This window comes from Pseudomonas hamedanensis, from assembly GCF_014268595.2.
GTDB classification, from domain to species: domain Bacteria; phylum Pseudomonadota; class Gammaproteobacteria; order Pseudomonadales; family Pseudomonadaceae; genus Aquipseudomonas; species Aquipseudomonas hamedanensis.
In genome coordinates this window covers 2,952,023-3,182,708 of the sequence record NZ_CP077091.1, presented here as the reverse complement: position 1 = coordinate 3,182,708, position 230,686 = coordinate 2,952,023, and the positions used below count along the sequence as shown (strand labels likewise).

The following is a 230,686-nucleotide window of genomic DNA, read 5'->3' as shown; positions in this document are numbered from 1 at the left end:
GCGCGGAAGGTCACCGGCACGTTGTCGCGCTGGGCCAGTTTCAGCAGCGCCACCACTTCGTCTTCGGATTCGACGCGGATCACCAGTTTCGGGATCAGCCGATAGAAACTCGCATCGGTGCCAAAGGCCAGGGTCGACAGCGGATCGTCAAAGCGGCGGTCCGCCGGAATCAGTTGCTCGGCGTCACGCAGGAAAGCAGCAGGAAGACTCATTGGTCCTCCAGAATCAGCACCACAAGGTCTTTCGGGCCATGCGCGCCGTACGCGAGGACCTGCTCAATATCGGCGGTTTTCGACGGGCCGGAGACCAGCAGCGCGTTGGTCGGCATGCCTTGCGCCCATTCGAATTCCTGTTGCACCTGATAGAAGTTGTCGCGGATCTCGCTGGCCTTGAGCAGGGCGAAATGGATGGGTGGCACCAGGCTCATCAAGCGCGGTTCTTCGCGGGTGGGCCAGATGATCAGGCTGCCGGTGGCGGCGATGGCGCCGAGGGTGCCGGTGAGGCTGGCCGGGGTGTCGTTGAACAGCTCGGCTTTCCACTCTTCCATCGGCCGGTCGTAGGATTTCAGTGCCGGGAGATCAGGATTATTCGCCCAGTACTGTGTGATGCGTTGCCCATGCGGCGTGGTCGGTGCGATCAGCAGGCTCGGCAATTGGCGGTCACGCAGCAGTTGCGCAAGCAGCGCTGGCCACTCGGCACCTGAGGTCAGGTGGATTTCGGTGTGCACCGCTTCCATCAGTTTGCGCAGTTGCGGGATGCGTTGTTCGGGGCTGTAGGTAAAAGGCTGCGTCACCAGATCGACATCGAAGTCATCAGCGATCGGTGTGGTGCCCGTCAGACTTTTCCGCAGTTTGCCGAGGATATTTTGCTTGGCGCTCATCAGCGATCTCCCTGTTTGGCCTGATGCTCGCGGGCCATGTCATGCAATGAACGCGCGGCGGGTTTTGGTGCGCTGTGGTTCTGCGTCCAGGGACCGACGTTTTTCGGCGTCAGTGCGCGCAGGCGAGTGGCGAAAAAAATGAATAGTCGGTACAGCGCCGGCGAGCTATTGAGCTTGGCCCAGGCGTTCCAGATAAACCGCTCCTTGCGCGAATACTTGCTGCCTTGGCCGCGCATCACCTGATTCGGTGCGTCCGGGGCTTTGACGTTTTCTTCGCGCAGACGCCGCAGGATGGCCGGGATCGGAATTTTTACCGGGCAGACCTCACCGCATGCACCGCATAGCGAAGACGCGCTCGGGTGATCTGGCACTTTCGCGAGGCCGACCATGTGCGGGGTGATGATTTTGCCGATCGGACCTGGATAGACCTCGCCGTAGGTGTGGCCACCGACGCGGGTGTAGACCGGGCAATGATTCATGCAGGCGCCGCAGCGGATGCAATTGAGGGTCTGGCGCAATTCGCTGTCGGCGAAGGCCTGGCTGCGACCGTTGTCGAGCAGCACCAGGTGCACTTCTCGCGGGCCGTCGAGTTCATGCTCCTTGCGCGGTCCGGAGATCATGTTGACGTAAGTGGTGATCGGAATGCCCAGCGCCGAGCGCGTCAGCAGTGACAGCAGCGGCACCACGTCGCGCAGGTTTTCCACGACTTTTTCGATGCCGGTGACGGCGATGTGCACGGGGGGCACGGTGGTGGTCATGCGCCCGTTGCCTTCGTTTTCCACCAACAGCAGGGTGCCGGTTTCGGCCACGGCGAAGTTGACGCCGGAGACGCCGATGTCCGCTTCGAAGAATTTCTGCCGCAGGACCCTGCGACCGATCTGAATGAGTTGGTCAACGTCCTTGGTGTATTCCACGCCAAGTTTGTCGTGGAACAAGGACGCGACCTGACCGGCATTCTTGTGGATCGCCGGCATAATGATGTGTGAAGGCTTCTCGTGGTCGAGCTGGACGATGTACTCCCCCATGTCGGACTCCAGACATTCAATGTCCCGAGCCTCGAGGAAATGGTTCATCTCCATCTCTTCGCTGACCATCGATTTGCCCTTGATCACTTGCCGCGCCTCGTGAGCGCGGATGATCGATAAGACGATGCCATTGGCCTCGTCCACCGTTTCCGCCCAGTGCACTGTCACACCGTTGCGGGTCAGGTTCTGTTCAAGTTGCTCAAGCAGATCGGGCAACCTGGACAGCGCGCGGGCCTTGATCGAATTGCCCAGTGCGCGCAAGTGTTCTCTTTCGTGGGCATCGCTGAAAGCCGCTGCCCGCTTGGTCATCAGTGAATCCATGGCCGTGCGGAAGTTGTTCCGCAACTGCGCATCGCCCAGGGCATTGTGTGCCCGGGTGCGAAAATCTTCTTCTACAGCGACCGTAGGAATTATCGCTGAGGTGCTCATTGCGCACCTCCGGATCGCTGCCAGAGGAAGCTGGCCAGGTGTTGGCCGCGCAACGCTTCCTGCTGTTTCTCCAGTGCGCCGTTGATGTTCATCAGACAGCCGCAGTCGGCGCTTAGTACCTTGTGCGCGCCGGATTCCTTCAACGCTCGGGTCTTGTCAGCCACCATCGCGCCGGAAATGTCTGGCATACGGACGCTGAATGTCCCACCGAAGCCACAGCATTCGCTTTCGTGATCGTGGTTGACCCGCTCCACGTTGCTCAACTGCGCCAACAACTCGCGGCCGTGCAGGTGGGTGTTCATTTCGCGGCGCGCCGAACACGAAGTGTGCAGCGCGACTTTCACCGGTTCGCCGCTGTCCTTGAGCTGCACCTTGCAGACGAACAGCAGAAATTCGGCCAGTTCATAAGTGCGCGCTGCGAGAGCCTGCACCTGTTTCAACGTTTGCGGCTCGTCCTTGAACAAGTCGGCGTAATGTTCGCGCAGCATGCCGGCGCAGGAACCCGACGGCACCACCACCGGATAATCCCCGGCGAACAGCGCCAGTTGCGAGCGCGCCACCGTCCGCGCCTGCTCGGTGTAACCCGAGGTGTAGGCCGGTTGCCCGCAGCAACTCTGCCCTTGCGGGTACTCAACCCGAATCCCTTCACGCTCCAGCAGACGGATCGCGTCCATCCCGGCTTCGGGGTAGAACAGGTCGACCACACACGTGCCGAACAGATAGACCCGCGACGGTTTCTCGCTGGGGTATTGCCGAGGTTCGGGCAGTGGCGGTGCCACGCGAGTCGCGTTCGGCACAGCGTTGTAAAAAAGCTCGCTCATCAGGCGTGTCTCCGGGTGGGCCCGGTTATCCGTCTGCTGCGGCTGCTGAATATAAAGCGCGTTGCTTTCAGCAGCCTTACAGACCCGGTGGTGAATGGCTGACGCCGGATCACGGGCCGGCGTCGGTTTTTTCCGTGTTGTATGTAGTCTTAATGCACCAGCATGCCGGTGAACCAGTAGGCCTGAGCCAAGGTGATCAAACCGACAATCGTTGCAAAGAATAGGCTGTGCTTGAGGGTGAAGCGGAACAGATCCGATTCCTTGCCGACCAGACCGGTTGCGGCGCAGGCCACGGCGATCGATTGCGGCGAAATCATTTTGCCGGTCACGCCGCCGCTGGTGTTTGCCGCTACCAACAGGGTGTCGTTGACGCCGATCTGGTGCGCGGTGGTCGCTTGCAGCGAACTGAACAGCGCGTTGGACGAAGTATCGGAGCCGGTCAGGAACACGCCCAGCCAGCCGAGGAACGGCGAGAAGAACGGGAACGCAGCGCCGGTTCCGGCCAATACCAAAGCCATGGTCGAGGACATGCCGGAGTAGTTGGTGACGAAGGCGAACGCCAGCACCATGCCGATCGACAGGATCGGCCAGCGCAGTTCGTAGAACGTCTCTTTCAAAGTGGTCAGACCAGTTTTGAAATTGATCTTCAGCACCAGCATCGAAATCAGTGCGGAGAAGAAAATCGCCGTGCCGGTCGCGGAAATCGGATCAAGTTTGAATACCGCCGGGATGGCCGTCGGGTTGGCTACGATTGGCGCGGTTTTGATCACCAGTTGGTCAAGATGCGGAATGGCGAAATTGAAGACCCAGCTGTACATCGAGCCGCCCGCTGCGAACATCGCTTTGAAGGGCTTCAGTGTCCAGATCGTCACCAGTACGGTGAGGATCAGGAATGGCGACCAGGCCTTGATAATTTCACTGAGGCTGTAGGGCGAAGCCACGGTCGTGCGCTTCTGGCCGAAACCGCCGACGCTGGCGCTGACCACCGAGGCGGACACGGCGCCGACGATGTGCTGGCCGGCGGCGCGTCGGGGTTGCCAGACTTTCAGAAACAGGGTCAGGGAAATCAGGCTGGCCAGGGCCGAGGTGATGTCCGGCAGTTCCGGGCCGATGAAGTTGGACGTGAAGTACTGAGTGATGGCGAAGCTCAAGCCTGCCACCAGCGCGGCCGGCCAGGTTTCCCGCACGCCGCGCAGGCCGTCCATCATGAACACCAGCCAGAACGGCACGAACAACGACAACAGTGGCAGTTGGCGGCCGGTCATGGCGCCGATCTTGAACGCGTCGATACCGGTGACCTGGCCTGCGACGATGATCGGAATCCCCAAGGCACCGAACGCGACCGGCGCAGTGTTGGCGATCAGGCACAGACCGGCGGCGTACAGCGGATTGAAGCCCAGTCCTACAAGGAGTGCGGCAGTAATCGCCACCGGCGCGCCGAAACCGGCGGCACCTTCCAGAAATGCGCCGAAGCAGAAGCCGATCAGCAGCACTTGCAGGCGCTGGTCGTCAGTAATCGACAGGACCGAGCTGCGGATGACTTCGAACTGACCGCTTTTCACCGTCAGTTTGTAGAGGAACACCGCCGCGACAATGATCCAGGCAATCGGCCACAGACCGTAAGCGAAGCCATAACCGGCAGCGGCGAACGCCATGTCCACCGGCATTTGGAAGGCGAAAATTGCCACGGCAATCGATAGGGCGAGGGTGATGCTGCCGGCCACGTGGCCTTTGAGGCGGAACACCGCCAGCGCGAGGAAGAAAAATACGATGGGGATGACGGCCGCGAGAGCGGAGACGCCGAGACTGCCGAGCGGGCTGTAGAGCTGTTGCCAGGTTTGCATAGTGGGGTGGCCCCTAATTGTTGTTGGTCAGGCACTGTCAGCGTTCTTGGATAATTGGTAAGACCAATTTACAATCGCTGTTGGCTAGGGTAAAAGCCTTGATGGCGGTGTGTCAATTTGCCGCCCTGAAACTTTCGTCGAAGATGCGGTGCAGAAGGCAACTGATCCGGTTTGGCGAAGTGGCGTCTGGCAGGTGTGGGCGGCGCGCGGATAGGCCAGAATAGACAGCCCGGCGAGCGGTCGGGATCGTGGAGAAATGAGTTATGGGCTTTGATCAGATTCGGCAGCGCCGTTTGTCTGACGATATTGTCGAGCGCCTTGAAGGGATGATCCTCGAGGGCACGCTGAAGTCGGGCGAGCGGCTTCCGGCGGAGCGCACACTGGCCGAACAATTTGGCGTATCACGCCCGTCATTGCGTGAGGCGATCCAGAAGCTGGCGGCCAAAGGCTTGCTGGTCAGTCGTCAGGGCGGCGGCAACTATGTGGTGGAATCCCTCGGCTCGACGTTCAGTGATCCGCTGTTGCAATTGCTCGAAAGCAATCCCGAGGCGCAACGGGATTTACTGGAATTTAGACATACTCTGGAGGCATCGTGCGCCTATTACGCCGCATTGCGCGCCACCGATGTTGATCGCGAGCGGCTGACCGCCGCGTTCGAAGAGCTCCAGGATTGCTATTCGCGTCATGACGAAGTGAGCCGGGCCGAGGAAGGCGCGGCGGATGCGAAATTTCATTTGGCGATTGCCGAGGCCAGTCATAACGCCGTGTTGCTGCACACCATTCGCGGGCTGTTCGATCTGCTCAAGCGCAACGTCGTGACCAACATTGGCGGCATGTACAAGCAGCGCACGGAAACCCGCGACATGCTGATTACCCAGCACCGCGAATTGTATCTGGCGATTATCGAAGGACGGGCGGAGCAGGCGCGTGAAGTGTCCAGCCGACATATTTTGTATGTGCAGGAAGTGCTTGAAGAGGTGAGGCAGGAGGTTCAGCGCATGGCTCGGGCGGAGCGGCGCAAGGGGATGTGAGGTGGCAGATTAATTGTGGCGAGGGAGCTTGCTCCCGCTGAGGCGCGCAGCGGCTCTCGCTTTTATCGATAATCGCGAGAACCAAATGCGCCTGCTGCGCAGTCGAGCGGGAGCAAGCTCCCTCGCCACAGGCCGGGAATCAGTCTTCCTTGCCCTTGTTGCGCACCGCACGTTGCAGTTCACGACCGGCATCGCGCTCGCGCTCGGTGTCACGCTTGTCGTATTCCTTCTTGCCCTTGCCCAGAGCGATCTCGCACTTGACCATGTGCTTGCTCCAGTACCAGGACAGGCAGACGCAGGCGTAACCCTTTTGCTGCACGGCGGCGGCGAGCTTTTCCAGCTCGCGGCGGTTGAGCAGCAGCTTGCGCGTGCGCACCGGGTCGGCGATGACGTGGGTACTCGCGGTCATCAACGGCGTGATGTGGCTGCCGAGCAACCATGCTTCGCCGTCCTTGAGCAGCACATAGCTGTCGACCAGCTGTAGCTTGCTCGCCCGCAGACTTTTTACTTCCCAGCCGGCCAGGACCAGACCAGCCTCGAACTTGTGCTCGATGAAGTAATCGTGTCGCGCCTTTTTGTTCTGCGCGATGGTCCCTGTTGGGTGTTTCTTCTGTTTAGCCATAGGGGCGGCATTATATGGAGTTGTTTGGCTGTCGGCTACGGTGTTGCTGCGTGCTTGAGCAGGTTGAGTGAATCCCGGACAATGCGGCCTCTTTTTCTAACGCTTGGGCGTGATAAACGATGTCGACAGACAAGGTTTCTGTCCACGGCAGTTGGGCTAGCCGCTGGGTATTCATACTCGCCGCGACCGGTTCGGCCGTGGGACTGGGTAGTATCTGGAAGTTCCCGTACATGGTCGGGGTCTACGGCGGCGGTGCGTTTGTACTGATGTTCCTGGCGTGCATCGCGCTGATCGGCGTCCCTGTCATGCTCGCCGAAACCCTGATCGGCCGGCGTGCGCGGCAAAGTCCGGCGAATGCCCTGAAGGTCCTGGCGCTGGAAGCCGGGCACTCGGCCAAATGGTCGTGGGGCGCGTTTGCCGGGATGATCACGGCGTTGCTGATTCTGTCTTTCTATAGCGTGGTTGGCGGCTGGTCGCTGGATTACATCGTCGATATGGGTCGCGGAGATTTTCAGGGCGCGACGGCTGATCAGGTTGGCGCGTACTTCGGCAATGTCATCTCCAATCCGTGGCGCCTGACACTTTGGCACACGATTTTTATGCTGCTGTCGGCCTATGTGATCGCCAAAGGCGTCGTCGCCGGGCTTGAGCGCAGCCTGCGGATCATGATGCCGTTGCTGTTCGTGATGATTCTGGTGCTGCTGGGTTACAGCATGACCACCGGGCATTTCATGGAAGGCGTGCATTTCATGTTCGACTTCCACCCGGAAAAAGTCCTCGACGGCCTGCTGCCGGCGATGGGGCACGCGTTCTTCTCGCTGAGCGTCGGGGTCGGCTCGATCATGATCTATGGCGCCTACATGCCGAAGAACACCTCGCTGTCGGGCACGGTTGTTGGCGTGGCGTTGCTGGATACCTTCGTTTCACTGGTGGCCGGTCTGGCGCTGTTTCCTATTGTGTTCGCCGCTGGCCTGAACCCAAGTGAAGGCCCGGGCCTGATGTTCGTCAGCCTGCCATTTGCTTTTGGTAATGTATTTTTCGGCCAATTGATGGGCGTAGTGTTCTTTGTGCTGGTCGCGGTGGCAGCCTGGAGTTCGGCGATTTCCTTGCTCGAACCGATGGTGGCTTATCTGGTTGAACGCACGAAAATCAGCCGCACCTGGGTGACTTTCTGGCTGGCGTTCACCTGCTGGTTCGTTGGTCTGGGCACCGTGTTCTCCTTTAATATCTGGAAGGAGGCCAAGTTTTTCGTGAACGAAGGCGGGGTATTCAGCCTCTACCAATGGGGTGCGCAGAGCGGCCTGGACTTCTTCGGCGTGATCGATTTCTTCACCTCGCGGATCATGTTGCCGTTGGGCGGCCTGTGCTTCGTACTGTTCGCCGGGTGGGTGATGGGGCGCGAAGCGGTACGTGACGAATTGTCGATCCGCAATCCGTTGCTGTTTGCCCTGTCTTTGTTCTTGATGCGCTACGTGGCGCCTATCGGCATTCTTGTAGTATTTGCCGCTCAGCTCTGGAAGTAACGCTTACATGACGACACATATTCAACGATCGGCGCTGCTGCCTTACCCGGCGCAATTTCTCTACGACCTGGTCAACGACGTGGCGCGTTATCCGGAATTTCTGCCGTGGTGCTCGGAGGCCGAAGTGCTGGAAAGCTCGCCGGAGCACATGCGCGCCAGTGTCGGCGTGGCGAAGGGCGGCCTCAGTCAGCATTTCGTCACGCGCAATACGCTGGTGCCGGGGCAGTCGATCGAAATGAACCTTGAAGAAGGTCCTTTCAATCAATTGCACGGCGTCTGGGTATTCAAGGCGCTGAACGAAAAGGCCTGCAAGATCAGTCTGGATTTGTCCTTCGATTACGCCGGGCCGCTGGTGCGCGCTACGTTGGGCCCGCTGTTCAATCAGGCCGCCAATCAGTTGGTGGATGCTTTCTGCCAGCGCGCCAAGCAGATGCACGGTTGAGCCGATGATCGACATAGAAGTCGTCTACGCGGCGGTTGATCGGCAGGTTTTACGCGCGGTCAGCGTGGCTGAGGGCGTGACCGTTCGCGCGGCGGCGCAGGCATCGGGAATCGCGGCAGAGTTTCCTGAGCTGAATCTGGCGGAGTGTCCGCTGGGTATTTTTGGCAAAGTGGTTGCCGATGCCGATTCACGCGCGGTTCAAGCGGGTGATCGCATCGAAATCTACCGACCGTTGCTGGCCGATCCTAAAGAAGTACGACGCTTGCGCGCGGCGAAAGCGACCGAGGCCAAAGCCCGGAATACTTGATTGGCACAAACGGCAGGCAATAAAAAACCCGGAATCTCCGGGTTTTTATTATCTCGCGAATTACTGCGGCGAGGTGTCCAGCGGCTCTGGCGTTGGAACCGGTACGGTTTCCACACCATCGACTTCTTTCTGGATCTGATCCAGCATCGAACCGGGCTTGGCCGGTTTTTCCGCTGCTGGCTTCTCGGCGTTTTCAGCAGGCGCGGTCACGGTTGTGCCACTGTCCTTGCCGAGAATGGCTTCGTCACGGCTGACGCCCGGCATGAAGTCACCGGACAGGCTGACAAGCTGGTCGTTGGAATTGAAGATAACGCTGATGCGTTCCTGTTGGCGTTCACCGCCACCCGGTTGCAGGCTGTACAGATAATCCCAGCGATCGGCATGGAACGTGTCGGCAAGCAGAGGGTTGCCCATGATAAACCGTACTTGCGGCCGGGTCATTCCCGGGCGTAACTGGTCTATCATGTCCTGCGTGACGACATTGCCCTGCTGGATGTCGATTTTGTAAACCCCGGGGAATGAACAACCGGCGAGTGCGAGCAGTCCCACAAAGGTGAAACTGGTTAGCAAGAGCTTGGTGTTTTGCATCGGTGGGCGACTTCCACTATCTTGGCTGGGACAACGTAAACGCCGATCATACCCGCATTAAGAGAAGCTGCGAAGCAGCATCGCGAGAAAGCTGACCATGGTTGAAAATAGCGAACTACGCAAAGCCGGCCTCAAAGTGACCCTGCCACGGGTCAAGATCCTGCAAATGCTCGACTCCACCGAGCAGCGCCACATGAGTGCCGAAGACGTCTACAAGGCGTTGATGGAAGCTGGTGAGGACGTCGGTCTGGCCACGGTTTACCGTGTTCTGACTCAGTTCGAAGCGGCTGGCCTCGTGGTCCGCCACAACTTCGACGGCGGCCACGCGGTCTTCGAACTGGCTGATGGCGGCCACCACGACCATATGGTCAACGTGGAATCGGGTGAAGTGATCGAGTTCTTCGACGAAGAAATCGAGAAACTTCAGAAATCGATTGTCGAGAAGCATGGCTTCGAGATGGTTGATCACAACCTGGTGCTGTACGTACGCAAGAAAAAGTAAGCATGTCGCGCGAATTTTTTATTCGCGAAACGAACGAAGGCGACCCAAGGGTCGCCTTCGTGCTTTCTATTACTTGTTAAGCCTTCGCGGTCACTACCATTTTTTTCGCGTGGGCCAGGGACTCCTTGGTCAGATCGATACCACCAAGCATCCGCGCGACTTCTTCGATGCGCTCATTCTTGCTCAGCTTCGCGACGGCCGTGTGAGTCGCTTTTTCATCGCGGACCTTATGCACGAACAGATGCTGATGTCCCTGCGCCGCCACTTGCGGCAAGTGGGTCACGGTCAGCACTTGGCCACGATCACCGAGGCGCCGTAATAACTGGCCGACAATCTCGGCAGTCGGGCCGCCAATACCTACGTCGACTTCGTCGAATACCAGCGTGGGAACGCGAGACGTCTGTGCGGTGATCACCTGAATCGCCAGGCTGATCCGCGACAGCTCACCCCCGGATGCCACTTTTGCCAAGGCCTTGAGCGGTTGACCAGGGTTGGCGCTGACCAGCAGTTCGACCTGCTCCAGTCCGTTCGGCAGCAGTTCGTCGCTGTTATTGGCTTTCAATTCGATGGTGAACCGACCGCCAGGCATGCCCAGTCGCTGAATTTCCTGTTCCACCGCACTGGCGAGACCGCCCGCCGCCTGATGGCGAAGGTCGCTGAGTTCGCGTGCTTTCTGTTGATAGTGGCGGGCATAGGACGCCAGCTCTTCACCCAGGCGCTCGATGGATTCGTCATTGGCGTTGAGGGTTTCAATTTCATCCAGCAGCTTCTGTTGCATCTCGGCGACTTCGGTGGGCTGGATCCGGTGTTTACGCGCCAGGGTATAGATCGCGTCGAGGCGTTCTTCCAGGTATTGCAGGCGCGCCGGGTCGGCGTCGAAATTGTCGAGGAAGCGGTTGAGCTCGCCGACCGCTTCTTCAACCTGAATCTGCGCGCTGGTCAGCAGACTGCTGGCTTCGCCGAGTGCACCGACCGAGTTGTTCACGCTGGACAAGCGGTTGAGGCTCGCGGTGAGTGCATTGAGCACGTTGCCGGAATCGCTCTCGCTGCATTGCTCAACCACCTGTCGGCAAATGCCGAGCAGGGCTTCGGCGTTGGTCAGGTTCTTGTGTTCCTGCTCCAGTTGTTCCAGTTCGTTTTCGCCGAGGCCGAGGTTTTCCAGTTCTTCGAGCTGATAGCTGAGCAGTTGATGGCGGGCGCGTTGCTCATCGCCGGAATTGGAAAGGCGCTCCAGCTCTTGCCGGGTCTGGCGCCAACGCTGGGCGGCGAGTTGCACCTGGCGGGCCAGGTCGGTGGCGCCAGCGTATTCGTCGAGCAGGCGGCGATGGGTGTCGGTTTTCAGCAGCGACTGATGTTCGTGCTGGCTGTGGATGTCGATCAGCAATTCGCCAAGGGCTTTGAGATCGCCAAGCGGGCAGGGCGTGCCATTGATATAGCCGCGCGACCGGCCCTCCGAGGTAATGACCCGACGCAGAATGCACGGCCCGTCGATGTCCAGATCGCGCTCGGCCAGCCAGGCGCTGGCTTCGGGGATGTCCGCAAGGTCGAAGGTCGCCAGAATATCGGCCTTGTCGGCGCCCGGCCGCACCACGCCGCTGTCGGCACGATCGCCCAGGGTCAGGCCCAGCGCATCGAGCATGATCGACTTGCCGGCGCCGGTTTCCCCTGTGATCACGCTCATCCCGCGATCGAGTTCGAGATCGAGATGTTCAACGATGGCGTAGTTGTGTACAGACAGGTGCACCAGCATGACGGCCGCTCCCAGGCTTGAGGTCTGGTTATTTATACAGTGTTTTGTTTCGCCCTGACAATCACCTCCTTTAGCTCGATTTGCTTGAATGGAAGATCTTCTTAGCGCGTTCGGGAATGAGAAAGCGGCACTTTTTTGTAGGGTTAATTTTTCAAAGCCCTTGAAGCCTGATTTTGCGGCCCCATATACCGGGGCAGAAGCGCGAGTCAGGCTCGCGGACGAAATTGAAAGGAGAATTCCATGGCTGACGAACAGACAGTAGATACGCAAAACCCAGAAGCCAATCAGGCGCCGGAAGGTTCGGGGGATGACCTGGCGACCCGTGTGCAAGTGCTCGAAGAGCAATTGGCCGCCGCGCAGGATCAGTCTCTGCGTGTAGCTGCCGATCTGCAGAACGTCCGCCGCCGTGCCGAACAGGATGTCGAGAAGGCGCACAAGTTTGCGCTGGAAAAATTTGCCGGCGACCTGCTGCCGATCGTCGACAGCCTGGAGCGCGGTCTCGAACTGTCGAACCCGGACGATGAAAGCATCCGTCCGATGCGCGAAGGCATCGAGCTGACCCTGAAAATGTTCAACGACACCCTCAAGCGTTATCAGCTTGAAGCGATCGATCCGCATGGCGAACCGTTCAACGCCGTTCTCCATCAGGCAATGGCCATGCAGGAAAGCGCTGACGTCGAACCGAACAGCGTCCTGAAAGTGTTCCAGAAGGGCTATCAGCTAAATGGTCGCCTGCTGCGCCCGGCCATGGTCGTGGTCAGCAAGGCCCCTGCGCCAGTTTCGCCTTCGATTGATGAACAGGCTTGAAATTAGCCGCAAGGCCCCCATTTAGAAGTCAAGCGTTTAAGTGCTACCGCAGTTAGCCACCACTGCTGCGGCAACAAAATCCAAAGTTTCGGGAGAGTGAACATGGGCAAAATTATCGGTATCGACCTAGGGACTACCAACTCCTGCGTCTCCGTGCTGGAAAACGGCAAGGCTAAAGTTATTGAAAACGCTGAAGGCGCGCGTACCACGCCGTCGATCATCGCTTACGCCAACGACGGCGAAATTCTGGTAGGTCAGTCGGCCAAGCGTCAGGCTGTGACCAACCCGCACAACACCCTGTACGCAGTAAAGCGTCTGATCGGTCGTCGTTTCGACGAAGAAGTTGTGCAGAAAGACATCCAGATGGTCCCTTACAAGATCGTCAAGGCTGACAACAATGATGCCTGGGTTGAAGTGAACGGCCAGAAAATGGCACCGCCACAAATCTCGGCTGAAATTCTGAAGAAGATGAAGAAGACCGCCGAAGACTACCTCGGCGAGGCAGTGACCGAAGCGGTGATTACCGTTCCGGCCTACTTCAACGACAGCCAGCGCCAGGCGACCAAAGACGCCGGCCGCATCGCCGGTCTGGACGTAAAACGTATCATCAACGAACCGACCGCAGCCGCGCTGGCTTACGGTATGGACAAGGCCAAGGGCGATCACACCGTGATCGTTTATGACCTGGGTGGCGGTACGTTCGACGTTTCCGTGATCGAAATCGCTGAAGTTGACGGCGAGCACCAGTTCGAAGTGTTGGCCACCAACGGTGACACTTTCCTGGGCGGTGAAGACTTTGACATTCGTCTGATCGACTACCTCGTTGACGAATTCAAGAAAGAAAGCGGCATGAACCTCAAGGGTGACCCGCTGGCCATGCAGCGCCTGAAAGAAGCCGCTGAGAAAGCCAAGATCGAGCTGTCGTCCGCTCAGTCGACCGACGTCAACCTGCCGTACATCACTGCAGATGCCACCGGTCCTAAGCACCTGAACGTGAAGATCTCGCGTGCCAAGCTCGAAGCACTGGTTGAAGACCTGGTTCAGCGCACCATCGAGCCTTGCCGCATCGCCATGAAAGACGCCGGTATCGACGTTGGCGCGATCAACGACGTGATTCTGGTCGGTGGTCAGACCCGTATGCCACTGGTGCAGAAGCTGGTGACCGATTTCTTCGGTAAAGAAGCACGTAAAGACGTCAACCCTGACGAAGCCGTTGCCATGGGTGCCGCGATTCAGGGCGCTGTTCTGGCCGGTGATGTGAAAGACGTTCTGCTGCTCGACGTCAGCCCGCTGACCCTGGGTATCGAAACCATGGGTGGCGTGATGACCGCGCTGATCGAGAAAAACACCACGATTCCTACCAAGAAATCGCAAGTGTTCTCGACTGCCGACGACAACCAGGGCGCTGTGACCATTCACGTTCTGCAGGGCGAGCGCAAGCAAGCCGCACAGAACAAATCGCTGGGCAAGTTCGACCTGGCCGACATTCCACCTGCTCCACGTGGTGTGCCGCAGATCGAAGTTACCTTCGACATCGACGCCAACGGCATTCTGCATGTCGGCGCGAAAGACAAGGCGACCGGCAAGACTCAGTCGATCGTGATCAAGGCCAACTCCGGTCTGTCCGACGAGGAAATCGAGCGCATGGTGCGTGACGCCGAAGCTAACGCTGAGGAAGACCGCAAGTTCGAAGAGCTGGCCGCTGCCCGCAATCAGGGCGACGCACTGGTTCACTCGACTCGCAAGATGGTCGCTGACGCCGGTGACAAGGTCACTGCCGAAGAGAAGACTGCAATCGAAGCTGCAGTGGTTGCCCTGGAAGCCGCCGTCAAAGGCGACGACAAGGCTGCCATCGAAGCCAAGGTTGAAGAGCTGTCGAAAGTCTCCGCTCCGGTTGCTCAGAAGATGTACGCCGAACAGGCTCAGCCAGCTGATGGCGCGGCCCCGCAAGGCGAATCGGCTGAGAAGGCTGACGACGTTGTCGATGCCGAGTTCGAAGAAGTCAAAGACCACAAGTAAGTTGTTGGTCGCCCGGTTGACTGCCTTGCGGCGGTGACTGGTAGGATGTCGCCGCGCGGGAGCTTGCCTCCCGCGTTGGCGTATCTGGAATACGCGAATTTTTACAGCATGCGACAACGCTCGCTTGCTGGCGGTATGGCTGAAAATGCTCCTGCTTTTCTCGCCGCAGATACCGCATCAATCAAGACCAGGATCGTTGAATTGACGTGAGTTGGGTCCGGGCCTTAATGGGGGCTCAACGAGTTTGGCGAGGCTCAGGAGAGGTTTGCCGAACGTCCTTAAGGGTGCAAAGAAACTTATGGCAAAGCGTGACTATTACGAAGTATTGGGTGTCGAGCGGGGCACGAGCGAAGCGGACCTGAAGAAGGCCTATCGCCGCCTGGCAATGAAGCACCACCCCGACCGTAATCCGGGCGACAAAGCTTCGGAAGAGGCATTCAAAGAGGCCAACGAGGCCTATGAAGTGTTGTCCGATGCCAGCAAGCGCGCGGCATACGACCAATATGGTCATGCCGGCGTCGACCCGAGCATGGGCGGCGGCGGTGCCGGTTTTGGCGGGCAGAACTTCTCCGACATCTTTGGCGACGTCTTCAGTGACTTCTTCGGCGGCGGTCGCGGCGGTTCCCGTGGCGGCGCCCAGCGTGGCAGCGATTTGCGCTACACCCTGGAGCTGAATCTGGAAGAAGCGGTGCGCGGTACTACCGTGAACATCCGTGTTCCGACGCTGGTCAATTGCAAGCCGTGCGATGGTTCGGGCGCCAAGAAAGGTTCGTCGCCTTCGACCTGCCCGACCTGCGGCGGTATCGGCCAGGTGCGCATGCAGCAGGGCTTCTTCTCGGTGCAGCAGACCTGCCCGCGCTGCCATGGCCAGGGCAAGATCATTTCTGATCCGTGCGACTCCTGCCACGGCGACGGTCGCGTCGAAGAATACAAAACCCTTTCGGTCAAAGTGCCGGCTGGCGTCGACACCGGCGACCGCATTCGTCTGTCCGGCGAAGGCGAAGCGGGTACCCAGGGCGGGCCGACTGGCGACCTGTACGTTGTCATCAATGTACGCGAGCACGACATCTTCCAGCGTGACGGCAAGCATCTGTTCTGCGAAGTGCCGATCAGCTTCGTCGATGCGGCGCTGGGCGGCGAGCTGGAAATTCCGACCCTCGACGGTCGCGTCAAACTGAAAATCCCTGAAGGCACCCAGACCGGCAAGCAGTTCCGCGTGCGCGGTAAGGGCGTTGCGCCAGTGCGTGGCGGTGGTGCCGGCGATCTGATGTGCCGTGTGGCTGTCGAAACGCCGGTCAATCTGAACCGTCGTCAGCGCGAACTGCTGGAAGAATTCCGCAGCTCCCTGGCCGATGACAACAGTCACTCGCCGAAAACCACCGGTTGGTTTGATGGTGTGAAACGCTTCTTCGGCGATTTGTAAGGAGTCGGCATGCGACGTATTGCAGTGATGGGCGCCGCCGGGCGCATGGGCAAGACCCTGATCGAAGCGGTGCAGCAAACGCCGGGCGCCGGCCTGACCGCTGCGGTGGATCGTCCTGACAGCACGCTGGTCGGTGCGGATGCCGGTGAGCTGGCAGCGCTGGGCCGTATCGGCGTGCCGCTGTCCGGTGATCTGGATCGTGTGGTTGAAGAATTCGACGTACTGATCGACTTCACCCATCCGACCGTGACCCTGAAGAATCTCGCGTTCTGCCGCAAGCACGGCAAGGCGATGATCATCGGCACGACCGGTTTCAGTGTCGAAGAGAAGCAATTGCTGGCCGACGCGGGCAAGGACATTCCGATCGTCTTTGCCGCCAACTTCAGCGTTGGCGTCAACCTGTGCCTGAAGTTGCTCGACACTGCTGCACGGGTGCTGGGTGATGATGTCGATATCGAAATCATGGAGGCTCATCACCGCCACAAGGTTGATGCGCCGTCGGGCACGGCAGTACGTATGGGCGAGGTGATTGCCGATGCGCTGGGTCGCGATCTGAAAAAGGTCGCGGTCTACGGTCGCGAAGGACAAACCGGTGCGCGTGAGCGTGAAACCATTGGTTTTGCCACTGTGCGTGCCGGCGACATCGTTGGTGACCACACCGTGCTGTTTGCTGCTGATGGCGAGCGCGTCGAGATCACTCACAAGGCTTCTAGCCGCATGACCTTCGCCAAGGGCGCGGTGCGTGCGGCGCTGTGGCTGGATGGTCGCGAGCCAGGTCTGTATGACATGCAGGACGTGCTCGACCTGCGTTGAGCCGTTGCTGAACCCGGTGCAAACGCCCTGTTTGCGCCGGTTTTTACCGCTTGGCGACGACCTGTCGCATTCTCCGGTCTTTTAGGCTCTTTAGCGGTGGACCAAAAACGCCCTTTTCTGTAAGCTACAGCTTTAGTGTGTCCACTAAAAGCGCGCAGAATAATTTCAGTGAAGAAGCGGGGTGACGTGTCCATACGTCACTCCGCTTTTTTACAACCTGCGATCGCCCTTTCATGCGTTATTTACGGGAGGTCTTCTTGACTAAGCCAGCCATACTTGCCCTTGCTGATGGCAGCATTTTTCGCGGCGAAGCCATTGGAGCCGACGGTCAGACCGTTGGTGAGGTGGTGTTCAACACCGCAATGACCGGCTATCAGGAAATCCTTACCGATCCTTCCTACGCCCAGCAGATCGTTACCCTGACTTACCCGCACATCGGCAACACCGGCACCACGCCTGAAGACGCCGAGTCTGACCGCGTCTGGTCCGCTGGCCTGGTCATCCGTGACCTGCCGCTGGTCGCGAGCAACTGGCGTAACACGATGTCCCTGTCCGATTACCTGAAAGCCAACAATGTCGTGGCGATCGCCGGTATCGACACCCGTCGCCTGACCCGCATCCTGCGTGAAAAGGGCGCTCAGAACGGCTGCATCATGGCCGGTGACAACATCTCCGAAGAAGCGGCCATCGCCGCTGCGCAAGGCTTCCCGGGCCTGAAGGGCATGGACCTGGCGAAAGTCGTCAGCACCAAGACTCAATACGAATGGCGCTCGACTGTCTGGGATCTGAAAACCGACAGCCACGCGACTATCGAAGCTTCTGAGCTGCCTTACCACGTGGTCGCTTACGACTACGGCGTCAAGGTCAACATCCTGCGCATGCTGGTCGAGCGCGGTTGCCGCGTCACCGTGGTGCCGGCGCAAACCCCGGCTGCCGACGTGCTGGCGCTTAAGCCAGACGGCGTGTTCCTGTCCAACGGCCCGGGTGACCCTGAGCCGTGCGACTACGCGATCCAGGCGATCAAGGAAGTGCTGGAAACCGAAACTCCGGTATTCGGTATCTGCCTCGGTCACCAGTTGTTGGCCCTGGCTTCCGGCGCCAAGACCCTGAAAATGGGCCACGGCCACCACGGTGCCAACCACCCGGTGCAGGATCTGGACACAGGCGTGGTGATGATCACCAGCCAGAACCATGGTTTTGCAGTAGACGAAGCCACCCTGCCAGCCAACGTGCGCGCGATCCACAAATCGCTGTTCGACGGCACCCTGCAAGGTATCGAGCGCACCGACAAGAGCGCGTTCAGCTTCCAGGGCCACCCTGAGGCGAGCCCGGGCCCGAACGATGTTGCGCCACTGTTCGACCGCTTCATCAACGAGATGGCCAAGCGACGCTAAGCGTTCGCCTTGAGACTGTAGAGAGAAGCGCTCGAGGGTGGCCCCGTTGACGGCGGCCCCTTCGGGACTTCAGAAATCGATCAAGACGGCTTGCCGACTGACCTGCGGATTTGAGTGACAACCCATGCCAAAACGTACAGACATTAAAAGCATCCTGATTCTCGGCGCTGGCCCGATCGTGATCGGCCAGGCCTGCGAATTCGACTACTCCGGCGCCCAGGCCTGCAAAGCCCTGCGCGAAGAGGGTTACCGCGTCATCCTGGTGAACTCCAACCCGGCCACCATCATGACCGACCCGGACATGGCCGACGCCACCTACATCGAGCCGATCAAGTGGCAGACCGTGGCCAAGATCATCGAAAAAGAGCGTCCGGACGCCGTGCTGCCAACCATGGGTGGCCAGACTGCGCTGAACTGCGCGCTGGACCTGGAGCGCGAAGGCGTTCTGGAGAAATTCGGCGTAGAGATGATCGGTGCCAACGCCGACACCATCGACAAGGCTGAAGACCGTTCGCGTTTCGACAAGGCGATGAAGTCCATCGGCCTGGCGTGCCCGCGTTCCGGTATTGCCCACAGCATGGAAGAAGCCAACGCGGTCCTCGAGACTCTGGGCTTCCCGTGCATCATTCGTCCGTCCTTCACCATGGGCGGCACCGGTGGCGGTATTGCGTACAACCGTGAAGAGTTCGAAGAAATCTGCGCCCGTGGTCTGGATCTGTCGCCGACCAAGGAGCTGCTGATCGACGAATCGCTGATCGGCTGGAAAGAATATGAAATGGAAGTTGTCCGCGACAAAAAGGACAACTGCATCATCGTCTGCTCGATCGAAAACTTCGACCCGATGGGCGTGCACACCGGTGACTCGATCACCGTTGCGCCGGCGCAGACCCTGACCGACAAGGAATATCAGATCCTGCGTAACGCCTCCCTGGCGGTACTGCGTGAGATCGGCGTCGAAACCGGCGGTTCCAACGTTCAATTCGGTATCTGTCCGAACACTGGCCGTATGGTCGTGATCGAAATGAACCCGCGCGTTTCGCGTTCCTCGGCACTGGCCTCGAAAGCCACTGGTTTCCCGATCGCCAAGGTCGCGGCCAAACTGGCGGTGGGTTACACCCTTGATGAGCTGTCGAACGACATCACCGGCGGCAAGACCCCGGCGTCCTTCGAGCCTTCGATCGACTACGTCGTGACCAAACTGCCACGTTTCGCCTTCGAGAAATTCGCCAAGGCTGACGCGCGTCTGACCACGCAAATGAAATCGGTGGGCGAAGTCATGGCCATCGGCCGGACCTTCCAGGAATCCCTGCAGAAAGCCCTGCGTGGTCTGGAAGTCGGCGTTTGCGGTCTCGACGAGAAGCTCGATCTGAGCAACCCGGAAAGCATGAGCGTGCTCAAGCGCGAGCTGACCGTACCGGGCGCCGAGCGTATCTGGTACGTGGCGGACGCCTTCCGCGCCGGTCTGTCGGTCGAAGACATCTTCGGCATGAACATGATCGACCCATGGTTCCTGGTGCAGATCGAAGACCTGATCAAGGAAGAAGAGAAGGTCAAGACCCTCGGTCTGTCCTCGATCGACCGCGACCTGATGTTCAAGCTCAAGCGCAAAGGCTTCTCCGATCAGCGTCTGGCCAAGCTGCTGGGTGTGACCGAGAAGAATCTGCGCACGCACCGTCAGAAACTCGAAGTGTTCCCGGTCTACAAGCGCGTTGACACCTGCGCCGCCGAATTCGCCACCGACACCGCTTACCTCTACTCGACCTACGAGGAAGAGTGCGAAGCCGCGCCGTCGGGTCGCGACAAGATCATGATTCTGGGTGGCGGTCCGAACCGTATCGGCCAGGGCATCGAGTTCGACTACTGCTGCGTTCACGCTGCCCTCGCTCTGCGCGAAGACGGCTACGAAACCATCATGGTCAACTGCAACCCGGAAACCGTTTCCACCGACTACGACACTTCCGACCGTCTGTACTTCGAGCCGGTAACCTTGGAAGACGTGCTGGAAATCTGCCGCGTCGAGAAGCCGAAAGGCGTGATCGTCCAGTACGGCGGTCAGACTCCGCTGAAACTGGCTCGCGCTTTGGAAGCGGCCGGCGTGCCGATCATCGGCACCAGCCCGGACGCCATCGACCGCGCCGAAGACCGTGAGCGTTTCCAGCAAATGGTCGAGCGCCTGAATCTGCGTCAGCCGCCAAACGCCACCGTGCGCAGCGAAGACGAAGCGGTTCGCGCTGCAGCGAAAATCGGTTATCCGCTGGTGGTGCGTCCGTCCTACGTACTGGGCGGCCGCGCGATGGAAATCGTGTACAAGGAAGACGAGCTCAAGCGTTACCTGCGTGACGCGGTGCAAGTGTCCAACGACAGCCCGGTGCTGCTCGACCACTTCCTCAACTGCGCCATCGAAATGGACGTGGATGCGGTTTGCGACGGCAAAGACGTGGTAATCGGCGCGATCATGCAGCACATCGAACAGGCCGGTGTTCACTCCGGTGACTCCGCATGCTCGCTGCCGCCGTACTCGCTGCCAGCGCACATCCAGGACGAGATGCGCGAACAGGTCAAGAAAATGGCTCTGGAACTGGGCGTTGTCGGCCTGATGAACGTGCAGCTGGCTTTGCAGGGCGAAGACATCTACGTCATCGAAGTCAACCCGCGCGCTTCGCGTACCGTGCCGTTCGTGTCCAAGTGCATCGGCGTGTCCCTGGCCATGATCGCTGCTCGCGTGATGGCCGGTAAGACCCTGAAAGAAATCGGCTTCACCAAAGAAATCATCCCGAACTTCTACAGCGTGAAAGAGGCGGTGTTCCCGTTCGCCAAATTCCCTGGCGTTGACCCGATCCTCGGCCCAGAGATGAAGTCCACCGGTGAAGTGATGGGCGTCGGCGATACCTTCGGTGAGGCGTTCGCCAAAGCCCAGATGGGCGCCAGCGAAGTGCTGCCGACCGGCGGTACCGCGTTCATCAGCGTGCGCGACGACGACAAGCCACTGGTTGCAGGCGTGGCCCGTGATCTGATCAACTTGGGCTTCGAAGTGGTCGCCACTGCCGGCACTGCCAAGCTGATCGAAGCAGCAGGCCTGAAAGTGCGCCGCGTGAACAAGGTGACCGAGGGTCGTCCGCACGTGGTCGACATGATCAAGAATGACGAAGTCACGCTGATCATCAACACCACCGAAGGTCGTCAGTCGATCGCCGATTCGTATTCCATTCGTCGTAACGCCCTGCAGCACAAGATTTACTGCACCACGACCATTGCTGCGGGCGAAGCGATCTGCGAAGCGCTGAAGTTCGGTCCGGAAAAGACCGTGCGCCGCTTGCAGGATCTCCACGCAGGATTGAAGGCATGAGCATAACCAAGTACCCGATGACAGTTCAGGGCGCCAAAGCCCTGGAAGAAGAACATGCTCACCTGACCAAGGTCGTTCGTCCGAAGCTCAGCCAGGACATTGGTACGGCCCGCGAGTTGGGTGACTTGAAAGAAAACGCTGAATACCATGCTGCGCGCGAACAGCAAGGCATGGTCGAGGCGCGGATTCGTGACATCGAAGGCCGTATGCAGAACGCTGTGATCATCGACGTCACCACCATTCCGCACACCGGCAAAGTGATTTTCGGCACAACCGTTGAAATCGCCAATGTCGAGACGGATGAAAGCGTCACTTACCACATCGTGGGTGAGGATGAGGCTGACTTCAAACTCGGCAAGATTTCCGTCGGTTCGCCGCTGGCCCGCGCCTTGATCGGCAAGGAAGAGGGCGACGTGGTCGCCGTCAAAACGCCAAGCGGCGTGATCGAGTACGAGATTGTCGAAGTTCGTCACATCTGAAAGAAGGCGCCCGCTGCATGCGGGCGCCATGCTTTGGCAACTGACCCAGATGCTTTGGGTCGGTGGTCTATGGTTGATTCACATCGGTTTGCAGCCGGCGTTGGGCCAGATCGGTCTGGCGCCGCTGTTGATCGACGAAGTAGCCAGCGCATTTGAAGTGTTGGTGGTGGGTTTCGCCGCTTTATGCGTGGTCTTTCAGGTTTTGGTGCTGGTACAGGCCGAGGGCCCTGGCAGTCTATGGCGGGATTTTCGCGGGCAGGTGCTGTTAATGGCGTTGTACGCGTGCGCGATGTATATCGCAGTGCGTGTCGGCTGGCCGGATGCGCAGCGCTGGCAGGTGTTCAGTTATCTGGTGCTGGGCTTTTCCGGGCTGGTACTGGTGATGCAGCCAGTGCCGGGATGGAGTGGCAGGGTGCGCGAAGCACACCCCTGACCCGGGTCATCACTTGAAGCGATGAACGTTCGACAGCTGCTTGTTGACGCTGAAGTTCTTGCGGTAAATCAGTGCCATCTTGCCGATGACCTGAACCAGGTCCGCTTTGCCGACCTTGCACAGTTCGGCGATGTGCGCCAGGCGCGACTCGCGGTCGAGGATATTGAGCTTGACCTTGATCAGCTCGTGATCCGCTAAGGCGCGTTCAAGTTCGGCTAACACACCTTCAGTCAAACCGTTGTCCGCCACCGTCAACACTGGCTTGAGGTGGTGGCCGATGGATTTGTACTGTTTCTTCTGCTCTGGAGTGAGCGGCATAATCTGACCCTTTCGTCTGGATTCTGTAAAATGGCGGCCATTTTACCCGAGGGTTCGTGGATCCGCCCAATTAATCACGACCCTTATCATCGAGGTGCCCAATGGCGCGTTCCAAGACAAGCCTTGGTTGGCTGAAAAGACATGTCAACGATCCTTATGTGAAGCAGGCGCAGAAGGATGGCTACCGCTCGCGTGCGAGTTACAAGCTTCTGGAGATCCAGGAAAAATACAAACTGATCCGTCCGGGCATGAGCGTAGTCGACCTCGGCGCGGCGCCGGGTGGCTGGTCGCAAGTCACCAGCCGGCTGATCGGCGGTCAGGGGCGTTTGATCGCTTCTGACATTCTGGAAATGGACAGCATCCCTGACGTGCATTTTATTCAGGGCGACTTCACTGAGGATGCCGTGCTTGCCGAGATTCTTGAGGCCGTGGGTAATTCACAGGTGGACCTTGTGATTTCCGATATGGCCCCCAATATGAGTGGTACGCCCGAAGTGGACATGCCCAAAGCCATGTTTCTCTGCGAGCTCGCCCTTGATCTGGCGGAGCGGATACTCAAGCCCGGTGGCAATTTCGTTATCAAGATTTTCCAGGGCGAAGGGTTCGATGTTTATCTGAAGGATGCTCGCAAGAAATTCGACAAGATCCAGATGATCAAGCCAGACTCCTCCCGTGGCAGCTCCCGTGAGCAATATATGTTGGCTTGGGGCTACCGCGGCGGTAATGAATAAAACGGGTTTTTTCGGTGGGGCGATAGGTTTTTCATATTTCGCTCTGCCTGCATAAGCGAATATTGTGTAGAAAGTGTTTCACAAAGGGTTACAGACAGCGCCTGCCAGAGTTGTAGGTAATGTAGTAAGTTAGGCCGGTGAATATCATGCGAAGCGCGCGCCAGTAGCGGAGCTTGCTTCAGAGGGTAGTTAATTGAACGATATGGCAAAGAATCTGATCCTGTGGTTGATCATCGCGGCTGTCCTGGTGACGGTGATGAACAACTTCTCCAGCCCTAACGAGCCGCAGACCCTCAACTATTCCGACTTCATCCAGCAGGTCAAGGATGGCAAGGTCGAGCGTGTAGCCGTTGATGGCTATGTGATTACCGGCAAGCGCACCGATGGCGACAGCTTCAAGACCATTCGTCCGGCCATTCAGGACAATGGCTTGATTGGCGACCTGGTCGACAATCATGTAGTGGTTGAGGGCAAGCAGCCTGAGCAGCAAAGCATCTGGACCCAGCTTCTGGTGGCCAGCTTCCCGATCCTGGTGATCATCGCGGTGTTCATGTTCTTCATGCGCCAGATGCAGGGCGGTGCCGGTGGCAAGGGCGGGCCGATGAGTTTCGGCAAGAGCAAGGCGCGCCTGCTTTCCGAAGACCAGGTGAAAACCACCTTGGCTGACGTTGCCGGTTGCGACGAAGCCAAGGAAGAAGTTGGCGAACTGGTTGAATTCCTGCGTGATCCGGGCAAGTTCCAGCGCCTGGGCGGTCGCATTCCGCGCGGCGTGCTGATGGTTGGCCCACCGGGTACCGGTAAAACCTTGCTGGCCAAGGCGATTGCCGGCGAAGCGAAAGTGCCGTTCTTCACCATTTCCGGTTCTGACTTCGTCGAGATGTTCGTCGGTGTCGGTGCCAGCCGTGTCCGTGACATGTTCGAACAGGCCAAGAAGCACGCGCCTTGCATCATCTTCATCGATGAGATCGACGCCGTAGGTCGCCATCGTGGCGCCGGTATGGGCGGCGGTCATGACGAACGTGAGCAGACCCTCAACCAGTTGCTGGTAGAGATGGACGGCTTCGAAATGAATGACGGCATCATCGTGATTGCTGCCACCAACCGTCCAGATGTACTCGACCCTGCGCTGCTGCGTCCGGGCCGTTTCGACCGTCAGGTTGTGGTTGGTTTGCCGGACATTCGTGGTCGCGAGCAGATTCTGAAAGTGCACATGCGTAAAGTGCCAATGGGCGACGACGTTGCTCCGGCCGTGATCGCACGTGGTACCCCGGGCTTCTCCGGTGCCGACCTGGCCAACCTGGTCAACGAGGCCTCGCTGTTCGCTGCGCGCAGCGGCAAGCGTATTGTCGAGATGAAAGAGTTCGAGCTGGCCAAGGACAAGATCATGATGGGCGCCGAGCGCAAATCCATGGTCATGTCCGAGAAAGAGAAGCAGAACACCGCTTATCACGAAGCCGGTCACGCCATTGTTGGTCGTGTCGTGCCTGAGCATGACCCGGTGTACAAGGTCTCGATCATCCCGCGCGGTCGAGCGCTGGGTGTGACGATGTTCCTGCCGGAAGAGGATCGCTACAGCCTGTCCAAGCGTGCGCTGATCAGTCAGATCTGCTCGCTGTATGGCGGCCGTATCGCTGAGGAAATGACCCTGGGCTTCGACGGGGTTACGACCGGTGCCTCGAACGACATCATGCGTGCCAGCCAGATTGCTCGAAACATGGTCACCAAGTGGGGCCTGTCGGAAAAGCTCGGCCCGCTGATGTACGCCGAAGAAGAGGGTGAAGTATTCCTCGGTCGCGGCGGCGGTGGTCAGGCTGCCAGCTTCTCCGGTGAGACAGCCAAGCTGATCGACTCTGAAGTGCGCAGCATCATTGATCACTGCTACGGCACCGCCAAGCAGATCCTCACGGACAACCGTGACAAGCTCGATGCAATGGCTGATGCGTTGATGAAGTACGAAACCATTGATGCCGAACAGATTGACGACATCATGGCGGGTCGTACGCCTCGCGAGCCGCGCGACTGGTCAGGTGGCACCGGTACGCCTCCGCCGCCCGTCGTGCAGGACGAGCGTCCGGAAAAACCGATTGGCGGTCCGGCTGCTGACGTTTAAGGCTTGAAATGACTTCTGTACAGTCCCTGACCCGGTTGCCTTGCGGCAACCGGGTTCTTGATTTGGCCCAGACGCATGTCATGGGCATTCTCAATGTCACTCCTGATTCCTTCTCCGATGGTGGCCGCTACAGCCAGCTCGATGCGGCGCTGCGTCATGCCGAAGCGATGGTGCTGGCCGGTGCGACACTGATCGATGTCGGTGGCGAGTCGACCCGGCCGGGTGCACGAGCAGTTTCGCCGCTGGAGGAGCTTGAGCGCGTAGCGCCGGTCGTCGAGCTGATCAGTCGCGAGCTGGATGTCATTATCTCGGTCGATACGTCGACCCCTGCCGTCATGCGTGAAAGCGCGCGGCTTGGCGCCGGATTGATCAATGACGTGCGCTCGCTCAGGCGCGATGGTGCACTGGACGCGGCGGCGGCAACCGGGCTGCCGGTCTGTCTTATGCACATGCTGGGTGAGCCTGGCGATATGCAGGACAATCCGCAGTATCAGGATGTCACCCGCGAGGTTGGCGAGTTTCTTGTTGAGCGAATGGCACAATGTGCGCTAGCGGGTATTCCTGCCGAACGTATCATCCTCGACCCCGGTTTCGGTTTCGCCAAAACCCTGCAGCACAATCTAAGCTTGTTCAAGCATATGGAAGACCTGCATGCGCTGGGGCGACCGCTGTTGGTCGGTGTGTCGCGCAAGAGCATGATCGGGCACGCCTTGAATCGTCCCGTGGGCGAGCGACTGTACGGCGGTCTGGCGCTGGCGGCACTGGCATCGGCCAAAGGGGCGCGTATATTGCGCGTCCATGATGTGGCGGAAACGGTAGACGTGGTGCGGATGATCGCGGCCGTGGAATCAGCCGAATAAGAATGATGGAGTACTTATGAGCAAGAAATATTTTGGCACCGACGGCATTCGTGGTCGTGTCGGTGTTTACCCGATTACTCCTGACTTCATGCTCAAGCTCGGCTGGGCGGCGGGCATGGCGTTCCGCAAGATGGGCGCCTGCAAGGTGCTGGTTGGCAAGGACACGCGAATTTCCGGCTATATGTTCGAATCTGCACTCGAGGCAGGCCTGACATCGGCGGGTGCTGACGTGATGCTGCTGGGCCCGATGCCGACACCGGCCATTGCTTACCTGTCGCGTACGTTCCAGGCCGAGGCCGGCATTGTCATCAGTGCCTCGCACAACCCCCATGACGATAACGGCATCAAGTTTTTCTCTGGCAAGGGCACCAAACTGCCGGATGAGGTCGAACTGATGATCGAGGAATTGCTCGATGCACCGATGACCGTGGTCGAGTCGAGCAAGATCGGCAAGGTGTCGCGAATCAACGACGCGTCCGGGCGCTATATTGAATTCTGCAAGAGCAGCGTGCCGACCGGTACCAGCTTCTCCGGCCTCAAGATTGTCCTCGACTGCGCCCACGGTGCGACCTATAAGGTGGCGCCCAGTGTTTTCCGCGAGCTGGGTGCGGAAGTTGTCGTGTTGTCGGCACAGCCAAACGGGCTGAATATCAACGACAACTGCGGCTCGACCCATATGGATCAGTTGCAGGCTGCGGTGCTGGCCGAGCACGCCGACCTGGGTATCGCGTTCGATGGCGACGGTGATCGGGTCTTGATGGTCGATCACACAGGCGCCATTGTTGATGGTGACGAACTGCTGTTCATCATTGCCCGCGACCTGCATGAGCGCGGAAAGCTGCACGGCGGTGTAGTAGGTACCCTCATGAGTAACCTTGGGCTCGAACTGGCCCTGGCGGATCTTTCGATTCCGTTCATTCGCGCCAACGTCGGCGACCGATATGTGATTGCCGAATTGCTGGAACGCGACTGGCTGGTCGGTGGCGAGAATTCGGGGCATATCGTTTGCTTCAATCACACGACCACCGGCGATGCGATCATCGCGGCGCTGCAGGTGTTGATGGCACTGAAGACTCGCAATGAAGGCTTGGCGCAGTCTCGTCAGGCATTGCGCAAATGTCCCCAGGTGCTGATCAATGTGCGTTTCGGTGGTGGCGAAAGCCCGCTGGAGCATCCCGCTGTGAAGGAAGCCAGTGCGCGTGTTACTCAGGCCATGGCAGGGCGCGGTCGAGTGCTCCTGCGCAAGTCCGGGACAGAGCCGCTCGTGCGTGTGATGGTCGAAGGCGAGGACGAAACTCAGGTTCGCGGCTACGCCGAGGAACTGGCAAAACTGGTAACTGAAGTTTCTGCCTGATACGGCTTGCCAGCCATGATTGTGTTGGGTAACATCTGCGCCCACTTTGACCGACGAGGTACAGCATGCGTCGCCCTATGGTAGCTGGTAACTGGAAGATGCACGGTACCCGCGCCAGCGTCGCTGAGCTGATCAACGGCCTTCGTCATCTGGCCTTGCCAAGCGGTGTTGATGTCGCGGTATTCCCGCCTTGCTTGCATATCAATCAAGTGATTGATGGCTTGAAAGGCAAGTCGATTTCGGTCGGCGCGCAGAATTCTGCGGTGGAAGCCATGCAAGGCGCATTGACCGGTGAAATTGCGCCGAGTCAATTGGTGGATGCAGGTTGTTCCCTCGTGCTTGTCGGGCACTCCGAACGCCGCCAGATTCTGGGCGAGCGAGACGGAATGCTGAATCGCAAGTTCGCAGCGGCACAGGCATGTGGCTTGATCCCGGTGTTGTGTGTAGGGGAAACCCTTGAGCAGCGCGAAGCCGGAAAAACTCTTGAGGTTGTCGGGCGTCAGCTGGGCAGCATCATCGAGGAGCTGGGTGTCGGTGCCTTTGCCAAGGCAGTCATTGCTTACGAGCCGGTCTGGGCCATTGGTACCGGACTGACTGCAACGCCGCAACAGGCTCAGGATGTGCATAAAGCCATTCGCGAGCAGTTGGCGGCAGAGAATTCTGAAGTCGCACGAGGTGTGCGGCTTCTATACGGCGGCAGCGTGAAGGCGGCCAATGCGGTCGAACTGTTCGGCATGCCGGATATCGATGGGGGGCTCATTGGTGGAGCTTCCCTGAATGCAGATGAGTTCGGTGCGATCTGTCGCGCCGCGGGAAACTGAAAAAATGCTGGAAACAGTCGTAGTCGTTTTTCATCTGCTGGGTGCATTGGGCGTAGTTGCTCTGGTTTTGCTGCAGCAGGGTAAGGGTGCGGACGCTGGCGCGTCTTTCGGAGCAGGTGCTTCAAATACTGTGTTCGGAAGCCAAGGTTCCTCTACCTTTCTTAGTAAGTTTACTGCTATACTTGCCGCCGGTTTCTTCATAACCAGCTTGGGGTTAGGTTACTTTGCTAAAGAGAAAGCTCATCAGCTAACTCAAGCAGGATTGCCAGATCCAGCAGTGTTGGAAGTACCTAAGCAACAACCGGCTTCTGATGATGTCCCGGTGCTTCAAGAGCAAAAGTCGGCTACTCCAGCGACTGACGTACCTCCAGCTCAAGAGCAGAAGTAAGAAGGGTTTCAAACGTAGTTTTGCCGAGGTGGTGGAATTGGTAGACACGCAACCTTGAGGTGGTTGTGCCCATAGGGTGTAGGGGTTCGAGTCCCCTTCTCGGTACCAATTAGTCAGGAGAGCCCGCTGTTGCGGGCTTTCTTGCAGGTGGAAGGTTACATTGACCCTAGAAGGGATCGGTCGTATACTTCCGCCCCAGCTTTGTCGCGGGGTGGAGCAGTCTGGTAGCTCGTCGGGCTCATAACCCGAAGGTCGTCGGTTCAAATCCGGCCCCCGCAACCAGTTTCAGGAGCCCCTTTTAAGGGGCTTTTTGTTAGCTGGACACTTCAACGCCGCTGTTCGACGGCGTTTCAAGGATGGGCGTTATGCCCATTTTTTTATTTTGCAAAGCATGCACATATCATGCACTAGGGGGTTCAGGTGTCGAGCAAGCTAGAAGAGTTGCAGGCCTTGCTGGCCCCGGTGGTCGTGGCCCTGGGCTATGAATGCTGGGGTATCGAGTTTTCGGCTCAGGGTCGGCACTCGATGTTGCGCGTTTATATTGATAAAGAGGGCGGCGTGCTGGTGGACGATTGCGCCATTGTCAGCCGTCAGATCAGCGGTGTTCTGGATGTCGAAGATCCAATTGCCGTTGAATACACCCTTGAAGTTTCCTCGCCAGGCATGGAGCGCCCACTGTTCACTCTTGAGCAGTTCGCCCAGTTCGTTGGTGAACAAGTGAAGATCAAGCTGCGCTCGCCTTTTGAAGGTCGACGCAACTTTCAGGGCCTTCTGCGCGGTGTAGAAGAGCAGGACGTCGTGGTGCAGGTAGAAGACCACGAGTTCCTGTTGCCGATCGATATGATCGACAAGGCCAACATTATTCCCAGTTTTTGACTGAGACGCGGATCCCGCGGATCCAATGGCTTGCGAAAGGCGAGGCGTACGATGAGCAAAGAAGTACTGCTGGTTGTTGAGTCGGTATCCAATGAAAAGGGTGTACCGGCAAGCGTAATTTTTGAAGCGCTGGAGCTGGCCCTGGCCACTGCTACCAAAAAGCGTTTTGAAGACGAAGTTGACCTGCGTGTGGAAATCAACCGCCACACCGGTTCTTACGAAACTTTCCGTCGCTGGACGGTCGTCGAAGAGAATGATCTCGATGATCCGGCCATCGAAACCTGGCCAAGCAAGGTTGCTGAAACGCATCCTGGTGCCAAGGTTGGCGACGTCGTTGAAGAAAAAATCGAATCGATCGAGTTCGGCCGCATTGCTGCACAGACTGCCAAGCAGGTCATTGTGCAAAAAGTGCGTGAAGCCGAGCGCGCACAGGTGGTTGACGCCTATCGCGAGCGCCTGGGAGAAATCATCTCCGGCACCGTGAAGAAAGTCACCCGCGACAATGTGATCGTCGATCTGGGTAACAACGCTGAAGCGTTGCTGGCCCGTGAAGACATCATTTCTCGCGAAACCTTCCGTGTCGGCGTGCGTCTGCGTGCGCTGCTCAAGGAAATCCGCACCGAGAACCGCGGCCCGCAGTTGATCCTGTCGCGTACCGCGCCGGAAATGCTGATCGAGCTGTTCCGTATCGAAGTGCCGGAAATTGCTGAAGGCCTCATCGAGGTCATGGCTGCGTCCCGTGATCCGGGTTCGCGCGCCAAGATCGCCGTTCGCTCCAAGGACAAGCGCATCGATCCACAAGGTGCTTGCATCGGTATGCGCGGTTCGCGCGTCCAGGCAGTATCGGGTGAATTGGGCGGTGAACGTGTTGATATCGTGCTGTGGGACGACAACCCGGCGCAGTTCGTGATCAACGCCATGTCCCCGGCCGAGGTTGCGGCAATTATTGTTGACGAAGATGCCCATGCCATGGACATCGCCGTTGGCGCAGACAATCTGGCTCAGGCCATCGGTCGCGGTGGTCAGAACGTACGTCTGGCCAGCCAATTGACTGGCTGGACCCTGAACGTGATGACCGAATCGGACATCCAGGCTAAGCAGCAAGCGGAAACCGGCGACATCCTGCGCAACTTCATCGACGAGCTGGAAGTCGACGAAGAACTGGCTCAGGTGCTGGTTGACGAAGGCTTCACCAGCCTGGAAGAGATTGCCTACGTACCGGTGGAAGAAATGCTCAACATCGACGGCTTTGACGAGGACATCGTCAACGAGCTTCGCGCTCGCGCCAAGGATCGTTTGTTGACCAAAGCCATCGCTACTGAGGAAAAGCTGGCAGACGCCCATCCGGCCGAAGACCTGCTCTCGCTTGAGGGTATGGACAAGGATTTGGCGATGGAACTGGCGGTGCGCGGCGTAATTACCCGCGAAGACCTGGCCGAGCAGTCTATTGACGACCTGCTCGACATCGACGGCATTGACGATGATCGTGCCGGCAAGTTGATCATGGCCGCCCGAGCCCACTGGTTCGAGTAATTAGGCGCGGCCTGAGGAGAGAAGTGCATGACGCAAGTCACGGTGAAACAACTGGCCGATGAGGTCAAAACACCGGTAGAGCGCCTGTTGCAGCAGATGCGTGAGGCAGGTCTGCCGCACACCGCCGCCGACGAAAATGTGACTGACAGTGAGAAGCAATCCCTGCTGACTCACTTGAAGAGCAGTCACAAGGCGAAAGTGGAAGAACCACGCAAGATCACGCTGCAGCGTAAAACCACCAGCACCCTGCGTGTGGCTGGTAGCAAGAGCATCAGCGTTGAAGTTCGCAAAAAGAAAGTTTTCGTACAGCGCAGCCCGGAAGAAATCGAGGCCGAGCGCAAGCGTGAACTGGATGAGCGTCGCGCAGTAGAAAATGCTGCCCGTCAGAAGGCTGAAGAAGAAGCCAAGCAACGCGCCGAAGAAGAAGCGCGTCGCCAGCCTGCTGCTGCGCAGAACGCTGCCAGCAACGCCGTTTCGGCGCCGGCTGCCGCAGCCGAGCCTGTTCGCGAAAGCGCACCGGTGGTTGCCGCTGCTCCAGCGCCATCGGCTGACGTTCGCAACAAGCAGAACGAACAGCGCCGCCCGGACAAGCCACGTGCAGACGACAACAATCGTCGCAGCGGTGGCGGCGATGGCGAGCGCAAAAACGCTCCGCATCGTGCTTCGGTCAAAGAAAAAGCCCCGGCGCCACGTGTGGCACCTCGTACCACCGACGAAGAAAGCGATGGCTTCCGTCGTGGTGGTCGCGGCAAGGCCAAGCTGAAGAAGCGCAACGCCCACGGTTTCCAGAGCCCGACCGGCCCTGTCGTGCGTGACGTGCAGATCGGCGAGACCATCACCGTTGGCGATCTCGCCAACCAGATGTCGGTCAAGGCTGCTGAAATCATCAAGTTCATGTTCAAACTGGGCACCCCAGCGACCATCAACCAGGTGCTTGATCAGGAAACTGCTCAACTGGTAGCCGAAGAACTGGGCCACAAAGTGACCCTGGTCAGCGACACCGCCCTGGAAGATTCCCTGGCCGAGTCCCTGAAGTTTGAAGGTGAGTCGTTCTCCCGTGCTCCAGTCGTGACCGTAATGGGCCACGTTGACCACGGTAAAACTTCCCTGCTCGACTACATTCGTCGTGCCAAGGTAGCGGCTGGCGAAGCCGGCGGCATCACCCAGCACATCGGTGCATACCACGTTGAAACTGATCGCGGCATGGTCACTTTCCTCGACACTCCGGGTCACGCTGCGTTTACCGCAATGCGTGCCCGTGGTGCCAAGGCGACCGACATCGTGATCCTCGTGGTTGCAGCGGACGACGGCGTGATGCCGCAAACCATCGAAGCGGTTCAGCATGCTCAGGCTGCTGGCGTGCCTCTGGTGGTTGCGGTGAACAAGATCGACAAGCCGGGCGCCGATCTCGATCGCATCCGCAGCGAACTGTCGGTTCACGGCGTGACTTCCGAAGAGTGGGGTGGTGACACACCATTCGTTCCGGTTTCGGCGAAGATGGGTACTGGCGTGGACGAGCTGCTTGAAGCCGTTCTGCTGCAAGCCGAAGTTCTCGAACTGAAGGCAACCCCGTCGGCTCCTGGCCGTGGTGTTGTGGTTGAATCGCGTCTCGACAAGGGCCGTGGCCCGGTTGCGACCGTGCTGGTTCAAGACGGTACCCTGCGTCAAGGCGACATGGTTCTGGTCGGTTCGAACTATGGCCGCGTGCGTGCCATGCTCGACGAGAACGGCAAGCCAATCAAGGAAGCCGGTCCTTCCATCCCTGTCGAGATTCTCGGCCTGGACGGTACGCCGGACGCTGGCGACGAGATGAGCGTGGTTGCCGACGAGAAGAAAGCCCGTGAAGTGGCTCTGTTCCGTCAAGGCAAGTTCCGCGAAGTCAAACTGGCTCGCGCTCACGCCGGCAAGCTGGAAAACATCTTCGAAAACATGGGTCAGGCCGAGAAGAAGACGCTTAACATCGTCCTCAAATCCGACGTCCGTGGTTCGCTGGAAGCGTTGAACGGTGCCTTGAATGGCCTGGGCAACGACGAAGTACAAGTGCGCGTAGTGGGTGGCGGTGTCGGTGGTATCACCGAGTCCGACGCCAACCTGGCACTGGCTTCCAACGCTGTACTGTTCGGCTTCAACGTGCGTGCCGATGCCGGCGCTCGCAAGATCGTCGAGCAGGAAGGTCTGGATATGCGTTACTACAACGTGATCTACGACATCATCGAAGACGTCAAGAAAGCCTTGACCGGCATGCTCGGCAGCGATGTTCGCGAGAACATCCTGGGTGTGGCCGAAGTGCGCGACGTGTTCCGTTCGCCGAAGTTTGGCGCGATCGCCGGTTGCATGGTGATCGAAGGTGTTTTGCACCGTAACCGTCCGATCCGTGTACTGCGTGAAGACATCGTTATCTTCGAAGGCGAGCTGGAATCCCTGCGCCGCTTCAAGGATGACGCATCCGAAGTCCGTGCCGGCATGGAATGCGGTATCGGCGTGAAGAGCTACAACGACGTCAAAGTCGGCGACAAGATCGAAGTCTTCGAGAAGGTTCAGGTTGCTCGCAGCCTCTGACTCGCGCATTTCAAGGGCCACGATGGGCCGTAGCATGCAAATGCACGGCACAGCGTCCGGACTCTAAACGCAACGCCCGGTCTGGCTTTTGTCAGGCCGGGCGTTTGCCGCTTTCAGACCTTGCGGATCTCACCGCTGGGCAGTAACAGGTAACAAATCATGGCAAAAGAATACAGCCGTACCCAACGTATCGGCGATCAGATGCAGCGCGAGCTGGCTCAACTGATCCGTCGCGAAGTCAAGGATCCGCGCGTCGGCCTCGTCACCATTACCGCTGTGGAAGTGTCCCGTGACGTCGGTCACGCGAAAATTTTCATCACCGTGATGGGCCAGGACAACGCTGAAGACATCGCGCAAAGCATCAAGGTGCTGAATGCCGCCGCAGGTTTCCTGCGCATGCAACTGGCCCGTGAAATGAAGCTGCGCAGCGTGCCGCAATTGCACTTCCACTACGACGAGTCCGTCGTGCGTGGCGCGCATCTGTCGGCATTGATCGAGCGTGCCGTGGCTGAAGACAATCAGCACGTTGCCGCTCCTGCACCTGAAGACACCAAGGAGTAATTCGGTGGCTCAGGTCAAACGTATCCGTCGTAACGTCAGCGGCATCATCCTGCTGGACAAGCCGTTGGGGTTCACCTCCAACGCCGCCTTGCAGAAGGTGCGCTGGCTGCTCAATGCCGAGAAGGCCGGGCACACCGGCAGCCTCGACCCGCTGGCCACCGGCGTGCTGCCGTTGTGCTTTGGCGAGGCGACCAAGTTCTCGCAATACCTGCTCGATTCCGACAAGGGCTACGAGACTCTGGCGCAATTGGGCAAGACCACCACCACGGCCGATGCCGAAGGTGAGGTTTTGCAGGAGCGTCCGGTGACCGTTGGTCGCGCCGATGTCGAAGCGGTGCTGCCGAAATTTCGCGGGCAAATCAGTCAGATACCGCCGATGTACTCGGCGCTCAAGCGTGATGGCCAGCCGTTGTACAAACTGGCACGTGCAGGCGAAGTAGTGGAGCGCGAACCGCGTTCTGTTACTATTGCGCGCTTGGAATTGCTGGCCTTCGAAGGCGATACTGCGCGGCTTGCGGTGGACTGCAGCAAGGGCACCTATATTCGCACCCTGGTGGAGGATATCGGTGAGCAACTCGGTTGTGGTGCGTACGTCGCAGAACTGCGTCGGACCCAGGCCGGGCCTTTTACCCTGGCGCAAACCGTGACCCTCGAAGAGCTGGAAGCGGTACATGCCGAAGGCGGCAACGAAGCGGTCGATCGCTTCCTGATGCCATCGGACAGCGGCCTGCAGGATTGGCCGTTACTGCACTTCTCCGAAGCGAGCGCGTTCTACTGGCTCAACGGCCAGCCGGTGCGTGCCCCGGATGCGCCGAAGTTCGGCATGGTGCGGGTACAGGATCACAATGGTCGCTTCATCGGTATCGGTGAAGTGAGCGAAGACGGGCGCATCGCGCCGCGTCGCTTGATTCGGTCAGAATGACCGGAACCGGTCTGCGAAAGCGGGCCGGCGAGTGTGGCTGTTAACAGGCATGGTCACTACTCATTTATAGATACAGGGATTTGTCCCTGGCCTGTTGAAGCTGTTTCCCTGAAACAGTTTCCTGATAAGGAAGGATTGCCTCATGGCTCTCGACGTTCAAGAAAAAGCTCAAATCGTTGCTGACTACCAGCAAGCTGTTGGTGACACTGGTTCGCCAGAAGTGCAGGTTGCACTGCTGACCGCCAACATCAACAAACTGCAAGGTCACTTCAAGGCCAACGGTAAAGATCACCACTCCCGTCGTGGTCTGATCCGCATGGTAAACCAGCGTCGCAAGCTGCTGGACTACCTGAAAGGCAAGGACGTGAGCCGTTACGCTGCTCTGATCGCTCGCCTGGGTCTGCGTCGCTAATCAGCGATTGCGCTATGAGGTTGGTTGTCTGCCAGACGTCAGCGGTTTTCCGCTGGCGCCTTGCAGGCTCCCAGCCTCAAGTTTTATCTGCAATATGGCTTTACCTGTAACACCCGGACAATTGCCCTCGGGCCGATTCCCGAGATTGCCCAAGAATTCGCAAGAAACCGTTTCCCCCAAGAGCCACAAAGAAGGTAGGACACCGTGAACCCGGTAATCAAAAAATTCCAGTTCGGTCAATCGACCGTTACCCTCGAGACAGGCCGTATCGCCCGTCAGGCCTCCGGCGCAGTATTGGTCACCGTTGACGACGACGTCAGCGTGTTGGTGACTGTCGTCGGCGCAAAGCAAGCCGATCCGGGCAAGGGTTTCTTCCCTCTGTCCGTTCACTATCAGGAAAAGACTTACGCTGCCGGTAAGATCCCTGGCGGTTTCTTCAAGCGCGAAGGCCGTCCTTCCGAGAAAGAAACCCTGACTTCCCGACTGATCGACCGTCCGATCCGTCCGCTGTTCCCAGAAGGCTTCATGAACGAAGTGCAGGTTGTCTGCACCGTCGTTTCCACCAGCAAGAAGACCGATCCGGACATCGCTGCGATGATCGGTACCTCGGCTGCCCTGGCCATTTCCGGCATTCCATTCGACGGCCCGATCGGCGCCGCTCGCGTGGCTTTCCACGAAAGCACCGGCTACCTGCTGAACCCGACTTACGAACAGCAAGCCGCTTCGAGCCTGGACATGGTCGTGGCCGGTACTGCCGACGCTGTGCTGATGGTTGAATCAGAAGCCAAAGAGCTGACGGAAGACCAGATGCTGGGCGCGGTACTGTTCGCTCACGACGAATTTCAGGTTGTGATCAACGCTGTCAAAGAACTCGCTGCCGAAGCCGCCAAGCCAACCTGGAACTGGGCGCCTGCGCCTGAAGCCACCGAACTGCTGGGCGCTATCCGTGCCGAGTTCGGCGAAGCGATCTCCCAGGCTTACACCATCACCATCAAGGCCGACCGTTACGCTCGCCTGGGTGAGTTGAAGGATCAGGTGGTTGCCAAGCTGTCCGGTGAAGAAGGCCAGCCTTCCGCTGCTGAAGTCAAAGCTGCCTTTGGCGAAATCGAATACCGCACCGTTCGCGAAAACATCGTTAATGGCAAGCCACGTATCGACGGCCGCGACACCCGCACCGTTCGTCCGCTGAACATCGAAGTCGGCGTTCTGCCGAAGACTCACGGTTCGGCGCTGTTCACCCGTGGCGAAACCCAGGCTCTGGTAGTCGCGACTCTGGGCACCGCCCGTGACGCACAGCTGCTGGACACTCTGGAAGGCGAAAAGAAAGACCCGTTCATGCTGCACTACAACTTCCCGCCGTTCTCGGTGGGCGAGTGCGGTCGCATGGGTGGCGCCGGTCGTCGCGAAATCGGCCACGGCCGTCTGGCCCGTCGTTCGGTTTCGGCGATGCTGCCAGCCGCTGACGTGTTCCCGTACACCATCCGCGTGGTTTCGGAAATCACCGAATCCAACGGTTCGAGCTCGATGGCTTCCGTGTGCGGCGCTTCCCTCGCGCTGATGGACGCCGGTGTGCCGATGAAGGCACCCGTTGCCGGTATCGCGATGGGTCTGGTTAAAGAAGGCGAGAAGTTCGCCGTCCTGACCGACATCCTCGGCGACGAAGATCACCTGGGCGACATGGACTTCAAGGTAGCCGGTACCGCCAAAGGTGTGACCGCGCTGCAGATGGACATCAAGATCAAGGGCATCACCGAAGAGATCATGGAAATCGCTCTGGGCCAGGCCCTGGAAGCGCGCCTGAACATCCTCGGCCAGATGAACCAGATCATTGGCCAGTCGCGTACCGAACTGTCGGCCAACGCACCGACCATGATCGCGATGAAGATCGACACCGACAAGATCCGTGACGTTATCGGTAAAGGTGGCGCGACCATCCGTGCGATCTGCGAAGAAACCAAGGCTTCGATCGACATCGAAGACGACGGTTCGATCAAGATCTTCGGCGAAACCAAGGATGCCGCAGAAGCAGCGCGTCAGCGCGTTCTGAGCATCACTGCCGAAGCCGAGATCGGCAAGATCTACGTCGGCAAGGTTGAGCGCATCGTCGACTTCGGCGCATTCGTCAACATCCTGCCGGGCAAGGACGGTCTGGTGCACATCTCGATGCTGAGCGACGCTCGTGTAGAGAAAGTGACCGACATTCTGAAAGAAGGCCAGGAAGTGGAAGTGCTGGTACTGGACGTGGACAACCGCGGCCGTATCAAGCTGTCCATCAAAGACGTGGCAGCGGCCAAGGCTTCGGGCGTTTAATCACCCCGACGCTTTAGCCCAATGAAAATGCCCCCGCCGTGCAAACGGCGGGGGCATTTTTTTTGCCTGAAATAAAGAAATTGCCACAAATGTAGTTCTCAAAAGAAAACCATCAGGCAGCCCACAAGTTGCCGGAGTCCGAGACCGGTGCTAGGTTTAGCCCACCGCCCGTGTAGCTCAGCCGGTAGAGCAGCGCACTCGTAACGCGAAGGTCGCAGGTTCGATTCCTGTCTCGGGCACCAGGAACAAAATATGTTAAGGCCTTGGAATGGTGTCCGTTCCAGGGCCTTTTTGCTTTTATGTATCAGTTTTCATTGAGCTTTCATAAAATTTGTAAGTCAGTGAGTAGGTGTGATCGGAGAGTTTTGGTAAACCGAGGTACATCTAGATATATGTGTAAATCCCATAAAAATTTGTGCCTCGGTGGGACAAAATTGGGACAAATCTGTCATGGTCCTCCTGATCGATCCGGCTTCGTCAATCAGCGCTCACGTTAACTGACGGGGGTGCACCACTTGGCGTTATCGGTAACGTGGCTTATGATCCGGGATATTGAGCTTAGGCTCGATACCCTTCGAGGTAGTCAACCTCGAATGTGATCCAGGATGAGTGGGAGGCTAGGACTGTGAATGTTCTGGCGCTTTCCGGACGGGCGATTAATCCGCCCATGCTGCCCAATGGGTGTCCCAAGAAAGCTAAGCTGCCGCGGATTCAACCACTCAGGGATCACTGGACGCTAACGCGGCAGTTGAGCTACCCCAAAGGTGAGATAGGGGATAGGCAAAAGTGAACATGCGACACAGCGCCGGGGTAGCGTCCGGTAAAGAGTCTCGGGGTGTAAGGGCATGCGAGTGACCTTACTCAATCCTGCCGCTGACATGGCAAGGCCACCCTTAGGCTCCCGAAATCAGGCCCTAGTCTTGCGGGCGTTGTTAGGAAGTGCTGTTTCCTCCAACGCCTTATAGAGCCTCACCGCAACTCGCGTATTGGCGTCGTCCCAAGGGACGACTGCCTTCTACGCATGAGGTGCGGCATGGCCGTCTTTCCGATAAGCACGCTTGAATTCCTATGCAAAAGCTATCCGCCGACGCTTACCGTTGAGCAGGTCAGCGAAATCACTAGTGAACAGCCTCAGACCATTCGTAATTTGGTCAGCCAGGGGCGCTATCGTATTCCTTCCTTCAAAATTGGTCGCAAGCGTGTTTTTCGGCTGGTGGATGTTGCTGACTTCATTGACAGGCAATTCCAAGCTGACCCCAGCCATCCGAGTCATTTAAAACCCCGGCGCGGCAGGCCCACCAAAATTGAGCAAATGGCCCGGCGGCGCCCGGCAGAGGATGTACTGCCGCTGACTACGCACGTGAGCGGGGGCTGAGTTATGGGGGCCAGGCTATTATCCCGTTCGCTCCTAAATGCCGATACTGAAGGGTTTGATGAGGCGCGGTACTGCGAAGGACTTGTGCTTAAGGGCATAGACGCCGAAACGGCTGCAGTAATTGCAGCCAAGACAGCAGCAATAAAGGCGACGCAGGTTGCACATGTAAAATCAGATCGATCAACACGATCGGCGAAGCCAGCGCGCGTTCCTGGGCTCCGTCCAGCCGCTGATATTGCCCTACGAGGTTTGTCGTCTCTGCCTCCAGAGCCCAAGACAGCGTCCATAGCAAAGCAAACGCGTATTCACTCTACAAAGGCGGCTAAGGCAAGCGCAGCGAAGGCAGCGGATCTTTTTGATACTGCTCTTGCGATCCAGAACCAAGAGGCGGCAGCGGCCGGCCAGATTGGATATATGGCGCGCGCTATGATCTGGGCATCAATGCCGCATAAGAGAGTTGATGGAGCATTTTACAAGCGCGACAACGGCCTTGCCTCCATCACCATGTTGGTGGACCCTGATATTGGTCTTCCGTATGGAAAGTTGCCGCGACTCATTTCCGCGTGGTTAACGCGGGAGGCAAAGTTGACTGGGTCGCGTGAGTTGAAGCTTGGTCGGAGCTTTAATGAATTCGTCGAGAAGCTCGGCCTGTCAACGAGTGGGGGGCTACGTGGCGATACCTCTCGACTGAAGATGCAGGCTACGAAATTGTTTAGCACTACTATTTCGCTAAAAGCGCATCAGGGTCAGGATTTTTCCTACAAGAACGTCGCGCTGTCGGATGAGGGCATACTCCGTTGGGGTCAGAAGAACTCCGGTGGAGGTTCGCTTTGGGAGAGTACGATTACCCTGTCGGAAGCATTCTACCGGGAGTGTATGGACTACGCCGTGCCGTTCGATCTGCGCGTATTGCACTGCTTGCGATCACCCCTGGCGATAGATCTGTATTTATGGCTGACGTGGCGCATGTTCATTCTTCGACGGCCAGCCCTGATTCCATGGGACGCTCTGCGCTTTCAATTTGGCGTAGGTTACGCGACCACTCCCCAGGGGAGGGCGCATTTCCGCGCGGAGTTCAATCGCTGTTTGCACGATGTACATGTGCTGTATCCGGCTGCCCGACTTTCGTCTGAACGGGATGGGTTACGGCTGCTTCCAAGTCCGCCTCATGTTCGAGCGCTTCCATAGAGCTGTAGAGACGGTCCCAGCGGAACGTCGTTAAGTCCGGAATGTGGTAGCGATCGCCCTGTGGATAAAACCAGGCGTTTTCGCTGAAACGCCGATATCGCTACGCTGAAGCTCCGATATAGGGTTGCTGAAACACCGATACGATGACGCTGAAACGCCGATAAGAGCTTTGCTGGTTTATGGATCTACTTATTGATTTATAAAGGAAATTTAAATTCATTCGGCTTCTGCAAGTAGCTTTCAAATAACCAAATATCAACAGTTATTTATCTCATCTCCGTCATGAAGCAAGACGAAGCTGTTGGGAGTGAGGCGTGAGCGCGTTTCAAGGCAACCGTCTGAGTTCGGCAGATCCACGCTTCGCGTGGGCAACCCCTTCGGTTGCATCCGCGTCCTATCCTTGCCGGACTGGCGGCAGGGGCAGGTCCTGCGGCTTCGCCTGGTTCCTACCCCTGGCGCTAGGCTGGGACGCTTGCAGCTGTATCAAGGGTAAAGGCTGCGCCCATCATCCTCGCCCGTTCGGTGCTCGCCCTGACGGGCTCCGCTCCGCTGCGGCCTCCGGTGATGCCCTTGACACATCTTCCAGCTGAGACGGCGCCGTAGAGCGTACAAAATCACTCAAATCCAGATCGCCGTTTACAAAAGCCTGAGCGCGAGCTTCATCTTCGGTACCTAGGTGATAACCCGAAAGCTCGATCGATGCTCGAGCATAATCGACCGCTTCCTGCCTGCGCTTACGCTCCTCGTCGGAAATTGTATTGCGTAGCTTCATTCGATCACTCCGAAAACACCGAGAACAGGTTAATAACAAGACAAGTTCAGCGCGGACGCAGAGGGTCAAGGGCGGTACCGCAAGCCGCAGCTCGCGAAGCGAGACCGGGTGAGGATGCCGGCGAAGCGAACCCTTGACGCGCTTTCCACGATGACCCTATTGGCTGGGTTGCGGGAGGCGTTACCCCGCAGCCCTGCCACCCGGCGAGGGGCAGGAAGTCCAGAGGGGCAGAGCCCCTTTGGGTAAGCCCAGCAGGGCGCGCAGGACGAACGCACATATAGCCAAGGAGAGTCGATGAAGGACGATTAGTCTCGTCCAATCCCTCCACCCTTGGCGGGTCCCCAGTTCTTGCCGAGGTTCTCCATGATGTGCTGCCGATAGGCAGGGTTCCACATCGAGTTACCCGCCGCTAAATGATTAAGCCGGCCCCCCGTGACCATCATCCCACTTTGCAAATCGCGGCGCGTGCTTTGTCTGTTCAAAATCTGGGTGACGGGGGAGGCCGCTGCCTGGGTGACTTGTCGGAGCGTGATACCTCCGGAGGACATGCCGCCGGCCAAGGCCGCCGCCGCTTCAAATGCCTTCTGCAGCAAGAACAGGGTGACACCCGTGACGATCAGGATTTCAAGCATCGTGGCGATAGGGTTGTCAGTAGTGGAAGCCAGAACCGCGGCCGTAAGCGTACTGAAAAACTTCATGCCCATGCCGAGTACCGTTGTCACGAGAGCGATTTGCATGATGTAGGTCATGACCTGACCGAACCAGCTATCAAACCATTTAGCAGTGACGGGGAACATCAGCATGGCGATGAAGAACGGGCCGATTCCGAGCATGACGGTAAGCATGATCTTGGAGACGATGACCATCGCGCCGGCAGGAACGGCGACTAAGAGCGTGGCGAGATAGATGATGACGGCGTTCAGAAAGTCATATGCCGCCATGGTGTATTCATACCATTGCCGTTTGCCCATTTTTTCGAGCATGTCGCCGCCGATCTTGAAGCCATCCGTGACTGCTTTATCAAGCACCTGATAGACCGAGGTTGCCTGCGTACTGCTACCCGATGCCGAGAATGCATCAGCCACGCCGGTTTCCAAGCCGCGCAGAGCTTCGACAACCCATAAAAGGTATGTCGGGGCACTCATCGCCAAGCCGCTAATGACAATGAACTTTCCGCACGTTTTCATAAAGTTGGAGGAGGGCGCTTCGACATATCCGAAGATGATGGCGAACCCCATCAGGACGAACGTCAGCGTTCCACCGTAGATGAAAACGTCGGTGAACATGGAAATGACGTTGCCCGACGTGACTTGAACGAACGTGTTCAGGGTCATGTCGATACTTTCGCCAATCCACTCGAAAATATTTGATTCGATTGCCATTTCACTTTCCCCCTTCGAGCGCGTTTATCGGGGCGTGCTTCGTGTAGCCGCGCTTTTCAACGGTCAGATGGTTTGCCGCCGTAACGGCATTAATGCAGTTCGGGGAGGCGTTTAGTTCTCCGGGGTTAGCCTTGCACTTGGCAATCATGGCCGAGCGCTCGGCCTCATGGATCTTGTACCAATCGACGGTTTGAACAGGCGTGTTCTCGCCGCAGCCAGCCAGGACAGCCGCGACGACCAGGGGGATAAAGAGCTTTTTCATTTGCGGACCTCGCGCGCTTCGGCGTCGATAGTTCGGTCGTTGAATTGCCGGGCTTCGTGCTGTTGCAGCACGTCCAATGCGTGGGCCAGCTCGGACGCGTCGATGATGCGTAGCGCCACGACGGTGCGCAGAGCGCTTTCCCGTGTGCCTGCCCAATGGCCGGCGAAGCGTTGGCCAGAATTGCGCAGCACAAACACGCAGCCGCTCAGGCACACCACGGAGATCAAGGCCGCCATGCCGGGGGCAATTGGGGCCGACTGACGCGGTAGCGTGATACCGAACCAATCTACTGCCGCCACCAGGAACGGAACGATGGCGAGGGTTGCGGCCAGAATGTCGCCTTGAACAAGGGACGGTGCGCGGCGGCCGACTTCACGCGAGAAGCCCATGCGATCAATGTAGAGCCACCACCGCCGCATAAACAGGAGCGTGAAGAAGCAAGCAGCCAGAACAGGGGCGTGAATATAGGAAATCATGGTGTGTCCCTCACTTGTCCAGCAGGTTGAAAGGCTGGTGCTTCGTGTATTCACGATTTGCCAGAACCTTGGCATTGATTTCACGCTGCCGTTGCTGCTGTAGACGGTCCTCGGCCTGCGCCACCATTTGGTACATCTGGAGCTTGGTTTGCTCGTTCTGGATCATGGCTTGCTCGGCCGCGATCCGGCCTTGCAGCTCCGCGATGGCCTTGGGGTCCTGGGTCTGGCTGATGCGGCCCATCAGTCCATCAATTTGCTGCAAGCGAACTTTGGCTTTGTCGTAGGCGTCCAGGGCGAAAGCTTTATCCTGAGCACCCTTTACGGCCTGCGCTTCGCAGCTTGTCCGCTGCGCCGTCACTGCGAAATTGGCACACGCGTCGTAGATCTTGTTGTCGCTGTAGATTTGGCCAGCTCGCCCGCTCAGGCCGGAATAGCCGCCGGTTTTTACGCTGTCATAAACGGCTTGCCAGTCTTGGGGCAGGTAGTCTCGTAGTTCCGGGTTGTACATGATGCCGCCCATTCCACGCGATCCGGTGATCGACTGGTATTGCTGCTTCATCTGGTCAATCTGCGACGTCATCTGCTCGACTTGCTGCGCCCAGCGCGCAGTGTTGGCCGTGAACTCGGCCATCGTCATCGGCGAATCACTTGCTTGGGTGGTTACTGTTACAGGTATTTGCGCGAAGGCTGCTGAAGGCATCGCAATGCCCACAGCCAAGAACCAAGACGGTAGAGGGTTTTTCATATTCGCCACTCCAAAGGTTTGGGGGCGAACGCAGGATCGTACTGTTCCGATCTGTCGGTCTGTTTAGGAACCGCGCCCGGCACGCTGAGCGTTCTTGGGGCGACTAGGCGGCCATTCTGTTCTTGGCGGTCAGGCCCTTCTTCTCAGGCCGGCACCCGGTACGCGCGAGGGCGTTCTTGGGGCAGAGCAACGTTCGTTAGAAGACCAAAATTATTCATTCTGGCGTGCGACATTTTCCCATTTTGGCAATGGAATGTCGATTACGCAAAGCCGCAGAGTCGTTTACTCAACACCTTCAAAACGCGCCTGAAATTTCGTCATGACGAAGAAACGTATGCTCATGAGGACTAGTGCAGGATAGGCTAAGCACCGGTAAACTACGCGCGTACTCGCTTGTTTCAGTCCCCTTTACTGCTCGTGAAGCTATGGCAGGTATTTATGGAGAAACAAAACCCGTATTTGAATGTGTATCTAGGCCCCTCTAAGGAACCGTGGGTCAACTATTGCAAAGCCTTGGGCAAGAAGCCCGGTGCTGCTATCAAGGTAGCTATCGAGGAGCAGCTAGAGAAGGCCGGAAAGGACCCGACGTCGAAGATTTACCACCAGGCGCATGAAGCCATCCCGGCCGAACCTAAAGTGCGCTTTGAAATCCTGCTAACCGAATCTGAAAAGCGTGCCATCCGAGAGCGTTCGAATATCGAGCGGTGCTCGATGCGTCGTTGGATTGTGGATGCTTGCCGAGTTGGTCTTACACACGAACCACAGTTCGGCATGAGCGAAATCGACGCCCTGGGCGAGTCGAACTATCAGCTACTCATGATTGGCCGGAATTTGAATCAGATCGCGCGACGATTGAACGAAGGCAAGGATGAAAAAATTACTGTCGATCAGATCGAGAAGCTAAGTCGCATCATCGACAGGCATACGGATACTGTGAGCGCAGCCATCGCTGCCAGCCTTGAGCGCTGGAACATTGAGTGAGCCGGATGATTGACGGCTTATTCAAGGTTGCGGGTGAACGTTTGATACGGCCGCGTCAGGGTCGGTAGTGCGAAACGTCGGTAATGGAATGGCCATTGCAGACCTGCCCGAGCCAAGGCCGAGCGAGCGACGCGCAAGAAGGTCATTTGCCCTATCAATAAGGCCCCAACTATCGGGATGCGAACAAGGCATTTCAGTGGTCAGGATGCGCATGCTCTGTAAGGATCGGCCTTTAACATAAACGGCCAATAACTGTCTGCTCAATTGCAGTCCTCCAGTGCTTGGCTAATGTCCGCTAAGTGGTCCGCTGATACCCATCAATTGCAAACAAATGGTACTTTCTATTCCAAACTCCGCGCTCGGACGGGCCTTATGCCACATGACTACCCTGCTGAATCACTCGATATTCAAGTGCGGCTACACACCCTGGGTCTTATGCCGGACAACCTTAGGCTGATCGGGGCCTTCATCGTAGCCTATGGCCTGTTCGAGACCACATTAGAACGAGCACTTTGGACTCTATCTGAAACCTGCGTGGCGGGAGTTCGTCCCTTTACAGAAAAGCTGAAATCTGAAGACCAATTTAAAAGGCTTGGCGAGGGAAATCCGAAGCTCAGTACGAAATGTAATGACGTGCTGAAGGCTGCAGCGCTTGCTGCAGAGGACCTGAATGAATATCGAAATAGCCTCGTCCACGGTTATCTGCTTGCACTTGGTGAAGGAAGCACACCCTCCTTCATGAAGAATCCGGCATGGCACGGTGAGCAGCGGAATAAGCCTGTTGGTGATGCGTATATTGATGAACCTATGCAGGACCTCGTCCTCATTGCAGCGTGGACTTTGTTTAGGCTCGTGCGCCTTGTTGAAAAGTCCTTGGAAGATCCAGAAGCCCAGCGTGCTATCGAAGCACTGGCGCGAGACGTCCAGAGGGCGAGGAGCTACGCAGGAGAGGTTCGTCACCTACGCTACCTCGTCAACCAAGAAAAATCCTGAGGTGCGAATTACGCTCCAGTTGACCACCCGTTTGCATCCGACCTGACCCACCGATTGCATCGGACTTGACCTACTCGCGTCGTAATCGCAAAGAAATGCCCGTTGCTGCCGGTAGCGGCTGGCAACAATCGGCCAAAAACGGTCACTCCGCCTCCCTTACGAGGCCAAGGGGTTTCAGTCACCGGTATAGGGGACACAATGCGCCCCCTGTACATCCTCATTCCTAGGGCTCGTAGCTGTATTGGCAAAGCGGTCACTGCCCCCTGTTAGCTAGATTGGGTAATGATCACTTTCCAGCGCGGTCCAGAGGGACTGGTCTGATTTCATAGCGGCCAATATGTCCAAACATTAAAAATTAATTCAACTATTCCAGATCATTAAGCGATTGATTATTGCCGTCATTTCCGTAGCCAACTCCGGCCTAAATGACAGATTCTCCTTGGAGAAAGCCTCACTAAATTTTACCGCCTTATGATGTTTATCTGTGAATTCAGCGGCGCGGGAAAGATTATTACTCCTTAGATAATCCTGCACGTACTCATACTCGCCAATTTGAGGCAAGCCAGACTTTCCATAAACCAACTCAAAAGATTCCTTGGGGATATAATTTTCAATTTCTCGACATCTGGTAACCCATACATACCCACGATCACTAGCAACATTTGAAAGAAGCTCTGTTACTCTGCTCTTCAATTTACCATTTTTATTTTTTCTATCACTGTCACACGCAAATATAAAATTTCTATTTATTTTTATAGCACTCACCGCCTCCTGCAAATCCGCCTCTGGAGTACTAGCATCTATATGAGCTAGCACACTACCGCCATAGTAAATAAACTGATAATGGTGCCCCTCCTTGTAAGCACCCCCACCCCACAAATCAATAAACTTATTCAAATAAATTCTATCTGATGGTCCTTCTACCCAGATGATGCCATTTGCCTGGAGTATGTCACTGGCTTTGGCACCTAAATCATCTAGAATGGAATATCCGCGATTTAAGTCATCCAAAATCAGACCAAGAACGTCGCCATTCTGCTTTTTTACATGGAGAATCTGCGCATCATTTTCACCATGAAAAAGGTCAATTGCTACCTGCGAGTGCGTAGTCAAAAAAATATGACAATCCTTCGATTGCGCATAATCCAGTAGAAACGAAAACAAGTTTCTTTGTAGCGAAGGATGCAAATTATTCTCCAGCTCTTCAAATGAGAATATATAATTTGCAATGTCTTTTTTCTCAAAGTCCGGGCGCACCAGGAGGTTAAGTAATGTTAATATAACAGTCTTCAGCCCGCTACCCGATGCTGAAAGTGGGACAAGGCCCTTACCTTCCTCACCAAGATAAATTTCCCATGTGTCAGTATCGAAATGATGCTGCACGACCATCTCTGAAAATACAGCATCAGGCGTAAAAATTACATTCAACGCGGTAAGTAGTCTAACTTGAATCAGATCCCTATCAAGATTAGAGCTATTTATATAACTCTGAACAATATTTGTGGCGCCCTCACCATTACTTTTCAGTGTAAATTCATGTGTATACGGCTCCTTGACAAGATCCCTATCTGCATCAAGCCTAACGTGTCGAAAACTCCTACGTTTACTCGCTGCTACAACCTTGCCAATCCGTGATCTTTCACCTGTTAATAAACTTTCTTCGTACCCCTCAACGCTGAGCACTTCTACGTCTTTTCCCAGCTCCCTCCATACAACACGCTTACCTATAAAATTCTGACCATGCCCCCGCCAGTGATTGTTAGGTAAATCTCCACCTGCCGTATTGTTACTAAAATATGGCAGCAATTCGGCCTCGGCTAATACCGCTCCAAATTCAATACTTTCACCAATTTCATCTTCGGTTCCATGCTCCCTAAACATATGATCCACAGCAGCAATAAGGCTTGACTTGCCTATATTGTTCTTACCAACTATCACATTAACTGGCTTGATCACCAAAAAGCCAGCCCCGTCCTCTTTAAAACCTCTATAATTCCGAACCCAAAAACTAGTATCAATAGTCACAATTTACCTAGCCTATCCTTGAAATTAACGTGACAAACCGGACAATACAGCAGCTTCGATTTTCCTACATAAATCAGGGAGCCATGGTGTTATCGGCTGCGTGCTTTAAGCTTTTTTTCAATCCTCTCAACAGCGTCAATTCGGACCTCTCGCATCTCAGCGTGAAGCTGGTCCAATTGAATTTCAGTGATGAGATCAAAGTCTCGCAACGCTTGAATATAGCCATCCGCAGTTGCATAAAATGCATCGACGCTTTCGACATCAATACTACTAACTCCGATACGTGCAACCTGGTGCTTTGCGGCCTCAAATGGAGTTTCAGAATCTAGCGACATACAAACATCCTTTTTCATGGGGGGCGAAGCCCCCTATCTAGGTTTGGCCCGTTTTACGGCGGGCTTTAGTATAACTGCGCGGGAACTCTCCCTTTTAAACCGGCTTACTTAGCAGGCCTATTTTCTTGACCTCTTCTTGGGCTGCCTTGTATCCATCAAACGGGTAAGCAGGCCACTGGGAGGGAGCGTAAAATCCCTTACGTCGCTCCTGCGATGGGAACAGCGCGTGCCATCCATCGTTACGGTCGAAAACCCAGCCGTATAGCCCTGTAGCTTGAAACTGGTCATAGGTGACATCGATGATGAAATCACCGACCTCAAACCATGCGTGCGACGCTTCGCTTTTCATCTGCGGGTGGTGCCGACCGCAAACGTACTCACCTTCATATTGAAGCGTTTCCCATACCACTCGCCCCACGATGTCGGAAGCAACTCCGCACGCGCCTGACGGGAAGCCATTGAAGGTTGAGCCCTTTGCATCAACAAGGCTCATAAGCCCATTGCGGCAGGCAAGGGCCACCTGTTCCAGCTCTGTCCTATTTGCACTCATAGTCGCTTTCTTTTATTCATAACGTTCAAACGTAAGAGAGAGTCGTCGATATCACTATGCCGGCGCAAGTTCAAATGCACGTCGGACTTCCTGCGTACCCACAGCTGGGTAAGGTTTGCTGTGATCCAAGCAGGCGTGCTCAAGAATGGTCTGAACGATCTCGACATAGCTAGTTGCAGCCAAGGCTTTTTGCAGCAAGCGAGTGCCTGCCACTATGGGAGCAGCCCACCAGTGATTTCGCGGTGTTCACGAATAATTACCCAACAGTTGATAGAACATAAGGGATGTGAGAAAAAATAGGTTAGGTTTTTAATTGCCCAATACATAAATCGTATCGAGCGCGAGCAACTCGTGAGTGAACCACCGCTCCTGGCCGATTTAGCGGTCTTTTGCGAAAGATGCACCTATCTGGATACGGTCGCTCACGAACGACTGCTTTTGGCCGAAAACGGTCTGCCTGGTACGGCGGCTTCCGGCCCAAAGCGGTCGCTGGAGATGTCTATAAAATCCGGGACGACTCAAGGTGCTACGCGACAGATGGCTAAAATTTTATCGGCGAATACCCATATTGATAGTCCTTCAAGACAGTTGTCGGAAGTTTATCTCTACCTGACTCGGAAATCAGAAACAGATTCTTTCTCGCTCTAGAAGATATCACATAGATCAATTTTTTTGCGCTCTCCAAAGGTTCAGGGTCTGTATTGTGTGGAACCATACCCTGCAATAGTGCGAACCCAATGACATTGTCAAACTCAGCACCCTTAACACCATGTATGGTGGAAATTGTTATTCCACCACGAGGTCTGAACACACGCCTAAAATTCTCGATACCTTCGATCAGATCGTTACCATCTTTCTTTGCACGTTGAATTTTTTTGGTCGCGCTATCAAAAAACGATTCATAATGGTTCTTTAATCCATTATTACACTCGACATCTATTTCCAACAAATGAAGAAAGGCAGAAAAATACCTTTCTAAATATTTCATACCATTTTCTTCATCAATGTCTATTCGATTTAACTCTTTCAGCAATTGGCTTTTTGAGTATGAACACTTGATTCCCTCTTCGTGCAATGCGCTTAAAACCTCTCCAGCCCATCGAAGGCGCCGAATATACATTTCAGGTCCAGGTTCTGACAGACAGATCTTACTCAACTTATACCAAAAATTATCAAGTTCACGACCAAAGGGCACCATTCCTGGCCCATCGAAATTACACTGAGGCAACCTACTCATTAACCGGCGAGTAAGCTTCGCTAGAAACGGCCACTGGGGCCCTACTATGCATATCTGATCTTGGCTAATATTTAAATCGTTCAAACTGTAATTTATCAGCCTAACAATTTCGTCCTCTAAAAACTCAACACCTATGTTTTTATTATAACTAATAACACTCGGATAATCTTTGCATTTAGCGAAAGCTGAAATAGCGACTGGAAAGACACTAAAATTACTAAAATATTCTACAACTCTGCTAGATGAACGATAGTTTTTACTCAACGAAAACTCTTGAACTTTAAGCTTTGAAAGCTGGACAAACTTATCAAATGCAATGGGATAACCGCCCAGCGTTTTAAAGATAGCCTGATTTGGATCTCCAACAATGAAGGCGTTCGTTTTCCCGTTCCCGGCAGCAAAAATAGCACAAATTATTAAATACTGAATTTCTTTAGTATCCTGATATTCGTCAACTAAAATTATACGGAAAATTTGTGAAAGAGTAACTGCAATAGCTGGATACTTCTTTATCAAATTATGAGCAAAGTACAATATCAATTCGAAATCAATTTTACGCTCTTTTTTTAAAACCCTGAAGTACTCACCTAGGGCCGCACGTATTTTTTCATGCTTATTAACATCACTACTTAGAGGTGTGGCTTTGCCATCTTTGAAATAATAATTACAATCAAATGAAGTAATGCGGGGTCTTCCAAGTTCCCCACAAATCTCATCTAATAACGCATCAGCATCAGGCTGATTTATTATAGTAAAACCGTGCTGTAATCTTGGCTCATAAATAGCATACGGCCTTATGATCCACTCCAAACAGAAAGAGTGAATGGTACCTATCCACAATTGATTCGTATTTAACCCCAGACCTTCTACGCGTTCCAGTATTTCGTCGGCGGCCCTATGAGTATAAGTAATCGCGACAACAAACTCCCTATGCGACGATATTTTTTTTAGCTCTTCAGCTATTTTAAACGTAAGTGTTTTTGTTTTACCACTACCTGGGCAAGCAGTTAAAAATACGCTTCCTGGATGATTAATTGCGCTTATTTGCTCATCATTCAAACCCGCGGAAACTAAGTCATCCATATTATAGCCCGACCATTTTTAAGACTATATTATCGCTCGGAAAACTATTTTCCAAGCTAGACAATAAGTCATTATAGTCAATATTGCCTGCTTCAAACTCTTCAAAGTAGACTTTGGCCTCCTCCACAGCGGCTTTACGATCTTCAAAATAAGCATACTTCTCAAACGTCTTTAATCTATATTTGATAATTCTTAATCGAAGACTGTCAGACATGGCTTCTTGCGCATCGAAAACCGCATCTAGAATATATTGTGGTATAGATGTACAAGGAGTGATTGTATCGGCAAGCATAATGGCAAACCAGCCTTTGCCGGAATGTGCTGCCATTGTCAGTACCCGTTTACCATAGACAGCAATATCTCCCGACTCTATCTCTTTCCGAGATTTAGTTTTCGTCAATTCGTCCTCATACACCGAGTCAACAACTTCCGCTACTTCGTACTGATTTCCACTTTTTATAAAATCAACTTCAAAAGTGTGGTTTGCATAATGCACGCTTAGATATTTATTTCCTTTAGAAAAATTAGTTAATCGAGTTTCACGAGCCAAACCAGCCTTTTGTGACCCGGCCATTTTTTTCTTGTATTTTCTCACCGGTTCAAGGTCACCATCAACAATGACGGTGTCTGCTATTGCTAGATCCAAATCGGTTATGATGCTGCAACGGCGTTTTATTCTTGAGTTATGGAATACACAGGCAACATTTTCAAAACCTGTGCTTCTTATATTAATCAAACTAACACCCAGCTCATCCAAGCTTATACCGAGTGATTTTTTTATCAGCGCTGGAATTAAAATCTCTTCTGCATCACCTTCAATTAATATTACGCCCCTTGCAAAAAGCAAACTGCTTCTCGTCGCATCGAGATAACGCTGCAAATGTCGAATCTCTGCGGGTTTCAATCCAACTGAGGGTTGATAAGACTCACACTTAACACCCTTTCTTGCCAGAATATTGATATTTTCTAGATTACTAACTTCGGAAATTTGAGTTGAATGCGTTGAGTAAATAATCTGAGTATTTTCAAAATCGATATTTTCGAATAGCGTTTTTTGAATGTGGGTGTGGATATGTGCTTCAGGCTCTTCAATAATCAGGAAATTTGCAGCAGTTTCTCGCTGTCGCTGATACTTAAACTCAAGCAGTTTCAGCGTAAGATAAATTAAGTTAGCGCCACCCAAGCTCAACTCAGATATATCGCCAGAATATCTTTCGTCATTTTCCCCCACGAACAACTTCAGCGACTGGAATAACTTATCAGCCTCGCTTGGGAGGTCAGATTTTATATGTAAACTGGCAGGTGCATAAGCCTCGCCGGCTGTTTCAGCGATGGTGTCACGAATATCTCCGCGTACATCCTGCACATCTTTTAACACTTCAATATCGCTATTAAGCTGCTTCACCTTATCAGTGATAGTCTTATACTTATTATGGTCAATCTCTTCACTCTTTCTCTTTAGTAGATTCAATAATGGATTTTGTCGATTGCCACTGAAGTCCGACACAACGTCTCTAAGGGCTTTTACAAACGTAAAAGATACTTCCTTTGATACTGAAAGCTGATTTGGAATTGGTGATCCGCAAAGTGGAGAAGTAACTGTTGGGAAAACAACCTTTTCAAAATCACCCGTAAGCTCTTTGTAATGCTCCGGATTCGTAAAATCGGCATCGCTGCGTCCTGTAAAGAATGATTCATAATCGCTTACAGAAATACGCTCCTGAAGTTTTCGTAATGACTCATGATCCCCAGGTTTCAGAGCGGCCAACTCAGCCCTAACCGACTGACTTGGACGGAACATCAAATTATAGGTCGCCTTACCTACCTTTTGCCCCGCGACAACAACTCCACGATGAACAAAAAGAGATTGAATCGCTTCGTCTTGACCAATATTATCAAACTCAAGACTGATAATTATCCAATGCCCCTTCCAACTTCCTTTTTTCCTAAAGAAATCATTTTCGTCGATGGTGTAGGCCGAACGATAGATATTTGAATCTAGTAGCAACCGAATTGCTCTAAATAGATTGCTTTTCCCTGATCCATTTTCGCCAATTATAGTATTGACGCCCTTATTAAATACGAATTTAGCGCTCTCAAAATTTCTATAATTGACAAGCGTGACCTTAGATAGGTGCATTTACGCATTCCTTTGTCATTTTTCAGCTTGCGAAACGAGCAAACTATTTTGTCAGACAATATCAGAACGCTATGACTTGTGTCCTTAGGACCGGGCCCATCCAGCAGCGAGAAACCAAAAAATTCGATTTTTGACCTCACTGTGCCTGTTAGATTTGTAGAGCGCTTTCAGCCCTCCGTCCAAGCTAGTGCAAGCCACCTAAACTCGGCATACTCCGTCTAATTTCAACGCGTCATGGGCTGCACTCTGATGGTCAAAGGGTGGCTGCCTCCCAACAAGCTCAACTTAAGTCTTTGAAATACAAATAATTTACCTCATGGCTTGGTTGCTTTCGCCTCCGCTCGGCCCTATCAAGTGCAAGTCCTATATGGCCGGAGGCCACAAGAAAGCCCTCCTCTTGCTGGCTTTCTTGTTTCTACATATCCCGATATGGCCACTCGCCTTCGGTAATCTGTACGGTAGCGAACGCACGTAACGGATTGGAAACGGCCTTGCGCGTAAGACCGCTTTTGGCCGATTACTGCCTATCACGAAAGGCGGTAGACGACCCAAAACTGACGTTCGCGCCGGGCGGCGGGTAGCCAGAAATGATTGTTCGACTGATGAAGCGGAGACAGTTATGCGACCGATCCACCTCGGCAGCGTCTGCCAGGATTTCTTGGGAGAGGGCCACGGCTTTTCGTCGCGCACGGACTGCTGCCCCCAAGCGGGGTACTTTCTTCGGCAAGGTCTCCTCCGAGATCTCAATGAGATGGAAATGTAACGAAGATGGAGCGACTAGACGGAGTAGGAAGTCGATAGTAGCATGGTGCCACTTTTTACTCTGCTGAGTTTTGACATGGAGTCTGCTTTAGATGAAAAAGGTTGAAGAAGTTTTCGGTGTGAGCAGCGAAGACGTATTGAGTTATGTTGAAAGGCAGCATGTAGACGATAAATTCTCATCCGCGCTGGAAGCCGGACACCAAATCATCGTGTATGGAGCATCCAAACAGGGCAAAACAGCGCTCGTAAAAAAGCATCTGAATTATGAAGAAAATATAGTGATTAGCCTGTCTCCGAAGACCAGTCTACGAGATATTTATCAGTCAATGCTGAGAAAGTCAGGTGTAACCCTAAATACCTCCTACACTGAAGGAACTGGCGACGTTTCAAAGGTTAAAGGTAAAGCCTTCATTGAAGGCGCAATCGCATTGGTATTAAAAGGTCGGGCTGAAGTTGCTATAGAAAACGAAAAAGCTTATCGCCTTGAAGATAAGTACGAAGAAATTGAGCTTAATCTAGACCTTCCTGATGACGTGGCCAGTCTGATGGTTAGGCTTGGCGAAAAAAAGACGATAATTTTAGAGAATTTTCACTACCTGCCGGAGAACGTACAGCGAGATTTCGCTTTCGACTTGCGGACGTTTCATGACCTCAAAATCCGGTTTGTGATTCTGGGGGTCTGGAAAGAAGCTAACCGCTTGATCCAGTTCAATGGCGAGTTGCAGGACCGAGTGGCCGAGGTCCCCGTAGAGCCCTGGCATGAAGCCGATTTTCTGCGAATTGTCGCGAAGGGCGAGCCTGAGTTGAATATACAGTTCTCAAGGGTGCTAGTTCAAGAATGCATCGATAATGCGTTCAAGAGTGTTGGGGTGTTCCAAGAGTTGCTAAAGGCCACCTGCTTGGAATCTAATATTCTAGAAACGCAGAGTCAACAACTGTTTGTTGATGATATGGGAATAGTTGCTCGTGCAATTGCTCGTAAATCAGAAGATTATTCTGGACGGCACCTGAAAAATCTCGAAGCTATCGCGTCTGGGAATACCTCTGTTATTGATAAAACAAAGCCTTTGCCATATTTCTTGAATTACTACATTGTGATGCATATCTTGGAAATTGGCTTTGCTGGCCTCAATGGCGGCATTAGCAAGGAGGCATTGCTACACGCGATAAAGCAGGTTCACCACAGGGCGCAGGATCTTAAAGGGGCTCAGTTGGTGTCCGTATTGAAAGGATTGGCTGAGGTTCAATCGGGTAAAGGCATTAGTCCGCCAGTACTGGCTTATGATTCAAACTCACGGCAGTTGAAGGTGGTTGACTCTACGTTTTACTTTTTCTTGAAAAATTCAGATCTGGCTCTTGTGAGAGATGAGATCCTCCATCCACTTGATGGTTTGGATCTTTAACTTGACCGCCCCAAGGGCTATCCGTAATGACTCTCCCTGACGTTGGCGGCGAAGTGCCAATGCCACTTACTCTCGTTTTCGAAGGGGACCTCGGTGGGAATATTCTTTGAGTCGTATCAGGCCAAGGTGTGTTGCTTGTGTGGATCTGGTGAATCGCTAACTGGTGAACACAAGATCAAAGCATCTGCCTTGCGAAAAATCTTCGGAAAGGATCGTATGGTCATCGGAAATTTCGATGGCGAGAGCATTGTACGACCGGCTCAAGGCCCAAAATCCGAAGCTTTCCACTTCACCGCCCGGATGTGCTCAACTTGTAATGGAGCGAGAACCCAGGCAGCCGATAGAGAGTTCGACAGGTTTCATGCACTGGTATCAGCGCGTTTGCTGAAAGGCGAAGATCCGTCATCAGTCTTCGACCTACCCCAGTATGAGATCGGTAGCGAAGCCTATCTCAATGTGTTCCGCTATTTTTCAAAGCTGTTGTGCTGCCATGTCGCGGAGTCATCCGGCCCTCGGCCGTTGGATGTCAGTCGGTTTGCCATTGGTGCCGTTGACCGTAATGTCGTTTGGCTTAGAATTGATGCGGATCCAACCTATCAAGATTTCCGGGAAGCGCACGGTGAACATAAGTATGCGGCCCACGGGGGGCTAATCGTCCCCGTGGACTCAACGACTAGAAGGCCTACGAGTTTCATTAGCTCAATCAGCCTGGGCGCGGTTCGGTATCGATTTTGGACGAACTTGCTGCCGATTTCGGGAGAGGCTTTAAGATGGTTTCATCGGGCATTTTGGGATAAATGCCAAGCGGCCCATAAAGATGCAGTCGAAAACCCACTATCAGATAAGCAGAAGCGCCGTTTGGGGGTTTAGGCACGCGGAGAATTCCTCAGATAGCGTGAGCATGGCATCTCGTGCGTAGCCACCCACGCTCGCTCTCTTGCGTCTTTCCGGCAGCCCCACACAACTCGAAAATTGTCTCGGAGCGCGATTCCGCCTCATCAATCATCTGGCCGATAGCGGCCTCTCACTCTTTCCCGCTATACCGTTCGCCTAGAACCCTTTTCATCATTGCCTCCATTGATTTGGCGTCTTGTACCGCCTTATCAAATTCGGCTTTGCTGTCTGGGCGTCGGCCAAATTCATCTTGAAAATAGTAAGAGCCGTCCTTCATTTTTACTGTCATGAAGCCGCTCTGAAGCGCTGTCGCATAGCTTCGAGGCATTAAAAAGCTTCCCAGCTTGCTCCACAGAGTAGTTTTAAGATGGCGTTCAGGGAACAGGTGCTGCTCGTTGCAGCTCGCGATGTACCGCTCTGCACGAGTTTTAATTATGTAATTGACCTCTCGCACCTGTTTCTCAGAAAGCTGTCTTCCTCTCTGAATTCCATCGTAAGTAACTAGCGGATTATCAAAAAGTCTTGGATTGGTGCGTGATTTTCTAGCTCGAATTTCGCCTTGCTTGCGACCCCACTCCCTATGTGTGATCACCATCAAATGGTTGCTATCGAGTGGAATTAAGGTTTGGGTCCCCAACCAGTGCTGAGGAACGTCTAAACCTTCCGGTATGGCACGATCTTTCGGAAAAACGTGAGGATTGAAAAACGTCACAGGGTGATCTGAAAAAATGAACTTGGTCCCTGATTGGGTAGCTTCGAAAATCTCTATGGCGCCTTCCATCCACATCACACAGTGCATCCTGCGAACTTCCTGCATGCGAACCATGAGTTCTTGCTGATTTTTCGTCGCAAGTGTTGATTGAAGGAATCGGAGGCCTTTGGGGGTACGCAATCGGAGTGCATCGAGGAACTCGAAAACTTGGGTGTATGTGAAGTGCACTTTGTTCCAGTCACTTTCGAGTAACGCCTGAATTGCTTCCTTCCCCGTTCTGTCTATTGCTCCAAACAGAAACCTTTCGATGTCATCATTCGGTTCGCCCAGCACGCGGGTGGTGTATAAATCCCGCTCAAAAAACCAAGCATCCGGCCCTTTGGTTAGAATTGCACGCGCTTGACCGACAACCGCTCCTTTAGCATCGCGGAAAATCTCTGGCCGCAAGTCCAGTATTTTGAACGCGGTATGACCCTGTAAAAGAAATCCCCTCTGATACCACTGGGGCACGTAGTGATGTCTGTACGACTGTTGTTTTATCATTGCGAATCGCCCCTGCTTCTATAGGCGCCTTAAGCGTCCTCTTTTGGCCGATTGCTGCTTCTCGCAAAGGGCCGCTCTCGGCCGAGGCTGTGTAAAAACGTTTTTGAGCGCGTCAGATACTCCAAACCGGACTGGAAATCGCGTTTCTACGCGAATCTGAGCTCAACTCGGGAAGCTGATGCCTAGTCGCGATTCGTACGCTTGAGTTTGGCCAAACCCTGTTTGATGTGGCCAGCATTCTCTCCAATAGCTTCCAGTGCTCCACGGATATTATCGCCGACCTCTGACGAAGCCCTCTGTTCCACCCACAACGTCAGCTCCATTACCGCCGCCTCCAATGCGAGCTGATTGTCATAGATCCTTTCCAGAACATCGGGTAGTGAGTAATCACTTGGCATGGGGTCGACTCCTTTCTAGGAAGATCAAGCATAGCAGCGGCAAGCGCAGCGAACAGCTAAGCCCTGACCAAGGTAGCTTGCTCGACGATCTGCTCGACACTGATATCGCGGCCATTGAGGCCGAGCTGAAGGCGGTCAATTCGCCACCTGCACCGGACGAGCTACGTCAGAAACCCAAGCGTGCGCCGCTGCCATCGCAGTTCCCACGTACAGTGCCCCGTCACAAGCCAAAAAACACCCAATGCGTGTGCGGCTGCCAACTTCAGCGCATTGGCGAAGACGTAAGCGAGAAGCTCGATTACACACGGATGTCATCATGCGGATACGCAAATCGTAGGTGTTTAACCCCAGCATTAGCCATACGGGACATAAGTACTCGTTTCTGTTATGCCAACCGCTTGGCTAGATCCTTTGCTCTTGGATGGTAGTAGCGCATCAACATGCGTGGCTCTTTATGGCCCGTAATTTTGGTCAGCTCATGCATCGGGAAAATTTCCGCCAAGCGAGACGTCGCCTCATGCCGTAGGTCATGGAATCGTAGATCGGTGAGATACCTCGGCGCTGGCCGGATCTTGGCCTCCTGGCATTCGGCCTCATAAATTTTTCTTGCACGTGTTACTGCCCGTTCAAAAGCTCGCGTGACCGCATCGCTTCGAATTGGAAACACTCTGGTGTCTTTGTTTTCATGGGGAATCTCCATACTTGTGGGCATAAGTGATTTAAGGATTGCCACTGCTTTCGATGAAAGGGGGACGTCTCGTGAATCGCCGTTTTTGGTCCTTGGTAGGTGCGCGACTCTATCCCTAAGATCAATATGCTCCCAGCGGAGGCTAACAATTTCACTTCGACGCATTGCTGTTTCAACGGCGAGCTGGATTATAGAGGGGAGGGCGCCCGATTCTGTGGCCGCGATGATGCGCTCCAACTCATCGTCGCGTGCGCTGCGGCTAGGGCTTTGCTCTGTGCCTTCCTCGGCAGAAACAGGAAGCTCGCTTCGTATGACCATGTCCGAACCGCTTGTCGTGAAGAGGCGTCGCGTACGCGCATTGTTGGGCTGCGGTTTGCGTACAAGTTCAAGGGGATTGCTAAGGCTCTCCATACCCCATTCCTTGCGAGCGATATTAAATACGTGGGAAAGCACTTGGAATCGCCTTAATACGGTGGCGGGTTTCACGGATTTCAACCATTGATCACGTAGCTTGGCAATATCAGAGCTGCGGATTGCCGGCATCGTTCTTATGGCGAGCTCGCTGGCCTTCCAGATTCGCAGCACTGAGCGCTCTGCTATCTCTCCTTTTTTATGGGCAGTGATTTCCCGCTCATAACGGCTCAACGCTTCATGGAGCGTGGTGGCTTCAGCTTCGGTGCGGCTGACGAAAGCCCCTCGATCTATTTGATGTTCAATTGCTCTGGCCCATTCTTCTGCGTCGGTCCGAGTGTTGAAGGTTTTTACCTGGTCGGGGTAGCCTCTACGGCGAACACGTGCCTGCCATTGCAGTTCGCCGCGTTTACGGAAGCTAGCCATACTGTTTTACTCCCAAGATGTCAGCCACCAGTGGGACAGAATTGGGACAATAAAGCCAAGAGCTGTCTTCTCAGGAGGCTGAGGTTGCCTACAAAGTGCTTGTAGACTAGGCTACCTAGATTCCTTGGAATGTCGAGTTCAGGCACTCGTAACGCGAAGGTCGCAGGTTCGATTCCTGTCTCGGGCACCATCTCCTCACCGCGCCACGTCGATTCATGTTCCGCAGGTCAGCTTTTTGTGGGATAGATGTAAAGAGCCGTGTAATTCGTCATGCAAACGTCCTATATTCGGTGCCTGCATGAGCATCGCTTAGCAGTTTTCAAATGATCCCGAATGGTTCCGAAGGCCGGTCAGTCCGCGTCAGAGAGATCCTTGATGATCCAGATCCATCCTCCATTCTTAAGATCAGCGAGAACCCCATGACTGAATTAACCCAAGAGCAACGCCACGAAAAAGCGCTGGAAAAATACCTTCAGGATGTGCCGGACCTGAAGGAAGAGATCAAGGACCTGAGTCCTGATGATCAGAAAGACCAGATCCAGTGGGCCTTCGAAGACGAAGCCGAAGCGCAGGGCTTGCAGCCGTGGGAGCTGACCCTCAAGTACACCAGCACACCCGAAGAGTTCGAAGAGCAACGCCTTGTACTGCACAAGGAAGCGGCTGAAGTGTTGGGTGTCGAGTGGGACGAGTACTGCGAGATGAATAATCTCGTCGTATAAAAGCAACTGCGAGTTTCAAGCTACAAGCTGCAAGTCAAAGCAAAAGCGCTCTGGCTTGTAGCTTGTAGCTTGTAGCTTACCGCTGCGTTTAAAGGCTGAGGCGCATCGACAGGTCCACCGCTTTGACGTCCTTGGTCATCGCGCCGATGGAGATGTAATCCACGCCCGTCTCGGCGATCGGCAGCAGTGTGCTTTCGTTGATGCCACCGCTGGCTTCCAGTTTCGCCTTGCCGCCATTCAGGCGTACGGCTTCGCGCATGTCATCCAGGCTCAACTCGTCGAGCATGATGATGTCGGCGCCGGCTTCCAGCGCCTCCTTCAGTTCTCCAAGACTTTCCACTTCGATCTCGACCGGTTTGCCCGGGGCGATCTTGTGCGCGGCAGCCACGGCTTCGGCGATGCCACCGCTGGCGGCGATGTGGTTTTCCTTGATCAGGAAGGCGTCGTAGAGACCGATGCGGTGATTGTGGCAGCCGCCGCAGGTCACCGCATATTTCTGCGCCAGACGCAGGCCAGGCAGGGTCTTGCGGGTGTCGAGCAGCTTGACCTGCGTTTGCGCGACGAAGTCCGCCAGGTACTGCGCACGCGTCGCCACACCCGAAAGCAACTGCAAAAAGTTCAGTGCGCTGCGTTCGCCGGTCAGCAGTGAACGGGCCGGACCTTCCAGATGAAACAACGGCTGATTGGCCTTGACCCGTTCGCCATCGACCACTTGCCAATGCACCGCCACGCGCGGATCGAGCTGGCGAAACACCGCATCGACCCACGCAGTGCCGCAGATGACCGCGTCGTCACGGGTAATGATGGTGGCTTTGGCCAGGCGTTCGGCCGGGATCAGTTGCGCGGTGATGTCGCCGCTGCCGACGTCTTCGAGCAACGCACGGCGCACGTTGGCTTCGATTTCGGCGGTCAGATCGGCGAGACGTAGATTCGGCATAACGGACTCCACAAACAAAGTGATTCGATTATAGAGGCAGGGCGCGAGCCAACCCAAGGCGAGAACGCGCGCGGCTGGCTGCATCTGGTCGATTTTTCCGTGAGCCGAGTGCGCGGCGCCGGCGTCACAGAGGGGCGCGGGTATAGGGGAAACCCTGACGCCTATAGCGTCGCGGACATCTTTTGCAAGATAATCCGCCTTGTATTTGACGTCATGGCTTTGACGAACGACTCCACCGGGGCAGTGTCAAAACGACGAACCGAATCACCGCTCCAGGAGGCTTGGATGCACAACGACGGGAAAGTAGTGCCTTTGCACAGGGCCGCTGGCGATCAGGCTGATCGCGCGCCGCTTGCCCGCCTGCCGGTGATTCTGCTTCAGGTTCGCGACAAGGCTGCCCAGCAGTTGCGCCACGGCTTGCAGGAGCTGTTCGATAACGCTGACGACACGCTGTTTGAAATGGCCGATCGGGCGCGCAATGACGTTGATCAGAATATCTTTTTCGAAGCCATGCGCGATTTGCGCCTCAAGCGCAAAAACATCGAGCGCGGCTTTCTCGAACAATTCTTCGAAGCGTTTGCCAGCCTCACCCAATACGATCCCGCTGCCGATCGCCTGCCACGCACGCGGGTGATTGAAGAGTCGGCGCCGCGCACCGATGACAGGGAGCGTACCGTTGCCGTGCAAACCATGGTCAGCCGCGTGCTCAAGCGTGATGGCTTCGCGCTTGATCAACTGACGGCACGGTTCAGTGCGCTGCTTGGCAACCGTCTGGAAAATCCGCACAACCCGCTCGGCCCGGCGATGCTCTGCGAGTACTTCTTGCAGGCCGGACGTAACCTCGGCGTCGAAATCAAGGTCAAGCTGATCCTGCTCAAGCTGTTCGAACGCTATGTGCTGGCCGACACCGAACAGCTGTATGCCGAAGCCAACCAACTGCTGCTCGCTACCGGCGTCTTGCCGCATTTGAAACCGGCGACGACGCGGCGCAAGAGCGAGCATGCGTCGGCCGACATTTCCTTCGAAGTACACGACGATCCGCCCCCGGCGGACGACGGCGTGGAGGAAGCGTTCGCGGCGTTGCAGCAATTACTGGTGCATGTGCGTGGCCGTGTCGCGCCCACACTGGAGCCCGGCGCCCCGGCGCAACCGATCAATACGCGCGATCTGCTGCGCTTGCTCTCGCATTTACAACAATACGTGCCGGCGCTTGAGGCGCAGGAAGACTTCGACCTGCGCAATCAGCTCGAACAATTGCTTACCCGCGTCAGCGTCAGGAGTGGCAAATCCCGTGTGGTCGGCACCGCAGACGAAGATGTCATCAACCTGATTGCCATGGTCTTCGAGTGCATTCTTGAGGATCGCAACGTTCCCGACTCGCTCAAGGCGCTGATTGCCCGCTTGCAGATTCCGATGCTCAAGGTTGCCGTGCTCGACAAGAGTTTCTTCAGCCGCAGCACGCATCCGGCGCGACGCCTGCTCAATGAAATCGCCGATGCCGCCATGGGCTGGAGCGACTGTGACGGCGATGCTCGGGACAGTCTCTACGTGCGCATCGAGCAAGTGGTGCAGCGACTGCTGACGGAATTTGTCGATGACCCGGCGATATTCTCCGAACTGCTCGCCGATTTCCTCGCATTCACTCAGGACGAACGCCGGCGCACCGAGCTGCTCGAACAGCGCTTGCGTGACGCCGAAGAAGGCCGGGCGAAAGCCGACCTGGCCCGGCGTCGCGTCGAACAAGCGTTGCAGCAGGCGCTGCTGGGGGAAGTGCTGCCGGCCTCGGTGCTTGCGTTTGTGCAGCAGGCCTGGAGCAAAGTGCTGCTGTTGACCTGCCTCAAACATGGCGACCAGTCTGCCGAGTGGCAGGCCGACGTGCAGACCATGGAACAATTGATCTGGAGCGTGCAGCGTCATGACGACGCCGAGTCCAGCTTGCGTCTGCTGGCGCTGCTGCCGGGGTTGCTCAAGTCGCTGCGTGACGGCTTGAGCAGCACGGCGTTCGATCCGTTTGCTACCAGTGAATTCTTCAGTGCGCTGGAAGCGCTGCATGTCCGCGTGCTGGAGCGCTCCGATGATACTGATCGCCACGCAACGGGCTTGATTGAAGTGTCGCCAGAGGTTTTGCAGCAGGGCGCCGACCCCATTGCTGCCGCGACACCGTCGGCGGGTGTGCCACAGGACGACGCCGGCCTGCGCCAGGTTGAGCAACTGCGCATGGGCCACTGGGTGACGTTTGACGATGAGGACGGGCAGGCGTTGCGCTGCAAGCTTGCCGCGATCATCGACGCGACGGGCCGATACGTGTTCGTCGACCGCACCGGCATGAAAGTGCTGGAGCGCAGCCGCACAGACCTGGCCCAGGCGTTTTGCCGTGGCACGGTGCGCATACTGGATGACACCTTGCTCTTCGACCGTGCGCTGGAGTCGGTGCTGGGTCATCTGCGGCGACTCAATCGCGGCAAGTGATCGCGCGGTGGGTGCGGATCGCGGCATACTGGGCGCCAACACAGTCGGCGTTGAAGGAATCGGTATGCAGTTGGATCCCGCTAGCGGGTGGTGTCACGGGGTGCAGATTTGCCCATCGCCTAACTTCAATGAGCGCCCGGCGGGCGAAATCTCCCTGTTGGTCATCCACAACATCAGCCTGCCGCCGGCAGAATTTGCTACGGGCAAAGTGCAGGAGTTTTTCCAGAATCGTCTGGATGTCACCGAACACCCTTACTTTGCAGGCATCGCTGACTTGCGCGTATCGGCGCACTTTCTGATTGAACGTGACGGCAAGGTCACGCAGTTTGTCTCCTGTCTGGAGCGCGCGTGGCATGCTGGCGTGTCGGTGTTCGAAGGCCGCGAAACCTGTAACGATTTTTCCGTGGGCATCGAGCTCGAAGGCACCGATGATCTGCCGTTCACCGATGCGCAGTATCAGGCGTTGACTGCGCTGACCCGGCAGTTGCAGGCACGTTTTCCGGCTATCACCGATCAGCGTATCTGCGGACACAGCGATATCGCTCCGGGCCGCAAGACCGACCCGGGACCGGCATTCGACTGGGCACGCTACCGCGCCGCCCTGGCAAAAGAGGAAGGACAATGAGTTTTCTGGTGTTACTGCTGGCGGTGTGGATCGAGAAGTTTTCGGCCCTGCGCCATCGGCTTCAACGCGACGGCGGATGGATCCGCGAACTGCACAAACTCGAAGCCGGCGAGCGGCTGGCGAAACAACCCTGGCTGGTGCTGACGATTCTGGTGCTGCTGCCGGTCGCCTTGCTCGGTTTGCTGCTGTTGGTACTGGAACCGGTGGCTTACGGTTTGCTCGCACTGCCGGTGCATTTGCTGGTGGTCATTTATAGCCTGGGCCGTGGCGATTTGCTCGGCGGCCTCGGGCCGTTCCGCGATGCCTGGCGCCGTGAGGATCTGCAAGCGGCGGCACATGTTGCCAAGCGCGATCTGAATATCTGCGCCGACAGCGGCGAGCAGTTGCTCGAACGTGTGCAGGGGCACCTGTTGTGGCAGGCCTATCAAAGCTTTTTCGCGGTGATCTTCTGGTATTTCCTGCTCGGTCCGGTGGTTGCACTGGCTTATCGCTTGTTGGCGCTGGCCGAAGAGCACGGGCAAAACCCGGCGCTGGTCGAGCGCGCGGCACAGATGCGTCACGCCTTCGACTGGGTGCCGGTGCGATTGCTCGCGGCGAGCCTGGCCCTGGTTGGCAATTTTGTCGCGGTCAGCCGGGTGATGCTGCATGAACTGCTCAACTGGAACATCAGCGCGGCGCAGCTGATAAACAAGGTCGGCCTGGCGGCCGGAGAAATCCCGCCACCGGTGGCCGGTCCGGAAGGCATTACCACCCTCGATTGCCTGTGGGAACTGCTGCTGCGCGCCGCGGTGCTGTGGTATGCCGGGGTTGCCCTGTGGACTGTTCTGGTTCACTGACCATTTCAAGTGAAGCCTATTGTGGTGAGGGAGCTTGCTCCCGCTGGGTGGCGAAGCCACCCTCGCCGTTAATCACCTAAAACGCGTCGTCTGATTTGCGCCTGCTGCGCAGCCGAGCGGGAGCAAGCTCCCTCGCCACCGTGATCTTTCGTTGTCCTCCTGTTGTTAACCTTAAGTTACAAAACCTCCCTTCGATTTGAGCTATACAGAGATAGCGCCCGATAGTGGCTATCTGCTTTCGCCCTGCGCCTGCCAATAAAAACAAGAAAAACCAAGGGAGACTCCCCGTGAAGAGCTTGCTCTATCCCGCCGTCTCGCTGATGAACCGCCTGAGCTTCGGCATGAAGTTCAGCCTGATCAGCGTGCTGTTTCTGGTGCCGATGCTGGTGACCAATTTCTATCTGGTGCGCGACTCCTATCGCGAATTTCAAGGCACCCGCGTCGAACTGCAAAGCCTCGACCTGCTGGGCAGCAGCCTGAGCCTGCGCCGGGATCTGGAAACCTTGAACAATCTGGTGCAGATCGACGTCACCCTCGGTCAATCCGGCAAGGCGGGTGATGTCGAGGCGCAGATCGGCACGCTCGAACAGGCCCTGTTGGCACGCCTGCAGGGGCTGACAGCAATGACCGAGGACCCTGAACAGATCAAAGTGTTCGACGCCAAGCGCGATGAAATGATTGCTGCGTTCAAGGCTCAGCAAGCGGAAAGCTCGCTGCAAAGCAAAAGTGCCTTGATTGGCAAGCTACTGGCCAGCGCGCAGATTTTCAGCCAGATCATCACCAGTCAGGCCGGCTTGAGCCGCGACAACCAGAGTGACATCCGTCAACTCAGCGAACTGCTGACCCTGGTGACGCCGACGGTCACACAAACCCTCGGCGAAGGTCGCGCCATGGGCTCCTATTCGTTGGGGCAGGGCTTTCTCAACAGCGCGTCGAGTACCCGTTTTGATGAACTGTTGGCGCAGATTGAAAAACTCCAGGCCGAGTACGCCTTGAAACTGCACGACGCCCTCGGTTCCAGCAGCGCAGCGCGCGATACCCTCAGCGCACACGCCGATAGCAGTAAGGCCTCGCTCAAGCAAGCGAGCGAGCTGTTCGAAGAGCAAGTGGTCATGGCCGACACTCTCGATGCGCCGTGGCAGGCGTTCTACGATCAGGTCACGGTGCTGATCGACAAGACTTATCAGCTCAATGAAGCGACCCTGAAATTCCTCGACCGCCAATTGCAGCAACGCCTGGCGCAGAACCGCACGCACATGATTCTGCAGGCGTCTGCACTGTCGGTAGTGTTCGTGCTGATTTTCTATCTCTACGGCGGTTTCTACGCCTCGACCCGCACCACCCTGAAAAGCCTTGGCGCAATGATGGACAAGGTGGCGGCGGGGGACATGACGGTCAACTTCAAGGCCAGCAGCCGTGACGAACTGGGTGAGCTGGGCGAGGTGTTCAACGGCACGGTGAAGAAAATTCACGACCTGATCGAGCGGGTGGGTCAGACCGTCGGCGAGGTCGAGCGTCAGGCCGGGCAGGTCGAAGTGGTGTCGGCGCAAAGCAACCTGGCCGTTGCCGGGCAGCGCACGCAGATCGAGCAAGTGGCGACGGCGATGAACCAGATGTCAGCGACGTCGCTGGAGGTCGCGCGCAGCGCCGCGGCGGCGGTGAACAGCGCCCACAGCGTCAACGACGAGACCCTCAGCGGTCGCGGTCTGGTGCAATCGCAACAAGGCAGCATTGCCGCACTGGCCAGCGAGATCGATCAGTCGGTGTTGGTGATCAATCAGCTTGCGAGCGACAGCCAGTCGATCAGCCGCGTGCTCGAAGTGATCAAAAGCATCGCCGAACAAACCAACCTGCTGGCGCTCAACGCCGCGATCGAAGCGGCCCGGGCCGGTGAGCAGGGACGCGGTTTTGCCGTGGTCGCCGACGAAGTGCGCACCCTGGCCAAACGCACTCAGCAATCGACCGAAGAGATTGAGCAGATGATCGCCAAACTGCATGGCGGCGTTGGCGCGGCGGTGAAGGCCATGGGCATCAGTCATCAGATGGCCAACGGCACGGTGGGGCAATCGGAGAAGGTGCAGCAGGCGCTGGAAAACATTCTTGGCGCCGTGGGCATGATCGTCGATCAGAACCAGCAGATCGCCGCCGCCGTCGAGCAGCAGACTGCTGTGGCCCATGACATCGATCAGAATATTGTCGAGATCAACCGCGCCGGCGAGCGCACCGCGCAGGGGGCACACCAGACCGAAGATGCGAGCCGCGCGTTGTCGGTGCAGGTCGTTGAACTCAAACAGCTTATCAGCGCGTTTCGCGTCTGAGCCATACATTAATCCCTTGTAGGAGTGAGCCTGCTCGCGATAGCGGTCTGTCTGAAAAAATATCGGTAACTGACACACCGCTATCGCGAGCAGGCTCACTCCTACAAGGGGATCGGTTACCAGCCGAAGACTTCGCAGCAGTTGGCGGTGCTGGCAGCGGCGAGTTGTTCAGGAGTGATATTCATCAACTCAGCCAGCGCTTCGCAAATCGCCGGCAAATGCGCCGGGCTGTTGCGCTGACCGGGGAACATCGCGGGCGCCATGTCCGGCGAGTCGGTTTCCAGCACCACTGACTCCAGCGGCAGTTCAGGCAAGACCCGATGCATACGCAACGCCTGCGGCCAGGTCGGTGCGCCGCCAAGACCCAGTTTGAAACCGAGCTTGATGTATTCACGCGCCTCTTCGCGACTGCCGGCGAAGGCGTGGATGATCCCGGCGCGTTTGAGCTTGAAGCGCTTGAGCGTGGCGATCACCGCCGCATGGCTGCGGCGCACATGGATCAGCGGCGGCAACTCAAAGTCCGCCGCCAATTGCAGCTGCGCCTCGAAGAGCGCCTGCTGCCGCTCGCGGTCCAGGGTTTCGATGAAGTAATCCAGGCCAATCTCGCCCACCGCGCACAACTGCCGATGACCGCGCAGCCGTGTCAGCCAATCACCGAGGGCGTTTAAATCGTCGGGGCGATGCTGATCGAGAAACACCGGGTGCAAACCGAATGCGGCATACAAATCCGGATCGCTTTGCGCCAGATCCCACACCCGTTGCCAGTTACCCTCATACACGCCCAGCACGACGATGCGCCGCACGCCGAGGGCGCGACTTTCGGCCAGCAGCGCCGCGCGATCGGCGTCGAAGTCGGGAAAGTCGAGGTGGGTGTGACTGTCGATCAGCTCCACGATTCAGTCCCGATGAATACGCTGCTTGAAGGTCCGCGCAATGGCTTGCACGCCCGGTTGGTAATCGTCTTGTTCGACCGCGGCCAGCGCCAGTTCCAGCGCCTTGTCGGCGATCAACTGGTGTTGCTGAGCCATGGCGTTGACCGGCAGCGGCAGGAAGTCCAGCAGTTGCGTGTCGCCAAACGTGCCGAGGCGCAGCGGGCGGGATTTCAGCGGGAAGTCATGCAGCGCGTCGAACACGCCTTGCAGCAGCACGTAGGACGTGGTCACCAGCGCATCCGGCAAATGCCCCAGACGTTGCAGGAGTTCTTCCATCAATTGCTTGCCGCACTCGCGGCTGAACGACTCGGCGTGTTCGACCAGCACTTCGCCTTTGAAGTCGCTGAGCGCTTCGCGGAAACCGGCGGCACGTTCCTGGCTGATGCTCAGCTCGGGGCGGGCGCCGAGCAGCACGATCTGCTTGAGCTGCGGGTCGAGCAGACTTTGCGTCAGATGCAGGCTGGCCTCGCGGTCGTCGCTGATCACCGAGCAGAAATGCTCAGGCTCCATGACCCGGTCAATGGCGATGATCGGCAGTCCCTTGTCTTGCAACTGACGGTAACTGTCATCGCCAGCGGGCAGGCAACTGGCGACGATCAGCGCATCGCAACGACGGGCGCGGAACAGTTGCAGCAACTGCCGCTCGCTGTCCGGCGCATCGTCGGAACTGGCGATCAGCAATTGATAACCGCGCGCCCGTGCGCCTTGCTCCAGCAGCTTGGCGATCCGCGCGTAACTGGGGTTTTCCAGATCCGGCAGGATAAAACCCAGCGTGCGCGTGTGCCGGCTGCGCAGGCCGGCGGCTTGCGGATTGGGCGTGAAGCCATGCAAATCGACCACCGCGCGCACGCGCTCGACGGTCGCATTGCTGATGCGTTGCTGTTCGGCCTTGCCGTTGATGACGTAGCTGGCGGTGGTGACGGACACGCCGGCCAACCGTGCGATATCACTGAGTTTCAACCCGGGATTTCCTTGTTTTTTCGAGCATGCCGCGAGATTTTCGCCAATCCTACCCGATTAGGGCAGGCGACTTATGGCCTACGCGCATCCGACAAGTTGGACTTCAAGGATGGGACATTATCGAGTAACGTGCCGATCAATCTAGATTAAACGTTTCAGCAAGCGTATTTTCTACGTTTCGGACGCTTTTGGCCGGTCCTGCCGTGAAACCGCCAAAACTGCCGCTGAAAAGCGCGGCAGAGCGCCTAAGCTGTGACCATTCAAAACAATACCTGGCGTTGAACTGCGCCAAAAAGGAGATCGCATGCTCGAGCTCACTATAGAGCAGATATCCATGGGCCAGTCGGCCGTGGATAAACCCGCCGCCCTGCAATTGCTCGCCAGCCATCTGGTCGCCGACGGTCTGGTTGCCGATGGCTACCTCGCCGGCCTGCAGGCCCGGGAAGCCCAGGGCTCGACCTTTCTCGGTCAAGGCATCGCCATTCCCCACGGCACCCCGCAAACCCGCGATCAGGTGTTCGCCACCGGTGTGCGCCTGATGCAGTTTCCCGACGGCGTCGATTGGGGCGATGGCCAGATCGTTTATCTGGCGATCGGCATCGCGGCCAAATCCGACGAACACCTGCGCCTGCTGCAACTGCTGACCCGCGCCCTCGGTGAGACCGATCTGGGCCAGGCCCTGCGTCGCGCCAGTTCCCCCGAAGCACTGCTGAAACTGCTGCAAGGCGCGCCGCAGGAACTCGCCCTGGACGCTCAAATGATCGGCCTCGGTGTCTCGGCCGACGATTTCGAAGAGCTGGTCTGGCGTGGCGCGCGTCTGCTGCGTCAGGCTGATTGCGTGAGCAACGGGTTTGCCGGCGTGTTGCAGCAAGTCGAAGCGCTGCCACTGGGCGATGGCCTGTGGTGGTTGCACAGCGAGCAAACCGTGAAGCGCCCCGGTCTGGCGTTCGTCACCCCGGACAAACCGATGCGCTACCTCGGGCAGCCGCTCAGTGGTCTGTTCTGCCTGGCGAGTCTGGGCGAAGCGCATCAGGCATTGCTTGAGCGTTTGTGTGCGCTGTTGATCGAAGGTCGCGGCCATGAACTGGGCCGCGCCACCAGCAGCCGCAAAGTTCTTGAAGTGCTTGGCGGCGAGTTGCCCGCCGACTGGCCGAGCGCGCGCATTGCGCTGGCCAACGCCCACGGTTTGCATGCGCGCCCGGCGAAGATTCTGGCGCAACTGGCGAAAAGCTTTGACGGCGAAATTCGCGTGCGCATCGTCGACAGCCAGGACAGCGCCGTGTCGGTGAAAAGCCTGAGCAAACTGTTGAGCCTCGGCGCCCGGCGCGGGCAGGTGCTGGAGTTGATCGCCGAACCCAGCATCGCCGCCGACGCCTTGCCGGCCTTGCTCGCGGCGATTGAAGAAGGCCTCGGTGAAGAAGTCGAGCCGCTGCCGGCCGTGAGTCAGCAGCGCGAAGTCATTGCCGATATCGCCGAAGTGCTGGTCGCCCCAGCCTCCGGTAGCCAGTTGCAAGCGATCCCGGCAGCCCCCGGCATCGCCATCGGCCCGGCGCATATTCAGGTGCAGCAAACCATCGATTACCCGCTGCGTGGCGAGTCCGCCGCGATTGAGCGCGAGCGTCTCAAGCAAGCGCTGAGCGACGTGCGCCGCGACATTCAGGGCTTGATCGAACGGAGCAAAGCCAAGGCGATCCGCGAGATTTTCATTACCCACCAGGAAATGCTCGACGACCCGGATCTCACCGACGAAGTCGACACCCGCCTCAAGCAAGGCGAAAGCGCTGAAGCGGCGTGGATGGCGGTGATCGAAGCGGCCGCGAAACAGCAGGAATCGTTGCAGGACGCCTTGCTTGCCGAACGCGCAGCGGATCTGCGCGACATCGGCCGTCGTGTGCTGGCGCAGCTGTGTGGCGTACAAACCGCGAACGAGCCAGAGCAACCGTACATTCTGGTGATGGACGAAGTCGGTCCGTCCGACGTCGCGCGCCTCGATCCGGCGCGTGTCGCCGGGATTCTCACCGCGCGCGGTGGTGCCACCGCGCACAGCGCCATCGTCGCACGCGCCCTCGGCATTCCGGCGCTGGTCGGCGCGGGGGCGGCGGTGTTGTTGCTCGAACCGGGCACGCCGCTGCTGCTCGATGGCCAACGCGGCCGTTTGCATGTCGATGCAGATGCCGCGACATTGCAACGCGCTGCCGAGGAACGCGACACTCGTGAACAACGCCTGAAAATCGCCGCCGAACAACGCCATCAACCGGCACTCACCACCGACGGCCACGCCGTCGAAGTGTTCGCCAACATCGGCGAAAGCGCCGGCGTGACCAGTGCGGTGGAGCAGGGCGCCGAAGGCATCGGCCTGCTGCGCACCGAACTGATTTTCATGGCCCACCCGCAAGCGCCGGATGAGGCGACCCAGGAAGCTGAATACCGTCGCGTCCTCGATGGTCTGGCCGGGCGACCGCTGGTGGTGCGCACGCTGGACGTCGGTGGCGACAAGCCGTTGCCGTATTGGCCGATCGCCAAGGAAGAAAACCCCTTCCTGGGTGTGCGCGGTATTCGCCTGACCTTGCAGCGTCCGCAGATCATGGAAGCGCAGTTGCGCGCCTTGCTGCGCTCGGCCGACAACCGTCCGCTGCGGATCATGTTCCCGATGGTCGGCAGCGTTGATGAGTGGCGTCAGGCCCGTGATATGACCGAGCGTCTGCGTCTGGAGATTCCGGTCGCTGATCTGCAACTGGGGATCATGATCGAAGTGCCGTCGGCCGCTTTGCTCGCGCCGGTGCTGGCCAAGGAAGTCGACTTCTTCAGCGTCGGCACCAACGACCTGACCCAATACACACTGGCCATCGATCGTGGTCATCCAACGCTGTCTGCACAAGCGGACGGCTTGCATCCGGCGGTGCTGCAACTGATCGACATCACCGTGCGCGCGGCCCATGCCCATGGCAAATGGGTCGGCGTGTGTGGCGAACTGGCGGCCGATCCGCTGGCGGTGCCGGTGCTGGTCGGCCTCGGTGTCGACGAGCTGAGCGTGTCCGGTCGCAGCATTGCCGAAGTCAAGGCGCGCATCCGCGAACTCAGCCTGACCCAGGCGCAAACCCTTGCTCAACAGGCCTTGGCCGTGGGCAGCGCCAACGAAGTGCGCGCATTAGTGGAGGCCCTGTAATGGCCAGGATTCTTACTCTGACCCTCAACCCGGCGCTCGACCTCACCGTCGAGCTGGCGCGGCTGGACGCCGGTCAGGTCAATCGCAGCGACGAGATGCACACCCATGCCGCCGGCAAGGGCGTGAACGTCGCGCAGGTGCTGGCCGACCTCGGCCATCAAGTCACCGTCAGCGGCTTTCTCGGTGAGGACAACCTGCAAGCGTTCGAAACCCTGTTTGCCAAACGCGGTTTTGTCGATGCGTTTATTCGCGTGCCGGGCGAGACCCGCAGCAACATCAAAGTCGCCGAGCAGGATGGGCGCATCACCGATATCAATGGTCCTGGGCCGAACGTTGACGCGGCGGCGCAGCAGGCGTTGCTCGATCGCCTGTTGCAGATCGCACCGGGGCACGATGCGGTGGTGGTCGCCGGCAGCTTGCCGCGCGGCGTCAGTGCGCAATGGTTGCGTGAGCTGATCGAGAAGCTCAACGCGCTGGGCTTGAAAGTCGCCCTCGACTCCAGCGGCGAAGCCTTGCGCGCCGCGTTGCAGGCCCGCCCCTGGCTGATCAAGCCGAACACCGAGGAACTGGCCGATGCGCTCGGTTGCGAAGTGGTTTCGCCGACCGCCGAAGCGCAAGCCGCTGCACGCTTGCATGCGCAGGGCATCGAGCACGTGGTGATTTCCCACGGCGCCGACGGGGTGAACTGGTTCAGTGTCGGCTCGGCTTTGCATGCCTCGCCGCCGAAAGTCAGCGTCGCCAGCACGGTCGGTGCTGGCGATTCATTGCTGGCCGGCATGCTCCATGGTTTGCTCAGTGCCGACACACCCGAGCAGACCCTGCGCACAGCCACGGCGATTGCCGCGATGGCGGTGACCCAGATCGGTTTCGGCATCAACGACGCCGCGCACCTGGCGCAGCTCGAACAGGGTGTGCGCGTACGCCCCCTGACAGAACAATAAGAGGGTTTGTCATGAAGTTAGCCATTGTTACGGCTTGCCCCAACGGCATGGTCACCAGTGTCCTGTGCGCGCGTCTGCTCGATGCGGCGGCGCAGCGTCAGGGCTGGAGCACCAGCGTGGAAGTGGTCGATCCGGCACACCCGGAACGTGAATTGTCGGCGGCGACGATCGAAGCCGCCGAGTGGGTATTGCTGGTGAGTACGGGGACGGTGGACATGACCCGCTTCGTCGGCAAGCGGGTGTTCCAGATTGCTCCGGCGCAGGCGTTGCAGGATGTCGAAGCGGTGCTGCGGCGGGGCGCTGAAGAAGCTGAAGTCTACGTCGCCAGCGAAGTCGAACCGGCGATTGATACGCCGCGTGCGCCGCGCATCGTCGCCGTTACGGCATGCCCGACGGGTGTCGCGCACACCTTCATGGCTGCCGAGGCTTTGCAGCAGACCGCCAAGCGTCTGGGCTATGAATTGCAGGTTGAAACCCAAGGCTCGGTCGGCGCGAAAACTCCGCTCAGCGCAGCGGCCATCGCCGAAGCCGACGTGGTGCTGTTGGCGGCGGATATCGACGTTGCCACCGAGCGTTTTGCCGGTAAGAAAATCTATCGCTGCGGCACCGGGATTGCACTCAAGCAGTCCGAAGCTACGTTGATAAAAGCCTTGGCCGAAGGCAGTGTGGAAAATGCGGCGGACGCAGGCAAGGCTGCGGCCAAGTCAGAAAAAACCGGCATCTACAAACACCTGCTGACCGGTGTGTCGTACATGCTGCCGATGGTCGTGGCCGGTGGTCTGCTGATCGCGTTGTCGTTCGTCTTCGGCATCACCGCGTACAAGGAAGAAGGCACGCTGGCGGCGGCGCTGATGCAGATTGGCGGGGAAACCGCGTTCAAACTGATGGTGCCACTGCTGGCTGGTTACATCGCCTATTCGATTGCCGACCGTCCGGGCCTCGCGCCGGGGATGATCGGCGGGTTACTGGCGGGCACTTTGGGCGCCGGGTTCATCGGCGGGATCATTGCGGGTTTTATCGCCGGTTACGCCGCCAAAGCCATCGCCCGCTATGTGAAATTGCCGCAGAGTCTGGAAGCGCTGAAGCCGATTTTGATCATCCCGTTGCTCGCCAGTCTGGTCACTGGTCTGGTGATGATTTACGTGGTCGGCAAACCGGTCGCTGGCATGCTTGCCGCACTCACGCAGTTCCTCGACAGCATGGGCACCACCAACGCCATTTTGCTCGGCGTATTGCTCGGCGGCATGATGTGCGTCGACCTCGGCGGGCCGATCAACAAGGCGGCCTATGCGTTCTCGGTGGGGCTGCTGGCCTCGCAGAGTTACGCGCCGATGGCCGCGACCATGGCCGCCGGCATGGTGCCGCCGATTGGTTTGGGGATCGCCACGTTTATCGCGCGGCGCAAGTTTGCCCAGACTGAGCGCGAGGCCGGCAAGGCGGCCTTCGTGCTGGGCCTGTGCTTCATCTCTGAAGGGGCGATTCCGTTTGCCGCGAAAGATCCGCTGCGGGTGATTCCGGCGAGCATCGCCGGCGGTGCGCTGACCGGTGCACTGTCGATGTACTTCGGCTGCAAGCTGATGGCGCCGCACGGTGGCCTGTTTGTGCTGGCCATTCCGAATGCGATCAACCATGCGCTGTTGTACCTGCTGGCGATTGTCGCGGGGAGCCTGGTGACGGCGGTGGTGTATGCGCTGCTCAAGCGGCCCGAGACTGTCGAGCTGGCAGTCGAACCCGTCAGCGCCTGACAACGCCATCTCCCTGTAGGAGTGAGCCTGCTCGCGATAGCGGTGTGTCAGTTAGCATTGATGTTACTGACCCACCGCGATCGCCAGCAGGCTCACTCCTACATTTGAATTGCGGTGTGGCCGATGTCATGGCGGGTTCACACAGCCATGCTTAAGTTTTCCCTTTTGCAGGGAGAACACCATGAGCGATTTCAACCTCGGGCGCCGTCGCGTCGTGCAAGCCGTCGGTGCCGGGCTGTTGCTGCCGGGGCTGGCACCGGCAGTGATTGCCTCGGTCAAGGATCGCCCGCAACTCACCGACGGCGTGCAGTCCGGCGACCTGCTCGGCGACCGCGCGATGATCTGGAGCCGCAGCGACCGCCCGGCACGGATGGTCGTCGAATGGGACACCCGCAGCCTGTTCGGCAACCCGCGCCGCCTCGTCTCGGCCCTGGCCGATGCCCGCACTGATTTCACCGCCCGCGTCGAACTCAGCGGTCTGCCCGCCGACCAGGCAATTTTCTATCGCGTGCACTTTGAAGACGCGCAAAGCGGCGTCCCCAGCGAGCCATGGTTTGGTCATCTGCGCAGCGTGCCAACGTCAAAGCGTGACTTGCGTTTTGTCTGGAGCGGCGACACCGTCGGCCAAGGCTTCGGTATCAACCCGGACATCGGCGGCATGCGCATCTACGAAGCCATGCGCCTGCGCCTGCCGGACTTCTTTATCCACAGCGGCGACACGATCTACGCCGACGGCCCGGTGCCGGCACAGCTCACCACCGAAAACGGGCGCATCTGGCGCAACATCACCAGCGAAGCCAAGAGCAAAGTCGCGCAGACCCTCGACGACTATCGTGGCAATTACCGCTACAACCTGATGGACGAAAACGTCCGACTCTTCAATGCCCAGGTGCCGCAGATCTGGCAGTGGGACGACCACGAAGTGGTTAACAACTGGTCGCCGGGCAAGCAGCTAGACGAGCGCTATCAGGAGAAAGATATCCACAAGCTGGTTGGCCGTGCGCGACAGGCCTGGCTCGAATATGCGCCGATGCGTTTACAGGCGGCGGACGGTGGCGGGCGAATTTATCGCAAGCTGAGTTACGGGCCGATGCTTGATGTGTTTGTGCTGGATATGCGCAGCTATCGTGAGGCCAACGATGACAACCTCGGCGCGGCAAAGCCGTTCCTGGGGCGTGAGCAACTGGACTGGCTCAAGCGTGAGTTGAAAGCGTCGAAGGCGCAGTGGAAAGTCATCGCCGCCGACATGCCCATCGGCCTTGGCGTGCCGGACGGCGAGGTCAGTCCGGGCGTTGCGCGCTGGGAAGCGGTGGCCAACGGCGACCCCGGTCCGGCGCAGGGGCGTGAGCTGGAAATTGCCGAATTGCTCGGCTTTCTACGCGCGCAGCAGGTGCGTAATTTCGTCTTTCTCACGGCGGATGTGCATTACTGCGCCGCGCATCACTATCACCCGGATCGCGCGGCGTTTCAGGATTTCGAACCGTTCTGGGAATTCGTCGCCGGACCGTTGAACGCCGGTAGTTTCGGGCCGAATCCGCTGGACAAGACCTTTGGGCCTGAGGTGGTTTTCGAGAAAGCGCCTGCCGCGCAAAACACCTCGCCGTTTGCCGGGTTTCAGTTTTTTGGCGAGGTGAATATTGAAGGGCAGAGCGGGGAGATGAGTGTGGTGTTGCGGGATCTGGATGGGGTGGCGGTTTTCGAACAGAAACTACAACCGGTCTGAACACCGCGCCCCCTGTGGGAGCGAGCTTGCTCGCGAAAGCGGTGTGTCAGTTGATAGATATACCGACTGACACGACCCCTTCGCGAGCAAGCTCGCTCCCACAGTTGGGTGTGAATAATGTCAGTAAACGTCGCGGCGATAGCGGCCCTGTTCGATCAGGCGTTCGACTTCAGCGCTGCCGAGGATGTCGGTGAGTGCCTGGTCCACGCCTGAGGCCATCCCTTGAAGGCTGCCGCAAATATAGATGACGGCACCATCAGCCAGCCATTGCTTCAATTCATCCGCCAACTCACGCAAGCGATCCTGCACATAAACCTTCTCGGCCTGATCCCGCGAGAAGGCCAGGTCCAGCCGTGCCAGATCACCGTTGATCAACCACTCCTCCAGTTCGGCGCGGCAGAGGAAATCGTGCTCGCGATTGCGCTCGCCAAACAGCAGCCACTGGCGCTGCTGGCCGTCGGCAATGCGTGCCTTGAGCAAGCTGCGCAAACCCGCCAGACCGGTGCCGTTGCCCAGCAGAATCATCGGCAGCGGTTCGTTCGGCAGATGGAAACCACTGTTGCGTCGCACGCGCAGGCTGATACTGCCGCCCACTGGCGCATGCTCGGTGAGCCAGCCAGAGCCGACGCCGAGGCTGCCGTCGCTGTGCTGTTCCTGGCGCACGATCAGCTCCAGCACGCCATCGGCGGCGATTGAGGCGATCGAATATTCGCGCATGGCCAGCGGCACCATCGCATCGACCAGCGCTTGCGCATGCAGGCCGACCAGGTGCGCGCGGTGTTCCGGTAGCTGGCGCGAGGCCAGAGCTACTTCCAGCGGCTCGTCGAGGCCGTTGACCTTGACGATGGTCTCGCCTCGGATGCCGAGGCCGTCGAGGAAATGTTCGATGGCCCAAGGGCAGTTGCGCGGCAGCACTTCGACCAGATCGCCGGCCAGCCAACTGCTGGTGTCCGGCGCTTTTAGACCGAGCAGGTAAACCGGCGCACCGCTGCTGTCGGGGTTCATCAGTTCGCGGCGCAGCAGCGTCCAGTTGGCGTAGCTCGGCGCCTGCCAGGTTTCGGCCGGTGCTTGCCCGGTGAGCTGGCCGAGTTGCGTCTGCCAGTGGCGCAGGGCGTAGGGATCGCCGCTGTCGACTTCCACCGGGGCAAATAGCGACTTGCCCCCGTGTTCGCTTAGCCACTGGTGCAGGCGTTTGGCGAAGCCGCAGAAGTGCTGATACTGACGATCGCCAAGACCCAGCACCGCATAATTCAGGCTGTCGAGCGCAGAGGCCTTACCGAGAACCTTGCGCTCAAAACCGCGCGCACTGTCCGGCGCTTCGCCGTCACCGAAGGTGCTGACCACAAACAAGGCGTTGCTCGAATCACGCAAATCCTGCTCGCTGACATTGGCCAGCGGCTGCACCTTTACCGGCAACCCGGCGGCCTGCAATTGGCCGGCGGTCTGCCACGCCAGTTGCTCGGCGAAACCGCTTTGGCTGGCGAAGCCGATCAGCCACGCCGAAGCCTCGCTGGCCGGTTGTTCAAGACCTTTTCGTGCGTCCTTGATGTGCTTTTTCTTGCGCCGACGGTCGAGATACAGCAGCCAGCCGGTGATGAAGAACAGCGGCATGCACACCGCTGCCAGCGTGACGATGATGCGTCCGACCAGACCGAAATAGCTGCCGACGTGCAGCGCATAAATGCTGGTCAGCAGTTGTGCCTTGAAGCTTTTTTCTGCATAGCGATCAACGCGTTTGACCACGCCGGTGGCCGGGTCGAGGGTGATCTGGTTCAGCGCGCGGTCGTGGGGCGAACTGTCGAGCAGATAGAACACCGTCGCCGGTTGGCCGGCCACCGCCGGCATGCGAATGTTGTAGGCGGCCAGGCCGGGGCCGGCGGCGCTGTAGATGCTGCTCCACATCGCTGCGTAGTCAGCCGTCGGCGCCGGTCCTTCCGGCGCCGGGCCGCGACCACCGCGCACACGCTCGTTTTGCGGCGCGTCGGAAAGCAGCCGGGTCAGGCCCTTGTTGTACCACTCGTACGACCACGACAACCCGGTCAAGGCCAGCAGCAGATACACCAGCAGACACCAGGTACCGGCCACCGAGTGCAGGTCCCAATTGAACGCGCGACCCTTCTTTTTCCAATCCAGGGTCAGCCACACGCGCCAGCTGTTCCACTGACGTGGCCAACGCAGATACAAACCGGAAAGGCAGAAGAACAGCAGCATCAGGGTGCAGGCGCCAGTGATGTTACGCCCGGTATCACCCATCGCCAGAAAGCGGTGCAGTTGCAGCATCAGGCCGAAAAAGTCCTGGCCGGTGGCGTCGCCCTTGAACTCGGCGGTGTACGGATCGAAGTAGCGCATCTCGCCACGCCGTTCACCCTTCGGTGGGGTGAAGAACACCCGCGCGGCGTGGCCGCTGTCGATCTCGACCCAGAGCATCGCGACTTTTTTGCCGGACTCGGCTTCGATACGTTCTACCAGTTCAACCGGCGGCAGCACCCCAGCGACCTGTTTTTCCACCTGCAACACCGACGGATTGAGCGCCCGCAGGATTTCGTCCTGAAAGGAATAGGCCGCGCCGGTGATGCCCATCAGGGCCAGCACCAGGCCTGCGGTGATGCCAAAAAACCAGTGCAACTGGAACAGGGTTTTCTTCAACACGTCACTCGCCGTCCGTTCGGAAATTGTCATCACGGCGCGCATTATGCCGTGGGTTATCGAGAAGCGTTCTTTCTTACGCACAAAAGCCCCGTTCAACTGAATGAACGGGGCCGAGCCTCGCGACGCATACCTGTGTAGGAGTGAGCCTGCTCGCGATAGCTAGCTGTCAGATAAATAGATGCTGACTGATACACCGCAATCGCGAGCAGGCTCACTCCTACAGGTTTCCACCGAAATCAGAAGTGGAAATTGGTGCTCAACAGCGCCGTCCGTCCCGCCGCCTGGTTGGCGAAGTGGGTCGAGAAGGCCTTGTCGTAATAGGTTTCGTCGGTCAGGTTCTGCACGTTGAGTTGCAGGTCGACATTCTTGGTCAGCTTGTAGGCGGCCATCGCGTCGTAACGCACATACGAGTCGACCATCGTGGTATTCGCCACACTGCCGTAGACGTCGTCGACGTAGAACGCGCCACCACCGATGGTCAGCTTCGGCGTGACCTGATAAGTGGTCCACAAGCTGGCGCTGTTTTTCGGCGTGTTCGGCAGATCATTGCCGTCGTTGGCGCGACCCATCGGTCCGCCGTCAACCTGCTCGCTGTCCATGAACGCGTAACCGGCGAACACCTGCCATTTATCGGTGAGCTTGCCGCTGGCCGACAGTTCGAAGCCTTGCACGCGGGTCTTGCCGGCGTTCTCGTACGAGCTGGTGTCGACCTGCACGCGGGCATTTTCTTTCTCGGTGCGGAAGATGTCAGCGGTCAGCGACAGGCGATCGTTGAGCAGATCCCACTTGGTGCCGATCTCGTAGTTCTTGGTGGTTTCCGGCTCCATGTCGCTGCTCAGCAGGTTGCCGCTGCGATCCGGTGTACCGCCCAACGGGTTGCCTTCCTGGCCTTCGCCGAGGGTGTTGCCCGGCGGGGTCGCGGAGGTGGCGTAGGAGGCATAGATGCTGCCGTTTTCCGCCGGCTTGTAGACCACGCCGAACTGACCGGTGACGAACTCGCTGGTGTCATCGCCCTTGGAGGTGGTGCGGCCGGCGGCGTTGTAGGTTTTGTAATCGGTATCGAAATGGTCGTAACGCAGGCCCATGTTCACCAGCCACTGCTCGGACAACTCCAGCGTGTCGAACACGTACAGCGCGTAAGTGTCGGCCTGGGTGTCGGTGCCGGCGTAGTTGCGCGAGATCGCACCGTTCCACGGATCGTTCGGGTTCGGGTTCGACAGCGAGGTGCAGTTGTAACCGCTCGGCGCGCCGATCAGGCCCGGGTTGCAGTTGGTGGTCACAGCGCCGGTGCGCGGCGTGGTGTCAGTGTTGACGTTGTACGAGGATTTCTCGCTCTGCTCGCGGGTGTATTCGACACCGGTGGAGAAGCTGTTTTTGAAACCGGCCACGTAGAAGGTGCCGAACAGGTCGGTCTGGTTGGTGGTGGTCTCGGTGTTGCTCACCCGAGTATTGGCGCGACGCCAGACGCTGCCGTTGTTGACGTTGCCCTTGCTGTCGTCCGGCTGAGTGAGGATGTAATCCTGCATGCTGGTGCCGTGGCGCAGGGTGTTCTTGATCGTCAGCGCATCGTTCAGGTCATGCTCGATGGCGAACGTCGCGGTGTCGGTGCGGCCCTTGCGGAAGTCGCGGTCCAGACCGTAGAAGTTCTCATGGTCACCGCCGGCGTACGGCTTGTCCGGATTGGACTTGGTGCGCGGGTTCGACAGCGTATACGGAATGCCAGAATCCGGGGTGTCGTTGCTTTCCAGATGGTAGTAATCGAGGTTGACGCGGGTGTCGGTGCCCAGGCCGAACGCCAGGGACGGCGCGATACCCCAACGGTCGTAGTCGACCTTGTCGCGACCGGCGACGTTGCTCTCGTGGCTCATCAGGTTGAGGCGGCCGGCAGCGCTGTCGCTGAACTGATAATTGCCGTCGAGGGTGTAGCGCTGGGTCTGGTCGGAGCCGTAGGTGAAGCCGCCGTCGAACGAGTTGCCCAAGTGGGCCTTCTTGCTCACCAGGTTGATGCTGCCACCCGCCGCGCCACGGCCGCCAATGGCCGAGTTCGGGCCTTTGCTGACTTCGATGTTTTCCACCGCGAAGATTTCGCGGCTCTGCGCACCGGTGTCGCGCACGCCGTCGAGGTAGGTGTCACCCTGAGCATCGAAACCACGGATGAACGGACGGTCGCCCTGCGGGTTGCCGCCTTCACCGGCGCCGAAAGTGATGCCTGGCACGGTGCGCAGCGCATCCTGCATGTTCAGGGCGCCGGTGTCTTTGAGCACCTGTTGTGGAATCACAGTGACCGAGCGCGGCGTGTCGACCAGCGGGGCGGTGTACTTGGGCGAGGAGGCTTTTTCGACCTGATAGGACGTCGGGTCCTGCGCTTCGCCGGTGATGGCGGTAGCGTCCAGGGCGATGGCATTGCCGGAGGCTTTGCTCTCGGTTTTTTCCGCAGCGAATACCATCTGGCCAGCGGAGCCGGCGGTGATTGCCACACCGATCGCAGAAGCGAGCAGACGTGGTGAACTGACCGGTAATTGAGCGTGTAGACGTGCCATTTTTATTCCCCTCCCCAAGGATTTGAGGCGGCGGAATATAGGGTAAACAGGTATTCGTATCAATTGCGAAACATTGCTAACTGCACTGAATTTACATTCTTTACAATTTCACCTTATGGTTTTTGACGTTTCGTTCGTCTCCCGGGTTTTACACGGCCAATAAGAATCAATACCATTGGCGATTCTTTGCCATCAGGTGACATTGCCATGCTGCTGCACATCCCCGGACTGTTCGCAAAAGAAGAGGTGCAGCGCATTCGCCAGGCTCTGGAGCAGGCGGATTGGGCCGATGGCAAAATCACTGCGGGCTTTCAATCGGCCAAGGCCAAGCACAACCTGCAACTGCCTGAAGGCCACCCACTGGCCAAGGAAATCGGCGCGGCGATGCTCGAACGGCTGTGGAAAAATCCACTGTTCATGTCTGCCGCACTGCCGCACAAGGTGTTCCCACCGTTAGTCAACTGTTACACCGCGGGCGGCAGTTTCGATTTCCATATCGACAACGCCGTGCGCCAGCCCAAGGGCAGCATCGAGCGGGTGCGCACTGATCTGTCGGCGACACTGTTTTTCAGCGAGCCGGAGGATTACGACGGCGGTGAGCTGGAAATTCAGGACACCTACGGTACGCAACGGGTGAAGCTGCCGGCCGGCGACTTGGTGTTGTACCCGGGCACCAGCTTGCATAAAGTCAATGCGGTCACCCGTGGCGCGCGTTATGCGTCGTTTTTCTGGACGCAAAGTCTGGTGCGCGAAGACAGCCAGCGCGCGTTGCTGTTCGAGATGGACGGTGCGATTCAGCAGCTGACGCATGACGTTCCCGATCACCCTTCGCTGATCCGCCTCACTGGCACCTATCACAACCTGTTGCGACGCTGGGTCGAGGTATGAGCTTCCACCTGCGCCGCGAGGAAGTGCTCGACGTTGCTGATCTGCCAGCGATGCTCGAAGAAAGCCCGGGCCGTGCTGCACAGGCGATTCTGCTGGCGGCAGGTGAAGGCGAAGTCGAAGCGCAGGCGTTGCTCGGGCAGATTTTGCTCGACGGCCGAGGCATCGCCCAGGATCAACCGCTGGCGTTGCGCTGGTTCGGCATCGCTGCCGGGCGTGGGCATCTGATGGCGCGCAACATGCTCGGGCGGTGTCATGAGCATGGTTGGGGGTGTATGGCGGATGCGTCGGTGGCGGCGCAGCATTATCGGATCGCCGCCGAGGCCGGGCTGGATTGGGCGATGTACAACCTTGCCAATCTGCTGGCCACCGGGCGCGGTGTCGCAGTTGATCATCTGCAGGCGTTGGTGCTGTATCGACGCGCGGCTGAACTGGGCCATGCGAAATCGATGAATCTGCTGGGGCGCTATCTGGAGGAAGGGCAGGTGTGCCCGGCGGATCCGCTAGCCGCCCGCGACTGGTATCGGCATTCGGCCGAGGCGGGAGATTTTCGTGGCCAGTTCAGCTATGCGGCGGTGTTGGCGGATGCGGGGAGGATTGAAGAGGCCATCAGTTGGCTCAATGCAGCGTTGAACAAAGGTAACCTGTCTTTTCTTCGTGTCAGCAGTGAGTCGCTGCTGGCTTCCCCCGATCCAGCCATCCGCAGCATGGCTCAGGCGTATCGTGAGCGAATGACATTACTGAGAGCCCGCACTGTTGCCTCTCATCTGCAATGAGGGGCAACAGTTAGCGGTCAGCCGCGTAACCAGCGTCCCTGAAGCTTGTTCATGTAGCTGCGCAGTGTCTGGCTGTTTTTGAGCATGAGCTCGCCGCGGGCCTCAACGTCATGGCGGGGCGCATACATAACCGTATCGAGAAAGCCATACAGCGCGTCGATCAGTTTGTTGGTTTCACCGATATAGGCCTGTCGGTGGGGAATGACTTTTTGCGTGTCGTTCAGTTGCAGTGTTCTGCTGTCGTTCTCACGTAGCTGGCTGGTCAAAGCCGATAAGCGTTCTTCGCGCTGCGCGATGCGGGTTTGAACGATGTTCCGGGCCTCGGTCAGGCTCTGGTATTTGATCAGCTCATTGGCCTCGTCCAGAAACTTGCTGGCAACAATAATACCCGCCTCCATTGCGGCGCTTTGAGGCGTTGCCGGTTTGTTGCCAGCCAACGTTTTCAGTTGATCCAGCAGTGGTTTGAGGCGGTCGATGATTGTCAGCTTCTCGAATTCAGCGATCGCGTTGTTCAGCACGGTCAAACCGGCGTTCATTTCGACGAGGGGCTTCTGCTCGGCAATGAGTTGTTGTTCCAGGCCGACTCTGGCATCGGCAAGCTCAGCCAGCCTGAAGCGATTGTTACTGATGGTTGCGCTCTGGACGTTGTAGACGCCGTCTTCAAGTTTTTCGTGCAATTGCGAAACCTGGTCAGTGCACAGGTCCATCAGTTGACTGGAGATTGTCGAGTAAACCTTTATGGCATTCAGGGTCTGGGTGTCTGTTTGACGCGCCTTCAACGCTGTCAGCGCTTGCAGGTTCTCGCGCAACTCGCCGGTTTCCAGTGCAATGATGGCGCTGCTAATGGCATTGGCGGCCAGTTGGTCTGCGTGGCCAATCGCTGCATTGAGTCCGACCAGTTCGTTGCCCAAAGCTCTGATGTACAGATTGGCGGAGCCAACAATTGCCTGATATCGGATGGCTTCACGGCTGTTGTGAACAATGGCTAGATCGGGGAGCAGATAACTTGCAAGTTCCATAGGAATATCCTTTTATTGTTTTGTATGAGTCAGTCGAACGCAGCGATCAAAGCATTCGAATGGGTCTGGATGGTCTTCCAGTTTTTCAAGACAACACGCAAGCTTGAAACGAAGCTTCTCAGCGTGAGGAAGTCATGCATCCCCATTACTTTGTTTTTTGAAGCGTTGATATATTCGGAGATTGATGCCCAGACTGTTTCAAGTTGCGAAGCGCTCTGGACAGCGCCGTCGACATAGATTAAGAGACTGTCAAGGTCGGTGTGCAACTGCAGAAGAGTACCGGCGAGAATGTCTTTTTGTTTAACCTGTTCTATCAGTTGGTCCCGTTGCTCGCGCAATGGAGCAATATTCTTGATCTCGAATATTTCAAAGGCCAGATAAGCACCCTTCGGGTAGGGGCTCATAAAAGCCAGGAAGTGCTGGAAGAAATTTGGTTCGGCCTCTCGAATCTTCTCATCGAGGCGCGCTTGAGCGTTATCAATGGCCAGGTTCAAATCGGTGATCTGTCGATTGATCTCGTTATTGTTAGCCAGTTTCATCTTGCTGCCGATGCCTGGAGCGACGGTATTGTTGAGTTCGGCCTTGAAGTACTGCAGGCGCGTTATCACGTCCTGACTGTTCAGCTTCTTCTCATCAATAGAATCGGCGATAAACACCAGCGACTCCTGGATGGAGCCAAATCTGTTTTTCTCTGCCTTGCCTATTTCCAGTGGCGGCAGACTGTTTATTTCATCCTCGGTGAGCGTGTTGATGGTACCGAGGTAATTCAGGTAACCGGGCATGGTCGAGATGGCGTCGATGATTTCCTGTCCAAAGTTTTCCAAGTCCTCCGAGAATGTTGCGAGGCTGCCACCGACGCGCTTCATGGAGTATTCGATATCATTCCACGAGCTCGCGTTGTTGATGATCTTATGGTTCAGTTCGACAATATCAAATGGCTCAAGCCCGACAATGCCGGTATTTTTTGCCTTTAACTGCGTTTCTACATCCGCGATCGTGCGGGGTAGGGAATGCGCGGTCGAAATGTAGTCCTTGATTTTTTTAATATCATTTTTTGTTACTAACTTGCTTGAGCTCGTTTGCACGTTAAACTCCTTTTTAAGTGTGCTTGAGTTTGCAGGTTAGAGCTGTTTTATGGGGTGGGTATAGTTTTTCTGTGTAACGGGCTGTTGGTGGGGGGGCGGGATTCCAGTCTCTAAATAAAAAAACCCGTGCCTGGGCACGGGTTCTCCGTTTTTAACCACTATTATACGTAATATGATTTCAACGGCGGAAACCCATTGAACTCAACAGCGCTGTAACTGGTGGTATACGCACCGGTCGACAACCAGTACAGACGATCACCGATCGCCAGGTTCAGCGGCAAGCCGTACTTGTAGTTCTCGTACATGATGTCGGCGCTGTCGCAGGTCGGGCCGGCGATCACGACTTCTTCCATCTCGCCTTTCTTTTCGGTCCAGATCGGAAACTTGATCGCTTCGTCCATGGTTTCGATCAGGCCGGAGAACTTGCCCACATCGGTATAAACCCAGCGCTCGACGGCGGTACGCGATTTGCGCGCAACCAGCACCACTTCGCTGACCAGAATACCGGCGTTGGCGATCAGCGAACGGCCCGGCTCCAGAATGATCTCCGGCAGGTCATCTCCGAAGTCTTCTTTGAGGAAACGGATGATTTCTTCGGCATAGGTTTCCAGGCTGTTGGTGCGGGTGATGTAGTTGGCCGGGAAGCCACCGCCCATGTTGATCAGCTTCAGGTGGATGCCGTCTTCTTCTTTCAAGCGCTCGAAGATCACTTTGACCTTGGCGATCGCCGCGTCCCAGACGCTGATGTCGCGCTGTTGCGAGCCGACGTGGAACGAGATGCCGTACGGCACCAGGCCCAGGTCGCGGGCGAGGATCAGCAGGTCCATGGCCATGTCGGTCTGGCAGCCGAACTTGCGCGACAGCGGCCAGTCAGCGGTGGTCGAGCCTTCGGTAAGGATGCGCACGTAAACTTTCGAACCCGGTGCCGCCTTGGCGATGTTACGCAGGTCGGCTTCGGAGTCGGTGGAGAACAGACGCACGCCCTTCTCGTAGAAGTAGCGGATGTCCTTGGATTTCTTGATGGTGTTGCCGTAGCTGATACGGTCAGCGCTGACGCCGCGATCCATCACTTTGTCCAGCTCGTAGATCGAGGCGATGTCGAAGCTCGAACCTTTGTCTTTGAGCAGGTCGATGATCTCGACGGCCGGGTTGGCCTTCACCGCGTAGTAGACCTTGGCGAATTCGAAACCGGCGCGCAGGTCATCGTAGGCCTGGGCGATCATCGCGGTGTCGATCACCACGAACGGGGTTTCCTGTTTGTCGGCGAACGCCTTCATTTTGTCAAAAGTGGCGCGCGCGAAATAATCTTCGACGTTGATCGACATGCTGGGAGCTCCTATGGGCAAACTCTAAAAAACAATGGGTGCAAATGAACGCCCTCCGTATCCCCACTTTGGTTCGCCTACTTCCCAAGGCATGTCGCCGAAAGCAAAAAGGCCACGGGAATGAAGCTTCCCTTGGCCTTGCTGTCTCGTCGTCAGTACTTGAGCCGGATGGATCGTTTCCAGCATGGACGTTCGGCGCGAACTTTAGGGCGTGAGGGGCCTGAGATCAACTAAAAATGTCGCGTTTCTGCACGCTTCTGACGTGCGTCGCGGATATCACTCTTTGTAGCCGACCGAGATGACGGACAGATGTTCCCGGGGAATTTGCCGGTGTTAAATATGCCTGCACGTTCAGGGCTTTTGTCAGCCAAGTTGCTGGTAAGTGTGATAACTACAACATCGGCGACGTTGGCAGCGAGAGAGGGTGGCGCAGGGGATTTTGGAAGGATCAAGGCGTGAATCTTTACGGCTTTTACGGGTTTGATTGTTGAGATTCTTTGCCACCTTGTGAATATCAAAATTTCGCACCGATCCTTGTAGGAGTGAGCCTGCTCGCGATAGCTTTTTCCCAGCCAACATATCCGTCGGCCGGGATTACGCCATCGCGAGCAGGCTCACTCCTACAGGGGATTGCATTTCAATCCGGCAATAATGGGTTACGCGACCACAGTCTCAGCCGGCGAGACGATATTGGTTTTCATCCCCCGCGAACGCCCCGAGCTCAGGTAAGCCGCAATCGACTCCTGCGTCACCTCGCCAAGGAACACCCGCTCGGCATCCATCACCGGCAGCCAGGAACGGTTGAACTCATACATGCGCGACAACAGGATGCGCAGGTGCTCGTCGTACGCCGCCGTAGCGTTGAACTCGCGCAGGAATTGCGCGCAGGTGCCGGTCTGGCGGTGCAGGTCGCGACGGCGCACGTAACCCAGCGCCTTGTTCTCGGCGCAAGTGACGACGACATAGCGGCGGTCGTGCTCGTCCATCAACTCCAGCGCATCGGCAACCGGCGTTTCCGGGCTGACCGACGGCGCGTTGTCCGCCGCGTCTTCTGCCTTCACCAGCAGAAGGCGCTTGAGCGTGCTGTCCTGACCGACGAAGTTGCTGACGAAGTCGTCTGCCGGATGCGCGAGCAGGGTGTCGGGATGATCAATCTGCAGCAGTTTGCCGGCGCGGAAAATCGCGATCTTGTCGCCCAGTTTGATGGCCTCGTCGATGTCGTGGCTGACCATGATCACCGTCTTGTTCAGCGCCCGCTGCATCTCGAAAAACTCGTTCTGGATCATCTCGCGGTTGATCGGGTCGACGGCGCCGAACGGCTCGTCCATCAGCAGCAGCGGGGCGTCGGCCGCCAGGGCGCGGATCACTCCGATACGCTGTTGCTGACCACCGGACAGTTCACGCGGGTAGCGATGCAGATACTGCTTGGGTTCCAGCTTGATCATGCTCATCAGCTCGCGGGCGCGGTCGTGGCATTTCTGTTTGTCCCAGCCGAGCAGTTTCGGCACGACGACGATGTTCTCTTCGATCGTCATGTTCGGGAACAGACCAATTTGCTGGATCACGTAGCCAATGTTGCGGCGCAGGGTCACTTCGTCGAGATCGGTGGTGTCTTCGCCGTTGATCAGGATCTTGCCCGAGGTCGGTTTGATCAGGCGGTTGATCATTTTCAGCGTGGTGCTTTTGCCGCAACCTGATGGCCCGAGGAACACGCAGATCTCGCCTTCATTGACGGTCAGGCTTACCGAGTCCACGGCTTTGACATCTTTGCCGTTGCTTTGGAAAGTTTTGCTGAGGTTTTGAAGTTCGATCATTTAAGGAGTCCTTTTGGAGTCAACGAGCGTTGCAGCCATTGGAGAAACAGGTCGGCGAAGATCGCCAGAAGACTGACCAGCAGCGCGCCGACGATGAGCATCGACATGTCACTGCGGCTGATGGAGGCGAGGATCAACACACCGAGGCCGCCGGCACCGATGGTGGCGGCAATGGTCATCACGCCGATGTTCATCACCACGGCGGTGCGCACGCCGGCGAGGATCACCGGCACGGCAATCGGCAGTTCGACCATGCGCAAGCGCTGGCCGAAGGTCATGCCGATGCCGCGTGCGGCTTCACGGATGCCCGGCTCGACGCCGGTCAGGGCGAGGTAGGTGTTGCGCATGATTGGCAGCAGCGAATAAAGGAACACCGCCGTGATCGCCGGCATCGGGCCCAGGCCCTGGCCGAATTTCGAATAGAACGGCAGCAGCAGGCCGAACAACGCAATCGACGGTACGGTCAGCAGCACCGTGGCGCTCGCTTGCAGCGGCCCGGCAAGCGTCGGGAACCGCGTCATCAAAATACCCAGTGGCACGCCGACAAGAATTGCCAGGGTCACGGCGATGCCGACTAGCGTGATGTGCTGCCAGGTCAGGTGCATCACCTGCTGCCAGTCGAGATGGGAAAAGGCGTTCAGGAATTCCATGACTTCTCCTCTCTTAATTCAGTGGGTGCTGGCGCAGGAAATCGGCGGCAACGGACGATGGGCTTTCATGATCGACATCGACCCGCGCGTTGAGCTGGCGCATGGTTTCGTCGTCGAACAGTTCGGCCAGCGGCTTCAGTTGTTCGGCCAGTTTCGGGTTGGCGTCCAGCGTGGCCTGACGCACCACGGGAGCTGCGGTGTAGTCGGGGAAGTAGTGCTTGTCGTCTTCCAGCAACTTCAGACCGAAGGCATTGAGACGACCGTCGGTGGTGTAGACCAGGCCGGCAAACACCTGGCCGTTACGCAGCGCGGTGTAGACCAGGCCGGCGTCCATCTGGCGGATGTTCTTGCGGGTCAGGTTCATGTCGTAGAGATCAACCATGCCGATCAGACCGTCGGAGCGGTTGGCGAACTCGGTGTCCAGCGCCACCAGGTGATTGGTCTTGGCCTCGGCGCGCAGCACTTGGTTGAGCTGGCTGATGTTGCCGATCTGCGGATATTGCTCAGCGACTTTTTTCGGCAGGGCGAGGGCGTAGGTGTTGCTGAACTTCGACGGGGTCAGCCAGATCAGGCCTTTTTTCGCGTCGAGTTCTTTGACCCGGGCGTAGGACTGCGCGCTGTCGAGTTTCTCGGTGACATGGTTATAGGCCACCAGCGACACGCCGGTGTATTCCCAGAGCAGGTCCAGTTGCCCGCTTTCGTGGGCGCTGCGGGCGAGGTTACTGCCCAGACCGCCTGTGATCTGCGCGTCGTAGCCTTTGCTGCGCAGGTACTGCGCGGTGATTTCGGCGAGCAGGGTCTGTTCGGTGAACACCCGGGCGCCGAGGCGAATGAGCGGTTTTTCAGCGGCTTGCGCGATTCCTGCGAACAGCAAGACGCAGCCTAAGATCAAGCTAAGTCGTTTCATAAATATTCCTTCGCAAAGCCTTAAGACGGGCGCAAACCGCGTTCCAGCCAGAGACGGCTGGCGAGGGTGACCACGCCATCGAGCAGCAGGGCCAGCAGCGCGGTGCACGCGGCGCCGAGCAGCAGTTGCGGCTGATTGTTCAGGGCGATGCCGGGGAAGATCAGGCTGCCAAGGCTGTTGGCGCCAATCAGGAACGCCAGCGGTGCGGTGCCGACGTTGATTGCCAGGGCCACGCGCACGCCGCCGACGATGATCGGCACGGCGTTGGGCAATTCGACTTTCCACAGCACCTGACGCGGGGTCATGCCGATGCCGACGGCCGCTTCTTTCAGCGATCCCTGGACATTTTTCAGCCCTTCGTAGGTGTTGCGCACAATCGGCAGCAGGGAGGCGAGGAACAGGGCGAAAATCGCCGGACCACTGCCGATGCCGAGAATGCCCAGCGCGATCGCGAGCACGGCCAGCGGTGGCACGGTGTTGCCGATATTGAAGATCTGCATGAAGCGTTCGGCGCGGCCGACCATGGTCGGGCGGCTGAGGAAGATGCCGGCGGGGAGGCCCACGACAAGGGCGGCCAGCATGGAAGCGAGGACGAGAATCAGATGAGCTTGCAGGTAAAACAACAAATCGTCGCGGTAGTGTTCGATCGTGTTGACGCCGATCCAGTGGACCAGCAGGGCCAGGAGCGCGATCACCACCGCACCTCCCATCAGCCCTTTGCCATAGCGGATAGCCACAGGCGGACTCCTTTTTTGTAGTCGGCGAGCGCAGTCCCGAGTGGCAAGCCAAGCCTTGGCTGCCGGGAAAGTCATTCGCGAAAAGTAGCCGTTTTTCAGCACCGGCCAAGCGGCGTGAAAGCGAGCCATGAGCGCAGCCTCGTCAGGCTAACTTGCTGATTTTTCAGCCCCTGACGAAAGTTCGTAACAGGGGATGGACGTCTCCGTGCTTTAAAAGGTTCCCATCTGCGGCAGCATTTGGCCACCCTTAATGTGCTCAACGGTTCGGTTATTGCAGCGAGTTGGGCTATAATCGCGGCCCTTTTTTGAATCACCGCCAGGCGATTTCCCATGACCCAACAGGCCGCCGAAGTCGCGAAACGCCGCACTTTCGCCATTATTTCCCACCCCGATGCCGGTAAAACCACGATCACCGAAAAGCTCCTGTTGATGGGCAAGGCGATTGCAGTGGCCGGTACGGTGAAATCCCGTAAATCCGATCGCCACGCGACCTCCGACTGGATGGAGATGGAGAAGCAGCGGGGTATTTCCATTACCACGTCGGTCATGCAGTTCCCCTACCGCGAACACATGATCAACCTGCTCGACACCCCGGGCCACGAAGACTTCTCCGAAGACACCTACCGCACCCTGACGGCGGTGGACTCGGCCTTGATGGTGCTCGACGGCGGTAAAGGTGTAGAGCCACGGACCATTGCGCTGATGGACGTCTGCCGACTGCGCGACACGCCGATCGTCAGTTTCATCAACAAGCTCGACCGTGACATCCGCGACCCGATCGAACTGCTCGACGAAATCGAAGCCGTCCTGAAGATCAAGGCCGCGCCGATCACCTGGCCGATTGGTTGCTACCGTGACTTCAAGGGTGTGTACCACCTGGCCGATGACTACATCATCGTCTACACCGCCGGTCACGGTCACGAACGCACCGAAACCAAGATCATCGAGAAGCTCGACTCCGACGAGGCGCGTGCGCACCTGGGCGACGAGTACGATCGCTTTATCGAACAGCTGGAACTGGTGCAAGGCGCCTGCCACGAGTTCAACCAACAGGAATTCCTCGACGGTCAACTGACCCCGGTGTTCTTCGGTACCGCACTGGGCAACTTCGGTGTCGACCATGTGCTCGACGCCGTGGTGGATTGGGCTCCGCGCCCATTGGCCCGGGTCGCCAACGAGCGCACCGTCGAGCCGGTGGAAGAGAAGTTCTCGGGCTTCATCTTCAAGATCCAGGCGAACATGGACCCGAAACACCGCGACCGCATCGCCTTCATGCGTATCTGCTCCGGCAAGTACGAGAAAGGCATGAAGATGCGCCACGTGCGCACCGGCAAGGACGTGCGCATCGGCGATGCCCTGACGTTCTTCTCGTCCGAACGTGAACAGCTGGAAGAAGCCTTTGCCGGCGACATTATCGGCTTGCACAACCACGGCACCATTCAGATCGGTGACACCTTCAGCGAAGGCGAAGCGCTGAGTTTCACCGGCATCCCGCACTTCGCCCCGGAACTGTTCCGTCGCGTGCGTTTGCGTGATCCGCTGAAGTCCAAGCAACTGCGTCAGGGTCTGCAGCAGTTGGCCGAAGAGGGCGCGACGCAGGTGTTCTTCCCGGAGCGCAGCAACGACATCATTCTCGGCGCCGTCGGTGTGCTGCAGTTCGATGTGGTCGCCAGTCGTTTGAAAGAGGAATACAAGGTTGAGTGCTCGTATGAGCCAATCACTGTGTATTCCGCGCGTTGGATCGAGTGCAGCGACAAGAAGAAGCTTGAGGAGTTTTCCAACAAGGCGGTGGAGAACCTGGCGCTGGATGGCGGGGGGCATTTGACCTATCTGGCGCCGACGCGGGTGAATCTGGCGTTGATGGAAGAGCGCTGGCCGGATGTGAAATTCCGTGCGACGCGGGAGCATCATTAAGGTTTGAGTTGTTTTTCTGAGAGCCCCTGAGGTGTAGGCCTTGGGGGCTTTTTTTATGGGCCGCTGTTTTTGGTCTTGGCGGCCTCTGGGCCGACCAGGCTTTGGGTTGATTGGGGGGGATATCCGTTGCTGCGGGTGCTGCCGCTGGCGGTTTCGCTCTTACAGCGAGTCCCTTTTTCAAACGCCAAAAAGGAACCAAAAGGCTTTGCTCCTGCGTTCGGCCCTCGCAGGCTCGGGTTCCTTCGCTGCGGGATCGATCCGGGCGCAGCGTCTCCGGTTTGCTTCGCTGCACCTCCTTTCGCTGTGTCTGGCTGCGCCAGACGGTCGCTGCGCTCCCACGCCCGGATCAATCCCTCCGCTCAGCCTTCCGAAGTCGCCCGTGGATCAAGATCAAGAGCGGTACTCGAGCTAACGCTCATTGTTGAGTGGGGCGGCTTCGCCGCGGGCAGCTGGGCTGCTTTGCTTTTCTGTGGGAGTGAGCCTGCTCGCGATGACGGCCTGACAGCCGACCTGATTTTGGAGTTGTACTCAATCCCATTGTAGGAGTGAGCCTGCTCGCGATGACGTCCTCATAGCCAATCTGTCTCTGCAAGATTCACCCTGTCCCTGTGGGAGCTGGCTTGCCAGCGATGGCGACCTGACAGTCGACCTATTTCCAGCCGATGTACTCGATCCAAATTGTGGGAGCGAGCCTGCTCGCGAAGGCGGCCTGACAGCCGACCCGTTTCCCACAGATGTATTCGATTCAAATTGTAGGAGTGAGCCTGCTCGCGAAGGCGGTTTGCGACCTACGATTTCTGTTTGATGCAACTCAATCCGACTCGGCTGTTGAATACCGCGATTTTGAAAAGCAAAGTCAATAGTTCGCAGCCTGCGGCAGCTCCAGCGGTTGTAGGGCGAATCCTTTTTTTGTGGTTTGGTGTGCTTGGGTACGACAACTGGCATGCTGACCGTTAGTGTTCATTCCCCGCAAGTCGTTTGAAGAGGTCAATGGAGTGACAAGCCGACTGAATCACCTGCTACGCCTCAAAGTCTATTTCGCCCCAATGGCCTGGGTCCTCGCCGCGCTGTTGTTCATCAATCGCCTCAGCGCGATGGTCAAGCTGTTCATGGCGTTGTACCTGCGCCAGGAGTTGGGGCTGGCGATCGAGACGGTTGGCTGGTTGCTCTCGGCCTACGGCGCAGGGTTGCTGGTCGGTTCGATGCTCGGCGGCTGGCTCAGTGATCATGTGCGCACGGCGCGGCTGACGGCGGGGTTGTTTTTCGTTTCGGTGTGGGTGTTGACGCTGTTGGGGCTGGTCACGAAAGTGCCCTGGCTCGGCGGTCTGTTGTTGCTCAGCGGTGTTATCGACGGGGCGATTCGTACGCTGCATCAACGCTTGATCATGGAATATTGCGAGGTCGCGCAACGTTCCCGAGCGCAGGCGCTGAGCCGGGTCGCGCGCAACCTGGGCATGGCGGCTGCCGGGGTGGCGGGTGGGGTGTTGGCGCAGGCGGATTTTCGCTGGGTGTTTTTCGGCAGTGCGGCGATGACGATGCTGGCGTTGCTGTGGTTTGTGCGTACGACTTGGCGGCGGCCAGTGCTGGTGCTTGAAGAAAAATCTGCCGATGGCTCAAGCGTGCCGTATCGCGACAAGCCATTTCTCTGGCTGCTGGCGGCGACGGCCGTATTGGGCATCGCTTTCGACACGGTCTATAGCACGCTGGGCAATTATCTGCGTGATTACTACCACTTGAGCACCGAAGCGATCGGCTGGCAGTTCGGGCTCAATGCGCTGCTGGTGATCGCGTTGCAGATCCCGCTCTCGCATTCGGTCGAGCGCTGGGGCTCGCGTTGGCAGATGCTCGTCGGCAGTGTGCTGTTGGCCTGTGGGCTGGGCATGTTGCCGTTCGGTTCCGGGTTGGCTTTCGTCTGTTTGTCGACGCTGATCTGGACGCTGGGCGAAGCGTTGTTCATGCCGCCATTGAACGTGCTGGCGATGCAGTTTGCCCAGAGCGGCAAGAGTGGTCAGTACTTCGGGTTGTTCTTCATGAGTTGGAGCGCCAGCGCGCTGTTGTCGCCGGTGCTCAGCGGTCAGCTCTATGGTCAGTTTGGCGGGCACAGTGTCTGGCTGATGAGTGCGCTGTTGGTGCTGATCTCCATCCCGCTGACCTGGCAGGCCACGCGTGGCACTTAGCTGTTTCGGTTATTGGCGTTATTCGAAAGCAGTCTGTCCATCGATGGCATTTCTGCCTGCTCGTTCGCGTCCTAAGTGGTGAGTCGGACGGTTCGCAACTAGATTTCATGCGAAGCCAGTCCGGCAAGCATGTCATAGCGCAACAGGATGGAGTGGGCCATGAAAAGCAGATTGCTACGGGTTTTGATGCTGTTGAAAGTAATGGTGATGCTGTCCCTCGGCACCGCGACGGCCTGGGCCGAGTGCGAGGATCATGATTCGCAGGCGTTTAATGGGCAGGTCGGGCACAGCGGTCTGATGCTCGCCAAGTCCGAATCGGAGCCTGGGAATCAGGGGCAGGGTGGCAGTGCCGATGATGACGACTCGACTACTGATGAGCCGGACACGGATGAAGAGGGCGATAGCCAGACGTAGATAACCGGCGAAAGAAAACCCCTTCTGCCCCGACTGATGCGCAATCGAGGTGGAAGGGGTTCTGGTTGAAGCATGAATCCCTGAATCAACTCAAATCCCCTGTAGGAGTGAGCCTGCTCGCGATGGCGGTGTGTCAGTCGCTGAAAATGTTGACTGAATGACCGCTATCGCGAGCAGGCTCACTCCTACAGTGGGTTTTGCGTACGCCTGAGGGTTTGCTTACGCCGCGCCGTCGAGAAATTGCTCGGCGTAGTGGCAAGCCACTTGCCGATTATCCAGCTCGCGCAGCAACGGCTCTTCCGTGCTGCAACGCTCGGTCGCATACGGGCAGCGTTTGTGGAAGGCGCAGCCCGGTGGCGGGTTCATCGGGTTGGGCAGTTCGCCGACGATTTTGATTTTCGGCTTGTTCGGGTCCGGGTGAATGGTCGGGGTCGCCGACAGCAGCGCCTGGGTGTAAGGATGCAGCGGGCGCTCATAGATGGCGTTTTTCGGCCCCAGTTCTACCGGGCGGCCGAGGTACATCACCATCACGTCATCGGCGACGTGCTGCACCACCGCGAGGTTGTGCGAGATGAACACGTACGCGGTGTTGAACTCCTGCTGCAGATCCATGAACAGGTTGAGCACCTGCGCCTGAATCGACACGTCCAGTGCCGAGGTCGGTTCGTCCGCCACCAGCACTTTCGGTTGCAGCATCATCGCGCGGGCCAGGGCGATACGCTGGCGTTGGCCGCCGGAAAACATGTGCGGATAACGCTGGTAATGCTCGGGACGCAAGCCGACCTGCTTCATCATCGCCTGGACTTTCTCGCGACGTTCAGTGGCCGACAGCTTGGTGTTGATCAACAGCGGCTCGGCCAGTTGATCACCGACTTTCTGCCGAGGGTTCAACGAGGCGTACGGACTCTGAAACACCATCTGCACGTCTTTGCGCAGTTGCTTGCGTTGGGCCTTGTCGGCGCCGGCGACTTCCTGGCCGGCGATCTGCAGCGAACCGGACGACGGCTCTTCGATCAGCGTCAGCGCACGGGCGAGGGTGGATTTGCCGCAGCCCGACTCACCTACAACGGCGAGGGTCTTGCCAGCTTCCAGTTCGAACGACACGCCGTTGAGCGCACGCACGGTCGCGTGGCCCTTGAACAGGCCACGGGAGACTTCGTAGTGACGGGTCAGGTCGCGGGCGGTAAGTACGACGGCCATTACGCCACCTCCTGGTTCAGCGGGTAGAAGCAGCGCGCGAGGCTGTTGCTTTTCGGATCGAGGCCCGGACGCTGGGTACGGCAATTGTCTTGCACGTACGGGCAGCGCGGCGACAGCAGGCAGCCCTGCGGACGGTCGTAGCGGCCCGGGACGATGCCCGGCAAGGTCGCCAGACGTGAGGCGCCAAGGCTGTGTTCGGGAATGGCCTTGAGCAGCGCTTCGCTGTACGGGTGCGCCGGGATGTCGAACAGTTGCGGCACCTGGCCGACTTCAACCGCCTGGCCGGCGTACATGACGCACACGCGCTGGGCGGTTTCCGCGACGACGGCGAGGTCGTGAGTGATCAGCACCAGACCCATGTTCTGCTCTTTCTGCAACGCCAGCAGCAGGTCCATGATCTGCGCCTGAATCGTCACGTCGAGTGCCGTGGTCGGTTCGTCGGCGATCAGCAGTTTCGGTTCGCCGGCAATCGCCATGGCGATCGCAACACGTTGGCTCATGCCACCAGAAAGTTGATGCGGGTAGGCCTCCATACGGCTGGCAGCGCCCGGGATTTCAACTTTTTCCAGCAGTTCGATCGCACGCTTGCGCGCTTGCTTGCCGGACATTTTCAGGTGCAGGCGCAGCACTTCCTCGATCTGGAAACCGACGGTGTAGCTCGGGTTCAGCGCGGTCATCGGGTCCTGGAAAACCATCGACAGGTCTTTGCCGACGATTTGCCGACGCTGGCGATTGCTCAGTTTGAGCATGTCCTTACCGTCGAAGCTGAGCGAGTCGGCGGTGACGATGCCGGGATGCTCGATCAGGCCCATCAGCGCCATCATGGTTACGGATTTACCCGAACCCGACTCGCCAACGATGGCCAGCACTTCACCCTTGTCGACTTTGAGGTCGAGACCGTCGACGACCGGCGTAGCGGTTTTGTCGCCGAAGCGAACGTTGAGATTCTTGATTTCCAACAGTGACATGTGAATCTCCTCAGGCGGCGTTCTTGAGTTTCGGGTCCAGCGCATCGCGCAGGCCGTCGCCCATCAAGTTGATTGCCAGCACGCTGAGCAAAATGGTCAAACCAGGCAGACTTACCACCCACCAGGCGCGTTCGATGTAGTCGCGGGCCGAGGCCAGCATGGTGCCCCACTCAGGGGTTGGCGGTTGTACGCCGAGGCCGAGAAAGCCCAGAGCCGCGGCATCGAGAATCGCCGAAGAGAAGCTCAGGGTCGCCTGCACGATCAGCGGCGCCATGCAGTTGGGCAGCACGGTGATGAACATCAAACGTGGCAGGCCGGCACCAGCCAGACGCGCGGCGGTGACGTAGTCGCGGTTCAGTTCGCCCATGACGGCGGCACGGGTCAGGCGCACATAGGACGGTAGCGAAACCACGGCAATCGCGATCACGGTGTTGATCAGGCCAGGGCCGAGGATGGCGACGATCGCCACTGCCAGCAGCAGCGACGGCAGGGCCAACATGATGTCCATCAGACGCATGATGGTCGGGCCGATCATCTTCGGAAAGAAACCGGCGAACAGACCCAGCAGGATCCCCGGGATCAGCGACATCACCACCGACGACAAGCCGATCAGCAGCGACAGGCGCGAACCCTGGATCAGACGCGACAGCAGATCGCGGCCCAGTTCATCGGTGCCGAGCAGGAACTGCATCTGCCCGCCTTCAAGCCACGCCGGCGGCGTCAGCAGGAAGTCACGGTATTGCTCGCTCGGGTTATGCGGCGCGACCCACGGCGCGAAAATCGCGCAGAAGACGATCAGCAGCATAAACAGCAGGCCGGCCACTGCGCCCTTGTTCTTGGAGAACGCTTGCCAGAATTCTTTGTACGGCGACGGGTACAGCAGGCTTTGATCCACGGCGGACGTGGCGGTGGCTACTGAGGAAGTTGGAGTGCTCATGGGTATTGACCTCAGCGCTGATGACGGATGCGTGGGTTGGCAAAGCCGTAGAGGATGTCCACCACGAAGTTGACCAGAATCACCAGGCAGGCGATTAACAGAATGCCGTTTTGCACCACCGGATAGTCCCGGGCGCCGATGGCTTCGATCAGCCATTTGCCGATGCCGGGCCAGGAGAAGATGGTTTCGGTCAGGACCGCACCGGCCAGCAATGTGCCGACTTGCAGGCCGACCACGGTCAGCACCGGAATCAGCGCGTTACGCAGACCGTGTACGAAGACCACGCGCGATGGCGACAGGCCTTTGGCCTTGGCGGTGCGGATGTAGTCCTCGCGCAGCACTTCGAGCATCGACGAGCGGGTCATCCGCGCGATCACCGCCAGCGGAATGGTGCCGAGCACGATGGCCGGCAGGATCAGGTGATGCAGCGCATCGAAGAACGCGCCGGTGTCATCGGCCAGCAGCGTGTCGATCAGCATGAAACCGGTGCGTGGCTCGATGTCGTAGAGCAGGTCGATCCGGCCGGAAACCGGGGTCCAGCCCAGGCTTACCGAGAAGAACATGATGAGGATCAGGCCCCACCAGAAAATCGGCATCGAATAGCCCGCCAGGGAGATGCCCATCACCCCGTGATCGAACAGCGAGCCTCGCTTGAGTGCCGCAATCACCCCGGCCAGAAGGCCCAGAATGCCGGCGAACAGCAGGGCGGCCATGGACAGTTCCAGGGTCGCCGGGAAGAGGGAGGTGAACTCGGTCCACACGCTTTCACGGGTGCGCAGGGATTCGCCGAGGTCGCCCTGAGCCAGTTTGCCGATGTAATCCAGATACTGGGCATACAACGGCTTGTTCAGTCCCAGGCGTTCCATTGCCTGAGCGTGCATTTCGGGGTCGACCCGACGTTCGCCCATCATCACTTCCACGGGGTCGCCAGGAATCATGCGAATCAACGCGAAAGTCAGCAAGGTGATGCCGAAGAACGTGGGGATCAACAACCCCAGTCGGCGGGCAATAAAACTAAACATCTTGTGTGGTACCTCATCAGCCGGTTAGGCGTACGCGGTGGCCCTGGGGTCAGGGCCACCGCGCGTTTCTTATCTACTTCACCTGGGTGGTGGCGAAGTTATTAGTGGTGAGAGGGCTGATGTAATAACCCTCTACGTTATTGCGCATTGCGGTAAACATCCGAGTATGGGCCATGCTGATCCATGGCTGATCCTGATTAAACAGCACCTGGGCCTGTTCGTAGAGTGCGGCGCGTTCGGCCGGATCTACTTTAGCCCGTGCTTCATCCAGCAGTGCCTGGAATTTCTCGTTGCACCAGCGCGCGTAGTTTTCGCCGTTCTTGGCGGCCTCGCAACTGAGCATAGGCGTCAGGAAGTTATCCGGGTCGCCATTGTCGCCGGCCCATCCGGCCGAGACCATATCGTGTTCGCCGGCCTTGGCGCGTTTAAGCATCTCGCCCCATTCCATCACGCGGATGTCGATCTTGATCCCGACTTTCGCCAGGTCAGCCTGCATCATCTGCGCACCGAGCATCGGGTTGGGGTTGGTCGGGCCGCCGCCGTTACGGGTGAACAGGGTGAACGTGGTGCCTTCCGGAACCCCGGCTTCCTTGAGCAAGGCGCGAGCCTTGTCGAGGTCGCGTGGCGGGTTTTTCAGGTCGTGGTTGTAGCCCAGCAAGGTCGGCGGGTAGGGGTTGACCGCCACCGAAGCGTTGCCTTTGCCAAACAACGCGTTGACATAGGCTTCCTTGTCGAACGCGATGTCGATGGCCTTACGCACGCGCACGTCGCTCATGTACTTGTGCTGAGTGTTCATGGCGATGTACGACACGGTCATCGCGTCCAGCTCGTCGACTTTCAACTTGCTGTCTTTCTTGATGCTCGGAATGTCATCGGGCTTGGGATACAGCGCGATCTGGCATTCGTTGGCCTTGAGCTTCTGCAGGCGCACGTTGTTGTCGGTGGCGATGGCCAGAATCAGCGCATCGGCCGGTGGCTTGCCACGGAAATAGTCCGGGTTGGCCTTGAAACGCACTTGCGCATCCTTGGCGTAGCGCTGGAAGACAAACGGGCCGGTGCCGATCGGTTTGTTGTTGAGGTCGCCGGTCTTGTTGGCCTTGAGCAACTGGTCGGCGTACTCGGCCGGATAGATCGCGGTGAACGGCATGGCGACGTCGGCCAGGAATGGCGCTTCGCGACGGGTCAGGGTGAATTTGACGGTGTAGTCGTCAACCTTTTCCACGTTTTTCAGCAGTTCCTTGAAGCCCATGCTTTCAAAGTACGGGAAGCCCACGCTCGACAGTTTGTGCCACGGGTGATTGGGGTCCAGTTGACGCTGGAAGCTCCAGAGCACGTCGTCGGCGTTCATCTCGCGGGTCGGCTTGAAATAATCGGTGGTGTGAAACTTGACGCCTTTGCGCAGGTGGAACGTGTAGGTCAGACCGTCATCGCTGATTTCCCAGGACTCGGCCAGCGCAGGTACCACGTCGGTGGTGCCTGGCTTGAAGTCGACCAGACGGTTGAACACGGTCTCGGCCGCCGCGTCGGCGGTGACTGCAGTTGTGTACTGGACCACGTCGAAGCCTTCCGGACTGGCTTCGGTGCAGACCACCAAGGGTTTGGCCGAGACGCCCATGGCGGCGCTCAGCAACGCAGCCGCGATGGCCGCACGTAGGGGAAGCATTTTCATCGATAACCCTCTGCAATCGGTTGAAGACAAAAAACCGAACGGCCGACTCATCATGAGTCAGCCGCCGGTTGGCGTTTTTACAGAATGTTGAACGGGATGGTGGTCACGAGACGGAACTCGTTGATGCTGCCGTCAGCCTGGTTTTCGCTGGCACGGTGAGCGGTGTAGGTGCCGCGAATGGTCGTGGCCTTGAGCGGGCCGCTCTGTACCGCGTAGGTTGCACCCACGCCGTATTCATAGTGGTGCTCGCCGTCCATTGCCTGCACGCCATCGTAGCCGCCACCCTTGTAGTGAGTGCCGTCGATGCCCCAGCCGCGCGCCTGGTAGATGTTGAATTTCAGGCCTGGCACGCCGTACTCGGCCATGTTGAGGCCGTAGGACACCTGGAAGGATTTCTCGTTCGGGCCGTTGAAGTCCGAGAGCAGGGAGTTGGCCAGGTAGATACCGTTGGTTTCGTGCAAGTAGTCGAAGTACTCGTTACCGTTCACTTCCTGGTAGGAGAAGGTCACGGTGTGCGCCTGATGCGTCAGGCCGAACGACAGCGAGTAAGTGTCGTTGTCGATGTCGCCCAGCAGCTTTTTGCCTTCGTCGACGGTTTTGTAGTAGTTCAGGCCGGTGGTCAGGCTCAGCACCGAGCTGTCGCCCAGCACATGGGTGGCGCCGAAGTAGTATTGGTTCCACAGGTCTTCGGCCTGGGTGCCCCACAGGCTGGTCGTCAGGCTGGCGAACGGCTGGTAGGAAATACCGGCAGTGTTGACGTGATCGGCTTCGGCATTGATGTCGCCGTATTCGGAGCGGAACTTGCTCAGGCTTTCTTCGGTACGTGGCGAAACGCGGTCGAAGGTGGCGACGTCGAACGCCAGGTTGTTCAGCTCTTCGCTGTGGATCGCAATACCTTCGAAGCTCGATGGCAGTGGACGGTTACCGATCACATCGACCTGCGGGCTGCTGAAGTTCATGCGGCCGGCGGTCAGTGTGGTGTTGGAAATGCGCGCCTTGACGTTGGCCAGGCCCAGTTTGCTCCACTGGCCTACTGCGTCACCGCCTTCACGGGTCAGGGTCCGGTTGTTGCCTGCGCCTGGACGAGTGCCCGGAGCACCGCCGTTGTTGGCGGCGAGGTTTTCGCGGTCACGCTCCAGCGCGATCGCGTTGTAAGCCGCCACTTCGGTGCTGAAACCGACAGTACCTTCGGTGAAGCCCGAGTTGTACTTGATGATCGTGCCTTGAACCCAGTTGATACGGCGATCGGTTTCGGTGGACTGGCCGTTCTTGCGATAAGCGAACTTGCCGCCACGCTTGAGTTGTTCGTTGGCGTACCAGTTACGGGTCGAACCGCTGATCGATTGCCCTTCGAGGAAACCGGTGGCGTCAGCCTGGGCGCTCTTCTCGTTAACGGTTACCGGGGTGAACGCCTGGCTTTGGGTTTCCGCATAAGCCGTGGCGGTGATGCTGCTGATGGCCAGGGCCAGTATCGCGGTGCTGCTCAGTTTCATGGGTGAAGCTCCTTTACTTTCTTTTTATCCCGGCTTTTTTTGGTATGCCGGTTATTGGTTTAGAACTCGTTCACACATCGCAAACGTTTGCAAAAAGCCGGATTGGCGAATTTCGGCAAAGCGCTTGCGTGAGGGGAGTAGACGGCTCCCCTCAGCATTGCGGCTAATCGGTGGGTTTAATCGATACTGACACCCGAGAACACGTTGCGGCCGAACGGGCTGACTTTGAACCCTTCGACTTTGGCGCTTAACGGCTGGTTGACTGTCGAGTGAGCGACAGGCGTGATCGGCACTTGCTGTTTAAGCAATTGCTGGGCCTGTTTATAAAGCACGGTGCGCTGGTCGCGGTCGGTGACGACCTTGGCTTCTTTGATCAGCTTGTCGTAAGCCGGATCGCACCACATGGAGTAGTTGTTGCCGCCAATGGCATCGCAGCTGTACAGCGTGCCCAGCCAGTTGTCCGGATCCCCATTATCACCGGTCCAGCCGATCAGGCTGATGTCGTGCTCGCCGTTCTTGGTGCGCTTGATGTACTCGCCCCATTCGTAGCTGACAATCTTCACTTTCAGACCGATCTTGGCCCAGTCGGACTGGAGCATTTCGGCCATCAGCTTGGCGTTCGGGTTGTACGGACGCTGCACCGGCATCGCCCACAGGGTGATTTCGGTGCCTTCTTTCACACCGGCAGCCTTGAGCAGTTCCTTGGCTTTTTCCGGGTTGTAGGCGGCGTCCTTGATCGTGTCGTCGTAGGACCACTGGGTCGGTGGCATGGCGTTGACGGCCAGTTGGCCGGCGCCTTGATATACAGCGTTGAGGATCCCCTGTTTATTCACCGCCATGTCCAGCGCCTGACGCACTTCCAATTGATCGAAAGGCTTGTGGCGCACGTTGTAGGCGATGTAGCCGAGGTTGAAGCCCGGCTTGGAAATCAGTTGCAGCTTCGGATCGGCCTTTAGCGCTTCAACATCGGCAGGGCGCGGGTGCAGGGTGATCTGGCACTCGTTGGCCTTGAGTTTCTGCACGCGTACGGAGGCGTCGGTGTTGATTGCGAAAATCAGGTTCTTCAGCTTGACCCGGCTCGGGTCCCAATACTCGCTGTTGCCGGTGTAGCGGATGTTCGAGTCTTTCTGGTAGCTCTTGAAGACGAATGGCCCGGTGCCAATCGGCTTCTGGTTGATGTCGCTCGGTTTGCCTTCGGTCAGCAGTTTGTCTGCGTATTCGGCGGACAGAATCGAGGCGAAGCTCATGGCGATGTTCTGGATAAACGCGGCGTCAACACTGTTGAGTGTGAACTCCACGGTCAGCGGCCCGGTTTTCTCGACCTTGGCGATGTTCTTGTTCAGACTCATCCCGTTGAAGTACGGAAATTCGGTGGGATAGGCCTTACGGAACGGGTGCTGCGCGTCGAGCATGCGATTAAACGTAAACAGTACGTCGTCCGCGTTGAAATCGCGGCTCGGCTTGAAGTAAGGGGTTGTATGAAATTTCACGCCTTCACGCAGGTGAAAGGTGTATTTCAGGCCATCTTCGGAAATATCCCACTTGGTCGCCAGGCCGGGTACGACATTGGTCGCGCCTTTTTCGAACTCGACCAGGCGGTTGTACAGCGGTTCGGCGGCGTCGTTGTCGGTGGCCGTCGTGTATTGCGCGGTATCGAAACCCGCCGGGCTGCCTTCGGAACAGAACACCAGACTGTTGCTGGCGGCGTAACTGGCGGACGTGGCGGCCAACAGGCCGGCGCCCAGCAATGCGGAAAAAACCAAGGTATGGCGCATGACGCTCCCTCTTTTTTTAGTGTTGTGCAATGCGCCGCGGTCTCAATCCAGAGACGTTGTGGCCACATTGAGCTCAATCCAATACGTACGGCAAAACCGATAGCCCACGCAGCCACTGGTCAGTAAGCGACGGTAGGGACCGTACTACTGGCAGTAAATGCGTAATTGCCTGAATACTCGTAGGAAAAGGCGACACGTTCTATGCGATGCAGTTATCTGCAACAGAAGTAGGTGTAGGCAATTTCCTAATTCACGGCAGGTAAAACAACGGCGACGTCAGAAACGTCGCCGTTGCAGTGCCTTATTTGCTGACGCTGACGCCGTAGAAGGAGTTCAAGCCGAACGGGCTGATCTTGAAGTCCTGCACGTTGGCGCGCATGGGTTGATACACCGTCGAGTGAGCGATAGGTGTCATGGGAACTGCATCTTTGAGGACGTGTTGCGCCTGTTTGTACAGCTCGGTGCGCTTGCCCTGGTCGGTGGTACGTTTGGCTTCTTTCACCAGACCGTCGAACTTCTTGTCGCACCACTTGGAGAAGTTGTTGCCGCTCAGCGAGTCGCAGCCGAACAACACGTTGAGCCAGTTGTCCGGGTCACCATTGTCACCGCTCCAGCCAATGATCATGGCCTGGTTCTCACCACCTTTGGAGCGCTTGATGTACTCGCCCCATTCGTAGCTGGTGATCTTCACTTTCAGACCGATCTTGGCCCAGTCGGACTGGAGCATTTCGGCCATCAGTTTGGCATTCGGGTTGTACGGACGCTGGACCGGCATCGCCCACAGGACGATCTCGGTGCCTTCCTTGACGCCAGCTTCCTTGAGCAGCTGTTTGGCTTTCTCAGGGTCGTACTTGGCGTCTTTGATGGTGGTGTCGTAGGACCACTGGGTCGGCGGCATGGCGTTGACGGCCAGCTGGCCGGCGCCCTGGTAAACCGAATCGATGATCTGCGGCTTGTTCACGGCCATGTCCAGCGCCTGGCGTACGCGCAGGTCAGCCAGCGGGTTTGGCTCGTTGCTGCCCTTGACCTTGTCCATCACGTTGTAGGCGATGTAGCCGAGGTTGAAGCCGGCCTGGTCAGGCATCTTCAGCGACTTGTCTTCTTTCAGCGCTTTCAGATCGGCCGGGCGTGGGAACAGGGTGACCTGGCACTCGTTCTTCTTCAGCTTCTGGATGCGCACCGACGGGTCGGTGGTGATGGCGAAGATCAGGTTGTCGATCTTCACGTCTTCAGGTTTCCAGTAATCCTTGTTGCCGGTGTAACGGATGTTCGAGTCTTTCTGGTAGCTCTTGAACACGAACGGGCCAGTGCCGATCGGCTTCTGGTTGATGTCGGCGGCTTTGCCATCCTTGAGCAACTGAGCAGCGTATTCGGCGGACTGCACCGAGGCGAAGCTCATGGCCAGGTTCTGGATGAACGCGGCGTCGACTTCTTTCAGGGTGAACTTGACGGTGTGGTCGTCGACTTTATCGATCTTGGTGATGTTGGTGTCCATCCCCATGTCGGTGAAGTACGGGAATTCGGTCGGGTACGCCTTACGGAACGGGTCGTCCTTGTTGATCATGCGGTTGAACGTAAACAGCACGTCGTCGGCGTTGAATTCACGAGTCGGCTTGAAATACGGAGTGGTGTGGAACTTGACGCCTTCGCGCAGGTGGAAGGTGTAAGTCAGGCCATCGTCGGAAATGTCCCATTTGGTCGCCAGACCAGGAATCACGGCGGTGCCGCCGCGCTCGAACTGGGTCAGGCGGTTGAACATGGTTTCGGCTGAGGCGTCGAAGTCGGTTCCGGTGGTGTACTGGCCTGGGTCGAATCCGGCCGGGCTCCCTTCGGAGCAGAACACCAGGTTAGTCGCAGCGGTTGCGAAGGGTGCGGAGGCTAACAAGCCTGCGCCGACTAGAAACGGAATGACCGCGTGTTTAAGCATGTTGGCCTCATGATTTGTTGTCATTTTTTAGTTGTGAGGTACGACCTCGTGAGTCGTGCCTGCGGATACTTATGCAGGCCCCATACCCAATGCAAGATCCAGAGCGGTCGGCGGCGTTAAACGGTGGCACGAACGTACCTTAATGTCGCATCCGTATAACTTTTGACGCATTTGACCGTTTGCGGGTGGTTTTTGCGGTGCATTCGTGGCACCAAAGTGGTGCGCTGGTCACGTTGTGTGCGCTGGGCTGGGGCTTGGTGTTACTTATTTATACCGTTCGGTAGGGGCGGGCTTGAGGGGTTTCCGGGGTTGGCTGGGGTGGGGTGGTTTGGGGGGCGGGATTGGGGAGTTTTACTTGGTGCAACTGGGTGTTTCGATTGGTGGCACCTTTGGGGCTTGGCGGCCTTTGGGCCGGCGATGCTCTTGGGGTTTGGGGTGAATATCCGTTTTTTGCGGTAGTGCGGCTGGCGGTTTCGCCCTTACGGCGAGTCACCTTTTCCAAACGCCGAAAAGGTAACCGAAAAGGCTTGCTCCTGCGTTCGGCCCTCGCAGGCTCGGGTTCCTTCGCTGCGGGATTGATCCGGGCGCAGCGTTTCCGGTTTGCTTCGCTGCACCTCCTACCGCTGTGTTCGACTTCGTCGAACGGTCGCTGCGCTCCCACGCCCGGATCAATCCCTGCGCTCAGCCTTCCGACGTCGCCCGTGGATCAAGATCAAGAGCGGTACTCGAGCTAACGCTCATTGTTGAGTGGGGCGGCTTTGCCGCGGGCAGCTGCGCTGCTTTGCTTTTCTGTGGGAGCGAGCCTGCTCGCGAAGGCGGCCTGACAGCCGACCTGATTTTGGGGATGTACTCGATCCCATTGTAGGAGTGAGCCTGCTCGCGATGAGGCCCTTTCAGGCAACCGATGACTTGGGATTGTTTAAATCCGATGCGAAATTACCCGAACCTTCCCACAAGGTTTTCAGGTTGTCCGTCGGACGTGCGATCACTAGGCTTTATCTGTCGCTGAAGGTTCAGCGATCGGATGTGAGAATCCGTTGAGATGTTTTAATCCAACACGAGTACAACCATAATCCGCGCCAGCTAATTTGCTGCTGCGTAGTTTTATGGCGGCTGTGTGCGGGCGGACTTCGGTTCGGCCGGGTTGATCTCACCGGTTTCTCACTCCGCATACAGCTGCCACCTCTTCGTCGCGTGAGAAACGACAAGTGTTGGCTACAACCAAGAGATCGCTCCAATGTCAAAACCTGTCCCCGATCCACCCCTAGAATCCCCAACTCCCCTCGAAGAAGCCATCCGCGCCGACGATCAGGCGAAAAACCGCGAAGCCATCAAGCGTGCCCTCGATTTCTATCTCTGCCCTCCACCCAGCAAAACCTATCCACCCAGCACAATGTTTGTGATCCAGCCAGACATCGACACCGAAAGCCTGCTGGCCCATGCCTGTGAATCCCTCGCTTCAGCCAACACGCTGGCGAGCGATTTCGCCGATCAGCTCGGTCGTCCGCAGCGCAATACGGCGCTGGCGATTCAGCAAATCATCATGCTGGCGGAGCTGGCGGTAAATCGGGCGCTGGATCGGGTTGATCCGCGTACGTAATCAGTCAGGGCCACCGCGTTATCGTTTTTCGCGGGCAAGCCCGCTCCCACAGGGGTATATGCGATTTTCAAAACACTACAAACCTGTGGGAGCTGGCTTGCCAGCGATAGGGGTGGATCATTCACTACAAATCCCAGGCACAAAAAAACCGGCAACCATCCACTGATTGCCGGTCCTTCATTCAGCCAAACTCAAATCACTGCATCAACACTTCAATCGAACCATCAGCGGTCATGCTCACCTGACTGGTGCCGGCTTCAACTTCCGGAGTGACCGGTGCGGAATCCATGGCGGCGGCTTTCATCATCATCGGCGCGCGCAGGTAGGGTTGTGGATAACCGTTGCTGTTGAGGTTCAGGTTGACGATTTTGTAGCCCTTGCCGCCCAAAGCATCGGTGGCCAGTTGCGCGCGGGCCTTGAAGGCGGTGACGGCTTCTTTGAGCAACTGATCTTCGCTGGCCTTGCGGGTCGGGTCGGCGATGGCGAAGTCCATGCCGCCCATTTTCAGGTCGGTCAGCAGCTCGCCGGTGAGTTTGGACAGGGCGGCGAAGTCGGTGCTTTCCAGGCGCAGTTCGGCGCGTTCGCGCCAGCCAGTGATTTTCTGGCCCTTGGTGTCGTAGATCGGGTAGCTGTTGCGGCTGCCGGTGCGCAGGGTGATGTCTTTGACTTGTTTGGCCTGGGCGGTTGCCTTGTTCATGGTGGTGCTGATGGCAGCGGCGAGTTTGGCCGGGTCGGTGTTCTGCTCTTCGGTGTAGAGCGTCACGATCATCTGGTCGCGGGCCACTTCCTGGCTGACTTCGGCGCGCAGGGAAATCTGGTTGTAATGCAGCTCATCGGCGGCCAGGGCCGGAAGGCTGGCGACGCTGCCGACGGTCAGGGCGAGGAGGGCGGCGCTGCGGCGAAAGGTGTGCATGAAGGCTCCTTGAATGAGGCGCAGGTGTCGGGTCGGGCCTGCGTGAACCATCAGACTCTAGCTTTTATGATCCGGTTCGCCCAGTTACAACTTCTATACAGATGCCGCGGCCCACCGCAGAACCTGAGTCGGATGAGCTTTTGTGGCGAGGGGATTTATCCCCGTTCGGCTGCGCAGCAGTCGCAAATCCGGCTGATGCGGTATGTCTGATTAAATGAGGTCGCATGATTTGGGGCGGCTCCGCCACCCAGCGGGGATAAATCCCCTCGCCACAATTGATCTCCGATAGCCCTCGGAATTTTCTTCAACTCAGATGAATTCTCCATCGTCGCCATGTGGTCGTTTGCCGCACTTTCGCCTCTCACGCCCGCGCCTTGGTTATACTCCGTGCGATCCGCCTGGAGCGCTCATCAGGAGAGCTCATGCTCGCCCCCGTACAACTGACTTCCGCCACTCGCCAGAACCTCTGGCGGCTGACTTTCATCCGCACCCTGGTGCTCGCCGCGCAGGCCGGGTCTGTCGGCCTGGCTTACTGGCTGCAATTGTTGCCGTTGCCGTGGGTGCAACTGGCGATGACCCTGGGCTGTTCGATTCTGCTGTGCGCGTTCACCGCCGTGCGGCTGCGCACGTCGTGGCCGGTGACCGAGCTTGAATACGCGCTGCAACTGGCCTGCGATCTGGTGATCCACAGCGCGCTGCTGTATTTCTCGGGCGGTTCGACCAATCCCTTCGTTTCTTATTATCTGGTGCCGCTGACCATCGCGGCGGTGACGCTGCCGTGGCGTTATTCGGTGATCCTGTCGGGTATCGCGCTGGCGTTGTACACCGTGATGCTGACGCGGTTTTACCCACTGGAAACCTTGCCGGTCGCCCGTGAGAATCTGCAGATCTATGGCATGTGGCTGAGCTTCGCGCTGGCCGCTGCGGTGATCACGTTTTTCGCCGCGCGCATGGCCGAAGAGCTGCGCCGGCAGGAAGAATTACGCGCGATTCGTCGTGAAGAAGGTCTGCGTGACCAGCAGTTGCTTGCCGTTGCGACCCAGGCCGCTGGTGCGGCGCATGAGCTGGGTACGCCGCTGGCGACCATGAGCGTGTTGCTCAAGGAAATGCAGCAGGACCACCCGGACCCGCTGTTGCAGGACGATCTGAAAGTGCTGCAGGATCAGGTCAAGCTGTGCAAGGAAACCTTGCAGCAACTGGTCCGTGCCGCCGAGGCCAACCGACGTCTGGCTGTGGAAATGCAGGATGTGACCGATTGGCTCGACGAAGCGCTGAACCGCTGGCACTTGATGCGCCCGGAGGCCAGTTACCGCTTCCAGCGTCTCGGTCAGGGCACCGTGCCGCGCATGGCGCCGCCGCCGGATCTGACCCAGGCGTTGCTGAATCTATTGAACAACGCCGCCGATGCCTGCCCGGAGAATCTGCAGGTCACGCTCGACTGGGATTCGGAAACCCTGACCATCAGTATCCGCGACCACGGTGCCGGTGTGCCGCTGGCCATCGCCGAGCAGATCGGCAAACCGTTTTTTACCACCAAGGGCAAAGGTTTCGGCCTGGGCCTGTTTTTGAGCAAGGCCAGCGTGACACGCGCCGGCGGCTCAGTGAAACTCTATAGTCATGAGGAAGGCGGCACGCTCACCGAGCTGCGCCTGCCTCACGGCGCCCGAGGAGACCAACATGAGTGACGAAATCCAAGTCGAAGGCGAAGAACTGCCGCACCTGCTGCTGGTCGACGACGACGCGACCTTCACCCGCGTCATGGCCCGCGCCATGGCCCGCCGTGGCTTTCGCGTCAGCACTGCCGGTTCCGCCGAAGAAGGCCTGACCATTGCCCAGGCCGACCTGCCTGATTACGCCGCGCTGGACCTGAAAATGGACGGCGACTCGGGTTTGGTGCTGCTGCCCAAGCTGCTGGAACTTGATCCGGAAATGCGCGTGGTGATTCTCACCGGTTATTCGAGCATTGCCACTGCGGTCGAGGCGATCAAGCGCGGCGCCTGCAATTATCTGTGCAAACCGGCCGATGCCGACGACGTGCTGGCCGCGTTGCTCTCCGAGCACGCCGACCTCGACAGTCTGGTGCCGGAAAACCCGATGTCGGTCGATCGCCTCCAGTGGGAACACATCCAGCGCGTGCTCACCGAGCATGAAGGCAACATCTCCGCCACGGCGCGTGCGCTGGGCATGCATCGCCGCACCTTGCAGCGCAAACTGCAGAAGCGCCCGGTTCGTCGCTGAACCTGCGCTGAACGACTATCGCCAGCCCTCGCGATGACACGCACCGATCCTCTATGATCGGTGCGTGTCTGTTGTTTTCTTTATCGAGCCTTATTCATGAATCAGAACGCTGAATATTCCGCGGTCAACGATGCTGTGCGCGGGCAGTTTTTTCGCAAGGTATGGGCGATCATCACGCCGTACTGGCGCAGTGAAGAGAAGGGCATGGCCTGGACGCTGCTAATTGCAGTGATCGCGCTCTCGCTGCTCAGCGTGGGGATCTCGGTGTGGTTCAACACCTGGTACAAGGATTTTTACAACGCTCTGCAAAAGAAGGACGAAGCGGCGTTCTGGCAATTGATTCTGTATTTCTGCGGCATCGCGGCCGTGGCGATTATCGGTGCCGTGTACAGGCTTTATCTGACCCAGATGCTGACGATTCGCTGGCGCGCCTGGCTCACCGAAAAGCATTTCTCTCGTTGGCTCGCCGACAAGAATTACTACCAGCTGGAGCAGGGCGGTTATACCGATAACCCGGACCAGCGGATTTCCGAAGATTTAAACAACTTCACGTCCAACACCCTTGAGCTGGGTATCGGGCTGCTGCGCAATGTCGTCAGCCTTGTATCGTTCTCGATCATTCTCTGGGGCGTTTCGGGCAGCATCGAAGTCTATGGCATCACCATTCCCGGTTACATGTTCTGGTGTGTGTTGGTGTATGCGGTGGTGGGTAGCTGGCTGACGCATTTGATCGGTCGCCGCTTGATCGGCCTGAACAACCAACAACAACGTTTCGAAGCCGACCTGCGTTTCTCCATGGTGCGGATTCGCGAAAATGCCGAAAGCATCGCGCTGTACAACGGCGAGCCGAACGAAAACCGACGGTTGAGCGCCCGTTTTGGCAACGTCTGGCACAATTTCTGGGACATCATGAAGGTGTCCAAGCGCTTGACCTTTTTTACTGCCGGTTACAGTCAGGCGGCGATCATTTTCCCGTTTATCGTTGCCTCGCCGCGTTACCTTGCCGGCAAGATCGAACTCGGTGAACTGATGCAGATCAGCTCGGCATTCGGCAACGTTCAGGAGAGTTTCAGCTGGTTCATCAGTGCGTACCAGAGCCTCGCCTCCTGGCGCGCCACTTGCGATCGTCTGTTGAGTTTCCGTCAGGCCATGACTGACAACGAGCAGCGCACCCCGGCGATCAACGTGCAGAATCAGGGCAGCGAATTGCAGGTGCACAATCTCGGCCTGGACCTGGCCGATGGGCGTCATCTGCTGACCGGTGCAGACATGACCGTGGAGCCGGGCGAGCGGGTGATGCTTAGCGGTCGGTCCGGCAGCGGGAAATCGACATTGCTGCGGGCGATGGGCCATTTGTGGCCGGCGGGTCACGGCAACATCCGTTTGCCGGCTGCGCGCTATCTGTTTTTGCCTCAGAAACCCTATCTGCCGATTGGCACCCTGCGTGAAGCATTAAGTTATCCACAGCCCGGCGACATCTACGCGCCGGAGCGTTATGCACAGGTACTCGAGACCTGCCGCTTGCCGCATCTGGTTGCGCGGCTGGACGAAGCCAATCACTGGCAGCGCATGCTCTCGCCCGGTGAACAACAACGGCTGGCCTTCGCTCGTGCACTGCTGTTTGCGCCGCAATGGCTGTACATGGATGAAGCGACTTCGGCGATGGATGAGGAAGACGAGGCGACGTTGTATCAGGCGTTGATCGATCAGATTCCCGGGTTGAGCATTGTCAGCGTCGGCCATCGAAGCAGTTTGAAACGATTCCATCCGCGGCATGTGAGGATCGACAGCGGGCGTTTGGTGGAGCAACCCGTGACTGCCTGACACCCACACAACCCCCTGTAGGAGTGAGCCTGCTCGCGATAGCGTCGGCATATTCAACATTGATGTGACTGACAGAACGCCATCGCGAGCAGGCTCACTCCTACAAAGGGCGATGTGATCTGAGCAGTGATCGTACAACCCGCTTGAGCTATGATGGCCCCAAGCCGAACTTTCGAGACAAGATGCAGACCATGGAAAAGCTGATGGACACCCCGCGCCTCCCCCGCAAGCGCCGCAGCCTCGCCCAGGAATTGGTGACGGTGCTGAGCGAGCAGATCCGCGATGGCCTGCTCAAGCGCGGCGACAAATTGCCGACCGAGTCGGCAATCATGGAAGCCCATGGCGTCAGCCGCACCGTGGTGCGTGAGGCGATTTCCCGTCTGCAGGCTGCGGGACAAGTGGAAACCCGCCACGGCATCGGCACTTTTGTCCTCGACACGCCGAGCCCGAGCGGTTTCCGCATCGATCCTGCCACCGTTGTCACCCTGCGTGATGTGCTGGCGATTCTCGAATTGCGCATCAGCCTCGAAGTTGAATCCGCCGGCCTCGCCGCGCAACGCCGCACGCCTGAGCAACTGGCAACCATGCGCGCCGCCCTCGACGCGCTGAACGAAAGCGCCTCGCATGCCAGCGATGCGGTGTCGTCAGACTTTGCTTTCCATCTGGAAATCGCATTGTCCACGGGCAACCGTTACTTCACCGACATCATGACCCACCTGGGCACCAGCATCATTCCGCGTACACGGCTTAACTCGGCGCGACTGGCTCACGATGACCAGCAGCACTACATGGGGCGGCTGAGCCGTGAGCACGAAGAAATCTACGACGCAATTGCCCGTCAGGATTCCGATGCAGCGCGTGCGGCGATGCGCCTGCACCTGACCAACAGCCGCGAAAGACTGCGCCAGGCCCATGAAGAGGCTCAGGCGCAGGGTTGATTGGTAATTATGGTATGAGGTGAACCGTCAGTTTGGCGGAGGTTCGGATCACCTGATCAGTTCCAGCCACGGTGTAGAACAGCTCAGCGGTGGCTTTCGGAACGAGACTCTTCGCAAAAACATCTTTAGGGATAGCCAAAACCAATGGCCACGTCGGCTCGGTGGTCAACGTGAGTCTGTATTCCCAGGCGTTCCCAGTAGAAGTGTTGACCTCCAGCGTGATTGCGTCGCCGGTCCGCGCTTCGTCGTAGCCGTCTACCCTACCGTTCGCGACCTTATCCAGGCTGCTAACCTTCAGTACTCCGTTCTCGGCCTCCAACAGAGCAGGTGGCGGCAATGTTGTTTGTGTCATGGTCAAGTCCTTTTCACAGTCCAGTTAAACCGTCGAAAAAGCGCAGGTTGTCGCCTCACGCTGGCGGAGCCGGTTTATTTACTCCAGGAAACATTAACGCCGGGTTAGGCGCTCTGGAGCACCTGTAAGAAATACCAGTCCCGACGAGCGGTGCGCTTGTAACACGTGCTCACCTGGCGGCCAATTCAACAGACGGCTACGAAACTCAGCTTTCAACCCGCAACTTCAACGCCTGCGAATACGGCTCCATACTCGACTCATCTGCAAACTTGTAACGCAATTCAACCTCCCTGTTCAGGTACGGGCGCAGCGCTTCCTTGGGGACCTGCAATTCGATTCCGGTGAGTTTCTCCATCTCATCTTCAGCGTCGTCCCAGGCGCCGGTATCCACTTCTTCACCTTGCCATTCCGGTTCTTCCGGATCGCCACCCAAGATCGCGTAGACGCTCCAGTTCGCCGCGAAATCGCTGGAATCCGGCACCTGCACGGTGAGGATGTCTGGCAATTGCGAGAGCTGGAGCGTCACGCAATCGTCCTGCGAAGGGGCGACGTGAGCGAGAGTGGGGGCGGCTAAATGCATCGACATATCGGCTTCCTTTGAAAGGTCCGCCACGATCCTTCGTGGCAGTCGCCGTACTTTACGAGCAGCTCGGCCGGCGATGATTAAACGAATCCAGACCAGATATTTCTGCCAGCGAAAGCGTCAAGCTCGGGCCTTGCGACTATTTCCGAAACTACAAAAAGCGATCTTGTCAGACAAAAAATCGCCACCAACGATGAAATGCAGTTGACGGTTATTTTTTAAGTTGTACGATGACCTACAACTTCAGCGAAGGCTGAACGGTCCACTCACAATAAAACGTTGCTACCAGGGTGTTCGAATAATGAATCCACAAGAACTGAAGTCCATCCTCTCTGCCGGCCTGCTGTCTTTCCCGGTGACCGATTTCAACGCGCAGGGCGATTTCAACCGCGCGGGCTACATCAAACGCCTGGAATGGCTGGCTCCGTATGGCGCTTCAGCATTGTTCGCCGCCGGTGGCACCGGTGAGTTCTTCTCCCTGGCCGCCAGCGAATACTCGGAAATCATCAAGACCGCCGTCGACACCTGCGCCACCAGTGTGCCAATCCTCGCCGGCGTTGGCGGTTCGACCCGTCAGGCCATCGAATACGCTCAGGAAGCCGAGCGTCTGGGCGCCAAAGGCCTGCTGTTGCTGCCGCACTACCTGACCGAAGCGAGCCAGGACGGTGTTGCCGCTCACGTTGAAGCCGTGTGCAAATCGGTGAAGATCGGCGTGGTCGTCTACAACCGTAACGTTTGCCGCCTCACCGCGCCGCTGCTGGAACGTCTGGCCGAGCGCTGCCCGAACCTGATCGGCTACAAGGACGGCCTGGGCGATATCGAGTTGATGGTGTCGATCCGTCGCCGCCTCGGTGATCGCTTCAGCTACCTGGGTGGTCTGCCGACCGCCGAAGTCTACGCCGCTGCCTACAAGGCGCTGGGCGTGCCGGTCTACTCCTCGGCGGTGTTCAACTTCATTCCGAAAACCGCGATGGACTTCTACCACGCGATCGCTCGTGAGGATCACGCCACCGTCGGCAAGATCATCGACGACTTCTTCCTGCCGTACCTGGACATCCGCAACCGCAAGGCCGGTTACGCCGTGAGCATCGTCAAGGCCGGTGCAAAAATCGCTGGCTATGACGCGGGTCCAGTGCGTGCGCCGCTGACCGACCTGACCGGCGAAGAGTACGAAATGCTCGCCGCGCTGATCGACAAGCAAGGCGCGCAATAAACGAGAAGAACGAAGCCGCTGAGCAATCAGCGGCTTTTTGCGTAAAGGCTTTAGAGTTGAGGGCTGCCCTGTGACAACTGCAAAACGCTACGACAACTTCATTAATGGCGAATGGGTCGCTGGTGCCGATTATTCGGCCAACATAAACCCGTCGGAACTGAGCGACAACATCGGCGACTACGCCAAGGCTGACCTGACTCAGGTCAACGCCGCCATCGACGCCGCCCGCGCGGCATTCCCGGCGTACTCCACTTCGGGCATTCAGGCCCGTCACGATTCGCTGGATAAAGTCGGCACGGAAATCCTCGCCCGTCGCGAAGAGCTCGGCACGCTGCTGGCCCGCGAAGAAGGCAAGACCCTGCCGGAAGCGATTGGCGAAGTGACCCGCGCCGGCAATATTTTCAAGTTCTTCGCCGGTGAATGCCTGCGTCTGTCCGGTGACTACGTACCGTCGGTGCGCCCGGGCGTCAACGTTGAAGTCACCCGCGAAGCGCTGGGCGTGGTCGGTCTGATCACCCCGTGGAACTTCCCGATTGCCATCCCGGCGTGGAAAATCGCCCCGGCACTGGCTTACGGCAACTGCGTCGTGCTGAAACCTGCCGACCTGGTCCCGGGCTGCGCCTGGGCGCTGGCTGAAATCATCTCCCGTGCAGGCTTCCCGGCCGGTGTGTTCAACCTGGTGATGGGCAGCGGTCGTGTGGTTGGTGATGCCCTGGTGCAGAGCCCGAAAGTCGACGGCATCAGCTTCACTGGTTCCGTCGGTGTTGGTCGGCAGATCGCGGTCAACTGTGTTTCGCGCCAGGCCAAAGTACAGCTGGAGATGGGCGGCAAGAATCCGCAGATCATTCTCGACGACGCCGACCTCAAGCAAGCGGTCGAGCTGTCGGTGCAGAGCGCGTTCTACTCCACCGGCCAGCGTTGCACGGCGTCGAGCCGACTGATCGTCACTGCTGGCATTCACGACAAGTTCGTCGAAGCCATGGCCGAGCGCATGAAGTCGATCAAGGTCGGCCACGCGCTGAAAGCCGGCACCGACATCGGTCCGGTGGTGTCCCAGGCGCAGCTTGAGCAGGACATGAAGTACATCGACATCGGCCAGTCCGAAGGTGCGCGTCTGGTCAGCGGCGGCGGTGTGGTGACGTGCGATACCGAGGGCTACTTCCTCGCGCCCACCCTGTTCGCCGACAGTGAAGCGTCGATGCGCATCAGCCGCGAAGAAATTTTCGGCCCGGTGGCCAACATCGTGCGCGTGGCCGATTACGAAGCCGCGCTGGCGATGGCCAACGACACCGAATTCGGCCTGTCGGCAGGCATCGCGACCACCTCGCTGAAGTACGCCAACCACTTCAAGCGCCACTCCCAGGCCGGGATGGTCATGGTCAACCTGCCGACCGCCGGTGTGGATTACCACGTACCGTTTGGTGGCCGTAAAGGCTCATCCTATGGCTCCCGCGAGCAGGGCCGCTATGCGCAAGAGTTCTACACGGTCGTGAAGACTGCCTACATCGGTTCCTGATACATGCAATACCTGTGGGAGCTGGCTTGCCAGCGATTCAGGCAACGCGGTGCTTCAGGCACGCCGCGCTGATGCCATCGCTGGCAAGCCAGCTCCCACAAAGACCAAAGAATGTTTTACCCGCATAAAAATAATCAGTGGGAGTACATCTGCATGCAATCCTCCAAGCCGACTCACGTCCGCTATTTGATCCTGCTCATGCTGTTTCTGGTGACCACGATCAACTACGCCGACCGTGCCACGATCGCCATTGCCGGCTCCAGCCTGCAAAAAGATCTGGGCATTGACGCCGTCACCCTCGGCTACATCTTTTCCGCATTCGGTTGGGCCTACGTGGCCGGGCAAATTCCCGGCGGCTGGCTGCTCGATCGTTTCGGCTCGAAAAAAGTCTACGCCCTGAGCATTTTCACCTGGTCGCTGTTCACCGCGCTGCAAGGCTTCGTCGGTGAATTCGGCATGTCCACAGCGGTGGTTGCGCTGTTCATGCTGCGCTTCCTCGTGGGCCTGGCCGAAGCGCCATCGTTCCCCGGCAACGCGCGGATTGTTGCCGCGTGGTTCCCGACCGCTGAACGCGGTACCGCTTCGGCGATCTTCAACTCGGCGCAATACTTTGCCACCGTGTTGTTCGCGCCGCTGATGGGCTGGATCGTCTACAGCTTCGGCTGGGAGCACGTGTTCATCGTCATGGGTATCCTCGGCATCATCTTCTCTCTGGTGTGGCTCAAGGTCATCTACAGCCCGCGCGAACACCCACGCATCAACGACGCCGAGTTCAAGCACATTGCTGACAACGGCGGCATGGTCGACATGGATCAGAAGGGCAAAAAGTCCGACGGCCCGAAATGGGATTACATCCGCCAGTTGCTGACCAACCGCATGATGCTTGGCGTGTATCTGGGCCAGTACTGCATCAACGGCATCACCTATTTCTTCCTGACCTGGTTCCCGGTGTACCTGGTGCAAGAGCGTGGCATGACCATTCTCAAGGCCGGTTTCATCGCTTCGTTGCCGGCGATCTGCGGCTTTATCGGCGGCGTGCTCGGCGGGGTGATTTCTGACTACCTGTTGCGCAAGGGCCACTCGCTGACCTTCGCTCGCAAGGCGCCGATCATCGCCGGTCTGCTGGTTTCGAGCAGCATCGTCGCGTGCAACTATGTTGACGTGGAATGGATGGTCGTCGGTTTCATGGCCCTGGCCTTCTTCGGCAAAGGCGTTGGCGCACTGGGCTGGGCAGTGGTCTCCGACACTTCGCCGAAACAGATCGCTGGCCTAAGCGGCGGGCTGTTCAATACCTTCGGCAACATCGCTTCGATCACCACGCCGATCGTGATTGGCTACATCATCAGCTCCACCGGTTCGTTCAAATGGGCGCTGGTGTTTGTCGGTGCCAACGCACTGGTCGCGGTGTTCAGCTATCTGGTCATCGTCGGCCCGATCAAACGTGTGGTGCTCAAAGAGCCGCCAGCCAAGGGCGGTAATGAAGTCACCGGCAATTTGTCTCAAGCGCATTCGTGAGGAGCGGCGTCATGCAGTTGATTGAACATTCCGACTCGCCGCGCTACATCCGCCTGCACGAGCGGGACAACGTTGTGGTGGTGGTCAACGATCAGGGCGTACCGGCCGGTACCGAGTTTGCCGATGGCCTGGTGACGCTGGATTTTGTCCCGCAGAGCCACAAGGTCAATTTCGAGGATATCGCCGAAGGTGGCCCGGTGATTCGCTACGGGCAGATCATTGGCTACGCGTTGCAGCCGATCCCTCGCGGCAGTTGGGTCAAGGAAGATCAACTGCGCATGCCGACCGCACCGCCGCTGGACAGCTTGCCGCTGTGCACCGATGTGCCGCAGGCGCAGGCTCCGCTGGAAGGTTTTACGTTCCAGGGTTATCGCAACGCCGACGGCACGGTCGGCACGCGCAACATTCTCGGTATCACCACGACCGTGCAGTGCGTGACCGGCGTGCTCGATCACGCGGTCAAGCGCATCAAGGAAGAGCTGCTGCCGAAGTATCCGCACGTCGACGACGTGGTCGCGCTGACCCACAGTTATGGCTGTGGCGTGGCGATCACCGCCACCGACGCCTACATCCCGATTCGTACCGTGCGCAATTTGGCGCGCAACCCGAACTTGGGCGGCGAGGCGCTGGTAATCAGTCTGGGCTGCGAGAAATTACAGGCCGGGCAGGTAATGCACGAGGACGACGCGTCGGTGGATCTCAGCGATCCGTGGCTGTACCGCTTGCAGGATTCCAGTCACGGCTTCACCGAAATGATTGAGCAGATCATGCAACTGGCCGAAGTGCGCCTGAAGAAGCTCGACCAGCGCCGCCGCGAAACCGTGCCGGCATCAGAGCTGATTTTGGGCATGCAGTGCGGCGGCAGTGATGCGTTCTCTGGCATCACCGCCAACCCGGCGCTGGGTTATGCCTCGGATTTGCTGTTGCGCGCGGGGGCGACGGTGATGTTTTCCGAAGTCACCGAAGTGCGCGATGCGATATATCTGCTGACCTCGCGGGCACAGACGCAAACCGTCGCCGAGGAACTGGTGCGCGAAATGGACTGGTACGACCGTTACCTGGCCAAGGGCGAGGCCGACCGCAGCGCCAACACCACGCCGGGCAACAAAAAGGGTGGCTTGTCGAACATTGTCGAGAAGTCGCTGGGCTCGATCGTCAAGTCCGGCAGCAGCGCGATCAACGGCGTGCTCGGCCCGGGCGAGCGTTTCAAGCAGAAGGGGCTGATTTTCTGTGCGACGCCGGCGAGTGATTTTGTCTGCGGCACCCTGCAACTGGCGGCAGGAATGAACCTGCACGTGTTCACCACCGGGCGTGGCACGCCTTATGGGCTGGCCATGGCGCCGGTGGTGAAGGTATCGACGCGGACTGAACTGGCGCAGCGCTGGCCGGATCTGATCGATATCGACGCCGGGCGCATCGCCACCGGGCGCGCGACCATCGAGGAACTGGGCTGGGAGTTGTTTCACTATTACCTGGACGTTGCCAGTGGCAAGCAACAGACCTGGGCGGAGAAGCACAAGCTGCACAACGACATCACCTTGTTCAACCCGGCGCCGATTACCTGAGACTGTGGCGAGGGAGCTTGCTCCCGCTGGACTGCGTAGCAGTCCCGTCTTTTGGGGCCGCTTCGCGACCCAGCGGGAGCAAGCTCCCTCGCCACAGGTGTTCATCCCGCACTCGGGTGGGAACGATCAGGGTGAAAGTGGCTTATCATTAGCCTACTAATGACGCTCACCCAAGGCTCCCCGGCATGCTGGCAATCTTCCTCGAAACCCTGAACATCACCGCGCCGGTGTTTGCCATGCTGTTTCTCGGTGTGCTGCTCAAGCGCATCGACTGGATCAACGACAACTTCATTCACACGGCCTCGTCGCTGGTGTTCAACGTCACCATGCCGGCGCTGTTGTTTTTGGGCATCCTGCATGCCGATCTGCACGCCGCGCTGCAACCGTCCCTGCTGATCTACTTTTCCCTCGCCACGCTGGTGAGCTTTGCCGTGGCCTGGGGCTGGGCGATTTTCAAGTGTCCGCGTGAAGATCGCGGCATTTATACCCAGGGGGCGTTTCGTGGCAATAACGGCGTGATTGGTCTGGCGCTGGCCGCGAGCATGTACGGCGATTACGGGATCTCCCTCGGGGCGATTCTCGCAGCGCTGGTGATCCTCTTTTACAACACGCTGTCGACCATTGTTCTGGCGGTGTATAGCCCGGTGATCAAGTCCGATCCGTGGAGCATCTGCAAAAGCGTGTTCAGCAACCCGCTGATCATCAGCGTGATTGCGGCGGCACCGTTTGCTTATTTCAAGATCGGCTTGCCGGGTTGGCTGGAAACTTCCGGCCAGTACCTGGCGCAGACCACCTTGCCGCTGGCGCTGATCTGCATCGGCGGCACGCTGTCGCTGGCGGCGTTGCGCAAGAGCGGCAAGATGGCGCTCAGTTCCAGTCTGGTGAAAATGGTCGGTCTGCCGTTGCTGGCGACGCTCGGCGCATGGTTGTGGGGCTTTCGCGGCGCGGAGCTGGGGATTCTGTTCCTCTACTTTGGCAGCCCGACGGCAGCGGCGAGCTTCGTCATGGCCCGGGCGGCGCAGGGCAATCATGAGCTGGCAGCGGCGATCATCGTGATGACCACATTGATGGCGGCGATTACCACCAATGTCGGGATCTTTGTGTTGCAGTGGGGTGGGTGGATCTGACTGTGGGATTTGTAGGGAATGGACCGGCCCCATCGCGAGCAGGCTCACTCCTACATTTGGAATGTGTTCCCCTTGTAGGAGTGAGCCTGCTCGCGATAGCTATTTCAGCCGCGCCGAATCACTCCGGTTTCTGGTAGCTGTCGATCACTTCCTGCGCCGCGCGAAACGCATCGATCGCCGCCGGCACCCCGGCATACACCGCGCAATGCAGCAGCGCCTCGCGAATTTCTTCCACCGTGCAGCCATTGTTCAGTGCGCCGCGCACGTGGCCCTTCAATTCCTGCGGACACTTCAACGCGGTCAGCGCCGCGAGGGTGATCAGGCTGCGGGTCTTCAGCGGCAGGCCGTCGCGGTTCCACACCCCGCCCCAGGCATGTTCATTGACGAAATCCTGCAACGGCTGGGTGAACTCGGTGGCGTTGCCCAAGGCTCGGTCAACAAACGCATCGCCCATTACCTGACGGCGGATTTCAACCCCGGACTGCTTCGCTTCGGTCATGGCATATCCCTCTTGTGGTGCTGGCGGCGCCAGGCGCGTATCGACGTGAACAGCAGAAACATCAACAGCGGCGGCAAGACATAAAACAGCATCAGCCGCTCAAGCTTGCCGGCCAGCGGCATGCCAGTGGTGAACGACACCACGTGCAGCCCGTAGACCAGATACAGACCGAGCAGCAGCAAGCCTTCGGCGCGGGTCACGCGGTAGCCGGAATAGAACACCGGCAGGCACAGTGCGGCCACGCCGAGCATCACCGGCAGATCGAAATCCAGCGCATTGGGTGACACCGACAGCGGCATGGGCGCGATCAATGCGGTGAGGCCGAGCACACCCAGCAAGTTGAACAGGTTGGCACCGATCACGTTGCCCACGGCGATATCCCGTTGGCCGCGCAACGCCGCGATCAGCGAAGTGGCCAGTTCCGGCAGGGACGTGCCGACCGCCACCACCGTCAGGCCGATCACCCGTTCCGAAAGCCCCAGGTCGGTCGCCACGGCCACGGCAGCGCCGAGCAACAAATGTCCGGCAAACACCAGCATGGCGAGGCCGCCAAGGATCATCAGCGCGCTGATCAACCAGGATTGCTGCGCATTGTGCGGTCGTTCGGTGTGGGGGCGGGCCGAGTGCCGCGACTGGCGAAACAGCAAACCGAGGTACAGCGCCAAGGCACCGAGCAACAGAAGGCCGTCGAAGCGTCCGATGTCTTTGTTCCACGCCAGGACGAACACCAGCAGGCTGGCGCCGATCATCAGCGGAATATCGAGGCGTACCAATTGCCGGGACACGCGCAGCGGAATGACCAGCGCGGAGAGGCCGAGGGTCACGAGGATATTGAAGATGCTGCTGCCGACCACACTGCCGACCGCAATGTCAGGGTTATTCGCCATCGCCGCTTGCAGGCTGACCGCCATTTGCGGCGCACTGCTGCCGAGGGCAACGATGGTCAGGCCGATGATCAGCGGGCGCACATGCAGACGTTCGGCCAGACGCACGGCAGCACGCACCATCAACTCGGCGCCAATGATCAACAGACACAGGCCGCTGAGCAATTCGATGACGTTGATCAGCGGTAAATCGGCTAATCCGAAAATGGTCGGCGCTCCATCAGTCGAGGGCCTGCACGCGAACCCGCGCGGTGCCGCTGCGCAACATGCCGATCTGGTCGGCGGCTTCGCGGGACAAGTCGATGATGCGCCCGCGCGTGTGCGGGCCGCGATCGTTGATGCGGACCACGACGGACTCATCGTTTTTCAGGTTGGTGACCTTCACCCGTGTGCCGAACGGCAGTTGGCGGTGGGCGGCGGTCAGGGAATGCTGGTTGAACGCTTCGCCGCTGGCGGTGCGTTTCCCGTGGTGCCTGGCTCCGTAATAGGAGGCGACGCCGGTCTGGTCGTAACCGTGCGGGTCGATGGTGTCGGTGCTGGCGCAACCGGCCAGCAAGGCGAGCAGGGCGCTGCTCAGGAACAGGCGCTTCATTCAAAGGTATCCCGGATCAAATGTAGGAGTGACCTGTGGCGAGGGGATTTATCCCCGTTGGACTGCGCAGCAGTCCCAAAAACTGAGAACTCGGTTTATCTGGTGCAAATCAAGCTCAGCAATTGGGGCCGCTTCGCGGCCCAACGGGGATAAATCCCCTCGCCACAGGTCACTCCTACAGGGGATGGAGCCAGGCTTTGGATCTGGCTCCATTTTGTGGTCAGCCTTCGAGCTTGCTTTTCAGCAGTTCGTTCACCTGCTGCGGGTTGGCCTTACCTTTGGAGGCTTTCATGGCCTGGCCGACAAAGAAGCCGAACATCTTGCCGCGTTTGGCTTCGTCAGCCGCGCGGTACTGTTCGACCTGCTCGGCGTTGGCCGCGAGCATTTCGTCGAGCACGGCGGAGATCGCGCCAGTGTCGGTCACTTGCTTGAGGCCGCGCTTTTCGATGATCTCGTCTGCGCTGCCTTCGCCGTTGGCCATCGCTTCGAACACAACCTTGGCGATCTTGCCGGAGATGGTGTTGTCCTTGATGCGCTGCAACATGCCGCCCAGTTGCTCGGCGGACACTGGCGATTCCTCGATGTCCAGGCCTTGCTTGTTGAGCAGGCTGCCCAACTCGACCATCACCCAGTTCGCCGCCAGTTTCGCGTCGCCACCAATGGCCGCGACTTTCTCGAAGTAATCCGCCTGCTCACGGCTGGTGGCCAGCACGTTGGCGTCGTAGGCCGACAGACCGAACTGGCTCTGGAAACGCTCGCGCTTTTGCGGTGGCAATTCCGGCAGAGTTGCACGCACCTCGCCGAGAAACGACTCTTCGATGACCACCGGCAGCAAGTCCGGATCGGGGAAGTAACGGTAGTCGTTGGCTTCCTCTTTCGAACGCATCGGACGGGTCTCGTCCTTGTTCGGATCGTACAGACGGGTTTGCTGAATGACTTTGCCGCCGTCTTCGATCAGCTCGATCTGCCGCTGGATTTCGGAGTTGATCGCCTTCTCGATGAAGCGGAACGAGTTGACGTTCTTGATCTCGCAGCGCGTACCGAACTCGGCCTGGCCCTTCGGACGGATCGACACGTTGCAGTCGCAACGCAGCGAGCCTTCGGCCATGTTGCCGTCGCAGATGCCCAGGTAGCGCACCAGCGCGTGGATTGCCTTGACGTAAGCCACGGCTTCCTTGGCGCTGCGCATGTCCGGTTCGGAAACGATCTCCAGCAGCGGCGTGCCGGCACGGTTCAGGTCGATGCCAGTGGCACCGTTGAATTCTTCGTGCAGGCTCTTGCCGGCGTCTTCTTCCAGGTGCGCGCGGGTGATGCCGACGCGTTTGACCGTGCCGTCTTCCAGCGCGATGTCCAGATGGCCCTTGCCGACGATCGGCAGTTCCATCTGGCTGATCTGGTAGCCCTTCGGCAGGTCCGGATAGAAATAGTTTTTCCGGGCAAACACGTTGTGCTGGCCGATCTCGGCGTCAATCGCCAGACCGAACATCACCGCCATCCGCACGGCTTCCTGGTTGAGCACCGGCAGCACGCCGGGCATGCCCAGGTCGATCAGGCTGGCCTGGGTGTTCGGCTCGGAACCGAACGTGGTGGAACTACCGGAAAAGATTTTCGACCGGGTGGTGAGCTGAGTGTGAATCTCCAGCCCGATCACGACTTCCCATTGCATGTGTGTCTCCTCAGAAGCCGGTTGGGGTGCGAGTGTGCCAGTCGGTATTGAGCTGGTACTGGTGCGCCACATTGAGCAGGCGACCTTCCTGGAAGTACGGCGCGAGCAATTGCACGCCCACCGGCAGACCGTCGACAAAACCGGCCGGCATCGACAGGCCCGGCAGGCCGGCGAGGTTGGCGGTGATGGTGTAGACGTCTTCCAGATAGGCAGCAACCGGGTCGCTGTTCTTCGCGCCGAGCTTCCAGGCCGGGTTCGGCGTGGTCGGGCCGAGGATGACGTCGACCTCATTGAAGGCCGCCATGAAGTCGTTTTTCACCAGACGACGGATCTTCTGCGCTTTCAGGTAGTAGGCGTCGTAATAACCGGCGGACAGTGCGTAGGCACCGACCATGATCCGGCGCTGTACTTCGGCACCGAAGCCTTCGCCTCGGGAGCGCTTGTACAGGTCGATCAGGTTTGCCGGGTTCTCGCAGCGATGGCCAAAACGCACGCCGTCGAAACGCGACAGGTTGGAAGACGCTTCTGCCGGGGCGATCACGTAGTACGCCGGAATCGCGTGCTGCATGTTCGGCAGGCTGATTTCCTTGATCACCGCACCGAGCTTCTGCAACTGCTGGATGCTGTTCTGGATCAACTCGGCGATGCGCGGGTCGAGGCCGGCGCTGAAGTATTCCTTCGGCACGCCGATGCGCAGGCCTTGCAGCGAATCGCCGAGGCTGGCGGAGTAATCCGGCACCGGCTCATCGATGCTAGTCGAATCGTTCTGGTCGAAACCGGCCATGCCTTGCAGCAGGATCGCGCAGTCTTCGGCAGTGCGCGCCAACGGGCCGCCCTGATCGAGGCTGGACGCGTAGGCAATCATGCCCCAGCGCGAAACGCGACCGTAGGTCGGCTTCAGGCCGGTGAGGTTGGTGAAGGCGGCTGGCTGGCGGATCGAGCCGCCGGTGTCGGTGGCGGTCGCGGCAGGCAACAGACGCGCGGCCACAGCCGCCGCCGAACCACCGGACGAACCACCCGGTACGTGTTCCAGGTTCCACGGGTTTTTCACCGCGCCGTACCAGCTCGACTCGTTGGCCGAACCCATGGCGAATTCGTCCATGTTGGTCTTGCCCAGGGTCACGGCGCCGGCGGCGGCCAGCTTCGCAACCACGGTGGCGTCGTACGGTGCCTTGAAGTTGTCGAGCATCTTCGAGCCGCAGCTGGTGCGAATGCCCTGGGTGCAGAACAGGTCTTTGTGGGCGATCGGTGCGCCGAGCAGGGCGCCGCTCTCACCGTTGGCCCGGCGCGCATCGGCGGCTTTCGCCTGCTCGAGGGCCAGCTCTTCGGTGAGGCTGATGAAACTGTTGAGCTGCGGATCGAGCTGGGTAATACGCGCCAGCAGGACTTTGGTCAGCTCTTCGGAGGAAAACTTTTTATCGGCGAGACCGCGGGCGATCTCGGCCAGAGTCATTTGATGCATTGCAGGCTCTTTCCCTTTAGTCGATGACTTTCGGAACCAGGTACAGGCCGTTTTCGACCGCTGGTGCGATGGACTGGTAGGCCTCGCGGTTATTCGTCTCGGTCACGACGTCGGCACGCAGGCGCTGACTGGCTTCCAGAGGGTGGGCCAAAGGCTCGATACCGTCGGTGTTGACGGCCTGCATCTCGTCGACCAGCCCGAGAATGCTGTTGAGGGCGGAAGTAATGTGTGGAAGATCGGCATCGTTGAGGCCAAGGCAGGCCAGGTGCGCGATTTTTTCCACGTCGGAGCGTTCTAGCGCCATCGGGATTCTCCAGTGGAAAACAGAACGGACGGCGTCCGTGTGTTAGATTGTCGGAACACTACCGCACTTCTACGGTCATAAGGCCGCGATTGTGGGGCTTGGTGCACAGAAAAGCGGCCAATTTAACATATTGGCGCCTTGCCCAAAATCCCTGTCGTTGTTAGAGTTTGCCGCACTTTTTTACCCACGCGTTGCCTAGGGTCCCTTTCCCATGTTCAAGAAACTGCGTGGCATGTTTTCCAGCGATCTTTCCATTGACCTGGGCACTGCCAACACCCTTATTTACGTGCGCGAGCGCGGTATCGTCCTGAATGAGCCATCGGTTGTGGCCATTCGGACACACGGTAACCAGAAAAGTGTCGTTGCTGTCGGCACCGAGGCCAAGCGCATGCTCGGCCGTACGCCGGGCAACATTGCTGCCATTCGTCCGATGAAGGATGGCGTGATCGCCGACTTCAGCGTCTGCGAAAAGATGCTGCAGTACTTTATCAACAAGGTTCATGAAAACAGCTTTCTGCAGCCCAGCCCTCGCGTGCTGATCTGCGTTCCCTGCAAGTCCACCCAGGTTGAGCGTCGCGCCATCCGTGAATCGGCGCTTGGCGCCGGTGCCCGTGAGGTGTTCCTGATCGAAGAGCCAATGGCCGCTGCGATCGGTGCCGGTCTGCCGGTTGAAGAAGCCCGCGGTTCGATGGTCGTGGACATCGGCGGTGGTACCACCGAAATCGCCCTGATCTCCCTCAACGGTGTGGTCTACGCCGAATCCGTACGAGTGGGCGGCGACCGTTTCGACGAAGCGATCATCACTTATGTGCGCCGCAACTACGGCAGCCTGATCGGTGAATCCACCGCTGAGCGCATCAAGCAGGAAATCGGTACGGCCTACCCGGGCGGCGAAGTGCGCGAAGTCGATGTTCGCGGTCGCAACCTGGCCGAAGGCGTTCCACGTGCATTCACCCTGAACTCCAACGAAGTGCTGGAAGCTCTGCAAGAGTCGCTGGCCACCATCGTTCAGGCCGTGAAGAGCGCGCTGGAGCAGTCGCCGCCGGAACTGGCTTCCGACATCGCCGAGCGCGGCCTGGTGCTGACCGGTGGTGGCGCGCTGCTGCGTGACCTCGACAAGTTGCTGGCTCAGGAAACCGGTCTGCCGGTAATCGTTGCCGAAGATCCGCTGACCTGTGTGGCTCGCGGCGGTGGCCGTGCGCTGGAAATGATGGATAAGCACACCATGGATCTGCTTTCCAGCGAGTAATTCGTTGGTTGCAATACGTGGGTGAACGCACAGGCAGCACTTTGCAGTGCTGCCTGTTGGCGTTTATCTTCTGTCAGTCTTCATCCAGGCCGGTTTGATGCCGTATGAATAAACAGAACATTTGCCTGGGAGGAGCGGCTTATTAAACCGCTTTTCGCCAAGGGCCCTTCGTTGGGCGTGCGCCTGTTGGTGCTGGCCGTGCTGTCGGTCGCGCTGATGGTGGTCGATGCGCGTTTCGACCTGCTCAAGCCCGCGCGCAAGCAAGCGTCGCTGGTGCTCATGGATGCCTACTGGATCACTGACCTGCCCGGCCGGTTGTGGGAAGGGGTCGCCAGTCAGTTCGGCAGCCGCACCGAGCTCGTCGCCGAAAACGAAAAACTCAAGACCGAGAACCTGCTGTTGCAGGGGCGCATGCAAAAGCTCGCGGCCCTCACCGAGCAGAACGTTCGGTTGCGCGAGTTGCTCAATTCCTCCGCACTGGTCAACGAAAAGGTCGAAGTGGCCGAGTTGATCGGCATGGACCCCAACCCTTTCACCCATCGCATCATCATTAACAAAGGTGAGCGCGACGGCGTGGTGCTCGGCCAACCGGTGCTCGATGCACGGGGGCTGATGGGCCAGGTGGTTGAGTTGATGCCATACACCTCACGTGTCCTGCTGTTGACCGACACCACCCACAGTATTCCGGTGCAGGTCAACCGCAACGGTCTGCGCGCGATTGCCAGCGGCACCGGCAACCCGGAACGTCTGGAATTGCGCCATGTCGCTGACACGGCGGACATCAAGGAAGGCGATCTGCTGGTCAGCTCCGGCCTCGGCCAGCGCTTTCCGGCCGGTTATCCGGTGGCCACGGTCAAGGAAGTCATCCACGATTCCGGCCAGCCGTTCGCCATCGTCCGCGCCGTGCCAACCGCCGCCCTGAACCGCAGCCGCTATCTGCTGCTGGTGTTCAGCGACAGCCGTACCGCCGAAGAGCGCGCCAATGACGCGGCCCAGGCCCAGGAAACGCTCGACGCGCATGGTGGCGGTCCGATGTTGCCGGCCAGTGTGCCGAAACCGCTGATCATGCCCGCGACGCCGTCGACAGCACCAGCTCCTGCCGCCGAAGCCGCAGCGCCCGCAGTCACACCCGCCGCGGCCAAACCACCGGCAGCCAGCAAACCACCGGCGAAACCGCCAGCGACTACCGGGGGACGAGAATAATGGTCGGCGCGAAAAAATCCGGAAACGGCTGGATGATCTGGCTGACGTTCTTCGTCGGCATCCTGCTCAGCGTTTCTCCGTTGCCGATCTTCATGGAAATCCTCCGCCCGCTGTGGCTGGCCTTGCTCGTGACCTTCTGGGCGCTGTACATGCCGCACACGGTCGGCATGGTCACCGCATTCTGTCTGGGGCTGGCCGAAGACGTTCTGCAGGGCGACCTGCTCGGGCAGAACGCGCTGATCCTGACCCTGATCACCTTTCTCGTCCTGTCACTGCAACAACGTCTGCGCATGTTTCCGATGTGGCAGCAGTGTCTGGTAATCCTGGTGATCTTCGGCCTCGCACAACTGGCGCAACTGTGGCTGAGCGCCTTGACCGGCAATCGCCAGCCAACCCTGGCGCTGGTCCTGCCGGCACTGGTCAGCGCCTTGCTCTGGCCGTGGGTCAGCTTCGCTCTACGCGGAATGTGCCGACGCTACAGAATCTATTGAACCGGTGAAGCAGGGCACTGAACAGGGAGATGGTTTGATGAAACTGCTTTACCTCGCCTCCGGATCGCCACGTCGCCGTGAACTGCTCGCGCAGATCGGCGTGCGGTTCACCGCCATCTGCGCGGACATCGACGAAACCCCGCTTCCTGACGAATCGCCCTCGGCCTATGTCGAACGCCTCGCGCGTGGCAAGGCTGAGGCCGGACGCCGCGCGGTCGCCGCCGACCAGCCGTTTTGTGTACTGGGGGCCGATACCGCAGTGGTGCTCGACGGCAAAATTCTCGGCAAACCGGTGGACGAAGCCGACGCATGCGCCATGCTGATGATGTTGTCCGGCAACGAGCACGAGGTGCTGACCGCCATCGCCGTGCTCGAAGGCGAGCGCTGCGAGTCGCGGGTGGTGCGCAGTCGGGTGCGCTTTCGCCCGATCAGCCGCGATGAGGCCGCCGCCTACTGGGTCAGCGGCGAACCGCGCGACAAGGCCGGCGGCTACGGCATTCAGGGCCTCGGCGCGGTGTTTGTCGCCGGACTCGATGGCAGCTATTCGGCCGTGGTCGGCCTGCCGCTGTGCGAAACCTGCGAGGTGTTGGGGCATTTCGGCATACCCTGTTGGCAAAACCTGAACACGCCCTGAGCGTCGTACAAATCCAGATGCGGCCACTACCGTGAACATGCCTGAACGAGATCCTGCCATGAGTGAAGAGATTCTGATCAACATCACGCCGATGGAGTCGCGCGTGGCAGTGGTCGAAAACGGTGTGCTGCAAGAAGTCCACGTCGAGCGCACGCAAAAACGCGGAATCGTCGGCAACATTTATAAAGGCAAGATCGTCCGGGTACTGCCAGGCATGCAGGCAGCGTTCGTCGACATCGGCCTGGACCGCGCCGCGTTTATTCACGCCGCTGAGATTTCCTTGCGTGAAGGGCCAGCGGTGGAAAGCATCAGCTCGCTGGTGCACGAGGGCCAGAGCCTGGTGGTGCAAGTCACCAAGGATCCGATCGGCTCCAAAGGTGCGCGCCTGACGACGCAGCTGTCGATTCCCTCGCGCTATCTGGTGTACATGCCGCGCACCGCGCACGTCGGCATTTCGCTGAAGATCGAAGACGAAGCCGAGCGCGAACGCCTCAAGCAGGTGGTCAGTGATTGTGTCGCCAAAGAAGGCATCAAGGAGGCCGGCGGCTTCATTCTGCGCACCGCCGCCGAGGGCGCGGGCGCTGACGAGATCCTCATGGACATCCGCTACCTGCGCCGCCTGTGGGATCAGATCAACGAACAGATCAAGACCATCGCCGCGCCGAGCGTGATTTACGAAGACCTCGGCCTGGCCCTGCGTACCCTGCGCGACCTGGTCAATCCGAAAATCGAGAAAATCCGCATCGATTCCCGGGAAACCTTCCAGAAAACCACACAATTCGTCGCCGAACTGATGCCGGAAATCGCCGATCGTCTGGAACACTACCCGGGCGAACGGCCAATCTTCGACCTGTATGGCGTCGAAGACGAAATCCAGCGCGCGCTGGAACGCAAGGTACCGCTGAAATCCGGCGGCTATCTGGTGATCGACCCGGCGGAAGCCATGACCACCATCGATGTGAACACGGGCGCCTTCGTCGGCCATCGCAATCTCGAAGAAACCATTTTCAAGACCAACCTCGAAGCGGCCACGGCGATCGCCCGGCAGATGCGCCTGCGCAATCTGGGCGGGATCATCATCATCGACTTCATCGACATGGAAGACGAAGAACACCAGCGGCAAGTGTTGCGCACCTTGGAAAAACAGCTTGAGCGTGATCACGCCAAGACCAACATCATCGGCATCACCGAGTTGGGCCTGGTACAAATGACCCGCAAACGCACCCGCGAAAGCCTCGAACAAGTGCTGTGCGAACCGTGCAGCAGTTGCCAGGGACGGGGCAAATTGAAGACCGCCGAAACCATCTGTTACGAGATCTTCCGCGAGATTCTTCGCGAGGCGCGGGCCTATCAGGCCGAGGGTTATCGGGTGCTGGCCAACCAGAAAGTGGTCGATCGCCTGCTCGACGAAGAGTCCGGTAACGTCGCCGAGCTTGAAGGCTTCATCGGTCGCACCATACGCTTCCAGGTAGAAACCATGTATTCCCAGGAACAATATGACGTGGTGCTGCTCTGAAGCCCTGCGTCACCTTTCATTCAACGCGGCTGGCCTCAGCTTTTCGCAGTATTTTTGCCATGGGAGCCAACTGACATGGAGCGTCTGACACGCATTTTGGCCGCACTCACCCGTTGGGGGCTGGGCCTGTGCGCGTTGGTTCTGGTGTTGATGGCCTTGTACGTCAGTCTGGGCCGCGAGCTGACCCCACTGGTGGCCGAATACCGCGCCGATCTTGAAGACAAGGCCAGCGCCGCCCTCGGTATGCCGTTGCAGATTGGCGAGCTGGAAGGCAACTGGAGCGGTTTCGCGCCGATCCTGCTGGCCCATGACGTGATGGTCGGCGACGGCGCCAACGCGTTGCGGCTGGACCGCGTGCGGGTGGTGCCGGACCTGTGGGCCAGTGTGCTGGCCCGCGAAGTACGCCTCGCGCATATCGAACTCAACGGCCTGAAGATCAGCCTCAAGGAAGCCGAAGACGGTAGCTGGGCACTGGAAGGCCTGCCGGTGCAGAAGGATCAGCCGTTCGATCCGGTCCAGTTGTTCCAGCGTTCGCAGATGATCAGACAATTGTCGGTGCTCGACAGCCAGGTCACTTTGCAACCGCTCGATCACCCGCCAATGACGCTGACTTATGTCGGGCTGAATCTGCACACCGGCGCCAGCCGCCAACGTCTCGATGCCCGTTTGACCCTGCCTGACGGCCAGCCTGTCGCGCTGAACCTGCGCACGCGAATTCGTCCCGATCAATGGCAGAACAGCGCCATCGAGGCATACGCCAGCCTGCCGCAGAGCGATTGGTCGAAGTGGTTGCCCGAGCGTCTGACACAGCAGTGGAATTTTTCCCGGATCAAGGCCGGCGGTGAGTTGTGGGTAAATTGGGCCGAAGGCGCCCTGCAAAGCGCTGCGCTACGCCTGAATGCACCGCAAGTCACCGGTGCCTACGCCGAGCGCAAACCGATCCAGATCGACAATCTGGCGCTGAATGCGTATTACCAGAACAGCCCCAAAGGCGCGACGATCACCCTCGACTCGCTGGCGATGAGCTTCGGTGAAACCCGCTGGGAGTCCCGCGTTCAGGTACAACAGACCCGGGCGAGCGACACGGTTGAAGAGCTTTGGCATTTGCAGGCCGACCGCCTCGACCTGACGCCGATCACGCCGCTGCTCAATGCGCTGGGACCGTTGCCACAGGGTGTCGCCACGGCGGTTGAGCGCTTGAAGGTGACCGGCGGCTTGCGCAATGTCCTGCTGGATTTTCGCCCGAACGCCACCGACGGCAACAAATTCGGCTTTGCCGCCAACCTGGATAACGTCGGTTTCGACGCCTACCACGGTGCGCCAGCGGCGCGAAATGTCAGCGGCAGCCTCGCCGGCAATCTCGACGGCGGCGAGCTGCGCCTGGACAGCAAGGATTTTGTCCTGCACCTCGACCCGATTTTCGCCAAGCCGTGGCAATACCTGCAGGCCAATGCGCGGCTGACCTGGAAGCTCGACAAGGACGGTTTTACCCTGATCGCGCCCTACCTGAAAGTGCTGGGCGAGGAGGGCAAGATTGCCGGCGACTTCCTGATTCGCCTGCACTTCGACCATAGCCAGGAAGACTACATGGACTTGCGCGTCGGCCTGGTCGAGGGAGACGGTCGCTACACGGCCAAATACCTGCCCGCCGTGTTGAGCCCGGCGCTGGATCAATGGCTGCGCACGGCGATTCTCAAGGGCGCGGTGGATCAGGGTTTCTTCCAGTATCAGGGATCACTGAGCAAGAATGCCGGTGAGGCCGACCGCAGCATCAGCCTGTTTTTCAAGGTGCATGACGCCGAGCTGGCGTTTCAGCCGGGCTGGCCGCACGTGAGCAAGGTCAGCGGTGACGTGTTCATTGAAGACAGCGGCGTGCGCATCTGGGCCCGCAAGGGCCAGTTGCTCGATACGCAAGTCAGCGATGTCTTCGTCAATATTCCCCACGTACCCGCCGGGCAGAACACGCACCTGCTGCTCGATGGCGCATTCGCCGGTGGTCTGGGCGACGGTTTGAAAATTCTTCAGGAAGCGCCGATCGGTACGGCCGAAACCTTTGCCGGCTGGGAAGGCGCCGGTGATCTGAGCGGCAAGCTCAAACTGGACGTTCCGCTGGCCAAGGGCGATCAGCCGAAAATTCTCGTCGACTTCAAGACCGCCAACGCACGACTGAAGCTGGCCGAGCCGACGCTGGAGCTGACCCAGCTCAAGGGCGATTTTCGCTTCGACAGCGCCAAAGGCTTGAGCGGGCAGAACATCACTGCGCGGGCTTTCGACAAGCCGGTGAGCGCGCAGATTTTTGCCGACGGCAGCCCCAACAAGCTCAGGACCCGCGTCGCAGCGTCGGGGCAGGTTGAAGTCAAGAAACTCACCGACTGGCTTGGCGTGACGCAGCCGTTGCCGGTGTCCGGGACGATTCCATATCAGTTGCAATTGACCCTCGACGACGCCGACAGCCAGTTGATGGTCAATTCCAGCCTCAAGGGCGTGGCGGTGGATCTGCCGGCGCCGTTCGGCATGGCCGCCGATGTCGGGCGCGACACCGTGTTCCGCATGACCTTGCAGGGCCAGGAGCGGCGTTATTGGGTCAGCTACGATCAACTCGCCAGTTTCACCTTCGCCGCGCCGCCGGCCAGTTTTGCCGACGGTCGGGGCGAGTTGTTTCTTGGTGCTGGCGAGGCGCTGCTGCCGGGATCCAGAGGCCTGCGCATACGTGGCGTGCTGTCGGAGCTGGACGTCGCACCGTGGCAGGACGTGCTGAATAAATACGCCGGACAGGATGTCGGTGGCAGCGCCAACAAGCTACTCAGCAGTGCGGACTTCAAGGTTGGCAAGCTGACCGCGTTCGGCACCACGCTGGATCAGGCTTCGGTGCAGCTCAATCGCAAGCCGGCAGCCTGGAATCTGGCGCTCGACAGCCAGCAAGCCAAAGGCACGGCCAGCCTGCCGGACGCCAAGAGCGTGCCGATTGCAGTGACTCTGCAATACGTCAAGCTGCCCGCCCCCGACCCGGCGGTGCAGGCCGACGAAAACGCGCCTGACCCGCTGGCCTCGGTCGATCCGACGAAAATTCCGGCACTGGATATTACCCTCAACCAACTGTTCCTCGGCCCGGATCTGGTCGGTGGCTGGTCACTGAAAGTGCGGCCGACCGCCAAAGGCATCGCCCTGAACAACCTCGACATGGGTCTCAAAGGCATCCTGTTGCAAGGCAATGGCGGCTGGGAAGGCGCGCCGGGATCGACCAGCAGTTGGTACAAGGGCCGCATCGGCGGCAAGAACCTCGCCGATGTGCTCAAGGGCTGGGGTTTCGCACCGAGCGTGACCAGCGAAGAATTCCACATGGACGTCGATGGCCGCTGGCCGGGCTCGCCGGCGTGGCTGGCGACCAAGCGCTTCTCCGGCACTCTGGATGCCTCGCTGAACAAGGGCCAGTTCGTTGAAGTGGAGGGCGGCGCTCAGGCGCTGCGGGTGTTCGGCCTGCTCAACTTCAATTCGATCGGCCGGCGTCTGCGCCTGGACTTCTCCGACCTGTTCGGCAAGGGCTTGAGCTATGACCGGGTCAAAGGTCTGCTGGTGGCGAACAACGGCGTCTATGTGACGCGAGAACCGATTCGCCTTACCGGGCCTTCGAGCAACCTTGAGCTGGACGGTACGCTGGATCTGGTGGGTGACAAGGTGGATGCGAAATTGCTGGTGACGTTGCCGGTGACCAATAACCTGCCGATCGCCGCGCTGATCGTCGGCGCACCGGCGGTCGGCGGTGCGTTGTTCCTGATCGACAAGCTGATCGGTGACCGCGTGGCACGCTTCGCCAGTGTGAAGTACACCGTCAAAGGCCCATGGAAAGAGCCGAAAATCACCTTCGACAAGCCTTTTTGAACGGCCCGGCCTTGAAGCGATGGAGTAGCATGGCCACCTACCTCTTTGGGAGTTCGCCATGTCTTTAGCGGTGATTCAAATGGTCAGCCAGAGTGACGTGCTGGCCAATCTGGCTCAGGCCCGGCGCCTGCTTGAACAGGCGGCCGCTGGCGGGGCGAAGCTCGCGGTACTGCCGGAAAACTTCGCCGCCATGGGTCGTCGCGACGTCGCCGATATCGGCCGCGCCGAAGCTTTGGGCGAAGGGCCGATCCTGCCATGGTTGAAACAGACCGCCCGCGACCTCACGTTATGGATAGTCGCCGGCACATTGCCTTTGCCGCCGCTGGGGCAACCCACGGCCAAGGCCAACGCCTGCTCGCTGTTGATCAACGAACACGGCGAGATCGTCGCGCGCTATGACAAGCTGCATCTGTTCGATGTCGACGTGGCGGACAATCGCGGTCGTTACCGCGAGTCCGATGACTATGCTTATGGCAGCAATGTAGTGGTGGCGGACACGCCGGTGGGTCGCGTCGGACTGAGCGTGTGTTACGACTTGCGCTTCCCGGAGCTGTACAGCGAATTGCGTGCTGCCGGTGCCGAATTGATTACCGCACCGTCGGCGTTTACTGCCGTGACCGGCGCCGCGCATTGGGATGTGCTGATTCGCGCGCGTGCCATCGAGACTCAATGTTATGTGCTGGCGGCCGCACAGGGCGGAACCCACCCGGGACCGCGCGAAACCTTCGGCCATGCGGCAATTGTCGACCCGTGGGGGCGCGTACTGGCCCAACAGGATCAAGGCGAAGCGGTGTTGTTGGCCGCTCGCGACAGCGATGAACAGGCGTCCATTCGGGCGCGCATGCCGGTGACGCGTCATCGGCGGTTTTTCTCGCAGGGCGCACAGCGGCCTGCTTCAGAACACGAATTTAAGGCGTAAACCTATGAGCGAGTTGTTGTCCTCAGTCAGTGATCATCTATTGGCGCCCGGTGGCGTGACGATCGAGAGCCTGCAAGGTGTGCTCGGCGATCTCGCCGGCCCTGGCATCGATGCCGCCGATCTGTATTTCCAGGGCCAGATTTCCGAATCGTGGTCGCTGGAAGACGGCATCGTCAAGGAAGGCAGCTTCAACCTCGACCAGGGCGTTGGCGTGCGCGCGCAGTCCGGTGAAAAAACCGGTTTTGCCTACAGCAACGCGATCACCCTCGAAGCCCTCGGCGCTGCGGCCCGTGCGGCGCGCTCGATCTCCCGCGCCGGGCAGAACGGCACCGTGCAGGCGTTCAGCACCCAGGACGTCGCCCAACTGTATGCGCCGGACAACCCGCTGGAAGTGCTGAGCCGCGCCGAAAAAGTCGAATTGCTCAAGCGCATCGACGTCGCCACGCGCGCGCTCGACCCGCGCATTCAGCAGGTCAGCGTGAGCATGGCCGGTGTCTGGGAACGGATTCTGGTCGCGTCCACCGACGGTGGCCTGGCCGCCGATGTGCGGCCGCTGGTGCGTTTCAACGTCAGTGTCATCGTCGAGCAGAACGGCCGTCGCGAGCGTGGCGGACATGGCGGCGGCGGACGTACCGATTACCGTTATTTCCTCGCCGAAGATCGCGCGATGGGCTATGCCCGGGAAGCGTTGCGTCAGGCGCTGGTCAATCTGGAAGCGATCCCGGCGCCGGCCGGTACGCTGCCGGTGGTACTGGGTTCCGGCTGGTCCGGCGTGCTGCTGCACGAAGCGGTCGGTCACGGTCTGGAAGGCGATTTCAACCGCAAGGGCAGCTCCGCCTACAGCGGGCGCATGGGCGAAATGGTTGCCTCGAAACTCTGCACCATCGTCGATGACGGCACGTTGAGCGGGCGTCGCGGTTCGCTAAGTGTCGATGACGAAGGCACCCCGACCGAGTGCACCACGCTGATCGAAAACGGTGTGCTCAAGGGCTACATGCAGGACAAGCTCAATGCCCGTCTGATGGGGGTGGCGCGCACCGGTAACGGTCGCCGCGAATCCTACGCGCACCTGCCGATGCCACGGATGACCAACACTTACATGCTCGGCGGCGAAAGCGATCCGGCGGAAATCATTGCTTCGGTGAAGAAAGGCATCTACTGCGCCAACCTTGGCGGCGGTCAGGTCGACATCACCAGCGGCAAGTTCGTGTTCTCCACCAGCGAGGCCTACCTGATCGAGGACGGCAAAATCACCGCGCCGGTCAAAGGCGCGACGTTGATCGGCAACGGCCCCGAGGCGATGAGCCGGGTGTCGATGGTCGGTAACGATCTGGCGCTGGACAGCGGTGTGGGCACGTGCGGCAAGGATGGGCAGTCGGTGCCGGTGGGTGTCGGTCAGCCAACGCTGAAAATCGATGCGATCACCGTGGGTGGCACGGGCGCATAAGAGGACGTGGAGCTTCGGGTGGCGCGCAGGGCGGCCACCCGGTGGCGAATATCAACGCAGGCCGCGTTGTGTATCGTCCAGCTCACGGATGTATTTGAAGATCTTGCGGCTGGAAGCAGGAGGTTTGTTTTGCGCAACCTCGTGCTGGGCCTGACGGATCAAGGAGCGTAGCTGTTGGCGGTCGGCGTCCGGATACTCGACGACGAACTTCTCCAGCACGGCGTCATCGCCCGCGATCAGGCGGTCACGCCAGCGTTCCAGATTATGGAAACGCTCGTTGTACTGGCGAGTGGAGGCATCGAGTTGATCGAGCAACGTCAGAATCGCGTCCGTGTCCTGGTCGCGCATCAGTTTGCCGATGAATTGCAGGTGCCGTTTACGCGCGATGTTCGCGGTGTGCTTGGGCGCATCGGCCAATGCCCGGCGCAAGGCGTCGGTCAACGGCAGTTTTGCCTGCAAGTCGGGCTTGAGTGTGGTCAGGCGCTCGCCAAGGTCAACCAGAGCATGCAGCTCGCGTTTGACCTGAGATTTGCTTTTTTCTCCCGTATCGAGGGAGTCGTCGTAAGAATCAACCATGGTGGCAGTCCGCAAAGAAACGCCGCCATGATAACCAGTCGGGGGCCGCTTGTCCGGCCCGGTCGCTCGATGACCCCAGCCGAAAGCAGAATTTGAGTGGAGATGAGCATGAGTGCAGTTCAAAGCGTCGGCCCGCAGGCATTGCCGGCACTGCAGGAACAGGTTGAGCAGATCATCGCTGAAGCCAGGCGCCAAGGCGCCAGCGCCTGTGAGGTTGCGGTGTCGCTGGAGCAGGGGCTGTCGACTTCGGTGCGTCAGCGCGAGGTCGAAACCGTCGAATTCAACCGCGATCAGGGCTTTGGCATCACCTTGTACGTTGGCCAGCGCAAAGGCTCGGCCAGCACCTCGGCCACCGGGCCAGAGGCGATTCGTGAAACGGTCGCGGCGGCACTGGCGATCGCCAAGCACACCTCCGAGGACGAAGCGTCAGGTCTTGCCGATGCGGCATTGATGGCCAAAGACATCAAGGATTTCGACCTGTTCCACGAATGGGATATCACCCCGGAGCAAGCCATCGAGAAGGCCTTGCTCTGCGAGGCGGCGGCTTTTGATGCCGATGCGCGGATCAAGAACGCCGACGGCACCACGCTCAGCACCCATCAGGGTTGCCGTGTTTATGGCAACAGCCACGGTTTCATCGGTGGTTACGCATCGACGCGGCACAGCCTCAGTTGCGTGATGATCGCCGAAGCCGACGGCCAGATGCAGCGGGATTACTGGTACGACGTCAGCCGTCAGGGCAGCTTGCTCGCCGATCCGGTGAGCATCGGCCAGCGTGCCGCGCAGCGGGCGGCGAGCCGTCTGGGCGCGCGCCCGGTGCCGACATGCGAAGTGCCAGTGCTGTTTTCCGCTGAACTGGCGGGCGGTTTGTTCGGCAGCTTCCTGTCGGCAGTATCGGGCGGCAGCCTGTATCGCAAGTCTTCATTCCTGGAAGGCACGCTGGGGCAGAAGCTGTTCCCGGAATGGCTGACCATCGACGAGCGTCCGCACCTGATGCGCGCCATGGGCAGCGCTTCCTATGACGGCGACGGCCTGGCGACCTATGCCAAACCGTTCGTCGAAAAAGGCGAGTTGGTGTCTTACATCCTGGGTACGTACTCCGGACGCAAACTGGGCATGCCGAGCACCGCCAACGCGGGCGGCGTGCACAACCTGTTCGTCACCCATGGCGATGAAGATCAGGCAGCGCTGTTGAAACGTATGGGCCGTGGACTGTTGGTCACCGAGTTGATGGGGCATGGCCTGAACATGGTCACCGGCGACTATTCGCGCGGGGCGGCGGGTTTCTGGGTCGAAAACGGCGAAATCCAGTTCGCGGTGCAGGAAGTGACCATCGCCGGCAACATGCGCGACATGTTCAAGCAGATTGTCGCGGTGGGGAATGATCTGGAACTGCGCAGCAACATCCGCACCGGTTCGGTGTTGATCGAGCGGATGACTGTCGCGGGCAGTTAAGCCCGGCCGTTACACAAATAAGGCGCGCCACCTCAACGGGTGGTGCGCCTTTTTTTATGCTTGCACAAATCTCCTGTGGGAGCGGGCTTGCTCGCGAATGCGGTCTTTTAGTCACAACATCTCTGGCTGACACACCGCATTCGCGAGCAAGCCCGCTCCCACAAGGTTGCGTGCATGCAGGCTTGTTTTGGTTCTCATTATCATCTAATAATGAATCTCATCTCCGCACGAGTCCCGGATCATGAGTTCTGCCTTGCACGAGCAGCCCTACCTCGAAAGCTGGCGCTGGATGAGTCGCCAGATCCGTTGCGCACTGAATCCTGACGAGCCACGCCTGATCGAACACTACCTTGCCGAAGGGCGCTATTTGTCTTGTTGCACGGCAACCTCGCCCTGGACCGTCGCCGAAACTTCTTTCCGTCTGTTGCTCGATACCGCCACTGATATGGCCTTGCCGTGGCACTGGCGCAGCCTCTGCCTCGATCAGGCCTGGCGGCCGTTGCGCGACATGGAGCGCCTGGCGCTTTGCCAATGCCGCCTCCAGCGCTGGCAACGCTACACCTGGCAACTCGCAACATGTGAGTTGCAACCCTCGATCCCTCTTACTGAACTGCTGCAAGGACACTCGCATGACCAAGACACGTATTGAGCGCGACAGCATGGGCGAACTGCAGGTGCCGGTCGACGCGCTCTACGGCGCGCAAACCCAGCGCGCGGTGAATAACTTCCCGATCAGCGGCAAGCCGATGCCGCGCCAGTTCGTCCGCGCACTGATTCTGGCCAAAGCCGCTGCCGCTCGCGCAAACGTCGAGTTGAACCAGATCAGCGCGGCGCAAGGCAAAGCCATCAGCGATGCCGCGCAAGGGCTGCTCGCAGGCAATTTCATGCAGCATTTCCCGGTGGATATTTTCCAGACCGGTTCCGGCACCAGCTCGAACATGAACGCCAATGAAGTGATCGCCACGCTGGCCAGCCGTCTGCTTGGCGAGTCGATCAATGCCAACGACCATGTCAACTGCGGCCAGAGCAGCAACGACATCATCCCGACCACCATCCATGTCAGCGCCGCGCTGGCCTTGCATGAACAATTACTGCCGGCGCTGCTGCATCTGGTGCAAGTCATCGAGCACAAGGCCGGGCAAGTGCATCACCACGTCAAGACCGGGCGTACGCATCTGATGGACGCGATGCCCGTGCGCATGAGTCAGGTGCTTAATGGCTGGGCGCAGCAGCTCAAGGCCAACATCGGTCATTTGCAGGATTTGCTCCCCAGCCTGCAATCGCTGGCGCAGGGCGGCACGGCGGTCGGCACCGGGATCAATGCGCACCCTGAATTCGCGGCGCGTTTCAGCCGGCATTTGAGCCAACTGACCGACGTGCAATTCACCCCGGGCAAGGATCTGTTCGCGCTGATCGGCTCGCAGGACACCGCCGTCGCCGTTTCCGGTCAGCTCAAGGCCTGCGCCGTGACGCTGATGAAGATCGCCAACGACCTGCGCTGGATGAACTCCGGCCCGCTCGCCGGTCTCGGCGAAATCGAACTCGAAGCCCTGCAGCCCGGCTCGTCGATCATGCCGGGCAAGGTCAATCCGGTGATACCGGAAGCCACGGCCATGGTCGCCGCGCAGGTGATCGGCAACGATTCGGTGATCACCGTCGCCGGTCAGTCGGGCAACTTCGAACTCAATGTGATGCTGCCGATCATTGCCGACAACCTGCTGAGCAGCATCGAGCTGCTGGCCAATGCCAGTCGGCTGCTCGGTGACAAGGCCATCGCCAGCTTCAAAGTCAACGAGGCGCGCCTCAAGGAAGCTCTGTCGCGTAACCCGATTCTGGTGACTGCGCTCAATCCGATCATCGGCTACCAGAAAGCCGCGGAAATCGCCAAGCAGGCCTACAAGGAAGGTCGCGCGGTGATCGACGTCGCGCTGGAACACACCGACCTGTCACGCCGCGAGCTGGAAGAGTTGCTCAACCCCGAGAAACTCACCGCCGGCGGCGTGTAAATCCCGCAACCGCTTTGGAGGTTCATCATGGAGCACTGGAAACGCACGATCGAACGGGCCAATCGCTGCTTCATGCTGGGCGAGCTGATCGATGCCCGTGAGGCTTACCTGCAAGCCCTGGCCCTGGCGCAAGTGTTGTTCGAACGCTGGGCGGACGCCGACGAAGCGGTGGCGGCCTGCGTCGTCTCTCATCACAACCTCGCCGATTTGCACCTGCGCCTGAATCAACCGGAGGAGAGCGCCGAGTATCTGTGCGCCATCCACCAACGGTTATTGCAGACCATGCAGGACGAACGCTTGCGCCCGGCCCTGCGTGAAGCGGCGTTGCGCCAGAGCAGCAAGACCTACGTCGAACTGCTGAATTTCATCAGCGAGTACGGCGAATACCCGCGCACCCAGCGTTTGCTGCACCCGGACACCGGCAATGCACGTCGCGCCTCAGCCCCTCATCACCATGGAGTCCATTGAAATGGCTTTTACCTTGCCTGCCTTGCCTTACGCCTACGATGCCCTCGAACCGCACATCGATGCGCAAACCATGGAGATCCACTACGCCAAGCATCACCAGACCTACATCAACAACCTTAACGCCGCGGTGGAAGGCACCGAGTTTGCCGAGTGGCCAGTGGAAAAACTTGTCGCCAGTGTGCAGCAGTTGCCGGAAAAGCTTCGCGCAGCGGTGATCAATCAGGGCGGCGGCCATGCCAACCATTCGCTGTTCTGGGAAGTGATGGTGCCCAACGGCGGTGGCGAGCCCGACGGTGCTTTGGCCAAAGCCATTGATGAACAACTGGGCGGACTCGACCGTTTCAAGGAAGCGTTCACCAAAGTCGCGTTGACCCGTTTCGGCAGCGGCTGGGCCTGGCTCAGCGTGACCCCGGAGAAAAAGCTGATCGTGGAAAGCAGCGGCAATCAGGACAGTCCATTGATGAACGGCAACACGCCGATTCTCGGTCTCGATGTCTGGGAACACGCTTATTACCTGCGCTACCAGAATCGCCGTCCGGAATACATCAATGCGTTTTACAACGTGATCAATTGGCCTGAAGTCGCTGCGCGCTACCAGGCCGCACTGGTCTGAGTTTCCGATAACAACAATTCAAGGCTGACTATGGGCACTGAGACACTGGCGATCACAAGTGGGCGTATGTTTCGTTACGCCGTGGGATCGCTGTTGCTGTTGGCGGGCATGACCCTGCTGGTCGCGCACGGGCTGCAATGGCTGGATCTTGCGCCGAGACTGTCCAGAGCCTTGCAGGGTGGTGCGATCTGCGCTCTCGGCACGGCGCTCGGGGCGGTCCCGGTGCTGGTGATCCGGCGCATGCCGCAAGCACTCAGCGACACCTTGCTGGGGTTCGGTGCCGGGGTCATGCTGGCGGCGACAGCATTCTCGCTGATCGTGCCGGGCATCGCCGCTGCTGAAAGTCTGGGCCTGACTCCGTGGACGGCCAGCGGACTGATCTGTTTCGGCATCCTGCTGGGCGCGCTCGGTCTGTACCTGGTTGATCGCAGACTGTCGGGGGCTTCGCCGCAAATGCTCATCGGCACGCTGGAGCATCCGGTGATTCCACCGCGGATCTGGCTGTTCGTGTTCGCCATCATCGCGCACAACATTCCGGAAGGCATGGCGGTCGGTGTGTCTGCTGGCGGCGGTATGCCGGAAGCGGACAGCCTGGCGATGGGTATCGCCTTGCAGGATGTGCCGGAGGGGTTGGTGATTGCGTTGGTGCTGGCCGGGGCGGGGATGTCGCGTGTCAGGGCATTCCTGATCGGCGCGGCGTCAGGTCTGGTCGAACCGGTGTTCGCAGTGTTGTGTGCCTGGCTGGTGAGTCTGGCGCAAGTGCTGTTGCCGCTGGGATTGGCACTGGCGGCGGGGGCGATGTTGCTGGTGGTCACTCACGAAGTGATCCCGGAGTCGCGCCGTCATGGTCATGACAAGCTGGCGAGTCTCGGTTTGTTGATCGGGTTTTGTCTGATGATGGTCATGGATACGGCGTTGGGTTGAGCTGTGGTGTGGGAGCTTGCTCCCGCCGGGCTGCGAAGCGGCCCCGCTGGATTTTTTCCAGCTGCACCGCACTGACGACTGCTGCGCAGCCGAGCGGGAGCAAGCTCCCTCGCCACAGGGTCACTCGCCTTCATCGAAGTAGTTGTTGATCAGTTCTACCAGGGCGTCCATGGCTTCCTGGGCTTGCTCGCCCTCGGTGCTCAAATGGATTTTGGTGCCCTTGCCCGCCGCCAGCATCATCATTGCCATAATGCTTTTACCGTCCACTGTGCTCTCGGGCGTGCGGCCCACTCTTATCGTCGTGTCCGGAAATTTGCCGGCAACGCCGACGAACTTGGCCGACGCTCGGGCGTGCAGCCCCAATTTATTGATGATTTCGATTTCACGAGCAGGCATCGCGGTGTGAATCCTTTAGGTGAGGTCGCGGTGGCGAACCTGGACGTTCTTCAAGGTTTTTTGCAGGGCCTGACCCAGGCGTTCGGTCAGGTAGACAGAGCGGTGGTGCCCGCCGGTACAGCCAATGGCAACGGTGACGTAGGCGCGATTGCTCGCGGCGAAGCGCGGCAGCCACTTGTGCAGGTAGGCGAAGATGTCCTGATACATTTCTTCGACATCCGGCTGTTCCGCCAGATACTCGGCCACCGGCGCGTCGAGACCGGACTGCTCGCGCAGCTCCGGTTTCCAGTACGGGTTGGGCAGGCAGCGCACATCAAAGACCAGGTCGGCGTCGACCGGCATGCCGCGCTTGAAGCCAAACGACTCGACCAGAAACGCCGTACCCGGCTCCGGCTGGTTCAGCAGACGCAACTTGATGGTGTCGCGCAACTGATAGAGGTTCAGGTGCGTGGTGTTGATCTTCAGGTCAGCCAGATCGGCAATCGGGCCGAGCAGGGCGCTTTCATCCTTGATCGCCTCGGCCAGCGAACGGTCGGCATTGCTCAGCGGGTGACGACGGCGCGTCTCGGAGAAACGCTTGAGCAGGGTTTCTTCGTCGGCATCCAGATACAGCACATCGCACTGAATGTGCTTGCTCCGGGCATCTTCGAGCAGTTCAGGGAAGCGCGACAGGTGGCTCGGCAGATTGCGCGCATCGATCGACACGGCGACCAGCGGCTGTGCCAGTTCGGTGTGGATCAGCGCGCGTTCGGCCAGTTCCGGCAGCAGGCCAGCCGGCAGGTTATCGATGCAGTAATAGCCGTTGTCCTCAAGGACATTCAGGGCGGTACTTTTACCCGAGCCCGAACGGCCACTGACGATGATCAAACGCATGATTAGTGCCCGTTCTGTTCGTCCAGGACGACTTTGTACAGCGCTTCGCTGCTTGGCGCGCTGCGCAGTCTGTCGCGCACTTCCTTGCGATCGAGCATGCTGGCGATCTGGCGCAGCAATTCCAGGTGTGCATCGGTCGCAGCTTCCGGTACCAGCAACACGAACAGCAGGTCCACCGGGGCGCCATCGATGGCGTCGAAATCAATCGGGGCTTCAAGGTGCATCAGCGCGCTGATCGGCGACTGGCAACCCTTGAGGCGGCAGTGGGGAATGGCGATGCCGTTGCCAAAACCGGTGGAACCGAGTTTTTCACGGGCAACCAGGGCCTCGAAGACATCCTGCATCGCCAAATCCGGCACTTCGCGGTGGATCAGGTTGGCAATCTGTTCGAGGGCTTTTTTCTTGCTGCCGCCCGGCGCGTTCACTTGGGAACGGCCGGGGGTCAGGATGGTTTCAAGTCGGATCATGGGATAGGGGGGTTAACGACCGGTCGCGCCCTGGAGGAGGCTTTGGGTCTTTTCCTTATGCTTTTTGAGTTGGCGATCCAGCTTGTCGGTGAGCAGGTCAATGGCGGCATACATGTCGTCATGCTCGGCATTGGCAACTACTTCTCCGCCGGGAATATGCAGCGTGGCTTCGATTTTCTGCTTGAGCTTCTCGACATTCAATATGACTTGCACGTTGGTGATCTTGTCGAAATGCCGCTCCAGTCGGTCGAGTTTTTCGCCGATGTAGGTGCGCAGAGGTTCGGTCACTTCCAGTTGGTGTCCACTGATGTTGACTTGCATACAGCTTCTCCTTCGTTGCCAGTGCATAAAGCGGCAGGCCGAAAAGCCTGCCACTGGAACGCTGTAACGTGGCTTACATCAACCGTTTGCGCTCGCTCGAAGGCGCGATCCCGAGGGATTCGCGGTACTTGGCGACCGTGCGGCGAGCCACCTGAATGCCTTGTGCCTCCAGTAAACCAGCGATCTTGCTGTCGCTCAACGGCTTTTTCTGATTTTCCGCGGCAACCAGTTTTTTAATGATCGCGCGGATCGCCGTGGACGAGCATTCGCCGCCTTCGGAGGTGCTGACGTGGCTGGAGAAAAAGTATTTCAGTTCATAAATACCGCGTGGGGTATGCATGAATTTCTGCGTGGTCACCCGGGAAATCGTCGATTCATGCATGCCTACGGCTTCGGCGATGTCATGCAGGACCAGCGGCTTCATCGCTTCGTCGCCATATTCCAGGAAGCCGCGTTGGTGCTCGACAATCTGCGTGGCCACTTTCATCAGGGTTTCGTTGCGGCTTTGCAGGCTCTTGATGAACCAGCGCGCTTCCTGCAACTGATTGCGCATGAAGGTGTTGTCGGCGCTGGTGTCGGCGCGCTTGACGAAGCCGGCGTACTGGGCGTTGACGCGCAGACGCGGTACGGATTCCTGATTCAGCTCGACCAGCCAGCGTTCGTTGTCCTTGCGCACGATAACATCGGGGATGACGTACTCGGCTTCGGTGGACTCGATCTGCGAGCCCGGACGCGGATTAAGGCTCTGAACCAGTTCGATGACCTGGCGCAGCTCATCTTCCTTGAGCTTCATGCGGCGCATCAACTGGCTGTAATCGCGGCTGCCCAGCAGGTCGATGTAATCGGCGACCAGACGTTTGGCCTCGGCCAGCCACGGCGTCCGGGCCGGCAACTGACGCAGTTGCAGCAGCAGGCACTCGCTGAGGTTGCGGGCGCCGATGCCGGCGGGTTCGAACTGCTGGATGCGATGCAGGACGGCTTCGATTTCGTCCAGCTCGATGTCCAGTTCCGGATCGAATGCTTCAAGGATCTCGTCGAGGGTTTCGTCGAGATAGCCCTGATTGTTGATGCAATCGATCAGTGTCACGGCGATCAGCCGGTCGGTGTCGGACATCGGCGCGAGATTCAGTTGCCACAGCAGATGGCTTTGCAGGCTTTCGCCAACGGATGTGCGGGTGGTGAAATCCCACTCGTCGTCATCGCTGCTGGGCAGGCTGCTGGCGCTGGTCTGGTAGACGTCTTCCCAGGCGGTATCGACCGGAAGTTCGTTAGGGATGCGCTCGTTCCATTCGCCTTCCTCGAGGTTATCCACCGTCGGGGCGGCTTCCTGGTAGGACGGTTCCTGAATTTCGGCGGGCTTTTGTTCGGTGCTGTCGGCCAGCGGGTCGGAATTGTCGAAGTCGTCGCCTTCTTCCTGGCGTTCGAGCATCGGATTGGATTCCAGGGCCTCCTGGATTTCCTGTTGCAGATCCAGGGTGGACAATTGGAGCAGGCGGATGGCCTGTTGCAGCTGCGGTGTCATCGTCAGCTGCTGGCCCATTCTCAAGACTAGCGATGGTTTCATGGCAGGGGCTTAACACCTTATTCGCCGGCGCTATGCGCCATCCACTACAGGGCGCCGAAGCGCCAAACTTAAGCAAATTATATGCCTGAAACTGAAGTGTTTGCCTAGAGCGCTGTAACAATTAAAGCGTATTAAATTCCGGCTCGAATCGATACGGCGCCCGGGCGGCTCACCGGGCACTGTCGCTTACAGGCGGAATTCGTGACCCAGATACACTTCCTTGACCAGATCGTTGGCCAGAATGGTTTGCGCATCGCCTTCAGCGATCAGTTGGCCATCGTTGACGATATAGGCGGTTTCGCAGATATCCAGGGTCTCACGGACGTTGTGGTCGGTGATCAGAACACCGATGCCCTTGGCCTTGAGATGGTGAATGATTTGCTTGATGTCGCCGACCGAGATCGGGTCGACACCGGCGAACGGTTCGTCGAGCAGGATAAATTTCGGCGCGGTGGCGAGGGCGCGAGCGATTTCCACACGGCGACGCTCACCGCCGGACAGGCTCATGCCGAGGTTGTCGCGAATGTGGCTGATGTGGAATTCCTGCAGCAGGCTTTCCAGCTCCTTGCGACGGCCGGCCTTGTCGAGTTCCTGACGGGTCTCAAGGATCGCCATGATGTTGTCGGCCACCGACAGTTTGCGGAAGATCGACGCTTCTTGCGGCAGATAGCCGATACCGGCCTTGGCGCGACCGTGCATCGGCTGGTGGCTGACGTCCAGATCATCGATCAGCACTCGACCCTGATCGGCCTGCACCAGGCCCACGATCATGTAAAAGCAGGTCGTCTTGCCGGCGCCGTTCGGACCGAGCAGGCCGACGATCTGGCCGCTGTCGATCGACAGGCTGACGTCACGCACGACCTGGCGGCTTTTATAGGCCTTGGCCAGGTGCTGAGCTTTCAGAGTTGCCATTACTGGGTTTTCTCGTCGGTTTTCTTCTTCGGCTGGATCACCATGTCGATGCGCGGACGCGCTTCGGTGACTTTGCTGCCCGTGGCGCGACCGGCGCTGGCGAGTTTCTTCACGGTGTCGTAGACGATTTTCTCGCCTTGGGTGGTGTTGTTGTCTTTGTCGACAACCTTGGCCTTGTCGATCAGCACGACGCGGTTCTGCGCGGCGTGGTACTGGATCGTCACGCCCCAGCCCTGTACGGGCTTGCTGTCGCCAGCGGTCTGCAGTTGTTCGAAGTAGGCCAGGTTGCCGACCGAAGTTACCACATCGATATCGCCGGCCTGGGTGCGGGTGATGGTCACGGTATTGCCTTTGACGATCATCGAACCCTGGGTAATGATCACGTCACCTTTATAGGTGGCAATGCCATTCTTGTCGTCCAGTTGGGCGTCGTCGGCCTGAATGCGGATCGGTTGCTGCTGATCGTTCGGCAGGGACCAGGCGCTCACGCTTCCCAGTGCTGCGCCCAGACTGAGCAAAATAGGGAGGGTTTTAACGAGCCTCATACTGTCCTCTTACGTTCGATTGCAGGTGTATCCTGCTTTCCTTCAGGTACGCTTTCATTCCGACGCCAGTCGATACACCGCCAGCGCCCTCGATTCTAACGGGTTGCGCGGTCTGCGCATATTCTTGCTGCGGGAACACGGTCATGCGGGTGCTGGTGATCAGGGTGCCGCGATTTTTCTCATCGGTACGCTGTACGCGCACCGAGTCGATCAATTCCACTTCGGTACCGCCCGAATTCACTTCGCCGCGCTCACTGGTCACGTGCCATGGGAAGTCGGTGCCGCGATACATGTTCAAGTCCGGTTTGGTGACCAAGGTGACGTCGGTAGCCTTGACGTGCTCGGCCTTGTCGGAGGTCATCTCGTACTGCACTTTGCCGTCCGGCAGATACTGAATGGTGTGCGTGTTGGTCGCGTACCAGTCGATCGGGTTTTCGGCGGTCGACACCGGCGGCTTGTCGAGAAAGCGCTCCGGGCTGATATTCCAATAGCCGACCGCAGCGAAGATCGCAGCGATGCAGCCGAACAGCAGGAAGTTGCGAAACTTTTTGCTAAACATGGCTTGGCTCACAGGTACGCGGCGTTGGCCGCATCGAGGCGGCCCTGGGCGCGCAGGATCAATTCGCAGAACTCGCGGGCGGCACCTTCGCCGCCGCGGGCGCGGGTCACGCCGTGGGCATGTTCGCGGACGAAATCGGCAGCGTTGGCAACGGCCATGCCCAGGCCCACGCGGCGGATCACCGGCAGGTCAGGCAGATCGTCACCGAGGTAGGCGACCTGTTCATAGCTTAGGCCCAGTTGGGCCAGCAGGCCGTCGAGAACGACCAGTTTGTCCTCGCGCCCCTGAAACAGATGAGGAATGCCGAGGTTTTTCGCTCGGCGCTCGACCACCGGGGTTTTGCGACCACTGATGATAGCCGTCTGCACGCCGGCATTCATCAGCATTTTGATGCCCTGGCCGTCGAGGGTGTTGAACGTCTTGAACTCGCTGCCGTCTTCGAGGAAATACAGACGTCCGTCGGTAAGGACGCCATCGACGTCGAAGACTGCCAGTTTGATCGCTTTGCCGCGTTGCAGCAGATCGTTGCTCATTACATGACTCCTGCGCGCAGCAGATCGGAGAGGTTGAAGGCGCCGATCGGGCGGTCCTCCTCGTCGACGACTACCAGGGCGTTGATTCGGTGGTCTTCCATGATTTTCAGGGCTTCGGCGGCGAGCATCTCGGGCCGGGCGGTCTTGCCGTGCGCGGTCATCACCTGATCAATGGTGGCGCTGCGGATATCGATGGCGCGATCCAGGGTGCGACGCAAGTCGCCGTCGGTGAAGATCCCGGCGAGCCTGCCGTCGGCTTCAAGGATGACGGTCATGCCGAGGCCCTTGCGGGTCATCTCCATCAGCGCGTCCTTGAGCAAAGTGCCGCGTTGCACCTGCGGCAGCTCCTGGCCGGCGTGCATGACGTTTTCCACTTTCAGCAGCAGACGACGCCCAAGCGCTCCGCCCGGATGAGAGAAGGCGAAGTCTTCAGCGGTAAAGCCGCGCGCCTCCAGCAGCGCCACCGCCAGGGCGTCGCCCATGACCAGCGCTGCCGTCGTCGACGAGGTCGGCGCCAGGTTCAGCGGGCAGGCTTCGTGCTCGACGTGAACGTTGAGATTGACCTCGGCGGCCTTCGCCAACGGCGACTGCGGGTTACCGGTGAGGCTGATCAACTGGATGCCCAGGCGTTTGATCAGGGGCAGCAAGGTCACGATTTCATTGGTCGAGCCGGAGTTCGACAGGGCCAGGATCACGTCGTCGCGAGTGATCATGCCCATATCGCCGTGGCTGGCTTCGGCCGGGTGCACGAAAAACGCCGGGGTGCCGGTGCTGGCCAGGGTGGCGGCAATCTTGTTGCCGATGTGCCCCGATTTGCCCATGCCGACCACGACCACACGCCCCTTGCTGGCCAGAATCATCTCGCAGGCGCGCACGAAATCGGCGTCGATATGGGGCATCAAGCCTTGAACGGCTTCCACTTCGAGGCGGATGGTGCGTTGTGCCGATTGAATCAGGTCGCGGGTTTTGCTCATGTCAGGAATCGTTTAGCCCGATGAAAAGGCGGCGATTATAGCGGTTTAGTTGCAAAGCCTCACGTAAGTTCGTCGTGCTTTGTCATTACTCGTTACCAAAACCCTCTAAAAGAAGCGGCGACCCTCTCATGTCGCTGATCTGCGAGGGGTTCAGGCTTGGGCGCTTGGCCTTTGCAGTGATATAGTTCGCCGCCAGTTCGGCCTGCCCGGGATGTAGGTGCTTTCCACTGAAAGCCTGGCATCCAAGTGAGAGGCTGCATCGCAAGGAGTTTAGATGAGTGCCGATAACGCCTACGCGGTCGAGCTGAAGGGAGTTTCCTTCAAGCGCGGTGCGCGCAGCATTTTCAATAACGTCGATATTCGCATCCCGCGCGGCAAAGTCACCGGCATCATGGGGCCTTCCGGGTGTGGCAAGACCACGCTGTTGCGCATGATGGGCGCGCAGTTGCGCCCGTCCAGCGGCGAAGTCTGGGTCAACGGCCAGAACCTGCCGACGCTGTCGCGCAGTGATCTGTTCGATGCGCGCAAGCACATGGGCGTGCTGTTTCAGAGTGGCGCGCTGTTTACCGATCTCGATGTCTTCGAGAACGTGGCGTTCCCCCTGCGTGTGCATACCCAACTGCCGGAAGACATGATTCGCGATATCGTTCTGCTCAAATTGCAGGCGGTGGGTTTGCGTGGCGCCATCGATTTGATGCCCGATGAATTGTCCGGCGGTATGAAACGCCGTGTGGCACTGGCGCGTGCCATTGCGCTGGATCCGCAGATTCTCATGTACGACGAGCCCTTTGTCGGCCAGGACCCCATCGCCATGGGCGTGCTGGTGCGCCTGATCCGTCTGCTCAACGATGCGCTGGGGATCACCAGTATCGTGGTCTCCCACGACCTGGCAGAAACCGCGAGTATCGCCGACTACATCTACGTCGTGGGCGACGGCCAGGTGCTGGGGCAGGGCACGCCGGACGAGTTGATGAACTCGCAAGAACCGCGCATTCGTCAGTTTATGACCGGCGACCCTGATGGCCCGGTGCCGTATCACTTTCCAGCGACGGATTACCGCGCAGATCTTCTGGGGAAGCGCTGATGCGCAGAATTTCATTGATAGAACGCGTGCGCCGGTTTGGCGAAGCGGCGATCGACGCCGTTGCGGTGTTTGGTCGTGCGACCTTGTTCCTGTTTCATGCCTTGCTGGGCCGCGGCGGCATCAGCGGCGGTTTTGGCCTGCTGGTCAAACAGCTGCATTCGGTAGGCGTCATGTCGCTGGTGATCATCGTGGTCTCCGGCATCTTTATCGGCATGGTCCTGGCCCTGCAGGGCTTCAGTATTTTGTCGAGTTATGGTTCCGAGCAGGCGGTGGGGCAGATGGTTGCCCTGACGCTGTTGCGCGAGCTGGGTCCGGTGGTCACAGCGTTGCTGTTTGCCGGGCGCGCCGGTTCGGCGCTGACAGCCGAAATTGGCAACATGAAGTCCACCGAGCAGTTGTCCAGCCTGGAGATGATCGGTGTCGATCCGCTCAAGTACATCATCGCCCCGCGGCTGTGGGCTGGTTTCATTTCCCTGCCAGTGCTGGCGATGATCTTCAGTGTGGTGGGCATCTGGGGCGGTTCGTGGGTGGCCGTCGACTGGCTGGGCGTGTATGAAGGCTCCTACTGGGCGAACATGCAGAACAGCGTGAACTTCGTCGACGACGTGCTCAACGGAGTGATCAAAAGCATCGTTTTCGCCTTTGTCGTGACCTGGATCGCCGTATTTCAAGGCTATGACTGTGAGCCCACTTCCGAGGGGATCAGTCGTGCCACTACCAAGACCGTGGTGTTTGCCTCGCTGGCAGTGCTCGGCCTGGACTTTATTCTGACCGCTTTGATGTTTGGAGATTTCTGATGCAAAACCGCACCCTGGAAATCGGTGTCGGCCTGTTCCTGCTGGCAGGGATCCTGGCTTTGCTGCTGCTCGCCTTGCGGGTCAGTGGCCTGTCTGCGACTTCGTCCACCGACACTTATAAACTGTATGCCTATTTCGACAATATCGCCGGTTTGACGGTCAGAGCCAAAGTGACCATGGCCGGTGTAACCATCGGCAAGGTCACGGCAATCGATCTGGATCGCGACAGCTTCACCGGTCGGGTCACGCTGCAAGTGGATAAAAAGGTCGACAACCTGCCGGTTGATTCCACAGCGTCTATCCTGACCGCGGGTCTGCTGGGCGAGAAATACATCGGTATCAGTGTCGGCGGCGAAGACACCCAGTTGAAGGATGGCGGAACCATCCACGACACGCAGTCGTCACTGGTACTGGAAGACCTGATCGGTAAATTCCTGCTCAATACCGTTAGCAAAGACGCCAAATGAGGAGCTTTTGAATGATCTCTATCTTGCGACGTGGCCTGTTGGTGTTGCTCGCGGCACTGCCGTTGATGGCTAACGCTGCGCCGGGACAATCGGCACATGATCTGATTCAGGACACGACGAACCGGATGCTTGCCGACTTGCAGGCCAACAAAGAGAAATACAAGCAGGATCCACAGGATTTCTACACCGCGCTGAACAACATTGTCGGCCCCGTGGTAGATGCCGAAGGCATTTCCAAGAGCATCATGACGGTGAAGTATTCGCGTAAGGCGACGCCCGAGCAGATGCAGCGCTTTCAGGAAAACTTCAAGCGTGGCCTGTTCCAGTTCTACGGGAACGCGCTGCTTGAGTACAACAACCAGGGCATCACCGTCGATCCTGCCAAGGACGAGTCGGGCGATCGCACCAGCGTCAACATGACCGTCAAGGGCAGCAATGGCGCGATCTATCCGGTGCAATACACGCTGGAAAAGATCGGCGGCGAGTGGAAACTGCGCAACGTGATCATCAATGGCATCAACATTGGCAAGCTGTTCCGTGATCAGTTTGCCGACGCGATGCAGCGCAATGGCAACGACCTCGACAAGACGATCAACGGTTGGGCCGGTGAAGTGGCCAAGGCCAAGCAGGAAACCGACAAAGCTGCTGCGAAGCCAGCGCAATGAGTGAGGCGGCAGTGCGTATGAGTGATGTCGACGAGCTTGTGCTCAGTGGCGTGCTGGACTATCGCACCGGGCCGGACCTGAGAAGGGAAGGCCAGGCGCTGATCAAGTCGAGCAAGGCAAGCTCGTTGGTCATCGATTGCTCGGCGGTGAAGAAGTCCAGCAGCGTCGGTTTGTCGTTGCTGCTGTGCTTCATGCGCGATGCGCAGTCGGCCGGCAAGTCCGTCAGCATCCGCGCCATGCCGGAAGACATGCGCGAAATTGCAGAGGTCAGCGAATTGACCGAGCTGTTCGCGACACACTGATCCCGCATCCGCAACAAAAGCCCCCCGTCAGAGTCCTGCATTGCGGGGTTCGCAGGCGCGGGGCTTTTTTGTATGATGTCCGACCCGTGCGCACAGGGCGCCGATTGAGGTTGAGCATGCAGGCCGTAGAAGTGAAAAACTTCCTTGAAGGGAAGCTGCCAGGAATTCAGGTAGAAGTTGAAGGCGAAGGCTGCAACTTCCAGCTGAACGTGATTAGCGATGAACTGGCGGCGTTGAGCCCGGTCAAGCGTCAGCAAAGCATCTATGCCCATTTGAACCCATGGATCGCTGATGGCAGCATCCACGCGGTCACTATGAAATTTTTCAGCCGCGCGGCCTGGGCCGAGCGCACCTGAGCCCTAGGGCGTCGAGATACTAATGGATAAATTGATTATTACCGGTGGCGCTCGTCTTGATGGCGAGATCCGCATTTCCGGCGCGAAAAACTCCGCCCTGCCGATTCTGGCCGCCACCCTGCTGTGCGATGGCCCAGTGACGGTTGGCAACCTGCCGCACCTGCACGACATCACCACCATGATCGAGCTGTTCGGTCGCATGGGCATTGAGCCGGTGATCGACGAGAAGCTCAGCGTCGAAATCGATCCGCGCACCATCAAAACCCTGATCGCACCGTACGAACTGGTGAAAACCATGCGTGCGTCGATCCTCGTACTGGGTCCGATGGTCGCGCGTTTCGGTGAAGCCGAAGTGGCGCTGCCTGGCGGTTGCGCGATCGGTTCGCGTCCGGTCGACCTGCACATCCGTGGTCTGGAAGCGATGGGTGCGATCATCGACGTCGAAGGCGGCTACATCAAGGCCAAGGCGCCTGAAGGCGGCCTGCGCGGTGCGCACTTCTTCTTCGATACCGTCAGTGTGACCGGTACCGAGAACATCATGATGGCCGCCGCCCTGGCCAAAGGCCGCAGCGTGCTGCAGAACGCCGCTCGCGAGCCTGAAGTGGTCGACCTGGCGAACTTCCTCAACGCTATGGGCGCCAAGGTTTCCGGTGCCGGCACCGACACCATCACCATCGATGGCGTCGAGCGTCTGGGTTCGGCTTTCTATAAAGTCATGCCTGACCGTATCGAAACCGGCACCTACCTGGTCGCCGCCGCCGTGACCGGTGGCCGCGTCAAGGTCAAGGATACCGATCCGACCATTCTCGAAGCCGTTCTGGAAAAACTCCGTGAAGCCGGCGCAGAGATCACCTGCGGTGAAGACTGGATCGAGCTGAACATGCACGGCAAGCGTCCGAAAGCCGTGAACGTGCGCACCGCGCCGTACCCGGCATTCCCGACTGACATGCAGGCGCAGTTCATCTCGCTCAACGCCATTGCCGAAGGCACCGGTGCAGTGATCGAGACGATCTTCGAAAACCGTTTCATGCACGTGTACGAGCTGCACCGCATGGGCGCCAAGATCCAGGTCGAAGGCAACACCGCGATCGTCACCGGCACCGAGATCCTCAAGGGCGCGCCAGTGATGGCCACCGACCTGCGGGCTTCGGCCAGTCTGGTGATCTCGGCACTGATGGCCGAAGGCGACACGCTGATCGACCGCATCTACCACATCGACCGTGGTTACGAGTGCATCGAAGAAAAACTGCAGATGCTGGGCGCCAAGATCCGTCGCGTTCCGGGCTGATTGCTGCATTGGGACACAGGGACGTGTCCGCTGAGTTTTCGAGTCGAGCCGGGTACCGGCTCGATGTGTGTCCGGCGCCGATTGCGACCGGGCATGAGTACCTTGATAAGGACTGACGTTTCCCATGTTGACCATCGCACTGTCCAAGGGCCGCATCCTTGACGACACCCTGCCGCTTCTCGCCGAAGCGGGCATCGTGCCGACCGAGAATCCGGACAAGAGCCGCAAGTTGATCATCCCCACGACCCAGGACGACGTGCGTCTGCTGATCGTGCGCGCCACCGATGTGCCGACCTACGTGGAGCATGGCGCGGCCGACCTTGGCGTTGCCGGCAAGGACGTGTTGATGGAATACAGCGGCCAGGGCCTGTACGAGCCGCTGGACCTGCAGATCGCCCAATGCAAGCTGATGACCGCTGGCAAGATCGGCGCAGTCGAGCCCAAGGGCCGTCTGCGCGTGGCGACCAAGTTCGTCAATGTCGCCAAGCGTTACTACGCCGAGCAGGGCCGTCAGGTCGACATCATCAAGCTTTACGGTTCGATGGAGCTGGCACCGCTGATCGGTCTGGCCGACAAGATCATCGACGTGGTCGACACCGGCAACACCCTGCGCGCCAATGGCCTGGAACCTCAGGAACTGATCGCCACGATCAGCTCGCGCCTGGTGGTCAACAAGGCTTCGATGAAGATGCAACACGCCCGAATCCAGGCGTTGATCGACACCCTGCGCAACGCAGTGGAGTCTCGACACCGCGGCTGATTCACCTGCGCGGCCCGAGGCCGCGCCGTCTATCCGCCTCATAGCCAGAATTCTCAGGTGCCCAAGCGGATCGAATGCTAGTTTCGGGCGCCTGAGTTATTTGCCATTCCTATGAGGCTCTCGCTATGACCGCACCGACTGCAATTCGCCGACTCAACGCTGCTGACCCGGATTTCGCGCATCATCTGGATCATCTGCTGAGCTGGGAAAGTGTGTCTGACGACTCGGTCAATCAGCGCGTGCTGGACATTATCAAGGCGGTGCGCGAGCGCGGTGACGCGGCGCTGGTCGAGTTCACCCAGAAGTTCGATGGCCTCGAAGTCGCCTCGATGGCCGATCTGATTCTGCCGCGTGAGCGTCTGGAGCTGGCGCTGACCCGGATCACGGTCGAACAGCGCGAGGCTTTGGAAAAAGCCGCAGCACGGGTGCGCAGCTACCACGAAAAACAGAAACAGGATTCCTGGAGCTACACCGAAGCCGACGGCACGGTGTTGGGCCAGAAGGTCACACCGCTGGATCGCGCGGGTCTTTACGTGCCAGGCGGCAAGGCGTCGTATCCGTCGTCAGTGTTGATGAACGCGATTCCGGCCAAGGTCGCTGGCGTGACCGAAGTGGTCATGGTCGTGCCAACGCCGCGCGGTGAAATCAACGAACTGGTGCTGGCCGCTGCCTGCATCGCCGGGGTTGACCGGGTGTTCACCATCGGTGGCGCGCAAGCGGTTGCCGCACTGGCTTACGGCACCGAAAGCGTGCCGAAAGTGGACAAGGTTGTTGGTCCGGGCAATATCTATGTCGCCACGGCCAAGCGCCACGTGTTCGGTCAGGTCGGCATCGACATGATCGCCGGCCCTTCGGAAATCCTCGTGGTGTGTGACGGCCAGACCGATCCGGACTGGATCGCCATGGACTTGTTTTCCCAGGCCGAGCACGACGAAGACGCCCAGGCGATTCTGGTCAGCCCGGACGCCGAGTTCCTCGACAAGGTCGCCGCCAGCATCGACAAACTGCTGCCGACCATGGATCGCGCAACCATCATCGAAACCTCGATCAATGGCCGTGGTGCGCTGATCCAGGTGAATGACATGGCTCAGGCCATCGAAGTCGCCAACCGCATTGCCCCGGAACACCTGGAGTTGTCGGTCGCCGATCCACAGGCCTGGCTGCCGCAGATCCGCCACGCCGGTGCGATCTTCATGGGCCGCCACACCTCCGAGGCGTTGGGCGACTACTGCGCCGGACCGAACCACGTGCTGCCGACTTCCGGCACCGCGCGCTTCTCCTCGCCGCTGGGCGTGTACGACTTCCAGAAGCGCTCGTCGATCATTTTCTGCTCCGAGGCCGGGGCTTCGGAGCTGGGCAAAACCGCCTCCGTGCTGGCCCGTGGTGAATCGCTCAGCGCCCACGCGCGCAGCGCCGAATACCGCATCAAAGACCAGGATTTTTTGAAAGGGCAGGGGGAATGAGCATGAGTAAATTCTGGAGCCCGTTCGTCAAGGATCTGGTGCCGTATGTGCCGGGCGAACAGCCGAAGCTGACCCGACTGGTCAAGCTCAACACCAACGAAAACCCCTACGGTCCGTCGCCAAAAGCACTGGTGGCGATGCAGGCCGAGCTCAACGACAACTTGCGTCTGTACCCGGACCCGAACAGTGATCTGTTGAAAAACGCCGTGGCCAACTATTACGGCGTACAGACCAATCAGGTGTTCCTCGGCAACGGTTCGGACGAAGTGCTCGCGCACATCTTCCACGGGTTGCTGCAACACGATCAGCCGCTGTTGTTCCCGGACATCAGCTACAGCTTTTATCCCGTCTATTGCGGTCTGTACGGGATCGAATTCGACGCGGTGCCGCTGGATGCGCAATTCCAGATCAACCCGGCTGACTACGCCAAACCGAATGGCGGCATCATCTTCCCCAACCCGAACGCCCCGACCGGTTGCCTGCTGGCGCTGGAGGCGGTCGAGCAAATCCTCAAGGCCAGCCCGGATTCGGTGGTGGTCGTTGACGAGGCGTATATCGACTTCGGCGGTGAGACGGCCATCAGTCTGGTGGACCGCTATCCGAACCTGCTGGTGACCCAGACCCTGTCCAAGTCCCGTTCACTGGCGGGCCTGCGTGTTGGTCTGGCAGTGGGGCATCCGGACCTGATCGAGGCGCTGGAGCGGATCAAGAACAGCTTCAACTCCTATCCGCTGGATCGAATGGCGAATGTCGGCGCAGCGGCGGCTTTTGAAGATCGTGAGTATTTCGACAAGACTTGCCGTCAGGTCATCGAAAGCCGTGAGTGGGTGGTTGCACAGTTGCAGGCCAAGGGTTTTGAAGTCTTGCCCTCAGCGGCAAACTTTATTTTCGCCCGCCACCCGCAGCATGACGCGGCGGGGCTGGCCGCCAAGCTGCGCGAGCAGGGCGTGATCGTGCGGCATTTCAAGCAAGAGCGGATTGCGCAGTTCTTGCGAATCTCGATCGGTACGCCGGAGCAGAATCAGGCGCTGATCGACGGCCTCGGCGACCTCTGACCAGCTCTGCTTTCTGTAGGAGTGAGCCTGCTCGCGATAGCGGAGGGACATTCAACATTGATGTTGGCTGACCCGGCGCAATCGCGAGCAGGCTCACTCCTACAGGGGATTTGTAGCGTTTATTCGTGATGCGGCTCGCCCAAGAAAGTCAGCGAACTGAACAACCCGCGGCTATCCACATCCGCACTGCCCTTCACCGGTACCTCGACCTGCGCCGCAATCACATTCAACCCTTCATTCCTCACTAGCACTTGCGCACGCCCATCCTTGTCCGTCTCGGTGCTCAGCGTGTTCGGCGCGCTGCGATAGTCGCCAATCAACTTCACCCCGGCCGCCGGTTTGCCATCGAGCAATACTCGCACCGGCAACGATTTGCCTGGCCCTACAGTCAGCGGATCGACCTCCGGCAGGATCAGCAGTTTGATCTGATCAAGCTTCGGCAGCTTCGCCCCCGGCTGATAGATCGCCAGGCTGTATTTGAAGGTTTGCGTAGCCTCGGTGGCGCCGGGCACTTTGCTGCGTCCTTCGTTGACCCATTTCTTGTCCGCCGTCTGCGACCACATGCCATTGTCCAGTGCCACGGCCATCACCGCCGGCGGCTTCAACGGTTTCAGCCGTGCGTGATCGGCCAGACGCTCGACGCTGACCGGGATCATCTTGCCGCCCGCGTCATACGCCCAGGCGCCACTGATTTTCTGTGCCTTGAACGCGTTGTCTTCGGCGCCGTGACCGTAGACCACTTCGATATTGCCGCGGCGTTGTTCGGTCCACAAGCCATGGGCCGAGGCGTGGCCGGCGAACAAAGCGGCGAGGATCATGAGGGTTTTGCCGTAGTGCATGGGGACGTCCTTTTACAGGTTGAGTGTCAGGCTGACGGTGAAATTGCGCGGCTCGCCGGGGTTGACCCAGTAGTTGCTGTAGGAGCGCTCGTAGTATTTCTCGTCGAAGATATTGTTCAGGTTCAGGCCGAGCGTGACGTTGTCGCTGGCCTTGTAATGGGCGAGCAAGTCCACGGTTTGATAGGCAGGCAATTCGAAGTCGCTACCGGACTCGCCCGAGCGATCGCCTACATAAGTGAACGCTGCGCCGACATCTGAGCCGCGCAGATGGCCATCCTGAAATTCATAAACACCGAGCAGACTGCCGCTGCGTTTGGCCACGCCGAGGATGCGGCTGCCAGTGGGAATGCTCGCATCGCCCTTGGTGACTTCGGCGTCGATGTAAGCGAAGGCGCTGATCACCCGCACGGCGTCAGTCACCTGGCCGGTTATTTGCCAATCGAAACCCCGACTGCGCGCCTTGCCCATGGCGCGGCTGGTGTCGGTGCCCGGATCAAGGGCAAGGACGTTTTCCTTGTCGATATGGAAGAAGGCGAGGGTGCTGCTTACACGCTCGTCGAACAGCTCGTTCTTGATGCCGACTTCGTAACCGACGCCTTCTTCCGGGTCGAAGGATTTGCCGGAAGCATCCAGGCCGTTGTTCGGTTTGAATGAGGTCGAGGCGTTGGCGAAGAGGCCGGTGTTCGGCGTCAGTTGATAGAGCAGGCCGGCGCGTTGAGTCAGAGCATCGTGACGCTGCTGGCTTTTGGCGTTACGGCTGTGATCGTCGATGCGCTGATCGAAATGCTCGAAGCGCGCGCCGACCATGCCGCGCAGTTTGTCGGTAAAGATGATCTGGTCCTGCAGGTTCAGCGCATGACTTTCGACGTGCTCGAAGAAGTCGGTGCCTGAACGAGCGCCGTTGGGTTTCGGCTGGCCGTAAATCGGCTTATAGATGTCGATGGCGTAGGGACCGCCGGCAATAGTGGTGACGCGCTCGTCCTTGCGGTAATTCTCGTACTCGGTGCCAACCAGCAATTCATGCTGCCAAGGCCCGAGGTCGAACAGCCCGCGCAGTTCCAGTTGGGTGATGCTGTCGTGCCAACTCGTATCGCGTTCACGCAAGCGGCGGTTGACCGTGTGGCCGTCGGCGTTCAGCGCCCGTTGTTCCGACGCATCGCCCCAGAGTTTGCCTTCCTTGTAATGGCTGGCCAGGCGCAATTTCCAGCTGTCGTTCAGATGGTGTTCAAGGGTGGCCTGGAGCAGGTTGTTGTGGTTGTCGATGTCGCCGTCGTTGGGCTCGCCGAGGAAGGTCGAACGCGAGACACCGCTCCATTTATTGTTCGGCGCGACGATGCCGCGATCGAATGTCGAGCTGTGACGGACAATTTCACTTTCCACCAACAGCGACGTGTCCGGGTTCAGTTGCCAACTGATCGACGGCGCAACGAATACGCGCTTGGCGTCGACGTGATCGCGGAAGCTGTTGTTGTCCTCGACGGCGAGGTTGATGCGCGAGAGCACATCGCCCTGTCCATCGAGAGGCGTATTGACGTCCAGCGCGGTGCGATAGCGATCCCAACTGCCAGCGCTGGTTTGCAGGGTGGTGAAGGCTTCGGGCTGGGGTTTCTTGGTCACGATGTTTACCGTGCCGCCCGGATCACCGCGGCCATACAGGCTGGCGGCCGGGCCTTTGAGTACCTCGATGCGCTCGATGTTGGCCGCGTCTGGGGTACTGGGATAACCGCGATTGGCGCTGAAGCCGTCCTTGTAGAACTCCGAAGTGGTAAAGCCGCGCACGCTGTATTCGTACAGCGTCAGGCCGCCGAAATTGTTTTGTTTCGATACGCCGCCAGCAAAATCCAGCGCGCGCTCCACGCTGGTACTGCCCAGGTCGTTGAGGACGCTGGCCGGCACCACGCTGATGGCTTGTGGGATGTCACGAATCGCCGTGTCGGTTTTGGTCGCGCTGGCGGAGCGCGTCGCACGATAGCCTTTGACTGGACCTGTGGGCGATTCGTAGTCGGAGGTGACGCTGATGGCGTCGAGCTCCAGCGGCTGCGGCTCATCGGCGAAGGCGGGATCGCAGAGCAAACCCAGGGTCAGGCCCAGCAGTGAGGCCTTTTTGCGAGACGACATGTTATGTTGTTCTAATTTTCAGAATTGAAACAATATAACATGACTGTTGAGAGTGTCTGTTATTCGCGCCGCTGGCGCGAAAACATTTTTATTCTTCTTTTTCTTTCACCGGAGCCGGCGGAGGACGCAGGCCGATTTCAGCCGTAAGCTTGATTTCCTTGCCGTTGCGCATCACCTGAATCGTGACTTTGTCGGTCGGTTTGATCCGCGCGACCTGGTTCATCGAACGGCGGCCATCGCCGGCCGGTTCGCCATCGATACTCAGAATCACATCGCCCAGCTGCAACCCGGCTTTCTGCGCCGGGCCATCGCGGAAAATCCCCGCGACGACAATGCCCGGACGTCCGGACAAGCCAAACGACTCGGCCAGTTCCTGGGTCAGCGGTTGCACTTCGATGCCCAGCCAGCCACGAATCACCTGGCCGTGCTCAATGATCGACTTCATCACCTCCATCGCCAGTTTCACCGGAATCGCAAAACCGATGCCTTGCGAGCCGCCGGATTTGGAAAAAATCGCCGTGTTTATGCCGGTGAGGTTGCCGTTGGCATCGACCAGTGCACCGCCGGAATTGCCCGGGTTGATCGCTGCGTCGGTCTGGATGAAGTCTTCGTAGTTGTTCAGGCCTAACTGGTTACGCCCGGTGGCGCTGATGATGCCCATGGTCACGGTCTGGCCGACGCCGAACGGGTTACCGATGGCCAGAGCGACGTCGCCGATGCGGATGCTGTCGGAGCGGCCGACGGTGATTGCCGGCAGGTTTTTCAGGTCGATTTTCAGGACGGCAAGGTCGGTCTCGGGGTCGCTGCCGATGACCCGGGCCAGGGTTTCCCGGCCGTCTTTCAAAGCCACGACGATCTGGTCGGCGCCGCTGGTGACGTGGTTGTTGGTCAGGATGTAGCCTTCCGGGCTCATGATCACACCGGAGCCGAGGCTGGATTCCATGCGCTTCTGCTTGGGCGAGTTGTCGCCGAAGAAGCGCCGGAATTGCGGGTCCTCAAACAAAGGATGCGCCGGTTTGTTGATGACCTTGGTGGTGTACAGGTTGACCACCGACGGTGCCGCGATGCTCACCGCGTCGGCATAGGACACCGGGCCCTGCTGCACGATGGTGGTTTGCGGGGCCTGCTGCAGGTTGACGTCAAGGCTCGGCAGCCCGACCCACTCGGGGTAACGCTGAATAATCAACAGAGCGATAAGCACACCGGCCAACAGTGGCCAGCCGAAAAAACGCAGCGCCTTGAGCATTAAGCACGTCCTGGAAAGGTTGCAGGCGGGGTCAGACCGCCCATAATGTCGCGCATTATACGAGGCCGCGCGCGCCTCTGAACGGGATATTTAGGAGTCTTTCATGGCCGTCGCCCTCAGCACCCTCGTCGCAGAAGCCGACCGTTACCTTGGCAGCGCCAAAATCGCCGATTATTGCCCCAACGGCCTGCAGGTCGAGGGCCGCCCGCAGGTGATGCGCATCGTCAGCGGTGTCACCGCCAGCCAGGCATTGCTCGACGCGGCGGTCGAGGCGGGAGCCGACCTGGTGCTGGTGCATCACGGCTATTTCTGGAAGGGCGAGAACCCGTGCGTCACCGGCATGAAACAGCGCCGGCTGAAAACCCTGCTCAAGCACGACATCAGTCTGCTCGCCTACCATTTGCCGCTGGATCTGCACCCGGACGTCGGCAATAACGTGCAGCTGGCACGCCAACTGGACATCACGGTTGAAGGGCCGCTGGATCCGGACAATCTGAAAATTGTCGGTCTGGTCGGCTCGTTGAACGAACCGATGACGGCGCGTGATTTTGCCCGCAAGGTGCAAGACGTCATGGGCCGTGAGCCGCTGCTGATCGAAGGCAGCGGCATGATCCGCCGGGTCGGCTGGTGCACCGGTGGCGGCCAGGGGTATATCGATCAAGGCGTGGCGGCAGGCGTTGATCTGTTCATCAGCGGCGAAGCGTCCGAGCAGACTTTCCACAGCGCCCGGGAAAACGACATCAGCTTCATCGCTGCCGGCCATCACGCCACCGAACGTTATGGCGTGCAGGCGCTGGGTGATTACCTGGCAAAACGCTTTGCCCTCGAACACATCTTCATCGACATCTCGAACCCTATCTGACACACCGCGTTTCCCCTGTAGGAGTGAGCCTGCTCGCGATAGCTTTGTCATATCCAACATAGCTGTGACTGATTCACCGCTATCGCGAGCAGGCTCACTCCTACAGGGGGCTTTCCGCCCAAACGAGTGGGCATATTCATATGCCCTTTCGTTCTAGTTGGCGTCCTGATTAGAAGAGGTCGCTGTGCTAGGATTCCCCGCTCGAACACGGCCCGCTGGCCGTTCATAAGAAAGCTTTCGTGAGTAGCCATGGTCGACAAACTGACGCATCTGAAACAGCTGGAGGCGGAAAGCATCCACATCATCCGCGAGGTGGCCGCCGAGTTCGACAACCCGGTGATGCTGTACTCCATCGGTAAAGACTCCGCCGTGATGCTGCACCTGGCACGCAAGGCGTTCTTCCCGGGCAAACTGCCGTTTCCGGTGATGCACGTCGACACCCGCTGGAAATTCCAGGAAATGTACAAGTTCCGCGACAAGATGGTCGAGGAACTGGGCCTGGACCTGATCACCCACATCAACCCCGATGGCGTGGCGCAGAACATCAACCCATTCACCCACGGCAGCGCCAAGCACACCGACATCATGAAAACCGAGGGCCTGAAACAGGCGCTCGACAAGCATGGTTTTGACGCAGCTTTCGGCGGCGCCCGTCGCGATGAAGAGAAGTCCCGCGCCAAAGAGCGTGTGTACTCGTTCCGCGACAGCAAGCACCGCTGGGACCCGAAAAACCAGCGCCCCGAGCTGTGGAACGTCTACAACGGCAAGGTCAACAAGGGCGAATCCATCCGTGTGTTCCCGTTGTCGAACTGGACCGAACTGGACATCTGGCAGTACATCTACCTCGAAGGCATCCCGATCGTGCCGCTGTACTTCGCAGCCGAACGCGAAGTGATCGAGAAGAACGGCACGCTGATCATGATTGACGACGAGCGCATCCTCGAGCACCTGTCTGATGAAGACAAAGCGCGCATCGTCAAAAAGAAAGTGCGGTTCCGCACCCTTGGCTGCTACCCGTTGACGGGCGCGGTGGAGTCCGAGGCCGAAAGCCTGACGGACATCATTCAGGAAATGCTCCTGACGCGAACTTCCGAGCGCCAGGGCCGGGTCATCGACCACGATGGCGCAGGCTCGATGGAAGACAAAAAACGTCAGGGTTATTTCTAAGGGGCTGTCATGTCGCACGTATCTGATTTGATCAGCGAGGACATCCTCGCCTACCTGGGCCAGCACGAACGTAAAGAGCTGCTGCGCTTTTTGACCTGCGGTAACGTCGATGACGGCAAGAGCACCCTGATCGGGCGCCTGCTGCACGATTCGAAGATGATCTACGAGGATCACCTCGAAGCGATTACCCGCGACTCGAAGAAAGTCGGCACCACCGGTGACGACATCGACCTGGCCTTGCTGGTCGATGGCCTGCAGGCCGAGCGTGAGCAGGGCATCACCATTGATGTTGCCTACCGCTATTTCTCCACCGCCAAGCGCAAATTCATCATCGCCGACACCCCCGGCCATGAGCAGTACACCCGCAACATGGCCACGGGTGCGTCCACCTGTGACCTGGCGATCATTCTGGTCGACGCCCGTTACGGCGTGCAGACCCAGACCCGTCGTCACAGCTTCATCGCTTCGTTGCTGGGGATCAAACACATCGTCGTCGCCATCAACAAGATGGACCTGAAGGACTTCGACGAAGGCGTGTTCGAGTCCATCAAGGCCGACTACCTGAAGTTCGCCGAAGGCTTGAAAATGAAGCCGACCAGCATGCACTTCGTGCCGATGTCTGCCCTCAAGGGCGACAACGTGGTGAACAAGTCCGAGCGCTCGCCGTGGTACACCGGCCAGTCGCTGATGGAAATTCTCGAGACTGTGGAAGTCGCCGGCGACCGCAACTTCACCGACCTGCGTTTCCCGGTGCAGTACGTCAACCGCCCGAACCTGAACTTCCGTGGTTTCGCCGGCACCCTGGCCAGCGGCATCGTGCACAAGGGCGACGAAGTCGTCGTGCTGCCGTCGGGCAAAAGCAGCCGCGTGAAGTCCATCGTCACCTTCGAAGGTGAGCTGGAGCACGCGGGTCCAGGTCAAGCGGTGACGCTGACCATGGAAGACGAAATCGACATCTCCCGTGGCGATCTGTTGGTGCATGCCGATAACGTGCCGCCGGTCACCGACAGCTTCGAAGCGATGCTGGTGTGGATGGCTGAAGAGCCAATGCTGCCGGGCAAGAAATACGACATCAAACGCGCCACCAGTTACGTGCCAGGCTCAATCGCCAGCATCGTCAACAAGGTCGACGTCAACACCTTGGAAGAAGGCCCGGCGAGCGCATTGCAGCTCAACGAAATCGGCAAGGTGAAGATCGCGCTCGACGCGCCGATTGCTCTCGACGGTTACGAAAGCAACCGCACCACCGGTGCATTCATTGTCATTGATCGTCTGACCAATGGCACTGTCGGCGCCGGCATGATCGTCGCCCAGCCAGTGATGCATGGCGCCGCTACCCATCACGGCAAACTGGCCCACGTTGCGACTGAAGAACGTGCCCAGCGCTTCGGCCAGCAACCGGCGACCGTGCTGTTCAGCGGTCTGTCGGGCGCGGGTAAAAGCACGCTGGCTTATGCGGTCGAGCGCAAGCTGTTCGACATGGGCCGTGCGGTGTTTGTGCTGGACGGACAGAACCTGCGTCAGGATCTCAACAAAGGTTTGCCGCAGGATCGTGCCGGTCGCACCGAGAACTGGCGTCGTGCCGCGCACGTGGCGCGTCAGTTCAACGAAGCGGGCCTGCTGACCCTGGCCGCGTTCGTTGCGCCAAGTGCCGAAGGTCGCGAGCAGGCCAAGGAGCTGATTGGCAAGGATCGCTTGCTGACGGTGTACGTGCAGGCATCGCCAACCGGGTGCGCCGAGCGTGATCCGCAAGGTCTGTACGCCGCTGGCGGCGACAATATCCCGGGCGAATCCTTCCCGTACGACGTGCCGCTGAATGCCGATCTGGTGATCGACACGCAGTCGCTGAGTGTGGAAGAAAGCGTCAAGCAAGTGCTGGAACTGCTGCGTAAACGCGGCGCGATCTAAGCAAAAAACAGCTGCAAGCTTTTAGCTTGAAGCTGCAAGAAAAAGCCCGCCAGTGAGTGATCATCGGCGGGCTTTTTTATTCGGGCTAACTCGGTTGGTGATCGTTCCCACGCTCCGCGTGGGAATGCCTCATTGGACGCTCCGCGTCCGCTTCGGCAGGGACGCGGAGCGTCCCGGGCTGCATTCCCACGCGGAGCGTGGGAACGATCATCTTTAACGCTTCGGATATTCGCGGTGCATTTGTTCGAGCAACGCATCCTTGTCCAGCCACAGTTGATTGATCCAGCCCTGGAATTGCAGGCGGTACTCGCCGTCCTGGTCGTAGTTCTTGCCGATGAAGGCCGGCGGGATTTTGATTTCCTCAAAATGCACCACCACATCGCGCACGTTGCCGCACAGCAGATCCCAGAACCCCGGACGCCCGGCCGGGTAGTGAATCGTCACATTGACGATCGACTCCAGCTGCTCGCCCATCGCATCCAGCACAAAGGCGATCCCGCCGGCCTTGGGCTTGAGCAGGTATTTGAACGGCGACTGCTGCTGCGCATGTTTACCCTCGGTAAAACGCGTGCCTTCGACGAAGTTGAAAATCCCCACCGGGTTATGGCGAAACTTCGCGCAAGTCTTGCGTGTGGTTTCCAGATCCTTGCCTTTCTTTTCCGGGTGCTTTTCCAGATACGCCTTGGAATAGCGCTTCATGAATGGAAAGCCCAACGCCCACCACGCCAGACCGATCACCGGCACCCAGATCAGCTCTTGTTTGAGAAAGAACTTCAACGGCTGAATGCGCCGGTTGAGCACGTATTGCAGGACCAGAATATCCACCCAGCTCTGGTGGTTGCTGGTGATCAGGTACGAGTGCTGATAGTCGAGCCCTTGCAGGCCGCTGACGTGCCAGCGCGTGCGCCGTACCAGATTCATCCAGCCTTTGTTATTGCTGATCCACGCTTCGTGGGTGTGGCTCATCAGCCAACCGGCAATGCGCTGAGTCAAAGCAAATGGCAGCGCTTTGACCAGCGCCACACAGAACAGAAATGAACACAGCGCAATGGTGTTCAGCGCCAACAGCAGCGAGGCGATCACGCCGCGCAGCGGTGCAGGGAGAAAGTCCAGCATTTACACATCCATAGGTCGGTTGGCGGCTTGGATCGCCGTAAGGGCGATGGTGTAGACGATGTCATCGACTTGCGCACCGCGCGGCAAATCGTTCACCGGTTTGCGCAGGCCTTGCAGCATCGGCCCGAGGCTGACGCAATCGGCGCTGCGCTGCACAGCTTTGTGCGTGGTGTTGCCGGTGTTCAGATCAGGGAACACGAACACCGTAGCGCGTCCGGCGACCTGACTGTTCGGCGCCAGTTGTCGGGCGACATCGGCGTTGGCGGCGGCGTCGTACTGCAACGGCCCGTCGATCAGCAACGAGTGCTGTTGCTCGTGGGCGAGGAGGGTGGCTTCGCGAACCTTCTCGACTTCTTCGCCGCTGGCCGATTCGCCGCTGGAGTAGCTGATCATCGCCACCCGTGGGGTGATACCGAAGGCTGCCGCCGAGTCAGCGCTTTGCAGGGCGATTTCCGCCAGTTCCGCAGCGCTCGGGTGCGGATTCATCACACAGTCGCCGTAGACCAGCACTTCTTCCGGGAACAACATGAAAAACACCGACGACACCAGCGTGCAGCCCGGCGCGGTCTTGATCAGTTGCAAGGCCGGGCGGATGGTGTTGGCGGTGGTGTTGATCACCCCCGACACCAGGCCATCGACCTCATCCAGCGCGAGCATCATGGTGCCGATCACCACAGTGTCTTCCAGTTGCTGCTCGGCCATCGGCGCATTGAGGCTCTTGGTCTTGCGCAGGGCGACCATCGGCTCGACGTAGCGCTCGCGGATGTGATCCGGATCGAGAATTTCCAGCCCCGGCGGCAACACGATGCCTTGCGCGCGCGCCACCGCTTCGACGTCTGCAGGTTTTGCCAGCAACACGCAACGGGCGATCCCGCGTTCCTGACAGATGGCTGCCGCTTGCACGGTAAACGGTTCGCTGCCTTCGGGTAGAACGATGCGTTTGTTCGCCGCCTGCGCGCGCTGGATCAATTGATAGCGGAACACCGCTGGCGACAGGCGCATTTCCCGCGGTGTGCCGCAGCGCTGGTGCAGCCAGTTGGCGTCGAGGTGGCTGGCGACGAAATCGGTGATGATTTCCGCACGCTCGCGGTCGTCGATCGGGATTTCCTTGTTCAAACCGTTGAGCAGGTTGGCGGTGTCGTAAGAACCGGTGCTCACCGACAGCACCGGCAAACCGGCCTGCAAGGCGCCACGGCACAGGTCCATGATGCGTGGATCGGGCAGGGTGTCGCTGGTCAGCAGCAGGCCGGCCAGCGGCACGCCGTTGATCGCCGCGAGACTGACAGCAAGGATGATGTCGTCGCGATCACCCGGGGTCACCACCAGCACGCCCGGCTTGAGCAGCTCGACGGTGTTGCGCATGGTGCGTGCACAAATGATGATTTTGCTCATGCGCCGGGTTTCGTAATCGCCAGCATTGAGCACCTGCGCGCCCATCAGGTCGGCGACATCACGGGTGCGCGGGGCATTGAGTTCCGGCTGGAACGGAATGCAGCCGAGCAGACGAAAATCGCCACTGCGCAGCAGCGGCGAATGCTCCTTCAGCCGCGCGGCGAACTCGTCCATGCTCTCCTCGGTCTTGACCTTGTTGAGGATTACGCCGAGGACCTTCGGATCTTTCGGGCCACCAAACAATTGCGCCTGCAGTTCGACGCGCCCGGAGAGTTCGGCGAGCACTTCGTTTTCCGGCGCCGAGACCAGAATCACTTCGGCATCGAGGCTCTTGGCCAGGTGCAGATTGACCCGCGCGGCGTAGCTGGCGCTGCGGGTTGGCACCATGCCTTCGACCACCAGCACATCCTTGCCGACGGCGGCCTGTTGATACAGCGCGATGATTTCCTCGAGCAGTTCGTCGAGCTGACCGTCGCCGAGCATTCGCTCGACATGCGCCAGACCCAACGGTTGCGGCGGTTTCAGGCCGTGGGTGCGCGCCACCAGTTCGGTGGAGCGCTCAGGGCCGGTGTCGCCCGGGTGCGGCTGGGCGATCGGTTTGAAGAAGCCGACTTTAAGCCCGGCTCGCTCCAGTGTGCGCACCAGCCCGAGGCTGATGGAGGTCAGGCCCACACCAAAATCGGTGGGTGCGATAAAAAAAGTTTGCATGGGAATTCTCTATGCAAGGGCGTCAGCCTATGTCTGGCGGACTACCGAAATTCAGTCGCCAAGGTTATCGCTAACCGAGCCTTGTGCGCACCAACCGCAGGCAAAGGGTTGGCCTATTTTTTCAATACGTTGCGCCGGATCCAGGACCCAGGCGCGCGATTGCCAGGGCGGCTGGTGACGCAGGTGCTGGGTGTGGCCGCAGGAAAGCTCGGCGACCCAGTGACCTTCCTCGTCCTGATGAAAGCCGGTGATGGTCGAAACCCGTTTGTCCGGGTTGTGGTCGCTTTCACGCGATTGCTTCGCTAAACTTGGCCTTTCTATATTCTTATGCAAAAGGTCTCGCCCCATGCTGATCGCCGCCAATAAGGCTGTCTCCATCGACTATACCCTGACCAACGACGCTGGTGAGGTCATCGACAGCTCCGCCGGCGGCGCTCCGCTGGTCTACCTGCAAGGCGCAGGCAACATCATCCCGGGTCTGGAAAAAGCCCTCGAAGGCAAAGCTGTCGGTGACGAGGTGAAAGTTGCCGTTGAGCCGGAAGACGCTTACGGCGAATACGCCGCGGAACTGGTCAGCACCCTGAGCCGCAGCATGTTCGAAGGCGTTGACGAGCTGGAAGTCGGCATGCAATTCCACGCGTCGGCGCCCGATGGCCAGATGCAAATCGTGACCATTCGTGACCTGGACGGCGATGATGTCACCGTCGACGGCAACCACCCGCTGGCCGGTCAGCGCCTGAACTTCGACGTAAAAATCGTCGATATTCGCGACGCCAGCCAGGAAGAAATTGCTCATGGTCACGTCCATGGCGAAGGTGGCCATCACCACTGATTTTCTGCGCTAAGCTTCGAGTACTGGAGAGGCGCCCGTGGGCGCCTTTTTAGTCCGCGGCTGTCCTTGGTGGCCCCGCCAAGTGGCTGTTTCGAGTAGAACACGAGAATCCTGGAGTTCGGTATGAGTGCTTTTCACGACCTTAAGCTGACAGCCCTGGATGGACAGGAGCTACCGCTGTCGCCGTTCAAGGGCCAAGTCGTGCTGGTGGTCAACGTCGCCTCCAAGTGCGGCTTGACCCCACAGTACGCGGCGCTCGAAAACCTGTATCAGCAGTTCAAAGCCAAGGGCTTCAGTGTGCTGGGCCTGCCGTGCAACCAGTTTGCCGGCCAGGAGCCGGGCACTGAACAGGAAATTCAGGATTTCTGCAGCCTCAACTATGGCGTGACGTTTCCATTGTCGAGCAAGCTTGAAGTCAATGGCCATGAGCGCCATCAGTTGTACCGCCTGCTGGCAGGAGAGGGCGCCGAGTTCCCCGGTGACATCACCTGGAATTTCGAGAAGTTTTTGCTCGGCAAGGATGGTCGGGTACTGGCGCGATTCTCGCCGCGCACGGCGCCGGATGATCCGAGCGTGATTGCCGCGATCGAAAAAGCGTTGGCCTGAAAAGCAGGATCAGGAGATCGCCCGATCGCGGCCCGAGCCTTCGGACGATCTTTTGCCTTTGATCTTTTAACCCTTAATCACCCCAATCAATAATGCTGTTCAGCGTCTTCGACTCTCCATATTATCTTCGTCATAAAGTCCTCTCTGTGGAGCCTCGCCGATGCCCGTTCAAGCCCTGTTCAAACCGTTCCACCTCGGTGCCCTCGAATTGCCGACCCGGGTGGTCATGGCGCCAATGACCCGTTCGTTTTCGCCTGGCGGCGTACCGAATTCCAAAGTCATTGAATACTATCGTCGTCGCGCAGCGGCCGGTGTCGGCCTGATCATTACCGAAGGCACCACGGTCGGCCATATCGCCTCCAACGGCTACCCGAACGTGCCGCAGTTTTTCGGTGAAGCGCCGCTGGCAGGCTGGAAAAAAGTCGTCGACGCGGTCCACGCTGAAGGCGGCAAGATCGTCCCGCAACTGTGGCACGTCGGCAGCGTGCGCCGCCTCGGCACCGAGCCGGACGCCAGCGTTCCGGGCTACGGTCCGTCGGAAAAGCTCAAGGATGGTCAGGTCGTGGTGCACGGCATGAGCAAACAAGACATCCAGGACGTGATTGCCGCGTTTGCCCAAGCTGCCAAAGCTGCGCAAGACATCGGCATGGATGGCGTGGAAATCCATGGCGCCCACGGTTATCTGGTCGACCAGTTCTTCTGGGAAGGCAGCAATCAGCGTACCGATGAGTACGGCGGCAGTCTGGCCAACCGCTCGCGTTTCGCCATCGAATTGATTCAGGCGGTACGTGCGGCAGTCGGCGAAGGTTTTCCGATCATCTTCCGCTTTTCGCAATGGAAGCAGCAGGATTACACCGCGCGTCTGGTACAAACTCCTGAAGCGTTGGGTGAATTCCTCAAGCCGCTGTCTGACGCGGGCGTGGATATTTTCCACTGCTCGACGCGACGTTTCTGGGAGCCGGAGTTCGACGGCTCCGATCTGAACCTGGCCGGCTGGACCCGTAAACTGACCGGCAAACCGACCATCACCGTCGGCAGCGTTGGCCTGGATGGCGAGTTCCTGCAGTTCATGGTCAACACCGACAAGGTTGCGCAGCCGGCGAGTCTGGAGAACCTGCTGGAACGGCTGAACAAGGAAGAATTCGATCTGGTGGCGGTGGGGCGCGCGCTGCTGGTCGACCCGGACTGGGCGCAGAAAGTTCGCGAAGGGCGTGAGCAGGATATTCTGCCGTTCAGCCGTGAGGCGTTGATGACCCTGGTTTAAGCGGCGCTTTCACTGACGCCATCGCGAGCAGGCTCACTCCTACAATTGGAATGCGTTCCCTTTGTAGGAGTGAGCCTGCTCGCGATAGCGGTCTCCAAGTCAGCCATGGCTCAGGGCAATGTCTGCGCATTCGGCACTACCAGCTCCCTCTGACAAGCCCCCCGCAAATACCCTTCAAATTGCTCGATAATTGCCGCCCAGCCCTGCCGGCTGCCATGCTGTCGCGCATTCAGCCGCACACAACGCAACCGCTCGTCTTCCTCCAGCAACCACGCCGCCGCTTCGCAAAAAGCCTGCTCATCACCGGGCATCGCTGATACGCCGTTGTAACCGTGGCGAATATGCTGCGCCGCCGCGGCTTGGTCATAGGCCACCACGCCCAACCCCGAGGCCAAGGCTTCCAACACCACGTTGCCAAAGGTTTCCGTCAGGCTCGGAAACACAAACACATCTCCAGAGGCATAGTGCGCCGCCAGGGCTTCGCCACGCTGGGCGCCGCAGAAAATAGCCTCTGGCAGGTCCTTCTCCAACGCTGTGCGCTGTGGACCGTCGCCCACCACAATCAGCTTCAGATTGCGCTGTGGATAAGTCTGGCGAAGTTTTTCGAAACAGCGTTTGAGCAGGCCGAGGTTTTTCTCCGGTGCGAGTCGTCCTACGTGAATCACGGCTATATCGCGTTCAGCCAGCCCCCACTGCTGACGAAGTGTGTTCAGCCGTTTGCTGGGGTGAAACAACTGGCTGTCCACACCGCGTGATAGCAGGGCGAGTCGCTCAAAATGCCGGCGTTCCAGCTCCAGGCGTTGGCTGACACTTGGCACTAGCGTCAACGCCGAACGATTGTGAAACCAGCGCAGGTAATGCGTGAGCATCCGTGTCAGTAAACCGAGTCCGTATTGGCTGGTGTATTGCTGGAAATTGGTATGAAAACCGCTGACCACCGCAATGCCCAGGCGTCGTGCCGCCCGCAGCGCCGACAACCCCAGCGGACCCTCGGTGGCGATGTACAGCACATCCGGGCGTTGATGCTTCCAACGCCGCAGCAGTTTATGCATCGATGACTGGCCCCATTGCAGGCCGGGATACCCCGGCAATGGCCAGCCGCGACACAGCAACAATTCGTCATCGCTACGTTGCTGATCGCCGGCCTGACGCGGGCGCACCAGGTCAACCTGATGCCCACGCGCGCGCAGTCCATCGCACAAGCGGCCAAGGGTATTGGCCACGCCGTTGATTTCCGGTGGGAAGGTTTCGCTGATCAGGGTGATGTGTAGAGCTGTCGTCATGACCTCAGTGTCGGCTGAGGCCATGTCGACGATGTGACGTTTGGATGATGGATTTGTGACTGGGTCAGTTTTGCGTAACGAGGTTCTCCGCACCGCGCTCACGCACCCAGAACAGCGTCGCCCCGGCGACCGCGGCCGGCATCATCAGGATGTTGACCACAGGGATCAGCAACACCAGATACACGCTGCCGCCGAAACTCATGCTCTGCCAGCGCTTTTGCCGCAGCCAGGCGAGCATCTCGTTCCAGCCGAGTTTATGGTTGTCCGCCGGGTAGTCGATGTACTGGATCGCCATCATCCATACGCCGAACAGCAGCCATAGCGGTGCGGCGATGATGTTGACCACGGGAATGAACGAAAGGATGAACAGGCCGATCGCCCGCGGCAGGAAATAGCCAAGCTTGCGCATTTCCCGGGCGAATGTACGCGGAACCATGGCGATCAGCTCGCCCCAACTGAACGCCGGGAAGTCGTCGGTGCCACGCACCACCACTTCGACTTTTTCCGCAAGGAAGCCATTGAACGGTGCGGCAATGATATTGGCGAGCAAGGTGAAGCTGAAAAACACCATCAGCACCACCAGCACCACGAACAACGGCCAGAGGATGTAGCTGAGGAAGCTCAGCCATTCGGGCAGTGACGGCATCAGCGTGTCGACCCACAGACTGAACTGATGGCCGGCCAGATAGATCAAACCGACAAACAGCACCAGATTGATCGCCAGCGGCAACAGCACGAACAGGCGCAGGCCTGGGCTGAGAACCAGTTTGAGGCCTTCGCGCAGGTATTGCGGGCCGGAAAGAACGGGGGCGGGCATAAGGTGCTCCGAGCAAGGGAAAACGCGCCGACCTTACCGGCTTTGCAGCGGTGGTGAAAGCGCGGCAGATTAATCGACATGCACTGTAACAAAGACGTCCATCAGGTCAGTCGCTCGGCATAGAGACCACCTATGAGCTGGATTGTTAAACCGTATTTCCTTAATCTTGCCCCCCTCGATACGCTGCACCCAACTTTTTACAGGACTGTCGAGTTCAAGCCTTCCCCAAGGTCATCCACGGTCCTTTTTTATTCCCGCCGGCAGTCCGGCGATCCGTGCCCGTTTTTCGGCCCGGTCAACAGGAGCAGGTCATGTCTGAAGTCCGTCATTCGCGAGTGATTATTCTCGGTTCCGGCCCTGCCGGTTACAGCGCTGCGGTCTACGCGGCCCGTGCCAACCTCAAGCCATTGCTGATCACCGGCATGCAGGCCGGCGGTCAACTGACCACCACGACCGAAGTCGATAACTGGCCGGGCGACGTGCACGGTCTGACCGGTCCGGTGCTGATGGAGCGGATGCGCGAACACGCCGAGCGTTTCGAAACCGAGATCGTTTTCGATCACATCAACGCTGTGGATTTCGCTGCCAAGCCGTACACCCTGACCGGTGACAGCGCCGTCTACACCTGCGACGCGCTGATCATCGCTACCGGTGCCAGCGCCCGTTACCTGGGCCTGCCTTCGGAAGAAGCGTTCATGGGCAAAGGCGTGTCGGCCTGCGCGACCTGCGACGGTTTCTTCTACCGCAACAAGCCGGTAGCGGTGGTGGGCGGCGGCAACACCGCGGTTGAGGAAGCACTGTATCTGGCCAACATCGCCAGCACCGTAACGCTGGTTCACCGTCGCGAAACCTTCCGTGCCGAGAAGATCCTCATCGACAAGCTCAACGCCCGTGTGGCCGAAGGCAAGATCATCCTCAAGTTGAACGCCAACCTGGACGAAGTCCTCGGCGACAACATGGGCGTGACCGGTGCGCGTCTGCGCAACAACGATGGCAGCTTCGACGAAATCAAGGTCGACGGCGTGTTCATCGCCATCGGTCACACCCCGAACACCTCGCTGTTCGAAGGCCAGTTGACGCTCAAGGACGGTTATCTGGTGGTGCAGGGCGGCCGTGAAGGCAACGCCACTGCCACTAGCGTCGAAGGTGTCTTCGCGGCCGGTGACGTGGCTGACCACGTTTACCGTCAGGCCATCACCTCGGCGGGCGCCGGCTGCATGGCGGCACTCGATACCGAGCGTTACCTGGACGGTCTGCAGAACGCTACGTTCTAAATCGCAGGCACAAAAAAACCGGCCAGAGAATGGCCGGTTTTTTTGTGCCCGTTATCCGGGCCTCCACAACTCAAAATGTGGGAGCGAGCTTGCTCGCGAAAGCGGTATTTCTGTCGACATTAATGTTGAATATCAGACCGCATTCGCGAGCAAGCCCGCTCCCACAGGGGATCGCGTGGCTGCAGAGATTAGCGGCGGGTCAGCGGCTGGCCTTCAAGTTTCACACCGGCAAGGCCGTGTTTGATCAGCGCGCGAATATTGCCGTGATCGTTGCCCTCAGGCGTTGCGACGACCGAACGGTAATGCTCGCCGAATGCCAGCAGCGCTTCTTCATCACTCAAGCCTTCCAGCAGCGCCAGGCCGAGCGTCTTGCATGAGCCTTCGTTCTGCCCGGCGGCATTTTCCACGCCACCGTTGTTGAAGGCCTGCGGCTGATAGTCGTAACCGGCGGCGATGAACGCGAGGGTGTCGGCAAAAGCGTGTTCGCCGCTCTTCAGGCTGGCCCGCAGGATGTTCAGATCAGTCATGGGTTTTTCCTTTGGCGAACGCCGCTTGTTGTTCGGCGCTGGCTTCTTGCTGATATTGCGCTTTCCACTCGGCGTATGGCATGCCGTAAACCACTTCGCGGGCGTCATCAAGGCTGACCTCGATCTGACGCTCGTCGGCTTCGGCCTTGTACCACTTGGACAGGCAGTTGCGGCAGAAGCCGGCGAGGTTCATCAGGTCGATGTTCTGCACATCCTTGCGGCTGTCCAGGTGGGCGACCAGCCGGCGGAAGGCGGCGGCTTCGAGTTCGAGGCGTTGTTGCTCGGTCATAGGGGTCTCTGCGAGACAGCTTCAAGCGGCGCGCTTCAAGCTGCAAGATGGGGTGACAGTGAGCGAAGTTTACAGCTTGCGGCTTGAAGCTTGAAGCTTGAAGCTTGAAGCTTAGCGGCTTGCCGCGAGCGTTATCGAGACCGACTCGGCGAAACGCAGCGCGTGCGGTTTGTCGACTTCGACTTCGGCGTACAGCACCGAGTCGTTGGTCATCACCAGATCGAGCAGTTCCTGGGTCAGACGCTCGAGCAGCGCGAAGCGGTTGCCCTCGACATGGGCGATGATCGCCTTGGTGATGGTGCGGTAATTCAGCGCATGGTCGATGTCGTTGTCACGCACCGCTTCCTGCGCGGCATACAGAATGGTCAGGTTGATCAGCACATCCTGCTTGTTGAGGATCTCGTCCTCGTTGATCCCGATAAAGGTGCGCAAGCGCAAATCCTTGACCCGGATGCGTGCCATTCCTGGTTGAAGTTGTGGCATTTACTTGCTCCGTCCAATCAATTGCAGAAACTCCTGGCGGGTGGTGCTCGAGTCGCGGAAGGCGCCGAGCATGACCGAGGTGTTCATGGTCGAATTCTGTTTTTCGACACCGCGCATCATCATGCACATGTGTCTGGCTTCAATGACCACCGCGACGCCGGCGGCATCGGTGACCTGCTGCACCGCATCGGCTATTTGCCGGGTGAGGTTTTCCTGAATCTGCAGGCGCCGGGCGAACATGTCTACCAGTCGGGCGATTTTCGACAATCCCAGCACCTTGCCTGTTGGAATATAAGCCACATGGGCCTTGCCGATGAAGGGCAGCAAGTGATGTTCGCACAATGAGTACAACTCGATGTCGGCGACGATGATCATTTCATCGCTGTCAGAAGCAAACAGCGCACCATTGACGATGGTTTCGACGCTCTGTTCGTAACCGTGACACAGGTACTGCATGGCCCTGGCCGCGCGCACCGGTGTATCGAGCAACCCTTCTCGGTCGGGATCTTCACCGAGGCCGATCAAAATGTCGCGGTAATGTTCGGGCAGGGAGCGGTTCATGGACAGCCTCGCAGCAGGACGTTATTTGACGTGCCGCCCGCCGTTGACGGTCAGGGTCGTGCCGGTGACGTAGGGGTTATCGAGCAGATAACGCAAGCTCTGATAGATCACTTCGCTGCCGGGCTCGATCCCCAGCGCCGATTTGGCCAAGGCCTTGGCGCGGTACGCCGCATCGTCGTCGGGATTGAACAATAGCAGGGCCGGGGAGATGCCGTTGACCTTGATCGCCGGCGCATAGCGGGCGGCAAAAGACAGCGTCAGGCTGTCCAGCCCGGCTTTGCTGGCGCAGTAGCCGATGTGTTTGCTGCTGCCTCTGCGCGTGACGTCATCACTGATATGGACGATGTCGGCGGGCGCCGAGCGCCGTAGCATGTCGGCGCAGTGCAGGTTGATCAAATATGGCGCGAGCATGTGCACATTGAACAGCCGAGCAAAGGCCTGGGCCTCGTTGCCCGGGGTTTCGGCCAGCCATTCGGAGGCGTTGTGCACGATGGCGCGCAGGCTGTCGGTGTGCGATTGCAGTTCGGTGATAAAGGCGAGGATACCGGCTTCACTGGAGAAGTCTGCGAACAGGCCAATGGCGCCCAGGTCGCGCAGCGTTTGCACGCCGGGGCGTTCCGTGCGGTAGCTGAAAATCACACGGTGGCCGTCTTCGAGCAAGCGCTGGGCACAATGCAACCCGACACGCTGGCCGGCACCGGTGAGGAGGATCGGGGCTACGCAATCAGGCATGAACAGCTCGCATCGCAGGGTAAGCAAAAACTATAACAGCGACATGAGCGGTATACCTATTGCTGGTGATACCACCTGCCTGTGGGAGCGCGCCTGCTCGCGAAAACGCTGCATCAGTCGACATCCATGTTGGACGACGGCCAGCATTGGCAAGCAGGCTCGCTCCCGCAAAGGATTAGCGATTTTGCGTAGACGGTGTCACCGGCAACGGCCGTGTCGGGGGGCTGTTCAACCAGTTCGCCAGCAAGCGCGTCGACAGCGGAATAAAGAGGTAAACCATCAGCGGTGTCAGGCATGCTGTACTGATCAGCACACGGGGCAGCAAGCTCAGTTCGGCGAGCAATGGCCCGAGGATAAAATTGAACAACAGCGACACCGGAAAAAAGGCCAGCCAGATCGCCACGGCCTGTTTCCAGCGCGGTGGCCGCTGGCCTGCGGCGCCGAACCAGCCTTCGATACCGCTGACGCGGTGTTCCTGCGGATGGGCGAACAGATCGCTGCCACGGCTCAACCAAGCGGTGCGCGATGCCGAATGTTCCCAGGCATGCAGCGTCTGCTCGTCGACAAAGCGGAAAATGATCTGGAATTCGTTATCGCCGGGCGGTGGTGCGAGCACGCCGGAACCCAGATAACCGGGAAAATCAGTGGCCAGTTGTTCGCCTTCGCGCAGCCAGGCGATCAGATCCTGATAGCGACCATCGGCGACGCGACGGGCTACCATTAGCGTGACGGGGGCAGTAGACATTGTGTATCTCCATGTTTCGGTGCTCCGCTCCGGATAGGAGTTTCGCCTGACGCAGGGCCGGGGTAGAGGCCTGCGCTTTTCAACAAGCAAAGATTATTCCTGTTTTTGCCGATTAAACCAGCGGCTTTCGTCGCATTTAAGCACTTGAATGTCGATAGGACATGGAGGGTAGAATGGGATCCAATCGAGCCGACATGGAAGTTGAGTGCCCTATGCCTGTCATCACGGACGCAAGCCCTGCTTTGCAGGTGTCTGCTGCGGTCGAACGCGCAGATCTGTTCCCCATCCGTGAGGTCGCGCGGCTGACCGGCGTCAACCCGGTAACCTTGCGCGCTTGGGAGCGGCGCTATGGATTGATCCAGCCGACGCGCACCGAAAGTGGTCATCGGCTGTATTCGATGGCCGATATCGAGCGTGTTCGCAGCATCGTCGACTGGATTGATCGCGGTGTTGCCGTGAGCAAAGTCGGCAAGATTCTGGCCCGGACCGAGCCGCTTAAAGTGCTGGCACACCTCATCTCCGACGACTTGGTACAGGCCGATTATCGGCAATGGCAGGAGCAGATCCAGCAGGCGGTCAGCGCATTCGACGATCAGCAGCTGGATCGAGTCTACGGGCAGATCTTCTCTTCCTACGCACTGTCGGTGGTGTTTCAGGAGATTCTGATGCCTTTGTGGCGGCAATTGCTGCAACGTCAGGACGCGTTTGGACAAACCAGTGAGTGGCTGTTCTTCGATGGCTTCTTGCGGGTGCGGGTGCTGCAACGGATTATCATGCTGCGCGGCTCTCAGCCACGGCGGATCATCGTCAGCGCGCTGGCCGGGCAATGTCGTGAACTGGAGTTGCTGGTGGCCGCGCTGTTTCTCAGCGGCAACGATTGCGGCGTACGCCTGCTGCCCACCGGCCAGCCGTTCGATGAGCTGACGCTGGTCTGCGAAAAGGTCCGTCCTGAAGCACTGGTCGTGTTTTCAAACCACGCGCCCGGCACCGAATTGCCGCGGCGCCTGAAACGGCTGGCGCTGAGCCTCGATTGTCAGTTGATGCTGGCGGGCGACGCGTCGGATCTGGCGCAGGAGAGCCTGGCCGGATCTTCTATTGCGTGCCTGGGGAACGAAGGGACGACCATGCGGCAGCGCATGCTGCAGTTTCTGGCCGGGACGCTGGATACCTGACGCTCAGGCATGCAGGGCCGGATGCGTCAAGCGATGTTGTTGCAGGATGTACTGACGCAGGCGCTCGGTTTCGTCGGTGTCGGTCTGACTCAATTCGTAGGCGTAAAAACCGTTTTCGGTTTCCCGTTCGAAATTGCCGCGCAATGAAATCCGCTCGTAACCCGAAGGACTGAACCACAGCGCAAAGTGCTTGGGTGGTTTGGTCTTGTTGCGCACTTCCAGCAGCACGCCTTTGTGCGAAACCTCGTGGACCCACAACGTGCCGGGTTGTCCCTTGACGTTCTCCAGGGCGACCGGCTCTTCGAGCACCAGCCGCCAAGGCCGCACCATCGGACCGTCTTCGTAAATACTCGGCACGCCGAGGCGCAGGTGCAACGCGTGGAACTCGTCTTCGACCAGATGCAAGGGGAAGGTCATCTGCTGGTTTTCGAAGCTGGCCTGGATAGTCACCTGCTCATGAGCGGCCAGACGCGTGAGCAGGTCGCGGATCTGCGAACCACCGTTAACCAGCAGACTCGACGTTGCATCCCGCACATTCAGTTGCGGGTTGTGCTGCATGGTCTGGATGAAATCCAGCTCATCCTGGGTCAGGAGGGCGTCGCGTTGCATGGCGTGCTCGAAAGGTATAATTACAAAGTCATTGGTGATTGTAGTTAATGACCGTTAGTTCGCGGTTTTGTTTGCGCCGTTCGTCGCTTTGACCGCTGCCAGTTCGGCTTCCAGAGCCGCGACCTGGGCTTCGAGCTGAGCCACTCGTTGCTGAGCCTTGACCTGAACCGTTACATCCTTTTGCACACCGACAAAATAAGTCTGCCTGTCGTCAGCGTTTTTTACCGTCGAAAGCGACAGCTCGTTCCAGAACGGCGTGCCATCCTTCCGGTAGTTACGCAGGATTTCCCGACATGCGCCTCCCTCGCGCAAGGTGTCGCGGATCAAGCTCAGATTGTCCTGATCACGGTCTCCAGCCTGTAGAAACCGGCAGTCCTGATAAAGGATTTCTTCGCTGGTGTAGCCGGTCAGACGCTCGAACGCCGGATTGACGTAAATCAGAATGTTGTCCTGTTCGCCTTCCTTTTCCGCCACCACGATCCCGTCGTTCGATGCGTTTATTACCATTTGCAGCAAGCTGGCATTAATCATCCGTGAAGCCCTTTGCGAGTTATTGTCGGCTGCATTCTAGAAGAACCTTCGGTGCTGTCTACTGGCTATCGTCGCTTGTTGAGATTCGATCGCAGCGCAGCGCGTCGGACTGTTACTATCGGCGCTCTTTTTTTCAGTTTCAGGATCAGATTGATGAAAGTCGCCATCCTCTCCGGTTCGGTCTACGGCACCGCCGAAGAAGTCGCTCGCCACGCCCAGAACCTGCTGAAAGCCGCTGGCTTTGAAGCCTTCTACAATTCGCGCGCCACGCTGGCCGATATTGACGCGTTCGGCCCTGAAGCTTTCCTCGCTGTGACCTCGACCACAGGCATGGGCGAGCTGCCAGACAACCTGCAACCCTTGTATTCGGCTATCCGCGGTCAATTGCCCGCTGCATGGCGCGGCTTGCCGGGGGCGGTGATTGCCCTCGGTGATGCCAGTTATGGCGACACCTTCTGTGGCGGTGGCGAGCAGATACGTGAACTGTTCGCTGAACTGGGAGTGCGCGAAGTGCAGGAAATGCTGCGCATCGACGCCAGTGAAAGTGTTACCCCGGAGACCGATGCCGAGCCTTGGCTGGCAAAACTGATCGACACACTCAAGGGCTGACCGCGGTATTTACCAGGCGTCAAAAGCGCCGGCTCACTCGGGTTTCTGCAGATTCGCTGGCGTCGGTGCTTTGACAGGACGCCAGCGGTTTGCACCGCTGACTCGTTCAGTCATCAAGCTGGCTGCGAATGCAACTACGCGATGGCCTGCGTCTGACTAGACTGCTGACACCAGCAGAACAAGAAGAACGCAGAGGTGCACACAGTGAGCGTAGCCCCCGTCCCGTCGTCCCTTGACGTCAAAGACCAGGTCAGTGCTGCTGAGTGGCAGACCCGTGTTGATCTCGCCGCCTGTTATCGGCTGGTCGCCCTGCATGGCTGGGACGACCTGATCTTCACGCACATATCCGCCAAGGTGCCGGGCACCGAAGATTTCCTGATCAATCCGTTCGGTCTGATGTTCCATGAGATCACCGCCTCAAGCCTGGTGAAAGTCGACCAGGCCGGCAATAAACTCATGGCCAGCCCCTACGAAATCAACCCCGCCGGCTACACCATCCACAGTGCGGTACATGAGGTTCGGCACGACGTCGTCTGTGTCTTGCATACCCATACCGCGTCCGGTGTCGCGGTGTCGGCGCAACAGCAGGGCGTATTGCCGATCAGCCAGCAATCATTGTTCGTGCTGTCGAGCCTGGCCTACCACGCCTACGAAGGAGTGGCGCTGAACCATGAAGAGAAGGCGCGGCTGCAAGCTGATCTTGGCGATAACAATTTTCTGATGCTGCACAACCACGGTCTGCTGACCTGTGGCGGCACCATCGCCGACACTTTCCTGATGATGTTCACCTTTCAGCGCGCCTGCGACATTCAGGTCATGGCGCAGACCGGCGGTGCGCAGCTGATTGCCATCGAACCGCAGATCCTCGCGGGCGCCAAGGCGATGATTGCCGGCGTGACCAAAAGCGCTCAAGGCATGGGCGGCGCGCTGGCCTGGCCGGCGCTGCTGCGCAAACTGGATAAACAAGACCCCGGATATAAACTCTGATGCCTCTTGCCGAGATTCCTCTGTGTGTCTGGCGTAAACGCAGCCGGACGTTTGTCTTTCAGGGCCAGACGATCCGTTACTGGGTGGCCGGGCAGGGCGAGCCGCTGCTGCTGATCCATGGCTTTCCGACTGCCAGTTGGGATTGGCACTACCTGTGGCAACCGCTGGCCCAGCGCTATCGGGTGATCGCCTGCGACATGCTCGGTTTCGGTGATTCGGCCAAGCCGCTCAATCACCGCTACAGCCTGCTGGAACAGGCCGATCTGCAGCAGGCATTACTCAGCCATTTGCAGGTCGAGCAACCGGTGCATGTCCTTGCCCATGACTACGGTGACAGCGTCGCGCAGGAACTGCTCGCGCGGCACTACGAGGCGCGAATCGTCGTCGCCAGTTGCGTGTTTCTCAATGGCGGTCTGTTTCCGGAAACCCATCGCCCATTGTTGATGCAAAAACTGCTGCTAAGCCCGCTGGGCTGGCTACTGGGCCGCGCGTTCAGTCGCGAGGCCTTGGTCAAAGGTTTTCAGCGAATATTCGGCCCGCAGACCCAGCCGAGCGAAAGCGAACTGGACGATTTCTGGAGTCTGGTCGACAGCAACCGCGGGCCACGCATCATGCACAAACTGATTACCTATATCCCCGAACGCCGGGTCCAGCGCGAGCGTTGGGTGGCCGCCATGCAGCGCGGGGATGTTCCCCTGCGCGTGGTCGATGGTGCGGTCGACCCGATCTCCGGTGTGCACATGGTGGAGCGTTATCGCGAGCTGATCCCTGACGCGGACACGGTAGTGTTACCGGGCATTGGCCACTATCCGCAGATCGAAGCGCCGGTGCAGGTACTCGAGCACTATCTGGCGTTTCGCACCCATCTTGTATTGCCACCGCGCAAAGTCGCCTGTTCGTGATGACGCCGGGAGGACTTTCCTCCCAGCCCTCGGACCCTGGATCATCCCCCTGCCTTATCGCGCACCATTCAGCCTCAGTCGTATTCGTTGTGACCCAAAGCGCGGTGCCTGACACTCGGGATCATTATCCCTTGGCCAGCTGGAGTTGCCGCGATGAACGAGCCTGTGCGTTTCGAAGATAAAGTCGTGATTGTCACCGGAGCCGGTGGCGGACTCGGACGTGCTCACGCGTTGTTGTTCGCAAAACAGGGCGCCCGGGTGCTGGTCAATGACCTCGGTGGCTCGACTCAGGGCGAAGGCGCCAACGCGTCTGCTGCCGACCGCGTTGTCGCCGAAATTCGCGCCGCGGGAGGCACTGCCGAAGCCAACCACGACTCGGTCACCGACGGCGACAAACTGGTGCAAAACGCTCTCGATGCGTTCGGCCGCGTCGACGTGGTGGTCAACAACGCCGGGATCCTGCGCGACAAATCGTTTCACAAGATGGATGACGCTGATTGGGATCTGGTCTATCGCGTCCACGTCGAAGGTGCCTACAAAGTCACCCGTGCCGCCTGGCCGCATTTGCGCGAGCAAAACTACGGTCGGGTGATTTTCACTGCATCAACTTCGGGCATCTACGGCAACTTCGGTCAGTCCAACTACGGCATGGCGAAGCTCGGGCTGTACGGTTTGACGCGCACATTGGCAATTGAAGGTCGCAAGAACAACATCCTCGTCAACGCCATTGCCCCAACGGGCGGCACGCGCATGACCGAAGGCCTGATCCCGCCGCAAGTGTTCGAGCAACTGAAGCCGGAACTGGTCAGTCCGCTAGTAGTTTATCTGGCGAGTGAGCAATGTCAGGAGACGTCCGGGTTGTTCGAAGTCGGCGGGGGGTGGATGGGCAAAGTGCGCTGGGAGCGCAGCCTCGGCGCCGGGCTCGATCCGCGCGAGGGGTTTTCACCGGAAGATGTGGCAGCGCACTGGCAGCAGATTTGCGACTTCGAAGGTGCGGCGCATCCGCAGGACAATATTGAGGCGTTGAAGGAAATGATGGCGAATTTGCAGAAGTATTCGCTCTAGGTACTCAAACCACCCGGCTAATGAAGTGATAGTCGGGTGGATTTTTCTGTTTTAGTCGTAGCGTTTATCCGTCATGAACGCCGGCGGTGTCCAATTAGGACCTTTGATGGTTTTTCCATTTTCATCGTAGGACAAGACGCCTTTTCTGAACAACGACTGGTATGTGTCTATAAATACACGATGGGTAATAGTGTCCTGGCAATATTGCGCATACATTTGATCGATGCGCATGGTGTGGAAACACAGTGCAAAAAGTGAAATGACGTCCGCAATCGGTTCGTTCTTTACGATTTGCTCGATCCGGTTCATTGGTTTGTTCCTCTAAGCAGATGTTGATATCTTCGGTTCTGTTGGCTCCTGCCCGAGCCGCGTCCGACATCGCAACACAACTTCATCGCTGCCCGACCGGGGTGGAGACCACCAAGCTTGGACGTGGTGGCCGATATCGCTGTCTAGGAGTACGTTTTGTCAGTCATGAACTTTGGTGCTCGCCAGTTAGGTCCTTTGACGGCAATCGGCCCGTTGCCATTAGCTAACACGCCTTGTTCGAAAAGACGCGCATAGGTTTTTAGCAGCTCACCGCTCGCAATAACTTCGTATCTATAACGCCCAAACATTCTGTCCAAAGACGGGATGGCGGAGCCGAGTGCGAACACGGTCAGTACATCTTCCACTGACTCATTCTTTACGATTTTCTCGATAGTGGTCATCGGCCAAGTCCTCAGGCAGTTGCATGCTCTCGTTGATCTTGAGTATTCATTGCTTTAATTGCCGGCTTGATGGTCAATTACCTTTTTCTGAATATTTATCTTCAGTTAAAAATTTTGGAGCTTTCCAGTTGGGGCCTTTAATCGGAACGGGACCGTCTCCATTAGCGAGCACTCCGTCTTCGAAAAGCTGCGTGTAGATTTTCAGAAGTTCACCGTTGGCAATAAGCTCGAATTTATAGCGACCAATCATTCTATCCAGCGACGGATACGCCAGTCCGATTCCGAAGGCTGTCAAAACGTCCACCACAGGTTCGTTCTTTATAATCTTCTCGATCCGGCTCATTGCTTTGTTCCTTTAACCAGTTGTTCATATATCCGGGCGGTTTGGCTGTTTCCTGCCCGAACCGCGTCCGGTGAGTACAAGACATGCTCGTCGCTGCCCAGTTTGTAGTCCTCCAAAGTCGCAGCGTGGGCATTGTTCCACACCGGAGATCCGCTATCAGGTTTGAAGTCATCCGTAAGTTGCATCGCCCGAAATCTTTCCAACTCGCGAATCTCATGAGTGTAATAGCGTAAATCCGTATCGGTGAGTTCCCGGTCTCCGCTCAAAATTCTTTCCAGACGTTGAATCATGATTTCGTTGGCATCTGATTGGTCAAGCCTGGCGATATGTAATTTCACAGCGTCGATGCCGGATCGAGTGATCGTCGCCGTATGCCAATCCAAATCGAGGATCGGCCCTCCAGCTTGCTCGGGATTGAAGCCGCGCCCGCTGTATTTGCCTTTAACCGTTGCTCCTTCGTAAGGGTCGCTGAACACCACATACAACGGCGCAATCCCCGAGTCATCGGGAAACACGATGATGAATCTTTCCCAGCCTTCAACCAGAATCGGATTCAGATCCAGCCGGCCTTCAAGTGGGACAATCGGAGCACCTGAATAGGCAGGAGAGTCGGTGTCGACCATGGGTGACTCGGTCGAGCTGTCCCCCGGCGAGGTGGCCGGTGTCCAGGTCAGAAAGTCCGTCGGCGAATGCGGCAGCGCGAGTTCATACACGTCGTTGAGCAAGTCGTAAGCCGCGTTCAGGACCAGCACACTTGAGCGAATATGAAAGTTGTCGGTCGAGGCCACGAATACTTCCGCGCCAATACCGCTTGGCCTTACGCCCAGGCCCACGGCCATCTCCAGTGCGCCTTGGCGATCGGCTATTTCGCGCAGTGTTTGCGCAGACTCCGATGACAGTTCGGAAAATGGCACGCTCACGGCAAACCGCTCGCCATTGCCCAGGCGTGATGGCATCAGCACGGCCGCGAAGCCAATCAGCACCGGACTGCCGAACAGTGCGGCTCCCGTCGCGGTGACAGTCATTAACGCCGTGCGCATTGCGGTGAGAATGGCGGAGGACGTTGCTGGACTGAGGCGAATGGCGGTTGAGGCGAAGGAGAACGCCGGAGCGGTGGAAGCCACTGGTCCTGATGCCGGGTACACCTGTTGCATTTCGGCGGGATGAAGGCTTTGCTGTTGAGTCGCGTCGATGCGCTGTTCCATTTCAGCCTGAAGACGACTCTGTTCTGCAGCTGCAGCCCGGGCCTCGGCTTCTGCCTGCGCTGCTTTCAAGGCAGCTGTTCGTACTTTTTCCTGAGCTTCAGCTTCGGCATTGATTCGTGCCGTTTCGGCAGCGGCACGCGCCTGCTCGGCAGCCAGGCGCCGTTGCTCCGCCAGTGCAGCCAGCCGTACCTGCTCACGTGCACGGATTTCTGTCTGTTCCTGCTCAAGGCGTGCAGCTTCGACGAGGTCTCTCAGGCGTTTCTGTTCAGCGGCTATGCGCGCTTGCTCGGCTGCCACGCGCTGTTGCTCAGCGAGTGCAGCCAGCCGAGCCTGCTCCCGCGCGCGAATTTCTGCTTGTTCCCGCTGACGACGTGCAGCTTCGGCGATGTCTCTCTGGCGTTGCTGCTCGGCGGCGATTCGCGCTTGCTCGGCAGCCTGGCGCGCGGCTTCTGCCGCAGCGGCCTGGGCATGGTCGTTGGCTTGCACGGCAGCCAGCCAGTTGTGCACGTTGACTTGCTGCTCGTGCAAAAGCGCCAGTTGCCGGGTCAGCAGTTTTGCTTGCAGGGCTGCGCGGTAGGATTGTTTCCACAGCGTCATGCCCGGCCCGTCGGGTCTTAGGGTTTTATCAACAACCTGTGCGCGGGAAAGAAATTGATCGGCGCTTTTATTGGTGGGGTCGCTTCCATAAAAACCGTGGGACAGGTGGGTCTGATGTTGCAGTTCCGCGCTTTTACGCTGGATAAGTTTGTTGCGCACGCCAAGCTCACGGATTATCGCGGCCGCCGGTGGTAGTGGATGAGTCGACTCTTCCTGGCGTGTTGCGGCTAATTGCGCTTCAAGGGTCTGGGGGATCTGGGTGGTACTGGTCTGGAACTCTCTTTCCAGAATGCCGATGTGACTTTGCAGGATCGGTTGATAACGCGCGGAGTTGCGAGTCGTACTAAAAGTGCCGTTGTAACGATGGCTGCCTATTGAAGGCCTCGCGGGATTAATGTGGTCCGGTGCGATAGCTGTCGTGTGAACAGGTTCAGTTAGTTCCCACGGCGGAGGCTTTTGCATATTCATATCCTTTTGAATGTGCGTGACAGGTGCGCAGAACGCGATGATCCATTGCTGGTTTATAAGCGTCATCAGCGAATAGTTGATGCGTTTCAAGTTACAACAGATCCGCAGGTAACGAATCCGAGAAAGTTGTCAGTAAGAGGGAGTTGGTTTGAAGGTGCTTTCGCTGTTTTTTAACAGCGAGCTAATTGTTCCTCGGCAAGAAGAGAAATATCTGATAGTGGTCTCGGAAACGTTGTAGGACCAGAGTTTCGATATTTTCAACAGGCATAAAAAAGGCCGCTGCAAACGCAGCGGCCAAAGTAAGACGTTGGATCAAGGAGCTACAAATCAACGTCAGTGAACAGCGGGCGACAAAGCGAAATCATCGATTCATCTGAAACCTGTCAGCGGCGGCTTGAGTTACGCAAAGGCCAGCGCTTCGTGCTTTGCGGCTTACCCGTGAAAGCGCCTTCAGAATACGGTCTCAATCCTGTAGGAAAAATACCGATTCCGGACATGCACTGTTACGGGGCATGCAACAGTCCGCCGGCCCCGGACCGCACCATGGACCTGACTGATGATTGTTCATCCAGCCGATCCATGGACGGCGCAATGGCGCGCCTCGGCAGGGCATTCATCCTTTCGAGCGACAGCGCGAATACCTCCTTGGTGCGCTTATCGACCTGACATCCCGGCAGTAGGGTGGGGCCTTCTGTCACTCACCGGGGAAGACGCATGACAAAAACAACAATGCGCGCCATCTTCACACCGCAGGCGCTGGCAGCCGCGGTGACGCTGGGCTGCTGCTCCCAGGCGCACGCGGTTGCATTCAATATCGGCGAAATCGAGGGGACGTTCGACTCGTCGCTGTCGATCGGGTCCAGTTGGGGCATGCGCGATGCCGACAAGTCGCTGGTCGGCACGGTCAACGGTGGCACCGGGCAATCCTCGACCGGTGATGACGGACGCTTGAACTTCAAGAAGGGCGAAACCTTCTCGAAGATCTTCAAGGGCATTCACGACCTTGAATTGAAGTACGGCGATACCGGCGTATTCATACGTGGCAAGTACTGGTACGACTTCGAACTCAAGGACGAAGATCGCGAGTTCAAACAGATCAGCGACAGCGGCCGCAAGGAGGGCGCCAAGTCCTCTGGCGCGCAGATTCTCGATGCCTTCGTTTACCACAACTACACCATCGCGGATTTGCCAGGCACGGTGCGTGCCGGCAAGCAGGTGGTGAGTTGGGGCGAAAGTACCTTCATCGGCAACTCCATCAATAGCATTAACCCGATCGACGTTTCCGCATTCCGTCGCCCGGGTGCCGAGATCAAGGAAGGTCTGATCCCGGTAAACATGCTGTTTGGTTCACAGAGCCTCACCGACAAACTGTCCATCGAAGGTTTCTACCAACTGGAGTGGGACCAGACGGTCCTCGACAACTGCGGCACCTTCTTCGGCGTTGACGTGGCGGCGGACGGCTGCAACAACGGCTATACCGTCGGCAATCCGGCCATTGCCCCGCTGGTGCCGTTGACCACCGCGTTCGGCCAAGGCATTCAGGTCACCCGTGAGGGCGTGGTGATTCCCCGTGGCGGCGATCGTGACGCGCGTGATTCCGGGCAGTGGGGCACGGCGCTGCGCTGGCTTGGCGAAGACACCGAGTACGGCCTCTATTTCATGAACTACCACAGCCGCACACCAAACGTGGGCACCACCACCGCGGGCCTTTCGACCCTGGCGGCGCTGCCGGGCATGGTCGGCATTGCCAACGGTCTGGCGCCGGGCAGCGGTGCCGGTCTGGCGCAGAGTGTGATGCTCGGGCGCGGCAGCTACTACCTCGACTATCCGGAAGACATTCGCCTGTATGGCGCCAGTTTCTCCACCACGCTGCCGACCGGCACCGCGTGGACCGGCGAGATCAGCTACCGCCCCAACGCACCGGTGCAGGTCAACACCAACGACCTGACCCTGGCGCTGCTCAATCCGATTGCCGGCGGCACGGCGTCGCCACTGGCCACCGCGCCAGGTGCTGACAACAAGGGCTATCGCCGCAAAGAAGTGACGCAAGTGCAGAGTACCCTGACGCACTTCTTCGATCAGGTCCTGGGCGCCGAGCGCCTGACCGTGGTCGGCGAAGCGGCGGTGGTGCATGTCGGTGGCCTGGAGTCGCGCAGCAATCTGCGTTACGGCCGCGACTCGGTGTACGGCCAGTACGGGTTCGGCGGCGACACTGACGGTTTCGTGACCTCGACGTCGTGGGGCTACCGCGCCCGCGCCATCCTCGATTACGCCAACGTGATTGGCGGGATCAACCTCAAACCCAACCTGTCCTGGTCGCACGATGTCGCCGGCTATGGCCCCAACGGCCTGTTCAACGAAGGCGCGAAAGCGATCAGCGCCGGGATCGATGCCGACTACCGCAACACCTACACCGCGAGCCTCAGTTACACCGATTTCTTCGGCGGCGATTACAACGTCCTTGAAGACCGTGACTTCGTGGCCCTGAGCTTCGGCGTGAACTTCTGATCTGCCCGAGAAGGATGACTGCAATGCGCAAAATGATTCTGCAATGCGGGGTGTTGGCCCTGAGTCTGCTGGCGGCCAATGTGATGGCGGCGGTGTCGCCGGACGAAGCGAACAAACTCGGCACCAGCCTGACCCCGCTGGGTGCCGAGAAGGCCGGCAACGCTGACGGCTCGATTCCCGCGTGGACCGGGGGTATCCCGAAAAACGCCGGCGCGGTGGACAGCAAAGGCTTTCTCGCCGACCCGTTCGCCAATGAAAAACCACTGTTCACTATCACCGCAGCGAACGTCGATCAGTACAAAAGCAAGCTCTCCGATGGCCAGGTGGCGATGTTCAAGCGCTACCCCGAAACCTACAAGATCCCGGTCTACCCGAGCCACCGTACTGTCGCCGTGCCGCCGGAAATCAATGAATCGGCCAAGCGCAGTGCACTGAATGTGACCACCATCAACGACGGCAACGGCCTGGCCAATTTCACCGGCAACCGCTACTACGCCTTCCCGATTCCGAAGAATGGCGTCGAGGTGCTGTGGAACCACATTACCCGTTATCACGGCGGCAACCTGCGCCGGATCATCACCCAGGTCACGCCACAGACCAACGGCAGCTACACACCGATCCGCTTCGAAGAAGAGATCGCCGTGCCGCAACTGATGAAGGAAATCGACCCGGAAAAAGCCGCCAATGTGCTGACGTTCTTCAAACAGTCGGTGACCGCGCCGGCGCGCCTGGCGGGCAACGTGTTGCTGGTGCACGAAACCCTCGATCAGGTGAAGGAGCCACGGCTGGCCTGGATCTACAACGCCGGCCAGCGCCGGGTACGCCGTGCGCCGCAGGTAGCGTATGACGGGCCGGGTACGGCGGCGGACGGTCTGCGCACGTCGGATAACTTCGACATGTTCTCCGGCGCGCCGGATCGCTATGACTGGAAACTGGTCGGCAAGAAGGAAATGTACATCCCGTACAACAGCTACAAGCTCGACTCGCCGAAGCTCAAGTACGACGACATCGTCAAGGCCGGGCACATCAATCAGGACCTGACACGCTATGAGTTGCACCGCGTGTGGGAAGTGATCGGTACGGTCAAGCCCAACGAGCGGCATATCTACGCCAAGCGCCACATGTACATCGACGAGGACAGCTGGCAGGTCGCACTTGTCGACCACTACGACGGGCGCGGCCAGCTGTGGCGAGTAGCAGAGGGGCATGCTCAGTTCTATTACGATCACCAGACGCCGGCCTACACCCTTGAAGCGCTCTACGACATCATTGCCGGCCGCTACATTGCCCTGGGCATGAAGAACGAAGAGAAGCACAGCTTCGAATTCGGCTTCGAAGCCAAGGCCGCCGATTACACACCTTCGGCGTTACGCGCCGAGGGCGTGAGGTAACTGCTCTGCGACGAAGCTGTACACAAGGCGACCGCACGGTCGCCTTTTTTATGGCCGTCAATCAGCGCGCTGAATACTCGTCAACAAGGGCCGTGGAGAGGGCTAGGGTGATCGCACAACGATAAGAAGGCTGACGCGATGACCGCCATGACTCCGTGCCTGGATCGCCCCGGATTTCTCCCCAGGCTTGCTTCCCATCATCAGCCGCGCGCGCGTCTGTGCCAGCCATTGCTTGAGTCGCAGGCACGGGTCCGGCTGATTTGCGCGCCCGCCGGCAGCGGCAAAACCGCGCTATTCACCGAGTGCCTGCTTAAGGCCCCGGCAGGCTGCGAGACGATCTGGTTACCGCTGGCCGGCGTGGCGCTCAGCCGTACAGAATTCTGCCAGCGACTGACCCGCGCGCTCGGGCTGAGTGAAGACCTTGGCGAGGCGCGGCTGTTGGGGACGCTGGCGGCGTGGTCCAGGCCTGCCTGGCTGTTTATCGATGACTACAGCCGTCTGCCGAATCCGGCGCTGGATGCTCTGCTTGATCTGCTACTGACGGCCAGCAGCCCGGCGCTGATCTTCTGGATCAGCAGCCGGCGTCGGCCACAGTGCAACTGGCCGCGCTTGTTGCTGGATGACGAGCTGTACGAATGCGAGCGCGCCAGCCTGGCCCTGACGCAAGATGAAGTTACCTCGGTGTTGCACCACTTGCCGCCAGAGCAGGCTGCCCGCGTCGCGGCCGGTATTCTCCAGAGCACCGGCGGCTGGTGCGCCGGTGCGCGCATGGCGCTGCTGCAAAAGTGCGACTGGGCGCAACACCTTCAGCCCCGGCAGCGTGTCGATACATTGCTCGATTATCTGCAACACGAACTGTTCGCCAGCCTGACGCCGGAGCAAGCCGAAGCATGGCGTGTGCTGGCTCATTTGCCGCGCTTCAACGCGCCGCTGTGTGAACACCTGTTTGGCGCCGGAGAGGGCGCGCAGCTGCTGCACGATCTGCAAGTACTCGGATGTTTTATCGAACCCTGGCACGAGGCGGGCGACTGGCTGCAGGTGTTCCCGCCATTGTCGCGAATCATGCAGGCGTCGCATTGGCCGTGCGCGCGCTCCTGGCATCGGCGAACCTGCCAATGGTTGACCGCGGCGCAGGATTGGCGGGCGGCCTTCGAGCAGGCGTTGCTGGCCGAAGAATACGAAACTGCCGTGAGCCTGTCGCAGCACCTGAGCTGTGAAGACCTGTATGAAGACCAGACGGTTGTCCTGTTGTTGCGATTACATGAGCACCAGAGCCAGGAGCTGACCCTGATGACCCCGCACTTGATCGGGCTGGTCACTGGCGCCTTGCTCTTTGCCGGTCGTTTCGAACAGGCCGCACACTGCATGGCTCACCTGTCACGCTTCATGCCACAGCCTGCGGCGCAGCTGGAACAGCAACTGCTGGCGCGCTGGCAGGCGCAACAAGGGTGGCTTTTGCACTTGCAAGGGCGTATGGCAGCGGCGCGCGCCTGCTTTCAGGAGGCGTTGGCCGCGTTGGCGCCCGATGCCTGGCAGGCGCGTGTGTTGTGCCTGTCGGGACTGACCCAGCAAGCATTACTGTGCGGTGAACTCGATCAGGCCCATGCCATCAACCGCGAGGCCTTGTGCCTGGCGCGTGCTCAGGGCTCCTTGCTGTTCGAGGCGGTGCTTGAACTTGACCATGCGCAATGGCTTGAACAGCGCGGAGCCCCTGTGCGGGCTGAAAGTCTGCTCATGGATATCGAGCAGTTACTGCGTCAGCGCAGGGTCGTCCCCACGCCGTTGCTTGGCCGCATTGCTTTACGGCGAGGGCGGCTGGCGCTGTGCATGGGGCGCGAAGAGCGGGCTGCGCAGTTGTTCACCCAAGGCCTTGAAGCTTGCTTGCGCAGTGCCGACAAGCGCGTGTTGTATGGTTATCTGGGCCAGGCTCAACTGGCGGGTAATCGCGGCGATTACGCCGGTGCGTTCGAACGCTTGCGTGAGGCCGAGAGGGTCATGCAGCAGCGACAGATTCCCGATACGGTCTATCGCGGCGTCGTGCTGCAAATCAGTAGCCAGTTCTGGTTGCAGCAAGGCCGACCGCAGCTGGCGCATGAGGCGTTGGCACGGCTGCTACGGCATTACCGCGGTCCGTCTGCGCTCCAGGCGCCACCCGCGACGTTCGAACTGATCACCCGTGTCGAATACCTGTTGGCCTGCGCCAGTGCGCAATTGAATCCAGACGAAAACGCTCTCCCGACTCTGGAACGGTTATTGGAGCAGGCCCAGGCCAAGGGCTTGCTGACCATGGAAACGGAATTACTGCTGGCCGCTGTGCAACTGGCAGAGTTGAACGGCGATAGCGCCTTGGCACAACAGGCATTGCAGCGGGCTCGAATGCTGGTTGAGCGCTGTCATTTGCATCAAGCCATGCGCGAATGGCAGTTACGCCGAGGCAGTGCTGGCACAGAGTCCGTCACGGCTGTTGCGGCGCCGCAGTCCGAGAGCAGTAAGCTGGCGCCGTGCCTGAGTCGCCGTGAGTGCGAAGTACTGATGTTGATTGCCCAAGGCGCATCGAATCAGCAAGTTGCAGAGCAACTTTTCATTTCCTTACATACAGTCAAGACCCACGCCCGGCGAATCAACGGGAAGTTGGGTGTGGAACGCCGGACCCAGGCGGTGGCGAAAGCAAAAGCCATGGGCATACTGGATTGAGATTGTTTGAAGTTAGTAGTCAGTAGTAATGAAAGGCTGTATGTCTTTTTGTTGTGCATGCTTTGTAAAGTATTTGGGCTTCTTGCTAACTAAAAAAGTAATTACCTTGCAACTATCTGCAGTGGCTGCAAACGCAGCTCTGGATAGTAAGGCAGGATATTGCATGAGTAAGTTATTCAAAAGTTTGATGCGTGACACAGTAGGTGATCAAGTCACGTGGACAGAGGAGTGGGAGAAGGCAAGCCGGGCAAAGGCCGAACTTTTTGCAATTATCGACGCGATGCCGAGCGTGCACGATATCTTGCGTAATATGCTTGAAGCGGAATTGAAGCGCTTGGGTAAAAGTGTTGATATCGATAAGGTATATATCAATACGGACCCTGCTTTTGAGCCCAGTGATAACCGTCCGTCGGGCTCTCTTTGGCAGGTGACGCTTTATTGCGTGGACAATAATGTTACCCCCGGCTACATCATGGGCGGTGACGGGGTATTTGTGCTGCCGGACACGTTGGACGATCAATTCAAAGTCAGCGGGCTCACTATTTTTGTTGTCGAAGATCTGATCGCGGCAGTGACTGCCGGACTGGAAAAAACGCTGCGAGCCGAGATCGGGAAGTTTTGGGCGGCAGCGGTTAAATCCATACGCTCTGAAGCGCTATCGCTGACCAACAAGCAGGCGTTTATTCAGGCGTACGCTTCGGTGGCAAGTGCAGAGCTATCGCTGTCGGTCATGGCCAACAATTTCGATGCCCACTGGGGCGAGCGATTCGCTTCTCTGCTCGACGCGGAGACAGGCCGCGGAATGTTTGAAGTCAGCCTGCAACCACGACGGGATTATCTCGATTCGCTCCAGCCCTGTTTCGTTCTCGACAACGCTGAGCGCCCGGATGCAGAGATGAAACTGCTCAATGAGTCGACTTGCTACCTCATGCACACGCCTGAGAACGGCTTTGAGTTTTTTGAGAAAAACACCGACTTGCATCGCCAGCTGCAGGCTCGATTGTCCTTGCAAAGCAACCAGATCAACTACCCAAAAGCCATGCAGAATCCCCATGCCTACTGTGTTGAGGTTCATCTCAAAGGTCAGTTGGAGAGCGTATCGTTACTCTCCAATAGCCGTGATCAACTGGAAACCACGCTGACTTCCGTGCTGCAGGATAATCAAGGCATGCAGGTGCTGCGTTACGGTATCAACACCCGCTTTTATTTGCTGTGGGCGGCATTGAAACGGACGGAGTGGCCGCTTTGGCTGAAGCAGGCGAACGCTGATGTACAAGTACGCTACACCGAACTTGAGGCATCGAAAGATCAATATCTGGTCGATTATCAAAGCGCATCCGAGGCGTGCTTTTCGTTTAAAGATTATGTGCAGCGTACGTTTTCGGAGTGGGCCGACAGGGTGCTGGGTGAACAACTGGACCCACAATCCATCACCGTGCGGAGCTCGTACACCCTGCAAATCGCAGGCCGCACCATTGACCACGAAGAAACCCGAACGCTGACCGAGTTCATTGTTTTCGGTCTGCATGATAACGGTTATCGCGCCAGTCTCAGCATCACAGGCGTACCCAGCGCAAGCCGGCTGACGCCCGCTGCGCTTGAGCAATGGTTGGTGCAGCGCAATCTGCGTCTGGATTTTGTCAGCGATCTTGCATCGTCTCCTTCTGTTGCATATCAGCAAGCCTATCGTGATTATTTCTTCGGTCAGATGCAGTTCGAGTTGTTTGTTGCTCGACACTCAGGTGACCTTACCGACACTGACGCCAGGATTATTGCCCGGGCAATGGCCAGTGATTCGTCGGTTGCCATTCACGGATTGAAAATCAGGCTACAAGCGCCAGCCTTGAAAGATGTACTTGTTTTCACCGCAGAAGGGTACTCGGGGTGTCTGCTGTTCTTGCGCAGTCCTGAAGGTCCGTTCAAGCTGCACAAGTTCGCCGACGTTTTTGCCATGAACCGCTGGATTGAGGCTGCGTTGTCCGCAAGCCGCGAATACGCAGCATTATTGGTTCACCCGGAGTATTTGCATGACGCAGGCGTCTTGCTCAATGGCACCGGCGCTAAACTGAGCTATCGGTACGAACTGGATACCACACTGGCCAATCTCGACCTCGATGCCAAAACACCATTGGTTGATTATGTAAACGTCGCTTACCGGGCCGAGGTTGCCCAACACAAGGCAATTGCGCCGACAGGTTATCGGGCGCTGGGGTTTCAAGGTCGCATGCGCTATTCCCGGTTGACCACTGAACTCAAGGCTCTTTCAACCGTCGATGCACGAGACAACGGTTTTCCATCGTTCGAGCAGTTCACCCATGATGCAGTGAAAGCTCAGATTGAAGAAATTTTGCGCACTCGTGGGAGCGACGTTACTGTTGATCCTGATCGGATTATTGTTCAGACCGAAACGTTTCGTAAGAGCGTTACCGATCTCTTGCTTGAAGGAATCGCGTTTGAGGCGGTCGCTCCCGCCTACGAAACCAAATACAGCCCGAAATATTATTTGCTGAGTAATCACCCGGCGGTGGACAAGCTGGATATTCGTGATCTGTCTTCGCTGTCGAAAACCTTTCGACCCGGCGATAGATATACCGCGATGCTGAAAGAAAAGTTCCAGAACAAGGCGCATCCTGACTACGTATTCATACGTGCTGTACATGCGCGGAAAATCCGCTGTGAAATGCACCTGAATGCAGTCGCCGATTTTGTTGGCGGCAAGTTATCGTCCGAGATTTTTTCTGCTGTTCAGCAGGTGATCGATAGCCTGAAAGAGAGCGGCGCTTATCAGCCGATTGCGAACGATATCTCTGAAGGCGACGTGGGTTTATATAAATTCAACATCGGTTCGCTCGGTTTGACGACGGCTTGGGATCGCACGGTAGGGGGCGTTTATATATTCCGCGTGAAACGGACCTCGGGCTTTATGAACTTGCTCTATACACCCGACGCGCCAGATCTTGTCAGTTTCCGGCCAATCGCAGAATTCGTTCCCTCGATTCGCTTTCGATTCGGACCCTTCAGGGAGTATTACAGCAAGCGAATATTGCTCACCGATCAGAAGGTGATCAACGACTATTTCGACAACCTTGTCGCAACCGTGGACAGCAAACCGCAGATCGGGACGCAGAATCGCGCGAAGCTGCCGGATCTCTACACCTTCCATGATGAGCGGGTGCGGCGGGTATTGAGTGATATCGACGAGCGCACTACCAGTTTGAATGAATTGATTGCCGGTCTTGTCTACGACAATCTATTGAAAGCTGCGAATATCGTCAGTTTGCTGGTGCCTCCGGTGGGAACGGTTGTAGTCGCCGTCCAGATGATGAAAAGCATCTATGACGCCTCGCAGTCGCACAGGCGAGGTGATTATGCCGCTGCACTGGGGCATGTAAAAGAAACCCTGACCGGACTGTTGACGCTGGGCAAGGCAGCGGCGGCGGGTGCGCCCGTCAAAGAAATCACCCATGCCCAACGCTCGTTTCTCAGTCTGTTTGAAGACGCGCGCACGGTCGCCGAACTGGTTACCTATTACACTGGCCAGGAAGAACCCAAGGAGATGTTGATCGAGTTCTTCAAGACATTAATGGAGGGCGCCGAGTACGGGCTGAGTAAAACAACGGTGCGTTGATCGTTACTGAGCACTTACGCGCTCGTTTACTCATTCGATACGCTGCTGTTCATACCCCATTCGCCAACTTACGGCCCGCGTCGCCGCCAGCAACCGCTGCGCCGCCGGGCCGTTTTCGTCGGCGTGAAACAGCGAGGTCGGGCCGACGATGGTCAGCACGGCGGCGATCTGCCCGACCGCGTTGAACACCGGTGCCGAGAGCGCATCCACACCCGGCATTAACAAACCATGTACATGATGCAGACCGCGTTCGCGGATCTGCTGACACAGCGCTGTATAGGCTTTTTCGTCTTTGAGCGGATGTTGCGCAACGGTGATCTCCTGCTCGCGCAGTTCATCGGTTTCCCGGTGCGGCAGGTAAGCACTGAACACCAGCCCCGTGGAAGAGCTGAGCAACGGCAGCACCGACCCCAACTGCGTCACTACCGTCACTGCACGCACCGCCGGTTCGATGTGCACAACGGTTGCGCCCTGATTGCCCCACACCGCGAGGAAGCAGGTTTCGTTGAGTTCATCGCGCAGATCGGACAAGGGCAGGGCGGCGACTTTCACCACGTCCATGCTATTGAGTGCGGCCAGACCCACGCGCAGCGCCTCGCGGCCGAGACCGTAGTGGTTGGTGGCGGCGTTTTGCTCGGCAAAACCCGAGGCAATCAACGCCTGCAAATAGCGATGCACCTTGCTCGCCGGCATCTGTACGTGTTCGGCCAGGCGCGACAGCGAAGTGGACGGCGACAACTCGGCCAGGGCCTTGAGGATGTCGGTGCCGACTTCGGCGGAGCGGACTTTTTGTTTGCCGTTGCTGTCGCTGGTTTTTTCCATGGGGCTGGCGGGTTCCGGTTCGAATGGGCGTCTTTATAGCTTGACGCTGGATAGCGAGCAAATTACGTTATGCGTAATCAAATTACGATAATAACAACCCCGGCGTGCCGAAACCTCTGAGCCAGAGCGATGGGCCACTGCCGACTCCCTGTTCAGGAGGCTCCATGAACCTCGATTCAACCGCGCAGGACCTGGCTTATCAGTCCGGGTTCGGCAACGAATTCAGCACTGAAGCGTTGCCCGGCGCGCTGCCCGTTGGCCAGAACTCCCCGCAAAAAGCTCCTTACGGTCTCTACACCGAACTGTTCTCCGGCACCGCATTCACCATGGCCCGCAGCGAAGCGCGGCGCACCTGGATATACCGGATCCAGCCGTCGGCCAATCACCCGGCATTCGTCAAACTGGAGCGGCAACTGGCGGGAGGGCCGTTGGGTGAAGTGACCCCCAATCGTCTGCGCTGGAATGCGCTGGACATCCCTGCCGCGCCAACCGATTTTGTCGACGGCCTGGTGAGCATGGCCGCTAACGCCAGCGCCGAAAAACCGTCCGGCATCAGCATCTACAGCTATACCGCCAATCGATCAATGGAGCGGGTGTTTTTCAACGCCGACGGTGAAATGCTGTTGGTGCCACAACTGGGTCGTCTGCGCATCGCCACCGAACTGGGTGTGCTGGAGGTGGCGCCGCTGGAAATCGCCGTGCTGCCACGCGGGCTGAAATTTCGTGTCGAATTGCTCGACCCACAGGCGCGCGGCTACCTCGCCGAAAACCACGGTGCGCCGCTGCGCCTGCCGGATCTGGGGCCAATCGGCAGTAATGGCCTGGCCAATCCGCGGGATTTCCTGACGCCGGTCGCGGCCTACGAAAACCTCCAGCAACCGACCACTCTGGTGCAGAAATTCCTCGGTCAGCTATGGGCAACCGAACTCAATCATTCGCCACTGAACGTGGTCGCCTGGCACGGCAACAACGTGCCGTACAAATACGATCTGCGCCGTTTCAACACCATCGGCACGGTCAGTTTCGATCACCCGGACCCGTCGATCTTCACCGTGCTGACCTCGCCGACCAGCGTGCACGGTCTGGCCAATCTCGACTTCGTGATCTTCCCGCCGCGCTGGATGGTCGCCGAAAACACCTTCCGGCCGCCATGGTTCCACCGCAACCTGATGAACGAATTCATGGGCCTGATTCAGGGCGAATACGACGCCAAGGCCGAAGGTTTCGTGCCCGGTGGCGCCTCGCTGCACAGCTGCATGAGTGCCCATGGCCCGGACGGCGAAACCTGCACCAAAGCAATCAATGCCGAGCTCAAGCCCACGAAGATCGACAACACCATGGCCTTCATGTTCGAGACCAGCCAGGTGCTGCGCCCAAGCCGCTTCGCCCTCGACTGCCCACAACTGCAACCCGATTACGACGCCTGCTGGGCCACGCTGCCCGCCACGTTCGACCCGACCCGGAGATAACCCATGACTCAGCCTTCCATTACCCGCAGTTGGGTCGCTTCGGCCAACGGCCACAGTGACTTCCCGCTGCAGAACCTGCCGCTGGGGGTGTTCAGCATCAACGATTCAGCGCCGCGCGCGGGCGTGGCGATTGGCGAACATATCTTCGATCTGCAAGTAGCGCTCGAGGCCGGTCTGTTCGATGGCGTTGCGCGCAGCGCCGTCGAAGCCATGCGCGGAGGGCAGTTGAACGCGTTCTTCGAACTGGGCCGTGCGGCGCGTGTTGCCCTGCGCTCGCGCCTGCTCGAACTGTTCAGCGAAGGCAGTACCCTGCGTGGCAACATCGAAGCACAAGGCGCGAAACTGCTGCCGCTGGCTGCCGATTGCCAGATGCACCTGCCGGCCCGGATCAGCGATTACACCGACTTCTACGTTGGTATCGAGCACGCGCAGAACGTCGGCAAACTGTTCCGCCCGGACAATCCCCTGCTGCCCAATTACAAGCACGTGCCGATCGGTTATCACGGTCGGGCCTCCACCGTGCGAGCCTCCGGCACCGCGGTGCGTCGACCGAAAGGCCAGACCCTGCCGGCCGGCCAGAACGAGCCGACTTTCGGCCCCTGCGCGCGCCTGGACTACGAGCTGGAGCTGGGCATCTGGATCGGCCCGGGCAACGAGATGGGCGAGCCGATCGCCATCGGCGATGCGGCCGAGCACATTGCCGGTTTCTGCCTGCTCAACGATTGGTCGGCCCGCGACATCCAGGCCTGGGAGTACCAGCCGCTGGGGCCGTTCCTGTCGAAGAGTTTCATCACCAGTGTCTCGCCATGGGTGGTCACGGCCGAAGCGCTGGAGCCATTCCGCACGGCGCAGCCGGCGCGCCCCGAGGGCGATCCGCAGCCGCTGCCCTACCTATTCGACAAGCGTGATCAGGACGGTGGCGCCTTCGACATCGAACTGGAAGTGCTGCTGCTCACCGAAGCCATGCGCGAGCAAAATCTGCCGGCCCATCGCCTGACCCTCAGCAACACTCGCTACATGTACTGGACTGTCGCGCAAATGGTCGCGCATCACAGCGTCAACGGATGCCAGTTGCAGGCCGGCGACCTGTTTGGCTCGGGGACCTTGTCCGGCCCTGAAAACGGTCAGTTCGGCAGCCTGCTGGAAATCACCGAGGGCGGTAAAAAGCCTATCGAATTGGCCTCCGGCGAGGTGCGCAAATTCCTTGAAGACGGTGACGAAATCATCCTGCGAGCGCGTTGCGCCCGTGACGGCCATGCCTCGATCGGCTTCGGCGAATGCCGTGGCACCGTGATCGCGGCGCGCTGAAGGAGCCGCTCATGGATCTCTATACCTACTACCGCTCGACCTCGTCTTACCGCGTGCGAATCGCGCTGGCGCTCAAGGGCCTTGATTATCAGGCGTTGCCGATCAACCTGATCGCGCCGCCGGGTGGCGAGCATCGGCAAGCGGCGTACCTGGCGATCAATCCACAGGGCCGGGTGCCGGCCTTGCGCAGCGATGACGGCGAATTGCTGATCCAGTCACCGGCGATCATCGAGTACCTGGAGGAGCGTTATCCACAGGTGCCGTTGTTGCCGGACGATCTGGTGGCGCGTGCGCAGGTGCGCGGTGTCGCGGCGGTGATCGGCTGCGACGTGCACCCACTGCATAACGTCAGCGTGCTCAATCGCCTGCGTCAGTCGGGGCACGACGAAGCGCAGGTGACGGCGTGGATCGACCACTGGATTACCCAAGGGCTGGGGACGGTGGAGCAATTGATCGGTGACAGCGGTTTCTGTTTCGGCGAGTGGCCGTGCGTGGCGGACGTGTACCTGATCCCGCAGTTGTACGCGGCTGAGCGGTTTAATGTGAGCCTCGACCATTATCCGAAAATCCGCCGGGTCGCCGCGCTCGCGGCCGAACACCCCGCATTCATCAAGGCCCATCCCGCCAACCAGCCCGACACCCCGAGATAACCCTGCAGGAGATAACCCTTTAGGAAATAACCCTGTTGAAGATAACCCTGTGGGAGCGAGCCTGCTCGCGAAGAACGCTAACGCGGTCAGTCAGACCGAGGCGTCCGCTTCGCGAGCAGGCTCGCTCCCACATTGGGCTTGCACAACAGTATTTCAGTGGACGACGGAGTTGGGCGGCAGGTGGCCGAGTCGTTCGGTCAGGCGCAGGCGCTGGATCGGATCGTCACTGAGCAGCAACGCATGCTCCAGGTCGAAGCGTTCGGCATTCGGGCAATCAAGGCGTTGATACAGACTGGCCCGGGCCAGATAGTCGGCGGCAGTGGCGTCGCCCAGTTCGAGTACGCGCTCGGCGTCGATCAGGGCGGCGATGAAGTTATCGTGGGTCAGGTGTAGCTGGCGCAGGTTGCGCGACAGGCGCTGGAGCATCTGCACCGGTGTCGCGGTCAGCAGGTGCTCGGCTTTTAGTTGCAGGTTCGGCCCGTACTGGCGCTGCAACAGTTCACGACAGTCATTGGGGTACAGGCGGCGCCCACCGCAGGGATCGAGCAGGTGATCGGCACCGGGTACGCGCAGCAGGAAATGCCCGGGAAAGTTGACCCCGACCAGCGGTATTTCCAGGCCGCGGGCCAGCTCCAGCGCAATCAGCGCCAATGCCAACGGCTGGCCACGTTGCGTCTCTAACACGCGATGCACCAGCGCCGCCTGTGGGCGCAGCGGCAGGAAGTCGTCCTGAGCAAATCCCAGATCGACCATGCGGCGCAGCAGCGGTTGCGCCAGTTCGCTGACCGGCAGCATTGGCAACCCGTAACTGATCCGTTGTTGCAGTGCCTTGAACGCTTGCAGCAGTGCTTGCGGTTCCACCGCTTTGTCGTGCTCGGCGGCGATCCACAGCGCGGCTTCCAGCAGCGCCGGCGGCGAACGGTGCAGACACTCGAAAAAACCTTGGCGCGGACTCATCGAAATCTCCCTCGAATGCCTCGTTTTAGCCCCGTCCGTGGCGTTCGTCCAGTCGCCGGCGGCGTGGCATGCCGGATATGCCGCAAAGGCAGTTTGTGCAGGGTCGCTTATTCCGGCGCGCTCCAGCAATTTTCAGGGGCAAGCCTATACTGGCGTTCTACAAGAAGTGATTCGGGAGCCCGATGATGTTCGCTCTCATGCAAAGCACTCGCCTGGAATCGCTGCACCTGAGCGTGGACCCGGTCTCCGGGTTGAAGGCGGTCATTGCCATCCATAACAGCCGTCTCGGGCCAGCCCTGGGCGGATGTCGTTACCTTGCCTATCCCGATGACGAATCAGCCGTCGAGGACGCCATTCGCCTGGCCAAGGGTATGAGCTATAAAGCGGCGCTGGCCGGTCTGGCACAGGGCGGTGGAGTCGCGGTGATTGTGCGCCCGGTCCATGTAGAAAACCGTGGAGCGTTGTTCGAAGCATTCGGCCGCTGCATCGATCAGCTCGATGGCCGTTACATTACCGCCATCGACAGCGGCACCTCGGTGGCCGACATGGATTGCATCGCCCAACAGACGCAATACGTCACCAGCACCACTTCCGCGGGCGACCCTGCGCCCCACGCGGCGATGGGCGTGTTCACCGGCATTCGCGCCACGGCCATGGCGCGGCTGGGCAGCGATAACCTCGAAGGGTTGCGCGTGGCGATTCAGGGCCTGGGTAATGTCGGCTATGCGCTGGCCGAGCAACTGCACGCGGCCGGGGCCGAGCTGCTGGTCAGCGACATCGACCACGGCAAGGTGCAATTGGCGATGGAGCAACTCAACGCCCACCCGATTGCCAATGATGCGCTGCTCAGCACGCCCTGCGACATTCTTGCGCCCTGCGGCCTGGGCGGTGTGCTCAACAGCCACACAGTCGCGCAACTGCGCTGCTCGGCCGTGGCCGGCTCGGCGAACAATCAACTTTCGCATCTTGATGTGGCTGACCAACTGGAGCGGCGCGGCATTCTCTATGCGCCGGATTATGTGATCAATGCCGGCGGCCTGATCTACGTCTCGCTGAAACATCGCGGTGAAGAATTGCCGACCATTACCGCGCACCTGTCGAAAATCAGTTCGCGATTGACCGAAGTCTTCGCCCACGCGCAAGCAGAAAAGCGTTCGCCGGCGCGGGTGGCAGACGAGTTGGCCGAGAAGGTTTTGTATCGATAAATGTCAGGCATCAAAAAGGCCCTGAGCGTTTCGACTCAGGGCCTGTTCAATTCGGGCTTCGATTACTTCGCTGCCTTTGCCGCTTTGACCGGTTTCACCGGTGCTTCTGCCGCTTCAGCCTCGTCCGCTTTCTCGACCGGTTCAGCCGGTGCGTTGATCAGCTCCGACAGCGCATCGGGCTGGCTCTTGAACGCCCGGGCGAACACATCGCGATTCTTCGCCATGTAGATCCCGGCTTCTTCCACTTGCTGTTCAGTCAAGGACGGAACGGCTTTTTGCAGCACATCGGCCAGATATTCGGCCAGTTCGAGCATTTTGTCATGACGGTCAGCTTCGGCTTTATCCATGAACAAGCGCTCCAGATCTCGGCTGCTGCGGTATACCACTTCGACGGCCATTCACCACCTCACATGCCTTCACGTTAAGTTGTCTTGACGACTACTGTATCCATATACAGCGAAAAGGATAAGCGAATCCCTGCGCCATGGGTAGTGGCTTTTCAATGTAGACCGGATTTTCGGTTTGTCAGGGGGCGTGTCATTGGCATTCGCGAGCAGCCTCGCTGCCACAGGCGGTGCGACCAAACGCCACGGCGCGGGATCTGCAACGGATCGCCATGATGCATGGCCCTGAATCTGCATGAAAAAATCGCAGAAGGGCCTATGCGCAAAACCGTCACGTCCAACACGCATCATCCGCTCGAATCGGGCTAAGGAACATCATCGTGAGAATCAACTGGGCCGAGAAACTGCGGCAAAACGTGCACCAACTGGCCGAGTCCCTGGGCAACCTGTTCGTCGAAACCTTTCACTACCTGGCGCTGTTCGCCATCGGTGCGGTGACGGCGTGGGCGGCAGTGATGGAGTTTCTCGGGATGCTCGAGGAAGGCCACATCAAGATCGATGACATCCTGTTGCTGTTCATCTATCTGGAATTGGGCGCGATGGTCGGGATTTATTTCAAGACCAACCACATGCCGGTGCGCTTCCTGATCTACGTGGCCATCACCGCGCTGACCCGTCTGCTGATTTCCAATGTCTCGCACCACAACCCGCCGGACATGGGCATCATTTACCTGTGCGGCGGGATTTTGCTGCTGGCCTTCGCCATCCTTGTGGTGCGTTACGCTTCGTCGCAGTTCCCTTCGGTGAAGATTGAAAAACCGCAACGCAAACTGGGCGCCGGTTCCAGCGAACATCCCGAAGTCGAAAAAGGCGAGCTTTAAAGGCCCGCCGCCTGACCCGGCGGGCCTTTGGTTCGAGGCGGCGGCGGGGTGAGCCCGGCGCCGCTGGTCATGGCTTCGAGAATCGTCATGGCGCTGTGGCCCTGCTCGATGGCGATGCCGAACTGGATGCTCTGCACCAGCCGTTTCAACCTTTCCGGATCGTTGCGCTGTTCGGCGCTGATCATGCGTTTGGCCACGATTCGGCCGCTGTTGGACAGGGTCAGCATGATGCTGCCGTCCAGACCCTGAATGCTCAGGTTGATTTGATAGTCCGGCGCGAAGGCATCGGTAATGATCTGAAATGGGTTGTCCATGATGCGTCACCGCCTGATTGAACGTGCAGTTGTTGACCGGCCATGATCCGATTTGGTTCGCCAAACCGGATCACCGGCATTCCGTGGCCTGTAGCGTTGCTTCATGTGGGGGGCTGTCGAAGGCTGCGATCTTTTGCGCTTGGCTGTGTTGATTTCGATCAGTGAATGAAATCAGTGCAGTCATTCGGTGCTCCAGCAGGGAAGTAGCAAGGGCTGTGCCGAGAAAATTGTCGAACAATGAACACGGGCATGAAAAAGGCGAACCGCCAAGGTTCGCCTTTTTTATCTGGCCTGTTTCAGGGCAGAAATGAGTAGATGATCGCTGACAGTGCAATGAGGCCGATCAGCACCACAAACAGGTTGGATACCTGGCCCGAATACTGGCGCAAGGCCGGCACGCGGCGGATGGCGTACATCGGCATCAGGAACAACAGGCAGGCAATCACCGGGCCGCCGAGGGTCTCGATCATCCCCAGAATGCTCGGGTTGAACGTGGCTACGGCCCAGCAACTGAGGATCATGAACAGCGCGGTGGCGCGGTTCAGCCAGCTCGCCGACATCACCCGGCCACGGCTGCGCAGGCTTTTGACGATCAGGCCCTGAAAGCCTTCGCTGGCGCCGATGTAATGGCCGAGGAAGGATTTGGTGATTGCCACCAGCGCGATCAGCGGTGCGGCATAAGCGATGACCGGTGTCTGGAAGTGGTTGGCCAGGTACGACAGGATCGAAATATTCTGCGCTTTCGCTGCCGCCAGATCCGCCGGTGACAGCGCCAGCACGCAACTGAAGCAAAAGAACATCACCGTGACGACCATCATGCCGTGGGCCATGGCGAGGATGCCGCTGCTTTTGCGTTCGGCCTGCGCGCCATAACGCTGTTTCTGATCGACAGCGAAGGCGGAAATGATCGGCGAATGGTTGAACGAGAACACCATCACCGGGATCGCCAGCCACAGTGTCTTGAGGAATACCGACAGCGGCATGGCCTCCTGAGCGCTGGCGAAGAAGGCGCCGTTCCAGTTCGGGATCAGGCTGAACGCCAGCAGCAGTAAGGCCGCGACAAACGGATAAACCAGCACGCTCATGGCTTTGACGATGACACGCTGGCCGCAACGCACGATAACCATCAGACCGAGGATCAGCGCCAGCGACAAGATTGCCCGTGGCGGCGGGGCGATCTGCAATTGGTGTTCGAGGAAACTGCTCAGGGTGTTGGTCAGCGCCACGCTGTAGACCAGCAGGATCGGGAAGATCGCAAAGAAATACAGCAGCGTGATCAATTTGCCGGCGCCGATGCCGAAGTGTTCTTCAACCACTTCGGTGATGTCCCCGGAGCGTCCGGACAACACGAACCGCGTCAGGCCCCGGTGCGCGAAGAAGGTCATCGGGAAGGCCAGCACGGCCAACAGCAGTAACGGCCAGAATCCACCGACTCCGGCATTGATCGGCAGGAACAAGGTGCCGGCACCGATGGCGGTGCCGTACAGACCCAGCATCCAGGTGGTGTCGAATGTGCTCCAGCCCTTGTCGGCCGTTTCTGTCTTTTCTGTGCGCGGTACAGCGGGATTTTCGGCAGCAGGTGTACGTACATCGGTCATCGGTATCGCCTCGTTATTATTCTTGCTCGGGCTCACGTGTTACGGACGGCAGGGGACGCTCCTCAGCACTCCACCCAGCTCACGGCCAGGCCGCCCCGTGAAGTCTCTTTGTATTTGTCGTGCATGTCGGCGCCGGTGTCGCGCATGGTGCGGATCACCCGGTCGAGGGAAATGAAGTGGTTGCCGTCGCCGCGCAGGGCCATTTGCGTGGCATTGATGGCTTTCACCGCAGCAATGGCATTGCGCTCGATACACGGCACCTGAACAAGACCGCCGACCGGGTCGCAGGTCAGGCCCAGGTTATGTTCCAGGCCGATTTCGGCGGCGTTTTCCAGTTGTTCCGGGGTGGCGCCAAGTACGTCGGCCAAGCCTGCGGCGGCCATGGCACAGGCCGATCCGACCTCACCCTGACAGCCGACTTCGGCGCCGGAGATAGAGGCATTCTTCTTACACAGAATGCCGACGGCGGCCGCGCCGAGAAAGAACGCGACGACGTCATCCTCCGACGCATCCGGATTGAATTTCATGTAGTAATGCAAAACCGCCGGAATGATCCCTGCGGCACCGTTGGTCGGCGCGGTCACCATGCGCCCGCCGGCAGCGTTTTCCTCGTTGACGGCGAGGGCGAACAGGTTGACCCACTCCATCGCCGACAGCGTCGAACTGATGACATTCGGTTTGCCGATTTCCAGCAGGCTTCGGTGCAGTTTCGCCGCACGACGCGGAACATTCAGGCCGCCGGGGAGGATGCCTTCGTGGCGCAGGCCTTGTTCGACGCACTCGCGCATCACTGACCAGATGTGCAAAAGGCCTTGGCGAATCTCGGTATCGCTGCGCCACGCCCGCTCGTTAGCCATCATCAGCTCGGACACGCGCAGATTGTGTTTTTTACACAGCGAGAGCAGTTCGGCGGCGCTGGAAAAGTCGTAAGGCAGCACCACGTCACTGGCCGGCGCGACGCCGGATTCGGCTTCGGCCGCTTCAATGATGAAACCGCCGCCCACCGAGTAGTACGTTTGCTCGCACAGCTTCGCGGTTTCGCCAAAGGCTGTCAGAGACATGGCGTTGGGATGGTAGGGCAGGCTCTCGTCCAGCAGCAGGAGATCGTTTTGCCAGTTGAAGGCAATCGAGTGCTGGCCGGCCAGGCGAAGTTGACCGTCCTCGCGCAGTTGCCGGATGCGCGGATCGATGGTCGACGGATCGATGCTGTCCGGCCATTTGCCCATCAATCCCATGACTGTGGCGCGGTCAGTCGCATGGCCGACGCCGGTAGCCGACAGCGAGCCGTACAGACGGATTTCCACACGCCGTACGTCGTTGAGCAAATGTTGATCAATCAAGGCCTGGGCAAACGTTGCGGCGGCGCGCATCGGGCCGACGGTGTGGGAACTGGACGGACCGATGCCGACTTTGAATAGATCGAAAACGCTGATAGCCATGCTAAACCCTGACAAGCAATGGAAGAGGAATCGCTGCCATTTTTTGTAGGACAAGCGCAATGTCGGCGATACTGCCTGCCTCGGTCCTACGTGACCAACGAAATTTCCTAAGAAAGCCTTTAGCAGGACTAAACAATGAGTCGTCAATTGCACGCGCAGACCTACGTCTGGCTGCAGGTGTTTTCCTGTGCCGCGCGGCACCTGTCGTTCACCCGTTGCGCGCAGGAGTTGCACATCACCCCGGGCGCGGTCAGCCAGCAAATCCGCCAGTTGGAAGAGCGCCTGGGTTTCCGGCTGTTCCATCGACGGGCACGCGGCGTGGAGCTCAGTGCAGAAGGGCAGCGGCTGGCGATGACGGTCAACGAGGCTTACGGCAGTATCGATGCCGAACTGCGCCGGCTGGACGCGGGCATGATCAGCGGGATTTTGCGGGTGCGTTCGATTCCGTCGTTCCTCAGCAAGTGGCTGACCCCGCGCTTGCCGCGCCTGCAACAGCGCTACCCGGACATCCAGTTGCGCCTCGTGGCGGAGGACAGCAGCGTGCCGTTGCACGAGGGCGATTTCGATCTGGCGATCGACCTGAACGATGGCAGCTATCCGGGATTGTTATCCACAGCCTTGCTTGATGAGCAGATCTTTCCGGTGTGCGCGCCGAGCCTGTTGCGCGGACGACCGCCACTGCACGGGCCGGCGGATCTGGGGCATTTTCCGTTGCTGCACGACATCACCGCCTGGCGCGGCAGTTACGAATATGCGGAATGGGAATTCTATTTGAATGCGATCGGTTTCGAGGGCGCCGATGTCCGGCGTGGTCACACTTTCAACCGCAATCACTTGACCATCGAAGCCGCCATCGCCGGCATGGGCGTGGCGATCGCACGACGTACCTTGCTCAACGATGAACTGGAACGCGGCACGCTGATGGTGCCGTTCGGGCTGTCCGTGCCCAATCACAAACGCTATGTGTTGCTGTATGCGCCGGGGGCGTTGAGCCATCCGGGCGTGCGTGCGGTGCATGACTGGGTGGTAGAAGAGGCGGGCATTTTTCGCAGTTTGCACCCGCTGAATGACGGGCAGTCATGAGCAGATTTTGCCAAGAGGCGAGGCGACCCGACTCCCGACCTTACCAGCGCTTCGCTCGGTTGTCCGGCTTTTTTTGCGAATGAATATTTATCTTTTTTCAGGGGTTGAAATGTTCGCCGCTCGGGCCGATTGTTGTAATCAAGGGGTCACGAAATCCTGTTCCAGGCCCCTTGCGAGCTAGCTGAAATAAGGGATGAACTATGCAAATCCAAGTCAACAGCGATAACCATATTCAAGGCAGTAAGCGACTGGAGGAGTGGGTACGTACAACTATTGAGAGCACGCTCGAACGTTATGAAGAAGACCTGACCCGTGTCGAAGTTCACCTGAGCGACGAGAACGGTGAGAAACCAGGTCCCCATGACTTGCGCTGCCAACTGGAAGCGCGGCCAAAAGGCCACCAACCGATTTCCGTGACCCATAAAGCCGATTCGCTGGAACAGGCGATCGACGGCGCTGCCGAAAAACTCGAGCACGCCCTGGAACACCATTTCGGCAAAAAACGAGGCAAACCACGCGCCGCCATCGTGCCATTCGAGCGCAAAGCGAATGACCGGTTGCTGGAGGAAGAATTTCTCGAGAACGAACAGGCAGCGATCAACAGTTGATGCGCTGATTTCATAAGCCACCCCAATGAGAACGGGCCTGCGATTGCAGGCCCGTTTTTGTTTTTTGCGGCTGGATTTAGAGTCTGGCGTGATAAAGCAGACCCTCACCCCAGCCCTCTCCCAGAGGGAGAGGGGGCCGAACTCGATTGCTTTCAAAACTTGAGTTCGGCTCGATATCTCATGTCGGCGTAACTCGCTAAAACAACGCGGTCAGTCCCCTCTCCCTCCGGGAGATGGCTAGGGTGAGGGCGCTTTTCGATTCGCTGCAATTCTTATGATCTGTTCCAGCACATCGTCCATTTGCTCATCACTTCGAGATTGCTGAAACGTACGACTTCAATACCCTTTTGATTCAAATAACCCGTCCGGCGCCGGTCATGGATCACTCCCGGCGATTCATGGTGTTGGCCGCCATCAAGCTCGATCGCCAACTTCAGCTCGGCACAGTAAAAATCGAGCACATAGGGCGGGCAGGGATACTGACGACGAAATTTCAGATTGGCGATTTGCCGGGCGCGAAGCTTTTGCCAGAGCAGGAGTTCGCAGTCGGTTTGTTTGACGCGTAGCTGGCGGGCGAATCGGGTGAGGGTGGGGCGATTTTGCATGCTTCACGGTCCTTGTGAAGTGGTTTGATATTTAACTGTAGCCCAGAACCCTCACCCCAGCCCTCTCCCGGAGGGAGAGGGAGCCGACCACGTTGTCAGCGGGATGTATATCGACCTGACATACCGCGTCGATCATGGATTCAAAATAGTACTCTCAGATCGACACATCTTTGAAATTCCCCCCAATCAGTCCCCTCTCCCTTTGGGAGAGGGTTAGGCGGGCGGCGTTCCGATGAGGGGCTGTTGACGTTGATTTTTTCGGTCTCAGAACGCCACAGACGTCTGCACATAAACCGTCCGCGGTTCCCCCACATACTTGCCCTTGTTGTTGTCATCGAACGAGCGCGTGAAGTACTGCGTGTTGAAGATGTTCTTCACCCCCACCGCCACGTTCAGATCCGACAGCTGCGGCCCGAAGTCATACCCGGCGCGGCTGCTGAACAGCATATAACCGGGGATCTTGCCGGTGCTGCCATCCGCACTTTCTCTGGACGTGTTGGCGTTGTCGGCAAACTGGTCGCTCTGGAAGCTGCTGTCCAGATTCAGTTTCCATGGCCCTTCAGTATAACCGACGCCAACCGTGCCTTTGTGTTTAGAGGAAAACGGCACGCGGTTGCCCTTGTTCGGTCCGTCTTCGCGGATGGTTGCGTCGACGTAGGCGTAGCTGGCGTAGACGTCGAAGCCGGCCAGCGCCGGGCTCAAGTCATCCAGTGCATAGTTGACACTGGTCTCGATGCCCTGATGCCGGGTCTCGCCACGGGCGATCACCGAGTCGTTGGTCTGGTTGCTTTCGTACTGGTTGTCGAAGTTGATCAGAAACGCGCCGATTTCCGCCCGCAGCGCACCGTTGTCGTAACGCGTGCCGAGTTCCCAGGTGCGCGCTTTTTCCGGTTTCACTTCACCGCTGGTGACGCGGTTGGGCATCTGGCTGTATTGCACGCTGCCGAACGAGCCTTCGGTGTTGGCGTACAGGTTCCAGCTGTCGTTCAGGTGATAAAGCACATTCAGCGCCGGTAGCGCAGTGTTGTAGTCGCCCTTGTATTTGACGTTGGTCAGGTTGTTGGTCTGCTGCGACTCGATCATTTCGTAGCGCACGCCGGGGGTGATGGTCCATTTGCCGATATCGATGCGATCATCGACGAAGAACGCATTGGCTTCGGTGCCGCCACGGGTGTCGCGGTCGTTGCGACTGCTGGTGGTCGGGTATTCGTTGGCGCTGATCGGCGTGCGATAACGCAGTTCGTGGCCGGCCTCGTTGATGTAGCGGTAGCCGACGCCGACTTCATGGCTGCTCGAACCGAGGTCGAAGCCCTGGGCGAAACGGGTTTCCAGACCGCGCACCCAATATTCGCGCGGAGACAGCGAAAGGAATGTGCCCTGATCGAGATAACCGCTGCGCAGCGTCTTGGTGAAGAAGGTGTTGGCGGTGAACTCGCGGCGATCCTCCTGATAGCGATAACCGAAGTTGAACATCGTCCGGCGACCCCAGAACTGGTCTTTCGGGCGCGTCGACTGATACGGATCGGCATCGTAGTCGGCAACGTTCAAACCGCCGGGCATGTCGGCCTTGCCCTCGTAATACTGGGCCATGGCGTTGAAGCTGTTGGCCTCGTCGAGCTGGTATTTGCCCTTGAGAATCAGGTCGTCGATCTCGGTATCGCTGTGTTCACGCCAGTCGCCGCCGCGTGTGCCGGAATACAGCAATGCGCCGCCCAGACCATTGGCATTGGTACCGCCGGCCAGCAGGTTGGCGCTGGTCTTGAAACCGTCATGGCTCGACGATGGACTGGTTTCGGTCTGGAAGCCGCCCTTGACCGTTGGTTCGTCGGGAATCGCCCGAGTCACGAAGTTGACCACGCCGCCGACGTTCTGCGGGCCGTAACGCACCGCACCGCCGCCACGCACCACATCCACCGCATCCATGTTGCCCATGCTGATCGGTGCAAACGACAACTGCGGCTGACCGTACGGCGCGAACGGCACCGGGATGCCGTCCATCAGAACGGTCGAGCGCGCGGCAAGGCGCGGATTCAAACCACGGATGCCGAAGTTCAGCGCCATGTCATGGCTGCCGGTGCCGTTGTTTTCTGGTGCGTTAACGCCCGGAATGCGGTTGAGTACGTCGCGGGCCTGCGTCGCGCCCTGACGCTCGAATTCTTCGCGGCGGATCACATCGCGCGCGCCGGGGTGTTCGAAAACGTTGATCTGCGCCGCATCGCCAAGCCAGTCGCCGACGACTTTCGAGGTGTCCAGCTCCAGCGCCGCATCTGCCACCGGTTGCAGGCTGAACGCATTATTGCCCTCGGCGCGAGCTTGCAGGCCTGTGCCTTCGAGCAGGGCATCGAGGCCTTGTTGCGCGGTGTAATTGCCTTCCAGGCCTCGACTCTGTACGCCACTGGTGACTTGCGAGCCGAAGGAAATCAGCACGCCGGCTTCACGGCCAAACTGGTTGAGCGCAGTCTCCAGCGACGCGGGGGCGATGTGATAGACCTTGGTCTCGGCGGCCAGTGCGGCGGGCAGGGCGGTCAGACTCAGGCTGGCGCCGAGGACGAGATTGCGCAGGCTGCGGGCCAGTGGCGTAAGGCGGGTGGGCTGCATGTCGAATGATCCTGAGAAGGTGGAATCAAGGGGGCTTTCCTTCTCTGTCACGCCAGATCTGAAAAACGGCTCACTGTTTACGAATATTTTTCAGCGACTGCTGTTGTGGCGAGGGAGCTTGCTCCCGCCGGATCGCGCAGCGGCCCTTCTTTTCAAAACGGGCCTGCTACGCAGTCCAGCGGGAGCAAGCTCCCTCGCCACAATAATTTTTGCCTTACGCCCGGGCTTCGACGGTCACCCAATAGCGAGTAAAACGCTTCACTTTGACCGGAAGACTGATCTGCAGCAGGTCGAGAATCCGTTCGCTGTCATCCAAGGGGTACGTCCCGGAAATCAGCAGATCGGCGACTTGGCTATCGCAACTCAACTGGCCGCGACGGTAGCGGCCAAGCTCTTCGAGGAAATCGCCCAAGCGCATGTGCGCGGCGACCAGCATGCCGTCTGTCCAGGCTCCGCTGTTGGCATCCAGCGGTTTAGCCTCACTGACGGAGGTCGTGGTGAAATTCAGTTGGCGCGCGACTGGTAACAGCCGGGGAGCGCGTTGACTGGCGGTCAATTCGACTCGCCCTTCGAACAGCGCGACCTGCGTACGATCGGCAAACTGCCGGACATTGAGGCGCGCACCTTGGGTTTTCAGCACGCCTTGTGCCGTGCTTACTTCGAACGGTGTCGCAGCGCTCAAAAGCATTTCGCCCTCCAGCAGCCGAATCGACCGCCGCGCGGCATCGACATCGACCGAACTGGCGGTATTGAGTTGCAACGAATCGGCGCCACCCAGCGCAATCTTGCGCCGTTGCCCGACCGGCGTACGGTAATCGGCGAGCAGCGACGGCAGCGGCGTGTGCTCGCGCAGGCTCCAGGTCAATGCGGAACCGGCACCGACAATCAGCAGCAGTTTCAGCGCCTGCCGACGGCTGGCGGACTGTGGCCCGTTCAATGCCGCGTGGGCCAGCGGTGACGACACTCCGCGCAAGCGCTGGTTGACCCGTTGCATGTGTTCCCATGCCCGGCGGTGTTCGCTGTGCGCATCCAGCCATTGTTGCCAGGCCTGTTGCTGGCGCGGTGTAAGAGTGCCCTGCTGCATTTCCAGCAGCCAGTGCACCGCCTGTTCGGCGACCTGCGCGGAGAAATCCGGCGCGCGATTCACAGGGCGAAATAGCAGCGCATGGCCGCTTTGTTCAAATGGCGTTTGACCGTGGCCACCGAGATACCCAGTTCAGCGGCGATCTGTGGATACGTCAGACCATCGACCTGAGCGAGCAGGAAGGCGCGCTTGACCTGACGCGGCAAACCGTTGAGCAGCTCATCGAGTTCGGCCAATGTCTGCAGGATGATCGCTTTGTGTTCTTCCGACGGCGCGACCATCTCTGGCAGCTGCGCCAGCGTCTCGAGGTAGGCGCGCTCCAGATCCTGACGGCGGTAGTGATTGAACAACACGCGCTTGGCCAGGGTGGTGAGAAAGGCCCGCGGTTCGATGATGACAGGCGGCTCGCGCGCGGTGAGCACCTTGATGAACGTGTCCTGAGCCAGGTCCGCCGCGCTGTCCGGGCAGCCGAGCCGGCGCCGCAGCCAGCCGGTAAGCCAGCTGTGGTGGGCGTGGTAAAGCGATTCGACAGGATGGGCGGACGGCAACGAAATGACTCCGGACGCAATGCTTGCGTAGAGAACGTGCGTTAGAGAACAAGAACGGTTCGCATTGTAGGGGCTGGAGGCCGTCCCCGGCAATCAGATGCTTTTGCGTATGAGAATATTTATCATTAATATTGCTCGCCTGTAGTTCGGCTTGTCGGCCGGGCGTTTTTCGTTTCAGGGCCGAAAGATGAAAGGCAAACTCGCCACGCTTCCCATGTCCTACCGTCTGGCGGTCACCTCGCGGGTGTTGGCGGCGATTTTTGGCGGCTATCTGGTCGCGGCGCTGGCCAGCGTCACCCTGACGCTGTGGCTGCCGTTGAACCGCGCCGAGGCGGTGGTGACTGGCATGACCGTGTCTTTTCTGGTTTATCTGGTCGCGGCGCTCTGGTGTTTTGCCTGCCGCAGCGCCTGGTCAGCGTGGGTCGGCTTGCTGGTGCCGAGCGTGATTCTCGCCACCGTCTCCGGCGTTGTGCGCGGCCTGGGGCTGGCATGAAAGAGGGCTTCCTGCAGGCGATGGCCTGGGCGCAGTGCTGAGATGCTGATTGGTCTGCCGCCGGAATCGCGCGACGACGAGCCGCGTGGCGCCCGTGCGCATTTTCTCCAGGTGTTCCTGTCCCAGCGTGCGCAAATGGAAGCGCTGGTGAACCGGCGTGTCGGCTGCCGGGCGACGGCGGCGGATCTGGTCCAGGATCTGTTTCTGCGTTTCTGGCGCCGGCCACTGGTGCAGGTCGAGGAGCTCAGCACTTATCTGCTGCGCTGCGCTGGCAACATTGCCATCGACCATTTGCGCAGTGAAGGCACGCGGGCCCGCGTCAAGGAAGGCTGGCAGCCGGACGAACCCGACAGCCACGGCAGCGAGCCGCAAGCGGCACTGGAGGCGGGCAACGACCTGCGCCATGTCGAAGCTGCACTGCGCGCCTTGCCTGAGCGTACCCGGCAGATTTTTCTGCTCAATCGTATTCACGGTCGCAAGTACGCCGACATCGCCAAAGCCATGGGCCTGTCCCAAAGCGCCGTGGAAAAACATATGATGCGCGCCCTCGAGGCCTGCAAGGCCAGCCTGCGCGAACCCGCGCCACGCCTGCCAGGGAAAGCACCGTGAACCGATCCGATTCCGTCACCCCGACCCCCGCTCAGGAGCAAGCCGCTCTCGCCTGGCTGAGCCTGTTGCATGATCGGCCGAGTGCCGGCGATCAACTGACGTTCAGCCGATGGCTGCGCGCCGATCCGGCCCACGCCGAAGCGTATGCGCAAGCGCAGGTCATCTGGGAATTGAGCGAAAGCCCGGCGCGCTCGCTTGCCGCTGAAGAAGCGGCTGCGCTGCAAGGGTATCTCGACGCAATGGACCGGCCGCGGCGTCCGCAACTCCGGCGTGCAGCGGGGGCACTGGCGATGGCCGCGTGTTTGTTGCTGATGGTCAGCCTTGGCACGGGCTGGCAACCGCAGCGCTGGGTCGATGATCTTGGCGCCGATTACGTCTCGGCGCCTGGCGAAATCCGCACGGTGACGCTGGCCGATCAGTCGCAAGTGATCCTGGATGCCGACAGTGCGATTGCCGTTGATTTCAGTCACGGTCAGCGGCGCGTGCAACTGATCCGGGGGGCCGGTTTCTTCAGCGTCAGCCACACCGGCGATCCGTTTGTGGTCGCGGCGCAGCAGGGCGAGGCGCGGGTGCTGGGCACTCAGTTTGAAGTGCGTTTGCAACCTCACGGTGCGCAGGTCACGGTGATGTCCGGGCGCGTCGGCGTTTCCGCCAGTCGTGACGGCGCGCTGCAGATTCTCACCGCCGGTCAACAGGTCGCTTACGCTGACGGAACGGCGCAAAAGCTCCATGCGGTGGACAGTGAAGCGCAACTGGCCTGGCGCCAGGGTTGGCTGACGTATTACAAATCGACCCTGGCCGATGTGGTGGAAGATTTGCGTCGCTATTACCCGGGACGGATTGTTGTGCTCAATGACGAGTTGGCGGCGCGCAAGGTCAGCGGCAGTTTTCCGAGCAAGGATCCGCAGGCGGTGCTCAATTCGTTGCAGGGGGTGTTGGGGTTTGAGCAGCATCGGGTGTTGGGGCAGTTGATCATCCTGCGTTGAGGCGACCGGCCCCTTCGCGAGCAAGCCCGCTCCCACCTTTGAAATGCGTTCCCCCTGTGGGAGCGGGCTTGCTCGCGAAGGGGCCAGAACAAACAACACAACACTCCCGAAAAATAATTTCGAAATCTTGGTGAGGTAACTCCGAGCCCCATCCGTGTAATGACTGAAACTGCGATTCATTCGCATCCGTTGCGGTTCTACACAGGTCGTCAAGCAATGAAGTCCAAGGCAAAATCGGGTTCGGTCAAACAGTGGTTAGGCGTGTCGGCGTTGAGTTTTTCCGCGTTGGCACTGTTGCCGATGCGGGTGGCAGTAGCCGCTGAAGCGGTCAGCAATCAGCCGCAACAGCAGTTCACATTCGCCCTGGCCGCCAAGCCGCTGCCACAAGCCTTGAACGACTTCAGCCGCGTCACCGGGCAAAGCGTGGTTTACACCGATGAAGCGCCGTACGGCCTTAATGCCCCGGCGGTCACTGGTCGGATGAGCGCCGAACAGGCACTGCAACGCTTGCTCGGCAACTCCGGCCTGAGCTTCCGTCGCACCGACCCCCATACCTTCGCGCTGGAACCCCAGCCAACCGAAGGCGCGCTCAACCTTAGCGCCACAACGATCACCTCGATGCGCGATGAATCGATGAGTTATCAGCCGCCGCAGACCAGTTCGGTGATGCGTTCTTCGGCCTCGTTGCAGGAAATTCCGCAGACCGTCAACGTCATCCCGGCGCAGGTCATTCGCGATCAGTCGCCACGCAATCTCGATGACGCGCTGGCCAACGTCAGCGGCATCACTCAGGGCAACACCTTGGGCAGCACGCAGGATTCGGTGATGACCCGCGGTTTCGGCGACAACCGCAACGGCTCAATCATGCGCGACGGCATGCCGCTCGTGCAGGGCCGTGGCATGAACGCCAGCGTGGATCGCGTCGAAGTACTCAAGGGGCCGGCCTCGTTGCTGTACGGGATTCAAGACCCGGGCGGCGTGGTGAACCTGGTCAGCAAAAAGCCCGAACTCACTCAGTACAACGCCCTGACCCTGCGCGGCTCGACCTACGGCGACGGCAAGAATGGCAGCGGCGGCGCGTTCGACAGCACCGGTGCATTGGGCGATTCCGGATTCGCCTATCGCATGGTCCTCGATCATGAAGACGAAGATTACTGGCGCAATTTCGGCACGCACCGCGAGACGCTGATTGCGCCGTCGCTGGCCTGGTACGGCGAGCGCACCAAGCTGTTGGTCGCCTACGAGCACCGCGAATTCCTCACCCCGTTCGACCGTGGCACGTTGATCGATCCGCGCACCAATCATCCACTGGATATCTCACGCAAGGAGCGTCTCGACGAGCCGTTCAACGACATGGAAGGGCGTTCGGACCTTTACCATTTCGAAGCCGATCATGAGCTCAACGACGACTGGAAAGCTCACTTCGGCTACAGCTGGAACCGCGAAACCTACGACGCCAGCCAGGTCCGCGTGACCGCGATCAATACCAAAAACGGCACGCTGACGCGCAGCATGGACGGTACGCAGAACGCGATCAGCACCGATCGTTTCACCACCGCCAGCCTCGAAGGCAAGGTCAATGTGCTGGGCATGCAGCACGATCTGGTGTTCGGCGTCGATGACGAGTACCGCAAAATCTACCGCGAGGATCTGATCCGGCAGAAAAGCCTGACCACCTTCAGTTACCTCAATCCGGTCTATGGCCGCGAAGTGATGGGCACGACGGTGAGCGCACCCGACAGTGCGCAGACCGATGAACTGCGCAGCGACTCGGTGTTCCTGCAGGACTCGATTCACCTCAACGAGCAGTGGATTCTGGTCGCTGGCGGACGCTTTCAGGAATACGACCAGTACGCCGGCAAAGGCGTGCCGTTCAAGGCCAATACCGACAGCAACGGCCAGAAATGGGTGCCGCGCGCAGGTCTGGTGTATCGCTACACCGATGCCTTGTCGTTCTACGGCAGCTACACCGAATCGTTCAAACCCAACTCGACCATCGCCCCGCTGAGTGGCAGCAGCACTGTGCTCGACGGCAGCATTGCGCCCGAGGAAGCCAAGTCGTGGGAGCTGGGCGCGCGGCTGGATTTGCCGGGCAGCATCACCGGTAATATCGCGCTGTTCGACATCAAGAAACGCAACGTGCTGGTGGCCAACTCCGAAGGCCCGACGACGATCTACAGCGCGGCGGGCGAAGTGCGTTCACGCGGGCTCGAAGTGGATTTGAGCGGTCAGCTCAGCGAGCACTGGAACCTGATCGGCAGCTACGCCTATACCGATGCTGAAGTGACCGAAGACCCGGAATACAAGGGTAAGCGCCTGCAAAACGTAGCGAAGAATTCCGGCTCGCTGTCGGCGGTGTATGACTTCGGCAGTGTGTTCGGCGGCGATCAATTGCGTGTCGGTGCCGGCGCGCGTTATGTCGGCGAGCGCGCCGGGAACGCGGTGAATGATTTTGACCTGCCGAGCTATACCGTGGCCGATGCGTTTGCGACTTACGACACTAAAGTCGAAGGGCAGAAGGTCAAGTTTCAGTTGAACGTGAAGAACCTGTTTGATCGCACCTATTACACGTCATCGGCGAGCCGCTTCTTTGTGTCGATGGGCGATTCGCGGCAGGTTTCGCTTTCAAGCACTCTGGAGTTTTGAGTCAACGTCAAAAGATCGGACGATCTTTTGATCTTCTAAGGCAAAAACGCCTGCCGGTACTCGCCGGGCGTTCCACCCAAAATCTGCTTGAACCGGTTGGTGAAATGACTGGCACTGGCAAACCCGCACGCCAGCGCAATTTCACCCAACGGCAACGCCGTCCCGCGCAACAACTCGCGCGCGCGGCTCAGGCGGCGCGCCAGCACATACTGATGCGGCGGCAGCCCGAAGCTGACGCGGAACATCCGCGCAAAGTGGTATTCCGATAGCGCACACAGCCCGGCCATTTGCCCGAGGCTCATCGGTTCGGCCAACTGATTGTCGATGAACTCCACCAGTTGCCGACGCTGATGCGCTGCCAGCCCGCCCTTCAGACGCAGGCCTTGCCGCATGCCAACCTGGCTGAGCAGGGTGTGGCTGATCAAATCGTGGGCGAGGCTGCTGGTCAGCACGCGCTCGGCCGGTTCGTCCCAGTTCAGGTTCAGCAGTTGCCGAAAGCGCTGTGCCTGAAGCGGATCTTCAAGAAACGTCTGTTCACGCAACTGCATCTCGCGTGGTTCGCGATCAAGCAAGGTCACGCAGCCCAGGGCGAATTGTTCGGCGCTGAAATACAGGTGCGCGAGACGGATATCGCCATTGATCACCCAGCCCGATTCGTGATCGGCCGGCAGAATGCACAGCTTGTCCGGCCCGCCCTTATGGCCCGGCTGGCCACGACGGAATGTGCCGGTGCCGCCGGCGATGTAGCAGGAGAGGGTGTGATGACTCGGCGCTTCGTATTCCTGGGCGTCGTGGTGGTTGGTCCACAAAGCCGCAGACAAACCGTCACCGAGCTCGGCGCTGTGCACCAGGCGTGCATTCGGCGAGCTGTTTAATGCTTGAAAGACTTGCAGGGTATCAATGGCGGCCATGTTCGTTCTCTCCAACGCCTTGCATCCTACTCCGTAGGCACCGCGCTGCCAGCCTGTCGGCAGACAAAAGCGCAAGATTCTGCAAGCGCTCAAGGCGAGCCCGGGCGGACACTCAAGGCCTGTTTAAGGAGCGTCTGTCATGAACCTGTCGTTGTATCTGCTGACCGTGCTGATCTGGGGCACCACCTGGATTGCCTTGAAATGGCAATTGGGCGTGGTCGAAATTCCAGTGTCGATTGTCTATCGCTTCGGTCTTGCTGCGCTGGTGTTGTTTGCGCTGTTGCTGCTCAGTCGGCGCCTGCAACCGATGAATCGGCGCGGGCATTTGATCTGTGTGGCACAGGGATTGTGTCTGTTCTGCGTAAATTTCATGTGCTTTCTGACCGCCAGTCAGTGGATTCCCAGTGGGCTGGTGGCGGTGGTGTTTTCGACGGCAACGTTGTGGAACGCGCTGAATGCGCGAGTGTTCTTCGGCCAGCGCATTGCGCGCAATGTGCTGATGGGCGGCGCGCTCGGTCTGTCCGGTCTGGGCCTGCTGTTCTGGCCCGAACTGGCCGGGCATCAGGCCAGTCCGCAAACCTTGCTCGGCCTCGGTCTGGCATTGTGCGGCACTCTGTGTTTTTCGGCGGGCAACATGTTGTCGAGTCTGCAGCAGAAGGCCGGCCTGAGGCCGCTGACCACTAACGCCTGGGGCATGGCCTATGGCGCGGCGATGTTGTCGGTGTGGTGTATGGTCAAAGGCATTCCTTTCGACATGGACTGGTCGCCGCGTTATGTCGGTGCGTTGTTGTATCTGGTGATTCCCGGCTCGGTGATTGGCTTCACCGCGTACTTGACGCTGGTCGGGCGCATGGGGCCGGAGCGTGCCGCTTATTGCACGGTGCTGTTCCCGGTGGTGGCGCTGAACGTATCGGCGTTCGCCGAAGGTTATCAGTGGACCGCACCGGCGCTGGCCGGGCTGGTGTTGGTGATGCTGGGCAACGTGTTGGTGTTTCGTAAACCGAAAAAGCTGTTGTCTGCCCGTCAGGGAAAGTTGGCTTGATAAAACGAGCGCTGTGGTTCAGTGCTCAACTTTCAATGTGATATAAATCATTACCGGGAAAATGAAATCGACAATATGTCTTGCCCAGTCCTTGGCATTCCATGATTGCGAAGTGTCCATGTCGAACCACTCCACGCCGACAGTTTGCAGGCAAACGTAATAAATGAAGAGGGCGACCAATATGCCCATGATCGAAAATTTCTTGGCTTCATGAAATGCCGCAGCCGATGCATCGATGTAGCGATATAACTGGTAAGTACCGATGATGCAGAGCACCGTATACGTGACTTCCATGGTAATGATGAACCAGTAGATCCGGTGATGGATCATCGGCGAGTCAATCGCCCGATACATGATGTTCTCGCTGGCATTGGTGGTGTCCATGCTCAGGATGTGTGCGACGTATGTGTAGTTGGACTCGTAGTCGGTGAAGTTGTGGATCATCACCAGCAGGCCAAAAAAGCTTATATAAGCCATCAAGATGACTTTGCTGTAACGAATGAGTTTGTCAGTGGTCAGGGTGTTCACGGGATTTGCTCTCCTTGCAATTAATCAATCAATAAATTGATAAGTGCCGAGAGCTTATATTGCAGTTGCCTGATTTGGCTTTGCTGTTCGGTTGCAAGTTATGTATCGAGAGTAAGTCCAGGGCCAGCGCTTTGTGCGCTGGCCCTGTTTTTTTATCCGCGCCAGACTTGCGGGTTGACCAGATCCTGAGGCCGTTCGCCGAGCAGGGCGCTGCGCAAGTTGGCCAGTGCGCGATTGGCCATGGCTTCGCGGGTCTCGGTGGTGGCTGAACCGATGTGCGGCAGGGTCACGGCGTTTTCCAGCTGGAACAGCGGCGACTCGGCCAGCGGTTCTTTTTCGTAGACGTCCAGCCCGGCACCACGGATGCGGTTGTTTTGCAGGGCTTCGATCAGCGCCGGTTCGTCGACAACCGGGCCGCGAGAGATATTGACCAGAATTGCGCTCGGTTTCATCAGCGCCAGTTCGCGATGGCTGATCAGGTGGCGGGTCTTTTCGCTGAGTGGCACCACCAGGCAGACGAAGTCGGCATCGGCGAGCAGCTCATCGAGGCTGCGGAACCGGGCACCGAGTTCCTGTTCCAGATCGGGCTTGCGGCTGTTGCCGCTGTAGATGATCGGCATGTTGAAGCCAAAGCGACCACGACGGGCGACCGCGGCGCCGATATTGCCCATGCCGACGATGCCGAGGGTTTTGCCGTGTACATCGCTGCCGAACAGTGGGGCGCCGACGCTGGCCTGCCATTGCCCGGCCTTGGTCCAGGCGTCGAGTTCGGCGACGCGGCGGGCACTGCTCATGATCAGCGCGAAGGCCAGATCCGCCGTGCTTTCGGTGAGTACGTCGGGGGTGTTGGTGAGCATGATCCCGCGTTCGTTGAAGTAGTCGAGGTCGTAGTTGTCGTAGCCGACCGAGACGCTGGAGACCACTTCGAGTTTTGTCGCGTTCTCCAGTTGCGCGCGGCCCAGTTTGCGGCCGACGCCGATCAGGCCGTGGGCGTGGGGCAGGGCTTCGTTGAACTGGGCGTTGATGTCACCGTTCTTGGGGTTGGGGACGATGACGTCGAACTCTTCTTGCAGGCGTTCGATCATGGGCGGGGTGATGCGGCTGAAGGCCAGGACTGTTTTTTTCATTGGGTTTGGGCTCGTCGGGCTTGATTGCAAGCACGCTAACATTTTCTCGCTCGGGTTGTCTTGGCGGCCTCTGGGCCGGCCATGCCTTGGGTTTGTCGGGTGTGAATATCCGTTGCTTCGGTAGCGGCTGCTGGCGGTTTCGCCCTTACGGCGAGGCACTTTTTCCAGACGCCGAAAAAGTACCCAAAAAGGCTTGCTCCTGCGTTCGGCCCTCGCAGGCTCGGGTTCCTTCGCTGCGGGATCGATCCGGGCGCAGCGTTTCCGGTTTGCTTCGCTGCACCTCCTTCCGCTGTGTACGACTTCGTCGTACGGTCGCTGCGCTCCCACGCCCGGATCAATCCCTCCACTCAGCCTTCCGACGTCGCCCGTGGATCAAAAGCAAGATCAAAAGCACTCGAGCTAACGCTCATTGTTGAGTGGTGCGGCTTCGCCGCGGGCAGCTGCGCTGCTTTGCCTTTGCTTTTGTAGGAGTGAGCCTGCTCGCGAAAGCGTCTCCACTGCCAACCTATCTCTGCCAGATTCACCCTGCCCCTGTGGGAGCTGGCTTGCCAGCGAAGGCGATCTGACATTCGACCTGTTTATCACTGGTGTATGCATTCCAACTGTAGGAGTGAGCCTGCTCGCGATGGCGTCCTCACTGCCAACCTATCTCTGCCAGATTCCCCCTGTCCCTGTGGGAGCTGGCTTGCCAGCGAAGGCGGCCTGACAGCCGACCTGTTTCTCACTGGTGTATGCATTCCAACTGTAGGAGTGAGCCTGCTCGCGATGACGTCCTCATAGCCAACTCATCTCTGCCAGATTCACCCTGTCCCTGTGGGAGCTGGCTTGCCAGCGAAGGCGATCTGACATTCGACCTGTTTATCACTGGTGTATGCATTCCAACTGTAGGAGTGAGCCTGCTCGCGATGGCGTCCTCACAGCCAACCTATCTCTGCCAGATTCACCCTGTCCCTGTGGGAGCTGGCTTGCCAGCGAAGGCGGCCTCACAGCGACTCATATCTTGCTGATGTACACGATCCAGAATTGTGGGAGCGAGCCTGCTCGCGAAAGCGGTTTATCAGACACCCGAATGTTGAATGTGCAGAAGCCTTGGCGAGCAGGCTCGCTCCCACAGAGACTTAATTGTGTGTCGGCGATTGCTGGATTTCGTAATTATCCAGCACCCGATTCACTGCCAGTTCCGCCAGCATGATCACTTGTTGGATGGCCAATATCGTGTGCCGCTGTGGGCTGTCGACGTAGGCGGCGATGTCGCTGCTCATGATGCTGGCCGAGGCGAGGGATTCGCAGGCGTGGGCCAGCAGGCTTTCATTGTCCTGGTCCGGGGCGACCTGGAACATGGTGCTGGGTTTGTGGCTTTGCTGCGCGCTGGCGGACGGTTTGAGGTAGTGGTCCAGCGCACGCTCGGCGGCGTCGTGGAGCTTTTTTGAATCGGGGGATTGGTAAGGGGAGGTGCTTTCTGATTCGGGTGGATTGGGTGTCGGTTTGAACATGGCAAAGATCCTTTTGGATTAATGGAGCTGCCATTTTTTCGTTTTCCAGGCGAAAGGGGTGGCAGCTGTACGCGGACTGGAAAAACCGGCAAAGGATCAAACCCGGCAGACCCGAAGGTCTCCCACGTACAGCCGCCATAACTTGAATACCGGCGCTGAAAGAGCGCGGCATTATGTCATGCGCTGTGATCCTGCGGGTTTTCCAGACCCGGTCGCTGATTCGTCAGCAACCGCCAAATCCTAGCCAGCGCACTTCCGACGGACAACCTGCAAAACCTGTCGGAAACTTCCGTGAAATCACTGCGATGTAGGAGCTGCCGTAGGCTGCGATTTTTTGATTTTTAAACAGCAAGATCAAAAGATCGCAGCCTCGTTGCACTCGTCAGCTCCTACACGAAACCTGCGAGTGTTTAAAACTCAGGTGGCGACGCGGACGCCTGCCAGACTCCCACTCAATTCATACGCCGCCAATTCCGCCTGATGCGCCGCCAATATCTCCGGCAACGATCCGCGCAAATACTCCACCCACGTCTTGATCTTCGCATCCAGATACTGCCGCGACGGGTAGATCGCATACAGGTTGAGTTCCTGCGAACGGTAGTTCGGCATCACCCGCACCAGCGTGCCGTTGCGCAGGCCTTCGATCGCGGCGTAGACCGGCAGCACGCCGATGCCCATGCCGCTGGTGATGGCGGTTTTCATCGCGTCGGCGGAGTTCACCAGGAATGGCGAACTGTTGATGGTGACCATTTCCTGGCCGTCCGGGCCGTCGAAGGCCCATTTTTCCAGCGGGATCACCGGGCTGACCAGGCGCAGGCAGGCGTGGTTGAGCAGGTCACTGGGTTTCTGCGCGGTGCCGTTGGCTTTCACGTAGGCCGGGGAGGCGCAGACGATGCTGTAGGTGATGCCCAGGCGCTGCGAGACAAAACCTGAGTCCGGCAATTCGCTGGCGAGCACGATCGATACGTCATAGCCCTCATCGAGCAGGTCCGGCACGCGGTTGGCCAGGGTCAGGTCGAAGGTTACGTCGGGGTGGGTCTTGCGATAGCGCGCGATGGCGTCGATGACGTAGTGCTGACCGATGCCGGTCATGGTGTGCACTTTCAATTGCCCGGCCGGGCGCGCGTGGGCGTCGCTGGCTTCCGCTTCGGCTTCTTCGACATAGGCGAGGATCTGTTCGCAGCGCAACAGGTAGCGTTTGCCGGCCTCGGTCAGGGCGATGCGCCGCGTGGTGCGATTGAGCAGGCGAGTTTGCAGGTGGGCTTCGAGGTTGGAAACCGCGCGCGAGACGTTGGCGGTGGTGGTGTCGAGTTGCACAGCGGCGGCGGTGAAGCTGCCGGCTTCGGCGACACAACTGAAGGCGCGCATGTTTTGCAAAGTGTCCATGGGGTGCTCTCAAGGGAGATGGCAAATTGTGACACGAAGTTTCAGGGGCTGAGACCCCCGACCAAGGGATTATCTCGTTAACCGTAACAAAGATTCACAGAAATCCCAGCTTATCGCCGTCAGGGCAGCTCCATAGAATTGCGCCGTTGTGGGAGCGGGCTTGCTCGCGAAGGCGATTTTACCTGCAACGTGTCTGTCGGCTGACAGAACGCTTTCGCGAGCAAGCCCGCTCCCACAGGGTCTCGGTTCTTCCCCTCTCTCAGGAATTCGCAGCTGTGCCGCGTCGCATCAACAGAGCGCTTTTGCCGCTCAGTGTTCTGGTTTTTTCCCTGGCTCTCGGCGGCTGCATCTCAACCCAAGGCATTGCCCCGCAAGGCAAGGCGCTGCAGGCCGATTCACTGGCCACCGATGCAGCCATTGCCGAGGCCGCCAAAGACGCCCATTGGCCCAATGCGCAATGGTGGCAAGCATTTGGCGACCCGCAACTCAATCGCTGGATCAACCTCGCCGTGCAGGGCAGCCCGAGCATGGCCATGGCGGCGGCGCGGGTGCGTCAGGCCAGGGCGATGGCCGGTGTCGCCGAGGCGGCCGAATCATTACAAGTAAGCGGCGAATCGACGCTCAAGCGCCACAACTGGCCGACCGATCAGTTCTACGGTCCGGGTGAGCTGGCCAACAGCACGACCTGGGACAACAACGCCGCGCTGGGCTTGAGCTACGCCCTTGACCTCTGGGGCCGCGAAAGCAATGCCAGCGAACGCGCGGTGGATCTGGCGCACGTGAGCGCCGCCGAGGCGCGTCAGGCGCAGCTGGAGTTACAGAACAACCTGGTGCGTGCCTACATCGAGCTGTCGCTGCATTACGCTCAGCGCGACATCGCCGCGGCGACGCTCAAGCAGCAACAGCAGATTCTCGACCTGGCGCAGAAACGCCTGAGTGGCGGC

General features: G+C 58.7%; 203 protein-coding genes, 3 tRNA genes and 5 pseudogenes (2 of these 211 cut by a window edge). 114 read left to right on the top strand and 97 right to left on the bottom strand.

Annotated elements, in window-relative coordinates:
• The 5 genes from HU739_RS13855 to HU739_RS13835 form a co-directional block, all read right to left on the bottom strand.
• Positions 1-212: the 5' end (the start) of an FAD-binding and (Fe-S)-binding domain-containing protein gene (locus HU739_RS13855; RefSeq protein ID WP_186547361.1), read on the bottom strand. The gene continues 2,599 nt to the left of window position 1, outside the view; the window shows 212 of its 2,811 coding nt (coding positions 1-212); its start codon is at positions 210-212; its stop codon lies off the left edge, out of view.
• Positions 209-880: a LutC/YkgG family protein gene (locus tag HU739_RS13850; protein ID WP_186547360.1), complete on the bottom strand. Its 672-nt coding sequence runs from the start codon at positions 878-880 to the stop codon at positions 209-211. The genes HU739_RS13855 and HU739_RS13850 overlap by 4 nt, the downstream gene beginning before the upstream one ends.
• Positions 880-2,334: a LutB/LldF family L-lactate oxidation iron-sulfur protein gene (locus tag HU739_RS13845; protein ID WP_186547359.1), complete on the bottom strand. Its 1,455-nt coding sequence runs from the start codon at positions 2,332-2,334 to the stop codon at positions 880-882. The genes HU739_RS13850 and HU739_RS13845 overlap by 1 nt, the downstream gene beginning before the upstream one ends.
• Positions 2,331-3,155 (bottom strand): (Fe-S)-binding protein, encoded by an 825-nt coding sequence (locus HU739_RS13840; RefSeq protein ID WP_186547358.1) that lies wholly within the window; start codon positions 3,153-3,155, stop codon positions 2,331-2,333. Before HU739_RS13840 ends, HU739_RS13845 begins: the two co-directional genes overlap by 4 nt.
• A 149-nt stretch (positions 3,156-3,304) precedes the next feature.
• Positions 3,305-4,999: a lactate permease LctP family transporter gene (locus HU739_RS13835; protein WP_186547357.1), complete on the bottom strand. Its 1,695-nt coding sequence runs from the start codon at positions 4,997-4,999 to the stop codon at positions 3,305-3,307.
• Between the two features lie 263 nt (positions 5,000-5,262).
• Between HU739_RS13835 and HU739_RS13830 the strand changes: the two genes are divergently transcribed.
• Positions 5,263-6,030 carry an FCD domain-containing protein gene (locus tag HU739_RS13830; protein ID WP_007915207.1) on the top strand — a complete coding sequence of 256 codons (768 nt, stop codon included), beginning with the start codon at positions 5,263-5,265 and terminating at the stop codon, positions 6,028-6,030.
• Between the two features lie 139 nt (positions 6,031-6,169).
• Here the strand turns inward: HU739_RS13830 and smpB are convergent, their stop codons facing one another.
• Complete coding sequence (gene smpB / locus HU739_RS13825; RefSeq protein WP_007915208.1) at positions 6,170-6,652, bottom strand: SsrA-binding protein SmpB; 483 nt, start codon at positions 6,650-6,652, stop codon at positions 6,170-6,172.
• 119 nt (positions 6,653-6,771) lie between these two features.
• Between smpB and HU739_RS13820 the strand changes: the two genes are divergently transcribed.
• From HU739_RS13820 to HU739_RS13810, 3 genes are read left to right on the top strand one after another with little or no spacing between them, the layout of a single operon-like run.
• A complete protein-coding gene (locus HU739_RS13820) occupies positions 6,772-8,175 on the top strand; it encodes a sodium-dependent transporter (RefSeq protein WP_186547356.1) in 1,404 nt (467 codons plus the stop codon).
• Between the two features lie 7 nt (positions 8,176-8,182).
• Positions 8,183-8,617, top strand: coding sequence for a type II toxin-antitoxin system RatA family toxin (locus HU739_RS13815; protein WP_186547355.1), 435 nt, complete (start codon positions 8,183-8,185; stop codon positions 8,615-8,617).
• A 4-nt stretch (positions 8,618-8,621) separates the two neighbouring features.
• Entirely contained in the window at positions 8,622-8,924 is a 303-nt protein-coding gene (locus tag HU739_RS13810) for an RnfH family protein (protein ID WP_186547354.1), read from the top strand.
• 60 nt (positions 8,925-8,984) lie between these two features.
• Here the strand turns inward: HU739_RS13810 and HU739_RS13805 are convergent, their stop codons facing one another.
• Complete coding sequence (locus tag HU739_RS13805; protein ID WP_186547353.1) at positions 8,985-9,512, bottom strand: outer membrane protein assembly factor BamE; 528 nt, start codon at positions 9,510-9,512, stop codon at positions 8,985-8,987.
• A gap of 97 nt (positions 9,513-9,609) precedes the next feature.
• Between HU739_RS13805 and fur the strand changes: the two genes are divergently transcribed.
• Positions 9,610-10,014: a ferric iron uptake transcriptional regulator gene (gene fur / locus HU739_RS13800; protein ID WP_016771770.1), complete on the top strand. Its 405-nt coding sequence runs from the start codon at positions 9,610-9,612 to the stop codon at positions 10,012-10,014.
• A 76-nt stretch (positions 10,015-10,090) separates the two neighbouring features.
• On the opposite strand, the gene recN is transcribed toward fur, so the two are convergent.
• Entirely contained in the window at positions 10,091-11,764 is a 1,674-nt protein-coding gene (gene recN / locus HU739_RS13795) for a DNA repair protein RecN (protein ID WP_186547352.1), read from the bottom strand.
• A 240-nt stretch (positions 11,765-12,004) separates the two neighbouring features.
• On the opposite strand from recN, the gene grpE reads away from it, so the two are divergent.
• The 8 genes from grpE (at position 12,005) to HU739_RS13755 (ending at position 22,478) form a co-directional block, all read left to right on the top strand.
• Positions 12,005-12,571: a nucleotide exchange factor GrpE gene (gene grpE / locus HU739_RS13790; RefSeq protein ID WP_186547351.1), complete on the top strand. Its 567-nt coding sequence runs from the start codon at positions 12,005-12,007 to the stop codon at positions 12,569-12,571.
• Positions 12,572-12,673: 102 nt separating this feature from the next.
• Positions 12,674-14,590 carry a molecular chaperone DnaK gene (dnaK, locus tag HU739_RS13785; RefSeq protein ID WP_039759567.1) on the top strand — a complete coding sequence of 639 codons (1,917 nt, stop codon included), beginning with the start codon at positions 12,674-12,676 and terminating at the stop codon, positions 14,588-14,590.
• Between the two features lie 298 nt (positions 14,591-14,888).
• A complete protein-coding gene (gene dnaJ, locus HU739_RS13780) occupies positions 14,889-16,013 on the top strand; it encodes a molecular chaperone DnaJ (RefSeq protein ID WP_186547350.1) in 1,125 nt (374 codons plus the stop codon).
• Positions 16,014-16,022: 9 nt separating this feature from the next.
• Positions 16,023-16,826 carry a 4-hydroxy-tetrahydrodipicolinate reductase gene (gene dapB / locus HU739_RS13775; RefSeq protein ID WP_041477928.1) on the top strand — a complete coding sequence of 268 codons (804 nt, stop codon included), beginning with the start codon at positions 16,023-16,025 and terminating at the stop codon, positions 16,824-16,826.
• Between the two features lie 257 nt (positions 16,827-17,083).
• Positions 17,084-18,220 carry a glutamine-hydrolyzing carbamoyl-phosphate synthase small subunit gene (gene carA / locus HU739_RS13770; RefSeq protein ID WP_016771765.1) on the top strand — a complete coding sequence of 379 codons (1,137 nt, stop codon included), beginning with the start codon at positions 17,084-17,086 and terminating at the stop codon, positions 18,218-18,220.
• Between the two features lie 124 nt (positions 18,221-18,344).
• Positions 18,345-21,566 (top strand): carbamoyl-phosphate synthase large subunit, encoded by a 3,222-nt coding sequence (gene carB / locus HU739_RS13765; protein WP_126360072.1) that lies wholly within the window; start codon positions 18,345-18,347, stop codon positions 21,564-21,566.
• A gap of 2 nt (positions 21,567-21,568) precedes the next feature.
• Complete coding sequence (gene greA / locus HU739_RS13760; RefSeq protein WP_186547382.1) at positions 21,569-22,045, top strand: transcription elongation factor GreA; 477 nt, start codon at positions 21,569-21,571, stop codon at positions 22,043-22,045.
• A 28-nt stretch (positions 22,046-22,073) separates the two neighbouring features.
• Complete coding sequence (locus HU739_RS13755) at positions 22,074-22,478, top strand: MFS transporter (RefSeq protein WP_186547349.1); 405 nt, start codon at positions 22,074-22,076, stop codon at positions 22,476-22,478.
• Between the two features lie 9 nt (positions 22,479-22,487).
• Here the strand turns inward: HU739_RS13755 and HU739_RS13750 are convergent, their stop codons facing one another.
• The gene (locus HU739_RS13750) at positions 22,488-22,796 is read right to left on the bottom strand and encodes a YhbY family RNA-binding protein (RefSeq protein ID WP_186547348.1); all 309 of its coding nucleotides are present in this window, start codon (positions 22,794-22,796) and stop codon (positions 22,488-22,490) included.
• A 101-nt stretch (positions 22,797-22,897) separates the two neighbouring features.
• Here HU739_RS13750 and rlmE point away from each other — a divergent pair, with 101 nt between their 5' ends.
• The 18 genes from rlmE (at position 22,898) to HU739_RS13660 (ending at position 40,796) form a co-directional block, all read left to right on the top strand.
• Entirely contained in the window at positions 22,898-23,527 is a 630-nt protein-coding gene (gene rlmE, locus HU739_RS13745) for a 23S rRNA (uridine(2552)-2'-O)-methyltransferase RlmE (protein WP_186547347.1), read from the top strand.
• 202 nt (positions 23,528-23,729) lie between these two features.
• Entirely contained in the window at positions 23,730-25,637 is a 1,908-nt protein-coding gene (gene ftsH / locus HU739_RS13740) for an ATP-dependent zinc metalloprotease FtsH (RefSeq protein ID WP_101158080.1), read from the top strand.
• Between the two features lie 8 nt (positions 25,638-25,645).
• On the top strand, positions 25,646-26,497 hold the full coding sequence (gene folP / locus HU739_RS13735; RefSeq protein ID WP_186547346.1) for a dihydropteroate synthase: 852 nt from the start codon (positions 25,646-25,648) through the stop codon (positions 26,495-26,497).
• Positions 26,498-26,513: 16 nt separating this feature from the next.
• Positions 26,514-27,851, top strand: coding sequence for a phosphoglucosamine mutase (gene glmM, locus HU739_RS13730; RefSeq protein WP_186547345.1), 1,338 nt, complete (start codon positions 26,514-26,516; stop codon positions 27,849-27,851).
• A gap of 65 nt (positions 27,852-27,916) precedes the next feature.
• Positions 27,917-28,672: a triose-phosphate isomerase gene (gene tpiA / locus HU739_RS13725; RefSeq protein WP_186547344.1), complete on the top strand. Its 756-nt coding sequence runs from the start codon at positions 27,917-27,919 to the stop codon at positions 28,670-28,672.
• A 4-nt stretch (positions 28,673-28,676) separates the two neighbouring features.
• Entirely contained in the window at positions 28,677-29,060 is a 384-nt protein-coding gene (secG, locus tag HU739_RS13720; RefSeq protein ID WP_016771756.1) for a preprotein translocase subunit SecG, read from the top strand.
• A 22-nt stretch (positions 29,061-29,082) separates the two neighbouring features.
• Positions 29,083-29,168, top strand: a tRNA-Leu gene (locus tag HU739_RS13715).
• A 97-nt stretch (positions 29,169-29,265) separates the two neighbouring features.
• A tRNA-Met gene (locus HU739_RS13710) sits at positions 29,266-29,342 on the top strand.
• Between the two features lie 138 nt (positions 29,343-29,480).
• Positions 29,481-29,936: a ribosome maturation factor RimP gene (gene rimP / locus HU739_RS13705; RefSeq protein ID WP_186547343.1), complete on the top strand. Its 456-nt coding sequence runs from the start codon at positions 29,481-29,483 to the stop codon at positions 29,934-29,936.
• A 51-nt stretch (positions 29,937-29,987) separates the two neighbouring features.
• Positions 29,988-31,469 carry a transcription termination factor NusA gene (gene nusA / locus HU739_RS13700; protein WP_024011569.1) on the top strand — a complete coding sequence of 494 codons (1,482 nt, stop codon included), beginning with the start codon at positions 29,988-29,990 and terminating at the stop codon, positions 31,467-31,469.
• A 27-nt stretch (positions 31,470-31,496) separates the two neighbouring features.
• Positions 31,497-34,028 (top strand): translation initiation factor IF-2, encoded by a 2,532-nt coding sequence (infB, locus tag HU739_RS13695; RefSeq protein WP_186547342.1) that lies wholly within the window; start codon positions 31,497-31,499, stop codon positions 34,026-34,028.
• 159 nt (positions 34,029-34,187) lie between these two features.
• Positions 34,188-34,589: a 30S ribosome-binding factor RbfA gene (rbfA, locus tag HU739_RS13690; RefSeq protein ID WP_016771753.1), complete on the top strand. Its 402-nt coding sequence runs from the start codon at positions 34,188-34,190 to the stop codon at positions 34,587-34,589.
• Between the two features lie 4 nt (positions 34,590-34,593).
• A complete protein-coding gene (gene truB / locus HU739_RS13685; RefSeq protein ID WP_024011571.1) occupies positions 34,594-35,511 on the top strand; it encodes a tRNA pseudouridine(55) synthase TruB in 918 nt (305 codons plus the stop codon).
• Between the two features lie 142 nt (positions 35,512-35,653).
• On the top strand, positions 35,654-35,923 hold the full coding sequence (gene rpsO / locus HU739_RS13680; RefSeq protein ID WP_016771751.1) for a 30S ribosomal protein S15: 270 nt from the start codon (positions 35,654-35,656) through the stop codon (positions 35,921-35,923).
• A 204-nt stretch (positions 35,924-36,127) separates the two neighbouring features.
• Positions 36,128-38,233 carry a polyribonucleotide nucleotidyltransferase gene (pnp, locus tag HU739_RS13675; protein WP_186547341.1) on the top strand — a complete coding sequence of 702 codons (2,106 nt, stop codon included), beginning with the start codon at positions 36,128-36,130 and terminating at the stop codon, positions 38,231-38,233.
• Positions 38,234-38,399: 166 nt separating this feature from the next.
• Positions 38,400-38,475, top strand: a tRNA-Thr gene (locus HU739_RS13670).
• 791 nt (positions 38,476-39,266) lie between these two features.
• Complete coding sequence (locus tag HU739_RS13665) at positions 39,267-39,608, top strand: helix-turn-helix domain-containing protein (RefSeq protein WP_186547340.1); 342 nt, start codon at positions 39,267-39,269, stop codon at positions 39,606-39,608.
• Between the two features lie 426 nt (positions 39,609-40,034).
• A complete protein-coding gene (locus HU739_RS13660; protein WP_186547339.1) occupies positions 40,035-40,796 on the top strand; it encodes a replication protein RepA in 762 nt (253 codons plus the stop codon).
• A 1,077-nt stretch (positions 40,797-41,873) separates the two neighbouring features.
• Here HU739_RS13660 and HU739_RS13650 read toward each other — a convergent pair.
• Genes HU739_RS13650 through virB5 form a run of 4 tightly spaced genes read right to left on the bottom strand, consistent with a single transcriptional unit; the run spans position 41,874 to position 44,433 of the window.
• Positions 41,874-42,950 (bottom strand): type IV secretion system protein, encoded by a 1,077-nt coding sequence (locus HU739_RS13650; RefSeq protein WP_186547337.1) that lies wholly within the window; start codon positions 42,948-42,950, stop codon positions 41,874-41,876.
• A 1-nt stretch (position 42,951) separates the two neighbouring features.
• Positions 42,952-43,212: an EexN family lipoprotein gene (locus HU739_RS13645; RefSeq protein WP_186547336.1), complete on the bottom strand. Its 261-nt coding sequence runs from the start codon at positions 43,210-43,212 to the stop codon at positions 42,952-42,954.
• Positions 43,209-43,688: a hypothetical protein gene (locus HU739_RS13640; RefSeq protein WP_186547335.1), complete on the bottom strand. Its 480-nt coding sequence runs from the start codon at positions 43,686-43,688 to the stop codon at positions 43,209-43,211. Before HU739_RS13640 ends, HU739_RS13645 begins: the two co-directional genes overlap by 4 nt.
• Before the next feature lie 10 nt (positions 43,689-43,698).
• Positions 43,699-44,433 carry a P-type DNA transfer protein VirB5 gene (gene virB5 / locus HU739_RS13635; RefSeq protein WP_186547334.1) on the bottom strand — a complete coding sequence of 245 codons (735 nt, stop codon included), beginning with the start codon at positions 44,431-44,433 and terminating at the stop codon, positions 43,699-43,701.
• A 438-nt stretch (positions 44,434-44,871) separates the two neighbouring features.
• Between virB5 and HU739_RS13630 the strand changes: the two genes are divergently transcribed.
• Both HU739_RS13630 and HU739_RS13625 read left to right on the top strand, forming a co-directional pair.
• Positions 44,872-45,414, top strand: a complete 543-nt coding sequence (locus HU739_RS13630) for a plasmid mobilization relaxosome protein MobC (RefSeq protein ID WP_186547333.1) — start codon at positions 44,872-44,874, stop codon at positions 45,412-45,414.
• Between the two features lie 372 nt (positions 45,415-45,786).
• Positions 45,787-46,407 carry a hypothetical protein gene (locus HU739_RS13625; protein ID WP_186547332.1) on the top strand — a complete coding sequence of 207 codons (621 nt, stop codon included), beginning with the start codon at positions 45,787-45,789 and terminating at the stop codon, positions 46,405-46,407.
• 360 nt (positions 46,408-46,767) lie between these two features.
• On the opposite strand, the gene HU739_RS13620 is transcribed toward HU739_RS13625, so the two are convergent.
• The 5 genes from HU739_RS13620 to HU739_RS13600 form a co-directional block, all read right to left on the bottom strand.
• Positions 46,768-48,432, bottom strand: coding sequence for an ATP-dependent nuclease (locus HU739_RS13620; protein WP_186547331.1), 1,665 nt, complete (start codon positions 48,430-48,432; stop codon positions 46,768-46,770).
• Positions 48,433-48,521: 89 nt separating this feature from the next.
• Complete coding sequence (locus tag HU739_RS13615) at positions 48,522-48,785, bottom strand: hypothetical protein (RefSeq protein ID WP_217844289.1); 264 nt, start codon at positions 48,783-48,785, stop codon at positions 48,522-48,524.
• Between the two features lie 76 nt (positions 48,786-48,861).
• Positions 48,862-49,317 (bottom strand): hypothetical protein, encoded by a 456-nt coding sequence (locus HU739_RS13610; protein ID WP_186547329.1) that lies wholly within the window; start codon positions 49,315-49,317, stop codon positions 48,862-48,864.
• Positions 49,318-49,858: 541 nt separating this feature from the next.
• Positions 49,859-51,637 carry an ATP-dependent helicase gene (locus tag HU739_RS13605; RefSeq protein WP_186547328.1) on the bottom strand — a complete coding sequence of 593 codons (1,779 nt, stop codon included), beginning with the start codon at positions 51,635-51,637 and terminating at the stop codon, positions 49,859-49,861.
• A 1-nt stretch (position 51,638) separates the two neighbouring features.
• Positions 51,639-53,777: an ATP-dependent nuclease gene (locus HU739_RS13600; protein WP_186547327.1), complete on the bottom strand. Its 2,139-nt coding sequence runs from the start codon at positions 53,775-53,777 to the stop codon at positions 51,639-51,641.
• Between the two features lie 854 nt (positions 53,778-54,631).
• Between HU739_RS13600 and HU739_RS13595 the strand changes: the two genes are divergently transcribed.
• Both HU739_RS13595 and HU739_RS13590 read left to right on the top strand, forming a co-directional pair.
• A complete protein-coding gene (locus HU739_RS13595) occupies positions 54,632-55,942 on the top strand; it encodes a hypothetical protein (protein WP_186547326.1) in 1,311 nt (436 codons plus the stop codon).
• Between the two features lie 93 nt (positions 55,943-56,035).
• Entirely contained in the window at positions 56,036-56,812 is a 777-nt protein-coding gene (locus tag HU739_RS13590) for a hypothetical protein (protein ID WP_186547325.1), read from the top strand.
• Positions 56,813-56,966: 154 nt separating this feature from the next.
• Here the strand turns inward: HU739_RS13590 and HU739_RS13585 are convergent, their stop codons facing one another.
• Positions 56,967-58,091: a DUF4238 domain-containing protein gene (locus tag HU739_RS13585; protein WP_186547324.1), complete on the bottom strand. Its 1,125-nt coding sequence runs from the start codon at positions 58,089-58,091 to the stop codon at positions 56,967-56,969.
• Between the two features lie 182 nt (positions 58,092-58,273).
• On the bottom strand, positions 58,274-58,489 hold the full coding sequence (locus tag HU739_RS13580) for a hypothetical protein (RefSeq protein ID WP_186547323.1): 216 nt from the start codon (positions 58,487-58,489) through the stop codon (positions 58,274-58,276).
• 35 nt (positions 58,490-58,524) lie between these two features.
• Here HU739_RS13580 and HU739_RS13575 point away from each other — a divergent pair.
• Positions 58,525-58,794, top strand: a pseudogene (locus HU739_RS13575) (IS66 family transposase); the annotation flags it as partial.
• 80 nt (positions 58,795-58,874) lie between these two features.
• Here the strand turns inward: HU739_RS13575 and HU739_RS13570 are convergent.
• A complete protein-coding gene (locus HU739_RS13570) occupies positions 58,875-60,014 on the bottom strand; it encodes an integrase (RefSeq protein WP_186547322.1) in 1,140 nt (379 codons plus the stop codon).
• 419 nt (positions 60,015-60,433) lie between these two features.
• Here HU739_RS13570 and HU739_RS13565 point away from each other — a divergent pair, with 419 nt between their 5' ends.
• Positions 60,434-60,733: a DUF6388 family protein gene (locus HU739_RS13565; protein ID WP_186547321.1), complete on the top strand. Its 300-nt coding sequence runs from the start codon at positions 60,434-60,436 to the stop codon at positions 60,731-60,733.
• Between the two features lie 88 nt (positions 60,734-60,821).
• Here HU739_RS13565 and nadC read toward each other — a convergent pair whose 3' ends face one another.
• Entirely contained in the window at positions 60,822-61,670 is an 849-nt protein-coding gene (nadC, locus tag HU739_RS13560) for a carboxylating nicotinate-nucleotide diphosphorylase (protein ID WP_186547320.1), read from the bottom strand.
• Between the two features lie 285 nt (positions 61,671-61,955).
• Here nadC and HU739_RS13555 point away from each other — a divergent pair, with 285 nt between their 5' ends.
• From HU739_RS13555 to HU739_RS27020, 5 genes and pseudogenes are all read left to right on the top strand, one after another.
• Complete coding sequence (locus HU739_RS13555) at positions 61,956-64,139, top strand: DUF1631 domain-containing protein (RefSeq protein ID WP_186547319.1); 2,184 nt, start codon at positions 61,956-61,958, stop codon at positions 64,137-64,139.
• 64 nt (positions 64,140-64,203) lie between these two features.
• On the top strand, positions 64,204-64,764 hold the full coding sequence (ampD, locus tag HU739_RS13550) for a 1,6-anhydro-N-acetylmuramyl-L-alanine amidase AmpD (protein ID WP_186547318.1): 561 nt from the start codon (positions 64,204-64,206) through the stop codon (positions 64,762-64,764).
• Positions 64,761-65,600, top strand: coding sequence for a regulatory signaling modulator protein AmpE (gene ampE / locus HU739_RS13545; protein ID WP_186547317.1), 840 nt, complete (start codon positions 64,761-64,763; stop codon positions 65,598-65,600). The genes ampD and ampE overlap by 4 nt, the downstream gene beginning before the upstream one ends.
• Positions 65,601-65,920: 320 nt before the next feature.
• Positions 65,921-67,012 (top strand): annotated as a pseudogene (locus HU739_RS27025) (methyl-accepting chemotaxis protein); the annotation flags it as partial.
• Entirely contained in the window at positions 66,989-67,918 is a 930-nt protein-coding gene (locus HU739_RS27020; RefSeq protein ID WP_407681959.1) for a methyl-accepting chemotaxis protein, read from the top strand. The pseudogene HU739_RS27025 and the gene HU739_RS27020, both read left to right, overlap by 24 nt.
• A gap of 116 nt (positions 67,919-68,034) precedes the next feature.
• Here HU739_RS27020 and HU739_RS13535 read toward each other — a convergent pair whose 3' ends face one another.
• Both HU739_RS13535 and cra read right to left on the bottom strand, forming a co-directional pair.
• Positions 68,035-68,811 carry a TatD family hydrolase gene (locus tag HU739_RS13535; RefSeq protein WP_186547315.1) on the bottom strand — a complete coding sequence of 259 codons (777 nt, stop codon included), beginning with the start codon at positions 68,809-68,811 and terminating at the stop codon, positions 68,035-68,037.
• A gap of 3 nt (positions 68,812-68,814) precedes the next feature.
• Complete coding sequence (gene cra / locus HU739_RS13530; protein WP_186547314.1) at positions 68,815-69,810, bottom strand: catabolite repressor/activator; 996 nt, start codon at positions 69,808-69,810, stop codon at positions 68,815-68,817.
• A gap of 304 nt (positions 69,811-70,114) precedes the next feature.
• On the opposite strand from cra, the gene ptsP reads away from it, so the two are divergent.
• The 4 genes from ptsP (at position 70,115) to HU739_RS13510 (ending at position 77,385) form a co-directional block, all read left to right on the top strand.
• Positions 70,115-72,976: a phosphoenolpyruvate--protein phosphotransferase gene (gene ptsP / locus HU739_RS13525; protein ID WP_186547313.1), complete on the top strand. Its 2,862-nt coding sequence runs from the start codon at positions 70,115-70,117 to the stop codon at positions 72,974-72,976.
• Positions 72,976-73,917, top strand: coding sequence for a 1-phosphofructokinase (gene pfkB, locus HU739_RS13520; RefSeq protein ID WP_186547312.1), 942 nt, complete (start codon positions 72,976-72,978; stop codon positions 73,915-73,917). Before ptsP ends, pfkB begins: the two co-directional genes overlap by 1 nt.
• 11 nt (positions 73,918-73,928) lie before the next feature.
• Positions 73,929-75,662 carry a PTS fructose-like transporter subunit IIB gene (locus HU739_RS13515; protein ID WP_186547311.1) on the top strand — a complete coding sequence of 578 codons (1,734 nt, stop codon included), beginning with the start codon at positions 73,929-73,931 and terminating at the stop codon, positions 75,660-75,662.
• Positions 75,663-75,843: 181 nt separating this feature from the next.
• Positions 75,844-77,385: an alkaline phosphatase D family protein gene (locus tag HU739_RS13510; RefSeq protein WP_186547310.1), complete on the top strand. Its 1,542-nt coding sequence runs from the start codon at positions 75,844-75,846 to the stop codon at positions 77,383-77,385.
• Between the two features lie 120 nt (positions 77,386-77,505).
• Here HU739_RS13510 and HU739_RS13505 read toward each other — a convergent pair whose 3' ends face one another.
• On the bottom strand, positions 77,506-80,034 hold the full coding sequence (locus HU739_RS13505) for a PepSY domain-containing protein (protein WP_186547381.1): 2,529 nt from the start codon (positions 80,032-80,034) through the stop codon (positions 77,506-77,508).
• A gap of 236 nt (positions 80,035-80,270) precedes the next feature.
• Entirely contained in the window at positions 80,271-82,574 is a 2,304-nt protein-coding gene (locus HU739_RS13500; protein WP_186547309.1) for a TonB-dependent receptor, read from the bottom strand.
• Between the two features lie 207 nt (positions 82,575-82,781).
• Between HU739_RS13500 and HU739_RS13495 the strand changes: the two genes are divergently transcribed.
• Entirely contained in the window at positions 82,782-83,462 is a 681-nt protein-coding gene (locus tag HU739_RS13495) for a Fe2+-dependent dioxygenase (RefSeq protein WP_186547308.1), read from the top strand.
• Positions 83,459-84,235, top strand: coding sequence for a tetratricopeptide repeat protein (locus HU739_RS13490; protein WP_186547307.1), 777 nt, complete (start codon positions 83,459-83,461; stop codon positions 84,233-84,235). The genes HU739_RS13495 and HU739_RS13490 overlap by 4 nt, the downstream gene beginning before the upstream one ends.
• A gap of 17 nt (positions 84,236-84,252) precedes the next feature.
• Here HU739_RS13490 and HU739_RS13485 read toward each other — a convergent pair whose 3' ends face one another.
• The 7 genes from HU739_RS13485 to HU739_RS13455 form a co-directional block, all read right to left on the bottom strand.
• A complete protein-coding gene (locus tag HU739_RS13485) occupies positions 84,253-85,254 on the bottom strand; it encodes an alpha-xenorhabdolysin family binary toxin subunit B (RefSeq protein WP_217844288.1) in 1,002 nt (333 codons plus the stop codon).
• Between the two features lie 29 nt (positions 85,255-85,283).
• Complete coding sequence (locus HU739_RS13480; protein ID WP_186547305.1) at positions 85,284-86,339, bottom strand: alpha-xenorhabdolysin family binary toxin subunit A; 1,056 nt, start codon at positions 86,337-86,339, stop codon at positions 85,284-85,286.
• Positions 86,340-86,500: 161 nt separating this feature from the next.
• A complete protein-coding gene (locus HU739_RS13475) occupies positions 86,501-87,664 on the bottom strand; it encodes a type III PLP-dependent enzyme (RefSeq protein ID WP_186547304.1) in 1,164 nt (387 codons plus the stop codon).
• A 656-nt stretch (positions 87,665-88,320) separates the two neighbouring features.
• Positions 88,321-89,478: an osmoprotectant ABC transporter ATP-binding protein OsmV gene (locus HU739_RS13470; protein WP_186547303.1), complete on the bottom strand. Its 1,158-nt coding sequence runs from the start codon at positions 89,476-89,478 to the stop codon at positions 88,321-88,323.
• The gene (locus tag HU739_RS13465) at positions 89,475-90,128 is read right to left on the bottom strand and encodes an ABC transporter permease (RefSeq protein ID WP_186533644.1); all 654 of its coding nucleotides are present in this window, start codon (positions 90,126-90,128) and stop codon (positions 89,475-89,477) included. Before HU739_RS13465 ends, HU739_RS13470 begins: the two co-directional genes overlap by 4 nt.
• Before the next feature lie 13 nt (positions 90,129-90,141).
• Positions 90,142-91,035: a glycine betaine ABC transporter substrate-binding protein gene (locus HU739_RS13460; RefSeq protein ID WP_186547302.1), complete on the bottom strand. Its 894-nt coding sequence runs from the start codon at positions 91,033-91,035 to the stop codon at positions 90,142-90,144.
• A gap of 20 nt (positions 91,036-91,055) precedes the next feature.
• Positions 91,056-91,745 (bottom strand): ABC transporter permease, encoded by a 690-nt coding sequence (locus tag HU739_RS13455; protein ID WP_186547380.1) that lies wholly within the window; start codon positions 91,743-91,745, stop codon positions 91,056-91,058.
• Positions 91,746-92,102: 357 nt separating this feature from the next.
• Between HU739_RS13455 and HU739_RS13450 the strand changes: the two genes are divergently transcribed.
• The 3 genes from HU739_RS13450 to HU739_RS13440 all read left to right on the top strand — a co-directional run bounded on the left by HU739_RS13450 (position 92,103) and on the right by HU739_RS13440 (position 96,277).
• Entirely contained in the window at positions 92,103-93,686 is a 1,584-nt protein-coding gene (locus tag HU739_RS13450) for a peptide chain release factor 3 (protein WP_186547301.1), read from the top strand.
• 995 nt (positions 93,687-94,681) lie between these two features.
• Positions 94,682-95,863, top strand: a complete 1,182-nt coding sequence (locus HU739_RS13445) for an MFS transporter (RefSeq protein ID WP_186547300.1) — start codon at positions 94,682-94,684, stop codon at positions 95,861-95,863.
• Positions 95,864-96,022: 159 nt separating this feature from the next.
• Entirely contained in the window at positions 96,023-96,277 is a 255-nt protein-coding gene (locus HU739_RS13440; RefSeq protein WP_186547299.1) for a hypothetical protein, read from the top strand.
• A 219-nt stretch (positions 96,278-96,496) separates the two neighbouring features.
• On the opposite strand, the gene HU739_RS13435 is transcribed toward HU739_RS13440, so the two are convergent.
• From HU739_RS13435 to HU739_RS13400, 8 genes are all read right to left on the bottom strand, one after another.
• Positions 96,497-97,477 (bottom strand): peptide ABC transporter ATP-binding protein, encoded by a 981-nt coding sequence (locus HU739_RS13435; RefSeq protein WP_186547298.1) that lies wholly within the window; start codon positions 97,475-97,477, stop codon positions 96,497-96,499.
• On the bottom strand, positions 97,477-98,445 hold the full coding sequence (locus HU739_RS13430; RefSeq protein WP_186547297.1) for an ABC transporter ATP-binding protein: 969 nt from the start codon (positions 98,443-98,445) through the stop codon (positions 97,477-97,479). The genes HU739_RS13435 and HU739_RS13430 overlap by 1 nt, the downstream gene beginning before the upstream one ends.
• 10 nt (positions 98,446-98,455) lie before the next feature.
• Positions 98,456-99,382: an ABC transporter permease subunit gene (locus HU739_RS13425; RefSeq protein WP_186547296.1), complete on the bottom strand. Its 927-nt coding sequence runs from the start codon at positions 99,380-99,382 to the stop codon at positions 98,456-98,458.
• Positions 99,383-99,393: 11 nt separating this feature from the next.
• Positions 99,394-100,404 carry an ABC transporter permease subunit gene (locus HU739_RS13420; protein ID WP_186547295.1) on the bottom strand — a complete coding sequence of 337 codons (1,011 nt, stop codon included), beginning with the start codon at positions 100,402-100,404 and terminating at the stop codon, positions 99,394-99,396.
• A gap of 73 nt (positions 100,405-100,477) precedes the next feature.
• Entirely contained in the window at positions 100,478-102,073 is a 1,596-nt protein-coding gene (locus HU739_RS13415; protein WP_186547294.1) for an ABC transporter substrate-binding protein, read from the bottom strand.
• 77 nt (positions 102,074-102,150) lie between these two features.
• Complete coding sequence (locus HU739_RS13410) at positions 102,151-103,566, bottom strand: OprD family porin (RefSeq protein ID WP_186547293.1); 1,416 nt, start codon at positions 103,564-103,566, stop codon at positions 102,151-102,153.
• Positions 103,567-103,742: 176 nt separating this feature from the next.
• Entirely contained in the window at positions 103,743-105,341 is a 1,599-nt protein-coding gene (locus HU739_RS13405) for an ABC transporter substrate-binding protein (RefSeq protein ID WP_186547292.1), read from the bottom strand.
• A 301-nt stretch (positions 105,342-105,642) separates the two neighbouring features.
• On the bottom strand, positions 105,643-107,268 hold the full coding sequence (locus HU739_RS13400) for an ABC transporter substrate-binding protein (protein ID WP_186547291.1): 1,626 nt from the start codon (positions 107,266-107,268) through the stop codon (positions 105,643-105,645).
• 1,237 nt (positions 107,269-108,505) lie between these two features.
• Here HU739_RS13400 and HU739_RS13395 point away from each other — a divergent pair.
• Positions 108,506-108,868: a DUF6124 family protein gene (locus HU739_RS13395; protein ID WP_186547290.1), complete on the top strand. Its 363-nt coding sequence runs from the start codon at positions 108,506-108,508 to the stop codon at positions 108,866-108,868.
• A 196-nt stretch (positions 108,869-109,064) separates the two neighbouring features.
• Here HU739_RS13395 and HU739_RS13390 read toward each other — a convergent pair whose 3' ends face one another.
• On the bottom strand, positions 109,065-109,781 hold the full coding sequence (locus tag HU739_RS13390) for an SIMPL domain-containing protein (RefSeq protein WP_186547289.1): 717 nt from the start codon (positions 109,779-109,781) through the stop codon (positions 109,065-109,067).
• 422 nt (positions 109,782-110,203) lie between these two features.
• Here HU739_RS13390 and HU739_RS13385 point away from each other — a divergent pair, with 422 nt between their 5' ends.
• From HU739_RS13385 to HU739_RS13370, 4 genes are all read left to right on the top strand, one after another.
• The gene (locus HU739_RS13385; protein ID WP_186547288.1) at positions 110,204-111,466 is read left to right on the top strand and encodes an ATP-binding protein; all 1,263 of its coding nucleotides are present in this window, start codon (positions 110,204-110,206) and stop codon (positions 111,464-111,466) included.
• Positions 111,459-112,019 (top strand): response regulator transcription factor, encoded by a 561-nt coding sequence (locus HU739_RS13380; protein ID WP_003221630.1) that lies wholly within the window; start codon positions 111,459-111,461, stop codon positions 112,017-112,019. The genes HU739_RS13385 and HU739_RS13380 overlap by 8 nt, the downstream gene beginning before the upstream one ends.
• A gap of 96 nt (positions 112,020-112,115) precedes the next feature.
• On the top strand, positions 112,116-113,843 hold the full coding sequence (locus HU739_RS13375) for an ABC transporter ATP-binding protein/permease (protein ID WP_186547287.1): 1,728 nt from the start codon (positions 112,116-112,118) through the stop codon (positions 113,841-113,843).
• Between the two features lie 191 nt (positions 113,844-114,034).
• Positions 114,035-114,781 (top strand): FadR/GntR family transcriptional regulator, encoded by a 747-nt coding sequence (locus HU739_RS13370; protein ID WP_186547286.1) that lies wholly within the window; start codon positions 114,035-114,037, stop codon positions 114,779-114,781.
• A gap of 7 nt (positions 114,782-114,788) precedes the next feature.
• On the opposite strand, the gene HU739_RS13365 is transcribed toward HU739_RS13370, so the two are convergent.
• Both HU739_RS13365 and HU739_RS13360 read right to left on the bottom strand, forming a co-directional pair.
• Entirely contained in the window at positions 114,789-115,133 is a 345-nt protein-coding gene (locus HU739_RS13365; protein WP_186547285.1) for a hypothetical protein, read from the bottom strand.
• Between the two features lie 205 nt (positions 115,134-115,338).
• Positions 115,339-115,719 carry a hypothetical protein gene (locus tag HU739_RS13360; RefSeq protein ID WP_186547284.1) on the bottom strand — a complete coding sequence of 127 codons (381 nt, stop codon included), beginning with the start codon at positions 115,717-115,719 and terminating at the stop codon, positions 115,339-115,341.
• Between the two features lie 298 nt (positions 115,720-116,017).
• On the opposite strand from HU739_RS13360, the gene kdgD reads away from it, so the two are divergent.
• The 4 genes from kdgD (at position 116,018) to garD (ending at position 121,525) form a co-directional block, all read left to right on the top strand.
• Positions 116,018-116,929 (top strand): 5-dehydro-4-deoxyglucarate dehydratase, encoded by a 912-nt coding sequence (gene kdgD, locus HU739_RS13355; RefSeq protein ID WP_039759443.1) that lies wholly within the window; start codon positions 116,018-116,020, stop codon positions 116,927-116,929.
• Between the two features lie 70 nt (positions 116,930-116,999).
• Positions 117,000-118,445 (top strand): aldehyde dehydrogenase family protein, encoded by a 1,446-nt coding sequence (locus HU739_RS13350; RefSeq protein ID WP_186547283.1) that lies wholly within the window; start codon positions 117,000-117,002, stop codon positions 118,443-118,445.
• A gap of 153 nt (positions 118,446-118,598) precedes the next feature.
• On the top strand, positions 118,599-119,960 hold the full coding sequence (locus tag HU739_RS13345; protein WP_186547282.1) for an MFS transporter: 1,362 nt from the start codon (positions 118,599-118,601) through the stop codon (positions 119,958-119,960).
• An 11-nt stretch (positions 119,961-119,971) separates the two neighbouring features.
• Positions 119,972-121,525 (top strand): galactarate dehydratase, encoded by a 1,554-nt coding sequence (gene garD, locus HU739_RS13340; RefSeq protein ID WP_186547281.1) that lies wholly within the window; start codon positions 119,972-119,974, stop codon positions 121,523-121,525.
• Positions 121,526-121,529: 4 nt separating this feature from the next.
• Here the strand turns inward: garD and HU739_RS27015 are convergent.
• Positions 121,530-121,628: pseudogene (locus tag HU739_RS27015) on the bottom strand (N-acetyltransferase); the annotation flags it as partial.
• An 82-nt stretch (positions 121,629-121,710) separates the two neighbouring features.
• Between HU739_RS27015 and HU739_RS13335 the strand changes: the two are divergent.
• Positions 121,711-122,652 (top strand): AEC family transporter, encoded by a 942-nt coding sequence (locus tag HU739_RS13335; RefSeq protein ID WP_186547280.1) that lies wholly within the window; start codon positions 121,711-121,713, stop codon positions 122,650-122,652.
• A gap of 118 nt (positions 122,653-122,770) precedes the next feature.
• Here HU739_RS13335 and HU739_RS13330 read toward each other — a convergent pair whose 3' ends face one another.
• From HU739_RS13330 to gatC, 6 genes are all read right to left on the bottom strand, one after another.
• Positions 122,771-123,151: a carboxymuconolactone decarboxylase family protein gene (locus HU739_RS13330; RefSeq protein WP_186547279.1), complete on the bottom strand. Its 381-nt coding sequence runs from the start codon at positions 123,149-123,151 to the stop codon at positions 122,771-122,773.
• A complete protein-coding gene (locus tag HU739_RS13325) occupies positions 123,148-124,215 on the bottom strand; it encodes a calcium/sodium antiporter (RefSeq protein WP_186547379.1) in 1,068 nt (355 codons plus the stop codon). Before HU739_RS13325 ends, HU739_RS13330 begins: the two co-directional genes overlap by 4 nt.
• A gap of 40 nt (positions 124,216-124,255) precedes the next feature.
• Complete coding sequence (locus HU739_RS13320; RefSeq protein WP_186547278.1) at positions 124,256-124,627, bottom strand: septal ring lytic transglycosylase RlpA family protein; 372 nt, start codon at positions 124,625-124,627, stop codon at positions 124,256-124,258.
• A 220-nt stretch (positions 124,628-124,847) separates the two neighbouring features.
• Positions 124,848-126,293: an Asp-tRNA(Asn)/Glu-tRNA(Gln) amidotransferase subunit GatB gene (gene gatB / locus HU739_RS13315; RefSeq protein ID WP_186547277.1), complete on the bottom strand. Its 1,446-nt coding sequence runs from the start codon at positions 126,291-126,293 to the stop codon at positions 124,848-124,850.
• 10 nt (positions 126,294-126,303) lie between these two features.
• Positions 126,304-127,755 (bottom strand): Asp-tRNA(Asn)/Glu-tRNA(Gln) amidotransferase subunit GatA, encoded by a 1,452-nt coding sequence (gene gatA, locus HU739_RS13310; RefSeq protein WP_186547276.1) that lies wholly within the window; start codon positions 127,753-127,755, stop codon positions 126,304-126,306.
• 16 nt (positions 127,756-127,771) lie between these two features.
• Positions 127,772-128,059 (bottom strand): Asp-tRNA(Asn)/Glu-tRNA(Gln) amidotransferase subunit GatC, encoded by a 288-nt coding sequence (gene gatC, locus HU739_RS13305; protein ID WP_007976465.1) that lies wholly within the window; start codon positions 128,057-128,059, stop codon positions 127,772-127,774.
• Positions 128,060-128,270: 211 nt separating this feature from the next.
• Here gatC and mreB point away from each other — a divergent pair, with 211 nt between their 5' ends.
• The 8 genes from mreB (at position 128,271) to tldD (ending at position 139,397) form a co-directional block, all read left to right on the top strand.
• The gene (gene mreB / locus HU739_RS13300; protein ID WP_002555108.1) at positions 128,271-129,308 is read left to right on the top strand and encodes a rod shape-determining protein MreB; all 1,038 of its coding nucleotides are present in this window, start codon (positions 128,271-128,273) and stop codon (positions 129,306-129,308) included.
• Positions 129,309-129,449: 141 nt separating this feature from the next.
• Entirely contained in the window at positions 129,450-130,511 is a 1,062-nt protein-coding gene (gene mreC / locus HU739_RS13295; RefSeq protein WP_186547378.1) for a rod shape-determining protein MreC, read from the top strand.
• Positions 130,511-131,002, top strand: coding sequence for a rod shape-determining protein MreD (mreD, locus tag HU739_RS13290; RefSeq protein WP_024011608.1), 492 nt, complete (start codon positions 130,511-130,513; stop codon positions 131,000-131,002). Before mreC ends, mreD begins: the two co-directional genes overlap by 1 nt.
• 37 nt (positions 131,003-131,039) lie before the next feature.
• The gene (locus HU739_RS13285) at positions 131,040-131,636 is read left to right on the top strand and encodes a Maf family protein (protein WP_186547275.1); all 597 of its coding nucleotides are present in this window, start codon (positions 131,040-131,042) and stop codon (positions 131,634-131,636) included.
• A gap of 58 nt (positions 131,637-131,694) precedes the next feature.
• On the top strand, positions 131,695-133,152 hold the full coding sequence (gene rng, locus HU739_RS13280; RefSeq protein ID WP_016771696.1) for a ribonuclease G: 1,458 nt from the start codon (positions 131,695-131,697) through the stop codon (positions 133,150-133,152).
• A 75-nt stretch (positions 133,153-133,227) separates the two neighbouring features.
• A complete protein-coding gene (locus HU739_RS13275; protein ID WP_186547274.1) occupies positions 133,228-137,031 on the top strand; it encodes a YhdP family protein in 3,804 nt (1,267 codons plus the stop codon).
• Between the two features lie 58 nt (positions 137,032-137,089).
• Positions 137,090-137,950, top strand: coding sequence for a carbon-nitrogen hydrolase family protein (locus HU739_RS13270; protein WP_186547273.1), 861 nt, complete (start codon positions 137,090-137,092; stop codon positions 137,948-137,950).
• Between the two features lie 4 nt (positions 137,951-137,954).
• Positions 137,955-139,397, top strand: coding sequence for a metalloprotease TldD (gene tldD, locus HU739_RS13265; protein ID WP_007961588.1), 1,443 nt, complete (start codon positions 137,955-137,957; stop codon positions 139,395-139,397).
• A gap of 51 nt (positions 139,398-139,448) precedes the next feature.
• Here the strand turns inward: tldD and yjgA are convergent, their stop codons facing one another.
• Positions 139,449-139,973, bottom strand: coding sequence for a ribosome biogenesis factor YjgA (yjgA, locus tag HU739_RS13260; RefSeq protein ID WP_025109468.1), 525 nt, complete (start codon positions 139,971-139,973; stop codon positions 139,449-139,451).
• A 102-nt stretch (positions 139,974-140,075) separates the two neighbouring features.
• On the opposite strand from yjgA, the gene pmbA reads away from it, so the two are divergent.
• From pmbA to HU739_RS13230, 6 genes are all read left to right on the top strand, one after another.
• Positions 140,076-141,428, top strand: a complete 1,353-nt coding sequence (pmbA, locus tag HU739_RS13255) for a metalloprotease PmbA (RefSeq protein WP_186547272.1) — start codon at positions 140,076-140,078, stop codon at positions 141,426-141,428.
• Positions 141,429-141,669: 241 nt separating this feature from the next.
• On the top strand, positions 141,670-142,077 hold the full coding sequence (locus HU739_RS13250) for a FagA protein (RefSeq protein ID WP_186547271.1): 408 nt from the start codon (positions 141,670-141,672) through the stop codon (positions 142,075-142,077).
• Positions 142,058-143,434 carry a class II fumarate hydratase gene (locus HU739_RS13245; RefSeq protein ID WP_186547270.1) on the top strand — a complete coding sequence of 459 codons (1,377 nt, stop codon included), beginning with the start codon at positions 142,058-142,060 and terminating at the stop codon, positions 143,432-143,434. Before HU739_RS13250 ends, HU739_RS13245 begins: the two co-directional genes overlap by 20 nt.
• Positions 143,435-143,461: 27 nt before the next feature.
• Complete coding sequence (locus tag HU739_RS13240; RefSeq protein ID WP_186547269.1) at positions 143,462-143,902, top strand: hypothetical protein; 441 nt, start codon at positions 143,462-143,464, stop codon at positions 143,900-143,902.
• A 1-nt stretch (position 143,903) separates the two neighbouring features.
• Complete coding sequence (locus HU739_RS13235) at positions 143,904-144,515, top strand: superoxide dismutase (RefSeq protein WP_186547268.1); 612 nt, start codon at positions 143,904-143,906, stop codon at positions 144,513-144,515.
• 30 nt (positions 144,516-144,545) lie between these two features.
• A complete protein-coding gene (locus tag HU739_RS13230) occupies positions 144,546-145,439 on the top strand; it encodes a ZIP family metal transporter (protein ID WP_186547267.1) in 894 nt (297 codons plus the stop codon).
• A 120-nt stretch (positions 145,440-145,559) separates the two neighbouring features.
• Here HU739_RS13230 and HU739_RS13225 read toward each other — a convergent pair whose 3' ends face one another.
• The 10 genes from HU739_RS13225 to HU739_RS13180 all read right to left on the bottom strand — a co-directional run bounded on the left by HU739_RS13225 (position 145,560) and on the right by HU739_RS13180 (position 152,583).
• Positions 145,560-145,835, bottom strand: coding sequence for an HPr family phosphocarrier protein (locus HU739_RS13225; protein ID WP_186547266.1), 276 nt, complete (start codon positions 145,833-145,835; stop codon positions 145,560-145,562).
• 15 nt (positions 145,836-145,850) lie between these two features.
• A complete protein-coding gene (gene rapZ, locus HU739_RS13220) occupies positions 145,851-146,708 on the bottom strand; it encodes an RNase adapter RapZ (RefSeq protein ID WP_186547265.1) in 858 nt (285 codons plus the stop codon).
• A gap of 2 nt (positions 146,709-146,710) precedes the next feature.
• Entirely contained in the window at positions 146,711-147,175 is a 465-nt protein-coding gene (gene ptsN / locus HU739_RS13215) for a PTS IIA-like nitrogen regulatory protein PtsN (RefSeq protein ID WP_186547264.1), read from the bottom strand.
• A 12-nt stretch (positions 147,176-147,187) separates the two neighbouring features.
• Entirely contained in the window at positions 147,188-147,496 is a 309-nt protein-coding gene (gene hpf / locus HU739_RS13210; RefSeq protein ID WP_090281780.1) for a ribosome hibernation-promoting factor, HPF/YfiA family, read from the bottom strand.
• 73 nt (positions 147,497-147,569) lie between these two features.
• A complete protein-coding gene (locus HU739_RS13205) occupies positions 147,570-149,060 on the bottom strand; it encodes an RNA polymerase factor sigma-54 (protein ID WP_186547263.1) in 1,491 nt (496 codons plus the stop codon).
• 186 nt (positions 149,061-149,246) lie between these two features.
• A complete protein-coding gene (lptB, locus tag HU739_RS13200) occupies positions 149,247-149,972 on the bottom strand; it encodes an LPS export ABC transporter ATP-binding protein (protein ID WP_186547262.1) in 726 nt (241 codons plus the stop codon).
• Positions 149,972-150,517, bottom strand: a complete 546-nt coding sequence (gene lptA / locus HU739_RS13195) for a lipopolysaccharide transport periplasmic protein LptA (RefSeq protein WP_186547261.1) — start codon at positions 150,515-150,517, stop codon at positions 149,972-149,974. Before lptA ends, lptB begins: the two co-directional genes overlap by 1 nt.
• Entirely contained in the window at positions 150,504-151,076 is a 573-nt protein-coding gene (gene lptC, locus HU739_RS13190; protein ID WP_186547260.1) for an LPS export ABC transporter periplasmic protein LptC, read from the bottom strand. Before lptC ends, lptA begins: the two co-directional genes overlap by 14 nt.
• An 8-nt stretch (positions 151,077-151,084) precedes the next feature.
• Entirely contained in the window at positions 151,085-151,609 is a 525-nt protein-coding gene (locus tag HU739_RS13185; protein ID WP_186547259.1) for a KdsC family phosphatase, read from the bottom strand.
• Positions 151,609-152,583 (bottom strand): KpsF/GutQ family sugar-phosphate isomerase, encoded by a 975-nt coding sequence (locus HU739_RS13180; RefSeq protein WP_186547258.1) that lies wholly within the window; start codon positions 152,581-152,583, stop codon positions 151,609-151,611. The genes HU739_RS13185 and HU739_RS13180 overlap by 1 nt, the downstream gene beginning before the upstream one ends.
• A gap of 274 nt (positions 152,584-152,857) precedes the next feature.
• On the opposite strand from HU739_RS13180, the gene HU739_RS13175 reads away from it, so the two are divergent.
• The 10 genes from HU739_RS13175 to hisC all read left to right on the top strand — a co-directional run bounded on the left by HU739_RS13175 (position 152,858) and on the right by hisC (position 160,820).
• The gene (locus tag HU739_RS13175; protein ID WP_186547257.1) at positions 152,858-153,667 is read left to right on the top strand and encodes an ATP-binding cassette domain-containing protein; all 810 of its coding nucleotides are present in this window, start codon (positions 152,858-152,860) and stop codon (positions 153,665-153,667) included.
• Complete coding sequence (gene mlaE / locus HU739_RS13170) at positions 153,667-154,464, top strand: lipid asymmetry maintenance ABC transporter permease subunit MlaE (protein ID WP_186547256.1); 798 nt, start codon at positions 153,667-153,669, stop codon at positions 154,462-154,464. The genes HU739_RS13175 and mlaE overlap by 1 nt, the downstream gene beginning before the upstream one ends.
• The gene (mlaD, locus tag HU739_RS13165) at positions 154,464-154,931 is read left to right on the top strand and encodes an outer membrane lipid asymmetry maintenance protein MlaD (RefSeq protein WP_186547255.1); all 468 of its coding nucleotides are present in this window, start codon (positions 154,464-154,466) and stop codon (positions 154,929-154,931) included. The genes mlaE and mlaD overlap by 1 nt, the downstream gene beginning before the upstream one ends.
• 11 nt (positions 154,932-154,942) lie before the next feature.
• On the top strand, positions 154,943-155,596 hold the full coding sequence (locus HU739_RS13160) for an MlaC/ttg2D family ABC transporter substrate-binding protein (protein ID WP_186547254.1): 654 nt from the start codon (positions 154,943-154,945) through the stop codon (positions 155,594-155,596).
• Complete coding sequence (locus tag HU739_RS13155) at positions 155,593-155,898, top strand: STAS domain-containing protein (protein ID WP_186547253.1); 306 nt, start codon at positions 155,593-155,595, stop codon at positions 155,896-155,898. The genes HU739_RS13160 and HU739_RS13155 overlap by 4 nt, the downstream gene beginning before the upstream one ends.
• A 116-nt stretch (positions 155,899-156,014) precedes the next feature.
• The gene (locus HU739_RS13150; protein ID WP_093104663.1) at positions 156,015-156,254 is read left to right on the top strand and encodes a BolA family protein; all 240 of its coding nucleotides are present in this window, start codon (positions 156,015-156,017) and stop codon (positions 156,252-156,254) included.
• A 22-nt stretch (positions 156,255-156,276) separates the two neighbouring features.
• Positions 156,277-157,542 carry a UDP-N-acetylglucosamine 1-carboxyvinyltransferase gene (gene murA, locus HU739_RS13145; RefSeq protein ID WP_186547252.1) on the top strand — a complete coding sequence of 422 codons (1,266 nt, stop codon included), beginning with the start codon at positions 156,277-156,279 and terminating at the stop codon, positions 157,540-157,542.
• 124 nt (positions 157,543-157,666) lie between these two features.
• A complete protein-coding gene (hisG, locus tag HU739_RS13140) occupies positions 157,667-158,302 on the top strand; it encodes an ATP phosphoribosyltransferase (protein ID WP_095180378.1) in 636 nt (211 codons plus the stop codon).
• 125 nt (positions 158,303-158,427) lie between these two features.
• The gene (gene hisD, locus HU739_RS13135) at positions 158,428-159,765 is read left to right on the top strand and encodes a histidinol dehydrogenase (protein ID WP_186547251.1); all 1,338 of its coding nucleotides are present in this window, start codon (positions 158,428-158,430) and stop codon (positions 159,763-159,765) included.
• 2 nt (positions 159,766-159,767) lie between these two features.
• The gene (gene hisC / locus HU739_RS13130) at positions 159,768-160,820 is read left to right on the top strand and encodes a histidinol-phosphate transaminase (RefSeq protein ID WP_186547250.1); all 1,053 of its coding nucleotides are present in this window, start codon (positions 159,768-159,770) and stop codon (positions 160,818-160,820) included.
• A gap of 119 nt (positions 160,821-160,939) precedes the next feature.
• Here hisC and HU739_RS13125 read toward each other — a convergent pair whose 3' ends face one another.
• The 3 genes from HU739_RS13125 to algW form a co-directional block, all read right to left on the bottom strand.
• A complete protein-coding gene (locus HU739_RS13125) occupies positions 160,940-161,659 on the bottom strand; it encodes a DUF4198 domain-containing protein (RefSeq protein WP_186547249.1) in 720 nt (239 codons plus the stop codon).
• Between the two features lie 12 nt (positions 161,660-161,671).
• Positions 161,672-163,777 carry a TonB-dependent siderophore receptor gene (locus HU739_RS13120; protein ID WP_186547248.1) on the bottom strand — a complete coding sequence of 702 codons (2,106 nt, stop codon included), beginning with the start codon at positions 163,775-163,777 and terminating at the stop codon, positions 161,672-161,674.
• Between the two features lie 88 nt (positions 163,778-163,865).
• Positions 163,866-165,023, bottom strand: a complete 1,158-nt coding sequence (gene algW, locus HU739_RS13115; RefSeq protein WP_186547247.1) for a Do family serine endopeptidase AlgW — start codon at positions 165,021-165,023, stop codon at positions 163,866-163,868.
• Positions 165,024-165,126: 103 nt separating this feature from the next.
• On the opposite strand from algW, the gene HU739_RS13110 reads away from it, so the two are divergent.
• From HU739_RS13110 to cysN, 3 genes are all read left to right on the top strand, one after another.
• Positions 165,127-165,885: a Nif3-like dinuclear metal center hexameric protein gene (locus HU739_RS13110; RefSeq protein ID WP_186547246.1), complete on the top strand. Its 759-nt coding sequence runs from the start codon at positions 165,127-165,129 to the stop codon at positions 165,883-165,885.
• A 249-nt stretch (positions 165,886-166,134) separates the two neighbouring features.
• On the top strand, positions 166,135-167,052 hold the full coding sequence (gene cysD / locus HU739_RS13105) for a sulfate adenylyltransferase subunit CysD (RefSeq protein ID WP_007912374.1): 918 nt from the start codon (positions 166,135-166,137) through the stop codon (positions 167,050-167,052).
• 9 nt (positions 167,053-167,061) lie between these two features.
• On the top strand, positions 167,062-168,960 hold the full coding sequence (cysN, locus tag HU739_RS13100) for a sulfate adenylyltransferase subunit CysN (RefSeq protein WP_186547245.1): 1,899 nt from the start codon (positions 167,062-167,064) through the stop codon (positions 168,958-168,960).
• Between the two features lie 213 nt (positions 168,961-169,173).
• Here cysN and HU739_RS13095 read toward each other — a convergent pair whose 3' ends face one another.
• Genes HU739_RS13095 through HU739_RS13085 form a run of 3 tightly spaced genes read right to left on the bottom strand, consistent with a single transcriptional unit; the run spans position 169,174 to position 172,554 of the window.
• Positions 169,174-170,076, bottom strand: coding sequence for an acyltransferase (locus tag HU739_RS13095; RefSeq protein ID WP_186547244.1), 903 nt, complete (start codon positions 170,074-170,076; stop codon positions 169,174-169,176).
• The gene (gene pta / locus HU739_RS13090) at positions 170,077-172,176 is read right to left on the bottom strand and encodes a phosphate acetyltransferase (protein ID WP_186547243.1); all 2,100 of its coding nucleotides are present in this window, start codon (positions 172,174-172,176) and stop codon (positions 170,077-170,079) included.
• A gap of 51 nt (positions 172,177-172,227) precedes the next feature.
• The gene (locus HU739_RS13085; RefSeq protein ID WP_186547242.1) at positions 172,228-172,554 is read right to left on the bottom strand and encodes a DUF3565 domain-containing protein; all 327 of its coding nucleotides are present in this window, start codon (positions 172,552-172,554) and stop codon (positions 172,228-172,230) included.
• On the opposite strand from HU739_RS13085, the gene HU739_RS13080 reads away from it, so the two are divergent.
• The 3 genes from HU739_RS13080 (at position 172,523) to HU739_RS13070 (ending at position 174,878) form a co-directional block, all read left to right on the top strand.
• Positions 172,523-173,008 (top strand): FKBP-type peptidyl-prolyl cis-trans isomerase, encoded by a 486-nt coding sequence (locus tag HU739_RS13080; RefSeq protein WP_186547241.1) that lies wholly within the window; start codon positions 172,523-172,525, stop codon positions 173,006-173,008. The genes HU739_RS13085 and HU739_RS13080 overlap by 32 nt on opposite strands.
• Positions 173,009-173,131: 123 nt before the next feature.
• On the top strand, positions 173,132-173,614 hold the full coding sequence (locus HU739_RS13075; protein WP_186547240.1) for a glutathione peroxidase: 483 nt from the start codon (positions 173,132-173,134) through the stop codon (positions 173,612-173,614).
• A 160-nt stretch (positions 173,615-173,774) separates the two neighbouring features.
• Positions 173,775-174,878: an NADH:flavin oxidoreductase gene (locus tag HU739_RS13070; RefSeq protein WP_186547239.1), complete on the top strand. Its 1,104-nt coding sequence runs from the start codon at positions 173,775-173,777 to the stop codon at positions 174,876-174,878.
• 110 nt (positions 174,879-174,988) lie between these two features.
• Here the strand turns inward: HU739_RS13070 and HU739_RS13065 are convergent, their stop codons facing one another.
• Both HU739_RS13065 and cysZ read right to left on the bottom strand, forming a co-directional pair.
• Positions 174,989-176,185 carry a glycosyltransferase family 4 protein gene (locus tag HU739_RS13065; protein ID WP_186547238.1) on the bottom strand — a complete coding sequence of 399 codons (1,197 nt, stop codon included), beginning with the start codon at positions 176,183-176,185 and terminating at the stop codon, positions 174,989-174,991.
• A 40-nt stretch (positions 176,186-176,225) separates the two neighbouring features.
• Entirely contained in the window at positions 176,226-176,978 is a 753-nt protein-coding gene (cysZ, locus tag HU739_RS13060; protein ID WP_186547237.1) for a sulfate transporter CysZ, read from the bottom strand.
• A gap of 311 nt (positions 176,979-177,289) precedes the next feature.
• Between cysZ and trxB the strand changes: the two genes are divergently transcribed.
• Positions 177,290-178,252 carry a thioredoxin-disulfide reductase gene (gene trxB, locus HU739_RS13055; protein ID WP_186547236.1) on the top strand — a complete coding sequence of 321 codons (963 nt, stop codon included), beginning with the start codon at positions 177,290-177,292 and terminating at the stop codon, positions 178,250-178,252.
• A gap of 188 nt (positions 178,253-178,440) precedes the next feature.
• Here the strand turns inward: trxB and HU739_RS13050 are convergent, their stop codons facing one another.
• The 6 genes from HU739_RS13050 to HU739_RS13025 form a co-directional block, all read right to left on the bottom strand.
• Positions 178,441-178,779, bottom strand: coding sequence for a HopJ type III effector protein (locus HU739_RS13050; protein WP_186547235.1), 339 nt, complete (start codon positions 178,777-178,779; stop codon positions 178,441-178,443).
• The gene (locus tag HU739_RS13045; RefSeq protein WP_186547234.1) at positions 178,772-179,068 is read right to left on the bottom strand and encodes a DUF1244 domain-containing protein; all 297 of its coding nucleotides are present in this window, start codon (positions 179,066-179,068) and stop codon (positions 178,772-178,774) included. Before HU739_RS13045 ends, HU739_RS13050 begins: the two co-directional genes overlap by 8 nt.
• Positions 179,069-179,179: 111 nt before the next feature.
• A complete protein-coding gene (gene folX / locus HU739_RS13040; protein ID WP_186547233.1) occupies positions 179,180-179,551 on the bottom strand; it encodes a dihydroneopterin triphosphate 2'-epimerase in 372 nt (123 codons plus the stop codon).
• Positions 179,552-180,112, bottom strand: coding sequence for a GTP cyclohydrolase I FolE (gene folE / locus HU739_RS13035; RefSeq protein ID WP_186547232.1), 561 nt, complete (start codon positions 180,110-180,112; stop codon positions 179,552-179,554).
• 21 nt (positions 180,113-180,133) lie between these two features.
• On the bottom strand, positions 180,134-180,844 hold the full coding sequence (gene folM / locus HU739_RS13030; RefSeq protein ID WP_186547231.1) for a dihydromonapterin reductase: 711 nt from the start codon (positions 180,842-180,844) through the stop codon (positions 180,134-180,136).
• Positions 180,845-181,019: 175 nt separating this feature from the next.
• Positions 181,020-181,589, bottom strand: coding sequence for an antibiotic biosynthesis monooxygenase (locus HU739_RS13025; protein ID WP_186547230.1), 570 nt, complete (start codon positions 181,587-181,589; stop codon positions 181,020-181,022).
• A gap of 212 nt (positions 181,590-181,801) precedes the next feature.
• On the opposite strand from HU739_RS13025, the gene HU739_RS13020 reads away from it, so the two are divergent.
• Positions 181,802-182,761 carry a MerR family transcriptional regulator gene (locus tag HU739_RS13020; RefSeq protein WP_186547229.1) on the top strand — a complete coding sequence of 320 codons (960 nt, stop codon included), beginning with the start codon at positions 181,802-181,804 and terminating at the stop codon, positions 182,759-182,761.
• 3 nt (positions 182,762-182,764) lie between these two features.
• Here the strand turns inward: HU739_RS13020 and HU739_RS13015 are convergent, their stop codons facing one another.
• Positions 182,765-183,370, bottom strand: coding sequence for a hypothetical protein (locus HU739_RS13015; protein WP_186547228.1), 606 nt, complete (start codon positions 183,368-183,370; stop codon positions 182,765-182,767).
• A gap of 54 nt (positions 183,371-183,424) precedes the next feature.
• Entirely contained in the window at positions 183,425-183,901 is a 477-nt protein-coding gene (locus HU739_RS13010; protein WP_186547227.1) for a PAS domain-containing protein, read from the bottom strand.
• 153 nt (positions 183,902-184,054) lie between these two features.
• Between HU739_RS13010 and HU739_RS13005 the strand changes: the two genes are divergently transcribed.
• The 4 genes from HU739_RS13005 (at position 184,055) to HU739_RS12990 (ending at position 187,464) form a co-directional block, all read left to right on the top strand.
• Positions 184,055-184,510, top strand: a complete 456-nt coding sequence (locus HU739_RS13005) for a flavodoxin (protein ID WP_186547226.1) — start codon at positions 184,055-184,057, stop codon at positions 184,508-184,510.
• A gap of 204 nt (positions 184,511-184,714) precedes the next feature.
• A complete protein-coding gene (locus tag HU739_RS13000; protein ID WP_186547225.1) occupies positions 184,715-185,497 on the top strand; it encodes a class II aldolase/adducin family protein in 783 nt (260 codons plus the stop codon).
• Positions 185,497-186,399, top strand: a complete 903-nt coding sequence (locus HU739_RS12995) for an alpha/beta fold hydrolase (protein ID WP_186547224.1) — start codon at positions 185,497-185,499, stop codon at positions 186,397-186,399. The genes HU739_RS13000 and HU739_RS12995 overlap by 1 nt, the downstream gene beginning before the upstream one ends.
• A 153-nt stretch (positions 186,400-186,552) precedes the next feature.
• Positions 186,553-187,464, top strand: a complete 912-nt coding sequence (locus tag HU739_RS12990) for an SDR family oxidoreductase (RefSeq protein WP_186547223.1) — start codon at positions 186,553-186,555, stop codon at positions 187,462-187,464.
• A 51-nt stretch (positions 187,465-187,515) separates the two neighbouring features.
• On the opposite strand, the gene HU739_RS12985 is transcribed toward HU739_RS12990, so the two are convergent.
• The 4 genes from HU739_RS12985 to HU739_RS12970 form a co-directional block, all read right to left on the bottom strand.
• On the bottom strand, positions 187,516-187,773 hold the full coding sequence (locus tag HU739_RS12985; protein WP_186547222.1) for an immunity protein: 258 nt from the start codon (positions 187,771-187,773) through the stop codon (positions 187,516-187,518).
• 143 nt (positions 187,774-187,916) lie between these two features.
• A complete protein-coding gene (locus tag HU739_RS12980; protein ID WP_186547221.1) occupies positions 187,917-188,174 on the bottom strand; it encodes an immunity protein in 258 nt (85 codons plus the stop codon).
• Between the two features lie 73 nt (positions 188,175-188,247).
• The gene (locus HU739_RS12975; RefSeq protein ID WP_186547220.1) at positions 188,248-188,517 is read right to left on the bottom strand and encodes an immunity protein; all 270 of its coding nucleotides are present in this window, start codon (positions 188,515-188,517) and stop codon (positions 188,248-188,250) included.
• Positions 188,514-190,877: an S-type pyocin domain-containing protein gene (locus HU739_RS12970; protein ID WP_225922834.1), complete on the bottom strand. Its 2,364-nt coding sequence runs from the start codon at positions 190,875-190,877 to the stop codon at positions 188,514-188,516. Before HU739_RS12970 ends, HU739_RS12975 begins: the two co-directional genes overlap by 4 nt.
• A gap of 624 nt (positions 190,878-191,501) precedes the next feature.
• On the opposite strand from HU739_RS12970, the gene HU739_RS12965 reads away from it, so the two are divergent.
• From HU739_RS12965 to HU739_RS12950, 4 genes are all read left to right on the top strand, one after another.
• Positions 191,502-193,295, top strand: coding sequence for a DUF1302 domain-containing protein (locus HU739_RS12965; protein ID WP_186547219.1), 1,794 nt, complete (start codon positions 191,502-191,504; stop codon positions 193,293-193,295).
• Positions 193,296-193,318: 23 nt separating this feature from the next.
• Positions 193,319-194,686, top strand: coding sequence for a DUF1329 domain-containing protein (locus HU739_RS12960; RefSeq protein WP_186547218.1), 1,368 nt, complete (start codon positions 193,319-193,321; stop codon positions 194,684-194,686).
• A gap of 138 nt (positions 194,687-194,824) precedes the next feature.
• A complete protein-coding gene (locus tag HU739_RS12955) occupies positions 194,825-197,380 on the top strand; it encodes a LuxR C-terminal-related transcriptional regulator (RefSeq protein WP_186547217.1) in 2,556 nt (851 codons plus the stop codon).
• Between the two features lie 163 nt (positions 197,381-197,543).
• A complete protein-coding gene (locus HU739_RS12950) occupies positions 197,544-201,008 on the top strand; it encodes a dermonecrotic toxin domain-containing protein (protein ID WP_186547216.1) in 3,465 nt (1,154 codons plus the stop codon).
• Between the two features lie 30 nt (positions 201,009-201,038).
• Here HU739_RS12950 and HU739_RS12945 read toward each other — a convergent pair whose 3' ends face one another.
• The gene (locus HU739_RS12945; RefSeq protein ID WP_186547215.1) at positions 201,039-201,830 is read right to left on the bottom strand and encodes an IclR family transcriptional regulator; all 792 of its coding nucleotides are present in this window, start codon (positions 201,828-201,830) and stop codon (positions 201,039-201,041) included.
• A 164-nt stretch (positions 201,831-201,994) separates the two neighbouring features.
• On the opposite strand from HU739_RS12945, the gene hmgA reads away from it, so the two are divergent.
• The 3 genes from hmgA to maiA are packed head-to-tail and all read left to right on the top strand — an operon-like array spanning position 201,995 to position 205,257.
• The gene (gene hmgA / locus HU739_RS12940) at positions 201,995-203,299 is read left to right on the top strand and encodes a homogentisate 1,2-dioxygenase (protein WP_186547214.1); all 1,305 of its coding nucleotides are present in this window, start codon (positions 201,995-201,997) and stop codon (positions 203,297-203,299) included.
• 3 nt (positions 203,300-203,302) lie between these two features.
• Positions 203,303-204,607 (top strand): fumarylacetoacetase, encoded by a 1,305-nt coding sequence (gene fahA, locus HU739_RS12935; protein ID WP_186547213.1) that lies wholly within the window; start codon positions 203,303-203,305, stop codon positions 204,605-204,607.
• Positions 204,608-204,618: 11 nt separating this feature from the next.
• Complete coding sequence (gene maiA, locus HU739_RS12930; RefSeq protein ID WP_186547212.1) at positions 204,619-205,257, top strand: maleylacetoacetate isomerase; 639 nt, start codon at positions 204,619-204,621, stop codon at positions 205,255-205,257.
• 153 nt (positions 205,258-205,410) lie between these two features.
• Here the strand turns inward: maiA and HU739_RS12925 are convergent, their stop codons facing one another.
• Entirely contained in the window at positions 205,411-206,214 is an 804-nt protein-coding gene (locus tag HU739_RS12925; protein ID WP_186547211.1) for a SirB1 family protein, read from the bottom strand.
• Between the two features lie 185 nt (positions 206,215-206,399).
• Here HU739_RS12925 and HU739_RS12920 point away from each other — a divergent pair, with 185 nt between their 5' ends.
• Positions 206,400-207,419, top strand: coding sequence for a Glu/Leu/Phe/Val dehydrogenase family protein (locus tag HU739_RS12920; protein WP_186547210.1), 1,020 nt, complete (start codon positions 206,400-206,402; stop codon positions 207,417-207,419).
• Between the two features lie 143 nt (positions 207,420-207,562).
• Here the strand turns inward: HU739_RS12920 and HU739_RS12915 are convergent.
• Positions 207,563-207,817, bottom strand: a pseudogene (locus tag HU739_RS12915) (YebG family protein); the annotation flags it as partial.
• Positions 207,818-208,143: 326 nt separating this feature from the next.
• On the opposite strand from HU739_RS12915, the gene HU739_RS12910 reads away from it, so the two are divergent.
• A complete protein-coding gene (locus tag HU739_RS12910) occupies positions 208,144-208,644 on the top strand; it encodes a phosphate-starvation-inducible protein PsiE (protein ID WP_186547208.1) in 501 nt (166 codons plus the stop codon).
• Here HU739_RS12910 and HU739_RS12905 read toward each other — a convergent pair.
• The 3 genes from HU739_RS12905 to HU739_RS12895 all read right to left on the bottom strand — a co-directional run bounded on the left by HU739_RS12905 (position 208,641) and on the right by HU739_RS12895 (position 211,995).
• Positions 208,641-208,958: a DUF3509 domain-containing protein gene (locus HU739_RS12905; protein ID WP_186547207.1), complete on the bottom strand. Its 318-nt coding sequence runs from the start codon at positions 208,956-208,958 to the stop codon at positions 208,641-208,643. The genes HU739_RS12910 and HU739_RS12905 overlap by 4 nt on opposite strands.
• Before the next feature lie 296 nt (positions 208,959-209,254).
• Positions 209,255-210,556: a serine/threonine transporter gene (locus HU739_RS12900; protein WP_186547206.1), complete on the bottom strand. Its 1,302-nt coding sequence runs from the start codon at positions 210,554-210,556 to the stop codon at positions 209,255-209,257.
• A gap of 62 nt (positions 210,557-210,618) precedes the next feature.
• Positions 210,619-211,995: an L-serine ammonia-lyase gene (locus tag HU739_RS12895; protein WP_186547205.1), complete on the bottom strand. Its 1,377-nt coding sequence runs from the start codon at positions 211,993-211,995 to the stop codon at positions 210,619-210,621.
• Between the two features lie 135 nt (positions 211,996-212,130).
• On the opposite strand from HU739_RS12895, the gene HU739_RS12890 reads away from it, so the two are divergent.
• Together HU739_RS12890 and HU739_RS12885 are read left to right on the top strand one after the other, a co-directional pair.
• Complete coding sequence (locus HU739_RS12890) at positions 212,131-213,078, top strand: LysR substrate-binding domain-containing protein (RefSeq protein WP_186547204.1); 948 nt, start codon at positions 212,131-212,133, stop codon at positions 213,076-213,078.
• 200 nt (positions 213,079-213,278) lie between these two features.
• A complete protein-coding gene (locus tag HU739_RS12885; RefSeq protein ID WP_186547203.1) occupies positions 213,279-213,686 on the top strand; it encodes an HPF/RaiA family ribosome-associated protein in 408 nt (135 codons plus the stop codon).
• Positions 213,687-213,923: 237 nt separating this feature from the next.
• Here HU739_RS12885 and HU739_RS12880 read toward each other — a convergent pair.
• The 4 genes and pseudogenes from HU739_RS12880 to HU739_RS12865 all read right to left on the bottom strand — a co-directional run bounded on the left by HU739_RS12880 (position 213,924) and on the right by HU739_RS12865 (position 218,521).
• Positions 213,924-214,291, bottom strand: a pseudogene (locus HU739_RS12880) (endonuclease domain-containing protein).
• 264 nt (positions 214,292-214,555) lie between these two features.
• Complete coding sequence (fecA, locus tag HU739_RS12875) at positions 214,556-216,889, bottom strand: TonB-dependent Fe(3+) dicitrate receptor FecA (protein ID WP_186547202.1); 2,334 nt, start codon at positions 216,887-216,889, stop codon at positions 214,556-214,558.
• A gap of 214 nt (positions 216,890-217,103) precedes the next feature.
• Positions 217,104-218,036: a FecR domain-containing protein gene (locus HU739_RS12870; protein ID WP_186547201.1), complete on the bottom strand. Its 933-nt coding sequence runs from the start codon at positions 218,034-218,036 to the stop codon at positions 217,104-217,106.
• The gene (locus HU739_RS12865; RefSeq protein WP_186547200.1) at positions 218,033-218,521 is read right to left on the bottom strand and encodes a sigma-70 family RNA polymerase sigma factor; all 489 of its coding nucleotides are present in this window, start codon (positions 218,519-218,521) and stop codon (positions 218,033-218,035) included. Before HU739_RS12865 ends, HU739_RS12870 begins: the two co-directional genes overlap by 4 nt.
• Positions 218,522-218,708: 187 nt before the next feature.
• On the opposite strand from HU739_RS12865, the gene HU739_RS12860 reads away from it, so the two are divergent.
• The 4 genes from HU739_RS12860 to HU739_RS12845 all read left to right on the top strand — a co-directional run bounded on the left by HU739_RS12860 (position 218,709) and on the right by HU739_RS12845 (position 223,255).
• The gene (locus HU739_RS12860) at positions 218,709-219,014 is read left to right on the top strand and encodes a DUF3649 domain-containing protein (protein WP_186547199.1); all 306 of its coding nucleotides are present in this window, start codon (positions 218,709-218,711) and stop codon (positions 219,012-219,014) included.
• A gap of 42 nt (positions 219,015-219,056) precedes the next feature.
• On the top strand, positions 219,057-219,623 hold the full coding sequence (locus tag HU739_RS12855; RefSeq protein WP_186547198.1) for an RNA polymerase sigma factor: 567 nt from the start codon (positions 219,057-219,059) through the stop codon (positions 219,621-219,623).
• On the top strand, positions 219,620-220,609 hold the full coding sequence (locus HU739_RS12850; RefSeq protein WP_186547197.1) for a FecR family protein: 990 nt from the start codon (positions 219,620-219,622) through the stop codon (positions 220,607-220,609). Before HU739_RS12855 ends, HU739_RS12850 begins: the two co-directional genes overlap by 4 nt.
• Positions 220,610-220,825: 216 nt before the next feature.
• Positions 220,826-223,255 (top strand): TonB-dependent siderophore receptor, encoded by a 2,430-nt coding sequence (locus HU739_RS12845; RefSeq protein WP_186547196.1) that lies wholly within the window; start codon positions 220,826-220,828, stop codon positions 223,253-223,255.
• 35 nt (positions 223,256-223,290) lie between these two features.
• Here the strand turns inward: HU739_RS12845 and HU739_RS12840 are convergent, their stop codons facing one another.
• Entirely contained in the window at positions 223,291-224,166 is an 876-nt protein-coding gene (locus HU739_RS12840; RefSeq protein WP_186547195.1) for an AraC family transcriptional regulator, read from the bottom strand.
• Between the two features lie 139 nt (positions 224,167-224,305).
• On the opposite strand from HU739_RS12840, the gene HU739_RS12835 reads away from it, so the two are divergent.
• Positions 224,306-225,208 (top strand): DMT family transporter, encoded by a 903-nt coding sequence (locus HU739_RS12835; protein ID WP_186547194.1) that lies wholly within the window; start codon positions 224,306-224,308, stop codon positions 225,206-225,208.
• Between the two features lie 18 nt (positions 225,209-225,226).
• Here the strand turns inward: HU739_RS12835 and HU739_RS12830 are convergent, their stop codons facing one another.
• The 4 genes from HU739_RS12830 to HU739_RS12815 all read right to left on the bottom strand — a co-directional run bounded on the left by HU739_RS12830 (position 225,227) and on the right by HU739_RS12815 (position 229,742).
• Positions 225,227-225,736, bottom strand: coding sequence for a DUF2165 domain-containing protein (locus HU739_RS12830; protein WP_186547193.1), 510 nt, complete (start codon positions 225,734-225,736; stop codon positions 225,227-225,229).
• 152 nt (positions 225,737-225,888) lie between these two features.
• Positions 225,889-226,863, bottom strand: coding sequence for a 2-hydroxyacid dehydrogenase (locus HU739_RS12825; protein WP_186547192.1), 975 nt, complete (start codon positions 226,861-226,863; stop codon positions 225,889-225,891).
• A 1,118-nt stretch (positions 226,864-227,981) separates the two neighbouring features.
• Positions 227,982-228,356, bottom strand: a complete 375-nt coding sequence (locus HU739_RS12820) for a DUF6124 family protein (protein ID WP_186547191.1) — start codon at positions 228,354-228,356, stop codon at positions 227,982-227,984.
• Positions 228,357-228,773: 417 nt separating this feature from the next.
• Positions 228,774-229,742: a LysR family transcriptional regulator gene (locus HU739_RS12815; protein WP_186547190.1), complete on the bottom strand. Its 969-nt coding sequence runs from the start codon at positions 229,740-229,742 to the stop codon at positions 228,774-228,776.
• Positions 229,743-230,017: 275 nt separating this feature from the next.
• Here HU739_RS12815 and HU739_RS12810 point away from each other — a divergent pair, with 275 nt between their 5' ends.
• Positions 230,018-230,686, top strand: the start of a protein-coding gene (locus tag HU739_RS12810) for an efflux transporter outer membrane subunit (RefSeq protein WP_186547189.1). The gene runs 831 nt beyond the window's last position; the window shows 669 of its 1,500 coding nt (coding positions 1-669); the start codon lies at positions 230,018-230,020; its stop codon lies off the right edge, out of view.

Coding starts and splice junctions, on each gene's coding strand:
- recN (WP_186547352.1), bottom strand. CDS start 11,764: ATGCTGGTGCACCTGTCTGTACACAACTACGCCATCGTTGAACATCTC.
- HU739_RS13050 (WP_186547235.1), bottom strand. CDS start 178,779: ATGACTGATCTGAACATCCTGCGGGCCAGCCTGAAGAGCGGCGAACAC.
- carB (WP_126360072.1), top strand. CDS start 18,345: ATGCCAAAACGTACAGACATTAAAAGCATCCTGATTCTCGGCGCTGGC.
- HU739_RS13640 (WP_186547335.1), bottom strand. CDS start 43,688: ATGATTTCCTATATTCACGCCCCTGTTCTGGCTGCTTGCTTCTTCACG.
- HU739_RS13395 (WP_186547290.1), top strand. CDS start 108,506: ATGTCAAAACCTGTCCCCGATCCACCCCTAGAATCCCCAACTCCCCTC.
- HU739_RS13495 (WP_186547308.1), top strand. CDS start 82,782: ATGCTGCTGCACATCCCCGGACTGTTCGCAAAAGAAGAGGTGCAGCGC.
- HU739_RS12900 (WP_186547206.1), bottom strand. CDS start 210,556: ATGACCGATGTACGTACACCTGCTGCCGAAAATCCCGCTGTACCGCGC.
- pta (WP_186547243.1), bottom strand. CDS start 172,176: ATGCAAACTTTTTTTATCGCACCCACCGATTTTGGTGTGGGCCTGACC.
- HU739_RS13005 (WP_186547226.1), top strand. CDS start 184,055: ATGAAAGTCGCCATCCTCTCCGGTTCGGTCTACGGCACCGCCGAAGAA.
- HU739_RS13510 (WP_186547310.1), top strand. CDS start 75,844: ATGAGCGATTTCAACCTCGGGCGCCGTCGCGTCGTGCAAGCCGTCGGT.
- HU739_RS13750 (WP_186547348.1), bottom strand. CDS start 22,796: ATGCCGCTCACTCCAGAGCAGAAGAAACAGTACAAATCCATCGGCCAC.
- HU739_RS13830 (WP_007915207.1), top strand. CDS start 5,263: ATGGGCTTTGATCAGATTCGGCAGCGCCGTTTGTCTGACGATATTGTC.
- HU739_RS13155 (WP_186547253.1), top strand. CDS start 155,593: ATGAGTGAGGCGGCAGTGCGTATGAGTGATGTCGACGAGCTTGTGCTC.
- HU739_RS12985 (WP_186547222.1), bottom strand. CDS start 187,773: ATGAACCGGATCGAGCAAATCGTAAAGAACGAACCGATTGCGGACGTC.
- HU739_RS12965 (WP_186547219.1), top strand. CDS start 191,502: ATGACAAAAACAACAATGCGCGCCATCTTCACACCGCAGGCGCTGGCA.
- hisD (WP_186547251.1), top strand. CDS start 158,428: ATGACCGCACCGACTGCAATTCGCCGACTCAACGCTGCTGACCCGGAT.
- HU739_RS13110 (WP_186547246.1), top strand. CDS start 165,127: ATGGCCGTCGCCCTCAGCACCCTCGTCGCAGAAGCCGACCGTTACCTT.
- HU739_RS12980 (WP_186547221.1), bottom strand. CDS start 188,174: ATGACCACTATCGAGAAAATCGTAAAGAATGAGTCAGTGGAAGATGTA.
- HU739_RS13470 (WP_186547303.1), bottom strand. CDS start 89,478: ATGATCGAACTTCAAAACCTCAGCAAAACTTTCCAAAGCAACGGCAAA.
- hmgA (WP_186547214.1), top strand. CDS start 201,995: ATGAACCTCGATTCAACCGCGCAGGACCTGGCTTATCAGTCCGGGTTC.
- HU739_RS13645 (WP_186547336.1), bottom strand. CDS start 43,212: ATGAAAAAGCTCTTTATCCCCCTGGTCGTCGCGGCTGTCCTGGCTGGC.
- gatB (WP_186547277.1), bottom strand. CDS start 126,293: ATGCAATGGGAAGTCGTGATCGGGCTGGAGATTCACACTCAGCTCACC.
- HU739_RS13045 (WP_186547234.1), bottom strand. CDS start 179,068: ATGACCGAGCAACAACGCCTCGAACTCGAAGCCGCCGCCTTCCGCCGG.
- gatA (WP_186547276.1), bottom strand. CDS start 127,755: ATGCATCAAATGACTCTGGCCGAGATCGCCCGCGGTCTCGCCGATAAA.
- HU739_RS12905 (WP_186547207.1), bottom strand. CDS start 208,958: ATGGACAACCCATTTCAGATCATTACCGATGCCTTCGCGCCGGACTAT.
- HU739_RS13565 (WP_186547321.1), top strand. CDS start 60,434: ATGACTGAATTAACCCAAGAGCAACGCCACGAAAAAGCGCTGGAAAAA.
- rapZ (WP_186547265.1), bottom strand. CDS start 146,708: ATGCGTTTGATCATCGTCAGTGGCCGTTCGGGCTCGGGTAAAAGTACC.
- garD (WP_186547281.1), top strand. CDS start 119,972: ATGCAGTTGATTGAACATTCCGACTCGCCGCGCTACATCCGCCTGCAC.
- virB5 (WP_186547334.1), bottom strand. CDS start 44,433: ATGAAAAACCCTCTACCGTCTTGGTTCTTGGCTGTGGGCATTGCGATG.
- pfkB (WP_186547312.1), top strand. CDS start 72,976: ATGGCCAGGATTCTTACTCTGACCCTCAACCCGGCGCTCGACCTCACC.
- tldD (WP_007961588.1), top strand. CDS start 137,955: ATGAGCGAGTTGTTGTCCTCAGTCAGTGATCATCTATTGGCGCCCGGT.
- ftsH (WP_101158080.1), top strand. CDS start 23,730: ATGGCAAAGAATCTGATCCTGTGGTTGATCATCGCGGCTGTCCTGGTG.
- HU739_RS13850 (WP_186547360.1), bottom strand. CDS start 880: ATGAGCGCCAAGCAAAATATCCTCGGCAAACTGCGGAAAAGTCTGACG.
- HU739_RS12820 (WP_186547191.1), bottom strand. CDS start 228,356: ATGTTCAAACCGACACCCAATCCACCCGAATCAGAAAGCACCTCCCCT.
- HU739_RS13835 (WP_186547357.1), bottom strand. CDS start 4,999: ATGCAAACCTGGCAACAGCTCTACAGCCCGCTCGGCAGTCTCGGCGTC.
- HU739_RS13805 (WP_186547353.1), bottom strand. CDS start 9,512: ATGCAAAACACCAAGCTCTTGCTAACCAGTTTCACCTTTGTGGGACTG.
- HU739_RS12885 (WP_186547203.1), top strand. CDS start 213,279: ATGCAAATCCAAGTCAACAGCGATAACCATATTCAAGGCAGTAAGCGA.
- HU739_RS13410 (WP_186547293.1), bottom strand. CDS start 103,566: ATGAAACTGAGCAGCACCGCGATACTGGCCCTGGCCATCAGCAGCATC.
- HU739_RS13815 (WP_186547355.1), top strand. CDS start 8,183: ATGACGACACATATTCAACGATCGGCGCTGCTGCCTTACCCGGCGCAA.
- ptsN (WP_186547264.1), bottom strand. CDS start 147,175: ATGATCCGACTTGAAACCATCCTGACCCCCGGCCGTTCCCAAGTGAAC.
- HU739_RS12920 (WP_186547210.1), top strand. CDS start 206,400: ATGTTCGCTCTCATGCAAAGCACTCGCCTGGAATCGCTGCACCTGAGC.
- rng (WP_016771696.1), top strand. CDS start 131,695: ATGAGTGAAGAGATTCTGATCAACATCACGCCGATGGAGTCGCGCGTG.
- HU739_RS13385 (WP_186547288.1), top strand. CDS start 110,204: ATGCTCGCCCCCGTACAACTGACTTCCGCCACTCGCCAGAACCTCTGG.
- lptC (WP_186547260.1), bottom strand. CDS start 151,076: ATGTTTAGCAAAAAGTTTCGCAACTTCCTGCTGTTCGGCTGCATCGCT.
- mreB (WP_002555108.1), top strand. CDS start 128,271: ATGTTCAAGAAACTGCGTGGCATGTTTTCCAGCGATCTTTCCATTGAC.
- HU739_RS13275 (WP_186547274.1), top strand. CDS start 133,228: ATGGAGCGTCTGACACGCATTTTGGCCGCACTCACCCGTTGGGGGCTG.
- HU739_RS13245 (WP_186547270.1), top strand. CDS start 142,058: ATGACCAAGACACGTATTGAGCGCGACAGCATGGGCGAACTGCAGGTG.
- dnaJ (WP_186547350.1), top strand. CDS start 14,889: ATGGCAAAGCGTGACTATTACGAAGTATTGGGTGTCGAGCGGGGCACG.
- HU739_RS13205 (WP_186547263.1), bottom strand. CDS start 149,060: ATGAAACCATCGCTAGTCTTGAGAATGGGCCAGCAGCTGACGATGACA.
- cysZ (WP_186547237.1), bottom strand. CDS start 176,978: ATGCCCGCCCCCGTTCTTTCCGGCCCGCAATACCTGCGCGAAGGCCTC.
- HU739_RS13610 (WP_186547329.1), bottom strand. CDS start 49,317: ATGAGTGCAAATAGGACAGAGCTGGAACAGGTGGCCCTTGCCTGCCGC.
- pmbA (WP_186547272.1), top strand. CDS start 140,076: ATGAGCATGAGTGCAGTTCAAAGCGTCGGCCCGCAGGCATTGCCGGCA.
- HU739_RS13755 (WP_186547349.1), top strand. CDS start 22,074: ATGCTTTGGCAACTGACCCAGATGCTTTGGGTCGGTGGTCTATGGTTG.
- HU739_RS13125 (WP_186547249.1), bottom strand. CDS start 161,659: ATGCACTACGGCAAAACCCTCATGATCCTCGCCGCTTTGTTCGCCGGC.
- HU739_RS13095 (WP_186547244.1), bottom strand. CDS start 170,076: ATGCTGGACTTTCTCCCTGCACCGCTGCGCGGCGTGATCGCCTCGCTG.
- grpE (WP_186547351.1), top strand. CDS start 12,005: ATGGCTGACGAACAGACAGTAGATACGCAAAACCCAGAAGCCAATCAG.
- mlaD (WP_186547255.1), top strand. CDS start 154,464: ATGCAAAACCGCACCCTGGAAATCGGTGTCGGCCTGTTCCTGCTGGCA.
- HU739_RS12995 (WP_186547224.1), top strand. CDS start 185,497: ATGCCTCTTGCCGAGATTCCTCTGTGTGTCTGGCGTAAACGCAGCCGG.
- rbfA (WP_016771753.1), top strand. CDS start 34,188: ATGGCAAAAGAATACAGCCGTACCCAACGTATCGGCGATCAGATGCAG.
- HU739_RS13405 (WP_186547292.1), bottom strand. CDS start 105,341: ATGCGCCATACCTTGGTTTTTTCCGCATTGCTGGGCGCCGGCCTGTTG.
- infB (WP_186547342.1), top strand. CDS start 31,497: ATGACGCAAGTCACGGTGAAACAACTGGCCGATGAGGTCAAAACACCG.
- HU739_RS12925 (WP_186547211.1), bottom strand. CDS start 206,214: ATGAGTCCGCGCCAAGGTTTTTTCGAGTGTCTGCACCGTTCGCCGCCG.
- nadC (WP_186547320.1), bottom strand. CDS start 61,670: ATGCCGAATCTACGTCTCGCCGATCTGACCGCCGAAATCGAAGCCAAC.
- smpB (WP_007915208.1), bottom strand. CDS start 6,652: ATGGCTAAACAGAAGAAACACCCAACAGGGACCATCGCGCAGAACAAA.
- maiA (WP_186547212.1), top strand. CDS start 204,619: ATGGATCTCTATACCTACTACCGCTCGACCTCGTCTTACCGCGTGCGA.
- HU739_RS13615 (WP_217844289.1), bottom strand. CDS start 48,785: ATGAAAAAGGATGTTTGTATGTCGCTAGATTCTGAAACTCCATTTGAG.
- mlaE (WP_186547256.1), top strand. CDS start 153,667: ATGCGCAGAATTTCATTGATAGAACGCGTGCGCCGGTTTGGCGAAGCG.
- HU739_RS13485 (WP_217844288.1), bottom strand. CDS start 85,254: ATGGAACTTGCAAGTTATCTGCTCCCCGATCTAGCCATTGTTCACAAC.
- HU739_RS13335 (WP_186547280.1), top strand. CDS start 121,711: ATGCTGGCAATCTTCCTCGAAACCCTGAACATCACCGCGCCGGTGTTT.
- HU739_RS13085 (WP_186547242.1), bottom strand. CDS start 172,554: ATGGAGACAGCCTTATTGGCGGCGATCAGCATGGGGCGAGACCTTTTG.
- HU739_RS12840 (WP_186547195.1), bottom strand. CDS start 224,166: ATGGCCGCCATTGATACCCTGCAAGTCTTTCAAGCATTAAACAGCTCG.
- HU739_RS13625 (WP_186547332.1), top strand. CDS start 45,787: ATGCCACATGACTACCCTGCTGAATCACTCGATATTCAAGTGCGGCTA.
- gatC (WP_007976465.1), bottom strand. CDS start 128,059: ATGGCGCTAGAACGCTCCGACGTGGAAAAAATCGCGCACCTGGCCTGC.
- HU739_RS12845 (WP_186547196.1), top strand. CDS start 220,826: ATGAAGTCCAAGGCAAAATCGGGTTCGGTCAAACAGTGGTTAGGCGTG.
- HU739_RS13585 (WP_186547324.1), bottom strand. CDS start 58,091: ATGATAAAACAACAGTCGTACAGACATCACTACGTGCCCCAGTGGTAT.
- fahA (WP_186547213.1), top strand. CDS start 203,303: ATGACTCAGCCTTCCATTACCCGCAGTTGGGTCGCTTCGGCCAACGGC.
- lptB (WP_186547262.1), bottom strand. CDS start 149,972: ATGGCAACTCTGAAAGCTCAGCACCTGGCCAAGGCCTATAAAAGCCGC.
- HU739_RS13810 (WP_186547354.1), top strand. CDS start 8,622: ATGATCGACATAGAAGTCGTCTACGCGGCGGTTGATCGGCAGGTTTTA.
- HU739_RS13175 (WP_186547257.1), top strand. CDS start 152,858: ATGAGTGCCGATAACGCCTACGCGGTCGAGCTGAAGGGAGTTTCCTTC.
- hisG (WP_095180378.1), top strand. CDS start 157,667: ATGTTGACCATCGCACTGTCCAAGGGCCGCATCCTTGACGACACCCTG.
- HU739_RS12945 (WP_186547215.1), bottom strand. CDS start 201,830: ATGGAAAAAACCAGCGACAGCAACGGCAAACAAAAAGTCCGCTCCGCC.
- HU739_RS13070 (WP_186547239.1), top strand. CDS start 173,775: ATGCCCGTTCAAGCCCTGTTCAAACCGTTCCACCTCGGTGCCCTCGAA.
- HU739_RS12835 (WP_186547194.1), top strand. CDS start 224,306: ATGAACCTGTCGTTGTATCTGCTGACCGTGCTGATCTGGGGCACCACC.
- HU739_RS13440 (WP_186547299.1), top strand. CDS start 96,023: ATGAAAAGCAGATTGCTACGGGTTTTGATGCTGTTGAAAGTAATGGTG.
- HU739_RS13600 (WP_186547327.1), bottom strand. CDS start 53,777: ATGCACCTATCTAAGGTCACGCTTGTCAATTATAGAAATTTTGAGAGC.
- HU739_RS13285 (WP_186547275.1), top strand. CDS start 131,040: ATGAAACTGCTTTACCTCGCCTCCGGATCGCCACGTCGCCGTGAACTG.
- HU739_RS13820 (WP_186547356.1), top strand. CDS start 6,772: ATGTCGACAGACAAGGTTTCTGTCCACGGCAGTTGGGCTAGCCGCTGG.
- HU739_RS13330 (WP_186547279.1), bottom strand. CDS start 123,151: ATGACCGAAGCGAAGCAGTCCGGGGTTGAAATCCGCCGTCAGGTAATG.
- HU739_RS13270 (WP_186547273.1), top strand. CDS start 137,090: ATGTCTTTAGCGGTGATTCAAATGGTCAGCCAGAGTGACGTGCTGGCC.
- HU739_RS12860 (WP_186547199.1), top strand. CDS start 218,709: ATGAAAGGCAAACTCGCCACGCTTCCCATGTCCTACCGTCTGGCGGTC.
- HU739_RS13010 (WP_186547227.1), bottom strand. CDS start 183,901: ATGATTAATGCCAGCTTGCTGCAAATGGTAATAAACGCATCGAACGAC.
- HU739_RS13430 (WP_186547297.1), bottom strand. CDS start 98,445: ATGTCACTGTTGGAAATCAAGAATCTCAACGTTCGCTTCGGCGACAAA.
- ampD (WP_186547318.1), top strand. CDS start 64,204: ATGCAGTTGGATCCCGCTAGCGGGTGGTGTCACGGGGTGCAGATTTGC.
- HU739_RS13320 (WP_186547278.1), bottom strand. CDS start 124,627: ATGAAGCGCCTGTTCCTGAGCAGCGCCCTGCTCGCCTTGCTGGCCGGT.
- HU739_RS13475 (WP_186547304.1), bottom strand. CDS start 87,664: ATGTCGATCAACGTCGAAGATTATTTCGCGCGCGCCACTTTTGACAAA.
- secG (WP_016771756.1), top strand. CDS start 28,677: ATGCTGGAAACAGTCGTAGTCGTTTTTCATCTGCTGGGTGCATTGGGC.
- folX (WP_186547233.1), bottom strand. CDS start 179,551: ATGCCACAACTTCAACCAGGAATGGCACGCATCCGGGTCAAGGATTTG.
- HU739_RS13345 (WP_186547282.1), top strand. CDS start 118,599: ATGCAATCCTCCAAGCCGACTCACGTCCGCTATTTGATCCTGCTCATG.
- dnaK (WP_039759567.1), top strand. CDS start 12,674: ATGGGCAAAATTATCGGTATCGACCTAGGGACTACCAACTCCTGCGTC.
- HU739_RS13650 (WP_186547337.1), bottom strand. CDS start 42,950: ATGGCAATCGAATCAAATATTTTCGAGTGGATTGGCGAAAGTATCGAC.
- HU739_RS13150 (WP_093104663.1), top strand. CDS start 156,015: ATGCAGGCCGTAGAAGTGAAAAACTTCCTTGAAGGGAAGCTGCCAGGA.
- HU739_RS13065 (WP_186547238.1), bottom strand. CDS start 176,185: ATGGCCTCAGCCGACACTGAGGTCATGACGACAGCTCTACACATCACC.
- HU739_RS13365 (WP_186547285.1), bottom strand. CDS start 115,133: ATGACACAAACAACATTGCCGCCACCTGCTCTGTTGGAGGCCGAGAAC.
- cysD (WP_007912374.1), top strand. CDS start 166,135: ATGGTCGACAAACTGACGCATCTGAAACAGCTGGAGGCGGAAAGCATC.
- HU739_RS12855 (WP_186547198.1), top strand. CDS start 219,057: ATGCTGATTGGTCTGCCGCCGGAATCGCGCGACGACGAGCCGCGTGGC.
- fur (WP_016771770.1), top strand. CDS start 9,610: ATGGTTGAAAATAGCGAACTACGCAAAGCCGGCCTCAAAGTGACCCTG.
- HU739_RS13075 (WP_186547240.1), top strand. CDS start 173,132: ATGAGTGCTTTTCACGACCTTAAGCTGACAGCCCTGGATGGACAGGAG.
- HU739_RS13435 (WP_186547298.1), bottom strand. CDS start 97,477: ATGGCCGTCGTACTTACCGCCCGCGACCTGACCCGTCACTACGAAGTC.
- HU739_RS13425 (WP_186547296.1), bottom strand. CDS start 99,382: ATGAGCACTCCAACTTCCTCAGTAGCCACCGCCACGTCCGCCGTGGAT.
- hisC (WP_186547250.1), top strand. CDS start 159,768: ATGAGTAAATTCTGGAGCCCGTTCGTCAAGGATCTGGTGCCGTATGTG.
- HU739_RS13490 (WP_186547307.1), top strand. CDS start 83,459: ATGAGCTTCCACCTGCGCCGCGAGGAAGTGCTCGACGTTGCTGATCTG.
- HU739_RS13160 (WP_186547254.1), top strand. CDS start 154,943: ATGATCTCTATCTTGCGACGTGGCCTGTTGGTGTTGCTCGCGGCACTG.
- HU739_RS13605 (WP_186547328.1), bottom strand. CDS start 51,637: ATGGATGACTTAGTTTCCGCGGGTTTGAATGATGAGCAAATAAGCGCA.
- HU739_RS27020 (WP_407681959.1), top strand. CDS start 66,989: ATGACGGTCAACTTCAAGGCCAGCAGCCGTGACGAACTGGGTGAGCTG.
- HU739_RS13580 (WP_186547323.1), bottom strand. CDS start 58,489: ATGCCAAGTGATTACTCACTACCCGATGTTCTGGAAAGGATCTATGAC.
- HU739_RS13400 (WP_186547291.1), bottom strand. CDS start 107,268: ATGCTTAAACACGCGGTCATTCCGTTTCTAGTCGGCGCAGGCTTGTTA.
- mreD (WP_024011608.1), top strand. CDS start 130,511: ATGGTCGGCGCGAAAAAATCCGGAAACGGCTGGATGATCTGGCTGACG.
- HU739_RS13225 (WP_186547266.1), bottom strand. CDS start 145,835: ATGCCTGCTCGTGAAATCGAAATCATCAATAAATTGGGGCTGCACGCC.
- HU739_RS13025 (WP_186547230.1), bottom strand. CDS start 181,589: ATGTCTACTGCCCCCGTCACGCTAATGGTAGCCCGTCGCGTCGCCGAT.
- HU739_RS13665 (WP_186547340.1), top strand. CDS start 39,267: ATGGCCGTCTTTCCGATAAGCACGCTTGAATTCCTATGCAAAAGCTAT.
- HU739_RS13660 (WP_186547339.1), top strand. CDS start 40,035: ATGATCTGGGCATCAATGCCGCATAAGAGAGTTGATGGAGCATTTTAC.
- HU739_RS13180 (WP_186547258.1), bottom strand. CDS start 152,583: ATGAGCAAAACCCGCGACCTGATTCAATCGGCACAACGCACCATCCGC.
- HU739_RS12990 (WP_186547223.1), top strand. CDS start 186,553: ATGAACGAGCCTGTGCGTTTCGAAGATAAAGTCGTGATTGTCACCGGA.
- HU739_RS13015 (WP_186547228.1), bottom strand. CDS start 183,370: ATGCAACGCGACGCCCTCCTGACCCAGGATGAGCTGGATTTCATCCAG.
- HU739_RS13235 (WP_186547268.1), top strand. CDS start 143,904: ATGGCTTTTACCTTGCCTGCCTTGCCTTACGCCTACGATGCCCTCGAA.
- HU739_RS13595 (WP_186547326.1), top strand. CDS start 54,632: ATGAAAAAGGTTGAAGAAGTTTTCGGTGTGAGCAGCGAAGACGTATTG.
- folE (WP_186547232.1), bottom strand. CDS start 180,112: ATGAACCGCTCCCTGCCCGAACATTACCGCGACATTTTGATCGGCCTC.
- folM (WP_186547231.1), bottom strand. CDS start 180,844: ATGCCTGATTGCGTAGCCCCGATCCTCCTCACCGGTGCCGGCCAGCGT.
- HU739_RS13465 (WP_186533644.1), bottom strand. CDS start 90,128: ATGGAATTCCTGAACGCCTTTTCCCATCTCGACTGGCAGCAGGTGATG.
- ampE (WP_186547317.1), top strand. CDS start 64,761: ATGAGTTTTCTGGTGTTACTGCTGGCGGTGTGGATCGAGAAGTTTTCG.
- HU739_RS12825 (WP_186547192.1), bottom strand. CDS start 226,863: ATGAAAAAAACAGTCCTGGCCTTCAGCCGCATCACCCCGCCCATGATC.
- HU739_RS13570 (WP_186547322.1), bottom strand. CDS start 60,014: ATGGCTAGCTTCCGTAAACGCGGCGAACTGCAATGGCAGGCACGTGTT.
- HU739_RS13240 (WP_186547269.1), top strand. CDS start 143,462: ATGGAGCACTGGAAACGCACGATCGAACGGGCCAATCGCTGCTTCATG.
- HU739_RS13500 (WP_186547309.1), bottom strand. CDS start 82,574: ATGGCACGTCTACACGCTCAATTACCGGTCAGTTCACCACGTCTGCTC.
- HU739_RS12890 (WP_186547204.1), top strand. CDS start 212,131: ATGAGTCGTCAATTGCACGCGCAGACCTACGTCTGGCTGCAGGTGTTT.
- murA (WP_186547252.1), top strand. CDS start 156,277: ATGGATAAATTGATTATTACCGGTGGCGCTCGTCTTGATGGCGAGATC.
- kdgD (WP_039759443.1), top strand. CDS start 116,018: ATGAATCCACAAGAACTGAAGTCCATCCTCTCTGCCGGCCTGCTGTCT.
- HU739_RS13120 (WP_186547248.1), bottom strand. CDS start 163,777: ATGTCGTCTCGCAAAAAGGCCTCACTGCTGGGCCTGACCCTGGGTTTG.
- HU739_RS12975 (WP_186547220.1), bottom strand. CDS start 188,517: ATGAGCCGGATCGAGAAGATTATAAAGAACGAACCTGTGGTGGACGTT.
- HU739_RS13450 (WP_186547301.1), top strand. CDS start 92,103: ATGACCCAACAGGCCGCCGAAGTCGCGAAACGCCGCACTTTCGCCATT.
- rlmE (WP_186547347.1), top strand. CDS start 22,898: ATGGCGCGTTCCAAGACAAGCCTTGGTTGGCTGAAAAGACATGTCAAC.
- HU739_RS13020 (WP_186547229.1), top strand. CDS start 181,802: ATGCCTGTCATCACGGACGCAAGCCCTGCTTTGCAGGTGTCTGCTGCG.
- HU739_RS13630 (WP_186547333.1), top strand. CDS start 44,872: ATGGAGAAACAAAACCCGTATTTGAATGTGTATCTAGGCCCCTCTAAG.
- glmM (WP_186547345.1), top strand. CDS start 26,514: ATGAGCAAGAAATATTTTGGCACCGACGGCATTCGTGGTCGTGTCGGT.
- yjgA (WP_025109468.1), bottom strand. CDS start 139,973: ATGGTTGATTCTTACGACGACTCCCTCGATACGGGAGAAAAAAGCAAA.
- lptA (WP_186547261.1), bottom strand. CDS start 150,517: ATGAGGCTCGTTAAAACCCTCCCTATTTTGCTCAGTCTGGGCGCAGCA.
- tpiA (WP_186547344.1), top strand. CDS start 27,917: ATGCGTCGCCCTATGGTAGCTGGTAACTGGAAGATGCACGGTACCCGC.
- HU739_RS12960 (WP_186547218.1), top strand. CDS start 193,319: ATGCGCAAAATGATTCTGCAATGCGGGGTGTTGGCCCTGAGTCTGCTG.
- HU739_RS12950 (WP_186547216.1), top strand. CDS start 197,544: ATGAGTAAGTTATTCAAAAGTTTGATGCGTGACACAGTAGGTGATCAA.
- HU739_RS13230 (WP_186547267.1), top strand. CDS start 144,546: ATGGGCACTGAGACACTGGCGATCACAAGTGGGCGTATGTTTCGTTAC.
- folP (WP_186547346.1), top strand. CDS start 25,646: ATGACTTCTGTACAGTCCCTGACCCGGTTGCCTTGCGGCAACCGGGTT.
- rpsO (WP_016771751.1), top strand. CDS start 35,654: ATGGCTCTCGACGTTCAAGAAAAAGCTCAAATCGTTGCTGACTACCAG.
- HU739_RS13420 (WP_186547295.1), bottom strand. CDS start 100,404: ATGTTTAGTTTTATTGCCCGCCGACTGGGGTTGTTGATCCCCACGTTC.
- HU739_RS13250 (WP_186547271.1), top strand. CDS start 141,670: ATGAGTTCTGCCTTGCACGAGCAGCCCTACCTCGAAAGCTGGCGCTGG.
- trxB (WP_186547236.1), top strand. CDS start 177,290: ATGTCTGAAGTCCGTCATTCGCGAGTGATTATTCTCGGTTCCGGCCCT.
- HU739_RS13080 (WP_186547241.1), top strand. CDS start 172,523: ATGCTGATCGCCGCCAATAAGGCTGTCTCCATCGACTATACCCTGACC.
- HU739_RS13515 (WP_186547311.1), top strand. CDS start 73,929: ATGAAGTTAGCCATTGTTACGGCTTGCCCCAACGGCATGGTCACCAGT.
- cysN (WP_186547245.1), top strand. CDS start 167,062: ATGTCGCACGTATCTGATTTGATCAGCGAGGACATCCTCGCCTACCTG.
- HU739_RS13390 (WP_186547289.1), bottom strand. CDS start 109,781: ATGCACACCTTTCGCCGCAGCGCCGCCCTCCTCGCCCTGACCGTCGGC.
- fecA (WP_186547202.1), bottom strand. CDS start 216,889: ATGCAGCCCACCCGCCTTACGCCACTGGCCCGCAGCCTGCGCAATCTC.
- hpf (WP_090281780.1), bottom strand. CDS start 147,496: ATGCAAGTCAACATCAGTGGACACCAACTGGAAGTGACCGAACCTCTG.
- HU739_RS13370 (WP_186547286.1), top strand. CDS start 114,035: ATGGAAAAGCTGATGGACACCCCGCGCCTCCCCCGCAAGCGCCGCAGC.
- HU739_RS13415 (WP_186547294.1), bottom strand. CDS start 102,073: ATGAAAATGCTTCCCCTACGTGCGGCCATCGCGGCTGCGTTGCTGAGC.
- dapB (WP_041477928.1), top strand. CDS start 16,023: ATGCGACGTATTGCAGTGATGGGCGCCGCCGGGCGCATGGGCAAGACC.
- HU739_RS13185 (WP_186547259.1), bottom strand. CDS start 151,609: ATGAGCAACGATCTGCTGCAACGCGGCAAAGCGATCAAACTGGCAGTC.
- HU739_RS13380 (WP_003221630.1), top strand. CDS start 111,459: ATGAGTGACGAAATCCAAGTCGAAGGCGAAGAACTGCCGCACCTGCTG.
- HU739_RS12955 (WP_186547217.1), top strand. CDS start 194,825: ATGACCGCCATGACTCCGTGCCTGGATCGCCCCGGATTTCTCCCCAGG.
- HU739_RS13845 (WP_186547359.1), bottom strand. CDS start 2,334: ATGAGCACCTCAGCGATAATTCCTACGGTCGCTGTAGAAGAAGATTTT.
- algW (WP_186547247.1), bottom strand. CDS start 165,023: ATGCTCAAGGCGCTGCGTTTTTTCGGCTGGCCACTGTTGGCCGGTGTG.
- HU739_RS12815 (WP_186547190.1), bottom strand. CDS start 229,742: ATGGACACTTTGCAAAACATGCGCGCCTTCAGTTGTGTCGCCGAAGCC.
- HU739_RS13360 (WP_186547284.1), bottom strand. CDS start 115,719: ATGTCGATGCATTTAGCCGCCCCCACTCTCGCTCACGTCGCCCCTTCG.
- ptsP (WP_186547313.1), top strand. CDS start 70,115: ATGCTCGAGCTCACTATAGAGCAGATATCCATGGGCCAGTCGGCCGTG.
- HU739_RS13455 (WP_186547380.1), bottom strand. CDS start 91,745: ATGGGAGGTGCGGTGGTGATCGCGCTCCTGGCCCTGCTGGTCCACTGG.
- HU739_RS12895 (WP_186547205.1), bottom strand. CDS start 211,995: ATGGCTATCAGCGTTTTCGATCTATTCAAAGTCGGCATCGGTCCGTCC.
- HU739_RS13840 (WP_186547358.1), bottom strand. CDS start 3,155: ATGAGCGAGCTTTTTTACAACGCTGTGCCGAACGCGACTCGCGTGGCA.
- HU739_RS13375 (WP_186547287.1), top strand. CDS start 112,116: ATGAATCAGAACGCTGAATATTCCGCGGTCAACGATGCTGTGCGCGGG.
- HU739_RS13555 (WP_186547319.1), top strand. CDS start 61,956: ATGCACAACGACGGGAAAGTAGTGCCTTTGCACAGGGCCGCTGGCGAT.
- HU739_RS13460 (WP_186547302.1), bottom strand. CDS start 91,035: ATGAAACGACTTAGCTTGATCTTAGGCTGCGTCTTGCTGTTCGCAGGA.
- nusA (WP_024011569.1), top strand. CDS start 29,988: ATGAGCAAAGAAGTACTGCTGGTTGTTGAGTCGGTATCCAATGAAAAG.